The organism is Kitasatospora sp. NPDC101183, assembly GCF_044767945.1.
Taxonomy (GTDB): domain Bacteria; phylum Actinomycetota; class Actinomycetes; order Streptomycetales; family Streptomycetaceae; genus Kitasatospora.
The window spans coordinates 1-230686 of sequence record NZ_JBIWOW010000003.1; the positions used below are offsets into that span (position 1 = coordinate 1).

156 protein-coding genes, 1 tRNA gene, 1 rRNA gene and 2 pseudogenes (1 of these 160 cut by a window edge) are annotated in these 230686 nt (G+C 71.5%); 109 read left to right on the top strand and 51 right to left on the bottom strand.

Features of this window, described 5'->3' with window-relative positions; all coding sequences use genetic code 11:
- The first annotated feature begins 143 nt into the window (after positions 1–143).
- From rrf to ACIRRS_RS04055, 3 genes and pseudogenes are all read left to right on the top strand, one after another.
- Positions 144–260 (top strand): 5S ribosomal RNA (gene rrf / locus ACIRRS_RS04045).
- Positions 261–988: 728 nt separating this feature from the next.
- Positions 989–1579, top strand: a pseudogene (locus ACIRRS_RS04050) (RNA helicase); the annotation flags it as partial.
- A 333-nt stretch (positions 1580–1912) separates the two neighbouring features.
- On the top strand, positions 1913–2794 hold the full coding sequence (locus ACIRRS_RS04055) for a hypothetical protein (protein WP_402965466.1): 882 nt from the start codon (positions 1913–1915) through the stop codon (positions 2792–2794).
- A 121-nt stretch (positions 2795–2915) separates the two neighbouring features.
- On the opposite strand, the gene ACIRRS_RS04060 is transcribed toward ACIRRS_RS04055, so the two are convergent.
- Complete coding sequence (locus ACIRRS_RS04060; RefSeq protein ID WP_402964685.1) at positions 2916–4286, bottom strand: DUF1015 family protein; 1371 nt, start codon at positions 4284–4286, stop codon at positions 2916–2918.
- Positions 4287–4378: 92 nt separating this feature from the next.
- Here ACIRRS_RS04060 and ACIRRS_RS04065 point away from each other — a divergent pair, with 92 nt between their 5' ends.
- Positions 4379–4927 carry a tetratricopeptide repeat protein gene (locus tag ACIRRS_RS04065; RefSeq protein WP_402964688.1) on the top strand — a complete coding sequence of 183 codons (549 nt, stop codon included), beginning with the start codon at positions 4379–4381 and terminating at the stop codon, positions 4925–4927.
- A gap of 57 nt (positions 4928–4984) precedes the next feature.
- Complete coding sequence (locus ACIRRS_RS04070; RefSeq protein ID WP_402964691.1) at positions 4985–6022, top strand: HAD-IIA family hydrolase; 1038 nt, start codon at positions 4985–4987, stop codon at positions 6020–6022.
- A gap of 7 nt (positions 6023–6029) precedes the next feature.
- Here ACIRRS_RS04070 and ACIRRS_RS04075 read toward each other — a convergent pair whose 3' ends face one another.
- On the bottom strand, positions 6030–6377 hold the full coding sequence (locus ACIRRS_RS04075; RefSeq protein ID WP_402964694.1) for an alkyl sulfatase C-terminal domain-containing protein: 348 nt from the start codon (positions 6375–6377) through the stop codon (positions 6030–6032).
- A gap of 153 nt (positions 6378–6530) precedes the next feature.
- On the opposite strand from ACIRRS_RS04075, the gene ACIRRS_RS04080 reads away from it, so the two are divergent.
- The 4 genes from ACIRRS_RS04080 (at position 6531) to ACIRRS_RS04095 (ending at position 9381) form a co-directional block, all read left to right on the top strand.
- Complete coding sequence (locus tag ACIRRS_RS04080) at positions 6531–7322, top strand: hypothetical protein (protein WP_402964695.1); 792 nt, start codon at positions 6531–6533, stop codon at positions 7320–7322.
- A complete protein-coding gene (locus ACIRRS_RS04085) occupies positions 7306–7521 on the top strand; it encodes a hypothetical protein (RefSeq protein ID WP_402964697.1) in 216 nt (71 codons plus the stop codon). The genes ACIRRS_RS04080 and ACIRRS_RS04085 overlap by 17 nt, the downstream gene beginning before the upstream one ends.
- Positions 7518–8366, top strand: coding sequence for a TlyA family RNA methyltransferase (locus tag ACIRRS_RS04090; RefSeq protein WP_402964699.1), 849 nt, complete (start codon positions 7518–7520; stop codon positions 8364–8366). Before ACIRRS_RS04085 ends, ACIRRS_RS04090 begins: the two co-directional genes overlap by 4 nt.
- A 94-nt stretch (positions 8367–8460) precedes the next feature.
- Positions 8461–9381, top strand: coding sequence for an NAD kinase (locus ACIRRS_RS04095; protein WP_402964701.1), 921 nt, complete (start codon positions 8461–8463; stop codon positions 9379–9381).
- 7 nt (positions 9382–9388) lie between these two features.
- Here ACIRRS_RS04095 and ACIRRS_RS04100 read toward each other — a convergent pair whose 3' ends face one another.
- Positions 9389–10897 carry a PLP-dependent aminotransferase family protein gene (locus tag ACIRRS_RS04100; RefSeq protein ID WP_402964703.1) on the bottom strand — a complete coding sequence of 503 codons (1509 nt, stop codon included), beginning with the start codon at positions 10895–10897 and terminating at the stop codon, positions 9389–9391.
- Positions 10898–11077: 180 nt separating this feature from the next.
- Here ACIRRS_RS04100 and ACIRRS_RS04105 point away from each other — a divergent pair, with 180 nt between their 5' ends.
- The 3 genes from ACIRRS_RS04105 (at position 11078) to ACIRRS_RS04115 (ending at position 14882) form a co-directional block, all read left to right on the top strand.
- Complete coding sequence (locus ACIRRS_RS04105) at positions 11078–11722, top strand: YitT family protein (RefSeq protein ID WP_402965469.1); 645 nt, start codon at positions 11078–11080, stop codon at positions 11720–11722.
- 88 nt (positions 11723–11810) lie between these two features.
- Positions 11811–13544 carry a DNA repair protein RecN gene (gene recN / locus ACIRRS_RS04110; protein WP_402965472.1) on the top strand — a complete coding sequence of 578 codons (1734 nt, stop codon included), beginning with the start codon at positions 11811–11813 and terminating at the stop codon, positions 13542–13544.
- A 159-nt stretch (positions 13545–13703) separates the two neighbouring features.
- The gene (locus tag ACIRRS_RS04115) at positions 13704–14882 is read left to right on the top strand and encodes a glycosyltransferase family 4 protein (protein WP_402964706.1); all 1179 of its coding nucleotides are present in this window, start codon (positions 13704–13706) and stop codon (positions 14880–14882) included.
- Between the two features lie 7 nt (positions 14883–14889).
- Here the strand turns inward: ACIRRS_RS04115 and ACIRRS_RS04120 are convergent, their stop codons facing one another.
- Positions 14890–16863, bottom strand: coding sequence for a glycoside hydrolase family 15 protein (locus tag ACIRRS_RS04120; protein ID WP_402965475.1), 1974 nt, complete (start codon positions 16861–16863; stop codon positions 14890–14892).
- Between the two features lie 726 nt (positions 16864–17589).
- Here ACIRRS_RS04120 and ACIRRS_RS04125 point away from each other — a divergent pair.
- From ACIRRS_RS04125 to ACIRRS_RS04170, 10 genes are all read left to right on the top strand, one after another.
- Entirely contained in the window at positions 17590–19272 is a 1683-nt protein-coding gene (locus ACIRRS_RS04125) for a CTP synthase (protein ID WP_402964709.1), read from the top strand.
- A 101-nt stretch (positions 19273–19373) separates the two neighbouring features.
- The gene (locus tag ACIRRS_RS04130; protein ID WP_402964711.1) at positions 19374–20015 is read left to right on the top strand and encodes an NUDIX domain-containing protein; all 642 of its coding nucleotides are present in this window, start codon (positions 19374–19376) and stop codon (positions 20013–20015) included.
- 335 nt (positions 20016–20350) lie between these two features.
- Positions 20351–22378: a tetratricopeptide repeat protein gene (locus ACIRRS_RS04135; protein ID WP_402964714.1), complete on the top strand. Its 2028-nt coding sequence runs from the start codon at positions 20351–20353 to the stop codon at positions 22376–22378.
- Between the two features lie 265 nt (positions 22379–22643).
- Positions 22644–23759, top strand: coding sequence for an alanine dehydrogenase (gene ald, locus ACIRRS_RS04140; protein ID WP_402964717.1), 1116 nt, complete (start codon positions 22644–22646; stop codon positions 23757–23759).
- Positions 23760–24194: 435 nt separating this feature from the next.
- Positions 24195–25262, top strand: a complete 1068-nt coding sequence (locus ACIRRS_RS04145) for a ParA family protein (protein ID WP_208615551.1) — start codon at positions 24195–24197, stop codon at positions 25260–25262.
- Between the two features lie 41 nt (positions 25263–25303).
- The gene (locus ACIRRS_RS04150) at positions 25304–25870 is read left to right on the top strand and encodes a hypothetical protein (protein WP_402964718.1); all 567 of its coding nucleotides are present in this window, start codon (positions 25304–25306) and stop codon (positions 25868–25870) included.
- 70 nt (positions 25871–25940) lie between these two features.
- Positions 25941–26813 carry a segregation and condensation protein A gene (locus ACIRRS_RS04155; RefSeq protein ID WP_402964720.1) on the top strand — a complete coding sequence of 291 codons (873 nt, stop codon included), beginning with the start codon at positions 25941–25943 and terminating at the stop codon, positions 26811–26813.
- A gap of 248 nt (positions 26814–27061) precedes the next feature.
- Positions 27062–27655, top strand: a complete 594-nt coding sequence (locus ACIRRS_RS04160) for an SMC-Scp complex subunit ScpB (protein ID WP_402965479.1) — start codon at positions 27062–27064, stop codon at positions 27653–27655.
- Between the two features lie 65 nt (positions 27656–27720).
- Positions 27721–28989, top strand: coding sequence for a pseudouridine synthase (locus ACIRRS_RS04165; RefSeq protein WP_402964723.1), 1269 nt, complete (start codon positions 27721–27723; stop codon positions 28987–28989).
- Positions 28990–29219: 230 nt separating this feature from the next.
- Positions 29220–30203 (top strand): helix-turn-helix domain-containing protein, encoded by a 984-nt coding sequence (locus tag ACIRRS_RS04170; protein ID WP_402964725.1) that lies wholly within the window; start codon positions 29220–29222, stop codon positions 30201–30203.
- Between the two features lie 11 nt (positions 30204–30214).
- Here ACIRRS_RS04170 and ACIRRS_RS04175 read toward each other — a convergent pair whose 3' ends face one another.
- From ACIRRS_RS04175 to ACIRRS_RS04185, 3 genes are read right to left on the bottom strand one after another with little or no spacing between them, the layout of a single operon-like run.
- On the bottom strand, positions 30215–30577 hold the full coding sequence (locus tag ACIRRS_RS04175) for a DUF952 domain-containing protein (RefSeq protein ID WP_402964728.1): 363 nt from the start codon (positions 30575–30577) through the stop codon (positions 30215–30217).
- A 59-nt stretch (positions 30578–30636) separates the two neighbouring features.
- Positions 30637–32202, bottom strand: a complete 1566-nt coding sequence (locus tag ACIRRS_RS04180; protein ID WP_402964731.1) for a mucoidy inhibitor MuiA family protein — start codon at positions 32200–32202, stop codon at positions 30637–30639.
- Between the two features lie 3 nt (positions 32203–32205).
- Positions 32206–34335 (bottom strand): DUF4139 domain-containing protein, encoded by a 2130-nt coding sequence (locus tag ACIRRS_RS04185; protein ID WP_402964733.1) that lies wholly within the window; start codon positions 34333–34335, stop codon positions 32206–32208.
- A 269-nt stretch (positions 34336–34604) separates the two neighbouring features.
- On the opposite strand from ACIRRS_RS04185, the gene ACIRRS_RS04190 reads away from it, so the two are divergent.
- The 5 genes from ACIRRS_RS04190 (at position 34605) to der (ending at position 40348) form a co-directional block, all read left to right on the top strand.
- Complete coding sequence (locus ACIRRS_RS04190; protein ID WP_402964736.1) at positions 34605–35690, top strand: prephenate dehydrogenase; 1086 nt, start codon at positions 34605–34607, stop codon at positions 35688–35690.
- Positions 35691–35716: 26 nt separating this feature from the next.
- Positions 35717–36799: a DUF4419 domain-containing protein gene (locus ACIRRS_RS04195; RefSeq protein WP_402964739.1), complete on the top strand. Its 1083-nt coding sequence runs from the start codon at positions 35717–35719 to the stop codon at positions 36797–36799.
- Positions 36793–37950 (top strand): DUF4419 domain-containing protein, encoded by a 1158-nt coding sequence (locus ACIRRS_RS04200; protein WP_402964741.1) that lies wholly within the window; start codon positions 36793–36795, stop codon positions 37948–37950. Before ACIRRS_RS04195 ends, ACIRRS_RS04200 begins: the two co-directional genes overlap by 7 nt.
- Positions 37951–38027: 77 nt before the next feature.
- Positions 38028–38741 (top strand): (d)CMP kinase, encoded by a 714-nt coding sequence (gene cmk / locus ACIRRS_RS04205; protein WP_402964744.1) that lies wholly within the window; start codon positions 38028–38030, stop codon positions 38739–38741.
- Between the two features lie 158 nt (positions 38742–38899).
- Positions 38900–40348 (top strand): ribosome biogenesis GTPase Der, encoded by a 1449-nt coding sequence (der, locus tag ACIRRS_RS04210; protein WP_402964747.1) that lies wholly within the window; start codon positions 38900–38902, stop codon positions 40346–40348.
- A 52-nt stretch (positions 40349–40400) separates the two neighbouring features.
- On the opposite strand, the gene ACIRRS_RS04215 is transcribed toward der, so the two are convergent.
- Entirely contained in the window at positions 40401–41015 is a 615-nt protein-coding gene (locus ACIRRS_RS04215) for a hypothetical protein (protein ID WP_402964749.1), read from the bottom strand.
- A gap of 172 nt (positions 41016–41187) precedes the next feature.
- A complete protein-coding gene (locus ACIRRS_RS04220; protein WP_402964752.1) occupies positions 41188–42033 on the bottom strand; it encodes a hypothetical protein in 846 nt (281 codons plus the stop codon).
- Positions 42034–42602: 569 nt separating this feature from the next.
- Between ACIRRS_RS04220 and ACIRRS_RS04225 the strand changes: the two genes are divergently transcribed.
- The 8 genes from ACIRRS_RS04225 to ACIRRS_RS04260 all read left to right on the top strand — a co-directional run bounded on the left by ACIRRS_RS04225 (position 42603) and on the right by ACIRRS_RS04260 (position 49829).
- Entirely contained in the window at positions 42603–43406 is an 804-nt protein-coding gene (locus ACIRRS_RS04225; protein WP_402964755.1) for a transglycosylase family protein, read from the top strand.
- Between the two features lie 105 nt (positions 43407–43511).
- Positions 43512–43955 carry a transglycosylase family protein gene (locus tag ACIRRS_RS04230; RefSeq protein ID WP_402964757.1) on the top strand — a complete coding sequence of 148 codons (444 nt, stop codon included), beginning with the start codon at positions 43512–43514 and terminating at the stop codon, positions 43953–43955.
- A complete protein-coding gene (locus tag ACIRRS_RS04235; protein WP_402964760.1) occupies positions 43942–44667 on the top strand; it encodes an alpha-ketoglutarate-dependent dioxygenase AlkB family protein in 726 nt (241 codons plus the stop codon). Before ACIRRS_RS04230 ends, ACIRRS_RS04235 begins: the two co-directional genes overlap by 14 nt.
- 259 nt (positions 44668–44926) lie before the next feature.
- Positions 44927–45787 (top strand): acyl-CoA thioesterase, encoded by an 861-nt coding sequence (locus ACIRRS_RS04240; RefSeq protein ID WP_402964762.1) that lies wholly within the window; start codon positions 44927–44929, stop codon positions 45785–45787.
- A 208-nt stretch (positions 45788–45995) separates the two neighbouring features.
- Positions 45996–46781, top strand: coding sequence for a DUF1684 domain-containing protein (locus ACIRRS_RS04245; protein WP_402964765.1), 786 nt, complete (start codon positions 45996–45998; stop codon positions 46779–46781).
- A 61-nt stretch (positions 46782–46842) separates the two neighbouring features.
- Positions 46843–48150 (top strand): MFS transporter, encoded by a 1308-nt coding sequence (locus tag ACIRRS_RS04250; protein WP_402964767.1) that lies wholly within the window; start codon positions 46843–46845, stop codon positions 48148–48150.
- Positions 48151–48284: 134 nt separating this feature from the next.
- Positions 48285–48358, top strand: a tRNA-Pro gene (locus ACIRRS_RS04255).
- Positions 48359–49049: 691 nt separating this feature from the next.
- Positions 49050–49829 carry a hypothetical protein gene (locus ACIRRS_RS04260; RefSeq protein ID WP_402964770.1) on the top strand — a complete coding sequence of 260 codons (780 nt, stop codon included), beginning with the start codon at positions 49050–49052 and terminating at the stop codon, positions 49827–49829.
- Between the two features lie 12 nt (positions 49830–49841).
- Here the strand turns inward: ACIRRS_RS04260 and ACIRRS_RS04265 are convergent, their stop codons facing one another.
- The gene (locus tag ACIRRS_RS04265) at positions 49842–50432 is read right to left on the bottom strand and encodes a site-specific integrase (RefSeq protein ID WP_402964773.1); all 591 of its coding nucleotides are present in this window, start codon (positions 50430–50432) and stop codon (positions 49842–49844) included.
- Positions 50420–50926, bottom strand: a complete 507-nt coding sequence (locus ACIRRS_RS04270) for a hypothetical protein (RefSeq protein ID WP_402964775.1) — start codon at positions 50924–50926, stop codon at positions 50420–50422. Before ACIRRS_RS04270 ends, ACIRRS_RS04265 begins: the two co-directional genes overlap by 13 nt.
- An 802-nt stretch (positions 50927–51728) precedes the next feature.
- On the opposite strand from ACIRRS_RS04270, the gene ACIRRS_RS04275 reads away from it, so the two are divergent.
- Both ACIRRS_RS04275 and ACIRRS_RS04280 read left to right on the top strand, forming a co-directional pair.
- Positions 51729–52286 (top strand): transposase, encoded by a 558-nt coding sequence (locus ACIRRS_RS04275; RefSeq protein ID WP_402964778.1) that lies wholly within the window; start codon positions 51729–51731, stop codon positions 52284–52286.
- The gene (locus tag ACIRRS_RS04280) at positions 52258–52965 is read left to right on the top strand and encodes a transposase (RefSeq protein ID WP_402964781.1); all 708 of its coding nucleotides are present in this window, start codon (positions 52258–52260) and stop codon (positions 52963–52965) included. The genes ACIRRS_RS04275 and ACIRRS_RS04280 overlap by 29 nt, the downstream gene beginning before the upstream one ends.
- Before the next feature lie 124 nt (positions 52966–53089).
- Here ACIRRS_RS04280 and ACIRRS_RS04285 read toward each other — a convergent pair whose 3' ends face one another.
- The 4 genes from ACIRRS_RS04285 to ACIRRS_RS04300 are packed head-to-tail and all read right to left on the bottom strand — an operon-like array spanning position 53090 to position 56211.
- A complete protein-coding gene (locus ACIRRS_RS04285) occupies positions 53090–54307 on the bottom strand; it encodes an amidohydrolase family protein (protein WP_402964783.1) in 1218 nt (405 codons plus the stop codon).
- A gap of 2 nt (positions 54308–54309) precedes the next feature.
- Positions 54310–55416: an MAB_1171c family putative transporter gene (locus ACIRRS_RS04290; RefSeq protein WP_402964786.1), complete on the bottom strand. Its 1107-nt coding sequence runs from the start codon at positions 55414–55416 to the stop codon at positions 54310–54312.
- Between the two features lie 23 nt (positions 55417–55439).
- Positions 55440–55958, bottom strand: a complete 519-nt coding sequence (locus tag ACIRRS_RS04295) for a hypothetical protein (protein WP_402964789.1) — start codon at positions 55956–55958, stop codon at positions 55440–55442.
- A 10-nt stretch (positions 55959–55968) separates the two neighbouring features.
- Complete coding sequence (locus ACIRRS_RS04300; protein WP_402964792.1) at positions 55969–56211, bottom strand: hypothetical protein; 243 nt, start codon at positions 56209–56211, stop codon at positions 55969–55971.
- A 583-nt stretch (positions 56212–56794) separates the two neighbouring features.
- Between ACIRRS_RS04300 and ACIRRS_RS04305 the strand changes: the two genes are divergently transcribed.
- The 4 genes and pseudogenes from ACIRRS_RS04305 (at position 56795) to ACIRRS_RS04320 (ending at position 58838) form a co-directional block, all read left to right on the top strand.
- Entirely contained in the window at positions 56795–57661 is an 867-nt protein-coding gene (locus ACIRRS_RS04305; protein WP_402964794.1) for a BTAD domain-containing putative transcriptional regulator, read from the top strand.
- 287 nt (positions 57662–57948) lie between these two features.
- Positions 57949–58257: a transposase gene (locus ACIRRS_RS04310; protein WP_402964797.1), complete on the top strand. Its 309-nt coding sequence runs from the start codon at positions 57949–57951 to the stop codon at positions 58255–58257.
- Positions 58235–58540, top strand: a pseudogene (locus tag ACIRRS_RS04315) (IS3 family transposase); the annotation flags it as partial. The gene ACIRRS_RS04310 and the pseudogene ACIRRS_RS04315, both read left to right, overlap by 23 nt.
- 133 nt (positions 58541–58673) lie before the next feature.
- A complete protein-coding gene (locus ACIRRS_RS04320; protein ID WP_402965497.1) occupies positions 58674–58838 on the top strand; it encodes a hypothetical protein in 165 nt (54 codons plus the stop codon).
- Between the two features lie 211 nt (positions 58839–59049).
- On the opposite strand, the gene ACIRRS_RS04325 is transcribed toward ACIRRS_RS04320, so the two are convergent.
- Together ACIRRS_RS04325 and ACIRRS_RS04330 are read right to left on the bottom strand one after the other, a co-directional pair.
- Positions 59050–60684 carry an IS1182 family transposase gene (locus tag ACIRRS_RS04325; protein ID WP_402964800.1) on the bottom strand — a complete coding sequence of 545 codons (1635 nt, stop codon included), beginning with the start codon at positions 60682–60684 and terminating at the stop codon, positions 59050–59052.
- A gap of 691 nt (positions 60685–61375) precedes the next feature.
- Positions 61376–61966, bottom strand: a complete 591-nt coding sequence (locus tag ACIRRS_RS04330) for an ArsR/SmtB family transcription factor (RefSeq protein ID WP_402964802.1) — start codon at positions 61964–61966, stop codon at positions 61376–61378.
- Positions 61967–62282: 316 nt separating this feature from the next.
- On the opposite strand from ACIRRS_RS04330, the gene ACIRRS_RS04335 reads away from it, so the two are divergent.
- From ACIRRS_RS04335 to ACIRRS_RS04360, 6 genes are all read left to right on the top strand, one after another.
- On the top strand, positions 62283–63548 hold the full coding sequence (locus ACIRRS_RS04335; RefSeq protein WP_402964805.1) for an MFS transporter: 1266 nt from the start codon (positions 62283–62285) through the stop codon (positions 63546–63548).
- A gap of 238 nt (positions 63549–63786) precedes the next feature.
- The gene (locus ACIRRS_RS04340) at positions 63787–65130 is read left to right on the top strand and encodes an NAD(P)/FAD-dependent oxidoreductase (protein ID WP_402964808.1); all 1344 of its coding nucleotides are present in this window, start codon (positions 63787–63789) and stop codon (positions 65128–65130) included.
- Between the two features lie 156 nt (positions 65131–65286).
- Positions 65287–66429, top strand: coding sequence for an acyl-CoA dehydrogenase family protein (locus tag ACIRRS_RS04345; protein ID WP_402964810.1), 1143 nt, complete (start codon positions 65287–65289; stop codon positions 66427–66429).
- Positions 66426–67913, top strand: a complete 1488-nt coding sequence (locus tag ACIRRS_RS04350; RefSeq protein ID WP_402964813.1) for an amino acid adenylation domain-containing protein — start codon at positions 66426–66428, stop codon at positions 67911–67913. The genes ACIRRS_RS04345 and ACIRRS_RS04350 overlap by 4 nt, the downstream gene beginning before the upstream one ends.
- Complete coding sequence (locus ACIRRS_RS04355; RefSeq protein ID WP_402964816.1) at positions 67910–68170, top strand: acyl carrier protein; 261 nt, start codon at positions 67910–67912, stop codon at positions 68168–68170. The genes ACIRRS_RS04350 and ACIRRS_RS04355 overlap by 4 nt, the downstream gene beginning before the upstream one ends.
- Positions 68171–68231: 61 nt before the next feature.
- Positions 68232–69665, top strand: coding sequence for a serine hydrolase domain-containing protein (locus tag ACIRRS_RS04360; protein ID WP_402964818.1), 1434 nt, complete (start codon positions 68232–68234; stop codon positions 69663–69665).
- A gap of 89 nt (positions 69666–69754) precedes the next feature.
- Here the strand turns inward: ACIRRS_RS04360 and ACIRRS_RS04365 are convergent, their stop codons facing one another.
- The 14 genes from ACIRRS_RS04365 to sbnA form a co-directional block, all read right to left on the bottom strand.
- On the bottom strand, positions 69755–70534 hold the full coding sequence (locus ACIRRS_RS04365) for a BTAD domain-containing putative transcriptional regulator (protein WP_402964821.1): 780 nt from the start codon (positions 70532–70534) through the stop codon (positions 69755–69757).
- A 123-nt stretch (positions 70535–70657) separates the two neighbouring features.
- The gene (locus ACIRRS_RS04370; RefSeq protein ID WP_402964824.1) at positions 70658–72274 is read right to left on the bottom strand and encodes a gamma-glutamyltransferase family protein; all 1617 of its coding nucleotides are present in this window, start codon (positions 72272–72274) and stop codon (positions 70658–70660) included.
- Positions 72275–72860: 586 nt separating this feature from the next.
- Entirely contained in the window at positions 72861–73922 is a 1062-nt protein-coding gene (locus tag ACIRRS_RS04375) for a TauD/TfdA family dioxygenase (protein WP_402964826.1), read from the bottom strand.
- Between the two features lie 113 nt (positions 73923–74035).
- Positions 74036–75346 (bottom strand): cation:proton antiporter, encoded by a 1311-nt coding sequence (locus ACIRRS_RS04380; protein WP_402964829.1) that lies wholly within the window; start codon positions 75344–75346, stop codon positions 74036–74038.
- 97 nt (positions 75347–75443) lie between these two features.
- Positions 75444–75671 carry an MbtH family protein gene (locus ACIRRS_RS04385; RefSeq protein WP_402965482.1) on the bottom strand — a complete coding sequence of 76 codons (228 nt, stop codon included), beginning with the start codon at positions 75669–75671 and terminating at the stop codon, positions 75444–75446.
- A gap of 16 nt (positions 75672–75687) precedes the next feature.
- Complete coding sequence (locus ACIRRS_RS04390) at positions 75688–77943, bottom strand: lantibiotic dehydratase (protein WP_402964831.1); 2256 nt, start codon at positions 77941–77943, stop codon at positions 75688–75690.
- Entirely contained in the window at positions 77940–78713 is a 774-nt protein-coding gene (locus tag ACIRRS_RS04395) for an aspartyl/asparaginyl beta-hydroxylase domain-containing protein (RefSeq protein ID WP_402964834.1), read from the bottom strand. Before ACIRRS_RS04395 ends, ACIRRS_RS04390 begins: the two co-directional genes overlap by 4 nt.
- The gene (locus ACIRRS_RS04400; protein WP_402964837.1) at positions 78697–79854 is read right to left on the bottom strand and encodes an Ldh family oxidoreductase; all 1158 of its coding nucleotides are present in this window, start codon (positions 79852–79854) and stop codon (positions 78697–78699) included. Before ACIRRS_RS04400 ends, ACIRRS_RS04395 begins: the two co-directional genes overlap by 17 nt.
- 26 nt (positions 79855–79880) lie before the next feature.
- The gene (locus ACIRRS_RS04405) at positions 79881–80609 is read right to left on the bottom strand and encodes an aspartyl/asparaginyl beta-hydroxylase domain-containing protein (RefSeq protein WP_402964839.1); all 729 of its coding nucleotides are present in this window, start codon (positions 80607–80609) and stop codon (positions 79881–79883) included.
- Positions 80610–80702: 93 nt separating this feature from the next.
- Positions 80703–81428: an aspartate/glutamate racemase family protein gene (locus tag ACIRRS_RS04410; RefSeq protein ID WP_402964842.1), complete on the bottom strand. Its 726-nt coding sequence runs from the start codon at positions 81426–81428 to the stop codon at positions 80703–80705.
- Positions 81425–88633, bottom strand: a complete 7209-nt coding sequence (locus ACIRRS_RS04415; RefSeq protein WP_402964845.1) for an amino acid adenylation domain-containing protein — start codon at positions 88631–88633, stop codon at positions 81425–81427. Before ACIRRS_RS04415 ends, ACIRRS_RS04410 begins: the two co-directional genes overlap by 4 nt.
- On the bottom strand, positions 88630–96897 hold the full coding sequence (locus tag ACIRRS_RS04420) for an amino acid adenylation domain-containing protein (protein ID WP_402964848.1): 8268 nt from the start codon (positions 96895–96897) through the stop codon (positions 88630–88632). The genes ACIRRS_RS04415 and ACIRRS_RS04420 overlap by 4 nt, the downstream gene beginning before the upstream one ends.
- On the bottom strand, positions 96855–97898 hold the full coding sequence (gene sbnB, locus ACIRRS_RS04425) for a 2,3-diaminopropionate biosynthesis protein SbnB (protein WP_402964851.1): 1044 nt from the start codon (positions 97896–97898) through the stop codon (positions 96855–96857). Before sbnB ends, ACIRRS_RS04420 begins: the two co-directional genes overlap by 43 nt.
- A gap of 1 nt (position 97899) precedes the next feature.
- Positions 97900–98985 carry a 2,3-diaminopropionate biosynthesis protein SbnA gene (gene sbnA, locus ACIRRS_RS04430; RefSeq protein ID WP_402964853.1) on the bottom strand — a complete coding sequence of 362 codons (1086 nt, stop codon included), beginning with the start codon at positions 98983–98985 and terminating at the stop codon, positions 97900–97902.
- Positions 98986–99545: 560 nt separating this feature from the next.
- Between sbnA and ACIRRS_RS04435 the strand changes: the two genes are divergently transcribed.
- The 4 genes from ACIRRS_RS04435 to ACIRRS_RS04450 all read left to right on the top strand — a co-directional run bounded on the left by ACIRRS_RS04435 (position 99546) and on the right by ACIRRS_RS04450 (position 106090).
- Positions 99546–100766 (top strand): cupin domain-containing protein, encoded by a 1221-nt coding sequence (locus ACIRRS_RS04435; RefSeq protein WP_402964855.1) that lies wholly within the window; start codon positions 99546–99548, stop codon positions 100764–100766.
- A gap of 1039 nt (positions 100767–101805) precedes the next feature.
- Complete coding sequence (locus ACIRRS_RS04440; protein ID WP_402964858.1) at positions 101806–102339, top strand: hypothetical protein; 534 nt, start codon at positions 101806–101808, stop codon at positions 102337–102339.
- 138 nt (positions 102340–102477) lie between these two features.
- The gene (locus ACIRRS_RS04445) at positions 102478–103455 is read left to right on the top strand and encodes an AAA family ATPase (protein ID WP_402964860.1); all 978 of its coding nucleotides are present in this window, start codon (positions 102478–102480) and stop codon (positions 103453–103455) included.
- 124 nt (positions 103456–103579) lie between these two features.
- Positions 103580–106090 (top strand): S8 family peptidase, encoded by a 2511-nt coding sequence (locus tag ACIRRS_RS04450; protein WP_402964863.1) that lies wholly within the window; start codon positions 103580–103582, stop codon positions 106088–106090.
- Between the two features lie 69 nt (positions 106091–106159).
- Here ACIRRS_RS04450 and ACIRRS_RS04455 read toward each other — a convergent pair whose 3' ends face one another.
- Entirely contained in the window at positions 106160–107413 is a 1254-nt protein-coding gene (locus ACIRRS_RS04455; RefSeq protein WP_402964865.1) for a tyrosine-type recombinase/integrase, read from the bottom strand.
- An 851-nt stretch (positions 107414–108264) separates the two neighbouring features.
- Here ACIRRS_RS04455 and ACIRRS_RS04460 point away from each other — a divergent pair.
- Entirely contained in the window at positions 108265–109449 is a 1185-nt protein-coding gene (locus ACIRRS_RS04460; RefSeq protein ID WP_402964867.1) for an MFS transporter, read from the top strand.
- 38 nt (positions 109450–109487) lie between these two features.
- On the opposite strand, the gene ACIRRS_RS04465 is transcribed toward ACIRRS_RS04460, so the two are convergent.
- The 4 genes from ACIRRS_RS04465 to ACIRRS_RS04480 form a co-directional block, all read right to left on the bottom strand.
- Entirely contained in the window at positions 109488–110354 is an 867-nt protein-coding gene (locus ACIRRS_RS04465) for a menaquinone biosynthetic enzyme MqnA/MqnD family protein (RefSeq protein WP_402965485.1), read from the bottom strand.
- 95 nt (positions 110355–110449) lie between these two features.
- Positions 110450–111622 (bottom strand): acyl-CoA dehydrogenase family protein, encoded by a 1173-nt coding sequence (locus ACIRRS_RS04470; RefSeq protein ID WP_402964870.1) that lies wholly within the window; start codon positions 111620–111622, stop codon positions 110450–110452.
- Positions 111615–113231: a histidine ammonia-lyase gene (gene hutH, locus ACIRRS_RS04475; protein ID WP_402964873.1), complete on the bottom strand. Its 1617-nt coding sequence runs from the start codon at positions 113229–113231 to the stop codon at positions 111615–111617. The genes ACIRRS_RS04470 and hutH overlap by 8 nt, the downstream gene beginning before the upstream one ends.
- A 195-nt stretch (positions 113232–113426) precedes the next feature.
- Positions 113427–114506, bottom strand: a complete 1080-nt coding sequence (locus ACIRRS_RS04480) for a methyltransferase (protein WP_402964876.1) — start codon at positions 114504–114506, stop codon at positions 113427–113429.
- A 270-nt stretch (positions 114507–114776) separates the two neighbouring features.
- Here ACIRRS_RS04480 and ACIRRS_RS04485 point away from each other — a divergent pair, with 270 nt between their 5' ends.
- Complete coding sequence (locus tag ACIRRS_RS04485; protein WP_402964879.1) at positions 114777–115661, top strand: DMT family transporter; 885 nt, start codon at positions 114777–114779, stop codon at positions 115659–115661.
- A 27-nt stretch (positions 115662–115688) separates the two neighbouring features.
- Here ACIRRS_RS04485 and ACIRRS_RS04490 read toward each other — a convergent pair whose 3' ends face one another.
- On the bottom strand, positions 115689–116543 hold the full coding sequence (locus tag ACIRRS_RS04490; RefSeq protein ID WP_402964881.1) for a LuxR C-terminal-related transcriptional regulator: 855 nt from the start codon (positions 116541–116543) through the stop codon (positions 115689–115691).
- 278 nt (positions 116544–116821) lie between these two features.
- Here ACIRRS_RS04490 and ACIRRS_RS04495 point away from each other — a divergent pair, with 278 nt between their 5' ends.
- The 21 genes from ACIRRS_RS04495 to ACIRRS_RS04595 all read left to right on the top strand — a co-directional run bounded on the left by ACIRRS_RS04495 (position 116822) and on the right by ACIRRS_RS04595 (position 142213).
- Complete coding sequence (locus tag ACIRRS_RS04495) at positions 116822–117013, top strand: hypothetical protein (protein WP_402964884.1); 192 nt, start codon at positions 116822–116824, stop codon at positions 117011–117013.
- A 66-nt stretch (positions 117014–117079) separates the two neighbouring features.
- A complete protein-coding gene (locus ACIRRS_RS04500; RefSeq protein ID WP_402964887.1) occupies positions 117080–117865 on the top strand; it encodes a thioesterase II family protein in 786 nt (261 codons plus the stop codon).
- Between the two features lie 90 nt (positions 117866–117955).
- A complete protein-coding gene (locus ACIRRS_RS04505) occupies positions 117956–118834 on the top strand; it encodes an oxaloacetate decarboxylase (protein ID WP_402964889.1) in 879 nt (292 codons plus the stop codon).
- Positions 118831–119751, top strand: coding sequence for a 3-oxoacyl-ACP synthase (locus ACIRRS_RS04510; protein WP_402964892.1), 921 nt, complete (start codon positions 118831–118833; stop codon positions 119749–119751). The genes ACIRRS_RS04505 and ACIRRS_RS04510 overlap by 4 nt, the downstream gene beginning before the upstream one ends.
- A gap of 108 nt (positions 119752–119859) precedes the next feature.
- Positions 119860–122043, top strand: a complete 2184-nt coding sequence (locus ACIRRS_RS04515) for an iron-containing redox enzyme family protein (protein ID WP_402964895.1) — start codon at positions 119860–119862, stop codon at positions 122041–122043.
- Positions 122044–122053: 10 nt separating this feature from the next.
- Complete coding sequence (locus ACIRRS_RS04520; protein WP_402964898.1) at positions 122054–123310, top strand: acyl-CoA dehydrogenase family protein; 1257 nt, start codon at positions 122054–122056, stop codon at positions 123308–123310.
- Positions 123311–123357: 47 nt separating this feature from the next.
- Positions 123358–124476, top strand: a complete 1119-nt coding sequence (locus ACIRRS_RS04525; protein ID WP_402964900.1) for a cytochrome P450 — start codon at positions 123358–123360, stop codon at positions 124474–124476.
- A gap of 52 nt (positions 124477–124528) precedes the next feature.
- On the top strand, positions 124529–125587 hold the full coding sequence (locus ACIRRS_RS04530) for a saccharopine dehydrogenase (protein WP_402964903.1): 1059 nt from the start codon (positions 124529–124531) through the stop codon (positions 125585–125587).
- A complete protein-coding gene (locus tag ACIRRS_RS04535; RefSeq protein ID WP_402964906.1) occupies positions 125580–126779 on the top strand; it encodes a saccharopine dehydrogenase family protein in 1200 nt (399 codons plus the stop codon). Before ACIRRS_RS04530 ends, ACIRRS_RS04535 begins: the two co-directional genes overlap by 8 nt.
- Complete coding sequence (locus ACIRRS_RS04540) at positions 126776–128092, top strand: ATP-grasp domain-containing protein (RefSeq protein WP_402964908.1); 1317 nt, start codon at positions 126776–126778, stop codon at positions 128090–128092. The genes ACIRRS_RS04535 and ACIRRS_RS04540 overlap by 4 nt, the downstream gene beginning before the upstream one ends.
- Positions 128082–129359 (top strand): MFS transporter, encoded by a 1278-nt coding sequence (locus tag ACIRRS_RS04545; protein ID WP_402964911.1) that lies wholly within the window; start codon positions 128082–128084, stop codon positions 129357–129359. The genes ACIRRS_RS04540 and ACIRRS_RS04545 overlap by 11 nt, the downstream gene beginning before the upstream one ends.
- A gap of 141 nt (positions 129360–129500) precedes the next feature.
- Positions 129501–130817 carry a lysine N(6)-hydroxylase/L-ornithine N(5)-oxygenase family protein gene (locus tag ACIRRS_RS04550; protein ID WP_402964914.1) on the top strand — a complete coding sequence of 439 codons (1317 nt, stop codon included), beginning with the start codon at positions 129501–129503 and terminating at the stop codon, positions 130815–130817.
- A 6-nt stretch (positions 130818–130823) separates the two neighbouring features.
- Positions 130824–131855 (top strand): NAD(P)/FAD-dependent oxidoreductase, encoded by a 1032-nt coding sequence (locus ACIRRS_RS04555; protein WP_402964917.1) that lies wholly within the window; start codon positions 130824–130826, stop codon positions 131853–131855.
- Positions 131852–134110: a class I tRNA ligase family protein gene (locus ACIRRS_RS04560; RefSeq protein ID WP_402964919.1), complete on the top strand. Its 2259-nt coding sequence runs from the start codon at positions 131852–131854 to the stop codon at positions 134108–134110. The genes ACIRRS_RS04555 and ACIRRS_RS04560 overlap by 4 nt, the downstream gene beginning before the upstream one ends.
- A complete protein-coding gene (locus tag ACIRRS_RS04565) occupies positions 134107–137457 on the top strand; it encodes an amino acid adenylation domain-containing protein (protein ID WP_402964922.1) in 3351 nt (1116 codons plus the stop codon). The genes ACIRRS_RS04560 and ACIRRS_RS04565 overlap by 4 nt, the downstream gene beginning before the upstream one ends.
- Positions 137454–138953 carry an AMP-binding protein gene (locus tag ACIRRS_RS04570; RefSeq protein ID WP_402964925.1) on the top strand — a complete coding sequence of 500 codons (1500 nt, stop codon included), beginning with the start codon at positions 137454–137456 and terminating at the stop codon, positions 138951–138953. The genes ACIRRS_RS04565 and ACIRRS_RS04570 overlap by 4 nt, the downstream gene beginning before the upstream one ends.
- The gene (locus tag ACIRRS_RS04575; protein ID WP_402964927.1) at positions 138943–139254 is read left to right on the top strand and encodes an acyl carrier protein; all 312 of its coding nucleotides are present in this window, start codon (positions 138943–138945) and stop codon (positions 139252–139254) included. Before ACIRRS_RS04570 ends, ACIRRS_RS04575 begins: the two co-directional genes overlap by 11 nt.
- 2 nt (positions 139255–139256) lie before the next feature.
- A complete protein-coding gene (locus tag ACIRRS_RS04580) occupies positions 139257–139871 on the top strand; it encodes a GNAT family N-acetyltransferase (protein WP_402964930.1) in 615 nt (204 codons plus the stop codon).
- Positions 139868–140917 (top strand): C45 family autoproteolytic acyltransferase/hydolase, encoded by a 1050-nt coding sequence (locus ACIRRS_RS04585; protein ID WP_402964933.1) that lies wholly within the window; start codon positions 139868–139870, stop codon positions 140915–140917. Before ACIRRS_RS04580 ends, ACIRRS_RS04585 begins: the two co-directional genes overlap by 4 nt.
- A complete protein-coding gene (locus ACIRRS_RS04590; RefSeq protein ID WP_402964935.1) occupies positions 140914–141636 on the top strand; it encodes a 4'-phosphopantetheinyl transferase family protein in 723 nt (240 codons plus the stop codon). Before ACIRRS_RS04585 ends, ACIRRS_RS04590 begins: the two co-directional genes overlap by 4 nt.
- Entirely contained in the window at positions 141629–142213 is a 585-nt protein-coding gene (locus ACIRRS_RS04595) for a hypothetical protein (protein WP_402964937.1), read from the top strand. The genes ACIRRS_RS04590 and ACIRRS_RS04595 overlap by 8 nt, the downstream gene beginning before the upstream one ends.
- 80 nt (positions 142214–142293) lie before the next feature.
- Here ACIRRS_RS04595 and ACIRRS_RS04600 read toward each other — a convergent pair whose 3' ends face one another.
- The 3 genes from ACIRRS_RS04600 to ACIRRS_RS04610 all read right to left on the bottom strand — a co-directional run bounded on the left by ACIRRS_RS04600 (position 142294) and on the right by ACIRRS_RS04610 (position 145946).
- Positions 142294–143064, bottom strand: a complete 771-nt coding sequence (locus ACIRRS_RS04600; RefSeq protein WP_402964940.1) for a thioesterase II family protein — start codon at positions 143062–143064, stop codon at positions 142294–142296.
- Positions 143065–143091: 27 nt separating this feature from the next.
- Positions 143092–144864: an amino acid adenylation domain-containing protein gene (locus ACIRRS_RS04605; protein WP_402964943.1), complete on the bottom strand. Its 1773-nt coding sequence runs from the start codon at positions 144862–144864 to the stop codon at positions 143092–143094.
- Between the two features lie 77 nt (positions 144865–144941).
- The gene (locus tag ACIRRS_RS04610; RefSeq protein WP_402964945.1) at positions 144942–145946 is read right to left on the bottom strand and encodes a TauD/TfdA family dioxygenase; all 1005 of its coding nucleotides are present in this window, start codon (positions 145944–145946) and stop codon (positions 144942–144944) included.
- Positions 145947–146366: 420 nt separating this feature from the next.
- Between ACIRRS_RS04610 and ACIRRS_RS04615 the strand changes: the two genes are divergently transcribed.
- On the top strand, positions 146367–147413 hold the full coding sequence (locus tag ACIRRS_RS04615; RefSeq protein WP_402964948.1) for a transcriptional regulator: 1047 nt from the start codon (positions 146367–146369) through the stop codon (positions 147411–147413).
- A 198-nt stretch (positions 147414–147611) separates the two neighbouring features.
- Here the strand turns inward: ACIRRS_RS04615 and ACIRRS_RS04620 are convergent, their stop codons facing one another.
- On the bottom strand, positions 147612–148796 hold the full coding sequence (locus ACIRRS_RS04620; RefSeq protein WP_402964951.1) for an acyltransferase family protein: 1185 nt from the start codon (positions 148794–148796) through the stop codon (positions 147612–147614).
- Positions 148797–148951: 155 nt separating this feature from the next.
- On the bottom strand, positions 148952–149494 hold the full coding sequence (locus ACIRRS_RS04625; protein ID WP_402964953.1) for a hypothetical protein: 543 nt from the start codon (positions 149492–149494) through the stop codon (positions 148952–148954).
- A 341-nt stretch (positions 149495–149835) separates the two neighbouring features.
- Between ACIRRS_RS04625 and ACIRRS_RS04630 the strand changes: the two genes are divergently transcribed.
- The 10 genes from ACIRRS_RS04630 to ACIRRS_RS04675 all read left to right on the top strand — a co-directional run bounded on the left by ACIRRS_RS04630 (position 149836) and on the right by ACIRRS_RS04675 (position 185180).
- Positions 149836–150087 (top strand): acyl carrier protein, encoded by a 252-nt coding sequence (locus tag ACIRRS_RS04630; protein WP_402964956.1) that lies wholly within the window; start codon positions 149836–149838, stop codon positions 150085–150087.
- Between the two features lie 290 nt (positions 150088–150377).
- On the top strand, positions 150378–151124 hold the full coding sequence (gene fabG / locus ACIRRS_RS04635) for a 3-oxoacyl-[acyl-carrier-protein] reductase (protein ID WP_402964959.1): 747 nt from the start codon (positions 150378–150380) through the stop codon (positions 151122–151124).
- Between the two features lie 74 nt (positions 151125–151198).
- Entirely contained in the window at positions 151199–151816 is a 618-nt protein-coding gene (locus tag ACIRRS_RS04640; protein WP_402964961.1) for a 2-hydroxychromene-2-carboxylate isomerase, read from the top strand.
- Positions 151817–151822: 6 nt separating this feature from the next.
- A complete protein-coding gene (locus ACIRRS_RS04645) occupies positions 151823–153328 on the top strand; it encodes a phytoene desaturase family protein (RefSeq protein WP_402964964.1) in 1506 nt (501 codons plus the stop codon).
- A 15-nt stretch (positions 153329–153343) separates the two neighbouring features.
- On the top strand, positions 153344–154507 hold the full coding sequence (locus ACIRRS_RS04650; RefSeq protein WP_402964967.1) for an FAD-binding oxidoreductase: 1164 nt from the start codon (positions 153344–153346) through the stop codon (positions 154505–154507).
- Positions 154508–154761: 254 nt separating this feature from the next.
- The gene (locus ACIRRS_RS04655) at positions 154762–170397 is read left to right on the top strand and encodes an amino acid adenylation domain-containing protein (protein ID WP_402964970.1); all 15636 of its coding nucleotides are present in this window, start codon (positions 154762–154764) and stop codon (positions 170395–170397) included.
- A gap of 12 nt (positions 170398–170409) precedes the next feature.
- On the top strand, positions 170410–182178 hold the full coding sequence (locus ACIRRS_RS04660; protein WP_402964973.1) for an amino acid adenylation domain-containing protein: 11769 nt from the start codon (positions 170410–170412) through the stop codon (positions 182176–182178).
- A gap of 190 nt (positions 182179–182368) precedes the next feature.
- Positions 182369–183373 (top strand): ATP-binding cassette domain-containing protein, encoded by a 1005-nt coding sequence (locus ACIRRS_RS04665; RefSeq protein ID WP_402964975.1) that lies wholly within the window; start codon positions 182369–182371, stop codon positions 183371–183373.
- Complete coding sequence (locus ACIRRS_RS04670) at positions 183370–184215, top strand: ABC transporter permease (RefSeq protein ID WP_402964978.1); 846 nt, start codon at positions 183370–183372, stop codon at positions 184213–184215. Before ACIRRS_RS04665 ends, ACIRRS_RS04670 begins: the two co-directional genes overlap by 4 nt.
- 137 nt (positions 184216–184352) lie before the next feature.
- Positions 184353–185180 (top strand): alpha/beta fold hydrolase, encoded by an 828-nt coding sequence (locus ACIRRS_RS04675; protein WP_402964980.1) that lies wholly within the window; start codon positions 184353–184355, stop codon positions 185178–185180.
- 81 nt (positions 185181–185261) lie between these two features.
- Here the strand turns inward: ACIRRS_RS04675 and ddaH are convergent, their stop codons facing one another.
- Together ddaH and ACIRRS_RS04685 are read right to left on the bottom strand one after the other, a co-directional pair.
- Positions 185262–186248 carry a dimethylargininase gene (ddaH, locus tag ACIRRS_RS04680; protein ID WP_402964983.1) on the bottom strand — a complete coding sequence of 329 codons (987 nt, stop codon included), beginning with the start codon at positions 186246–186248 and terminating at the stop codon, positions 185262–185264.
- Positions 186236–195745, bottom strand: a complete 9510-nt coding sequence (locus ACIRRS_RS04685) for an amino acid adenylation domain-containing protein (protein WP_402964985.1) — start codon at positions 195743–195745, stop codon at positions 186236–186238. Before ACIRRS_RS04685 ends, ddaH begins: the two co-directional genes overlap by 13 nt.
- A 315-nt stretch (positions 195746–196060) precedes the next feature.
- On the opposite strand from ACIRRS_RS04685, the gene ACIRRS_RS04690 reads away from it, so the two are divergent.
- The 17 genes from ACIRRS_RS04690 to ACIRRS_RS04770 all read left to right on the top strand — a co-directional run bounded on the left by ACIRRS_RS04690 (position 196061) and on the right by ACIRRS_RS04770 (position 212738).
- On the top strand, positions 196061–197059 hold the full coding sequence (locus tag ACIRRS_RS04690; RefSeq protein ID WP_402964987.1) for a methyltransferase: 999 nt from the start codon (positions 196061–196063) through the stop codon (positions 197057–197059).
- Positions 197056–198246, top strand: coding sequence for a hypothetical protein (locus ACIRRS_RS04695; RefSeq protein WP_402964990.1), 1191 nt, complete (start codon positions 197056–197058; stop codon positions 198244–198246). The genes ACIRRS_RS04690 and ACIRRS_RS04695 overlap by 4 nt, the downstream gene beginning before the upstream one ends.
- A 72-nt stretch (positions 198247–198318) precedes the next feature.
- Positions 198319–199593, top strand: coding sequence for a beta-ketoacyl-[acyl-carrier-protein] synthase family protein (locus ACIRRS_RS04700; protein WP_402964992.1), 1275 nt, complete (start codon positions 198319–198321; stop codon positions 199591–199593).
- Positions 199590–200717 carry a beta-ketoacyl-[acyl-carrier-protein] synthase family protein gene (locus ACIRRS_RS04705; RefSeq protein WP_402964994.1) on the top strand — a complete coding sequence of 376 codons (1128 nt, stop codon included), beginning with the start codon at positions 199590–199592 and terminating at the stop codon, positions 200715–200717. Before ACIRRS_RS04700 ends, ACIRRS_RS04705 begins: the two co-directional genes overlap by 4 nt.
- On the top strand, positions 200714–201643 hold the full coding sequence (locus ACIRRS_RS04710; RefSeq protein ID WP_402964996.1) for a beta-ketoacyl synthase N-terminal-like domain-containing protein: 930 nt from the start codon (positions 200714–200716) through the stop codon (positions 201641–201643). Before ACIRRS_RS04705 ends, ACIRRS_RS04710 begins: the two co-directional genes overlap by 4 nt.
- On the top strand, positions 201640–202407 hold the full coding sequence (locus ACIRRS_RS04715) for an alpha/beta fold hydrolase (protein ID WP_402964998.1): 768 nt from the start codon (positions 201640–201642) through the stop codon (positions 202405–202407). The genes ACIRRS_RS04710 and ACIRRS_RS04715 overlap by 4 nt, the downstream gene beginning before the upstream one ends.
- A gap of 65 nt (positions 202408–202472) precedes the next feature.
- Entirely contained in the window at positions 202473–203480 is a 1008-nt protein-coding gene (locus ACIRRS_RS04720) for a hypothetical protein (protein WP_402965000.1), read from the top strand.
- A complete protein-coding gene (locus tag ACIRRS_RS04725) occupies positions 203477–204592 on the top strand; it encodes a beta-ketoacyl synthase N-terminal-like domain-containing protein (protein WP_402965002.1) in 1116 nt (371 codons plus the stop codon). Before ACIRRS_RS04720 ends, ACIRRS_RS04725 begins: the two co-directional genes overlap by 4 nt.
- Positions 204592–204996 carry a 3-hydroxyacyl-ACP dehydratase FabZ family protein gene (locus ACIRRS_RS04730; protein ID WP_402965004.1) on the top strand — a complete coding sequence of 135 codons (405 nt, stop codon included), beginning with the start codon at positions 204592–204594 and terminating at the stop codon, positions 204994–204996. Before ACIRRS_RS04725 ends, ACIRRS_RS04730 begins: the two co-directional genes overlap by 1 nt.
- On the top strand, positions 204993–205475 hold the full coding sequence (locus ACIRRS_RS04735; RefSeq protein ID WP_402965007.1) for a 3-hydroxyacyl-ACP dehydratase FabZ family protein: 483 nt from the start codon (positions 204993–204995) through the stop codon (positions 205473–205475). The genes ACIRRS_RS04730 and ACIRRS_RS04735 overlap by 4 nt, the downstream gene beginning before the upstream one ends.
- Positions 205476–205489: 14 nt before the next feature.
- The gene (locus ACIRRS_RS04740) at positions 205490–206731 is read left to right on the top strand and encodes a cytochrome P450 (RefSeq protein WP_402965009.1); all 1242 of its coding nucleotides are present in this window, start codon (positions 205490–205492) and stop codon (positions 206729–206731) included.
- A 52-nt stretch (positions 206732–206783) separates the two neighbouring features.
- Positions 206784–208757, top strand: coding sequence for an ABC1 kinase family protein (locus ACIRRS_RS04745; RefSeq protein ID WP_402965012.1), 1974 nt, complete (start codon positions 206784–206786; stop codon positions 208755–208757).
- Between the two features lie 291 nt (positions 208758–209048).
- Positions 209049–209831 (top strand): LuxR family transcriptional regulator, encoded by a 783-nt coding sequence (locus ACIRRS_RS04750; RefSeq protein ID WP_402965015.1) that lies wholly within the window; start codon positions 209049–209051, stop codon positions 209829–209831.
- Between the two features lie 365 nt (positions 209832–210196).
- Complete coding sequence (locus ACIRRS_RS04755) at positions 210197–210949, top strand: thioesterase II family protein (RefSeq protein WP_402965017.1); 753 nt, start codon at positions 210197–210199, stop codon at positions 210947–210949.
- Complete coding sequence (locus ACIRRS_RS04760) at positions 210946–211701, top strand: IclR family transcriptional regulator (RefSeq protein ID WP_402965020.1); 756 nt, start codon at positions 210946–210948, stop codon at positions 211699–211701. Before ACIRRS_RS04755 ends, ACIRRS_RS04760 begins: the two co-directional genes overlap by 4 nt.
- A gap of 141 nt (positions 211702–211842) precedes the next feature.
- Complete coding sequence (locus ACIRRS_RS04765; protein WP_402965022.1) at positions 211843–212430, top strand: DsbA family protein; 588 nt, start codon at positions 211843–211845, stop codon at positions 212428–212430.
- Positions 212431–212525: 95 nt separating this feature from the next.
- Positions 212526–212738, top strand: coding sequence for an MbtH family protein (locus ACIRRS_RS04770; RefSeq protein WP_402965025.1), 213 nt, complete (start codon positions 212526–212528; stop codon positions 212736–212738).
- A gap of 408 nt (positions 212739–213146) precedes the next feature.
- Here ACIRRS_RS04770 and ACIRRS_RS04775 read toward each other — a convergent pair whose 3' ends face one another.
- Positions 213147–215297, bottom strand: coding sequence for an MMPL family transporter (locus ACIRRS_RS04775; protein ID WP_402965028.1), 2151 nt, complete (start codon positions 215295–215297; stop codon positions 213147–213149).
- Positions 215298–215621: 324 nt separating this feature from the next.
- On the opposite strand from ACIRRS_RS04775, the gene ACIRRS_RS04780 reads away from it, so the two are divergent.
- The 4 genes from ACIRRS_RS04780 (at position 215622) to ACIRRS_RS04795 (ending at position 222792) form a co-directional block, all read left to right on the top strand.
- A complete protein-coding gene (locus ACIRRS_RS04780; RefSeq protein ID WP_402965488.1) occupies positions 215622–217163 on the top strand; it encodes an acyl-CoA carboxylase subunit beta in 1542 nt (513 codons plus the stop codon).
- Entirely contained in the window at positions 217160–217348 is a 189-nt protein-coding gene (locus ACIRRS_RS04785) for an acyl-CoA carboxylase epsilon subunit (protein WP_402965030.1), read from the top strand. Before ACIRRS_RS04780 ends, ACIRRS_RS04785 begins: the two co-directional genes overlap by 4 nt.
- A gap of 103 nt (positions 217349–217451) precedes the next feature.
- Positions 217452–220505 (top strand): AfsR/SARP family transcriptional regulator, encoded by a 3054-nt coding sequence (locus ACIRRS_RS04790; protein WP_402965033.1) that lies wholly within the window; start codon positions 217452–217454, stop codon positions 220503–220505.
- A gap of 361 nt (positions 220506–220866) precedes the next feature.
- On the top strand, positions 220867–222792 hold the full coding sequence (locus ACIRRS_RS04795) for a BTAD domain-containing putative transcriptional regulator (RefSeq protein ID WP_402965036.1): 1926 nt from the start codon (positions 220867–220869) through the stop codon (positions 222790–222792).
- 100 nt (positions 222793–222892) lie between these two features.
- On the opposite strand, the gene ACIRRS_RS04800 is transcribed toward ACIRRS_RS04795, so the two are convergent.
- The 4 genes from ACIRRS_RS04800 to ACIRRS_RS04815 all read right to left on the bottom strand — a co-directional run bounded on the left by ACIRRS_RS04800 (position 222893) and on the right by ACIRRS_RS04815 (position 227468).
- Complete coding sequence (locus ACIRRS_RS04800) at positions 222893–223048, bottom strand: hypothetical protein (protein ID WP_402965038.1); 156 nt, start codon at positions 223046–223048, stop codon at positions 222893–222895.
- Positions 223049–223279: 231 nt separating this feature from the next.
- Positions 223280–223720: a nuclear transport factor 2 family protein gene (locus ACIRRS_RS04805; protein ID WP_402965041.1), complete on the bottom strand. Its 441-nt coding sequence runs from the start codon at positions 223718–223720 to the stop codon at positions 223280–223282.
- Positions 223717–224685, bottom strand: a complete 969-nt coding sequence (locus ACIRRS_RS04810; protein WP_402965044.1) for an NAD-dependent epimerase/dehydratase family protein — start codon at positions 224683–224685, stop codon at positions 223717–223719. The genes ACIRRS_RS04805 and ACIRRS_RS04810 overlap by 4 nt, the downstream gene beginning before the upstream one ends.
- A complete protein-coding gene (locus tag ACIRRS_RS04815) occupies positions 224682–227468 on the bottom strand; it encodes an AMP-binding protein (protein WP_402965047.1) in 2787 nt (928 codons plus the stop codon). The genes ACIRRS_RS04810 and ACIRRS_RS04815 overlap by 4 nt, the downstream gene beginning before the upstream one ends.
- Positions 227469–228142: 674 nt before the next feature.
- Between ACIRRS_RS04815 and ACIRRS_RS04820 the strand changes: the two genes are divergently transcribed.
- Complete coding sequence (locus ACIRRS_RS04820) at positions 228143–228877, top strand: LuxR C-terminal-related transcriptional regulator (protein WP_402965049.1); 735 nt, start codon at positions 228143–228145, stop codon at positions 228875–228877.
- The gene (locus ACIRRS_RS04825) at positions 228858–229652 is read left to right on the top strand and encodes a TrmB family transcriptional regulator sugar-binding domain-containing protein (RefSeq protein WP_402965052.1); all 795 of its coding nucleotides are present in this window, start codon (positions 228858–228860) and stop codon (positions 229650–229652) included. Before ACIRRS_RS04820 ends, ACIRRS_RS04825 begins: the two co-directional genes overlap by 20 nt.
- A 109-nt stretch (positions 229653–229761) precedes the next feature.
- Here the strand turns inward: ACIRRS_RS04825 and ACIRRS_RS04830 are convergent, their stop codons facing one another.
- Together ACIRRS_RS04830 and ACIRRS_RS04835 are read right to left on the bottom strand one after the other, a co-directional pair.
- Positions 229762–229953, bottom strand: a complete 192-nt coding sequence (locus tag ACIRRS_RS04830) for a hypothetical protein (RefSeq protein WP_402965054.1) — start codon at positions 229951–229953, stop codon at positions 229762–229764.
- 96 nt (positions 229954–230049) lie between these two features.
- Complete coding sequence (locus tag ACIRRS_RS04835; RefSeq protein WP_402965057.1) at positions 230050–230277, bottom strand: DUF6269 family protein; 228 nt, start codon at positions 230275–230277, stop codon at positions 230050–230052.
- Between the two features lie 298 nt (positions 230278–230575).
- On the opposite strand from ACIRRS_RS04835, the gene ACIRRS_RS04840 reads away from it, so the two are divergent.
- Positions 230576–230686, top strand: partial view of a transcriptional regulator gene (locus ACIRRS_RS04840; protein WP_402965060.1) — the 5' end (the start) only. The gene runs 486 nt beyond the window's last position; only the first 111 of its 597 coding nucleotides appear in the window; it begins with the start codon at positions 230576–230578; its stop codon lies off the right edge, out of view.

Consider the following 230686-nt stretch of genomic DNA (forward strand, 5'->3'; position numbering starts at 1 on the left):
CCCTGTGAGGGGTGGAGTTGACCGGTACTAATAGGCCGAGGGCTTGTCCTCAGTTGCTCGCGTCCACTGTGTTGTTCTGAAACAACGACCCCCAACCCTGTCATCGAGACGGGGGTTGGGTGCGGTTGACAGTTTCATAGTGTTTCGGTGGTCATAGCATGAGGGAAACGCCCGGTTACATTCCGAACCCGGAAGCTAAGCCTCATAGCGCCGATGGTACTGCAGGGGGGACCCTGTGGGAGAGTAGGACGCCGCCGAACAATTATTCAAAGCCGCGGCCCCAGCGATTTCGCTGGGGCCGCGGCTTTTTTGTTTTCGCGAACGTGCACAACGAGGCCGGTAGACCGGGGCCTCTCTCCGCCCAGGCGCGGAGGCTTCCGGGATGTCGGACAATGGAGAAGGCGCAGGGCCAGGAGGCCGGCGCCGATACCGCGGTGGCAGTGAACCTGCTGATGCGCGGTGGAGCTGAAGAAGCAGAAGGAGTCACCACATGTCGAACCAGTCCCAGGACCGTCCCGAGCGCCGATCGGACAACGGCCGCGGCAACGAGTCCCGGTCCCGTGGGGGCTGGTCCAACGACCGTGGCGGCTTCCGCCGTGACGACCGTGACGACCGTCCGCGCCGCGACGACCGTCCGTCGGGGGGCTACCGGGGTCGCGATGACCGTCCGTCCGGTGGTTTCCGTGACCGTGACGACCGTCAGGGTGGTGGCGGCGGTTTCCGTCGCGACGACCGTCCGTCCGGCGGCGGTTTCCGTCGTGATGACCGCCCCTCGGGCGGGTTCCGTGACCGCGACGACCGCCAGGGCGGCGGTGGCTTCCGCCGTGACGACCGTCCGTCGGGCGGGTACCGGGGTCGTGACGACCGTCCGTCCGGTGGTTTCCGTGACCGTGACGACCGTCAGGGTGGTGGCGGCGGTTTCCGTCGCGACGACCGTCCGTCGGGCGGTGGGTTCCGCCGTGACGATCGCCCGTCCGGTGGTGGCTTCCGTCGCGATGACCGCCCCTCGGGTGGTTTCCGTGACCGTGACGACCGTCAGGGTGGTGGCGGCGGTTTCCGTCGCGACGACCGTCCCTCCGGCGGCGGCTTCCGTCGTGACGACCGTGATGACCGTCCGCGTCGCGATGACCGCCCCTCGGGTGGTTTCCGTGACCGTGACGACCGCCAGGGCGGCGGCGGCGGTTTCCGTCGCGACGACCGTCCGTCCGGTGGTGGCTTCCGTCGCGACGACCGCCCCTCGGGCGGGTTCCGTGACCGCGATGACCGCCAGGGCGGCGGTGGTGGCTTCCGCCGTGACGACCGCCCGTCCGGTGGTTTCCGTGACCGTGACGACCGTCAGGGTGGTGGCGGCGGTTTCCGTCGCGACGACCGCCCCTCCGGTGGTGGTTTCCGCCGTGACGACCGCCCGTCCGGTGGTTTCCGTGACCGTGACGACCGTCAGGGTGGTGGCGGCGGTTTCCGTCGCGACGACCGTCCGTCCGGTGGTGGCTTCCGTCGCGACGACCGCCCCTCGGGCGGGTTCCGTGACCGCGATGACCGCCAGGGCGGCGGTGGTGGCTTCCGCCGTGACGACCGCCCCTCCGGTGGTTTCCGTGACCGTGACGACCGTCAGGGTGGTGGCGGCGGTTTCCGTCGCGACGACCGCCCCTCCGGTGGTGGTTTCCGCCGTGACGACCGCCCGTCCGGTGGTTTCCGTGACCGTGACGACCGTCAGGGCGGCGGCTACCGGGGCGGCCGTGACGACCGCCAGGGTGGCGGCTACCGCGGCCGGGACGACCGTCGCGACGACCGCCGGGGCGACGACCGCGGTGGCTACCGCCGTGACCAGCAGGACGACCGCCGGGGCAACTACGAGCCCGTCCGCCGCCTGCCGATCCCCGAGGACGTCACCGGCTTCGAGATCGACGCGGACGTGCGTCAGGAGCTCAAGAGCCTGCCCAAGACCCTCGCCGACGACGTGGCCCGCAACCTGGTGATGGTCGCCCGCCTGCTCGACAGCGAGCCGGAGGAGGCCTACCAGTACTCCCGCGTCGCGCTCCGCCTGGCCTCCCGCGTGGCGGCCGTCCGCGAGGCGGCCGGCTTCGCCTCGTACGTGACGCAGCGGTACTCCGAGGCGCTGACCGAGTTCCGCGCCGCCCGCCGGATGACCGGCCGTGTCGACCTGTGGCCCGTGATGGCCGACTGCGAGCGCGGCCTGAGCCGCCCGGAGCGCGCCCTGGCGATGGCCGGCGAGCCCGAGGTCAAGCAGCTGGACAAGGCCGGCCAGGTCGAGATGCGTCTGGTCGCCGCCGGCGCGCGTGCCGACATGGAGCAGTTCGACGCCGCCGTCGTCACCCTGCAGAGCCCGGAGCTGGCCTCCAGCTCCGTGCAGCCGTGGACCGCGCGCCTGCGGTACGCCTACGCCGAGGCCCTCATCGCCGCCGGCCGGGCCGACGAGGCCCGCGACTGGTTCGCCAAGGCCGCCGAGGCCGACACCGACGGCAGCACCAACGCCTCGGAGCGGCTGGCGGAGATCGACGGCGTGGAGTTCACCGACGCCCTCGACCCGGAGCTGGCCGAGGACGAGGCCGACCGGGCCGAGGCCCCGAAGAAGCGCGCCGGTGACGTCGCCGACGACCGCGTGATCTTCGAGGACGAGGAGGACGTCGAGGAGTTCTACGACGAGGACGACCTGGAGATCGACGAGGACTTCGACGGCGTCGTCCCCGCCCGTGAGCAGGACGCCGAGTCGGACGCCCCCAAGACCGACCAGGCCGACAAGGCCGACAAGGCCGAGGAGACCAAGGCCGAGTAGGTCCGAGTAGGTCCGAGTAGGTCCGCGAAGGTCGAGCAGCCATGAGGCCCTGCCGCTTCCCCGAGAGGGAGAGCGGCAGGGCCTCACGGCGTCCGTGCAGCGGTGCCGGCGCGCGCGGACGTCAGCCCAGCTCGAGGTCGCGCAGCACCAGCCCCGTGGCCGGCTTCGGCCCGAAGGAGGTGGACTTGCGCGGCATGGTGACTCCCTGCTCGGCGAGCCGCCGCACCACGCTCTCGCGCACCGGGTGCAGCAGCACGGCCGTCCCGCCGGTGCGGGCGGCCTCGCGCTCGGCGGCGACGGCGGTGTGCAGGTAGCCGATGTCGTCCGGGCCGTCCGGGACGTGCCAGGTGCGGTCGAGCAGGGTGGCGTGCAGGACGGTGGCGTCCAGGTGGCGCCACTCCTCGGGCCGGTCCTGCGGGACGGTGGCGTCGAGGAGGGCCTCGTCGGGTTCGCCGATCAGCCAGAAGACGCCGTCCCCGCCGGTCAGGACGAAGCCGTTGCCGCCGTGGCGCTTCTGCTCGGCGAGGGCCTGGAGGGCGGTGGTCAGCGGACCGGGCACCTCCTTGACCGTCCAGTGCTCGTCCAGCCCGCTCAGCGCCTCGGCGATCGGCAGGCGGTAGAGCACCCGGTGGATGGCCCGCACGCGCAGCGGGTAGCGGGCGGTGTCCACGAGCAGGACCATGCCCCGGTCCCAGGGGCTGCGCGGCAGGTGCCGGTGCTCGCGCTGGAGGCGCAGGTACATCTCCCAGCGGTGGTGGCCGTCGGCGATCAGCGCCCGGCAGGTGGCCAGGTCGCGGCCGATCTCGGCGATCCCGTCCGGGTCGGTGACGGCCCACAGGCGGTGGTGGGTGCCGTCGCTGGTGGCGGTGGCGAGCAGCGGCTCGCCCTCGACCGTCCGCTCGATGACCTCGGCGGCGCCGCCCTTGCCCCGGTAGGTGAGCAGCAGCGGTTCGAGGTTGGCCCGGGTGGTGCGCATCAGGCCGACGCGGTCGGCGACGGGGCGGGGCATCACGTCCTCGTGGGGGAGGACGACGCCCGCCTCGCGGCCGCTGACGGCGAGGGCGCCGATGAGGCCGCGCTGGAGCAGTTCGGGGGAGTCGGCGGTGGCGGGCAGGCGCTGCTCGTAGACGTAGAGGGCCGGTTCGGGGTCGGCGGCGAGGACGCCGTCGCGCTGCCAGTCGGCGAGCAGCCGGGCCGCGTGCCGGTACTTGGTGTCCCGGTCGGGGCGGTCGCCGGAGTCCTCCGGCTCGGGTCTGGGGAGGATCAGCCGGACGACGTTGTACGGGTCGGCGGTCTCCAGGTCGAGCCGGCGCCCGGGGTCGACGACGTCGTAGGGCGGGGAGGTGACCGCGGCGAGCCCACCGACCCGGTCGGGGACGTAGCGCAGGCCTCGGAAAGGGGACAGGGACAGGCCTGCGGTGGCGACGTGCCCGGGATCGCCGGGGCCGCCCTCGGGAGTCTCGACTCCCTCGTATGCACTGGGTGTGCTCATTCTGGGCATCGTAACCGGGTACGCGTTGTTGAGAGATCGGAACGTCCGCGTCGATGCGCGGGCGGGGTGTGCGACCGAGGGCGAGGTACGGCGTGGACGACGGTCAGGACCGGCGGGGCGAGGCACGGGACGGGACGGACGGCGCGGTGCCGCCGCAGAGCCGGGGCGGGGAGCCGACCGGGGACGTGTACGACTGGTTCCGCCGGGGCGCCAGCCTGCTGGCGCAGGGCAACCCGGCCGCCGCCGAGCAGCTGCTGGCCCGGGCGGCCGCCGCCGAGCCGCAGTCGCGCAGCATCCGGGAGTCGCTGGCGCGGGCCCAGTTCGACGCCGGTTCGTACGCGGCGGCGCTGGAGAACTTCCGGGCCGTGGCGCTGGCCGATCCCTCGGACGACTACGCTCAGTTCGGGTGGGGCGTCGCGGCGGCCCGGCTGGGCGACTTCGAGACCTCCGCCGAGCACCTGGCGCTGGCCGTGGCCATGGCGCCAGGGACGGACCACTACCGGGCGGCGCTGCGGCAGACCAGGGCGACCCTGGCGGCCCGCACCGGGGCGTACGGCCCGCTGCTGCCCGGGGCCCCCGGGTACCTGGAGCCCCCGGCGGGCGCGGGCCGCGAGGTGGACGGCGTCGACGAGGACGTCTGACGACCGGGACGAAGCAGAGCGAACAGCGAACGACGCAGTGAATGAGGTAGCGCAGGCATGACCGAGACGGCCACCACCGAGCGACGCACCGCCCCCGGCGGGAGCGAGGCCCCTCTGACCGGGGCGTACGACACGGCGCTGCTGGACCTGGACGGCGTGGTGTACGCGGGCCCGCACGCGATCGAGCACGCGGTGGCGTCGCTGGACGCGGCGCGGGCGGCCGGGATGCGGCTCGCGTACGTGACCAACAACGCCTCCCGGCCGCCCCGGGTCGTGGCCGAGCACCTGACCGGGCTGGGCGTGCCGGCCGAGCCGGCCGACGTGATCAACTCGGCGCAGGCCGCCGCCCGGGTCGTCGCCGAGCTGGTGCCCGCTGGGGCGAAGGTGCTGGTCGTGGGCGGTGCGGGGCTGGAGGAGGCGCTGGCCGAGCGCGGTCTCGTCGCGGTGCGCTCGCTGGCGGAGGAGCCGCTGGCCGTCGTCCAGGGCTACGACCCGACGGTCGGCTGGGCGCAGCTGGCCGAGGCCGCGTACGCCGTCCAGAGCGGGCTGCCGTGGGTGGCCTCCAACACCGACCTGACCATTCCGACGGCGCGCGGCATCGCGCCCGGCAACGGGACGCTGGTCGCGGCGGTGCGCGCGGCGGCCGGGACGGACCCGGTGGTGGCGGGCAAGCCGCAGCCGCCGATGCACCGGGAGACGGTGCTGCGCACGGGCGCGCGCCGGCCGCTGGTGGTGGGCGACCGGCTGGACACGGACATCGAGGGCGCGTTCAACGGCGGGGTGGACAGCCTGCTGGTCTTCACCGGGGTGACGACCCCCGCGCAGCTGCTGGCCGCGCCGGCCGAGCACCGGCCCACCTACCTGGCCGAGGACCTGCGGGGCCTGCTGACCCCGCACCCGGCGGTGGCGGCGGAGGGCACCGGGTTCGTCTGCGGCGGCTGGACGGCGACGGCCGAGGGCGGCCTGCTGGCGCTGTCGGGCGAGGGGGACCGCTGGGACGGGCTGCGGGCGCTGTGCGCGGCGGCGTGGACGGCGCTGGACGCCGGTGCCCCGGCCGTGGACGGCGGGAAGGCGCTCGCGGAGCTGGGGTTCTAGGCCCCCGTCAGAGCAGGGTGCGCAGGCGCAGCAGGTCGCGGAACCCGGCCTCCAGCCGGACGCGGCCGCTCGCCCAGGCGGAGGCGAAGTTGAGCCCGCCGCCGACGAGGGCGAGCAGGTCGTCGCTGGTCATGGTGAGCCGGATCTCGGCCTTCTCGGCGGGCGCGCCGGGGGCGGAGACGAGGTCCTGGATGCTGCCCTCGCGCAGGCGGCCGGTGAAGGTCAGGTCGAGGTCGGTGATCCGGCAGCTGAGGGAGCGGTCGAGGGCGGCGGCCTTGCGGACGTCCCCGGTGGCCTTCGCCATGTTCCGGCTGAGCTGCTCCAGCGCCTCGCGGCACTGTTCGGCGTTGGCCATGGCTGCTGGTTCCGTCCCCGGGTCGTACGAGTGAAGGGGCCACGGTACCGCAGGGCGTGTTTGGCGGTAGCGTCGTGGAGTGGGATGTGCCCGGAACGGCCCGGGCACCAACGGCGACGGAGCGATGCGCGCAGGCGCTAAGGAGGCACCCGGATGCTGCCGAGGACGGTGCGGGGAGCGGTGGCGGCCGCCGCCGTGGTGGTGGAGGAGGTCGGCAAGCGGGTCGTCGGGACGGCTGCCGTGATCCTGGAGCGGACCGGGGTCGACGTGGCCGAGGTCGAGCGCCGGTTCGGCGGCCAGTTCCCGCCCTCCGCCGAGCAGTTGCAGACCCTGGCCGGGGAGGCGATCACCGCCGGACGGGCCGGGGTGGACCTGGCGGTCGGGGTGGCGCGGGGCGAGGTGGAGAAGGTCTTCGAGAGGGTCGGGGACCAGGTCACCAAGGTGGGCGTGGTGCTGGCCTACCTGGAGAGCAAGCTGCGCGAGGTGGAGGAGCCGGAGCGGCCCGCCGAGCCGAACCTGTACGCCTCCGGCACGTACGCCTCCGGCGCGTACGCGGACGAGGCCCCGGCTCCGGCGCCCCGGGCGGACGACCTGTTCGGGCGCGGCTGGGAGGAGAAGGCCGGGGGGCCGGTCGTGGCGGAGCGGGTGGAGGTGGACGAGCCGGTGGAGGTCGACCCGCCGGTGCCGCCGGTGGCCGCCGCTCCGGTGCGCAAGGCCGCGGCGAAGAAGACGTCGACCGCCAAGAAGACGGCCGCTGCCAAGAAGACGACAACGGCCAAGAAGACCACGACGGCCAAGAAGACGACGGTCAAGAAGACCACCGCCGAGGCGACGGTGAAGCAGCCGACCGTGAAGAAGGCGGCGGCCGCGAAGAAGACCGCCGTCAAGAAGACGACCGTGCGCAAGGCCGCCGTCCGGAAGCGGACCGATGACCGGGGCGAGTGAGCCGGTGGAGGCCGACCCGGGCGCGCTGACGACCGGCCCGCTGGGCGTCGAGCCGGTGGCGACCGGGCACCCCGGGGTGGACGCGGCCCTGGCCCGGCTGGAGGAGCTGGACGGGGTCCCGGCGGAGGCGCACGTCCCGGTGTACGAAGATGTTCACCAGCGGCTGGTCGACACGCTGGCCGCGCTCGACCAGGAATGACACCGGTAACACCCGTAGGAGCTGAACGACCAGTGGCAGTGGCACGACGCCGACTCGACGCGGAGCTGGTCCGCCGCAAGCTGGCCCGGTCGCGCGAGCACGCGTCCGAGCTGATCGCGGCGGGCCGGGTGACGGTCGGCGGGACGACCGCGACCAAGCCGGCGACCCAGGTGGAGACCTCGGCGGCCGTCGTGGTGGCCAAGGACGACAACGACCCCGACTACGTCTCGCGCGGCGGCCACAAGCTGGCCGGGGCGTTCGCGGCCTTCGTGCCGCAGGGCCTGGTGGTCGAGGGCCGCCGGGCGCTGGACGCGGGCGCCTCCACCGGAGGGTTCACGGACGTGCTGCTGCGCGCCGGGGCGGCCCACGTGCTGGCGGTGGACGTCGGCTACGGGCAGTTGGCCTGGTCGCTGCAGAGCGACGAGCGGGTCACGGTGATGGACCGCACCAACGTGCGCGAGCTGACGCCGGAGCTGATCGGCGGCACGCCCGTCGACCTGGTGGTCGGGGACCTCTCCTTCATCTCGCTGGGCCTGGTGCTGCCTGCGCTGGCCGCCTGCGCGGCCGAGGACGCGGACCTGGTGATGATGGTCAAGCCGCAGTTCGAGATCGGCAAGGAGCGCCTGGGCAGCGGCGGGGTGGTGCGCAGCCCGCAGCTGCGCGCCGAGATGGTGCGCCAGGTCGCCGGGCAGGCGTGGGAGCTCGGGCTGGGCGTGCGCGCCGTCACCGCGAGCCCCCTGCCCGGGCCGTCCGGGAACGTCGAGTACTTCCTCTGGCTGCGGCGCGGCGCACCGCAGTTGGACCCGGCGGACGCGGACCGGGCCGTGGCCGAGGGGCCCCGGTAATAGGCTCCTCAGCGGACGTCCGGTCCGTCATGCTGGGTGGCGCGACCGAACCGGGGCTCAGGGCGCCCGGCAGGCGTAGGGAGAGGGCAGCGGCATGAGCGATGAAGAACGTACGGTCTTCCTGATCGCGCACACCGGGCGGGAGGCGGCGCTGCGCAGCGTCGAGGCGCTGGTGCACGGGCTGCTCAAGGCGGGTATCCGGATCAGGCTCCTCGCCTCCGAGGCGGAGGGGCTGGACCTGCCCGAGGGCGTGGAGAAGGTGGCCGGGGGGCCGCGTGCGGCGGACGGCTGCGAGCTGATCCTCGTCGCGGGCGGGGACGGGACGCTGCTGCGCGGCGCGGAGCTGGCGCGCGAGCACGGGCTGCCGATGCTCGGGATCAACCTGGGCCGGGTCGGCTTCCTGGCCGAGGCCGAGCGGGACGACCTGGCCGTGGTGGTCGAGCGGGTGGTGGACGCCGACTACGAGGTCGAGGAGCGGATGACGATCGACGTCCTGGTGCGCACCAACGGCGATGTGCTGCACCAGGACTGGGCGTTGAACGAGGCGTCGATCGAGAAGGCGTCCCGGGAGCGGATGCTGGAGGTGGTGACGGAGGTCGACGGCCGCCCGGTCTCCAACTTCGGCTGCGACGGGGTGGTGTGCGCGACCCCGACCGGCTCGACCGCGTACGCGTTTTCGGGCGGCGGCCCGGTGGTGTGGCCGGAGGTGGAGGCGCTTCTGATGGTGCCGATCTCCGCGCACGCGCTGTTCGCCCGTCCGCTGGTGACGTCGCCGGACTCGGTGCTGGCCGTCGAGGTGCAGCCCAAGACCCCGCACGGGGTGCTCTGGTGCGACGGGCGGCGGTCGGTCGAACTGCCCGCCGGGGCACGGGTGGAGGTGCGCCGGGGGCAGACGCCGGTGCGGCTGGCCAGACTGCACCGGGCGCCGTTCACGGACCGGTTGGTGGCCAAGTTCGCGCTGCCGGTGACGGGTTGGCGCGGGCGCTCCAACACGCACGACGGAACGGGCTGCTGACGGTCCGTCAGGGCGGTGGCGGCTGGGCGTCGTCGGTGACGGCGATCCGCCCGCCGGAGGCCGCGCGGGCGGTCAGCTCGGCGAGTTCGGCCAGCCGGTCGACGGCGGCGGGCACGGCTGCGGCGGGGACGGTGAACGGGATGCGGACGTGGTGCTCGAAGGCGCCGTCCGAGCCGAACCGGTTGCCCGCCGCTATCCGCACGCCGTGGCGCTCACCGGTCTGGGCCAGCGCGGCGCCGGACAGGGCGCCGGTGGAGACCCACATCACCAGGCCGCCGGGCGGCAGGTGGAAGCGCCAGTCGGGCAGCCGCCCGGGCAGGGCGGCGGCGAAGGCGTGCGCGGTGGCGCGCAGCCGGTCGAACTGCTCGGCGCGGACGTGCGCGAGCGGCTCGCCGAGCAGCTCGGTGGCGATCAGCTGCTCCAGGACGGGGTTCCCGGCGTCGCTGTAGACCCGTTCGGAGGCCAGCCGTCGGACGAGCTGGGGCGCGGCCCGGACCCAGCCGATGCGCAGGCCGCCCCAGAGGAGCTTGCCGGCCGAGCCGACGGTGATCACCTGGGCGGCGCGGTCCAGGGCCGCCATCGGGCGCGGCAGCGGCTCGGACTCCGGTACGCCCCAGCCGAGTTCGGCCGTGGTCTCGTCGACCAGGACGAGGGCGCCGGAGGCCCGGGCGGCGGCCAGCAGCTCACGGCGGGACTCCTCGGGGGCGAGGGCGCCGGTCGGGTTGTGGAAGTCGGGGATGACGTAGGCGAGCTTGGGGGCGGCCCCGCGCAGCACCTGCCGCCACTCGGTGAGGTCCCACCCCGGTCGGGGCGTCCAGGCGAAGGGCACCGGCACCAGCCGGGCCCCGTGCAGCCGCAGGGCCTGGAGGGTGTGGGCGTAGCTGGGCGCCTCGACGGCGACGCGGTCGCCCCGGGAGAGCAGGACGCGCTGGACGAGGTCCAGGCCGCCCATCGCGCCGGTGGTGACGAGGATCTGGTCGGGGGTGGTGGGCAGTCCGCGCTGGGTGTAGCGGCGGGCGACGGCCTCGCGCAGCACGGGCAGGCCGGTGGGGTAGTGGCCGTGCCCGGCGGCGTAGTACGGCAGCTGCTCGACGGCCCTGGCGGCGGCCTGCCCGAGCCAGGGCTGGAGGGCGGGCAGGGCGGCGATGCCGAGGTCCAGGGTGTGGCCGCGCTCGTGCGGCGGGAGGGGGTGCAGGGCGTCGGTGGGCGGCGGGGCGCCCTCGGGCAGGGCCGTCCAGCTGCCGGAGCCGCGGCGGCTGCGCAGGTAGCCCTCGGTGCGCAGGGTCTCGTACGCGGTGGCGACGGTGGTGCGGCTGAGGTCGAGGCCGGCGGCCAGTTCGCGTTCGGCGGGCAGCCGGGCGCCGACGGGCAGGCGGCCCTCGGTGACGAGCAGCCGGATCCGCCCGGCGAGGGCCTTGTAGGCGGGCCTGCGGCCGCCGGCGGGCTCGGGCAGCCGGGCGGTGGCCAGCAGTCGGGCGAGCGCGGGCGGGGTGACGGTGGTGTGCCAGTCGGCCATCGGCGGCGGGGTTCCAGTCCACTTGCTCGTGATTGGCCCTTGGGTGGGCCGTTTTGGCCCGACCATCATGGCAGGGCGGCCGTCGAGGCCGCCACCGCCGGGGCCGTTCCCCGGGGTGCGGCACCACCGCAGGAGCATCCGTTGGCCACCACGACCACCCCCGTACCGACCTCCCCGAGCCTGGCCGTCCGCGTCCTCGGCGACACCCACGCGCTGGGCCGGCGCCTGCCGCAACTCGTCGTCGGCCTGGCCGTGTACGGCGCCAGCATGGCGCTGATGCTCCGCTCCGGCCTCGGCCTGGACCCGTGGGACGTCTTCCACCAGGGCCTCCAGCGCAGCATCGGCCTGTCGGTGGGTGCCTGGGTGACGATCTGCGGCGCCCTGGTCCTGCTCCTGTGGATACCGATGCGCCAGCGCCCGGGGGTGGGCACCGTCGCCAACGTGGCGATGATCGGCGCCGCGATGGACCTCACCCTGCGCCTGTTCGACACGCCGGACGGCCTCCCGGCCCGGATCGCGCTGATGGTCGGCGCGATCCTGCTCAACGGCCTGGCCACCGGCCTCTACATCGGCGCCCGCCTCGGCCCCGGCCCGCGCGACGGCCTGATGACCGGCCTGCACAGGCGCACCGGCCGCTCCCTGCGCCTGGTGCGCACCGGGATCGAGGTCACGGTGCTGGTCGCGGGCATCCTGCTCGGCGGCACCGCCGGGGTCGGCACCGTCGCCTACGCCCTCGCCATCGGCCCGCTGGCCCAGGTGTTCCTGCCCTGGTGCACCGTCCCCGGCCCCGCGGAAACCTCCCCGCAAACGCCCCGGAAGGGATGAACTTCGGGGCGCGGAGTTGCCGCGCGCCGTTGCCGCTCGTCGCGCGCCGGGGGTGGAACCTCGTAAGGTCGTCTCCGTGTTGGACGAGATGCGGATACGGGATCTTGGGGTCATCGACGACGCGGTGGTCGAACTCGCCCCCGGCTTCACCGCCGTGACCGGTGAGACCGGTGCAGGCAAGACCATGGTCGTGACCAGCCTCGGCCTGCTGCTCGGCGGCCGGGCCGACCCGGGCCTGGTGCGCAACGGCACCGGGCGGGCCGTGGTCGAGGGCAGGCTCGAACTGCCGCCCGGCTCCCCGGCCGCGGCCCGCGCGGTCGAGGCCGGGGCCGAACTGGACGACGGCGCCCTGCTGATCAGCCGGACCGTCTCCGCCGAGGGCCGCTCCCGGGCGTACGTCGGCGGCCGGGCCGTCCCGGTCGGGCTGCTCGCCGAACTCGGCGAGGACCTGATCGCCGTCCACGGCCAGACCGACCAGCAGCGGCTGCTGCGCCCGGCCCGCCAGCGCGGCGCGCTGGACCGCTACGCCGGCGAGGCCGTCGCCGAGCCGCTGGCCCGCTACCGGGAGACGTACCGCGAGCTGCGCGAGGTCTCCACCACCCTGGAGGAGCTGACCACCCGGGCCCGCGAGCGCGCCCAGGAGGCCGACCTCCTGCGCTTCGGCCTGGACGAGATCGCCGCCGCGGAGCCCGTCGCCGGGGAGGACGCCGAGCTGGCCGCCGAGGCCGAACGGCTCGGCCACGCCGACGCGCTGTCCTCCGCCGCCACCCTCGCCCACGCCGCGCTGGCGGGCGACCCGGCGGACCCGGAGGCGCTGGACGCGGGCACCCTGCTCGCCCAGTCCCGCCGCGCCGTGGACGCCGTGCGCCACCACGACGAGCGCCTCGCCGCCCTGTCCGACCGCCTCAACGAGGTCGGCTACCTCCTCGCCGACGTCGCCGGGGACCTCGCCGGCTACGCGGACGACCTGGACGCCGACCCGGTGCGCCTGGCCGCCGTCGAGGACCGCCGGGCCGTCCTGGCCCAACTGCTGCGCAAGTACGGCGGCGAGGAGAACACCCTCGCCGAGGTGATCGCCTGGGCCGAGGCCGGCTCCTCGCGCCTGCACGAACTCGACGGCGACGACGACCGGATCGACGAGCTCGGCGCCAAGGAGACCGGACTGCGCGCCCGGCTCGCCGAACTGGCCGCCGAGGTGTCGGCCGCCCGCCAGGCCGCCGCCGGCCGCTTCGCCGCCGCCGTCTCCTCCGAACTCGCCGAACTGGCCATGCCCCACGCCCGGGTGACCTTCGCGATCAGCCAGGTCGAGGACCTGGCCGGGCTGGAGGTCGACGGCCGCACCGTCGCGTACGGCCCGCACGGCGTCGACGAGGTCGAGGTGCTGCTCGCCCCGCACCCCGGCGCCCAGCCGCGCCCGATCGCCAAGGGCGCCTCGGGTGGCGAGCTCTCCCGCGTGATGCTCGCCGTCGAGGTGGTCTTCGCCGGCGCCGACCCCGTCCCCACCTACCTGTTCGACGAGGTGGACGCGGGCGTCGGCGGCAAGGCGGCCGTGGAGATCGGCCGCCGGCTGGCCAAACTGGCCGAATCCGCCCAGGTCGTGGTCGTCACCCACCTCCCGCAGGTCGCTGCCTTCGCGGACCGGCACCTGGTGGTGGAGAAGACCAACGACGGCACCGTGACCCGCTCGGGCGTCAAGGTGCTGAACGACGCGGAGCGGGTGCGCGAACTCTCCCGGATGCTGGCCGGACTGGAGGACTCCGAACTGGGCCGCGCCCACGCCGAGGAACTCCTCGCCACCGCCCGGGCCCCGCGCCGCCCGTAGTCGAGCCGGCGGCTCTCAACGGCGACGCGCCCCCGTGGCGCCGACTGTCCAAGAGGGCCGCCGACCTGGCATGGTGGCGGCTGGACACTGGCTTTCCAGTCCCCGAGCGCCGTCTGCGGGCAATCCTCGCGAAGCGGTGCGCGAACCTGATCGAGTCGGATGCGAGACGACGTGGACCATTTCGCCGCCCGGGCCACCGCGGCCAGCCCCGAACCGGGGCAGCTGCACGTGGTACTCGTCCTGGCCGCCGGAAGCGGCGGCATCGGCGCGCACGTGCGTTCCCTGGCCCACGGCCTGGTCGCGCACGGCGTGATCGTCACGGTCTGCGCGCCGGCCGGAACGGACGCCCTGTTCGGCTTCTCCCGCACCGGCGCGCGGTTCCACACCGTCGACATCACCCCCACCTCGGGCGCCCGCAGCGACGCCACGGCGATCGGCGAACTGCGCCGCGCCTTCACCGGCGCCGACGTGGTGCACGCCCACGGCGTGCGCGCCGGGCTGCTCTCCGACCTCGCGCTGCGCACCGCCGGCCGCTTCCCGGGCCTGCGCCCGGAGACGCCCCTGGTCGTCACCATGCACCACGCGCTGCTGACCACCGGCATGGAGCGGCGCCTCCAGCGGCTGATGGAGCGCAGGGTCGCCCGCGCCGCCGACCTCGTCCTCGGCGCCTCCTCCGACCTCGTCGCCCGGGCCCGCGAACTGGGCGCCACCGACGCCCGGCTGGGCCCCGTCGCGGCCCCGCCGATGCCCGAGGGCCGGCTCTCCCGCACCGAGGCGCGGGCCGCGCTGCTCGGCGGGGGCCCGGACCGCCCGCTGCTGCTGGCCGTCGGCCGGCTCGTCCCGCAGAAGGCGTTCGGCCTGCTGCTGGACGCCACCCGGGAGTTCGCCGCGCTCGCCCCGCAGCCGCTGCTGCTCCTCGCCGGGGACGGCCCCGAGGCGGGCCCGCTGCGCGAGCGGGCCGCCGCCGAGAAGCTGCCCGTACGGCTGCTCGGCTACCGCACGGACGTGCCGGACCTGCTGGCCGCCGCCGACGCCGTGGTGGTCTCCAGCCGCTGGGAGGCCCGCTCCCTGGTCGTCCAGGAGGCCATGCGCGCGGGCGTGCCGGTGGTCGCGACGGCCGTCGGCGGCATCCCCGAACTGGTCGGCGACGCCGCCGTGCTGGTGCCCTCCGGCGACGCGGCGGCGATCGGACGGGCGGTGCGCGAGCTGCTCGCCGACCCGGCCCGCAGCGAGCGGCTGGCGGCGGCCGGCCGGCAGCAGGCCGAGACCTGGCCGGACGAGGCCGCCACCGTCGCCCAGGTGCTCAGCACCTACGACGAGTTGATGCAGCGCTCCTAGGCGGGCCCTAGACCACGGCCCCCTCGACCCGCTCCGCGGCCGGGACCTCGGGCTGGGCCGCCAGGAAGGCGGCGCCGCAGGCGGTCAGCCGCAGGGCGGTGTCGATCAGCGGCACGTGGCTGAACGCCTGCGGGAAGTTGCCGACCTGGCGCTTGAGGCGCGGGTCCCACTCCTCCGCCAGCAGGCCCAGGTCGTTGCGCAGCGACAGCAGCCGGTCGAACAGTTCGCGGGCCTCCTGCACCCGGCCGATCATCGCCAGGTCGTCGGCCAGCCAGAACGAGCAGGCCAGGAAGGCGCCCTCGTGGCCGGAGAGGCCGTCGACGTTGTTGCCCGACTCGTCGTGGGTCGGGTAGCGCAGCACGAAGCCGTCCTCGGTGGACAGTTCGCGCTGGATGGCCTCGATGGTGCCGATGACCCGCTTGTCGTCCGGCGGCAGGAAGCCGACCTGCGGGATGAGCAGCAGGGAGGCGTCCAGCTCCTTGCCGCCGTAGTACTGGGTGAAGGTGTTGCGCTCCGGGTCGTAGCCCTTCTCGCAGACGTCCCGGTGGATGGTGTCGCGCAGCTCGCGCCAGCGCTCCAGGTGGCCCTCGGCGGGGGCGTCCTCGGGGGACTGCTCCAGCAGCTTGATGGTGCGGTCCACGGCGACCCAGGCCATCACCTTGGAGTGGACGAAGTGCCGGCGCGGGCCGCGGACCTCCCAGATGCCCTCGTCCGGGTTCTGCCAGTGGTCCTCCAGGTACTCGATCAGGCGCAGCTGGAGGTGGTGGGCGTGGTCGTTGCGCACCAGGCCGGTCATGTGGGCCAGGTGCAGGGCCTCCACCACCTCGCCGTAGACGTCGAGTTGGAGCTGCCCGGCGGCGCCGTTGCCGATCCGCACGGGCTGCGAGCCCTCGTAGCCGGGCAGCCAGTCGAGGGAGGACTCGGTGAGTTCGCGCTCGCCCGCGATGCCGTACATGATCTGCAGGTTCTCCGGGTCCCCCGCGACGGCGCGCAGCAGCCACTCGCGCCAGGCGCGGGCCTCCTCGCGGTAGCCGGTGCGCAGCAGGGAGGAGAGGGTGATCGCGGCGTCGCGCAGCCAGGTGTAGCGGTAGTCCCAGTTCCGCTCGCCGCCGATGTCCTCGGGCAGGGAGGTGGTGGGGGCGGCGACGATGCCCCCGGTGGGGGCGTAGGTGAGGCCCTTGAGGGTGATCAGCGAGCGGACGACGGCCTCGCGGTAGGGGCCCTGGTACGTGCACTGGGCGGCCCACTCCTGCCAGAACCCGGCGGTGGCGTCCAGCATCTCCTCGGCGTCCGGGACGGCCGGGGGCTCCAGGTGGGAGGCCTGCCAGGTGAGGGCGAAGGCGATGCGCTCGCCCTTGCGGATCGTGAAGTCCGCGTAGGTGGTGAGGTCGCGCCCGTACGTCTCGGCCTCGCCGTCGAGCCAGACGGAGTCGGGCCCGGCGACGGCGACGGTGCGGTGGCCGCCGTCGGCCTGCTCCACGCGGTGGACCCAGGGCACGATCCGGCCGTAGGAGAAGCGCATCCGCACCGCCGAGCGCATCCGGACGGTGCCGTTGACGCCCACGACGATCCGGATCATCTGGGGCACGGCGTCCTTGCCCGCGAGCGGGCGCGGCGGCATGAAGTCGATCACCCGGACGGTGCCGCCCTGGGTGTCCCACTCCTGCTCCAGGATCAGCGAGTCGTCCCGGTAGCGGCGCCGGTCGGCCGGGAGGGCGGGGGCGGCGGCGGTGGGCGGGGGCACGCGCAGGTCGGCGGAGCCGGCCTCGGCGGCTGGGGCCGGGACGTCGCCGGGGACGGCCTCGGCCGGGCCGATCCGCCAGAAGCCGTGTTCATCGGTGCCGAGCAGGCCGGCGAAGACGGCCGGCGAGTCGAAGCGGGGAAGACAGAGCCAGTCGACCGCCCCGTCCCTGCTGACGAGGGCGGCGGTCTGCATGTCCCCGATGAGTGCGTAGTCCTCAATACGGCCGGCCACGTGGATCTCCAGTTCGCAATGTGGTCAGGGCATCGGCGAAGGAGGGAGCGAGCGGTTTGCGGGGCCGGAGGCTCACCCCGGGACGTCCGGCCCGCCGGGGGTGGTGGCGGGCCTTGCTGGAGTGTCCGCGCGGGACCTCGAGAGGTCCCGGAAGGTGGGTGGGGAGGAGCTGGAATTACGGGGAGGTCCGGTCGCGCATCGGGGACCGGGAGTGTCCTGACGCTCCCACGCCCTCCGCGTGCTCGTGCTGTCGGCGATGCGTCCGAGCAGCTTACGACGGACGAAAGGGGCGAAGCACGCGGGCGCAGCCCGGTGTGGCGCCGCAATTCGGCGGAAATGCCGTGCATCGCGGGCCCGGCCGCAAGGATGGCCCGGAAGGATCACCTCCGGGTGGTTCCCACGGAGGGGGCACCATGGCCCGTACGGAGTGCCAACCGCCTGCTCGGAGTGGCCCGGTCCGGCCGGAGTGCGACCGGTGGGACGGATGCGCCGGGTGGTGCGCCGGTGGTACGCCCGGCGCGCGCGCCGGGGTGGCGCGGGCGGCCCGGAAGGCGACCGGGCCGGGGCACTGTTACCCTGGTATCCCGTGGACCGGTGGGGATGAAACGCCCCGGACCAGCCGAACCGACGACCCCCCGAGCGCCGTGCACACCGCACCGGCCTCCCGTCGCCCGGCGACCCGTGAGCCTCCCACCACGTCACCTTCGACAAGCGACCCACGGGAGCCCCCTCTTGGCACAGCCCCATTCCGGCAAGGCAGCGAACGGCCGCGCCGTGACGACCAAGCACCTCTTCGTCACCGGGGGTGTCGCCTCTTCGCTCGGCAAGGGGCTCACCGCCTCCAGCCTCGGTGCACTGCTCAAGGCCCGCGGCCTGCGCGTGACGATGCAGAAGCTCGACCCGTACCTGAACGTGGACCCGGGAACGATGAACCCGTTCCAGCACGGTGAGGTCTTCGTCACGGACGACGGCGCCGAGACCGACCTGGACATCGGCCACTACGAGCGGTTCCTCGACACCAACCTGCACGGCTCGGCGAACGTCACCACCGGCCAGGTGTACTCGACGGTCATCGCCAAGGAGCGCCGCGGCGAGTACCTGGGCGACACCGTCCAGGTCATCCCGCACATCACCAACGAGATCAAGTCCCGGATCCGCCGGATGGCGACCGAGGACGTCGACGTGGTGATCACCGAGGTCGGCGGCACCGTCGGCGACATCGAGTCGCTGCCGTTCCTGGAGGCCGTCCGCCAGGTCCGCCACGAGGTCGGCCGGGACAACGTCTTCTTCGTGCACGTCTCCCTGCTGCCGTACATCGGCCCCTCGGGCGAGCTGAAGACCAAGCCCACCCAGCACTCGGTGGCGGCCCTGCGCAACATCGGCATCCAGCCCGACGCGATCGTGCTGCGCGCCGACCGCGAGGTGCCGCAGGCCATCAAGCGCAAGATCTCGATGATGTGCGACGTGGACGAGGAGGCCGTGGTCGCGGCCATCGACGCCAAGTCGATCTACGACATCCCCAAGGTGCTGCACGGCGAGGGCCTGGACGCGTACGTGGTGCGCCGCCTGGACCTGCCGTTCCGCGACGTGGACTGGACCACCTGGGACGACCTGCTGCGCCGCGTCCACGAGCCGCAGCACATCGTCAAGGTCGCCCTGGTCGGCAAGTACATCGACCTGCCCGACGCCTACCTGTCGGTGACCGAGGCGCTGCGCGCCGGCGGCTTCGCCAACAACGCCCGCGTCGAGATCAAGTGGGTCACCTCGGACGACTGCGAGACGCCCGAGGGCGCCCAGGAGCAGCTCGGCGACGTGGACGCGATCTGCATCCCCGGCGGCTTCGGCGACCGCGGCGTCAACGGCAAGGTCGGCGCGATCACCTACGCCCGCGAGAACAAGGTCCCGCTGCTGGGCCTGTGCCTGGGCCTGCAGTGCGTGGTCATCGAGGCCGCCCGCAACCTGGCCGGCCTGCCGGAGGCCAACTCCACCGAGTTCGACTCCGCCGCCAAGCACCCGGTGATCTCCACCATGGCCGAGCAGCTCGCCATCGTCGACGGCAAGGGCGACCTGGGCGGCACCATGCGCCTGGGCCTCTACCCGGCGAAGCTGGCCGAGGGCTCGATCGTGCGCGAGGTCTACGCCGGCGAGCAGTACGTCGAGGAGCGCCACCGCCACCGCTACGAGGTCAACAACGCCTACCGCGCCGACCTCGAGAAGACCGGCCTGCAGTTCTCCGGCCTCTCGCCCAAGGGCGACCTCGTCGAGTACGTCGAGTACCCGCGCGAGGTGCACCCCTACCTGGTGGCCACCCAGGCCCACCCGGAGCTGAAGTCCCGCCCGACCCGCCCGCACCCGCTGTTCGCGGGCCTGGTCAAGGCGGCCATCGAGATCAAGACCTCGGCCTCCGAGAAGTAACACTCCCCTGGCCGCGCTGTTCACCGGACGGCGGTCCCGCGATTCCCGCGGGGCCGCCGTTCGGCGTTAGATTGTGTCGTACTGACGAAAAGGGGAGAGCGATGGACCAGCAGGGCACCCAGGGGATCTTCGACGTGGCCGAGGAGTGGGAGGTCCGCGGCAGCGCGACGCCGTTCCAGGGCCGGGTCACCGGCGTGCGCAGCGAGGAGGTCAGGATGCCCGACGGCGGCTGGGCCCGCCGCGACTACCAGACCCACCCCGGCTCCGTGTCCGTGCTCGCCCTGGACTCCGAGCAGCGCGTGCTCATCCTGCGCCAGTACCGCCACCCCGTGCGCCAGCGGCTGTGGGAGCTGCCCGCCGGCCTGCTGGACGTGCCCGGCGAGAACCCCTGGCACGCCGCGCAGCGCGAGCTCTACGAGGAGGCGCACTGCAAGGCCGACACCTGGCGCGTCCTCGCCGACTACTACACCTCCCCGGGCGGCACCGACGAGGCGCTGCGGATGTTCCTGGCGACGGACCTCTCCGAGGCCGAGGGCGAGCGCTACGCGGCCGAGGGGGAGGAGCAGCAGATCGAGGTCGCCCGGGTGCCCGTGCCCGAGCTGATCCGCCTCATCCAGGCCGGCGAGCTGCACAACCCGACGCTGATCACCGGCACCCTCGCCGTCCACGCCGCGCTCACCTCCCCGGGCGGTTTGGACGCCCTGCGCCCGGCCGACTCGCCCTGGCCCGCTCGCCCTTTCTAGGGCCTGTCTTGCCGGTCTTCCCGGGGCCGCGACGCCGGGGCACGCACCTCGCCGCGTTGTCGTCGGTCGCCAATGCTCCGCAGTGGCTCCCTCCTCCGCCTTGCGATGCACGCACCCCAACGCCGCGGCCTGATCCGGGCTGACCGACAAGACAGGCCCAGGCTGACGTTGGATCACCCGGGTGATTCGCCGGTTCGTACGACCGGATGTCACCTCGGCCGAGCCGGACGGTCGAACTACGCTTCGTGGACAGGGCGCCCGTTCCGGGCCGCCCCGCCGAGCGCCGTACGACGCGCCCGGCCTCCGAGCGCCGGACGACGTCGGGAGTGGCACGGGTGGCGAGGAAGACCGCGACGATGGATCCCGGCCCCGACGCGCCCGCCGGGGCCGTGCCCGGTCTGGAACGGCTGCCGGCCGGGCCCGCGCTGTTCGCCGGGCGCCGCACCGAACTCGCCGCGCTGAGGGCCGCCGCCGTCCGCCCGGCCAGCGGGCGCTGCCCGGTGCTGGTGCTGGCCGGGCGCCCCGGCTCCGGCCGTACGGCGCTGGCCGTCCGCTTCGCCCGCACCGGCGCGGCCGACTTCCCGGACGGGGTGCTCTTCGCCCGGCTCTCCGCCCCGGACGGCTCCCGGGTGGCGCCGGCCCGGGCGGCGCGGCTGCTGCTGGAGCAGCTCGACCCGGAGGCCGTGGTGCCGCTGCCCGGCGCCGTCGAGGACGGGCGGGAGGAGCCCGGCTGCGTGGCGCTGCGCGGGGCGCTGGCCGGGCGGCGGGTGCTGCTGGTGCTGGACGACGTGCGCGACGCCGGGCAGCTGTGGCCGCTGCTGCCCGAGGAGAGCGGCTGCCTGGTGCTGGCCACCACGGCCGGGCCGCTCACCGGGATCGAGGACATCGACCCGGTGATCCTCGGCGGGCTGGACCGGAGGGCCTCCGGCGAGCTGCTGGCCGACCTGGTCGGCGGCACCCGGATCTCCTGCGACCCGGTCGGCGCGGCCGACCTGGCCGAGGCCTGCGGCTCCCGGCCGGCCGCGCTGCGGCTGATGGCGGGCTGGCTGCGGGGCAACCCCGAGGTCGCCGTGGCGGACGCGGCGCGGGAGCTGCACCGGGTGGTGGAGGAGGAGCCCGCGGAGAAGAAGCCCGCCGGGAAGAAGCCTGCGGAGAAGCCCGTCGAGAAGCCCGTCGAGAAGCCCGTCGGGACGAAGGGGGCCGCCCCGGAGCCCGCCGCCGCCGAGGCGGAGGAGCCCGCCACCGGGGCGCACGGCTGGGTCAGGCCCGCCCCCGAGCCGGCCGAGCCGGTGCCCGTCCCCGACAACGACCCGCTGATCGGCGCCTTCACCCTGCTGCACCGCACGCTGCCGCCCGTCCAGGCCCGGATGCTGCGCGCCCTGACCCTGGCCCCGGCGCAGATCGCCGACGCGCGCACCGCCTCCGCCCTGGTCGGCTGCCCCGCGCCGGAGGCGGCCGCCACCCTGGCCGCGCTCGCCGAGCGGGAGCTGCTCGGCGAGGAGGCCCCGGCGGCGGACGGCACCGCCCGCTACCGGGTGCCCGGGAGGCTGCACCCCCGGCTGGTGCGGCTGCGCGAGCGGGAGGACCGGCCCGCCGAGACGGAGCTGGCCCGGGCCCGGCTGCTGGAGCGGCTGGTGCGGCTCACCGAGGCCGCCCGCGCCCTGCTCGACCCGGGGGCCGGCCCGGCCCCCGACCCGCTGCCCGCCGCGCTGCGGCTGCGCTCGGCCGAGCACGCCCGGCTGTGGCTGCTCGGCGAGCGGGAGGTGCTGCTGGGCGCCGTCGCCGACGCGATCGGGCAGGGGGACCTGGACGGCTCGGCGGGCCGGCTGGTCACCGCGCTGCTGCGCACCCTCCCGCTGGCCGGGGCAGCCGCCCCCGCCGACCTGTACCGGCTGCACGAGCTGGTCCGCACCGTCGCCGAGCGCCACGGCCGGCCCCGCCGGGCCTCGGCCGCGCTGCTCAACCTCGGCGACCTCCAGGCCGCGGCGGGCCGCTGGGAGCAGGCCGCCGGGCACTACCGGGCCGCCCTGGAGCACGCCCGGACGGCGGACGACGAACCGCTGTGCGCCCGGGCGCTGGAGGGCGCGGCCGGCTGCCACAGGGCGCTCGGGGACGCCGTGCGCGCCGCCGACTGGTACGGGCGGGCGCTCGGGCTGCGGCAGTCGCTCGGGGACCAGGCCGCCGAGGCCCGGCTGCTCGCCCGGGTGGCCGAGGCGCACACCGCGCAGCGCCGCTTCGAGGAGGCCGACCGCGAGTACCGCGCCGCGCTGGCGGTGCTGCGCCGGATCGGCGACGAACGCGGCCGCGAGGCCGTCGCCGCGGCCCTCGCGGACCTGCGGGAACGCGTGGACGGCGGGTGGTGAGGGCTGTTTCGGGAGTATCGTCGAAGATGCCCGGTTGGTGTTGCATTGCGTAGGTAAGTAGGAGAGGAAGCCTACGAACCTGCCAATGCACTCGACGAAATTAGTCACTTTGGAAGGCTGACAGGCCGACTGGGCTTCATTACACTCGAACTCAGTCGCGCAGCGATCCCGTGCCCCGGCCTGCCCGGAGGCTTCCCCACGTGCGCGCGTAGCCCACCGGTATCTCTCCGGTCGGGACCCCCATGGCAAGAGGACGTGTTCAGTCGTGAAGGTCGGCATCCCCCGCGAGGTCAAGAACCACGAGTACCGCGTGGCCATCACGCCCGCCGGCGTGCATGAGCTGGTCCGCAACGGCCACGAGGTCTACATCGAGGACAACGCCGGCGTCGGCTCCTCGATCCCCAACGAGGAGTACGTGGCCGCCGGTGCGACCATCCTCGGCACCGCCGACGAGGTGTGGGCCACCGCCGACCTGCTGCTGAAGGTCAAGGAGCCCATCGCCTCCGAGTACCACCGGCTGCGCAAGGGCCAGACCGTCTTCACGTACCTCCACCTGGCGGCCGACCGGGCCGGCACCGACGCGCTGATCGCCTCGGGCACCACCGCCATCGCGTACGAGACCGTCCAGCTGCCCAACGGCGCCCTGCCGCTGCTCGCCCCGATGTCCGAGGTCGCGGGCCGTCTGGCCCCGCAGGTCGGCTCGTACCACCTGATGCGTCCGGCCGGCGGCCGCGGCGTGCTGCCCGGCGGCGTGCCCGGCACCCACCGCGCCAAGGCCGTCGTCATCGGCGGCGGCGTCTCCGGCTGGCACGCGGCCACCATCGCCATCGGCATGGGCTACGACGTCACCCTGCTCGACCGCGACATCAACAAGCTGCGCGAGGCCGACCGCGTCTTCGGCACCAGCATCAAGACCGTCGTGTCGAACGCCTTCGAGCTGGACAAGGCCGTCACGGAGGCCGACCTCGTCGTCGGCGCCGTCCTGATCCCGGGCGCCAAGGCCCCCAAGCTCGTCACCAACGAGCTGGTCTCCCGCATGAAGCCGGGCTCCGTGCTCGTCGACATCGCCATCGACCAGGGCGGCTGCTTCGAGGACTCGCACCCGACCACGCACGACGACCCGACCTTCACGGTCCACAACTCGGTCTTCTACTGCGTGGCCAACATGCCGGGCGCCGTCCCGAACACCTCCACCTACGCGCTGACCAACGCGACGCTGCCGTACGTCGTCGAGCTGGCCAACCGGGGCTGGAAGGAGGCGCTGCGCCGCGACGCCGCGCTGGCCAAGGGCCTCAACGTCCACGAGGGCCAGATCACCTTCCCGGCCGTGGCCGAGGCCTTCGGCCTGGAGTCGGTCTCGCTGGAGAGCGTGCTCGCCTGAAACGCCTGACCGCACGGCGGTCGTTCGCCCCCGATCCGATCCCATCGTTTCGGGGGCTTCGCCGTGCCCGTGAACGGACGGGGCCCCTGGCGGGTCGTTCTGTCGTCAATTTCGGTCGGTCATGTCACCCGACCGCACCCGGGTGGAGAAACGTCGGGGCTCAGGAGCCGCTCATCCCTTGACAGGAGCCCGGCTGACAGTCGACACATCCTGCCCACTACCGTGGATTGTGTTGCTGCGAACGCCTTGAACGGCCTAGAGTCGCAAACCGTCGGCATGCTGCCACGCTGACGAATCGACATAGAGTCCTGGATGCCCAAGGAGGTAAGACGACTTGTGAATGAGTCGACAATTGCTCCCGGGGGTGGTCAGCCAGGACTGGCGGAGCTCACCGCCGGCCAGCCGAGTGAGGAGCCCGGGGCCCGGCAGCCCTCCGTGGGCTCGGCCGAGGTCGGCTCGGTCGCACTCCGTACCTTCGAAGCACGCCAGAACACAGCACAGGTGACCACGGTGACCGATCACGACGCCGACTTGGCGGCCTACGGCCTGGCCTACGGCGAGTTCGCCTACGGCGCCTACGACGACCCGGACGCGGAGTACGAGCCGGACCCGGAGTACGCCGCCACCCTGGCCCCCGACGCCGCGCGCCAGCGCCGCGAGCGGATCGGCCCCACCGGCCGCCCGCAGCCGTACTTCCCGATCCCCGCGCCGGTGGCCGAGCACGGCCCCGCCCAGATCATCGCCATGTGCAACCAGAAGGGCGGCGTCGGCAAGACCACGTCGACCATCAACCTGGGCGCGGCGCTGGCCGAGTACGGCCGCCGGGTGCTGCTCGTCGACTTCGACCCGCAGGGCGCGCTCTCGGTCGGACTCGGCGTCAACCCGATGGAGCTGGACGTCACCGTCTACAACCTGCTCATGGAGCGGGGCCTGACGGCCGACGAGGTCCTGCTCAAGACGGCCGTGCCGGGCATGGACCTGCTGCCGTCCAACATCGACCTCTCCGCCGCCGAGGTGCAGCTGGTCAGCGAGGTGGCCCGAGAGTCCGCGCTGGCGCGTGCCCTGAAGCCGCTGCTGCCCGACTACGACTACGTCATCATCGACTGCCAGCCCTCCCTGGGCCTGCTGACGGTCAATGCGCTGACGGCCGCTCACAGCGTGATCGTCCCGCTGGAGTGCGAGTTCTTCGCGCTGCGCGGCGTCGCGCTGCTGACCGAGACCATCGAGAAGGTGTGCGAGCGGCTCAACCCCGACCTGCGCCTGGACGGCATCCTCGCGACCATGTACGACTCGCGCACGGTGCACAGCCGCGAGGTGCTGGCGCGCGTCGTCGAGGCGTTCGGCGAGCACGTCTTCCACACCGTCATCGGGCGGACCGTGCGCTTCCCGGAGACCACCGTCGCCGGCGAGCCGATCACCACGTACGCGACCAACTCGGTCGGTGCCGCCGCCTACCGCCAGCTCGCCAGGGAGGTGCTCGACCGGTGCCGCCCCGCCGAGTGAGTCTCCCGGGCGCCGACGAGCTGTTCCGGACCACCGGGGGGATGGCGCTGTCGCCGTCCCTCGCGCCGCGTCCGGCCGCCGAGGCGTCCAGACCGGAGACCGCGCGGGGCGCCGAGGGCACGGACGGCGCCGAGGGCGTCGAGGGCCCGCAGGGCGCCCCGGAGGGCCGGGAGGACCACGCGCCCGGCGCCGCCGTGCCGGCGCCCGCGCAGCCGCCCCTCCAGCGGCAGGCGGGCACGGTTCCCGCCGGCGCCTCCCCGGCCGGGGCCGGCGCCAACGGGTCGCGGGGCGCCGCCGCCGCTCCGGCGGGGCGTCAGCACCCCGCGGGCGCCGAGGAGCAGGCCACCGCCGCGGCCGGGCGCGCCCGGCCGCGAGGACGGGCTCCGCGCCGCCCCAGCGGGCGCGAGCGGCACGACGAGAAGATCACCGTGTACGTGTCCGCCGAGGAGCTCATGGACCTGGAGCACACCCGGCTGGTGCTGCGCGGCGAGCACGGCCTGGCCGTGGACCGCGGGCGGATCGTCCGGGAGGCCATCGCGGTCGTCCTGGCGGACCTGGAGCAGCGCGGCGAGGCCTCCATCCTGGTCAGGCGCCTGCGCGGCCGCTGACACGCACTGCGCGGCGTGTCGAGGGCCCCGGGGCGGGGCGGGCGGCGCGGGCGGGTGAAGATGGACCGTCATGCCGAGCACCGCCGAACCAGCCGCAAGCCCCGCGAACGCGACCGAGGACGAGTCGCGCGGCGGCTTCCGGGTGCGGCTGGACAACTTCGAAGGCCCGTTCGACCTGCTGCTGAGCCTGATCGCCAAGCACAAGATGGACGTGACCGAGGTGGCCCTCGCCACCGTCACGGACGACTTCATGGCGCACATCCGGGCGATGGGCCCGGACTGGGACCTCGACGCCGCGACGGAGTTCCTGGTCGTCGCCGCCACCCTGCTCGACCTCAAGGCCGCCCGGCTGCTGCCCGCCGCGGAGGTCGAGGACGAGGAGGACCTCGCCCTGCTGGAGGCGCGCGACCTGCTGTTCGCCCGGCTGCTGCAGTACCGGGCGTACAAGCGGGCGGCGGCGGTCCTCGGCGAGCGCTGGGCGGCCGAGCTGCTCCGCCGGCCCAGGACCGTCGGGCTGGAGCCCCGGCACGCGGAGCTGCTGCCCGAGGTGGTGATCACCGTCGGTGCGCGGGGGCTGGCCGAGCTGGCCGCCAGGGCGATGGAGCCGAAGCCGAAGCCCGTGGTCTACGTGGACCACATCCACACCCCGCCGGTGAGCGTGCGCGAGCAGGCGGCGCTGGTGGTCTCGCTGCTCGCCGAGCTGGGCGAGGCGACCTTCCAGCGGCTGGTCGAGGACGCCGGGGACACCCTGGTCGTCGTCGCCCGGTTCCTGGCGCTGCTGGAGCTGTACCGGGAGAAGGCGCTGGACTTCGAGCAGCCGGAGGCGCTCGGCGAGCTGCGGGTGCGCTGGACGGCGGGGCCCGGGCGGGCGGTGGTCGAGGTGACGGACGAGTTCGACCGGCCGGTGGAGGCCGGGGACGGGCAGGAGGGCGGTCGCGGATGAGCGGCGTGGACGAGGGCGCGGGGCGGCCGCTGCGGCGCCCGCTGGGGCTGCCGGGGCAGCCGAGGGCGCAGGAGTGGCTGGAGCCGGTCTTCGAGCTGCTGCCGGAGCCCCTCGCGGAGCCCCCCTCGGAGGCCGTCGAGGCTTCGGGGGCCGAGGCGAAGGTCGTGCACCAGAAGTCGGCCCCGCCGACCTCCCGTGCGCCGGAGCCGGTGGACCCGCGGCTGCGGGCGGACCTGGAGGCGATCCTGATGGTCGTCGACGAGCCCGCGCGGGAGGAGCGCCTGGCCGCCGTGCTGGAGCGGCCCCGGGCCGAGGTGGCCGCCGCGCTGCGCGAACTGTCCGCCGAGTACACCGCCCAGGGCCGGGGCTTCGACCTGCGGCTGGTGGCCGGAGGCTGGCGCTTCCACAGCCGTGACCTGTGCGCCCCGGCCGTCGACCGGTACGTCCTGGACGGCCAGCAGGCCCGCCTCACCCAGGCCGCACTGGAGACGCTGGCGGTGGTCGCCTACCGCCAGCCCGTGTCCAGATCGAGGGTCTCGGCCGTCCGCGGTGTGAACTGTGACGGAGTGATGCGTACCCTGGTACAGCGAGGACTGGTGGAAGAGGCCGGCTCCGAGCCCGAAACAGGTGCGATCCTGTATCGGACGACGAACCACTTCCTGGAACGGATGGGGCTCCGCGGCCTGGACGAGCTGCCGGAACTCGCACCCTTCCTGCCCGAGGTCGACGACGTGGAAGCGGAGTCCCTGGAGGGCACGATGATCGCGGAGGCGGTCGCCGCCGCTGCCGCGCAGGCCTCGGCGGGTGATGGCGAAGCCGATGGGGCTGCGCCCGATCGGTAGGGGGCGGTGAGGTCGGCCGAGACGACCGCACGGCCCAGACGGAAATACGACGTACGGACACTTTGATGCGCAGCAGTGGCAACGGCAGGAACAGCGGCGGCGGCAGCGGCCGCGGCGGACAGGGCGGGGGCCGGGGCGGCTCCTCCTACGGCGGCAGCGGCGGTGGCCGCGGCGGCTCCGGCGGCTCCGGCGGCTCCGGCTCGGGCTCGCGCGGGGGTTCGTACGGCGGCGGCCGGGGCGGCTCCTCCGGCGCGGGCTCGCGCGGCGGCTCGGGCTCCGGCTCCGGCTCGTACGGGCGTGACGACCGTCGGGGCGACCGCCGCGACGACCGTCGGGACGACCGGCGCTACCCGGACCGCCCGCTGCGGCCCGAGGAGCGCAGGTACGACCGCCCCGAGTACGGCGGCGGCCCCAACGCCACCCCCGCGCGCGGCGGCTTCGCCGGCCGCAAGCCGGGCCCGGCGCCGCGACCGCGCCGTGAGGGTCAGGGTGCCCCCGGCGACCCGCGCCGTCAGCCGCAGCGCTCCCGCGAGCTCCAGGCGAAGATCGAGGACGCCGTCCTGGCCCGGCACGACAAGCCGGTCGTCAAGACGCCCAAGACCTTCGGCGAGCCCGAGGGCGAGCGGCTGCAGAAGGTGCTCGCCCGTGCGGGCATGGGCAGCCGCCGGGCCTGCGAGGAGCTGATCGAGCAGGGTCGCGTCGAGGTCAACGGCAAGCGCGTCACCGAGCAGGGCAAGCGGGTCGACCCGCAGAACGACGAGATCAAGGTGGACGGCCTGACCGTCGCCACCCAGTCGTACCTGTTCTTCGCGCTCAACAAGCCGGCCGGCGTCGTCTCCACCATGGAGGACCCGGACGGGCGCCAGTGCCTGGGCGACTACGTGACCAACCGGGAGACCCGGCTGTTCCACGTCGGCCGACTGGACACCGAGACCGAGGGCATCATCCTGCTCACCAACCACGGCGAGCTGGCCCACCGCCTCACCCACCCGCGCTACGGCGTGACCAAGACCTACCTGGCCGCCATCCAGGGCCCGATCCCGCGCGACCTGGGCAAGAAGCTGGCGCAGGGCATCGAGCTGGAGGACGGCTACGCCCGCGCCGACAGCTTCAAGGTCATCTCCAACGTCGGCAAGAACTACCTGGTCGAGGTGACCCTCCACGAGGGCCGCAAGCACATCGTGCGCCGGATGCTGGCCGAGGCCGGCTTCCCGGTCGAGAAGCTGGTGCGCACCCACTTCGGGCCGATCGCGCTGGGCGACCAGAAGTCGGGCTGGCTGCGCCGGCTGACCAACCCCGAGGTCGGTCAGCTGATGAACGAGGTCGGCCTGTAGGCCCCGTCGTCCCCCGGTGGGGCCCCGCTCGCCTCAGGCGTGGGCGGGGCCCCGCCGCGTACGGGCTGTGAGCCCGTACGCACCCCCTGGTCACGGCCCGTTCACGGCCTTGTCAGCGTCATGATCCGTGGCAGAGGATGGCCACCCGGACCACCGCCCGCCACGTGGCGGGACCGCGCCACCGGGCGCCGACGGGTCCGTGACCGGGGCGAACTGGGGGAGACGGCGTCGTGTCCGATGCACCGCTGACCGCGTTGGGGCTGGCCGAGCAGGACGGGCAGGTCTACGCGGCGCTGGTGGCCAATCCGCAGTCCACCGCGGAGGAACTGGCCGCCGGCTGCAACCTGACGCTCCAGCAGGGCGTGCGGGCGCTGGACCGGCTGGCCCAGCAGGGCATGGCGACCCGGGCGCCGGTGGACCGCCACCGCTACCTGCCCGTCGCCCCCGACGTGGCGATCGGCACGCTGATCGGCCACCGGGAGTCCGAACTGCGCAACGCCCGCGCCGAGATGCACCGGCTGATGGACGCCTTCCGGGAGGCTTCGCGCTACACGGACCCGGCGCACTCGGTGGAGGTGCTGACCGGCGGGGAGGCGATAGCCCAGCGGCTGGAGCACATCACCGAGACCAGCCAGTACCAGGTGCGCGGCTTCGACCGCCCGCCGTACATCCAGGACCCGGTGGCGCAGCAGCCGTTGCAGCGGCGGCGGCTGCGGGAGGGGCTGAGGTTCCGGACGGTCTACGACCGGGAGGCGGTGGCCTGGCCCGGTCGGCTGGAGCGCAACATCCTGGTCGGGGTCGCCAACGGGGAGGAGGCGCGGGTGCGGCCCGTCCTCCCGATGAAGATGATCATGTCGGACGACAGGATGGCGATCATCCCGATCAGCGTGGGCGACAGCGTGCTGGACGCCGCGTACGTCATCCACCCCTCGGCGCTGCTCCAGGCGCTGGACTCGCTGTTCGAGGCGGAGTGGGAGCGGGCCGTGCAGCTCCAGGCCGCGATCGGCTCGGGCGAGGCGGGGCTGGAGCCGGAGGCCGACCACCGCAAGCTGCTCGGGCTGCTCGCGGCCGGGCTGACGGACGAGTCGATCGCCCGCTCGCTGGGGTGGAGCGCCCGGACGACGCAGCGGCGGCTGCAGGCGCTGATGCGCTCGCTGGGCGCCACCACCCGCTTCCAGGCCGGGATGGCGGCCCGGGAGCGGGGGTGGCTCTGACGCCGGGGGCCTCAGCTCCAGGGGGTGAGTGAGGCCCAGCGGCCGTCCGGGCCTCGGACGACCTTCTCCAGGCCGACCACCGCGGTGCGGTTCAGCCGGCCGTAGATGTGCGGGAACAGCACGCCGGGGGTGGCGCCCTCCGGCGGGGCGCCGTGCGGGGCCTCCCACTTGACCATGGGCTCGACCAGCGACTCCTCGATCAGGAGCACCATCAGCGGGTCGGGGGTCCGGACGAAGAAGGAGTTGGCCACGGCCAGCGCCGTCCGCTCGTCCGGCGAGCAGTGGATGAACCCGTCGGTGAGCAGCGAGGCGGCGGCGTACGGCCGGCCGGGGTCGGCCAGCCAGTCGTCGAGGGGGGCGAGGTGCAGGATCATGTTCCTGTTGTACCCGGTCCGGTGGGGTTGGTCCTGAGGGGACGTCACGGGCGGGGCGCTCAGAGGCCCGCCACCTTGGAGGAGGCGGTGACCTCGTAGGCCAGGGTCAGCGTGCGGCGGGCGCCGGGGCCGAGCGGGACGTCCCAGCGGACGATGCCCTCGGCGTCGAAGGAGTCCGGCGCGGGGGAGCACTCCTCCTTGCGCAGCCGCACCTCGACGGCGGCCACCTCGGAGACCGGGACCCGCTCGCGGACGGTGACCACCCGCTCGTCGCGCTCCTCCGGGCCGGAGAAGCGGGACAGGTGCAGGCGGACGGTGCGGGTGGTGCTCTGGCGGCCGGAGAGGGTGGCGGTGGACTGGCGCTCCTCCGTCTCGCGGACCACCCGGTAGCCGTCCGTACTGCCGAAGGACAGCTCGGCCTCGGCTCCGGCGGCGGTGAAGCGCAGCAGGCTGCGGCCGGTGAAGCCGCTGCCGCGCACCAGCTCGACCGGGCCGGCCAGCAGCGGGTGGCCGGCGGCGTTGCGGAACCGGACGACCTGGGTGACCAGCGGGGACAGCTCGGGGGCGCAGGCGTACTCGCTGCGGGCCTCGGCGGTGAAGGCGCCCAGCGGCACGCGGTGGGCGCGGCCGTCCGAGGGGACGGTCGCGGGGGCGGGGGCGGGCAGGACGCGGGCCTCGCCGCCGTCGTCCAGGCCGGGGACGTCCACGGCCGGGCCGAGGACGGTCTGCGCCTCCTCGCGCAGCTCGACCTCGACCTTGCGGCGCTCCTCCTCGGTGCGCTCGCGCAGGGCGAGGACGTCGGCGGTGATCGAGGGCGGGTCGGTGGCCAGGGCGGAGCGGGCGGTGGAGAGGGTGAGGGCGACGCCCGTCCAGTCCTCGCCGGTGCGCTGCCAGACCACCGCCTCGGACTCCAGGCGCAGGGAGCCGTCCGGGGCGAGGACGGCGCGGTAGGAGGGGCGCCACAGGGCGCAGGGCACCAGGTGGGCGACGAGGAGATCGACCGGGCCGTCCTCGGTGGCCTCGACGGTCAGTTCCAGGTGGGCGGTCAGCTCGGCGGGCTCCTCCTCGGCGCGGTCGAGGGCGAGCATCGCCTCGGTGCGGTCGCGGTCCAGCCGGCGCAGCCGGGAGCGGACGGCGCGCAGCTCCTCGCCGTAGCGCTCGCGCTCGGCGTCCACGCGCTCCAACTCCCGGGCCCAGCGGGTGCGTTCGATCTCGCCGAGGCCGGCGCCCTCGCCGACCTCGCGCAGCAGGTCGGTGCAGAGCTGGGCGAGCAGGGCGAGGCGGGCCTCCAGGCGGGCGCGGGACTGGTCGGCCTCGCGGTAGGCGGTCTCCAACGCGTGGAGGCGGTGGCGCAGTTCGGAGTCCCCGGGACCGGGTGGCAGCGGGGGCCGGGCCGTCCAGGCGCGGACCAGCCGGGCCTCCAGGACGCGGGCGCCCAGGGTGGCGGTCTCGGCGTGCAGGGTGTGGTCGACGGCCAGGGCGGTGACCGGGCCGAGCCTCAACCGGTGGACGCCGGGGGCGAGTTGGAGGGTGGCGCGGCGCTCGACGCGGCTGCGGTCCTCCAGGCAGGTGACGGCCGTGACGGGAAGGGCCGTGGCGGGGATCGGGGAGGGGGTCGCGGTCATCTCTCAGTTCCTCCGGTTTCCACCGACGACGGCCTTTCCGGCCGGGATCTTGATCTGGTAGCCGCCGTCCAGCTCGGTACGGCCGCCCGGGGGCAGCTCGACTCTCCAGATCCGGGTGCCGGGCGGGCACTCCGGCGCGGGGACGGCCGGGGCCCGCCAGTCGGCGCGCTCCTCGATCCGGACCTCGGCGTCGGAGGTGACGGGCACCCGCTCGCGGACCTCGACGGTGACGGCCAGGCCGAGCCGGTTGGCGAGCTGGACGTGCACCCGGTGGTCGAGGACGGTGCTGTTGCCCATCAGCTTGCCCGTGGTGGACTCCCGCATCTCGGTGCGGCGCGCCACCTCGACGCCCTCGGTGACGCCGATGCCCAGACGGCTGGTGCCGCCGGGGGCGAGGGTGGGGAAGGCGGCGGTGAGGAGGAAGTCCTCGTCGACGGTGACCTCCACCGGGCCGGCCAGGAGGGCGCGGTCGGTGTGGTTGGCGAGCATCAGGGTCGCGTACACCTTCTCCTCGACCGCGGGGACGGTGACGTACTCGGGCTGCGCGGCGAGGGGGACCTGGTCGACGGTGACGGTGTGCCAGGTGCCGTCGGAGGGGATGTCGGCGGGGGCGGCGGCGTCGTAGCGGTGGTCGAAGGAGCCGGCGGACTCGCGCGGGGCGACGGCGTGGCGGGGCGGTTCGAGGTAGCGGACCCCGTCGGCCGCGGGGGTGACGCGGCGGGCCCGGTCGTGGGCGAGGCGCTCCGGCAGGGGGCGCAGGGTGCCGCGCTCGGCGCGGGGGGCCTCGGGGCCGGCGAGGACGAGGTCGGGGTAGTCGAGCAGCAGGGCGCCGGGGTCGTGGCCGGGCGGGGGCGGCGGCTGCGGGGCCGGGTGGGGCGCGTGGGCGGCATAGAAGGCCTGCGGGGCGAAGCCGGGTGCGGCCCCGGGGGCGATTGGGGCGGCGGGCATCGGGGTGCTGGGGGCCGGGGGGCCGGTGACGTAGGGCTCGGCGGCCTCGGCGTGGGGGGCCGCGCCGTAGCCGCCGAAGGACGCCGACCTCGGGGCCTCGTCCATGGCGAGGGTGCCGCCGACGGCGCGGCGGGCGACGGGGGCGGGGGCTCCGGCGCCGACCGCCAGGGGGTGGCGGCGCTCGGGGCGGGGTCTGGCGTCGTAGCCGGCGAAGAGGTCGGACAGGCCGGCCGGGGGCTCGCGCCAGCCGGAGGGCGGCGGGGCGGGCTGACTGCGGCCGATCCGCAGGGAGTTGAGGCGGGGCAGCTCGGTGCGGCGCAGGAGGTCGGCGGTGGACAGGGCCAGGCGCACGCCCGTCCAGTCCTCGCCCGTCCGCTGGGCGACGCAGGCGCGCAGGACCAGTTCGGCCGTGTCGGCGCCGGTGCGGTAGGCGAGGCGGTAGGCGGGGACCCAGCGGGCGGCGGCGACGCCGTACTCCAGCTCCAGGGTGATCTGCGGGGCGTCGGCGTCCGGGGCGGCGCCGGTCAGGGTGACCAGCACGGTGGTCTCGGTGTCGACGGCCTCGGCGCGCTCGGCGGTGGAGGCGCGCTCCAGGCGGTCGAAGGCCTCGGCCAGCGCGTGGTCGGCGAGGTCGATCGCCACCGTCAGCTCCTCGGCACGCCGGTGGAGGGCGGCCAGGCGCTCGTCGACGAACTCGGCCAGCTCCAGCCAGGCGTCGGCGGGGGTGCGGCGCAGCGGCTCGTCCCGTCGGCGCTGCGGGGGGACGGCGCGCAGGGCGGTCGTCTCGTCGATGGAGGTCAGGACGAGGCGGTGGCGCTCGCCCAGGGCGTCGCGGCGCTCGGAGAGCTCCTCCACCTCGCGCTGGGCGGCGGGGAGTTCGGAGGCCTCGCGGAGGTCGGGGAGGTACTCGAGCCGGGCCTCGGCGACGGCGGCGCCGGGCGGGCCGTCGAGGAGGCGGGCGCGCAGGGAGCCGCCGTCCAGGGACTCGGGCAGGCCGGTCAGCCGCAGCCGCCCGTCCGGGGGGAGGGGAACGGTGGCGCGGCGGCGGCACAGCGCGCCCTCGGCGTGGACCACGACGGAGTCGAGGACGGACGGATGGGCCGGTACGGGCGCGGCCGGGCCGCCTCCGCCGCCGGGCCGGCCGGCCTCCTGACCGTCCCGCAGATCGCCCCGCTGATCGTCCATGCGCAACCCCTTCGTTCGCCTGTCGCCGCTCGTGTGTGCCCGCCCGGGCGGCCAGTCTGCCCCGGTTCGGGCCCGGCGTCCCCGGATTCGCCGAGCACGGCGTGTGCACTGTCAGGGACGGGGGCGAGGCGGCCCTGGTTGCTGGGGTTTAAGGGGGCGCGGGCGGAGCGGCGGATGAGGGAGGATGGGCGGGGACGGGCCGGGCCCGTCGGAACGGTCCGGGACAGGTGACGACGCGTCGCGAGGCGCGATGAGGAGAACGACCCGCCATGCGCACAGCCGCCGTCGTCGGCACCGGACTGATCGGCACCTCCGCCGCGCTCGCCCTGGCCGGCCGCGGGCTGACCGTCCACCTGGAGGACGCCGACCCGGACGCCGCCCGCACCGCCGCCTCGCTCGGCGCCGGGATCACCGAGCCGGCCGACGGGCCGGTCGACCTGGCGATCATCGCCGTGCCGCCCGCGCTGGTCGGCAAGGTCCTCGCCGACTGCCAGCGCCGCAACCTGGCCCGCTGGTACACCGACGTCGCCAGCGTGAAGGCCGGGCCTCGCGGCGAGGTCGCCGCGCTCGGCTGCGACACCGTGCACTACATCGGCAGCCACCCCATGGCCGGGCGCGAGCGCTCCGGCCCGCTGGCCGCCCGCGCCGACCTGTTCGAGGGCCGCCCCTGGGTGCTCACCCCGACCGAGGACACCGACACCGAGACGCTCAACGCCGCCCTGGAGCTGGTCGCGCTCTGCGGCGCGATGCCGATCGTGATGGACGCCGCCGCGCACGACCGGGCCGTCGCCCTCGTCTCGCACGCGCCGCAGCTGCTCTCCTCGCTGGTCGCGGCCCGGCTGGAGCACGCCGACGAGACGGCCATAAGGCTCTCCGGGCAGGGCGTCCGGGACGTCACCCGGATCGCCGCCTCCAACCCCGGGATGTGGGTGGACATCCTGTCCGCCAACGCCGGCGCCGTCGCCGACGTCCTGGAGGACGTCGCCACCGACCTCGGCCGCACCGTCTCCGCGCTGCGCTCCCTGGACGCCGCCGAGGAGGGCGAGCGCCGGGCGGGAGCGGCCGGCATCGAGGCGGTCATGCGGCGCGGCAACACCGGCCAGGCCCGCATCCCCGGCAAGCACGGCGCGCCGCCCACCCGGTACGAGACGGTCGCCGTCGTCCTCGGGGACCAGCCCGGCGAGCTGGGCCGGCTGTTCGGGGAGGTCGGCGCGGCCGGGGTCAACATCGAGGACATCGTCATCGAGCACTCGAGCGGGCAGCAGGTCGGCTTCGTCCAGCTGTCGGTGGCGCCCGGGGCGGTCAAGCCGCTGACGGTGGCGCTGCGGGCGAGCGGGTGGAGCGTGCGGGACTGACGGCCGTCGCAGGGGAGGGGTGGGGGTTGATCATCGAGTTGCCGCTGGGGGAGACCCGGCACGGGCACGCCGGGGCGCCGGTGGACCTCGGGAACGAGCGGTTCCTGAGGGCGGTGGCGGGGCCGCACGCCCGGATCCACCACCGCAGCCTGACGGCGATGGTCGAGCCGCCCCGGCGGGAGGCCGGGGCCGAGCCGGCCGAGCCGGAGCCGGTGTGGAGCCTGCTGCTGCGGGCCGCGTACACCGCGTTCGCGGAGCACGTGCCGCTGAGCCTGTCGCCGGACGTCCTCTGGTACGCGGTGGTGCACGAGGTCGCCGTCCACGTGCGGATGTACGCGCCGCGCTACCGGGCCCTGTTCGGCGCGCAGCCCCACCGGCGCGGGCGGATCGTCGTGCGCGACGACGAGCCGGCCGGGCCCGGCGCGGACTGGGGGCGCTCCATCCACCTGGTGCGCGACCCGCTGGCGGCGGCCGTCGGCCCGCAGCTGGTGGAGCTGTTCACCCCGGCCTTCTCCACGACCACGCCGGACGACGCGGCCTGCGCGCTGGTCGCGCTGATGGGCGCGGCCGGCCCGTACTACGACTTCCGCTGGGAGACCCGCTGCGGCATCCCCCGCGTGCGGCTGGAGGGCACGGCCGAGGACTGGGCGCTGCTGGCCGAGCGGGTCGGCGAGCTGGCCGGGCACCTCGCCTGGCTGGGGCCCTGGTTCGCCGGGCTGCGCCCCGTCGTCCAGGAGATCGCGGACACGGCGGCCGGCGGCCCGGTGGACGAGGCGTTCTGGCGCTCCCTGTTCAAGTGGCGCGAGGTGTCCGGCGGCCCCCGCGTCACCGGCTGGCTCACCGCCTTCTTCGCCCACACCCAGACCCCGGACGGCCCCCGGCTGCGCAGTTCCTACGACTGGCGGGCGGCCGCGGAGGACGCGTACCACCGGGACGCCTTCGCGGTGAACGACGTCCCCGCGCACGTCTCCGTCGTGCCGTTCGGCTGGGAGCTCCTGGGCACCGAGCACCCGATGGCCTTCCTCGCCGGAGTCCTCGGCATCGAGTACGAAGGGGGCTTCCTGCGCCCCCGACTGGGCCACGCGGTGGTGGAGGCGACACAGTGGTGAGAGAAGTGGACATCCCGCTCGACGACGGCCAGGAGCCGGGCGACGTACGGGAGTTGGAGGAGCGCGGCAACGAGGCGTTCCTCGCGGCGGCGGTGGGCGGGGAGTTCCTCGTCGAGCACCGCAGCGCCGCCGTGCTGCTGGAGGAGCCCGGCCGGACGCTGCCGCCGGGAGCGGCCGAGCCGACCTGGAGCCTGCTGCTGCGCGCCGCGCACCTGGCGTTCTGCCGGCACCTGCCGCTGAGCCTGTCGCCGGACGTCCTCTGGTACGCGGTGGTGCACGAGGTCGCGGTGCACGTGCGGCTGAACGCCAAGGAGTACGAGGGGCTGTTCTCGGCGAGCCCCGGGCACAAGCGGACGATCACCGTGGAGGACGACAGCCTGCTCGGGCCCGACCCGGACTGGGCGCGCTCGATCCGGCTGGTGCGGGAGCCGCTGGCGGCCGAGGTCGGGCCGGAGCTGGTGGAGCTGTTCACGCCGGAGTTCTCCACGACCACGCCGGACGACGTGTCGGCGACGCTGGTGGCGCTGATGGACGTCGTCAGCCCGTACTACGAGTTCCTGTGGATCTCGTGCTGCGGCATCCCGCGCGTGCGGCTGGAGGGCACGGCCGAGGACTGGGCGCTGCTGGCCCGGCGGGTCGACGCGCTGGCGCAGCGGTTCGAGCCGCTCGGGCCCTGGTTCGACGGGCTGCGGCCGGTGCTGGCGGAGGTCGCGGCGACGGCGGCGGGCGGGCCGGTGGACGAGGAGTTCTGGCGCTCGCTGTACAAGTGGGAGTCGGAGTCCGGCGGGGACTACGTCTCCGGGTGGATCACCGCCTTCTTCGCCCACACCCAGACCGAGGCGGGCCCGCCGGAGCCCCGTACGGACTTCCAGTGGCGGGCGACGGTGCGCCGGTGGAAGAAGCGGACGGTGGAGACGGGCCCGGCGCGGTTCACCGAGAACGCCTTCCCCTCGCACCTCTCCACGGTGCCGTTCGAGTGGCAGACGCTGCTGGGCGAGCACCGGATGGCCTTCGTCGGCGGGGTGCTCGGCATCGAGCGGGACGGCGCGTACGTCCGGCCCCGGCTCGGCAACGCCGTCCTGCGGGTGCTGCGGGAGGCCCGGCACGGGGTGGTGACCGGGCCGGGGCGGGAGGGGGCGGGGGTCCATTAACCTTGAGGGGGATGATCCCCGGCCGTCGGACCCCCTGGAGGGTGGCGGCCCCCATGCTCAGAGAGAGGTTCGGGCCCGTGGACACTGCCGACCGAACGCACGTTCCGGTCGTCGTCGCCATCGACGGACCCTCCGGCTCCGGAAAGTCGACCGTCTCCCGGGCGGTCGCGGCGCGGCTGGGCCTGAGCTTCCTGGACACCGGCGCGATGTACCGGGCGATGACCTGGTGGATGCTCGCCAACGAGGTGGACGTCGACGACGCGGAGGCCGTGGCCGTCGCGTGCGGCAAGCCGGTCATCGTGTCCGGGACGGACGCGGACGGGCCGACCATCACCGTGGACGGGCAGGACGTGTCCGGGCCGATCCGCGGGCCGGAGGTCACGGCGCACGTGAGCGCCGTCTCGGCGGTGCCGGCGGTGCGCTCGCGCCTGGTGGAGCTGCAGCGCGGGTGCGCCGAGGTGGCCGAGCGGGGGATCGTCACGGAGGGCCGGGACATGGGCTCGGTGGTGTTCCCGAACGCCACCGTGAAGGTGTTCCTGACCGCCTCCGAGCAGGCCAGGGCCGAGCGCCGGGCGGCCGAGCTGCGGGCCAAGGGCGTCGACGAGGCGACCATCACCGCGATGGCCGCCGACCTCGCGCGCCGGGACGCCGCCGACTCCTCCCGGAAGACGGCCCCGCTGACGCAGGCCGCCGACGCCGTGCTGGTGGACACCAGTGACCTCACACTGGAGCAGGTGATCGACCGGATCGCCGCGCTGGTGGAGGAACGGGCCGGGCTCTCGTCGGTCTGAGGTCCTCCCGGGGTTCTCGGGAGGACCTCCTGAGCACCTCATGAACACCGTGGCGCGCCGTTGAGCCGCCACGGAAAAACGATCGCGCTGCCCCTCGCGGGCAGGTACGCACGGCACGCCCCTGGGAAGGGCCGGGCCGGGAAACGGAACAGACGAACATGACCGCAGAGCACTCCGACACCGGCGGGCTCGACGCCGCCGACTACGCCGAGTTCATGGCCCTCGCCGCCGAGGAGGGCTTCGACCTCGACGGCATCGACGCCGTGGACGGCGCCGAGTTCGCCCCGCTGCCGGTGCTGGCCGTCGTCGGCCGGCCCAACGTCGGCAAGTCGACCCTGGTGAACCGCATCATCGGCCGCCGCGAGGCCGTCGTCGAGGACAAGCCCGGCGTCACCCGCGACCGCGTCACCTACGAGGCGTCCTGGAACGGCCGCCGCTTCAAGGTCGTCGACACCGGGGGCTGGGAGATCGACGTCCTCGGCATCGACGCCCTCGTCGCCGCCCAGGCCGAGCTCGGCATCGAGCAGGCCGACGCGGTGCTGTTCGTCGTGGACGCCAAGGTCGGCGCCACGGACACCGACGAGGCCCTGATCAAGATCATCCGCCGGGCGGGCAAGCCGACCGTCCTGTGCGCCAACAAGGTCGACGGCCCGTCCACCGAGGCCGAGGCCGCCTACCTGTGGTCGCTGGGCCTCGGCGAGCCGTACCCCGTCTCCGCGCTGCACGGGCGTGGCTCGGGCGACCTGCTCGACGCCGTCATGGACGCGCTGCCCGAGGCCCCGCCGCAGACCTTCGGCGACGCCGCCCCCGGCGGCCCGCGCCGCGTCGCGCTGATCGGGCGGCCGAACGTCGGCAAGTCCAGCCTGCTGAACAAGGTCGCCGGCGAGGAGCGCGTCGTCGTCAACGAGATGGCCGGCACCACCCGCGACCCGGTCGACGAGATGATCGAACTGGGCGGCAAGACCTGGAAGTTCGTCGACACGGCCGGTATCCGGCGGCGCGTGCACCTCACCGCCGGCGCCGACTTCTACGCCTCGCTGCGCACCTCCTCCGCGCTGGACAAGGCCGAGGTCGCCGTCGTCCTGATCGACGCCAGCGAGACGCTGGCCGAGCAGGACACCCGCATCATCTCGATGGCCGTCGAGGCCGGGCGCGCCGTCGTCATCGCGTACAACAAGTGGGACCAGCTCGACGAGGAGCGCCGCTACTACCTGGAGCGCGAGATCGAGCGCGACCTCGTCCAGGTGCAGTGGGCGCCGCGCGTCAACGTCTCGGCGAAGACCGGGCGGCACATGGAGAAGCTCGTCCCGGCGATCGAGACCGCGCTGGAGGGCTGGGAGACCCGCATCCCCACGGCGCGCCTGAACGCCTTCCTCGGCGAGCTCGTGGCCGCGCACCCGCACCCAATCCGGGGCGGCAAGCAGCCGCGCATCCTGTTCGGCACCCAGGCGGGCACCCGTCCGCCGCGGTTCGTGCTCTTCGCCTCGGGCTTCCTGGAGGCGGGCTACCGGCGCTTCGTCGAGCGCCGGCTGCGTGAGGAGTTCGGGTTCGTGGGGACGCCGATCTCGATCTCGGTGCGGGTGCGGGAGAAGCGCAAGCGGAAGTAGTTCGTGCTGAGGGAGAGGGCCTCGTCGCTTCGGCGGCGGGGCCCTTCTTCGATTACGGGTGCTCGGGGGAGCGGCCCGGGGGGAGGGAGAGCATCTGGCGGTGGCGGCCGCCGCGGGTGGGCGGGGCGGCGGCGAGGCCGGTGGCCGTCCCGAGGACGGGGGCGGGGGCCGGGGGCGCGGGGGGCTGGACGGCGCCGAGGTAGCCGGTGGCGACCCAGCCCTGGCCGGTGGCCTGGGGGGCGGGGACGGGGGCGGGCTGGGGGTGTTGGGCCTGGTGGGTCTGGTGGGCCTGTTGGTGGGGGTGGGCCTGCTGCTGGGGCATGAACTGGGGCAGGCCCGGGAGGTGACCGGCGTAGGTGTGGAAGGCCTGGGGCTGGGGGGCGGCCGCGGTGGTCACGGCGGTCGCGTACGGGCGGTGGTCGCGGTGGTGGCCGTCGCGGAAGGAGAAGGAGGTGAAGGAGAGGTCCTCCTCGCCGGTGCGGTCGCCGGGCAGGGCGCGGAAGAGGCGCCGGTACTCGGAGTACAGCTCGTCGTAGATCGGAGTGGGGGAGGCGGCCGGGGGCGTCACGTAGGAGTGCTCCGTGTCGTACGACGGGCGCATGCCCGGGATCGAGCGGGGGGCGGCGGCCGAGCGGCCGGGGGCTGCGGCGACGTCGTAGCTGTACACGTAGGGGCCAACGAGCGAGGGGGGTGCGGGGATGCGGGGTGCCCGGAGGTGGGGGTCTCCGGGCGGCCCGGTACCGCGCGTGGGGCGTGGGGGCGGGTGTCGGCCCGATCAGGTGCCGGCTCGTTCAGGTGCCGGCTCGTTCAGGTGCCGGCCCGTTCAGGTGTCGGCTCGCTCAGGTGCCCGCGAGGGGGAGGGAGGCGGCGACGACCTGGCCGAGCGCCACCGCGCGCTCCAGCGCCTGGCGCAGCAGGTCCTCGCGGGGCTGGCGGCCGACCATGCCCGCCGGGACGGCGTACATCGTCACCTCGGAGAGCTGGCTCGCGGCCGAGCGCCAGGCGTCGGTGACCTGGAGCGGCTGGTGGGCCTGCCACCAGCCGGTGCTGCCGCCCGCCGCCGCGGGCTGGAGGATCGCGTGCAGCTGGCCCATGGCCACCAGGACGGACCAGCCGGCCAGTTGGTCGGGGGTCACGTCGAGGTCGGTGACGGGCTGGAAGCCTGCGTCCTGGAGGAGGTCGAGGAACTCGTCCTCTCCCGAGGTGCTGCCGGGGCGGCCGACCGGGCCCGTGGGCTCGACGACGAGGGAGGCGTGGCCGACCTTGCCGTGGAGGATCAGGCCGCAGGTGATGCCGAGGATGGCGGCCTGGCCGGGGGCGGTGGGCGGGGTGGAGGCGGAGGTCGGGACGGCCGGGTTCGGCACGATCGGGTGCGCCGGGGCGGCCGGGGCGGCGTGGGCCGCCTGGGGCCCGCCGCTGATGCTGCGGACGGCTCCGGCGAGCTGCTCCTCGGAGACCGGCACCACCTGGGAGGGGATGCAGCGGGAGTGGGCGAAGGCGAGCACGGCCGTCTCGTCGGCGACGAAGAGGACGGTGCTGGTGGGCTCCGCGTGGGTGTCGCCGGGGGTGCGGCAGGAGGTGCACTCGTAGCTGTCGGGGGCGCGGTCGCCGGCGAGGAGGCGGTCCGCCTCGTCGTCGCCGATCTCCGACCGGACCTCGTCGCTGACGTCGAGCATGCGCGGCACTGGGTCTCCTCTGGGGGCGTTCGTACGGAGTCGCCGTGCCCAACGGGCCCCTGTGGCAGGCGTCACGGGTGGCCGTCGAGGCTGACGGGAATTGCCCGTGATCCGACCGCGCGGCGTGTTCTCGTGGTCGCAATCTGTCGAAGTCGGTGGCGGGACTGCCGGAATGGAAGCGTGAGGTGAGTCACGCCGTCTCGATGTTTGATCTAGGAATTGGCGGCTAAAACGGACATTTCGGGCATGGTTCCAAGATTATTACCGGCGGTAACCCTTGGCTGAGCTGGGCAGACCGTTGAAGTTTTGTTTTCCCGGCTGACGGGCTCGTAGCTTCTTGGTCGGCGCAACGAGCGCCACCCGGGTTCACCCCCGACGCATCGCTCCCAGGTTCCCGCCGGGCGGAGCAGGTGCCCGCCGACGCGACCGCTCGAACAGGTCGCCGTGGCGCGGGTGGGTGGCCGGGGCGGCAGGGGCACGTCCGACACGTGCACGGCCGCCCGATGGACGCGGCAGGCGAAACGACCTCTTCGAGGTCTGGTTCCGCATGCCCGCCCGGGGCTGTCGAGAGGAACCCCATGACCTTCCGTCACGAGACCGCCGCTGCCACCACCCCCACCGCCACCAAGCGCAACCGCGTGCGCATGGCGGTCGTCGCGGGCGCCGCTGTCGCGGCCCTGCCGGTGGCCGGCCTCGTCACGGCCACCTCGGCCTCCGCCGCCTCCGTCTCCACCTGGGACGCCGTCGCCCAGTGCGAGAGCGGCGGCAACTGGGCCATCAACACCGGCAACGGCTTCTACGGCGGGCTGCAGTTCACCTCCAGCACCTGGGCCGCCTTCGGTGGCACCGCGTACGCCTCGCAGGCCAACCAGGCCACCAAGGCGCAGCAGATCGCCGTCGCCGAGAAGGTCCTCGCCTCGCAGGGCCCGGGCGCCTGGCCCGTGTGCTCCGTCAAGGCCGGCCTCACCAAGGGCGGCGCCCCGGCGGCCGTCGACACCTCCGCGGGCTCCTCCGCGTCGCAGCAGTCGCAGACCCCGGCGCCGAAGACCGCCACCCCGAAGGCCGCGGCCACCCCGAAGGCCGCCGCGCCGAAGGCGGACGTCGCGCCGAAGGCCGATGCCGCGCCGAAGGCCGCCACGGCTCCGAAGAACGACGCCCAGGCCTGGACCGGCTCGAACGACGCGAAGCCCGCCGCCAAGCCGGCGAAGCCCGCGCAGCCGGCCCAGTCCGCCAAGGGCGGCTACACCGTCAAGGCCGGCGACACCCTGAGCTCCATCGCCGCGGCGCAGGGCCTGGACTGGCACGACCTGTACAAGAACAACGCCAAGGTCGTCGGTGGCAACCCCGACCTGATCTTCCCGGGCCAGGTCCTGAGCATCTGATCGTGCTCCGTTTCTGACTCCTGAGGGCCGCTCCTCCACCGTGTGGGGGAGCGGCCATCGGCGTGTCGCGGCGGCGGGCCCGGGGGCCGCTTAGGGTCGGGCGCCATGCTGCATTCGCATGACGGGCGTAACGGGCCCAACGGGCGTACAGGCCGCCGACTGGCGTTGGTGGCGGGCGTGGTGGCGGCGGCGGTGCTGGCGTGGGGCGGCGGGGGAGGGCGGGCCGGCGCCTCCGTGCTGGTCGCCGACATGGTGTGGGACGAGCTCGCCGACTGCGAGAGCGGCGGGGACTGGCGGGCCGACACCGGCAACGGCTTCTACGGCGGCCTGCAGATCCGGCCGTCCACCTGGTCCGAGGTGGGCGGGCTGCGGTTCGCCGACCGGCCCGACCGTGCGAGCCGGCGGGAGCAGACGGCGGTGGGGGAGGAGATCCTGCGGCAGCAGGGGTGGGAGGCCTGGCCGTCCTGCGCGCGGGAGCTGGGGCTGATCGGGGGCTCTCCTCGTGTCGGGGGCGCTGGAGGGGGAGGATGGCGGGGTGAGCCAGGGTGAGCTGTTCGGGGGGCCTGCCGGAAGTGGCGGGCGGTCCGAGCCCGCGCCCGGGGCCGTGCTGCTCCCCGGCTGGCTGGACGCGGAGGCGCAGCTGCGGCTGCTGGCCGACTGCCGGGAGTGGGCCCGCCCGCCGGCCGGGCTGCACGCCGTGCGGATGCCGACCGGCGGGATGATGTCCGTCCGGATGGTGAGCCTGGGCCTGCACTGGTACCCGTACGGCTACCGGCCGCTCGCCGAGGACGGCACGCCCGTCAAGCCGTTCCCGCCCGGGCTGGGCGCGCTCGCCCGCCGGGCCGTCGCGGAGGCGTACGGGGTCGGGGTGTACGGGGTCGGGGCGGGGGAGATCGCGGGCGGGGGCGGGGTCGGGGTCGGGGAGATCGCGGGTGCGGCGGCGTACGCGCCGGACGTCGCGATCGTCAACCACTACGCGCACGGCGCGAGGATGGGCCTGCACCAGGACCGGGACGAGCGGGTGGACGCGCCGGTGGTGTCGTTCTCGCTCGGCGACGCGTGCGTGTTCCGGCTGGGGAACGCCGAGACCAGGACGCGGCCGTGGACGGACCTGGAGCTGCGCAGCGGGGACGTGCTGGTGTTCGGCGGGGCGGCGCGGTACGCGTACCACGGGGTGGTGCGGACGCTGGCGGGGACGGCGCCGGAGGGGCTGGGGCTGGTGGGGCGGCTGAACGTCACGGTGCGGGAGTCGGGGCTCTGAGGCGCTTCCGCCCGGGGCTTCTCGTTCACGTGCTCTCGTTCACGTGCTCCCGTTCACGCGCTCCCGTTCACGCGCTCCCGGACACGGCTTTCGCTCACCGCTTTCGTTCACACGTGCGAGTGAATCGAAGGGTCGGGCTCGGTGGGCGGGAATGACCCCGGTCGCGCGGGGATTCGAGTGAGCGGGAGAATTTCGATCGAAGCGGGCCCGTCGCCGAACGGGCCGTCGGCCCGCTCGCCGTCCGTGAGAGGAAGTGCGCATGGGTACCCCCGTCGACGAACTGGTCGACCTGCTCGACCTGGAGCAGATCGAACTGAACATCTTCCGCGGGCGCAGCCCCGAGGAGGCGCTGCAGCGGACGTTCGGCGGCCAGGTCGCCGGGCAGGCGCTGGTCGCGGCGGGGCGCACGGTGGAGGACGCGCGCCCTGTCCACTCGCTGCACTCCTACTTCCTGCGCCCCGGGCTCCCCGGCGTGCCGATCGTCTACCAGGTCGACCGGATCCGCGACGGCCGCTCCTTCACCACCCGCCGGGTGCTCGCCATCCAGGGCGGCCGGTCGATCTTCGCGCTCACCGCCGACTTCCACCTCCCCGAACCGGACAGCATCGAGCACCAGTACCCGATGCCCGACGTCCCCGCCCCCGAGGACCTGCCCAGCGCCCTGGACGAGGTCGGTGCCCGGCTCGGCGAACTGCCCCCGTTCATCAGCCGCCGCCAGCCCTTCGACATCCGGTACGTCGACCGGCTGCGCTGGAGCGAGGAGGAGCTGGCCGGCGTCGAGGCGCGCAGCGGCGTCTGGCTGCGCACCAACGGCCCGCTGCCGGACGACCCGCTGATCCACGTCTGCGCCCTGACGTACGCGAGCGACATGACACTGCTCGACGCGGTGCGCGCGCCCGTCGAACCCCTGTGGGGCACACGGCACTTCGACATGGCCTCGCTCGACCACGCGATGTGGTTCCACCGGCCGTTCCGGACGGACGACTGGCTGCTGTACCAGCAGGAGTCGCCGATCGCGCACGGCGCGCGGGGGCTGGCGCGCGGCCAGATCTACGACCGGGAGGGGCGGCTGGTGGTCTCGGTGGTGCAGGAGGGGCTGTTCCGGCGGTTGGGCGGGTGATGCGCGGGTGTTGCGTCGCATTGCCCCGCATTGCGCAGCGCTTCGCCGTGCGTCCCCGTGCTTCCCAGGATGACGGTTTCGGCCGCTCGGCCCCCGGGTGGGGAATGATCGATCCCGGCGGACGGCGTTGTGCTGAACGTACGTTCACGATTGGGGTGGACGGCCCGAACAGCGGGCCGTCCCCGGACCGGACCGGGAGGGTGGACCGATGACGGAGACGGCCGCGGAGGACTGGAAGCACTGGAGCGAGCGCCGCACGGCGTCCGTGAGCGCGCCGCACGGCCAGCTGGCGCTCACCGGCACGCACTGGCTGGACGCGGAGCCCGTCCAGGTGCCCGGCCTGCCCGGGCAGTGGTGGGCCGACGCCGAGGGCGTGCGCGTCCGGGCGGCCGCCGCCGACGGCCTGCTCACGAACGGCCTGCTGGTCGACGGCGAGGTGCTGCTGCGCCCCGACACCGACCCGGCCGCGGACACCGCCACCCTGGGCGACCTGCTGCTCGTCCCGATCGAGCGGGAGGGCGAGATCGCCCTGCGCGTCTTCGACCCGGACGCACCCCGGCGCGTCGCCTTCGCGGGCATCTCCGCCTTCCCGTACGCGCCGGAGTGGGCCGTGCCCGCCGTCTTCACGCCGTTCGAGACCGGCGAGCCGCAGGCCGTGGTCGTCCCCAACGCGGACGGGCGGGAGCGGCCGCTCGCCGTCACCGGGCGGATCGAGTTCACCGTCGCCGGGGAGCACCGCACCCTGACCGTCAGCAGCGCCGGCCGGCGGCTGAGCGGGGTGATCGCCGACGCGAGCAGCGGCGTCGACACCTACCGGTTCCGCTTCATCACGCTGCCCGAACCCGACGCGGACGGGAACACGGTGCTGGACCTCAACCAGGCCTACCTGCCGCCGTGCGCGTTCTCGGACCACTTCATCTGCCCGTTCCCGCCGCCGGGCAACCGGCTGGACTTCGCGGTCGAGGCGGGGGAACGGCAGGTCCTCAGCCGGTAGGGGCGGAATTCGAGCCGTCGTACCGCCCCCGGCGTGGGGCGGTACGACGGGTGGGGCGACGATGGCGACCGTGACCGTACCGACCGAGCAACCTCCCTCACCGCCTCCCTCACCCCCTCCGGCGGCCTGGTACCGGCGTGCCGCGCGCGGGGCCCTCGCCGACCTCAGCCCGCTGCGGGACAACCCCGACTACCGGCGGGTCTGGGCCGGGCAGGCCGTCTCCTCCATAGGCCAGCAGATGACGGCCGTCGCCGTCTCCGTCCAGGTCTACGAGCTGACCGGCTCCGCCTTCGCCACCGGCCTGGTGGGCCTGTTCTCGTTCGTCCCGCTCGTCGCCTTCGGCCTGTACGGCGGGGCCGTCGCCGACACCGTCGACCGGCGCAAGCTCGGGCTGATCGGCTCGGCCGGCCTCGCCGTCATCTCCCTGGTCCTCGCCGTCCAGGCCGCGGCGGGCATCGGCCAGGTCGCCGTCCTGTACGCCGCCGTCGCCCTCCAGGCCGGGTTCTTCGCGCTCGGCTCGCCTGCCCGGTCGGCGATGATCCCCCGGCTCGTCCCCGCCCACCAACTGCCCGCGGCGAACGCGCTCAACACCGTCAGCATGAACCTCGGCCTCACCGTCGGCCCGATGCTCGGCGGCGTCCTCATCGGCGCGTACGGGCCGCAGGCCGCGTACCTCGTCGACACCCTCGCCTTCGCCGGCACCCTCTACGCGACGTGGCGCCTGCCCGCCCTGCGCCCGCTCGGCGACCGCAAGGGCCGCGCCTCCGTCCTCGACGGCCTGCGCTTCCTGCGCGAGCAGCCCAACCTGCGCACCAGCTTCCTCGCCGACCTCGCCGCGATGATCTTCGGGATGCCCCGCGCCCTCTTCCCCGCCCTCGCCGTCACCCTCTACGGCGGCGACGCCCGCACCGTCGGCCTGCTCGTCTCCGCCCCCGCCGTCGGGGCGCTCCTCGGCGCCCTCTTCTCCGGCTGGGTCGGCCGCATCCACCGCCAGGGCGCCGCCGTCCTCGCCGCCGTCTGCGCCTGGGGCCTCGCCATCGCCGCCTTCGGCGCCCTGCGCAACCTCTGGCTCGGGCTCCTGCTCCTCGCCGTCGCGGGCTGCGCCGACACCGTCAGCATGATCTTCCGCAACACGATGATGCAGGTCGCGGCCCCCGACGAGATGCGCGGCCGCCTCCAGGGCGTCTTCATCGTCGTCGTCGCCGGCGGCCCCCGCCTCGGCGACTTCGAGTCCGGCGCCGTCGCCTCCCTCACCAGCCCCGTCACCTCCGTGATCACCGGCGGCCTCGCCTGCGTCGCCGCCGCCCTCCTCCTCGCCGCCCGCCGCCCCGCCTTCCTCACCTACGACGCCCGCCACCCCACCCCCTGACCCCACCCCCCAATACCTGGCAGCGAGCACCCCCCGACGTGCTGTATTGTTTTCCACGTCGCCGGGACAACCGGAGACAAGGTCGAGAAGCCACCGGCAGAGCCCCCCAGGCCCCGCCACCGGCACCGAGACCACGGGACGTGGCGCAGCTTGGTAGCGCACTTGACTGGGGGTCAAGGGGTCGCAGGTTCAAATCCTGTCGTCCCGACTTGCATCACTGCAGGTCGTAGGCCGTTTCCATCGGAGGATGGGGACGGCCTTTTTGTGCGTGTCGTGAGGTGGTGGTCGCAGGGTGGTCGCACCTCGTCCGGCCGCGGAACGCAGCCGGGCGCGGGCTGACCTGGTCAACTCGCCGCTGTATGGCTGGAGTTGGCGCACGTGGCCCGATCGGTGGCCGGATCGTTAACCACTCACGACGTCCTGCGGCGGGTGACCTCGCGTTGCGAGGTTGACGCGGTCGGGCGTGAGCATTGTTCAATTTGTGTGCTTTCTTCCGTTCTGTCCGCATTTTCTGGGCCGGATGTCGGCGCGGGGGCGGCCCCGCAAGGCGAAGCGCTGCGACCAGCATGCGACCACTGCGCAGGCGGGAGCCACCCTGGTCAGGCGGTCCTCCTCGCCGGGGCGCAAAGGGGCCCGGCAGGCTGCGGGCTTCGGGAGTCGGTGTGCTGAGGGGTGGGGCGCGTCGGGTGCGGCTGGGGCAGATCTTCGGCGATGACGTGCCCTTGGGTCCGATGGGTTCCCTCCTCCTGGACTGCTACAGCGTTCCCGGGGGCCGGGCTGTGCTTCACGGTGACCGGGCATGCCGCCAGTTGGGGCCCGGTGCGCGGCTGGGCCGTGTCGGGCTTGAGACTGGGTCGTTGTGCGGGTCCTGCGCGTGGATGTTGCCGGCAGACCATCCCGTGAGCGAGTTCGCGGTCGCGGTGGCAGGGCTGAGAACTCCCGCCGTGGTGGCGGGCGCCGGCGCGTCGGCGGGTCCGGTGCCTCCACCAGGGCCTGCGGGCGCTGAGCCCGCCCAGGCGGTGCGGGTGTGGCGGCGCGCGCAGACGCGCGCGCTCGAGGGCTTCGCGGCCTCTGCCGCTTTCCCCTGGCTGGAGCCTTGGGCAGGGCCCAGGCTGTCCGCGCTGACCGGCGCGGTCGAGCAGGCTCGCGGAGCGGTTGCCCGCTGTGTTGATCCTCGCGAACTGCTGACGGCTGCCTGCGTGGCGGCTCTGCCCGTGCCGGTCGGGCTGCGGGACGGGCTGCCGGCGAGTGCGGGGAGTTGGGGGCTCGACGGGCAGTGGCTGCTGCTGGAGGCGTGGACGCGCTGGCAGAGCGCCTGCGCCGAAGGCGAGGCACAGGTGGCGGACTGCGTACGGGCGGCGTTGGCAGCGGTCTACGAGGCGTTCGGTCGGCGGCGCAAAGGACGTGATGAGGCGCTGGACAGCGTCCAGCGCCTCATCACGTCCTCAATCGACCAGGCACGGCGGCTCGCTGAAGAGGAGTGCACCGGGTCCGTACATCTGGTTCAGATGGCGCTCCCGCTGCTTGAGACGGAGCCGTTCACCGGTCGGGAGCGCGATCCGCTCACCCTCTGGCAAGCCGGGGTGATCGCGGTCCACCAGGCCGGTGTCGACTGGCCGGCCGGCCAGATCACACTCACCGTTCCCCAGGCGGTGTCCGATCTGCTCCCGGGCGGCTGACACCCGGGCGGGTCAAGCAGCGTGGCGGGGCTGGAAACCGGGCCAGTCCTCAAGGTCCGTGGCGGCCAGTTCGTAGGCATGGGCGAGCGCGTTGACCGCGTCGTCGGCCGCGTGCTTGAGCAGGTGCCCGTAGATGTTGATGATCGTCGCGATGGTCGAATGACGCAGCGCCTTCGACACGATCGCGATGGACACCCCGGAGGTGATCATGATGGTCGCCACCGTGTGCCGCAGATCGTGAATCGTGATCTGCGGCAGCCCGGCCTCGGCCTGGCGGCTCCGCAACTGGTCCAGGACGTACTGCGGGCGCAGCGGGGCTCCGTCGACGCCCGCGAAGACCAGGCCACGCAACGGGGCTCCCGCAGGCAGCAGAGACTGCTGGTGGTCGGCCTGGCGCTGCAACGCAGCCAGGACCCGTGGATTGACGCTGACCCAGTTCCGGCTCGCCTTGGTCTTCGGCGCGCACAAGTGCAGTTCGTTGTTGTCGATGGTGGCCAGGGTCCAGCGGACGAAGATCTTGCGCTCCATGAAGTGGACGTCCTCCCAGTGCAGCCCCAACACCTCCCCGCGCCGCATCCCGGTTCCCAGCATCACCTCGAACACGTCGGCAACCTGGTCGCGGTAGTACAGCTCGTTGTGACGCAGGAACGCTGCCGCCTGCACCGCGGTCCAGCACAGGCGCTCGGCTGCCGCTCGGCGAGGACAGCGTCGGTGAGGTCCGCGTTTCCGGTGGCGTGCAGGGCGCGGCCGGCTTGGTGGGCGGATTCGGCCAGGGGGCTGTATTCGACGTCGAGCATGCCGTCCTGGGGAGGGTTGGGCCGGGTGATGGCATCGGGGACCTCGTCGAACGCCTTGCGTTCCTCCGCGCGGCGCCAGCCCTCGGAGCCCGGCTCCGTGGACGCGGCGGCACTGGCCGGATGGGTGTAGGTGCGCCACGCGGCTTCGGAGAGGTGAGTGGGCGCGCGGGCCAGGCCCAGGAGTGCGGAGGTGCCGGCCCCGGTGGAGAAGGCGGCGATACGGGCGGCGAGATCTCCCTCGCCGGTTCCCCAGGTCGCGATCAGCTCGTGCCGTTCGGGGTCGGCGCTGTAGCGGGTCACGGATCCGTACCTCCAGAACTGTTGCGGTGTCACGTCGCACCGCCGTGTCTCATTCTTGCCGCTTGGCAGGGCGCGCAGGCACGCGAACGTCGGGTCGGGGCCGCGTCGTGACGGCTGTCGGGTGGAAGGGAAGCGCGAAGTCTCCTTGGCTGTCGGCACCTTGACACAGAGCTCCCGGTGAGGTGGGGGTTGCGCTGTCGGGGCGGACGAAGTGGGCTGCTCGCCGATACGCCGATACGCCGATACGCCGATACGCCGATACGCCGATACGCCGATACGCCGATACGCCGGATGCTGTGCCTGTTGCCGACACCCGAGGATGCCGCCGATCAACTCCCCGAGCAGCCGGGCCGCGAACCGCGCACATTTCTGCCTACGGTGCTCGCGCTCGAGGCCGCGTCGCTGCGTGGGCGCTGTGCGATGCACTCGCGGGCGTCCGGTTCGGCGGGTGTCTTCCTCTGCTACGTCACCGCATCCTCCTCCAGTGATCACTACGCAGCGCTACCACCGATTACGAGTCAGAGTCGAAGACCGTACAGGGACGCCGGAAAGCGCTGCGCTGATCACCTCGGAGACAGGAAAGTCGATTCGGGCGTCCCGGTCAGCCGATGGGTCTGCGATGCCAACGAGCTCGTCGTACAGGATGGCAATGGGGGTCGATCAGGGGACCACGGTTTGATGCCCGGCAGCCTTGGTGCTGCCCGGAGCACACGTGTCAGACTCCGCTCTTCCCTGATCCCTCCGGGGTGCCCGCTGCGGGGACAGTGTAGCGAGGGAGGGAGTAGTCAAGGCCCGGCAGGATGTGAAGGACGAGGTCATCCATCTGCGCTCGGCGGGATTGGATCTGGGCAATCGGTTCCTGCTCGCCTGTACCCGCGTTCCGAGCCCGACGCGCCAGGGGAGCTGGAGTCTGGAGACCGAACGGTTCGGCACCACCCGGGCTGAGATCCGGCGTCTGCTGGCCTGGCTTCTGGAGGCCCGTGTGGAGGTGGTCGTGATGGAGGCGACCTCGGACTACTGGCGTTCGGTCTACTACGTGCTCCAGCCAGAGTTGAAGCTGGTGCTCGTCAACCCTGCTCACCTCAAGGGAATCAAGGGCCGCAAGACCGACCCGAACGACACGGCGTTCCTCGCCCGGGCCGGCGCGTCCGGGATGGCCCTGGGTTCCTTCGTCCCGGAGCGGGAGATCCGCGAGCTACGAGACCTGACCCGCCGTCGGACCGAGATCGCCAGGGCAGCAGGCTGGGAGGCCCAGTGGTTGGAGAAGGAGCTTGAGGACACCGGGATGAAGTTCTCGTCGATCCTGAGCAACATCGTCGGCGTCACCGCTCGTGCCATCCTGGAAGCGCTCATCGCGTGATCCCGAGCGTCTGGCCGACCTGGCCCGCGGCAAGGCGCGCAACAAGATCCAGGCCCCATCGAGGCGCTGGATGGGGAGTTCACCCAGCCACGCATTCATGGTTCGGCACTACCTCGATGAGATCGACCGGCTCAAGAGCATTGTCGAGGTCTTCGACGCGCGGATCGCCACCATGCTGGCCACTCGGGAGCGGGATCTGGCCAACCGCGACACCATCCCGGGGAGCGGATGGCTTGCGGTCGAGGTCATCCTCGCCGAGACCGGCGGTGACATGACCCAGTTCGCTTCCGCCCAACACTCGGCCTCCTGGATCGGCGTCTGCCCTGGGCAGAACGAGCCGACCGGCGTGAACAAGTCCGGACGGACCCGCCCCGGCAACAGCAACCTCAAACGCCTGCTCGGGACCGCCGTGATGGCCGCGGTCAGAGACAAGGACTCCTACCTCTCCGCTTTCTTCCGCCGTATCTCCGCCCGAAGACGTGGTAGGCGGGCCCTGATCGTCGACATGCACAAGCTCGCCATCGCGATCTGGCACGTGCTGCACGGCCAGAAGCCCTACCGCGACCTTGGCGCTGACTACTTCGCGAAACGCGACCCTGAACGCGCCATGCGCCGCATGACCAAGGAAGCGAACAGCCTCGGACTGACCGTCCGCTTCGAACCGATCGCAGCGGCCTGACCTGCGCGGTTCACCTTATTTTCGTGTCAGACCCGGATGGTGGAGTCAACTGAGGCACCGACAGCATCGCAAACCCGCTCGGCATGTGCGGCGGGCGGGTCTGCGATGCTGTCGGTGCCGCTCACTACTGTTCCGGGTGGCTCCTGGGCCCGCGCTGAGAAAGCGGCCGACAGCCTGCTGAAGTGAAGACGTGTCGTACCCGCCGTAGGGCAGAGAGGTCTGTCAGAGGGTCTCCGTCAACGGCGATGAGGTCGGCGCGCAGGCCGGGAGCGAGCCGACCGGTGTCACTCAGCCCGAGCGCGTGGGCGGCGTTCGTGGTGGCCATGTCGATGACTTCGGCGTTGCTGAAGCCGAGGGAGGCAAAGAACTCGAGCATGCCGACGAAATCACCGAACCGGGCCCCGGGCACACCGGCATCCGTACCGGCGATGAACCTGACACCGGCGGCCCGCATGTCGCGGATCGCCCCGATCATGGCCTCCGCCCGCTCCGGACCCATCTGCTGAAGGAACAACCGCCAGTCTCCCGAGACGCAGCGGCAGACGGCCACGTCCCCCTCGACCATTCGACGCGTGATCTGCGGATCGTAAACCACCCCTTCGGCGGTGCGCCAGGAACAGTGCTCGAGTGTTCGGACGCCTGCTCGCACGCAGTCGGCGATGGCGTCGGTTCCGTGCGCGTGAGCGGCCACCCCGAGGCCGTGGCGGGCTGCTTCCTTGACCACGAGGCGCAGCTGTTCGAGGGTGAACTGCGACTCCCACATGCGAGGCCCCCCGGGTGTCAGCGCGCCGCCGGAGGCCATCACCTTGATGAGGTCGGCCCCGGCCGTGGCGTTGTGGGCGATCCGCTCCCGGATCTCGTCATCGGTGGTGACCTCTCCACCCAGGAACCAGCAGTGGCCTCCCGAGACAGTCAGCGGGGCGGTGGCGGCGAGGATGGTCGGGCCGGCCGCTTTTCCGGCCTCGACCGCCTCGCGCAGCGTCACGGTCAGCGCGTCAAGGTCGCCGAGATCCCGCACCGTCGTCACGCCAGCCGCCAGCATCTGCCCGGCCCGTTCTGCCATGGCAGCGAGCAAGTTGTCTGGATCGGCTTCGGCCACCGCACGGACGGGATCCGGCCCGGCATCGAACGCGAGGTGGACATGGCAGTCGATGAGGCCGGGCACTACGGTGGCCCCCGGACACCGTAGCCGTTCTATCTTCGCACTTGCGAACGATTCCAGCTCGTTTGCCGTGCCGACTGCGCGGATGACGCCCGAGTCGATGAGCACTGCACCGTTCTCGACGGTTTGGCCGCCAGGTCCGGTGATGACCCGGTCAGCGGTGATCAGCAGCTGGTTCATAGTCACTTCTTTGTATAGGCTCGGGAAATGGCAATGAGCTCTCCGGCATCGGAGTGAAGGTCGTCCGCAGCCGGGAGGGCGATACGCGCGGCGGGATAGGAGTTGTCGACGTTCTCACTGGTCGGTTTCAACGCGAGAGCCTCGGCGATGTACCGGGCGAGCTGATCGGCCGGTAAACGAGCCAGGTCTGCAGTGGGCGCAACCTGCACCAGGTAAGGGCTCAAACGCACGAGCCCGTCGCGGCATTCGACGAGCCGGCGGTAGAACCGCTCGTGGGCCCGGCGGACCCACCACCGGCGACGCCCGGAACCAGTTGGGGCTTCATGAAGGACGAGTTCCGGGAATGCGTCAGAGAGCGCCACCCAGAGCGGAGTGAGCTCACGGTACATACGGCGGTGGTGAACCACTGACCGCAGATAGGTGAATAGCTGGACGCTGGCCGAATAGCTGATGCCGACCATTACGAGCCCCATCGACCAGTCGCCCGTCGACCAGTTCAGTTGGTTGAATGCCTGATGTGATCCGGGTTCTTCGATCCGCAAGCAGACCAAAATCATCCGCCCGGTGGAGGCGACTGTCATTCCCAACAGGCCCAGCGTCATCACCCTGAGTCCGGCTGCGAGATGTGGACCTGCCATGCGGGCGAATCGCAGTGCCAGTATGCCCGATGCCAGATAGGCGTAGATGAAGTAGGAGTTTCCCGCGAGATAGAACAGTGAGATGGTGGGCCGCGCCATGTAGGGGGTACTCAGGCTGTGCCCGCGCATGGACTCCGGTGTCGCCAGTACAAGGGCTGCGAGGAGGAGTACGACGCCGCCTAGGAGGCTGATGTTGAAGCTGATTTGTCGCCTGCGAAGCGCCAGATCACCGGGCACAGCGGAGAGAAAGAAGACGGTGAGCGCGGCCAGGCCAGACATGTAAAGCCCGTTGAATGCGACCTTGGTGACGCCGGTCGCCGTTGAGCGGTCGATCATGCTGCTGATCTCGGGGAAGCTGAGGATCTCACCGGCGGCCAGGAGAGCCAGGCAGCTGACCAATATTCGCAATACCTTGTCATGCGGTGCGCGCATCAGATCGAGGAACTTCCAGATTGCCCCGATGATCAACATGAAAGTCACCGGCTCCTGAAAGATTACGTCCACCCCCAGCGCGGGTTCAGTGCGGAATGCAATGCGCTCACCGCAGATCTTTCCAGCGTTCTGTCGGCTACGGATCCGACGACCACCGCCCATTCTTGGATGATCGTGGCAATGAGCTCGGCCTCGCGCTCGTAGTCCTCGGTGTAACAGGTTCGACGGAATCCTCTACTGAGCAGGTCGCGAGGGAAGTCGGGGCCGAGATCTGGGATCCTGCCGCCGATACTGCCGTCGGCATGCTCCGAGAGAATGTGTCCGATTTCATGCAGGATGATATGATCTTGATGGAGTCGGGTTGTCTCTTTCTGGTAGAAGATATTATCCTCGCTTGGCCTGGACATCCAGATTCCGAATGGCCCTGGCATCGGTAGCTCCCACGGGATTAGTTGGATCGGCTTTCCTCGAAATTCACCGAGTTTTTGGCATAGATCTTCCACCTGAAATGGCGGCTGGATGTCAAGCCTTCGCAGCAGCTGGCGACAATAACGGCGGAGTCTGCGCTCACTCACGGGCATGACTGTCTCCTCACTCCCCGGGGTTGGCCGGCTCGGATGGATCGAAGATCTCCATCATCTTGAGCAACTGCTCGCGCATCGCGGGTGTCATGGCACCCGCCCGCATGGCGATCATCCGCACCTGATGACTGGCCAGCTGCTGTCGCAGGAGCTCGTCTGCGGGGTCCTCTCCGACGACCAGTGATCGGACGGTGATCGGTGGCATCCCCGGACCGCGACGGTCGTCGAAGAACTTCGCCAGTCCCTCCAGCATGCTGAGGGTCGGATTCGCGTGTGATCCGTTACGTAGCATGGCGAGGTAACTCCGAGACAGCGTGGCCGGGTGAGATGGATCCGCCGTAACCGCTCTGGCTACTTCTGCAGTTGAGTACTCGCGTTGCCGACCATGGCCGTCGACCCATCGCACCATCGCGAACAGTGCGTTCAGCCGCTGGGCCAGTGACTGCCCGTCGCCTTGTCCACCTGTGACCATGACTGTGCTCTCCTGTCCTGATCTAGTCACCTTGAGTCGCGAACCGTCTCCTTGCTGGCGTGCAACTAGCTATCAGACAAGCGTACTTGACCCACCGTCAACAAGATGCCAATATTTTGGACACCTTGCGAGTGGGGGCTCCTGGGGATAGTGCGACAGCGCGTGGGAGGTGAACGGGGGCCAGGAGTTGCCCATATGGCTCTGTTCGACCGTTGGGGATGACTGGGCTATCGCAGTGCGGAGGTCCCCTTGCATCCAGTGCCTGTCGGCTGGTTTTACCCGTAGTACTCCGTACCTGGGTTGCCCGTCTCCTCGGGCAACCTGAGCAACCCGCCAGCTCACCCACAGCCGGAGGACGCGCACTGTGACAGACAACAGTCTTACGGCCGGGCGCTTACGCTTCCGCGTGCTCGGTCCCGTCGGAGTTCTTGTCGGCGAAGAAGAAGTGGAGTTCCAGTCCCCCCGGCAGCAGGCCGTCCTGGCGGCCCTCCTTCTTCATGCCCCCAATGTTGTCAGCGTCGACTACCTCATCGAGGCGATCTGGGACGATGCTCCGTCGACAGCGCGCAAACAGGTCCAGGCATGCGTCTCCATGCTTCGGCGCGCTTTCGCTCGGCTGGGCCACAACGCCCTGATAGAGACCCGCGCTGCTGGCTATTCACTGAAGATCGCGGACCGTTCCCTCGACTTCGAGACTTTTAAAGCGCTGCGGGATAGCGCTCACAGCGCTCAGAAGCGCAAGCGACACGACGATGCGGCAGCGGCATACCTGGAGGCGTTTCAGGTCTGGCAGGGGCCGGCGCTGTACGGCCTGACCAGCAGGTACATGCAGGCGCGGGCAACCTGGCTGAACGAGCAGCGGTGGTGCGCGTATGAGGAGTACCTCGAGCTACAGTTGGCCACGGGGCGTCACCGTGAAATCATCGGCGAGCTGGAAATGGCGCTCGTCGACCATCCGACTCGCGAGAAGCTACGCGGCTATTTGATGCTGGCCTTGTATCAGTCGGGACGTCGCGCTGATGCCTTGGAGACCTACCAGACCTCACGGCGGATTCTCGTCGATATGCTAGGAATCGAGCCAGCACCCGACTTGCAGCGTCTCCATGCTGCAATCCTTGCGGCCGAGCCTGGTGTTGCAGTAACGAGCGCACTATTCCCCAACGTGTTAGGCATGTTCTCTGCACCTATCGAAGCAGAGCGGGGCACTGGACATCCGCAGCGGCACGGGTGACGGCTGCCAGCGAGGGGTGAATCGTGGGTCTGGAGCAACTTCTCGCAACGAGTAGGCAGCTCATCGGTTCGGCAAGCCCAATTTTGATCTCTGTTGGTGTCCTGGTGAGGTCACGGAAGCCGTGTGGTTGGCTGTGGTTCGTTGTCTGGGGCAGGGGATAGCTGAACGGCTTGTGCCAGATGGACTGTGGGAGACCTTCCAAGGCGTGGGGCGCCGGACTGAGCTTCCCCGGGACGCGGGAGATGGTGACAGCGGTTCAGATGGGTCTCATGAGAGGACCCGTGGCCATGGCCGCCCCGAAGAAGTACCCGCAGGAATCGCGTGAGTGTGCGGTGCGGATGTATCGCGTCGCCGACCCGAAGCCCGTCATCCGCCGGATGGCTGAGGATCTCGGTGTCCATCCCGTGGCCCTGCGCAGCTGGATCCGCCAGGCCGAGGCGGACGCCGGCGAGCGCGACGACCGGCTCACCACCGCTGAGCGCGAGGAACTGGCCGCCCTGCGCAGGGAGAACGTCCAGCTCAAGCGGGCGAACGAGGTCCTGCGGACGGCGTCGGCGTTTTTCGTGGCGCAACTTGACCCGACCCGGATCAGGTGACGGCGCTCCTCGACGGGCATCCTCACCTTGGGTCGAGTGCGTACTCCGGGAACTCGGCATCGCCTCCTCCACCTACTACCGGTGGCGGCGCGCCGAGCGGGAGCCGTGCGAGCGGCGGCGCCGCGACGCGGAGCTGACCGAGGAGATCACGCGGATCCACGCCGACTCCGGCGGGATCTACGGCTCACCACGCGTCCACGCCACCCTCAAGCGCGAGGGCGTTCACGTCGGCCGCAAGAGGGCCGGACGCCTGATGCGCGAAGCCGACCTCACCGGGATCAGCCCCCGCAAACGAGGCAAGGGCTTTACCCGCCGCGACCCAACGGCCACCCTGGCCTCGGACCTGGTGAACCGCAACTTCACCGCCCAGGCGCCGAACAGGCTGCCTAACCATGGTCCCCACCGTCGATGGGCCCTTGTGGCTGTCGGCGATCCGGGACGCCTTCTCCTGGCGGGTCGTGGCCTGGGAGACCTCCGCCCGCGCGGACGCCGACCTGGTCCTCACCTCGCTGGAGTACGCCCTGGCCAGTCGCGAAGTCACCCCGGGCCAGCTCGTCCACCATGCGGATAACGGCTGTTAATACACGTCCATCAAGATCACAACACGCCTCCTGCGGACCAGAGTTGAGGCTTCCATGAGGTCGGTCGGAGATTCATACGACAACGCCCTCGCGGAGAACCTGTGGATGGTGGTCAAGACCGAGTGCGTCCGCGGCCGCGTCTTCGACACCCGGGCCGACGCGAACCTCGCGCTCTTCGAGTACCTCGGCGGACCCTGTTGCCCAATTGATCTCATGTGGCGAGGTCGAGGGCTGCGAGATGGGAAGTGCGCGTCGGTGCGAGTGGACTTCCGTTCCACCAAGCGTCGAGTCGGATCAGGTTGATGGCGGTGGCCATGAAGATGTGGGACAGACGTGTCTTTGCCAGGCTGGTGTAGCGGGTGCGGCGCGCTCCCGTGGTGGCGACGGCCTGGTGGATGGTTCCTTCCACTCCCGCGCGGGCCGCGTAGCGGGCCTTCCAGTCCTCGGTGGCCTGCTCGGCCCGGACGCGTTCGAGGAGGATGTCCTGGTCCTGGGGGCGGACGGTGAGCTGCCGGCCGTACTGGGGCGAGCGGGTGCACTGGTCGCGGGCCGGGCACGGCGCGCACGTCTGGGTGGCGAAGCGGATCCGGACCGCCGGACGGCTGTTGTTGTCGTAACCCTCGCTCCAGTACCTGCTGTTGGCGCCGCTCGGGCAGGTCGCCTGCCGGGCGTCCCAGTCGATGCTGAAGGACGTCTTGCCGTAGCCGGCGGCCTCGACGGCCTGGCGTGTGCTGTTCGGCCTCACCGGACCGATGACTTCGACACCACGTTCAACCGGCGAGGTCAGCAGGAGCTCGGCGGAGACGTAGCCGGAGTCCAGGAGGTGCTCGGACGGCAGCAGGCCCTTGTCGTCGAGGCGATCGTGAATCTGCTCGATGACCACCGCGTCGCCGACTGTGGCATCGGTGGTGAGGACGGTGGTGATCACGTGCGGGCGCCCGACCTCGCCGGGGTCGTTGCAGGTCTCGCTGAGGTGGACCTTGTAGCCGTCCCAGCCGGACCCGCGCTTCATGGCATAGCGGGAATCGACGTCGTAAGGGGAGGTGATCCTGGCTCTGCTGGGCGGGAGACCGTCCTTCCCCCGCCAGGCCACCTCCCGCACTCCGTCGATGACCGTGCGCTTGAACTGCTGCAACCACACCGCCCGCAGGGGGTTGCGACGGCGGGGATCTCCCGCAGCCAGCCCGGGGCCGTGGCGGAGGTGACGGCCTCGTGCAGGAGGTATCCGTCGGTGGCGATCTGCCGCGCCAACTCGTCGCTTCTCCTGGGCTCCGGGCCGTCGGTAGGCATCCACCCGCGCCCGATAGCGTTCCTGCCAGGACGGGTCCATCCACGTCCTCAGCCACGCCGGCGCGGCGACCGCGATCGCCTCCAAAGCCGCCCGCAGTGTCTCTCCCACGAACTCCAGACGGTTCAGGTCCCGTACTGCGGACAGGACATGAGTGGAGTCGGTGCGCTGTCGACCTCCGGGGGCGGCCAGCCCCAGCTCCATCAGTCGCTGCAGCAGAAGGTCCAGGACCTTCTCCACCAGCCCGTGCGCCAGGAGCCGGTCGCGGAACCCGGTCAGCACGGTGAAGTCGAACCCCGGGTCCGACAGCTCGACGCCGAGGAGGTACTTCCAGTCGATCCTTGCGCGTGTGGCGTGAGCAGCCTGGCGATCGGTCAGGTTCTCGACGAACTGCAGGACGCAGACCAGCACCAACTGTCCCGGCGAGACACCAGGACGGCCCCGGACACCGAAGGCGGACCTGAACACCTCGTCTTCGAACAGCGGGCCGAGCTCGTCCCTGACCCTCATCGCCACGCAGCCCTTGGGGAAGGCAACAAGGGCCACCTGCCGTGTCACCTCGGGAACCTCTGCCCCTGATCCCAGCCCCATCGACACCACTCCACCCCGTCCCGCGGCCGAACGACGCACCCTGGATCAGACCGCTGAACAGCAATCCTTCTGTCCAGAACACGTCAGGTGCGAGATCGCGAAGGGTTCACCCAATTGGGCAACAGGGTCCTCGGCGGCTTCTACAACCCCCGCCGCATCCAGAAGCGACTCGGCTACCTCAGCCCCATCGAGTACGAGGAGAAGCACTACGCCAACCAAGCGACGACCGAACAAGTGAACCCGAAACCCCGTCAACCCCTTCTGGCCGCCTAATCAGCACCTCCCGCACAGCGGGGAAAGCTCAGCTTCGACCTCCTTCGCAAACGCGTCCTCCTCGCGGCATGAGGCCACCGGTCGTGGCGGCGTGGACGGTGATGCGGTCGGCCCGGATGGTCTGGGTGTTGACCGTGACGTCGCAGGTCCGGTGAAGCCAGAGGTCTTGGAGGAAATCGTCAGCCACGACCGTTCATGATCGCGGTTCCGATGACGCTCCGTGGCCCCAGCACGGAAAGTGATTCAGAATCAGTTTTTTACCCGTCGTCGACAATGCTCTATGGACTGGTCCTCCGCTCGGGAGTGAGCCACATTTAAGGTGTGGTTCTGGGTTGGCTCGGTGCCAACAGCGAGCTGGATTAATCGCGTTGCGCCATCGACTCGCTTACTCCGGCGGCGCTGGCGGATGCGGGAATGCATGCAGATGGACACGGAAGGGCTGAGACCCGTCCTTCCCTTGCGCGGCGTCACGGTATTCCGCGATCACTGAGTGAAGCCGTTCGACCAGCTCTCGTGCCTGCCGTGCCGTGAGGTGCAGTGTGAAGTCACTGAGCTCGGACGCCTCACGCCACGCTGCGGGCCACTCTAGGAACGAACCGAGAAAGTTCGCCTGTTCCAGAGCGTGGTAAGCGGCGACCTCCTGCTGGTATAGGTGGAATGCGCCGCGCACCCGCGGGTCCGCGTGGTCCAGCATCCCGCTGGTGTCGTCCACCAGGGTGCTGTCATACGCGGACCGCCACCACCGTTCGCGACCCGTACCCCGATCGGGGTCGTCCTCGACGAAACCAAACGCGGCGAGCTGGCGCAGATGGTAGCTCGTCGCCCCGCTTGACTCCCCTAGCCGCCCAGCGAGTTGGGAGGCAGTCGCCGGACCGTGTTCGCGCAGCGAACTCAGCAGTCGCATGCGTAGCGGGTGCGCGATGCCCAACAGGGACTGCGGGTCGAGTCGTTGGACCCGGTGGTCGTGACGGGACATGCATCGACATTACAAGGACACCGGCCCCGGCGCCAAGCGTGGGACTCGGGAGGGCGCCCCGCTGCCGGGGTGGTCCCGATCCAGGGTCGGTCCCCCAGACGGCCGCTTTGGCGCGGATGCTGAGGCACTGGCACGAGGTGTTGCAAAGAGCCTATGCAAAGTGGTTTTGCTAGATGTATCGTCGTGCGGCGAACTTGATTTCTGGGTAGGTCAGTTGACTGCCTGTCGGGTGTGAGACGACCTCGATCTCCCGATTGCGCACCTCACCACGTCAGCGACGGCCAGCTCCGATCCGGGATGCCTAGGAGATACCAAATTGCGGAACGTCATTGGACCAGCTCACCGTGATCCCAACGTCCTTCGCTGGCTACTCGCGTACGCCCTCTCTTGCGTCGCCAACAGTGCGTACTTCCTGGCACTTGGCTGGACTGCCAAGGAAATCGCCGGCCCTGCCCAGGTCGGATGGGTGGTGGCCGCCGGCGCGGCGCCACGGGTCCTGCTCATGTTGGTCGGCGGGGCGAGCGCCGACCGCTTCGGAGCCCGACGTGTGGTCATCGTCAGCGACACCGTCCGCTGCGTAATGATCCTTACCTTCGCGGCAGGTCTGGTCCTCACCTCACCGACATTGTGGCTCCTGCTGGCCGTCGCGATCCTGTACGGGGTCGTAGACGCGTTCTTCATGCCGTCGGTCGGTGCGCTCCCCGCTCTGATCACCGGTCCCGACCAGTTGGTTCGTCTTCAGGGCATGCGCGGCGTCACCATGAGGCTGGGTGCCGTCACGGGTCCCCCACTCGCTGGTCTGGCAATGGGGCTCGGCGGACCTGCCGCGGTCTTCGGCGCGGTGGGGGCGCTGCTGGCCCTCTCCCTCCTCCTGTTGGTGTTCGTCCACACCCTGCCTGTGCGCGGTGGCGACGAGGAGAGCGGGTATTCGCGCGGCGAGCTGTGGCGGGACCTCATGGAAGGCTTCGCCTACGCCCGCTCCCGGCGTCTCGTCGGTGCGGTGCTGGTGTCGATCGCGCTGGTGGAGATCGCCACCGTCGGTCCCCTCAATGTCGGCTTCCTCTTGCTGGCCGATGACCGGCACTGGGGAGTTTCCGGCGCCGGCTGGATCATTGGGGGCTTCGGGGCTGGGGCGGGCGCGAGCGGCCTGCTGCTTACCTGGTGGGCAAAGTTGCCCAGGCCGGGCGCGGTGTACTGCGGCACGATGATCGCGGGTTCTCTGGGGATCGGCTGCTTTGCCTGGGTCGGCGCGCTGCCCGTGGCCGTGGTGGCGAGCGCTGTCACGGGAGGGCTGTTGGGGTTGAACGGCGCTTTGGCCCTGGCGTTCGTGCAGGCTGGCACCGAGCCGGCCATGTTGGGAAGGATCATGTCTCTCGGCACCTTGGTGGGTTTTGGTGTTGCGCCCTTCACTATCCCCGCGTTCGGAAGTACGGCAGTCGCGATCGGTACTTCCTCGGTGTTCCTCATTTGCTCGGCGCTCGGCCTGGTGGGATCAGGCATCGTGCTGACGTCCTCGGCCATCCGGCGAGCGGAGTTGGCCCCGGCCCAGTTCGACGATAAGCGGGCCGACATCGTGACGTGAGGAGCGGCCGCCACTGCCGTGCGTACGGCAGCGACGGCCGCGGGGACCTGTCGACGGGAAGTGTGCGACTACGTCAGGTTGGTGACAGGACGTCATGCACCATGGCGAACCCGACGCCGGTCACGCTCTGCACCCCGTCGGCTCTGGGCTTGGCCGTTGCTTAGCTCGGTGTTAGCTGTTTGCGTCAGGCTTTCTCCGGTCCGAGAACTTCGGTTGTGCAACACCCAAGGGGGAGCACGTGGAAGCTGACTTCGATGTTGCGGTCATCGGTGGCGGACCGGCGGGCTCGACCACCGCGTCCTACCTGGCATCCGCTGGCCTGCGCGTGGCGGTCTTCGAGAGCGAGCTCTTTCCGCGGCCACACGTCGGCGAATCGCTGGTGCCCGCAACCACGCCGGTGCTGACCGAGATCGGCGTCATGAACGACATCGACAACGCGGGGTTTCCCAAGAAATACGGCGCGGCCTGGACATCGGCCGAGAGCCGCGACCTCCCGAGGAACGGCTTCACCGGCCTGGACCACGGTTGGGCCGCAGAGGTCATGTTCGTGGAACTCGACCAGCCAGAGGTCGACCGGGACTACACCTACCATGTCGATCGGGCCAAGTTCGACCTCATTCTCCTCAAGCACGCTGAGAGCCTGGGCGCCGACGTCTTCTCCGGGGCCCGGGTCCTCAGGGCGGATTTCGACTCCGATCCGAAACTGGTCACGCTGCACTGCCGACTGGGCCCGCGCAGCGTCGACTTCACCACCCGCATGGTCGTCGACGCCTCCGGGCGGCATACGGTCCTCGGCCGCCAGCTCAAACTCAAGGTCCCGGACCCGGTCTTCAACCAGTACGCAATCCACACCTGGTTCGAAGGACTCGACCGTACGAAGATGGCGGTCAACACCGGGACCGAGGACTACATCCACGTCCACTTCCTGCCCATCGAGGACTCCTGGGTCTGGCAGATCCCGATCGACGACACCATCACCAGCGTGGGCGTGGTCACCCAGAAGGAACGGTTCGCGGCGGCCAAGGATGATCGGGAGGAGTTCTTCTGGGACTTCGTCTCCAGCCGTCCAGACCTGAGGGACGGTCTCCGGGAGGCGAAGCGCCTGCGGGAGTTCAAGACCGAGGGCGACTACAGCTATGCCATGAAGCAGATCTGCGGTGACCGCTTCGTCATGGTGGGGGACGCCGCCCGTTTCGTGGATCCGATCTTCTCCAGCGGCGTGAGCGTCGCGCTGAACAGCGCGCGCCTAGCGGCCAAGGACATTATGGCCGCCAGCGAGGCAGGGGACTTCTCCCGCCCCCGGTTCGCCGCGTTCGAGACGAAGCTGCGGCGGGCGGCCCGCAACTGGTACGAGTTCATCTCCATCTACTACCGGCTGAACGTGCTCTTCACGGCGTTCGTGCAGGACCCCCGCTACCGGCTCGATGTCCTCAAGATGCTCCAGGGCGACTTCTACGACGAGGACGAGCCAAAGGCGCTGACCGCGATGCGCGAGATTGTGCAGGAGGTGGAGTCCAATCCGGACCACCTGTGGCATCCGTACCTGGGCACCATCCGCGCCATGAACCCTCCGTCGTTCTGAACCCTGCGCCCGGCAGCTTCCGGGAGTTCGGGTGACCGAACCGGCCACCCGGGCCTGTCGGTGCGCATCAGGCGCAACCGCGAGGCACCAGCAGCGGGAACCCGTAGGCGGGCCCTCCGCCGACACCACAACAAGCCGGAAGGAGCGGTGACGCCCATGGACTTCGACCTCACCGCCGCCCAGCGAAAGCGTCGGGATGCGATCGCCGAGGGCGTGCGGACGCTTTCCCCCGGGCGGCTTCGGGCCGGGCCCGACGACCACTTCGACCGCGCCGACTGGGCCAGGGCGGCTGAACTGGGACTGACTGGCCTGTGCCTGCCGGTCAGCCACGGTGGCGACGGTTTGGGGGCGCTGGACACGGCACTGTGCCTGGAAGCGTTCGGCGAACATTGTCCGGACACCGGGCTGGCCTTCGGAGTCGCGGCGCACCTGCTGGCCTGCGGCGTGCCGGTTGCAGCCTTCGCCACCCCGGAGACCCGAGACCAGCTCCTGCCGGGCATGGTTGACGGCACGCTGATCGCGGCGAACGCCATGACCGAGGCTGGTGCCGGCTCGGATGTGGGCCGGCTGGACACGACGGCGACGGTTGACGGCGAAGCGTATGTTGTGGACGGCGTGAAGACCTTCGCCAGCAACGCCCCGCTGGCCGACGTCTTTGTCAGCTACGCGACGACCGACAAGCGGGCGGGCTTTCTCGGGATCAGCGCCTTCGCCGTGCCCCGCGAGCTGCCAGGGGTCGCGGTGGGCGACCCGCTTCCCAAGATGGGGTTGTGGGGATGCCCGGCGGGTGAGGTGCGGTTCGATGCATGCTCGGTCCCGGAGCGATACCGCCTGGGCGACGAGGGGCAGGGAAGCCCCGTGTTCCAGCATTCCATGAGATGGGAGCGTTCCTGCCTGCCTGCGATCTATCTTGGCTTACTGGAACGGCAGTTGCGGCAGTGCACGGAACATGCCGGCGTTCGGCGGCAGTTCGGCAGGGAGATCGGCAAGTACCAGGCGGTCTCGCACCGCGTCGCGCGCATGCGCTTGCGACTGGAGGGCGCCAGGCTGCTGCTCTACCGCGCCTGTTGGCTCCTGGACCACGAACGGCACGATGAGACCTCCATCGCCCTGTCCAAGACGGCCGTGTCCGAAGCAGCGGTGGCCAACTCCCTGGACGCCGTACAGATCTTCGGTGGGGCGGGTTACCTGTGCGGCGGCGGCATCGAGGCGCAGCTGCGCGACAGCATCCCGGCAACCCTCTTCTCTGGGACAACCGAGATCCAGAGCGAGATCATCGCCAGGGAGGCCGGGCTGTGAGCCTGCACCGATTGGTACTGGAAGCGGCTGCCCGCCATCCCGAGCGGGTCGCGGTCAGCGGCCCGGACGCCACGGTGACCTACCGCGAGCTGAGCCGGCGCGCCAACGAGCTCGCAGGACGTCTGGCCGCCCAGCACGTCGGCGTCGGAGACCGGGTCGTGGTGTGGGCGAGCAAGTCCGCGGAGTGTGTTGCGGCAATGCAGGCCGTCCTCCGTCTCGGCGCCGTCTATGTACCCGTCGACGGCAGCACCCCCCCGGCCCGGGTGGCCGCAATCGTGCGAGACTGCTTGCCGGCGGCCGTGTGCATCGACCCCGAGAACGTATCTCGCCTGACCCCCGCTGAGCGCGGGTGTCCCGAAAGCCTCGTGCTCGGGGGCGACTTCGCTGCCCCGGCAGGCCCTTTCGACTACCCGAGCGCGGCGGAGGACCTCGCCTATGTCCTCTACACGTCAGGATCAACGGGGCGACCCAAAGGGGTGCGAGTTACCCACGGCAACGCGCGGGCGTTCGTGGACTGGTGGGTCACGGAGCTGGCAGCGCTGCCGGAGGACCGGTTCGCCAACCACGCACCTTTCGGATTCGACCTCTCGGTCCTTGACCTCTACGGCGCCTTTGCCGCCGGAGCTTCGGTGCATCTGGTGCCCACGGAACTCAGCTATGCCCCGGAGCACCTGACCCGCTTCCTGCGCGAACGCGGGATCAGTATCTGGTACTCGGTGCCCTCTGCCCTGTCGCTGATGATCCGCGAGGGCGGCCTGCTGGACGACCGTGCTCCGTCCTGCCTGCGCGCGGTGTTGTTCGCCGGCGAGCCCTGTCCGATCCCCACGGTGCGTGAACTGGCCGCGTGGACCGGGGCGCGCCTACTGAACCTGTACGGACCGACCGAGACGAATGTGTGCACCTTTCATGAGGTGACTACCGCCACGCTCGAAATGGACCGGCCTCCGCCGATCGGGAAGGCCAGCTCCGGCAACACCGTCTGGGCTGTGACCGACAACGGACAGACAGCCGGAGTCGGGGAGGAGGGCGAACTCCTTGTCACGGGGCCGACTGTCATGCCGGGCTATTGGGGCCGCCCCCCACTCACCGGCCCGTATCGCACAGGAGACCTCGTGCGCGTGCTTCCGGACGGCTCCTTCGACTACCTCGGCCGGCAGGACGGTCTGGTGAAGCTGCGTGGCCACCGGGTGGAGCTGGGCGAGGTGGAGGCCACCATCGCCCAGCACCCGGAGGTTCTGGAGGCCGCCGCCGTCGTGGCAGGTGCAGGGCTCTCGCGTCACCTCGACGTCTTCGTGGCCACCAGAGGTGGGGCGGCGCCGGGAGTGCTGTCCCTCAAGCGGCACGTCGCAGAACGGCTGCCCCGCTACATGATCCCGGACATCGTCCACCACGTTCCCGCACTCCCTCGCACCAGTAACGGGAAGATCGACCGCACGGCCCTTGCGGCCAGGGCGGACAGCGCTACGAAGGAGAAACTGCGATGACTGACGCACACCTTTCGGAGCAGGTCGTCAAGGACAAACTCATTGAGTTCATCCGGGAGACGTTCCTTTCCGGAGATCCCGATCGCGAACTGGACGAGGATGCGCCGCTCCTGGAATGGGGCGTCATCGACTCGATGCGGATCGTCGTGCTGCTTGCGTTCATCCGCAGGGAGTTGTCCACGGACATCCCCATGACACAGATCAGCGGGACGAACTTTCGCAATGTGCGCAAGATTGCTGCGCTCGTCGTGCACTGACCGACTCGCCGTGACTCAGCAGTCGGATCGCTGTACCAGCACGCAGGAGGGACGACCCACCATGACCGTGACACCGGAGCACTCCACACTGCAGGCAGCAAGAGCACACGGGGACAAGGACCTTGCGGATCTGTTGCGGACAACGGCGGCGCGACATGGTGTACCCGGCGCGGTGATCGCCGTGTCGCACGACGGGCACCGCAGGACTGCCGCCTTCGGCCTCGCCAACCAGCGCACCCACGTGGAGATGACGCCGGACACCCTGGTGGGCGTCGGGTCCTTGGCGAAGGTGTGGACCAGCGCCCTCACCCTACGGTTGGTGGAGAAGGGCGCGCTCTCCCTGGACCAACCGGTGCGTCTATACCTTCCTGGCTTCACCCTCGCAGATCGGGAAGCTTCCGAACAACTGACGATTCGTCACCTATTGAGCCATGGAGGGGGGTTCCACGGCGAGAGCATGTCCGACTTCGGCCCGGGCGACGACGCGCTCGGACGCTACGTGGACTCACTCTCCCATGTCTCTCAGCTCCACCCTCCAGGGGAACTCTTCTCCTACTGCAACGCGGGTTTCAATCTGCTCGGTCACGTGCTTGCGACTGTGGACGGCGCGACGTGGGAACAGCAGGTGCGGGACCACGTCACGCTGCCGCTGAAGCTCGACGGCGTTGCTGTGACGAGTGATGAGGCGATGTTCTTCCGCAACAGTGTCGGACATACCGTGGTGGCGGACGAGGCCCATGTCGTGATCCCGGTCCAGCAGCCGCAGCGTTCGTGTTCACCGACCGGAGCCAAACTCCGGATGTCCTGCCTGGCCGTGCTGTCCTTCTGCGAGGCTTATCTGCGGCCCAGCCTCAGTGGCGCCGCCTCTCGCTTCCTCAGCACGGAATCTCGGGCGGCCATGACCCGCCCCGAGGTAGCGGTGCCGGGGTCAACGATGGCGGACCATTGGAGTCTCGGCTGGGCTTTGTGGGACTGCGGCAGCGCCCGCGCGTTCGGCCATGACGGGGAGTACAGCGGGCAGTCCCTCTTCGTGCGAAACCTGTCCGACCACGGCCTGTCAGTGGTGCTGGCGGTCAATGGCGGCCGGGATCGCGCAATGTACGAGGACACCGTGCCCGGGCTGGTCGAGGAGCTGTGCGGCGTACGGATGCCCCGAGCCCCGGAACCGCCGGAACCGCTCACACGGTTGCCGGCCACGAAGGCACAGCGCTGTGCCGGGACCTATCGGGGGCCGCACGGTACCTTCAAGGTCTCCCCGGCATCCGAGGGCCACGGTCTCGACATCCGCGCCACGAGCCCGCGGGAGGCCGGCCGGCCCCCGGGAGCGGGCCGGCCGGAGCGGTATGCCTGGCTCCGGGACGACACCTTCGTAGCCGAGGGCAAGGGGCATGGACCCTACCGCACGCTGAGCTTCGTCGGCGATGCAGGCGGACCCGCCCGCTACCTGCACAACAGTCGAGCCCATGCCCGCGCGGACGACGACCCGGCTGGCTGAAACCTACCGACAGCCGTGCCTGAGTACGGTTCGTATCGGGCGGGCGAGCCCGGGAGTGGGTTGGGCTTGGTGCAGGGCGGCATAGGCCCTCAGCCCATGAGGGCGGCAGAGGGGCTGAGGCGGCGGTGATCATCCTGCAGGATGGCCTGCTGTAGTTCTCTGAGCGCCCAACCCGGTTCCACGCCCAGTTCCTCCCTGAGCGTGGTGCGCGCCACGTGATACGCCTTCAGCGCGTCCGCCTGGCGCTCCGAGCGATACAGCGCGATCATCAGCTGGCGGTGGAATGCCTCACGCAACGGGTGCTCGGAGGTGAGCGAGTAGAGTCTCCCGACGAGTTCCCGGTGCAGGCCCAGCCCCAACTGGGCATCGGTCATCAGCTCCAGCCCTTCCAAGCGTGTCTCGTCCATTCTGGTGATGAACCCGCTGGTGATCGGCCCTCTGCCGTGGCCACCGAGAACCGGGCCGCGCCACAGGTTGAGCGCCTTGTCGAGACATGACGTGGCGGCAGCGAACCTGCCTTCCCGCATGTACCTGCGACCCTGTTCGACGAGTTGCACGAACTCGGCGAAGTCCACCTGGTTGTCCCGCACCTGCAAGGTGTACCCGGACGGTTTGGTGCCTACCGGGCTCACGGGCTGATCCTGTGACACGAGGAATTTCCGCAGCCGGGATATGTACACGTGGAGCCCGGCCGACGCGCGACCGGGAGGGCGGGCTCCCCAGATCTCCATGGTGAGCTGCTCGTGGGTGACGATCTCGGGCGAACGGACGAGAAGTGTGGCGAGAACCGTCTCGAACTTCTTGCCGGCGACCGTCCTGCACGATTCGCTGTCGACGACCTGGAGGGTCCCCAGCATTTCGTATCGCACGATGCGGGCTCCTTGATGAGAATACAGATCGATAGGATTTCCACGACCGCCGCTTCGATCGGCGAGGAGAGAGTGGCAGTTGTCCGCCGAAGATCGCCGCCCCGGACAGTAGGGGCGAATCGATCAAGAGTACGGAGCCTGGTCGTCACGCGGCTCCCGCCCGGCGCGCGAGATCAAGGTCACCGCGGTCCCGTCGGATCGAGGGTCTGCGGCTGCGAAAAGGCCGTCGGGTCGACGTCGCACGATCTGGCCGTGCCCCACCGCGTCGTCGTTGCGCCGTACAACTGGAAAGCCCGCACCGCCAAGGGCGTCCACCGCGTCCGCGGGAACCTCGTGCTCGGCGACGACCGTCCCGGTCGGGTCTCCTGGTGCCCGTCCCGTGACGGACCACCGTGGGCGGTGGAGGACGTCGGCCGGCTCCATCCCGGCTTTGAGATGTGCGGCGAACTGTGCGTGAATCTGGGGCTGTGCGGGACCACCCATGGTTCCGTGTGCCCCCGTGATCTCACCGTCTCTGCGGGTGATGACCGGCAGGAGTGTGTGCGCTGGGCGTTTCCCCCCTCGCAGGTAATTGGGTGATGCCGGATCGAGGGAGAAGGCGGATCCGCGATTGTGCGCAACAATCCCCGTCACTGGATCGAGCAGCCCGGAACCGAAGCTCCGGAAGAGGCTCTGGATCAGAGAGACGGCATATCCTTCGCCGTCCGCCGAGACGACTGCCGCGGTGTCCCCCGTGGAGGGGGGAGCCGAAGCGATAGGCCGCGTGAGTTGCGGAGCGCCACAGGACAGTTCCGCGATGCGCGCGTCGCTCAGTAGGTACTCGACGTCGACGAGGGCAGCCCGGGGATCTGCAAGGTAGGCAGCACGGTCATCCGCAGCCGCCTGGAACACTCGGGCATACACCTTGGCGGCGGGGCCGAGGGGGGCGAGGTTCGAGGGGAGGGCGTCGAGTGCACCAAGAATCTGCAACAAATGTATTCCTTGGGAATTCGGGGGGGCGGTGAGGTATTCCTCCCCGCCGAAGACCCTCCCGATCGGCACCGTGATCTCTGTCTCGTGCCGGGCCAGATCCCCGGTGCTCAACGCAGAGCCATGCCCGCGGAGGAAGGTGACGAAGGCCTTTCCGACATCACCGCCGTACAGGGCGGAGGCATGTGTTTCCGCGACGGCTTCAAGCGTCCTCGCGAGCGCCGGCTGCGTCAGAACAGAGTTGACCACCAGCGGCACCCCGCGGGAACAGAACACCGCCTGCATGCCGGGGTCCTGCGCGAGGATTTCCTGTTCATGTGAGAGCGCACGAGCCAAATCTGGCGACACGGGAACCCCCTCGGTGGCACACACGACCGCGAAGTCGAACAGTCGCGGGAAGGGGAGACGCCCCGCGAGCCGGGACAGGGCGGCCCAGCCGGCGGCAGCTCCCGGTACCGTCACCGTGTCCGGCCCTCTGGTCGGCATTGCTCCTGCGGTTGCCCAATCGCCGGGGATGATCCCCGTTGGCGCCGCCCCGGTGGCGTTGACCGTCAGGACCCGCCCGTCGGGCACAGCCACGAGTGCCATCAAGTCACCGCCGACGCCACACTGATGGGGGTAGACGACCGACAGGGTGATGGCGGCGGCCAGCGCGGCGTCCACCGCGTTTCCCCCTTGCTCTACGACGCTTTTCCCTGCCTGTGTGGCTAGTTCGTGAGGGCTGGCCAGCCCCAGGTCGGGTCGCCCAGGATGGCGCTGCACCGAGCTCATCAAAGGACCATCCCTTCTGCAGTCTCGGGTTCGGTGGGCACCTGCAACGGCGTCCGGGCAGGCAAGGAACGCGCCACCCTCGCACGGACCTGATCCGCGCGCGCTCCTGGCTGCGGGTGACGTGTGCCTGCCGGCGCACCACTACCAGCTGCTGCCGCGACACCCGCTACGCCGGCAACAAAGTCAACCGGGGCTCGCACACGACTCCGGAGGCGGAGCGGCTGACTTAGGGAATTCACAGCGCATCCACCTGTCGCATCAGTAACCGCAGGCCGTTCATGTCAGGTCCCCTCAATCCACAATCGGTTGGGCAACTCATCTCCCTATGGGTTCCTCTCCTCACGACGGTTGCGGAACGCGACGTGCAATAGGGTTACCGGCTCCGCGTCCTCGGAAGTGCCCGAGCAGTCCGTGTGTAGAGCCGTCGTCCGCCAGGGCTTCTCCCGATCGTGTCTGTCCTCGCTTCCCTCCACCAGGCCGTACTTCGCGAGCATGCGCAGGTGGTACGAGCAACTGGCGACCCTTGTCCCGTCCTGCGGAGTGTGGGGGTCAGTCGGCCCCTACCAGCCGGCCTCGACAACCGGTGTCAGGCATCGGTTGGGGGGAGCTCCGCGTGGCTCAGCATGTCGCCGAGCGCCACGACGACTTTGCGTGGACCAGTGAAGGGACGGCGCGAGTGGGCGACCAGCATGTTGTCGATGGCGAGCACATCACCGGTCTGCCAGGTGAACCCAACGGCGGTGCGGTCCATGAGTTCCCGCACCTCGGTCACGACGTCGTCGTCGATTGGTGCGCCATCGCCCCAGTAGACGCTGCGCGGCAGGCCGTCCCGGCCGTACAGACTCTCCAGCGCCTGCCGCGTGTCCTGGTCGAGACACGAGACGTGGTGCAGCGCCAACTGGTTGAAGAACACGGTCTCACCGGTCCTCGGGTGCCTCAGCACCGCGTCCGCGACCCGCCACGTGCGCAATGTGCCGTCCGGTGCCCACGAGAAGCCGATCCCCGCCTCTATGCACTTGCGTTCGGCTTCCGCCCGATCGGTGGTCCCGTAGAACCGTTGCCAGCTCACGTCCAACGAGTCGATGAAGTTGCGCACATATCGGAGCTTTCGCTCGGCGAACTGCGCACGCAGCTCCGGCCGCATCAGCCGGTACACCTCTCGGCAGTCGACGATCGGAGTCTCCCCGCCGGCCTGCGCGGGCACCAGACAGGAGAAGAACTGCCGCATGGGCCAGCTGTCCAGATGGGAACTCTCGTTGTGGAACAGGATCGACCTGTCCTCCGGGTAAGGCGTGGACTGGTAGATCTGGTCGGAGTGGCCCTCCCTCGGCAGGTCGCCGTACTCGCGGAACAGGGTGGGGCAGATGGCGGACGCTGTGGCCTCGAACTCCGCGACCGATGGCTCGTGGAAACCGCGCAGCAGCAAGGCGCCGTGGCGGTGCAGGTAGGAGTCGACGAGACCGCGGTTCTCCCGCAGCCAGCCGGGCAGGTCGGCCCCGTCGACAGCGGGCGTGATCACCAGCGGCATCGTCGGCGCATCAGGCAGGAATCCAGTCCGCACTGGATCGACCGCTGGCGGGTCGGCCGGGCGCCGCCCGCTGTCGTGCGGCGACTGGACCCTCGATGTCCTCGAGTTGAAGTCGGTCAAGGTTCGTCTCCTCACTTCTTCCTCGGTCCGCGCCCGCGGGACTGCGGGCCGGCGGACCTCCTGGTCATTCCAGGATTTCTGGGCCGTTGATCGTTGTGGGCGGGTGTCAGCTGTCAATCACCTGGTTTCGTGAGGACGGGCTCGGCCCCTCGACCGCCAGCCGCTGTCGGATCGCCCCGCGGCTCCCGTTCTTCGGCGACGGCGTGTGGGACGACGACGGGCTCCTTGTAGATCTGCGCCAGCATCGGTCCCGTCATCCCGGTGGTCACCAGGGCCATGACGACCATGAGGGAGTACAGGGAGCCGTCGAGCAGCCCCGTCTGGACGCCGACGCCCAGGATGACGAGTTCAGTGAGGCCACGGGTGTTCATGAGCGTGGCGAGCGCTGTCGCAGGGCGTGCGGGGAGCCCGGTAGTCCGGGCGCCCAGATAGGTGCCGCCGAACTTGCCGACGACGGCGACGAGCAGGATCGCGCCGAGTTGCACGATCTCGGCCCAGCCGAACCCGCCGAGGTCGACCTTGAGGCCGGCCACGACGAAGTAGACCGGTAGCAGGACGGAGGTCACGCGCCCGGTGTGGTCCATCACGTCGGAACGCAGTCTTGTCGCGCCCTCCCTCGGCATCACCAGACCGAAGATGAAGGCACCGAAGATGTAGTGCATGCCCATCATCTCGGTGGCGGCCCCGCACACCAGGGCACCGATCAGCACGAGGGCGTAGACGTGCGCGGAGGTGGGCCCGCAGCCGTCGCCGTCCCTGTCACGCAGGATCCAGCGGCGCAGCACAGGGCGAACGAGGAACAGCATCAGAAGGACGAACGGCACCATCAGGCCGACCCGCCAGTATTCGCCCTCGCTGCCGACAGCGGCCTGTACCCCGGCGAGCGCCGTCCAGGCCACCAAGTCGACGACAGCGGCTGCGGCCAGTGCGATACCACCTAGTGTGGTCTTGGCCAGCCCTCGGTCGGTGAGGATTCGGGCGAGGACGGGGAAGGCCGTCACGGACATGGACAGGCCGATGAAGACGATGAACGCGGCCTTGTTCTCGGGCTCATGGGTGCGCAGCAGGTAGTACGCGAGACCGGTGCCCAGGACGAACGGGACCATCGTCGAGCCGATGGTCGCGGCGGCCGTCATGCGCCCCCTGCCGCGCAGCGCGTGGCGTTCGACCTCCAGGCCCACGCCGAACATGAAGAGCGCCACGCCGACGTTGGCCATGCCGCTGAGCACGGGTCGGATCGCTTCGGTGAAGAGCTGGTGGGAGACCGCCCCGTCGAACAGGGTCGGCCCGAGGAGGACCCCCGCGAGGATCTCTCCCACGACGGGCGGCTGCCGCATCTTCGTCGCCAGGTACCCGAGCCCCTGGGCGAGGACGAGGATGAACGCGAGGTCGAAGAGGAGTAACGCCACCTGATCGCTGTCCATGCCTGACTTTCTTTCGTTTCCGTCGTCGCGGATGGCTCGTCGAATGTCTTCGCGGTGTGGGCGGAGGTTCGGCGCAGCTCGCCGCCGATCTCCTCCGTCAAGCGGCTGATCCCTCTCCGCTGTCCATCGCCTCGACAAGACTCCTGGGGCGCATGTCCGTCCAATTCGTCTCGATGAACTGGAGGCAGTCCTCGCGGCTGCTCTCGCCGTGGGTAATTGTCCAGCCATCCGGCACCGAGATCGAAAACGGCCAGAGGGAATGCTGATTCTCGTCGTTTACCAGGACCACGTACTGTGCTTCTGGATTCTCGAACGGATTCGTCACATCCATGTTTCTGCTCCTATTTCTCTGAATGATAGCAACCGACGCGCAATTCGCAGGTGTGTCGGCCTTTCCCGTCCCGAACCCAGAGGTTCTTCGAGTCGGGTAGCATCTCGACCACCTTTGCCGGTGATGTGGCGCGTTGCCAGAACCTGGTGAAGAGCTCTACGAGCACCGGGATGCGAAAATCAATGAAAACGGGTTTTGGCTCTGCGCTGAACTTGACGTACACCTCGTCAGGCAGACCGAATTCTTCCTGTGCCCACCGTCCCAGGCGCTGATTCTCGGCCGTCATGGCCCGCCAGCGGGCCTTCGGCGGTGGCGGAAGCCACCAGGTCTCCCGGTGCAGCACCGTGCGTCCCACCGTGAGCCGCGGCAGGTGGTTCACATGCTCTGGTACGCGACGCAGTCCGTCATCGGGGCCGATGCTGCGGGCCCCAGTGAAGGAGGTGAAGAGGGTCTCGACTTCGTCGCCCCACGACTGCAGCGGAGGCCTGGTCAGCGAGATGCGGCCGAGCGGCTCCGCCTGCAGATGCAGGCGGTCGCCCGTATGCCGCACGGACAGGTCGCGGGCGCGAGCGAACCGCCCCGGGGGGCGTGGGCTGCGGCCGGCGAACTCGACCTCCGGCAGGGCCGGAGCCCGCGCGATCGTCTTGCGCCAGTGCCACATCACCGGATCGCAGATGGTTGTGTCGCTCAGCCCTGAGATGATGTCGGCGATCTCGTTCGTCAACGCGTCCGCGTTCGGGTGAAGATCCGTCCACAGCCCTTGCAGCAGTTGGTCGTGCAGACCGTGTACCTCGCCGACGACTGACAGGAAGTCGCCCCGGTTCAGGGCATCTTGGTCCGCCGCTCCCAGGAGGACGTCGGCGCCCGCTACACACCAGGTGTCGAAGTTGACAGTTCCGGCTCGCTCCCGCCCCCAGGTCAGATCGAGGTCTATGTTCCTGTGATCCGAGTTCTGGTGGAGTACGTCACTGATGGCGCAGGGTCCGGACTTCAGAATCCGTCGGTCCAGGGCGCGCAGCTGTGCGCCCACGGCGTGGCCGTCCCGTGACCACGCCAGCAGTACCTCGTCCAGAGGGACGGACCGGTCCGGGCCGAAGCTCTGCAGGAACCAGCGGTCGATTTCGGCGGCACGCGCCCGGCGCCGGGCCAGAGGCAGTTCGAACAGGAGGTTGAGAGCGATCGGCAGCTCGTTCTCGAGGTAGTCCCGGACGGGGCCGCCGATGGCGAAGCGTTTCCATGAGTGCAGGCACTCCTCGATCACGATGGCCCGGTCCGTGTAGTGACCGCCTTCTCCCCTGGTTGAGGCAGTACCCGTGATCTCCTCGAAGCGTGTGCGGGTGGCACCCAACGCGGCATGGCGCTCACGCAGCCCGTCCGCACGTTGGAACCGCTCACGGAGTCTGTCGAGTTCGTCGCACCTGTGCGTCCACCGGGTGCGCGCCTCGCCGTGCAAGGTGGCGACGAAGGCCCGCACATGGTGCATGGGTTCCAGCACCCCGACGGGAATATCCAAGCGGAAACGGACGAGCCCCTGGGCCTCCAGACCTCGGAGCAATTCGGCTGCCTCAGCCACGGTAATCCCGAGCGTCTCGGAACACTTCTGCACGGTGCGGTTGCCGTCCACCAGCTCGAAGAGCGTGGACTGGGGTGAGCCGGCTGCCGGTGGCGGTATGTCACTCACCTGGATCGGATGATCGACGAAGTGCACACCGCGCAGCAGACCTTCCCGTTCGACGAGATTGGGCGGCCGTACCGGAACCAGGAAGGGCAACACGTCCGCGTCGGCAGCCATCCGATCGGCAACGACCTGCGCGGCCCAGTGGCTCCAGAACATCGCGCGACGTTCTTCAGTTCCTGCTTCTCCCTGTTCCAGAGTGACGGTGCTTTCGTCGGAGAGGCGGGCCCAGAAGACGGGGCCGAAAAAGCTGGTGCTCTCGTTCTTGGCGCAGAATCGCTGGAGGTACATGGCCGCCAGCAGAGCCTTGCGACGGTCGTCGGAGCGGAAGTGTGCGGGATCGGGGTTCTTGGCCAGCCAGCGGTCGAGCTGCTCGAACGCGTCCGGGCTGGACATCATCACCGCCTCGAGGAAGCGGTCATCGCGACACACCTCCAGCAGCGCCCGCACGCTCTCGGAGATGTCCTGGGCGCGTAGGGAATCCAGTGATTCGAAAGGGAAGCCGGTGGTCTTGATCAGTACATCGTTCGCGACGAGCCAGGAACCAGTCGCCTTCGTCCCGGCTGCGCCGGCGCCGACGGGCGCCGTCACTTCACGTCCTGGTAGAGGAATTCTTTCCAGACCTGCATCATGTAGGTCATCGCGGCCTTCTCCGTTTCGTTGAGATCCGGGTGCCATACGTCGAAAAGCAGTACCGCCCTGATGCCCTCGCTCCTGTTCCACACCTCGTGGTCGAAGGAGTCGTCGAAGGTGAATGCCACGCCTTCCGCCCAGTCCCGGGTCTCCTCATGGACCCGCATGGCGCAGTTCTCGGGAACGACCAGGCCGAGATGGCAGCGGACACGGACATTGATGAAACCGCAATGGGGCGCAACATGCGTACCCGGGTCCATGACGGAGAAGTAGGACATCCCGGCGGAGTCGGCTCCGGGAATTCCGGACAGAACCGCGCTGGTGCGGGGACAAGAGTCCATGTTCCTCTGGTTGACCTGGCCCAGGAGATGGAAATAGAAGGCGCTCCATCGTCCGCTCCGGGCGAGGTTGTGCGAGTTGGGATGCCGCGTGATCCCGTTGGCATTCGGGCCGGCTGCTCCCCATGCCTCGAGAAACTCACTCCTGATGTCCGGGTATGCCTTCTCCAGTTCGGCGATCCACGGGAAACGGTTCTTGTCCCACCAAGGGGATGCCTCCAGCCCGGGGCAAAGGATCTCGGGGCGTTGCGGACCAGCCTCGGTGGACGGCGTGCGGCTCTCCCCCTCGTCCATGCCGTTGAATATTCTGGCCAGTTGTGACCGGTCGGCATTGGTACGGTTGATCCAGCTCTCCAGATACGGCCGACTGTCCTTAACCCACGCGGTCATGGTCCGTCCTCTCTGTCGGTGAGATCTTGGTGGATCTGCGCAGGCTCGGCGTTCTGTCGTAGCCGGGGGCGATCCCCAGGCGTTTGCCGAGTTCCTCCAACGCACTGTGTGTGGCGTCGGCGAGTCGGATGCCGTGCGCCTGCCTCTGCCTGGCGGTGGCCTCAGGAGTGCCGGGAACCTGGATGTGACTCACAGTGCCCGCGGCGCGGCCCACGGCGGTGGCGGTCTGGGCGACTTGGCGGGCGTAAAGGGCGCCGTCGCCGAGAGCCCCGGGGTTGATGGCGATAACGGCGACGCCCCCCGCACGACCCCGGGGGTCGGCTCCGGTGGGTAGCTGACTTCCCGCCAGAGTGGGCTCCGGGTCGCCGATCATGGCCAGGGAGCCGATCAGGGCCGCAGCCAGCCCCAGACCGAACCCCTTGTGCCCCGCGGTGTGGCCGCCCAGCGGGAGCAGCCCGCCACCGTTGAAGTAGTCCTCCGGGTCCCGACCGTCCTGAGCGTCCGCGTCGACGATGCATCCTGGAGGAAGGGACTGGCCATTCTCCCTGGCGACGGTGATCTTTCCTTCGGCCAGCATCGTGGTGGAGACATCGACCACGACGGGAGCCCTCTCTTCTGCCGGTATCCCGATGGCCCAGGGGTTGGCAGCCAGGAACCGGGTCGAGGTCCCGGGGAGCACCGCGGCTCCCACGGAGTGTCCGGCAGCTCCGACCAGCACGATAGCCACCAGACCGCGTTCCGCCAGATACTCGGCGTAGGTTCCGAGCCGTCCGGTGTGGCCCGAGTGTCGGATGGCGGCGATCGCCACACCTTGCGACTCCGCGTGTGCAGCCACCCACTGGCAGGCAGCGATGGTGGAGAAGTGGCCGAAACCCCGGGCAGCGTCGAAGAGCGCGGCGCCCGGACCGTCCCGCACGAGCCGAGGGCGTGCCCGGGGTACGAGGTCGCCTCGCTCCCACTCGTCGAAGTACTGCGTCAGGCGCATGACACCGTGCGACGGATGCCCGGCCAGGTCGGCATCGACGAGGTGCTCCGCCACCTCTGCGGCCACATCGGCCTCCGCACCCATGCGGCGGCATACCGCCGCGCTGAAGCCGCGCAGGTCGTCGGGTGCGACCGGCTCACCGAAGGGCAGGTACATCGACAGCCCCCTCCGTCCCCTGCTCATCAGAGGACCGACCTCCACAGCGTCATGAGGAAGCTGAGAGCGCGGCATTCATGCTCACTCAGGTCCGGATGCCAGGTGTCGAGCAGGAGTACGGAGCGCCAGCTGTCCGCGTCGTTGCGCACGGCATGCTCGAAGGAATCGTCGAAGACCAGGACCTTGCCCTCCTCCCAGCTTCGGGTTTCTGTGCCCACCCGCATGGCGCAGTTCGGTGGTACGACCAGGCCGAGGTGCGCGCGAATGCGCGTGTTCGTGAAGCCGCAGTGCGGCTTCACGTCGGTGCCCGGCGCCATCCGGGAGAAGTACGCCATGCCGGCCGATGCGATGCCCGGCACCTGCTGAAGAGTCTGAGAGGTGTCCGGGCACCGGGCGTGGTTTTCCTCGTAGCGCCGTCCCAGATTGAAGAAGTGGTACGTCGTCCACTGTCCGCTCGCCGCGAGCGTCCCGGATTCCGGGTGTACTGACATGGCGCCGGACTGTTCGAGCAGTTCACGCCGGATGTCCGGGAAGTTCCGCTCCAACACCTTTGCCCACGGAAAGCGGTCGGGGTCGTGCCACGGCCGCGCCTCCAGGCCGGGACACAGGAACGCCGGACCCTGCAACGGGGCGCCGCGGTCACCGGCGCCCTCCAGGCCGTCGAGGATCCGTTCCAGTGCGGATCGGTCGATACCGGTGTCGTCAGACCATTGCATGAGCGCGGCCACATCGTTGGCGCGCTGCTCCTCGTTCATCGAACTTCCTTCCCGTGAGACGGTGGCCCGAGGTGACATGGAGCATCCTCGGTCGACTCGTGAAAAACTATGCGCACCTTTGGGGAGATTTCTTCACCGGGATTGGAGGTGATGTTGGAATTTCTTCGTCACCCTCCGGTGCCGCTGCGCCCGCAATACCGCATCGGCCAGCACGTCCGTGGTGTCCACGGTCGGCAGGTGTGAAGTGCGGCTCGGATTGATCACGGGTAGCTCGGTGCAGCCGAGCACTATTGAGTCCGCACCGGAACGCGGTGCGATCTCATTGATCCACTGTGCGAACTTTCGTCGACAGGCCTCGAGGTCATTTCCGCGTTTGACCGCCTCGATGAATCCGTTCACCTCGTGTTGCTCCGAAGCAGACGGATAGTGTGCGCGGATACTGTCCTCCAGATGCCGCTCATACAGGCCGAGCCTGATTGTCGATTCCGTGGCCAGGACGAGCGGGTGGCGGTACTGCCGCTCGCGTAGCCGTCGCCCTGTCTCCTCGAGCAGGTTGAAGACGGGCACGCCCCCGGCTGCGGCTATCTCTTCCCGATAGGCGTGGGTCGTCGCGGACGGGATCACGATGCTCTCCGCGCCGGCCGCAACCAGCCGACGGGCCACCTTCACGAGAACGGGGACCGGGCTGGGCCCCGTTCCGGCCAGGTGGGCGATCCGGCTCGGTACCCGGTCCGCGATGAGGATGACGGTGGGATAGTCCTCGTCCCGGTCGGCCCCGCTCCGCTGCAACAGCCTCTGATAGAAGTGGGCAGCCGCAAGCGGTCCGACCCCGCCCACCACTCCGATGGCGCCGGTCATGCGAGCACCTCCAGAAGACGCTGGGCCAGGACCCGCACGTGCGGCGCGTCCATCACGTCGTGGTGGTTGCCCGGCACGGTGACCGTGTGCACCGCACCCTTGGTTCGTCGAGCCCAACTCTCAGGCCGCACCTGGGGGTTCGGCAGAGAAGGGTGCAGGTCCGCAGTGCGGAACAGATAGATGTCGCTCTCGATCCGGCGCGTGGTCCGATATTCGTCCGCGATCCTGCCGTTGGCGGTGAAGACGTCCACCATGCGCCGAACGGCGCGCGCGTCGGCGTGCCGTGCGACGCGGTGCTCGGACAGCAGCAGATGGCTCAGTCGCTCCTTCGCCTCTTCCATGCCGCCCTCACCGCGCAGCGCTTCGGTGTCGATGCCGTGCAGCAAGCCGACCCTGTCCAACTCGTCGGCCTCTGCGTACCAGCCATCGATGCCGTCCTCGCCGAATGCCCGCGCGTCGATGACTCCGAGAAAGGACACCCGCTCGCCCGCCGCCTCGAGCTGCGCGGCCATCTCGTGAGCCACATTCCCGCCGAAGGACCAGCCCGCCAGCAGATAGGGGCCGTGCGGCCGGACCTCGGTTATGGCATCGAGGTAGCGGCGAGCCATCTCGGGGATTCCGGTGAGCGGGGCGGCGTCGCTGTTGTAGCCCACCGCTTCGACGCCGTAAACAGGCCGGGCTTCGCCGAGTTCCTGCACCAGCGCGACGTACGAAGACACTCCTCCGGACTGGGGATGGATCAGGAACAGGGGCGGGGAGGAGGAAGTGCTGCGGTTCATCCTGAAGAGCAGGCGTTCGGCCTGAGTCCCGCTTCTGGCGAGCTCCTCCGCCAATTGTTCCACGGTTCTGGCGATGAAGACCGTGCTGAGCGGGACGTCGATACCTGTCTGGGCGTGGACCCGCTGGATCATTTCGACGGCTTTCAGGGAGTGGCCACCTATGTGGAAGAAGTCCTCCCGCACGCCGATCGGACTCCGGTCCAACAGCTCCTCCCAGATGCCCGTCAGTTGCAATTCCAGACGGTCCCGCGGTAGCACGTGCTCGCCGACCGGTTCACGTCGTGGTTCGGGGAGCGCAGCGTGATCCACCTTGCCGTGCGGTGTTCTGGGGAGCGCGTCGAGCACGACGTAGTGTGACGGCTGCAGTTGCGGAGGGAGCGTTGCACCGAGCCGGCTGCGCAACGCCCCGATGTCCACCGGTGTGCTGCCTGCCTCTACGTAGGCGACCAGTTCCGTCTCGTCGCCGGGGGCCCTTCTGGCGACGACCGCCGCATCCCTCACGCCGGGCCCGGCGCACAGGGTGGCCTCCACTTCGCTCGGCTCCACCCGGACGCCACGAATCTTGACCTGCCGGTCGGTTCTGCCGTGGAACACCAAGTGCCCCTGGGCGTTCCATCTCGCCAGGTCGCCGGTGCGGAACATCAGGCCGCCGGCAGGTCCATGAGGGTTGGCCACGAAGCGTTGGGCAGTCAACGCCGGGGCTCCGTGGTACCCTCGCGCGAGTCCCGCCCCCGTCAGGTAGACCTCACCGACCGCCCCCGCCGGCAGCGGCTGTAGTTGTGCGTCGAGGATCAGGCAAGCGGCCCCGTGGATCGGCCTGCCGATCGGCAGCGGTCCGGCGACCGGCTCCTCTGCTGAGATGCGATGCCAGGTGGACGTCATGGTGCACTCGGTCGGGCCGTACTGGTTGACGACGATAACGTCGGAGCCCAGTGTTCGAGCACGGCGGACCTGACCTGAGGTCAGTGCCTCGCCACTGGTCAGCACGAGGCGTACATCCAGGTCCCCGGCCTCGTCATCCGGTTGCGTCGTACTCAGCGCGGTCAGCAAGGAAGGCACGACCGACAGCAGTACGTTCACGCCCCGGCGGCTCATTTCCTTTCGGATCGCGCGGGGATCCCGGACGCCGGCCTCCTCGGACACCACCACGTGGGAGCCGCAGACCAGCGGACCGACGATGTCCCGGATGGACGCGTCGAAGGACAGGGCAGCCAGCTGCATGACCGTGTCGCCGGGCCCGAGCCCGTGAGACGTACGCAGGTACTCGAGGTAGTTGACCACTCCCCGGTGGGTTGTCACCACGCCCTTGGGAGTGCCGGTGGAACCAGAGGTGTAGGTGATGTAGGCAGCGTCGTCCGGCCGGTGGGTCGTTCGCACCGGGCCGTCCGGGTGGTCCCGCAGTTCTTCCCCCGCCGCGTCGAGTAGCAGTGTGCTGCGAAACGTGGGGAGGTCGGGCAGCGCGGCATGGCGGCCGTCGGTGAGTAGGATCTCCGCCGCGCTCTCGCGCAGCACGAGGGCATTGCGGCCGACGGGTGCTCCGCTGTCCAACGGTACGCACGGGGCTCCGGAGGCCAGGACGGCCAGCAGCGCCACGACTGTGTCCACCGAACGATCGGCTAGCAGGCCCACGGGGCGTTGCGGGCCTGCGCCGTGGGCGAGCAGCCACCTGGCCAGGCGGTTGACCCTGGCGTCGAGCTGCGCGTAGCCGAGGCTTTGGGAGCCACAGGTGACGGCGGTCGCCTCGGGGGTTCTGCGCGCCTGGGCCTGGACCAGGTCGTATGCACGACGCTCGTCCGTATCAGGTGCCGGGGTCAGACGCGCCACGTCGTGCGCGTCGGGCGCGGGCAGCCGCGCTACGTTGCACTCGGGATCGGCGACTGCTGCCGCGAGGGAGTCGAGGAAGAGACGGACGAGGTGCGCCATCGACTCGTGCCGGTAGAGATCCGTGGCATAGGTGACTGTCCCCGTCATGCCCTGGTCCGATTCCACGACCACCACGCTCAGGTCGAACTTCGCGGACTCTTCCGGGACGGGGAAGGGTTCGACCCGAACGCCGGGCAGGTGCAGGTCCGCGAGCTCGTCGGAGCCATGGGCGAACATGATCTGGAAGAGCGGATGCCGGCTCAGCTCCCGTTCGGGCCGCAGTTCCTCCACGAGTCGCTCGAAGGGCACGCCGTGGTGTGCCTCCGCCTCGACGACTTCGTGCCGTACCTGGCTCAGCAGATCCACGAACCTCAGCCCGTCCGTGACACGGCCCCGCAGCACCACAGTGTCGACGAAGGGGCCGATGACGTCCTCCAGTTCGGGGTACAGACGGCCCTGGCCTGCCATGGGGGAGCCGAGCACGATGTCCGGGCGCCCGGAGAGCCGAGAGACCACCGTCATGAAGGCGGCCATGAGCGTGATGTACACCGTGGTGCCGTGCCGCTTGGACACCTCCCGCACCTGTGCCGCGACCTCGTGGGGGATGACGAACTCGAGGGTCCGACCCCGGCCCGTGAACTCCGCCGGCCGGGGCAGATCGGTGGGTAGTTCGGTCGGCGCGGTGCTCTGCAGCCGTTCCTTCCAGAAGGCGAGGTCGTCCTCCACCGGTGCTTCGCGGTTTAGTTCCCAGTGGGCGAAGTCGCCGAATTGCCTGGTGATCCGGGGCGGTTCGGTGCCGGTGTGCCCGAGCCGGGCACGGTAGAACCCGCTGAGGTCGCGGAACAGGACGGGCAGGGACGAACCGTCGACGACGCTGTGGTGCAGCGCGAGTGCCAGGACATGCTCCTGAGGACGAAGCCGCAGGAGCCGCGCGCGTAGGAGTGGTCCTTCGGTGAGGTCGAAAGGTTGGTGGGCCAACTCGGCAGCCCGGGCAGCCGAGTCCGTCACCGGGTCTGCGGAGCTGGTGAGGTCCATGGTGGCCAGCCAGGGACTGGGCGACACGTCCACGATCTGCTGGAGGGTGCCGTCTGCGTACCCGAAGCGGGTACGCAGAATGTCATGCCTGGCTACGACGTCCTCCAGCGCAGCACGCAGTGCCTCCTCGTCCAGCCACCCGTGGAGCCTCAGCACCGGAGCGACGTTGTACGCGCATCCGCCTGCCCGGAGTTGCTCAAGGAACCACATGCGTCGCTGTGTGTACGACGCGGGAGCTGGGGCTCCTCCCGGCCTACGCGGGATGATTGCGGCGCGTTCGGTGTTCCCGAGCGCCACCGCGAACTCGGCGACCGTGGGAGCCTCGAACAGCGAGCGCACCGTGATCTCCAGGTCGAGTGCGGCGCGCAAGCGCGCCACACTCTGAGCGGCGCGGCGGGAGTCCCCGCCGAGGGTGAAGAAGTTGTCGTTGACGTCGATCCGTTCCAGCCCGAGCACTGCCGCCCATACCGCCGCGATGCGCTCTTCTCGCTCGGTCCCGGGTTTCCCGCCGGTGCTCGGAGTCATCGGTGCGGGCTGCTGGGTGAGTGCGGATCGGTCGATCTTGCCACTCGAGGTGAGCGGCAGCCGGTCGAGCGACACCCAACCGGTGGGGACCATGTAGGCGGGAAGGCTCTGGGAGACGTGGTCGCGGAGCGCCTGTTGGCCGGGGTCGATCCCGTTTCGCGGAACCGTATAGCCCACCAGGCGCCGACCGGTGCCTGAGCCGTGGGCGCGCACCACCGCCTGGGCCACGTCGGGATGCGTGCGCAGGCAGCTCTCGATCTCCTGGAGCTCGATCCGGTGACCACCGACCTTCACCTGCTCGTCGTTGCGTCCGACGAACTCGAGCCGGTCTTCCATGAGCCGACGTACGAGGTCTCCCGTGCGGTACATGCGTGTGCCGGGCTCACCAAATGGATCGGGAACGAAGCGCTCGGCCGTCAGCGCCGACCGGCCGAGGTAACCGTGAGCGACACCGGAACCGGCGAGATACAACTCGCCGGTTGTACCGACCGGGACCGGCCGCATCCTGCTGTCCAGGACGTAAACACTGGTACGGCTGAGGGGTCTGCCGATGGAGACCGGGGCCGTAGAACCCGGCATGGATGCACCGTCGTGACCGGTCAGCTCTTGTGCGGTCGACCAGATGCTCGTCTCGGTCGGTCCGTAGACGTTCCACAGAGCGCTCACCCGGCGCCGGAGGCTGACAGCCAGCGGCTCGGGCAGCGTTTCTCCCCCGCACAGAACCCGCACGTCACCGCCGGTCCATCCGGTCTCGATGAGGACCGACCACCCTGTGGGGGTGGCTTGAAGCACGGTGATCCCAGCCGACTCCACGACCTCCATGAGCAACTGCCCGTCCTGAGTGACCTCGCGGGCCAGAACGTGCACAGTGCTTCCCGCAGTGAGCGGGACCAGCAGCTCCAGGACGGAGATGTCGAAAGACACGGTGGTGAGCGCGCCGACGACGTCGTGGGGGCCCAGGTTCAGACGTTCCTTCATGTCCTGGGCGAGGTTCACGACACCGCGGTGGGGCACCATGACCCCCTTGGGGTGCCCCGTAGAGCCCGAGGTGTAGATCACGTAGGCGAGCTGTTCCGGCGTGCCTGTCGGCAGGGTGTCGGATGCAGCCTCGGCGATGGCTGGCGCGTCGCGGTTGAGGTCGACAACGTCGAGATGGGCGGGCACGGGGGTCTCGCCCAGGAGGCTGCCCCTACTGACGAGCTGCCGGATGGCACCGTTCGACAGCAGGGAGTTCACTCGCTGTCGGGGGAGCGACGGGTCGATGGGGACGTAGGCGCCCCCTGCCCGCATGATGGCCAGCAGGGTGACCACCAGGTCGGTGGAGCGTTCCAGGTGCACACCGACAATGCCGCCGGTGCGCAGACCGCGTCGTCGGAGCCAGGTGGCCAGCTGTGCCGAGCGATCCGCCAGTTCCCGGTAGGACAGCGTCCGATTGCCGCAGCGGACCGCCGCGGCATCCGGGGTGGCTTTGGCCTGGTCCAGGATGAGGTGGTGCAAGCACTTTTCCACAGGCGGAAGTTGTTTCCGCGCATCACACTGCGACAGTGATGCGTACTCTTCCTGAGGCCCGAGTCCGTCCAGTTCGGACAGCCGCCGGCTCGGATCGGACGCGACGCTGAGAAGCAGGCGCTGGTAGCGCTCGACCAGGTGCTCCACCGTTTCGCGGTTGAACAGGTCGGTGGCGAAGATCGCCTGCCCGGACAGGACGTTTGCCTGTTCGGACAGAGAGAAGGTGAGGTCGAACTTGGAGGAGCGGGTGTCGGGTGCCACCGATGTGACCGTGGCGTTCGGGAGCCGGTAGTCCTCTTGCTCGACGTTCAGCTGGAACATGACCTGGAAGAGGGGGTTCTGACTGAGGCTGCGCTCTGGGCGCAGGTCCTCCACCAACTTCTCGAAAGGCACGTCTTGGTGGGAGTAGGCGCCCACCACAGTCTCACGCGTTCGCCCGACGAGCTCTTCGAACGTGGGGTCTCCCGACACGTCCGTGCGTAGCACCAGGGTGTTTGCCAGGAGCCCGATCAAGGATTCCAGTTCGGCGTGGGTCCGTCCGGCGACCGGAGTGCCCACCGTGATGTCCTCATGTCCCGCGTGACGGGCCAAGAGTGCCTGGAAGGCGGCAAGGAGGGTGACGAACAGGGTGGCACCCCGGCCGTGACCGATCTCGGCCAGTTTGCTGGTGATGGCGGCGGGGACGGTGAAGGAGACGGCGTCGCCGCGTCCGGACCAATAACGGGGACGGTGACGGTCGGGGGGGAGACGGAGGGGCCGCAGGCTCTCCAACTGTTCGCGCCAGTAACCTATCTGACGTTCCATGCCGTCGCCCACCAGCTGCTCTCGCTGCCAGTGTGCGAAGTCGCTGTACTGCAGGGTGGTCTCGGCGAAGGCGGGCCGTTCGCCCAGTCGGAGGGCCTCGTAGACCTGGGCGATCTCGGCCCACAGCAGCGGCAGCGACCAACCGTCCGCGGCGATGTGGTGAATGCCGAGCACCAGGAGGTGTTCCTGAGTGGACTGCCGAATCACATCGATGCGGATCATCGGGGCCCTGCTCAGATCGAACGGTTCCTGAACGGCGGCGCGGACGGCGTCCTGGACCTCTCCTTCACGTTCGGCGGCCGGCACCTTGCTGACGTCGGTCATCCGAAGGGGTACCTCGGTCACCTCGCTCACTACGGGCACCGGGAGCCCATCGCGATCCACGAACGCGGTACGAAGTACCTGGTGGCGCTCGACCACCGTGGTGGCGGCCCGCTGGAACAGCTCCGCGTCGAAGACCCCGTCAATCCGCAAGATCACGGGAATGACGTACAGGGAACGGTCGTCCAGCAGGCGGTCCAGCAGCCACAGGCGCTCCTGGGCGGACGAGGCCACCGGTTCGCCCTGGGCCGGGGGGCGGCGCGGCACCGTGTCCGAGGTTCCGTCTCGAGACCCGACCCGGGCGGCGCGGATGCGCTCGGCGACTCGGGCACGCCGCACGTCGGAGACCCTGTCTTCGCCCGCGGTCATGCTGGTTCCCCCTTCGGGTCGCTTGATCGGTACGGCCGCGGCTCGGGCGGCGAGACATCCTGACCGGGTTGTGCGTCACCGGACTCGGCCAAGTCCGCCAGCAGCGCGTCCTCAACGGCCTCCGCGAGACCCCGGATGGTGCGGTGTTCGAAGAGCAGACCCACCGGGAATTCGAAGTCCAACGCCCTGCGCAGGCGTGAGATGACGCGCATGGCGAGCAGGGAATGGCCGCCCAGGGCGAAGAAATCGTCGAACACGCCGAGATGCCGGGGTATGCCGAGCACGGCCGACCAAATGCCCGCGACCAGGTGCTCGGCCTCGCTGCTCGGTGGAGTGCTGTCTGCGGGCAGCCCAGTGTCGCCAGGATCGGGCAGGGCCTTCCTGTCCACCTTGCCGCTGGCTGTCATGGGAATGGCGTCGAGGAGGGTGAAGGAGCCGGGGATCATGGCCGACGGCAGCCGTTCGGAGGCGAACTCCCACAGTTCCCGGGCGGACGGCGCCTGATCGGACTCGGCCGGCACCACGTATGCCGCCAGACGCTGATCGTCCGGAGATGGGGCCCACTTCACCACCACCGCACGGGACACCAGTGGGTGCAGCCGGAGCGTCTGTTCGATCTCTCGCGGCTCGATCCGAATGCCGCGGATCTTCACCTGGTGGTCGGTGCGCCCCAGGAACAGCAGCGAGCCGTCCGGGCGGCGCAGGCCCTTGTCGCCGGTGCGATAGAGGCGTTCTCCGGGAGAGAAGGGGCTGGCGACAAAAGCCTCGGCGGTCTTGCGCGGATCGTCCCAGTAGCACCGTGCCAGGCCTCGGCCGGCGAGGTAGAGCTCCCCGGGTGTGCCCACGGGTGCCGGTTCCAGCCGGTCGTCCAGCACGTAGACCTGATGGTTGTCGATCGGCAGCCCGACGGGGATCTCAGGCTGGCCGACGTCGTGGGCAGTGCACGTGTGGATGGTGGAGTCGATGGAGACCTCCGTGAGTCCCCACTGGTTGTGCAGTGCGCAGCCTGCGTTCCCCATCCGTTCGTAGAACAGCGCGACGAGGTCGGGCGGAAGTGCCTCCCCGCTGGATATCACGTGCCGCAGAGCTCCCATCGCGTCAGCCGCGTGGGGTGGGAGGTCCTCCAGGAAGAGAGCGAGGATGCTCGGGACGAACTGCACAACGGCGACCTGGTGCTCGACGATCGCCCGCGCGATCGCGTGCGGGTCACGGTGAAGTCCGGGGCCGAGTAGGGCGACAGTGCCGCCGACCATCAGCGGCCAGAAGATCTCCACTGCGGAGTCGTCGAAGCTGAGCACGGTCTTGTGCAGCACGACCTCACCGGGCTTCAACTGGTGTTGCCGCTGCATCCATTGCATCCGGCTGACCCAGCCGGCGTGCGTGCTGGCGACCCCCTTGGGAATACCGGTGGAGCCGGACGTGTAGTAGAGGGACACCAGGTGCCCCGGCAGGACCGGGGCGTTGAGCGGTGTCTCTGGAGAGGACATGAGGGCACTGATGTCAAGGGGCACCGGCGTGGCCGGGCCCGTCCCGGGAAGCCGCTCGCGGTGGGCGGCCGTGGTCAGGCACACCGGCGCTGCCGCGTCCGCAAGGATCTGGACGGCTCGTCCGCTGGGCACATCGGGATCCAGCGGTAGGTAGGCACCGCCGGCCTTGAGTACGGCGAGAAGTCCCACCACCAGTTCGACCGAACGGTCCGCCCACACGCCCACCGGCACATCGGGGCCCACCCCGTGGTCGTGCAGCCGGTGGGCAAGCCGGTTGGCCAGGCCGTCCAGCTCGGCGTACGTCAGGGAACGCCGGCCGTCGGTCACGGCGGTGGCCCCCGGTGTGCGCTGAGCTTGCTCCTCGAACAATTGATGCAGACAGGAGCTGTCCGTCTCCTCCTTGACGGTGGTGTCGTTCCAGCGGTGGAGTTGCTCGTGTCGTTCCTCGGCAGTGAGTAGCCGGAGCCCTGAGACGGCAGCGTCCGGCTCGCCAACGGCGTGGCCGAGCAGTCGCACGAAGTAGTCCGCGAAACGCTGAACGGTGGCCCGGTCGAAGAGATCGCAGCTGTACTCGATCAGACCGGACATGCCGGTCGGTCCGCCGTCCTCACCAGAAGCCTCGGCGAACTCGAAAGCCAGGTCGAACTTGGCGTACACGCGGTCGGCGGGGGCCTCGGTGACCTGCAGCTCCGGTAGCTCCAACCGGGCGTCATCGGTGTTGTGCAGGATCAGCATGACCTGGAACAGCGGATGCCGCGCGAGCGAGCGTGACGGGTTCAGTTTTTCCACCAGACGCTCGAAGGGCAGCTCCTGGTGGTCGTAAGCCTCCAGGTCGACCGATCGAACACGGCTCAGCAGTTCCCGGAAGCCGGGGTCGCCGGACACATCCGTGCGCATCACGACGGTGTTGATGAAGAACCCGACGAGGTCGTCGAGAGCATCGTCCATGCGCCCTGCGACGGCCGATCCCAGCGGGATGTCCGTGCCTGCGCCCAGCCGGTGCAGCAGGGCGGCCAACGCTGCCTGCAGCACCATGAATACCGTGGTGTCCGATGCGCGGGCCAGGTCGTGGACGCCACGGTGGAGTTCGTCGGTGAGGCGGAAGTGGACCACGCCGCCGGCGTAGCTCGCCAGGGCGGGACGTGGGCGGTCCAGCGGGAGGTCGAGCTCCTCGGGGATGCCTTCGAGTGCCGTCGTCCAATACGCCCGCTGAAGGGACAGCAGACTCTTCGGATCGGACTCCGAGCCCAGCAGCTCGCGCTGCCACAGGGTGAAGTCGGCGTACTGCACCGGGAGGCTGGACCACTGCGGAGGCCGGCCTGATCGGCGGGCTTCGTAGGCGGTGCGCAGATCCCGGAACAGCGGGCCCTGGGACCACCCGTCGCCCGCGATGTGATGGATGACGAGAACCAGCGTGTGTGTGGCGGTGCCACTGGAAAGCAGGTGGGCCCGGACGGGGATGTCGACGGTGAGGTCGAATTCCTGACTTCGCAGCTCGGCCACTGTTGCTGCTGCGGCGCTCGCAGGGATGGTGGTGACCGTCAGCAGGCCCGTCGGCGGCGGGAGTACGACCTGATGCGGTTCGCCGTCATGTTCGGGAAACACCGTGCGCAGACTCTCGTGCCGGCCGACGACATCCCCCAGTGCCTGCTGTAGGACCTCGATTTCCAGCGGCCCCGACAGGTGCCAGACGAAAGGCGTGTTGTACGCCGCCCGCTGCGTCTCCAGCCTGTTCAAGAACCACAGCCGCTGCTGCGCAAAGGACAGCGGGAGGGCCTCGGGACGCGATCGCGGTTCCAACGCCGGCCGTGCCTGCCGCCCCTGGTGCAAGATCTGACTCAGACCGGCAACCGTGGGGGTGGCGAACAGAGCCTGCACGCCGATCTCCACTTGGAACGACGATCGGATGCGGCTGATCAGCCTGATGACCAGGAGTGAATGCCCACCCAGCTCGAAGAAGTTGTCATCGATGGTCACCTGTTCCACACCGAGGACCTCGGCGAACAGGAGACAGAGATCTCCTTCGAGGGCGGTGCGCGGCGGCCGTCCCGAAGAGCGCGGCGAGAAGTCGGGAGTCGGCAGAGCCTTGTGGTCCACCTTTCCGTTCGCGGTCAGCGGCAGCCGATCCAGGTAGACCATCATGGCCGGAACCATGTAGTCGGGGAGAACGACACGGGCGTGGTCACGCAGTGCTGCTTCGTCACGCCGTCCCGCCGCCGGCACGACGTAGGCCACAAGGCGCTTGTCACCCGGCTGGAACTCGTGGGCGACCACGGTCACGTGCTGCACATCCGGGTGATCCGCCAGCACCACTTCGATTTCACCCAGTTCGACACGGAAACCGCGTATCTTCACCTGGCTGTTGGTGCGTCCCAGAAACACCAGTTCGCCGTCCGCACGCCAACGGCCGAGATCACCCGTGCGGTACATCCGTTCACCTGCAGCCCCGAACGGGCACGCCACGAACCGCTCCGCCGTCAGACCCGGACGCTCCAGATACCCCCGCGCCAGCTGAACACCCGCGATATATATCTCACCCGGCGCACCCACTGGCACTGGCTGCAGACTCGCATCCAGCACATACACCCGGGTGTTCCACAGCGGCCGGCCAATCGGTACGACTCCGGCCGGGGTATTCTCGTCCCTTGCTATACGGAACTCGAGACACCCGACAGTGGTTTCCGTCGGACCGTACTCGTTGACCACTTCCGTCCTGGGATGGCCTGCCAGCCACGGCGCAATCGTCGCACCGGTGAGCTGTTCACCGCCGACGACCAACTCACCGCCCCGGGCGAGATACTGCGGCAACCCGCGCAGCAGCGGGATGTGGCTGGGCGTGCCCTTGAGGAAGGTCACCTCACCAGCCACCTCGACCTCCTCGTCCAAGGACGCAATGACCATGCGTCCGCCCGCGCACAGCGGCCCGTAAAGCGATGTCACCGCAAGGTCGAACGCCGGAGACGTATGCAACAGGGTTTGTCCGGCGAGAGACGGATAGGCAGACAGGCTCCACAGCAGATAGTTGGTCAGCGCACCGTGCTCAATCACAACACCCTTGGGCCGGCCGGTGGAACCCGATGTGTAGATCACATAGGCGGGGTGGGAGACCAGCAGGGGCGAACCGCGCTCGGAATCCGTGACGTTCGCGCCGGACTTGGACCCCGTCGTTGCGATGAAGTGCGGCGTGTCGAGCACGAGGATGGGCAGTTCAGCGGGTACTGTCCCCATCAAGTCAGCCAACGTGATCGCGCACTTGGGTCCCGCGTCCGCAAGCATGAAGGTGAGCCGGTCGGCTGGATGGCTGAGGTCCATGGGAATGTACGCGGCACCCGCCTTCAGCACCGCGAGAGCCGATGTCACGAACTCCACCGAACGGGGCAGTACCAGTGCGACTGTGTCCTCCGGGCGTACACCGCTTTCGATCAGAACCCTGGCCAGACGATTGGCACGGTCGTTGACCTCCGCATAGGTCAAGGTCGCGTTCTGGGACACCAGGGCCACCGCGTCGGCGTGTTCCGCGACGCTTTGTTCGAAGAGCACCGGCAGTGTGTACGGCGGTACTGGTACCGCCGTGTCGTTCCACCGGCTCAGCATCGCGTGCCGCTCGTCAGGTCCAAGTAGGTCCAGTCCCGAGACGTGCTCGTCCGGAGCCTCCACGGAGTGACCGAGGAGCCGCAGGAAGTACTGGGCGAATCCCTGGACCGTGGCATCGTCGAACAGATCGCGGCTGTACTCAATGACGGCATTCAGACCAGCCGCTTCTCCGCCGGACCCCAGGTGCTCGGTGAACTCGAAGGTGAGGTCGAACGCACCGCGCACAGGGTCCGGCGGTGTCTCGCTGACGGCCAGGCCCGGCAGCCTCAGTTCGCTTCCGTCGAGGTTCTGCAGGACGAGCATGACCTGGAAGAGCGGGTGCCGGGAGAGGGAGCGCTCTGGATGCACGTGCTCGACCAGCTGTTCGAATGGCACGTCCTGGTTCGCGTAAGCCTCGAGATCCACTCCACGCACGCGGGCCAGCAGCTCGTGGAAGGTGGGGTCCTGGGAGACATCCGTGCGCAGCACGAGCGTGTTCACGAAGAAGCCGACAAGGTCGTCGAGGGCCTCGTCCACGCGCCCGGCAACCGCCGTACCGATCGGGATATCCGTTCCGGCGCCCAGTCGGTGAAGCAGTGCCGCCAGGGCCGAGTGCAGCACCATGAACACTGTGGTTCCGGAGGACTGGGCGAGCTGCACCATCTTCCGATGGAGCTCGGTGCCCACGCGAAGATGTACGACGCCTCCGTTCCGGCTTGGCACGGAGGGGCGAGGGCGGTCCACTGGAAGACTCAGCTCCGTTGGGATGCCGGTCAAGGTCTTCGTCCAGTAGTCCAGCTGACGGGACAACATACTGGACGGATCGGCGGATGATCCCAGCAGATGACGTTGCCACATCGTGTAGTCGGCGTATTGCGCCGGCAACTCGGACCACGTCGGCGGCCGCCCCACCCGGCGGGTCGTATAGGCGGAACTCAGATCCCTGAACAGCGGGCCACGAGACCACTCATCAGTGGCTATGTGATGCAGGACGAGCACCAGCACATGGTGGTTCGGCTCGACTCCGAAGAGCCTGACGGCGACAGGTGGCTCTGACTCCAGATCGAAGCAGCGTTCCACGACTGCGCTGATCTCCTCCTCCAGGCGGCCAGGGGAGACAGCTTCCACCGTCAGCTCGCCGACCGACTGCGCAGGGTCGAGCACGATCTGACAGGGTGTCCCATCCACCTCGGGAAACACGGTGCGCAGGCTTTCGTGGCGCCGGACCACGTCTTCCAGCGCTGCCCTCAGCGCCGACACGTCGAGTTCCCCGGTCAGTCGGAGAACGAACGGGATGTTGTAGGAGAGCCGGAGGTTCTCGATGGTGTGCGCGAACCACAATCGCTGCTGGCCGAATGACAGCGGCAGGACGGCAGGACGTTCTCTCCTGTCCAGCGGCGGGCGCGCTTCGTCGGCTGCGTCGATGACCCGGGCCAGCTCCGCGACTGTCCGTGCCGAGAAGAGCTCCCGTGGACTGAGTTCCACCTTCAGCGTGACGCGGATGCGACTGATCAGCCGCACCACCAGCAAGGAGTTGCCACCGAGTTCGAAGAAGTCGTCGTCGATACTCACCCGCTCGGTTCCCAGGACCTGGGCGACCAGACTGCACAGCAGCTCTTCCCGGCCGTCGCGCGGGGGACGACCCGCGCCCAGAGCAAGGGGGCCAGGCACGGGGAGCGCGCTGCGGCTGATCTTTCCGTTCGCCGTCAGCGGCATTTCGGGGAGCAGCAAGCAGGCCGAGGGGACCATGTATTCCGGCAGGTCGGCCGCGAGGAACGCCCGAAGGGCACCGGGCTGAAGGTCATGGCCTGGCCGCGCCACCGCATAGGCGACGAGCCGGGGGGAGCCGACCGTGTCCTCCCTCAGCGCCACGGCTGCCTGGGTGACGCCCGGGTGCCGGGCCAGCGCTGCCTCGATCTCACCGAGCTCCACCCGGAAGCCCCGTACCTTGACCTGGTCGTCCACTCGCCCTATGTACTCGAGCAGGCCGTTCGCGGCGATCCGCACGGAGTCGCCCGTGCGGTACATGCGTGTTCCGGCCGGGCCGAAGGGGTTCGCCACGAATCGTTCCGCGGTGAGCCCGGATTGGCCCAGATAGCCGCGGGCGAGCGCCTCACCGGCGACGTAGAGCTCTCCGTCCTCGCCCGGCGCGACGGGGGACAGCGAAGAGTCGAGGACATGGACCTGGACGTAGCGGAACGCGGTTCCTATCGGGACCCGGCCCTCGGGGGTGGCCGCTCCCGGAGGCAGCACGTATTCCAGGCAGTTGACCGTGGCCTCAGTTGGACCGTAGGCGTTGACGACCGTGACGTCTGGGTGATCGGCGCGCCAAGCGTCGATGGCGCTGCCCATTAGCGGCTCGCCGCCGAGAATGAGCCTGCGGGAGGGGGCGGTCTCCTCGGACAGGGTGGTCAGGTAGACGAACTGGCTAGGCGTCGCCTTGAGGAACGTCGGTCGCCGAGTGTGTGAGGCGGGGTCCTGCGTGTCCATGAGGTATGCACAGCCACCGCTGACCAGAGGCGTGAACAGTCCGGTGACGGTCATATCGAACGTCATGGTCGAGGGCACAAGTGACTGTTTCGCGTCGTCGCCGTACTCGTCGCGTGCGCGTGCCGCGTAGCAGGCCAGCGAGGAGTGCTCGATCACGACGCCTTTCGGGCGGCCGGTGGAGCCTGAGGTGTAGATGACGTAGGCGGTATTCCAGAGGGACAGCGGTGAGCAGTGTTCCGCGTCAGTTACGTCGACCGGGGCGAACTGGGCGAGGTCCTTCGCCGTCCGCGGAGCGTCCAGCAGCAGATGCGCGATGTACGACGACGGCAGACCGGGGGCGACCGAAGTGGTGCTCACGACGAGCGTGGGTGCGGCATCCTTCAGCACGAACCGCAGACGCTCGGCCGGATGGTCGAGATCCACCGGTACGTAGGCGCCGCCGGCCTTGAGTACGGCGAGCATCGTTACCACGTAGTCCACGGAGCGTGGCAGGGCGATTGCCACCTTCCGCTCCGGCCCAACGCCACGAGCCATCATCTCCCGTGCCAGCTGGTTCGCCCGAGCGTTGAGGCGCGCATAGGAGAGTTCCTCACCGGCCGTGCATATGGCGATTGCGTTCGGGGTTCGCTGTGCCTGCTCCTCGATCATCCGGTGCAGGAAGACATTGCTCGTCATGCCCAGCCCTCCATCCTTCCTCCTGCTGGTCGCGGCCATCTCGTCATGTTCCCGAAGAAGTCGGGGATCTCGGTTGACAAGGCTCGTTCGATGGCGGCCCGGTTGACGTTCAGTCCGACCGCGATGTCAAGCACACCAAGGCCGAAGGGTGAGAAGATCTTGGGCTTGTCGTCACTCACTTGGATCTTGCGGGTCATGAGCTCTGGCAGGGAGCCGTCGATGAATTCGCGGTGCCCAAGAAGCTGCTCGGTCAGGTGCGGGGAGGTGTTTGCTTTGAGGCAGTGATCGACATCGTCCAGGATATTATGGGAGGCAGCCACAATATCGGGACCGATGTCGCGCAGCGAGATGTTGAGGACGACCTGCCCGTTCGAAAAAGCGCCGGGCTGTGTGATGTATGGGGTCGTGGCAGTGGTCGTCAGAACCACTACATCGGAACCGGATATAGCGGACCCCGTCGAAATTCTTGTATCTGAGCGGTATGGAGTTGAGGAGTTTATATAGTGCGCGAGAGACTCCATGTATTGTGATTCTCGGTCGTGTACGAGGAATTTATCCACAGACCACACGCGAGACTCGAAGAAGTCCACTATGGTGCGGGCTATTACTCCAGCTCCTATTAAGGCGATAGTTCCAACGCTTCGGCTTCCTGTCAGCTCTTCGGCACCGAGCACTGCCGAGGCCGCGGTGCGCGCTGCACTGATGTGAGAGGCTTCCAGGAAGGCGAAGGGGTAGCCGGTTTCATAGTCGTTCAGAATAAGGGCAGCGGAGGCCCTGGGGGTGTTTCGCGCGATGTTGGATGGGAAGCTGCTCACCCATTTTATGCCTGCCGCCTCGTAGTCTCCACCGAGGAATGCGGGGAGGGCGATGATGCGGGCATCGGGTTTTTGTGGAAAATTGAGAAAGTGGCTGTCCGGATTCACTGAAGCCCCGCCGGCGTGCAAGAGATAGGCTTCCTTGACCCAGTCCACAACTTGGGTCCGTGAGCTCGATATCACCGTCTCGACAGTGCGGCTGTCGATGATATGGAATGGCAGCATGTCAACCCCTACCGTCGCGGATCGTTTCTGCGCCGGGCAGGTTTGCCCCGGTAACGATATCGGCCCCGTAATTTTGCAGCACCCAGTCGTCGTCATAGACAGTTCGGGCGTACCTGTCCCCCATATCAGGAGAAACAGCGACCAGCGTCGCATCGGTCGGGAAGTCTTGCTTGCGTTGAAGCATCGCCGCGACCACGGCGCCGGTGGACGCGCCGACAAAGACTCCCCGGTGGGTGGCAAGACGGCGGCAGGCTCGGATGGCGTCCGCCTCTTTCACCCGGATCACCTCGTCCGGATGGTTCTCGTCGAGGTCGCGCAGTCCCGGGCGTCGGCTGGTGCCCAGGCCTGGGAGGTGCCGCCGGGCCGGCGGGAAGCCGAAGGTAACCGAACCGTAGGCATCGACCGCGATGACTCGAGTGTGCGGTGACTGTTTCCGGAATCGGTCGAGGCACCCCATGAGCGTTCCGGTCGTACCGGTGCCGACAAACAGGTACTCGACCGAGTCAAATTCACGCAAAATCTCCTGCGCCGTGCGGTCTGCGTGCATTCTCGGCCCCGCAGTGTTCGCATATTGATTTGTCCAGATGAGCTCCGGATCTTCTTCGAGGTATGCCTTGATACACCGGATTCGGGTGCCCAGGTATCCGCCGCTCTCATCGCGCTCATCAACCTGGACGACCTGCGCGCCAGCCGCTCTCATAAGAATTAGGTTATGCTCGGAGGTCAGAGGGTCGGTCACGCATGTGAATCTGTATCCCTTGGCCGCGCATATCATACTCAGAGCGACGCCGAGATTTCCCGAGGATGACTCTATGAGACGGGATCCGGGTTTCAGATGGCCGCCAAATTCCAGGTCGGAGATCAGGCCTAGAGCGGTCTTCAGCTTTATGGATCCGGCCGGATTTAAACCCTCCAGCTTTAGATAGGCATTTCCTTTGGGGAGTAGCCCGTCGAGCGACAGAAAAACATCACCCGTGATCACTTCATGGGCATGCTCATATATCACCGAACCACTTCCCGTCCCCCTTGGCGTACTCGCGGAGCTTCCAGCGTCACGTGCGGTGCAGTTGGTGGCGCCCTCGATCATGGATGCGGGTGGTATCGGGGCATTCTCAGCCCGGTATCGCGCGAGTATCACACCCCAAAGATGACCTGATTAGATTACGTACGTCACAAGGTGAGCCCTTTGGTGGCTACTCGCGAACGTTTGCGACATGGGCAGCAGTTGGTCGCTGGTTCAGGTGGTCCGGGCGCGGATCCCGGAAATGTCGCAGAACCGTCAGAACAAGGCCCAGGCGCTGCAGCGTCGTGTCACGCCCTGACCGCCACGCACAGGCCATGCCAAGGCGAGCTGCCCCAAAGAGTAACCAATACTCCAGAGTCGGACACACCGCGCCAACCCTGTGTTGTGACTGAAATCATTACACAAAGGACCCTTTGGGGGTTCTCCAAGAAATCGGTCGCATCTTCCCATTTCGCGCCGGGAGAGTCTTGTTGACATGACTGATGAGGTGTCAGGTAGCCTCGAGGGGAGGGTTTGGTGCATGTCCGCTTGCATGCAACCCTTTTCAAGGCTTCTGGGTGGCGTCGGGAATGTTTCTAGGATGCTGCCGGTCAATCGTCAGCGCCGGCCCCAAGGGGAGAAAAATGACTGATTCATTGCGTGCTATCGACACGGCGAATGAGGCCAATCTGTACTTCGGGATTGCGCGACTCCTTTACCCGATGGATTCTCTGAAGTTCCAACAGGAGAACTGGGAGCGAAAGCCTCTGCTTCTGCAACGAGAAAATCGAGATTACTTCTCGGAATTGATGACCCTCGCCGACTATGATCATTCTTTCAATCTGGCGGGGAGTCACCTGGACCACCTGCGCGTCGTGCTGGAAGGCAAGGAGACGCCTGTCTCAGAGCTGGGATCGGGCAGCTCTGAGAACGCTCTGGAGGCCGTTTACTCGCAATACCGTTCGGGCTCGACGGTCGTCATGAACTCCACCCAGGAACGGTTTCCGTCGATGAACCGCCTGGCAAAGTCGCTCGGGTCCGATATCGGCGCCCGGATCCAGATCAACTCCTACCTGACGCCGGCCAATGCCAGGGGGTTCGCCCCGCACTATGACATGCACGACGTCTTCATCGTTCAGGTGCACGGCACCAAGCGCTGGCAACTCTTCGAATCCCCCCTGCCGTTGCCGCTTCGTACCCAGCCGTACAAGCGTGACCAGCCGGTCCCTGCCCTGGTGTCGGAGTTCGACCTGAAGGCTGGGGATCTGCTGTATCTTCCGCGAGGCACTGTGCACGCCGGGACCTCCACTGATGAGGCATCGCTGCACTTGACCCTCGGAGTACATACGATCCTCTGGGCGGATGTACTCCACGAGGCCGTTCAGAAGCTGGTCGAGACGGACGTCAAGTACCGGGGCGGTCTACCGATGGGCTTCACGGGCAGCGCGGAGATACAGCAACAGGTCCGTAGCACCCTGACGGAACTAGTTGTCAGTTTGTCTTCGGAGATCGACATAGACGACGCAGTGGCGACAGCCGTTACGCAAGGGGTCTCACTGAACGCGCCAGCGTTGCAAGGGCACCTGATGGACCTGGAGCGGCTCGACGAGATCACCCCCGAGACAGAAGTGCAGAGGCGCCTGCCCATCCAGTGGAACCTAACGGTGAACGAGCAGACGGTGAACCTGGACTTCCACGGCAAGACCGTGCGCTTCCCTGCCGATGTCGCTGATGAGGTGCGGTTCACCGCCCAGAGGGGTAGCGGTGTCTTCACTGCCGCCACTATTCCGGGCGAGCTGGACGAGGCCGGCCGCTTGGTCCTGGTCCGGAAGCTCGTCGATGAAGGCTTCCTGACCTTCGCCTGACGGGTTCTCCTCTCAGGAGCCGATGACTCGCCATCTTCTCCGCAACCGGCGTGGCATCGGCTCCCTTGTCCTTTGTCTGGGTCAAGTAACCGATGAGAGAGGAGAGTTGTGGGAGACCAGGCATCCACGCAGACATGAGTGTCCGCGCGACGCCTGGCCGGCCTGTTCCGGCCGTATCTCGGGCGGGTGGCGATCAAGATGCTCTTGGTGGGCTGTCTTCCACCACTGCGATGGCGTCCCCTTCGTTCTGCGGAGGATCCTGAAGCTCGGCGAACCGCAAGGCCGAACCGCGGACCCTGACGGTGACGCCAACCGCCAGATGGGCGTGGGCGACCTGCGCGCGCAGGCCTGGTTCGAGTCGTTCGGGAACGTCACGGTGCGCGACCCCCACCGCGGTTTCCGCCGCTGATCGGATGGGCGAGTGCCGGACGGCGGGCCGAGGCGCGCAAGGTACCTTCAGCCTGCCGTCCGCGATGTCCGGGGACAGGCCGACCGACGGGAATCTTCCGGGCCCGACACGGCGCTCGGCCTGTTCTGGACGTGGGCGTCCAGGGCGAACGGGCGGTCGAACGGATCGAGGCGGCCTCCTGCCGGGGCGGCCCGCCCATGGGCTGCCCTATTGTCAGGGAACGCCGGACGCAGGAGGTCACAGGGCTGCCTGGGACGACTCGATCAGGTCGGCGAGGCCCAGGTCCTCTTCCCCGCAGGTCTCCTAATTGGTCACTCTCTGCGGATGGCCAACAGGTGCCGTGCGATGAAGAAGGACATGAAACTCTGCAGGAACCGGGTCGCCCGGCCCGGGCTCCGCTGTCACATGCACCAGGGACTTCCCGCGGGCCGGCGTCCCGCTGAGCCGTCCCCACGCAGGCGGGCTGCGGGCGGCGCACCCGCAGCGCCGACCGGCCGAAGGCCCCGGCGGCCCAGTTCCACGGTGAACCGCCCATCATCGGGCACACGGGCCACGCCGCCGTCGTGGACACCCCGCATTCCGGCCCAGTGCACCAGCAGGCCCAGGCCCGCTCCGAGCCCACTGCGGGTGGTGACCCGCGCCGAGACGGACAACGCCGCCCGCGCGTGCACCGACCTCGTGGCGGCGGGCGGCGGTGACACCATCGCGGCCCAGGTGCTGCGGCACGTGAGCGACACCACCTGGAACGCGCTGGTCGAACGCCACCGGGGAAGCGGCTGCGAGGCGCTCGCCACGTTCGCCCGCGCACTTCTGGACGGGAAGAAGTCGCTGCACGGCATCGTCGGCACTGTCGTGGGCAGGCTGCTGGCCGCACTGGGGCGGCCCCGGATCGAGCAGGTCTTCGCACGGGAACTGGCCGCCCGTGTGCCGCTGCCGTTCGGACATGAGGTCGCCGTCGCGGCGCGCGGCCTCCAGGCGGCAGGGATCTTCGTCTGTTTCACCGGCGGCGCCGTGATGCAGGACTGCGCATGCCTGCGAGACCTCCTCGAGCACGAGGGCAGGGCCCAGTTCGACAACCTCCTCCAAGGGGCCCTGAACGACTGGAGCGAACTGCCCACCCGGATGCACGACGGCGCGGTCATGCCCGGACACCAGCGGCCGTGAGCGACAGACCCGCGCGAGGCCGCCCGTAGCGGTCCGCCGTACGATGAGCAGGACGCTGGACGGCGCGCCAGGGGTATCCATCGTCCGAGGCGCTCGTTAGAGTGACGGGCCGGTCTGCTGAAGAGGAGTGTGAGGTGCGTGGCTGCCACAGCTGACCACCTCAAGGCACTCCTCAACGCCCACGCCACCGGCGACGACGACCGCTTCTACAGCATCGCCCTCCAAGTGGCAGCGAAGTCCGCCCGCCAAGGCCACGGCAAGCTCGCCGTCGAACTCCGCGAGATCATCGACGCCGCCCGCGCGGAGAAGATCCCCAGGATCGCTCCGACGCCGGTCGTCCAGCCCCGGGGCGAACTTGCCAGCCTCCTCACTGCCGGCTACCCCGACGTCCGCCTCGACGACATGACCCTCGCCGACGACGTCCGCGCGCCCCTGGACAAGGTCCTGCACGAGCAGCGCCAGCGAGCCCGCCTGGAACGCTTCGGCTTCACCCCCGTGCACCGCATCCTCCTGTCCGGGCCACCCGGCACCGGCAAGAGCATGACCGCTGCCGCACTGGCCAAGGAACTGTCCCTGCCGCTGTTCACCATCCGCCTCGACGGGCTGATCAGCCGCTTCATGGGAGAGACCGCCGCCAAACTCCGCACCGTCTTCGAAGCCGCCGCCGAGACCCGCGCGGTCTACCTCTTCGACGAGTTCGACGCCCTCGGAGCGGAACGCACCGCCGGCAACGACGTCGGCGAAGCCCGCCGCATCCTCAACTCCTTCCTTCTCTTCCTCGACGAAGCCCCCTCCGAGAGCCTCGTCGTCGCCGCCACCAACCACCGCCACCTCCTCGACCGCGCGCTCTTCCGCCGCTTCGACCTCGTCGTCCACTACGCACCACCCTCCCCACAACAGGCGATCGAGATTCTGCAACGACGCCTAGCCGGGATGGACACCACCGGCGTACCTTGGTCCGACCTGATCACCAAGGTCGACCAGCTCAGCCACGCCGAGCTGGTCAAGGCCGCCGAATCCGCGGCCAAACGCGCCATTCTCGGAGGCAACGACGTGGTCGACCAACACCTCTTGACCGAAGGACTGGACGAGCGGCACGCGCTGCGCCATGCCTGACCCGGCCCCGTCGCGGTTCACCCCCCACCTTCTTGTCCTGTGGCCTCCGAAGACCCTCACCCCGCGGCCGGGTCCGACTGCCCGTGGCGGCTCGCTCCTCTCGCGGCCTGACCGGCAGGCCCACGTGGACCACCTTCTCGGTGGGCTCAAGAGCGCCGAAGAGGCTTCCGCGACTGTCCGGGAACAGGTGGACCCCGCCGAGCGTGCGAGCGGCTTCGCGATCCGGGTGGAAGCTGCGGAGGGACACGATCTTGACCCGGACAAGCTCGCCAACTCCGGCCTGACCCTCATGAGCGTGCGCCAGGCGACCGATTCCAGCCCGCAAGAGGCCGTGATCTGGATCCCCGACGAGCGACTGCCGGCCTTCATGGACAAGATCAGCCAGTTCACCGAGAACACTTCGGAAGGTCACCCCAAGCAGAACGCGGCCGTCGCCAACGCCGAGCACATCAGCCGCCTTGTCTTCGACAAGCTCTGGCAGGACGACACCCCCGCCCCGGCCGAGGACGAGCACCGCTGGTGGGAGCTGTGGTTCGACCCCGAGCTCACCGAAGCCGACCAGGTCGCCACCCTCCAACGGGTCGCCGCAGCCAACGGCTGGCAGACGGCCGACCGCTCCATCAGCATCGGCGAGTACAGGGTCGCCCACGTCGCCACCACAGGAACCCAGCTCACGAAACTCTTCGCCACCAACGCCTGCCCCTCGGAAATCCGGCGGCCCAGTTTCGTCGAAGAGATCCACTCCCCAGCCCGGGCACTTCAGTACGACCTCGCCGACGACCTTGCCGGCCGGCTGGAGCACGCCGCTGCTGATGCCCCGGTCGTTTGCATCCTCGACACCGGCATCCACCAGGAGCACCCGATTCTCAAGCAGGCCCTGGCCGGCCGTGCTCAGAGCGTCTTCGCCCACGAAGGGCCGGACGACCTCGCGGGGCACGGCACCCAGATGGCCGGGCTCGCCCTCCTGGGCGACCTCGCCTCGGCACTTGAGTCCAACGGACAGATCCGGCTCGCACACGGGCTGGAGTCGGTCAAGATCCTCCCCAAGCGGATCACCCACGACGACACTCCTCGCGCCCACGCGGTGGTTACCATCGACGCGGTCTCCAGGGCGGAGACAGGCGCAGTCGAACAGCCCCGCGCCCGGGTCTACTCCATGGCCATCACGGCACCCTCCACCCCCGAACGCAACGGCACCGACGGCACAGCCAGCCTGCCCTCCGCAACCCTCGACGCGCTCGCCGCCGGCACCGACCTCACCGTGAACAGCGACCGTATCGAACTGCTGGGTGCCCCCGAACCCGCCGCCTCTCGACTCATCGTCGTCTCGGCGGGAAACGTCCGGGACCACCGCATCGCCGACCTGCGACAGGACGACGGCAGCCTCCACCACCTCGGTCAGTGCGACCTCTCCCGGATCGAGGACCCCGCCCACGCCTGGAACGTCCTGACCGTCGGCGCCTATACCGACCTCGACCAGCCACCCGTCCATCAGAGCTTCGCTGGCTACAGGACGCTCGCCGCCGCCGGAGAACTCTCCCCGTTCAGCCGCACCTCCGTCACGTGGCCCGCGAACACCGCGATCAAGCCCGACATCGTCCTCGAAGGCGGCAACCTCCTCATCGACGGCTCCGGCACCCTCGTCGACCAGCACGAGGTCGTCAGCCTGACAACCACCCACCGCGAGACTGGCCGGCCGTTCACCACCGCGAACGCCACCAGCGCCGCCACCGCCCAGGCAGCGCGTCTGGCCGCCATCGCGCACGCTGCCTACCCGGCCCTGACACCGGAGGCCGTTCGGGCACTCCTGGTCCACGAGGCTCGCTGGACCGCTCCCATGACCAATCACATCCTCAGGGCGAACGGTCGACGCCGCACCGATCCGGGGCACGGCACCGCCGCCTTCGCCCAGACCGTGCTGCGGCGCTACGGCTGGGGCGTCCCCACGGAGCAGCGGATCCTGTCTAGTGCGGCCAACGCGGTCACGCTGATGATCCAGGGCTCCCTCGTGCCGTTCATCAAGAAGAAGGGGCGGGTGCAACTGGGCGAGCTCAAGCTCCACGAACTCCCATGGCCCCGCGAGCAACTCCTCGACCTCGGCCCCGCCCAGGTCTCGCTGCGTGTCACCCTCTCCTACTTCATCGAACCCAACCCCGGCCGGAAGGGTGCCCACCGCCAGCACGCCTATCCCTCCCACCGGCTGCGCTTCGCGATCAAGGGGACGGAGACCCTGGCGGCGTTCGAACGGCAGGTCGCCACGAACGCCGAGGCCGAAGACGATGGCATCACCACCATCAGCAGGTTCGAGAGTGACAGGTTCTGGCTTGCCGGATCCGACAACCGAAACCGTGGGTCCCTGCATTCCGACATCTGGACCGGCAGCGCGGCCGAGCTCGCGGACTGCGGAGTCCTGGCGGTCTACCCGGCCGGCGGCTGGTGGAAGTACAACAACCGAGCCGACCGGGTCGGCCGACCGGTCTCCTATGCCCTCCTCGTGTCCCTCACGACACCCGAGATCGAGACCGACCTCTACACCCCTGTCGCGGTGCGGCTCGACGTACCGGTACCGACCGACCTGGCGGCACGAGTCGAGACATCCTCCGGAATTCCCGTACAGCTGCCGCTGGGCTGGTAGGCAACGGGAGCAGGGTTCCGGGCTCGCGACCGGGGCCGCGCGCCTGCGCTGCAGTGGATTCCGCAATGTTCATGCTGCTTGCCCGAAGCCGCTGTCGGCCGAGGGATCGGTTTGGTCGGCGGCCTGGGTGTCCGCTCGGTCGAGGGCGGTGGCGAGGGCGTTGACGGCTTGGTCGGCGGAGTCTTTGAGGAGGTGGCCGTAGAGGTCGGTGGTGATGGCAAGGGTGGAGTGGCGCATGGTCTTGGAGATCACGGCGACGGGGATGTCTTCGGCGATCATGATGCTGGCGGCGGTGTGCCTGAGGTTGTGGAGGCCGATCCTGGGCAGGCCGGCTTCGGCGGTGCGCTTGCGGAGCTGGTCGAGGACCCACTGGGGCCGCAGCGGCGTACCGTCGGGGCGGGCGAAGACGAGCCCTTCGAGGAGCCCTTCGGGATGGGCGGCCATCTGGAGTGCGGCCTGGCGGTGCAGGGCTGCCATGGCTCTGGGGGAGAGGCTGATCCATGCGCGGCCGGCCTCGGTCTTGGGCTCGCGGAGGTGGATCTTCCCGTTGTCGATGGCGGCGAGAGTCCAGCGGACGTAGAGCTTGCGGTCCATGAGGTGCACGTCGGACCAGTGGAGAGCGAGGATCTCGCCGCGGCGCATGCCGGTGCCGAGCATGACCTCGAACAGGTCGGTGAGCCGGTCGGCGTAGTGCTCCGCGCTGTGGCGCAGGAACGCCGCGGCCTCGTCCGGGGTCCAGCAGGTACGCTCCGCCGCGCGGGGCTTGGGCGGAACACTGTGCTTGGCCGGGTTGTAGCGCAGCCGCCACGTGCGCACCGCGTGGTTCAGCGCGTTGAGCAGCGTCGAGACCACCCGGTAGACCGTGACCTGCCCGCGGCCGGCCGTGCGCTGCGCGGACACCCAGGCGTCGACGTGCTTGGGCCGCAGGTCGGGCAGCCGGCACTGGCCGAAGGCGGGGATGATATCCCGCTCGACGCAGTCCTCGTACCCGGCGTAGGTGTTCAGTGCGAGCTCTTCCTTCTTCGCTGCCAGCCACTCCCGCAGGAAGCTCGCCACCGTGGTACGGCGGTCCTCGTACACCCCGCGCAGCTCGCCGTTCAGCACCGCCTTCATCTCCCGGGCCGCCTCGGCGCGGGTGGCGAACCCACCGCGCCGGCGGGTCTTCCGCTTACCGTCCTCAGGGGCCAGGTCGACGCAGTACGTCCACGACCCGCGGCCCGCCTCCTCCAATAACTGCACACACCACGGACCCAACTGCCTTCCATGCTCGTCCGAACAACCACACCGCCGGTATACCCGACCACGCTGCGCACGCTGTCCCATGAGCTTCCCCTTCTCTCGGACTGGGTGGTGCCTCTGGGACCAGAGTGGCTGCTGTGTCGGGTGTGGCGGCAGAGCGTGCGGGGCGGTGCGCGAAGCACTCAGAACCAGACGGCGAAGACACGCTCAAGGCGACACACCGCCCGGAAGATCACCATCCGTAGTCGGTGGGTAGGGGACCATGATCCGCCCGCAGGCGCCGGTCCCGTGGGCCGACTGACGGTATCGGCACGAGGGCAGTCGGGCTGGCGTGAGGCCGCTTGCTGAAAGCCCGACAGATCCCGATCACAGACGGTATCCGCGGTGGGGTGATCGGCCTGGGGGCCATTTTGGGACCACATCTGATGAGCACCCGTGGACGCTGATGATCGGAAACGGACACTTGTGCGCAAAGTAAACACTGAGCCACGGTCAGAGGTCCGCAGCGCCACTTCCGCAGAGAAGTCCCAACTCACTTGCACCTCATGGTGGTTGAACAACAAGAAGGCCGAGACCTTGAGGCCTCGGCTGCCGACAATAAGTGAACCCCTTGACTGGGGGTCAAGGGGTCGCAGGTTCAAATCCTGTCGTCCCGACTTGCTTAACCGCAGGTCGTAGGCCGTTTCCGCCGTTGGCGGGAGCGGCCTTTTTTTGTGTGTCGTAGGGGTGGTCGTGCCTCGTCCGGCTGTGGGGTGCGGCTGGGGGTGGGCTGGGCTGGGCAACTCGGCTCGGTGGGGCTGGGGTTGGCGCGTGCGACTTCGTGGGGGTTGCCGGCGGGGCGTTCCGGTGGGTTGGTGGGGGTTGCGCCCAAGTGGGCTTGAGCATGGATGCTTGGGTGAGCCCAACTTCCCCGTGCAGCAAAGGATTCGCCTCTCATGCCGTCCACCACCACGCGCACCGCGGCGCGCGACGTTTCGGGTCGTGCTGTTCCCGCCTCGGGGGCGCTGCTCGTCGTCGGTTTCGTCCTGCTCAGCCTCAACACCCGGGTCGCGTTCGGGCAGATCGGACCGCTCGCGCCGGTTGCCGGGTGGGGGCAGGGCACGGTCACCGTGCTGTCGTTGCTGCCGCCGCTGTGCATGGGCCTGTTCGCCCCGCTCGGTGCGTTCGTCCGGCGCCGGCTCGGTGAGGAGCGTGGGCTGTTCTGGGCGAGCGTGCTGCTGGTGGTCGGGGCGGTGTTACGTACGGTGGGGCTGCCCGGGCTGTACGCGGGCACGGTGCTGGTCGCCGTCGCGGTGGCGGTGGTGAACGTGCTGATCCCGGTGTTCGTGCGGGCCCGCTTCGCGCCGCGGCGGGTCGGCACCATGATGGGCGTCTACGCCCTCTCGATGGGCACCGGTGCGGCGGTCGTGGCGGCGCTGGTCGCGCCGGTGGCCACCGCCTGGACCTGGCAGGCCGCGATCGCGATCGCGATCGTCCCCGCGGTGCTCGCGGCGGCGGGCACCGCCCCGCAGTTGCGGGTCGAGCGGCGGACGGCTGACACCACCGCGGCCGCTCGCCGGCCGGTCGCCCGTACGGCGCTGGCGTGGAGCCTGGCCGCCTTCTTCGGCATCCAGACCCTGGTCTTCTACGCCACGCTCGCCTGGCTGCCCACCATGCTGGTCGACGCCGGCCTGAGCCGTACGGCCGCCGGCACCGACCAGGCGGTCCTGATCCTCGGCCTCGCCGTCGGCGGCTTCCTGGCTCCCGTCCTCGCCGCCGCGCGCGGGGACCAGCGCCCGCACATCCTCGGCGTGGTGGCGGTCTGCGTAGTCGGCCTGCTCGGCGTCACGCTCGCTCCCGCCGCCGGGGCACCCGTCTGGGCGGGCATCCTCGGCATCGGGATGGGCGGCGGCCAGGCCCTGCCCGGCGTGCTCTTCGCCCGGCGGGGCACCGACCAGGACCACGTGGCGGCCCTGTCCACCATGGCCCAGACCTGCGGCTACCTGCTCGCCGCCTCCGGCCCCGCCCTGCTCACCGCCCTGCACACGGGCACCGGTTCGTGGACGGCCCCGCTGCTCACCATGGTCGGCCTGCTGCTCGCCGGTTCCGTCCTGAGCATGCGCGCGGGCCGCGACGCCTGACGGGCCGCGACGCCTGATCCACGCGCCCCCGGCCCGGCTCACCAGGCGTCCAGCACCCGCACTCGTGTGTCCGTGGGGAATTCGGCGATCGGGCCGGCCTGCCGGGCGAACTCGGTGATGGCGGCGAACTGGTCCTCCGCCAGCCGGAAGTCGAGGGTCTTGAAGTAGCGCTCCAACGAGGCCGCGTCGAACGGCTCCCAGCACGCCGCCTGCTCCGCGATCTCGGGGAGGTGCTCCAGGGACAGGTCGCGGGCGGCGAGCAGGGAGCGGTGCACCTGGCGGACCGTCTTGGCGTTGCGGGCCAGGTAGTCGCGGCGGACGGCCCAGACGGCGAAGACGAACGGGAGCCCGGTCCACTCCTTCCACATCTGCCCGAGGTCGTGGACGTGCAGGCCCAGCTGCTCGGCCCGGTACAGCGACGCCGTCAGCGCGACGTCCCCGATGACCACGGCGGCGTCCGCCTCCCGCATCATCGCTTCCAGGTCGTGCTGCTGGACCGCGTACCGCGGCGTGACCCCGTACTGCTCGGCGAGCAGCAGCCTGGCCAGGCAGACGGACGTGCGGGAGGTGGAGCCGAGCGCCACCCGGGCGCCGTCCAGCTGGTCCAGCGGCAGCCGGGAGACGATCGAGCAGGACATCACCGGGCCGTCGCAGCCCACCGCCAGTCCGGGCAGCACCACCAGCTGGTCGGCGTTGCGCAGGAACTCGACCAGGCTGATCGGTGAGATGTCGAGGTCCCTGCGGACCAGCGCGTCGTTCAGCTCGTCGGGGGTCCTTCTGGTCAGGTCGAGGTCGAGCAGGGCCGTGGTCCGGGCCAGCCCCCAGTACACGGGGAGCGAGTTGAGGAACCGGATGTGTCCGACCCGGGGACGACGGGCGGCGGTGCTTGGTGTTGTCTCCACGATCGGAGAGTAGCCCCGCACAGCACGGACGGTGTCGAGGGGGCCACTCGAACGAGTCACCCCCTCGACGGGTTCGCACCGGTGGTGCTGATGTCCGGTCAGATGAACGGAGTGTCGGGCATGCCGCCCAGCAGGAGCTCTCCCGACCAGTCGAGGATCAGGTCCTGCCCGACCACGTGCTGGCAGATCGTGGTCAGGTCGCGCAGCCGACGGTCGAGCGGGGTGCGCTGGGAGTAGATCGAGTCGCCGCCGACCAGGTCGTAGAGGTCGCTCGCGATGTCGCGCGCGGTCCGGAACGCGTTGTACCTGGCCAGGGCCGCGATCGCGCGTTCCTGCGGGCGCACCGGCTCGTTCGCCACCAGCCTGGCCCAGACGTCCTCGACCGAGGAGTAGACCAGGGTGCGGGCGGCGGCGAGGTTCAGCTCGCACTGGGCGACCGTGCGCCGCGCGCGCGGCGAGTCCCGCCAGCCCGTGCCGCTCGCCCGGTCCACCCGCTTCTCGGCGATCTCGTGGACGTAGTCCAGCGCCGCGCGCGCCGCGCCCAGCGGGACGCCGGGCATCTTCCGCAGGATCGCGTCCGGGTGACGGTTGATCGGACGGTCGTCGAGCGGCTGGTCGAAGGTGAAGGTGTGCTCCTCCGGGACGAAGACGCCCTCGGCGCGGTAGTCGCAGCTCCCGCTGCCGGCGAGGCCGGTGGTGTACCAGTTGTCGATGATCTCCACCTGGTCGCGCGGCAGCAGCACCACCCGCCACACCGGGCGGCCGCGCTCGTCCTTGACCTGCTCGCCGTCGCGGAACACCAGGCTGCCGCCCGCGATCACGTCGGCGTGGGTGCAGCCGCTGCCGAACCGCCAGGTGCCCTCCAGCCGGTAGCCCCCCTCGACGACGTGGGCCCGGGCGCCCGGACGGACCTGTCCGGCGGTGACCATGTCCAGGCTCGGATACATCCGGCGGGCGACGTCCGGCCGCAGGAAGCCGGCGTAGATGCCCGAGTCCATCCCGATCATGACGCACCAGCCGAGCGAGGTGTCGGCCCGGGACGCCTCCTCGATGATCGCGATCTGCTCCATCGAGGTGAGATCGCTGCCGCCCCACTCCGCGGGCATCGCGGCCCGGAACACGCCGGCGGCGCGGAGCGACTCGACCAGGTCCTCGGGCAGCCGGCGCAGCTGCTCGATCTCCTCCGAGCGCTTGGCGATCAGCGGGGAGAGCCGGCGGACCTCGCCCAGGATCTCCTCGTACCCGAGGGAACCGCGGGGGGCGTCAGGCATCGGCCAGCTCCTTGCGCTCCTCCGCGGACCGGGCGGCGTCGACGAGTTCGCCGGAGCGGATCAGACGCAGGACCCCCTGGATGTCGGCGTCCATGCGGCGGTCGGTGTCGACGAACGGGGCGACGGTGCGGACGAGGTCGTGGACGGTGCGGCTGCGGGTGGCGAGCAGATCGGCACCGCGGATCTCGACGGCCTGGCAGGCGGCGAGCAGGTGGATGGCGGTGACCTCCTGGACGAGTTCGACGATCGTGCGCGCGTCCCGTGCGGCGATCGGGGACATGCTGACCTTGTCCTGGTTGTGGGCCTCGGTGGAGCGGGAGAAGACGCTGACCGGGTTGGTGTTCTTGAGGGCTTCCGCGGTGATGGCGGAACAGGCCAACTGCATGCCCTTGAAGCCGTGGTGCAGACCGGCGGCCCACTCGTCGGCCTGCACGGGGGCGATCAGGTTGGGGGTCAGGCCGTTGTTGAACTTCTCGTCGACGAGGAGTTCGAGCTGGCGGTCGAGGAGGTCGGCGACGTTGGCGACGGCGACCTTGAGCGCGTCCATGGCCTGGACGACGTGGCCGCCGTAGAAGTTGCCGCCGCTGTGGACGGTGGCGCCGGCGACGTCGAACAGGGGGTTGTCGTTGGAGGAGTTGATCTCGATCTCGATCCAGCGGCGGGCCCAGTCGATGGTGTCCCGCAGGACGCCGATGACGTGGGGGGCGCAACGGATGGAGTAGCGGTCCTGGATGGTGCGGGTCAGGCGCTGGTAGCCGCGGTCCTCGAGGGCGTCGCTGAGGCCGAGGACCTGGCTGTGCTCGAGGGCGAGGCCGGAGTCGGTGAGGATCTCGGCGATCCGGCGGGCGCTGGTGACCTGCCCGGGGTGTGGCTTCTCCTCGTGGATGAAGGCGTTGAAGTGGCTGCGGTTGCCGTGCAGGCCCTCGCTGGCCAGGGCGGTGCAGACCTCGGCGAGGACGGCCAGCTCCTCGGCGCGGGCGATGGCGAGGGCGGCGTAGGCGGAGGAGAAGGAGGTGCCGTTGATGAGCGCGAGGCCGTCCTTGGCCTCGGGCACGAGCGGCTCGAGGCCGAGTTCGGCGAGGACCTCGGCGGCGGGGCGGACGACGCCGCGGTGGAGGAGCTCGCCCTCGCCGATGAGCGGCGCGGCGACGTAGCACATGGGGACGAGGTCACCGCTGGCGCCGACGGAGCCGCGCTCCGGAATGACCGGGAGGGCGTCGTGGCGCAGGAGGTCGAGCAGGCGGTCGACGATGGCGGGGTTGACGGCGGAGTTGCCGCGGGCCAGGCAGTTGGCCCGGATCAGCAGGGTGGCCCGGGCGACCTCGGGCGTGGCGGCGGGGCCGGTGCCGTTGAGGTGGTAGCGGATCATGTTGCGCTGGAGCTCGGCCGCCTTGGCCGGGGAGATCTGGCGGTTGGCGCTGTCGCCGAAACCGGTGGTGACACCGTAGATGGGCTGCTGGGTGGCGATCAGGTCGAGCTTGAGGCTGCGGGACTCCCGCAGGCGCACGGCGGCGGCCTCGGACAGTCCGACCTCCCCCTCGCCCCGGGATATCCGTACGACCTCGGCGATCGTCAGGCTCCGTCCGTCGAGCACGGCACGTTCCGTCATCGGTGATGTCTCTCTCGTGAGCGTGGGGGTTTTGTCGTCGGGGGGTTCTGGAAGGGTGCGGAAGGCGGGCTCCTTGAAGGCACCTGCTTGAAGGCACCCGCTTGAAGGCACCCGCTTGAAGGCACCCGCTTGAAGGCGTGTACGTGAAGGCGCGTGCGTGAAGGCGTGTACGTGAAGGCGCGTGCGTGAAGCCGCCTACTTGAAGGCGACGAGCATGCCCTCGGGCCCGGCCAGATGCTCGGCCCGGATGTCCCGGAACCCGGCCTCGGCGAGCCAGGTCCGGCCGTCGGCGGCCGTGAAGTCGAAGCCGCCCGGGGTCTCGATGAGCATGTTCAGGCTCTGCAGCAGGCCGAAGGTGTTCACCCGGCGCTCGTCGTCGATCAGCGCCTCCAGCACCACGACCGCACCGCCCTTCGGGAGCGCGTCATGGGCCTCGCGCAGCAGCGTCAGCTTGGTCTCCGCGTCCCAGTCGTGGAGGATGTGCGCGAACACCAGCACGTCGGCGGTCGGGAACGCGTCGATGAAGAAGTCCATGGGGCCGAAGGTCAGCCGGTCCGACAGTCCGAGGCCCGCGACGTACTCCTCGAACCCGGCCCGCACGGCCGGCAGGTCGTGGCCGGTCCCGCGCAGGTGCGGATGGCGCAGCGCCACCTGGCCCAGCAGCGCGCCCTCGGAACAGCCCAGGTCGGCCACCGTCCGGTACCGCTCCCAGGGGAACTTCCGCGCCAACTCGCGGACGGCCTCCAGGGAGAGCGCGGACATGGCCCGTTGGAACGCCCGCAGCCGGACGGGGTCGGCGTAGATCGCCGAGAACGGGTCGCCGCCGGTCCTGGCCTCGTTCTGCGGCTGACCGGTGCGCAGGGCCTCGGTCAGGTTCCCCCAGAACTGGTAGAGACGGGTGCTGCGCATCTCCATGACGCCACCGAGATAGCCCGGCTTCGCCCGGTCGAGCACCTGGTCGGCCACCGCGCCGTTCGCGTAGCGGCCCTCGTCGTCCCGGTCGAGCAGTCCGAGCGACACCAGGGCGTCGAGGAAGTCCGCGGCGGAGCGCTCGTGGAGCCCGAGCCGGGTCCGCAGCTGCTCCCCGTCCAGGGGGCCGTTCGCCAGTTCGGTGAACACACCCAGCTCGACCGCGCTCAGCATGGTCTTCGAGGCGCGGAACGCGGAGCTCAGTTCCACCACGTCCGCCACGGAGGAGATCCGCGTGCGCCGTTCGCGCCAGGCCGTGGGGAGGTACGGGTCGTCTCGGCCGAGATCGACCGACTCGGTGCTCATGCTTCTCGATTCGTCGATGGTCGCTGCTTCCGGAGCGAGCTTCGTCGGACCGCATGAACAGGTCCATGGGCATGTCAGGTTGCTGCCACTTCTTCGTCGAGGGGAACCTCTGTGGGCGCCGGGCGGCGACCTGTGCGGGGCAGGGGGAGTTGGGTCGGGTGGGTCGGGCGCGTGTGCGGGAGGCGAACGGGCTGGCCGGTTGGGGGAATTGCGGGTTTCGGAGCCGTCCGGTGGCCGTTCGGGAGGGGGAAAGCGCGCTAGCTTGGCGGCATGGATGTCACCACGACGCAAGCAACGGTGAAGTTCGACGCCAAGGTGGTCGCGGCCGCCTCGACCACGGTGGTGCTCTGGGCCTCCGCCTTCGTCGCGATCCGGGACGCGGGGGACGCGTTCGGGCCGGGGGCGTTGGCGTTGGGGCGGCTGCTGACCGGTGCGGTGGCGCTGCTGGCCCTGCTGCTGGTGCGGGGGGAGGGGGTGCCGCCGCGGGCCGCGTGGCCGGGGATCCTGGGCTCCGGGGTGCTCTGGTTCGGGCTGTACATGGTGGCGCTCAACTGGGGGGAGAAGGAGGTCGACGCGGGCACGGCCGCGATGGTGGTCAACATCGGGCCGGTGCTGATCGCGCTGCTCGGCGGCTGGCTGCTGAAGGAGGGCTTCCCGCGCAGTCTGCTGGCGGGGATGGCGGTCTCGTTCGCGGGTGCGGTGGTGGTGGGCGCTTCGACGTCCGGGGGCGGCAGTTCGGTCCTCGGCATCGTGCTGTGCGTGGTGGCGGCGGTGGCGTACGCCTCGGGTGTGGTGAGCCAGAAGCCCGCCCTGCGGCACGCCTCGCCCTTGCAGACGACGGCGTTCGGCTGCCTGGTCGGCGCGGTGGCCTGCCTGCCGTTCGCCCCGCAGCTGGTGGACCAGGTCGGGCACGCGCCGCTGCGGGCCGTCCTGGACATGGTCTACCTCGGCCTGTTCCCGACCGCGCTGGCCTTCACCACCTGGGCCTACGCGCTCTCCCGCACCACCGCGGGCAAGATGGGCGCGACCACGTACGCGGTGCCGGCCCTGGTGGTCCTGATGTCCTGGATCGTCCTCGGCGAGGTGCCCGGCTGGCTGGCGCTGCTCGGGGGCCTGCTCTGCCTGGGCGGCGTGGCGGTCTCCCGGCGGCGGTGACGGGGGCGGTGACGAGGGCGCGCGAGGCTACAGCACCAGGGTGGTCTCGCCGCGGCCGAGCAGATAGCCCAGGTGCAGCCGGTTCTTGGCGCCGAGGCCGTCCTTGATGGCGGCGACGTGCGCCTGCAGCGATCGCTCGCTGATGCCCAGTCGGCGGGCGATCACCTTGTCCGAGTGCCCCTCCACCAGGAGCCGCCGGATCGACTCGCGGATCGCGGGTACGACCTCGGGTGCGGCCTGGGCGGCGTGGATGGGGACGAACGGGAAGGGCTCGGCGCGGTCCCAGGAGCGCTCGAAGACGTCGCTGAGGAAGCGGACCACGGACGGCTCGGTGATCATCGAGGCCACCGTGCGGTCCTCGTTGGCGGAGATGAACGCGGTGCTGCGGTCGATCACGATCAGCCGGTCGAAGAACTCGGCCAGGGTGCGGACCTGGACGCCGTGGTCGGTCACCGTGCGGACGTAGCCCTTGGTGGCCTCGTCGAACCGCGTGGTGTGCTGGTAGAGGGTGCGCATGGCCACGCCGCCGGCGATCTGACGGCGTACGGACTCCAGGGCCCCGTCGAGCACCAATCCGGGCCTGGGGCCGTCCGGTTGGGCGGTGAGGATCTCCCGCTCGGCGTCCTCCAGGGCGGTCTGGATGCTCCGGTTGATCTCCGGCAGCCCGTGCAGGTGCACCACCCCGTGCGTGGCGGGCTCCCCGGCCGCCACCGCCGGGGCCTCCTTCTCCTGGCTCTGCTGCTTGGCCAACTGGGCCAGGGCGAGCTTCAGGGCGGCCTCGACGAGGTCGCCGCCGAGCTCCTGGTCCTGTGCCGGAACCCCGGGCGCCAGCGCTCCTCCGGCGCGGCCCTGCCCGTCCGATGTGCCCGGTCCTGCCCGCATTTAGACCCCTCGGTTAACCGCAATGCGAAGACCCGAACCATCCCAGGCCTGGAGCCGTGAACCCGGCCGAGGGAAACTTGGTTGTGCGGGCGGCGGAACTCCCCGGGGGAACGCGAGGGGAACCGTCGAATCGCCCGAACGTGATGATTGAGCAAGCGAGTTGAGTATCGCTCGGGCGCCGCTGGCGACGCGGCGCAACCCTTTCCGGAACCGACGTCGGATCAGTGCTGCCCGCCCGGGTCTCCCTCCCTGATCAATTTTACGAAAAGAGTTCTGCCATGCGCCAGTTCGCTTCCCTCCGGATCATCGCCCCGCTCGCCCTCCTGCTGGCCCCGGTGGCCGGTGTGGTCGCCGGCACCTCGCTGCTGCACGGCACCCCCGCGGTCGGGGTGCAGAACCGCGCCGACGTGGGCTGGAACAACCCGCCGGCCGAGGTCACGCCCACCCCCAGCCACGTGCCCGCTTCCTGACCGTCCCCCCGACCCTCCGACGTACCGGCCCACCGCCGCCAGATCCGAAGAAAGCAGCCGACTGCCATGTCCGACTCACCGTGGTTCGTCTCCCGCCCCACCAGCAGCCGCGCCCCGTACCTGGTCTACTGCTTCCCGCACGCCGGCGGCAACGCCCGTTCGTTCCTGACCTGGCAGCAGCACCTGGAGGCCGACGCCGAACTCGTCGGCGTCTGCGCCCCCGGGCGCGGCCTGCGGCTGGACGAGCCGAGCCCCGCCGACATCGCCGAGCTGGCCGAGGGCGCCGCCCGGGCCATCGCGGCCGACGCGGACCGTCCGTTCCTGCTCTTCGGCCACAGCTTCGGCGCCGTGGTCGCCTTCGAGACGGCCCGTCGCCTGCGCGAACTCCCTTTGCTGAAGCACCTGGTGGCCTCCGGCTGCGCCGCCCCGCGCCTGCTGCCGAGCGAGCGCGTGCGGCAGACGGCCAGGCTGCGCGGCCAGGAGTTCACCGAGGCGGTCGCCTTCTTCGGCGGACTGCCGCCCGAGGTGCTCGCCGAGCCCGAGCTGCAGGATCTGCTCCTGCCGGGCCTGCGGGCCGACTTCCACCTGGTCTCCGGCTACCGCTACCGGCCGGGCGCGCCGCTGCGGATCGGCGTCTCGCTGGTCAACGGCCGCGAGGACCCGCACGTGGGGCCGGCCGAACTGCGGTACTGGGAACACGAGTCCGTGCTGCCGCTGCGTTACCACTGGGCCGACGGCGGCCACTTCTACTTCGGCCCCGACCCGGCGCCCGCGGTCGATCTGCTGCGCTCACTCGTTCGTGCGGATTCCGGTGCGCCGAGCGCCCGCGAGGAACACGTCGAACTTATCTAGTTGTGCCGCCGGAAGCACGGGTGGTAACCCGTCCGGAACCGCAGTCGGGGAAACCCCCGCAACCCGCGTCACAACAGAGAGGAGCCTGCGATGCAGTCGGCAGCCGCAGAGCAGCACCACCGAGCCCGGGTGTTCCGGGAGCTCCACGAGCGGCCCACGGCCTTCGTGATCCCGAATCCCTGGGACGCCGGATCCGCCAAGCTGCTGGCCGGCCTCGGCTTCCCGGCGCTCGCGACCACCAGCGGGGGACTGGCCTTCTCGCTGGGCCGCCCCGACGGTGACAACCGGGTGAGCCGGAGCGAGGCCCTGGCCAACGCCGCGGACATCGTGGCCGCCACACCGCTGCCGGTCGCCGCGGACCTGGAGAGCGGCTACGGGCCGGGCCCCGAGGACGTCGCCGAGACCATCCGGCTGGCCGCCCGGGCGGGCCTGGTGGGCGGTTCGATCGAGGACGCCACCGGGGACCCGCAGGCGCCCGTACTGGAGCGGGCGGCGGCCGTGGACAGGATCCGGGCGGCGGTCGAGGCCGCGCGCTCGCTGGACTTCCCCTTCACCGTCACGGCGCGGGCGGAGAACTTCCTCTACGGCCGCCCCGACCTGAAGGACACGGTCGCGCGGCTGCAGGCCTACCAGGAGGCCGGCGCGGACGTGCTGTACGCCCCGGGCCTGCCGGACGCCGAGGCGGTGCGCACGGTCTGCGCCGAACTGGACCGCCCGGTCAACGTCCTGGCCGCGGCCGGCGGCCTGAGCCTGTCGGTCGCGCAGCTGGCCGAGCTCGGCGTGCGGCGGATCAGCCTGGGATCCGCCCTGGTCCGCGCCGCGCTGGGCGGGCTGATGGCCGCGGCGGAGGAGGTGCGCACCACCGGGACCTTCGGGTTCGCGGCGCGGGCGCTGCCGTACGCCAGGGCCAACGAGCTCTTCGCCGAGCTCTCCGACATCCATCGACCCCCGAAGGAAGAGACGTCATGAGTGTCCTGCAGGCCCCGCGGTACGTCCTGGGGGAGGAGGAGCTGGAGCACACCGAGGTCGAGTGCCTGGCCGAACGGGCCGCCGAGCTGAAGATGGTGCCCAAGGCCGCGCTCTGGGGCTGGGGGTCGGTGCGCCGCACCGGCCGGGGCCTGGCGGAGCTGGCGATCGAGAGCGGCACGGCCACGCTGCGGGCGGCGGGGGTGGACCCGGCCGAGGTGGACGCGCTGATCCTGTGCTCCACCCGCTTCCCGGGTGGTCCGCGCACCCACGGCCGGTTCGTGGAGCGCATCCTGACCGGGACGGGCCTGGAGCGCGCGGCGTTCCTCGGGATCACGCTGAACCGCTGCACCAACCTGCTGGTCGCCCTCGACGCCGCGCAGGCGTTGGTGGCGGCCGGCCGGCACCGCCGCATCCTGGTCGTCACCACCGACCGGATCGAGGACGAGAAGGAGCGGATGGAGAGCTTCGCGCTCTTCAGCGACGGGGCGGCGAGCTGCCTGGTCTCGGCCGAGGCCGAGGCCAACTCGGGCGCCGGGTACCGGATCCGGTCCACCGCGAGCGCCCAGGAGGCGGCCGCGCTGGACTGGTCCCACGAGATCAGCGCCGACCTGTCCCGGGAGGCCAACTGGCGCCTGCTGGCGCCGCTCGGCCTGGAGCTCGACCAGGTGGACGGACTCCTGCACGCCAACCTCTTCCTGCCGCTGGTCACCATGAAGGAGCGCCAAGCAGGCTTCACCGCACGCCAGTTGTACACCGAGAACATCACCCGGTTCGGGCACTGCTTCGCCGCGGACCCGCTGATCAACCTGGCCGACCAGGAACGCGCCGGGCTGCTGCGCGACGGCGGCCACTACCTGGCCGCCGTCAGCGTGCCGGGCTCGCGGGTCGCCGTCCTGCTGCAGCGCCACGACAACTGACGATCCGTCGGTCGCGCCACCCCTCCCCGTAAACCCTTCGCCGCGCTACCCGCCGCCCGTGGGTCGCCCCGGCGCGCCCAGCCACGCCACCGTCCCGATGGAGTGCCCGTGTACGCCCACCAGACCCACGACCTCGACGACCTGACCACCTCGCTGCCCGCAGGCGGCTTCGAGTTCAGCCCCAGCGTGCAGGCCGAGGCCGAAGCCGTCCTCGCCGCCGGCCCGGCCGTCACCTACCACCGGCTGCTCGCCGACCAGGAGTCCCAGAGGACCCAGCTGGTCGCCCGCCGGGTGCTGGCCGCCTTCCTCGCCGAGGAGGACCCCGGCGCGGGCCCGGTCACCGCCGACGCGCTCACCGCCCTGGTGGCCGCCGCCCGGGCGGAGTTCGCCCCGACGGCGGCCCGGCTGACCGCCGCGCCCGCCGACCGGGCCGTCGCCCTGCGCGGCCGCGCCCCGGTCGCGCTGCTGGCCGGCTGCTGGCTGGACACCGTCTCGCAGCCCGCCACCCAGCCCGCCGTGGTGGTGAACCGGCTCTACGCCCAGTACTTCGCGCTCAAGGGCGAGGGCCGCCCGCAGCACTCCGCACCGCAGAAGCGCCGCCGCGCGCTGGAGGACGCCGGGGTGCTGCTGCCGCAGCCGGAGGAGGCGGACTTCCTCGTACGGGCCCAGGCCCGCCCGCTGGCCGCCCTGCACGGCGCCTTCCTGCTCGCCCTGTCCCGGCTGCCCGCCGCCTTCCTGCCGGAGGTCGTCGGCGTCCAGTACGCCTTCCACGCGTTCGGCCTGGACGACCTGCTGAACGGCACGGAGCCGATGCTCGCGGTCGACGAACTGCTGGCCGAGTACCTGGAGTTGACCGAACGCTCGGAGACCGGTGAGCAGGACCGCCGCCGACTGGCCGCGGCCGTACGGCTGGTGGTCCGGACCGAGCGCGAGCAGCTCGCCATGCTGGACGAACTCGTCTCCTACCGGGCCGGGTTGTCCATGGACGCCCGGGCCGCCGAGATCGTCGAGCGCCACCGCCCCTTCGCCGGGCGCCAGCACAAGGGCGTCAGGATCGGCGGCGAACTGCTCTCCGAGACCTTCGACGACCCGGAGTTCGACCTCGACGCCTTCATGGCCGAGTTCCGCGCCTCCCGCCAGCTCCGCCCACTGCGCAACGGCGGCTGCCCGTTCACCCGGGCGGTCAAGTTCGGCGGCCCGATGTTCGGCGTCTTCGACGAGGCCGAGGCCGCCGTCTTCAAGGAGTGGGCCGAGGCGGTCGCCGCCGGGGAGCCGGCCGGTGCGCCGCTGCGGCCCGACACCAGCGGCGACGAGCAGGCCGCGCACTGGCAGCGGGCCGTGCTCGCCACCGCGCCGTCGGACGTACGCTTCGCCGAGGCGTCCCCCGCCGACGACCGCGAGTTCTTCCACCGGCTCGTCAACATCGAGCAGTTCCCCAACACCCTGCCGCTGGCCGCGCGGACCGCCGAGGAGGGCCTGGAGCGGGCCGAACTGCTCTTCCGGCACGGCGCCGGCGGCCGCTACACCGACGCCAGCTGGTTCGACTACACCCCCGAGGCGCTGCTGGAGCGGGTGGACCGGATCTACTGGGACAAGCTCGTCGGCCCGTACCGCCCCCTCCAGGAGCTGCCGGAGCGCGACGAGGTGGTCTTCCACCAGAAGACCTTCGCCCTCGGCAGCCTGATCGACGGCACCTGGGCCTACCGGATCGGCAACCACGGCCGCTTCCACCGGCAGAGCGACGCGATGCTGTTCTCGATCTACGCCGACGAGATGGGCCGCGGCGAGCTCGCCAAGAACCACATCACGCTGATCCGCCAGGTGCTGGCCAGCATGGACGTCCGGCTGCCGCACATCCGCTCCGAGGAGTTCCTCGACCAGGGCGAACTGCCTGACGAGCTCTACCGGTTCTCGATCCACCAGATCTGCCTGGCGCTGTTCCCGGACCGGATGCACAGCGAGATCCTCGGCTACAACCTCGGGATCGAGATGTTCGGGCTCGGCGAGATGCGCCTGCACGAGGTGCAGAAGCTGCGCCGCCACAACCTGGACACCGCCTACGAGGAAGCGCACCTGTCGATCGACAACTTCTCGGCCGGCCACGCCCGCCAGTCCGCCGAGATCATCGTCTCCCACCTGGACGGGGTGCGCCGGGAGACGGGCGAGGCGGCCGTGCGGCGGGAGTGGCGCCGGATCTGGCGCGGCTACGCCTCCTTCGCCTGGTTCGTGGAGCACCAGCTGGTCAACTCGCTGGCCACCGAGGCCGACACCACCGACGACCTGGTCATCTGAGGAGCCCGCCGTGACCACCGACGCCCCTGACACCCCTGACGCCCCTGACACCTTCGACGCCGAGGCCTTCGACGTCTTCGACCCGGAGATCCTCCGGCTGCCCTTCTACACCGACGAGCACCGCGACCGCGCCCAGCGCCTCGCCCGGTGGTGCGAGGAACGGGCCGAGCTCTGGACCGACCTGCGCACGGACCTGCGCGGCGGCGGCCCGGACAAGGCCGTACGCCGGGCGCTGGCCGCGCTCGGAGAGGCCGGCTGGCTGGCCTTCCTGGACGACGAGGACGACGGGGACGGCGGCGAGCCCGGAACCGACGGCGACTACCGCTCGATCTGCCTGGCCCGCGAGGCGCTCGCCTACACCGAGGACCTGGCCGACTTCGCCTTCGCGATCCAGGTGCTCTCGGCCACCCCGATCCTGCGTTACGGCAGCCCCGAGCAGAAGCGGCGCTACCTGCCGGGCCTGGCGGCCGGCACCCTGGTCGGCGCCTTCGCCGTCTCCGAGGAGCAGGCCGGTTCGGACGTCGCCGCGGTGGCGCTGACCGCCGAGCGGGACGGCGAGGAGTACGTGCTGGGCGGCGGCAAGGCCTGGATCGCCAACGGCACGACGGCGGACGTGCTCTGCGTGATCGCCCGCACGGGCGAGGGGCCGGGCCCGCTGGGGCTGAGCGCCTTCCTCGTCCCCGGCGACGCCCCGGGCCTGCGGATGGAGCCGATCGACGCGATCGCGCCCCGCCCCTTCGCCCACCTGGCGTTCGAGGACTGCCGGGTGCCCGCCGACGCGGTGCTCGGGCGGCCCGGGCGCGGCTTCGTGGTGGCGATGGACCTGCTGGAGCGGGCCCGGATGACGGTGGGCGCGGCCGCGCTCGGCTTCGCCCGTCGGGCCGCCGACGCGGCCCAGGCCCGGGCCCGGCAGCGCGCCATCTACGGCGGGGTGCTGTTCGACCTGCCCACGGTCAAGTTCGACCTGGCCGCCATGGAGGTCGAGCTGAACGCCTCCGCGCTGCTGGTCGGGCGGGCCGCCTGGGAGCTCGATCGGGGCAACCGGGCGTTCGGCAGGCACTCCAGCATCGCCAAGCTGCAGGCCACCGAGGCGGCGCAGCGGATCGTCGACCGGTGCGTGCAGCTGCACGGCGCCGCCGGGCTGGTCGCCGACAGCCTGCCCGAACGCCTGTACCGGCAGATCCGGGCGCTCCGTGTCTACGAGGGCGCCTCGGAGGTTCAACAGCTGACCATCGCCGGTGCGCTGGACGCGCGCCGGGCCCGCTGACGCACCGTCAAGGGCGCCGTCAAGGACCGTCAAGGAGCACGACTTCCATGCAGACCCCGACGAACCCGGTCGAGGCCGTCCGGCACCCCGACCCGTACCCCTTCTACGCGCGGCTGACGGCGGAACGCCCGTTCGGCTGGGACGAGCAGCTGCAGGCCTGGGTGGCCGCCGACGCCGCCTCCGTCACCGCCGCGCTCACGGCCGCCGAACTGCGGGTCCGCCCGCCGGCCGAGCCCGTCCCGGCCGGGCTGCTCGGCACCGCCGCGGGCGCCGTCTTCGGCGACCTCGTGCGGATGACCGACGGCCCGGACCAGCGGCGCCTCAAGCAGGTGGTGCTGGACGCGCTCGGCGAGGCCGAGCCGGCCCGGGCGGGCAAGCTGGCCGCCGAGCGGACCGGGCAGAGCCTGGACGGGGCGGGCGGCCTGGAGGAGCTGATGTTCCAGGTCCCGGCCCGCGTGGTGGCCGCGCTGTGCGGCCTCGACGCCGGGCTGGAGCCGGAGGCGGCGCGGCTGGTGGGGGACTTCGTGCAGTGCATCCCCGCCGGTGCCACGGCCGAGCAGCAGCGGGCGGCCGCGCGGGCCGCGGCGCGGCTGCGGGAGCTGCTCGGGCCGGGCCTGACCGGCGCCGAGCCGACCGGGCTGCTGGCCGCGCTCGTCCGGGCGGCCGGCCGGCGGGACTGGCCGCGGGAGGCGGCGCTGCTGGCCAACGCCGTGGGCTTCCTCTCGCAGACGTACGACGCGACGGCCGGGCTGATCGGCAACGCGCTGCTGGCCCTGCGCTCGCAGCCCGCCGGTGATCCGGCGGCGCTGGCCCGCGAGGTCGCCCGGCACGACGCGCCGATCCAGAACACCCGCCGGTTCGCCGCCGAGCCCTGGCGGTACGGCGCGCGGACCGTCCAGCCCGGGCAGACGGTGCTGGTGGTGCTCGCCGCCGCCAACCGCGACCCGGCGGCCAATCCCGACCCGCACGCCTTCGACCCCGGGCGCCCCGCGCCCGCCTGCTTCACCTTCGGCGCCGGCCCGCACGGCTGCCCGGGCGCCGAGCTCGCGGTGGCGATCACCGCGGGCGTCCTGGACGAACTGCTGGCCCACGGCTTCGACCCGGCCGCGCTGCCGGCCGCGCCGCGCTACCGGGCCCTGGCGAACGCGCGCATCCCGGTGCTCTGAGCAGCCCGGTTCCCCTCACCCCGTACGACCACATCCAGGAAGGACGAGACCGATGGCAGAGCAGCCGCGGCTGTGGATCCGGCACGAGGTCCGCGCCACCGAGCGCCGGGCTCCGCTGGTGCCGCAGGACGCACGCCGGCTGGTGGAGCTGGGCTTCCACCTGACCGTGGAGGAGTCCCCGCAGCGGGTGCACCCGCTGGACGAGTACCTGGCCGCCGGCTGCCAGGGGGCCGAGGCCGGCTCCTGGACCGGGGCCCCCGAGGCGGCGTACGTCCTCGGGCTCAAGGAACTCCCGGACCAGCCCGAGGAACTGACTCACCGTCACATCTTCTTCGGGCACGCCTACAAGGGCCAGGAGGGCGCCCGCGAGCTGCTCGCCCGGTTCGCCCGGGGCGGCGGCGAGCTGCTCGACCTGGAGTACCTGGTGGACGACGCCGGGCGCCGGCTGGCCGCCTTCGGCTACTGGGCCGGCTACGTCGGCGCGGCGCTCGGCGTGCTCCAGGCCCGGGGCCGGCTCACCGCCCCGCTGCGCCCGATGGCCAGGAGCGAGCTGGACCGGGAGCTGCGCCACTCGATCCGCGACGGCGCCCCGGACGCGCTGGTGATCGGCGCGCTCGGCCGCTGCGGGCGCGGCGCGGTGGACGCGCTGGAGACGGCCGGGCTGGCCGCCACCTGCTGGGACGTGGCGGAGACCCGCGACCTGGACCGCGCCGCGCTGCTCCACCACGACCTCCTCGTCAACACCGTGCTGACGACCCGCCCGATCCCGCCGTTCCTGCGCCCCGCCGACCTCCCGGTCGCCGACCGGCGGCTGAGCCTGGCCGTCGACGTGACCTGCGACGTCACCTCCGACCTCAACGTGCTGCCGGTCTACCGCACCGTCACCGACTGGGACGAGCCGGTGCGCCGGCTGCACCAGGACCCGCCGCTCGACCTGATCGCCATCGACAACCTGCCCTCGCTGCTGCCGGCCGAGGCCAGCCGCGCCTTCTCCGCCGAGCTGGTCGCCCAACTGCGCACCCTGGCCGACCCGGTGGCGCCCTGGCGGCACTGCCGGGACGACTTCCGGGCCGCCTGCCGCAGCCACGAACTGGAGGCCGTCCATGTCTGAGCCGTCCATATCCGGGACGTCCAACTCCGGGACGTCCAAGCCCCTGCGTACGGTCCACTGGATCGGCACCGGGCTCTCCACCGGCCGCAGCGGCCTGGAACTGCTCCTGGAGCACGGCGCCCGCGTCGTGCTCTGGGGGCGGACGGCGGCCAAGGCCGAACAGTGCCTCGCCGCCCGGGGACTGGCCGGCCGAGCCGGAGCCCGCGCCTTCGACACCGAGGCCCTGGCCGCCGCGCTGGCCCCCGGCGACGTCCTGGTGTCGATGCTCCCGGCGGCCCGCCACCCCGAGCTGCTGCGCCTCGCGACGGCGCACGACGCCCACTTCGCCTGCTCCAGCTACGTCTCGCCGGAGCTGGCCGAACTCGCCGCCTCGGCCTCGCGGACCGTGGTGCTCACCGAGGCGGGCCTGGACCCGGGCATCGACCACCTGATGGCCCACCGCCTCGTCGAACTCGGCCGCGCTGCCGCCGGGGAGGCCGTCAGCACCGCCGACTTCACCTCCTACTGCGGCGGACTGCCCGCCGAACTCAACGAGTTCCGCTACCGCTTCAGCTGGGCCCCGCTCGGCGTGCTCAACGCGCTGCGCTCGCCGGCCCGCTACCTGCACGACTGGCGGCTGCGCACCGCGTCGCGCCCCTGGGAGGAGACCACCGAACACCCGCTGGGCGGCGAGAAGTTCGAGGTGTACCCCAACCGCGACAGCCTGCCCTTCGCCGAGCAGTACGGCTTCCCGGCGCACTGGCGCAAGCGCTCCTTCGTCCGCGGCACGCTGCGCCCGGCCGGCTGGCGGGCCGCCTGGTCCGAGGTCTTCGCCACCGTGGAGTCCGGCGACGAGGGGCGGATCGCGGCGCTGGCGGGCGAGTTGGCCGAGCGCCACCCGATGCGCGCGACGGACCGCGACCGCGTGGTGCTCGCCGTGGCGCTGGAGCTGAGCTGGGCCGACGGCGCCTGGTCGGGCAGTTGCCTGCTCGACCTGCGCGGCGACGAGCGGGAGAGCGCCATGGCGCTGCTGGTCTCGCTGCCCCTGGCGTACGGCATCACCCGGATCCTCGACGGCGCGCTCGCCCCGGGCCTGCACCGGGCCGCCGAGAGCCCCCGGGAGGCCGAGCGGTGGCTGGACTTCCTGGCTTCGCGTGGCATCGCCACCGAGCTGCGCACCACCGAAACCACGACACGAGGAGCACTGCTGTGACCGACCGACGACCACCGGCCTTCGTCCTGACCGGAGCCTTCTGGGTGGTCTGCCGCAACCCGCGCTACCTGGAGGAGCTGGCGGCCCGCGGGCTGAAGATCCTGCTGATCACCCCGCGCGCCTGGCGCGAGCGCGCGCTGGCCGCCCAGGCCGACCCGAGCGGCCCGGCCGCGCTGATCGACGAGATCGCCTTCGTGGACGGCGAGTTGAACCAGGACGGCTCGTTCACCGCGGGCGTGCTGGCCCGGGCCGCCGACTGGCGGGCGCGCTACCGCATCGTCGGCGCCTACGCGGTGGGCGAGACCCTGGTGGAGCCCACCGGGCTGCTGGCCGACGCGCTGGGCCTGCCCGGCCCGGGCCTGCGGGCCACCCGGGTCTGCCGCTCCAAGCCCCTGCAGCGCTGGTACCTGCCGGAGTTCGCGCCGCTCGGCGCGGTGCTGCCGGCGGCCGAGCGGGCCGACTTCGACCCGGCCTCGGTCACGTACCCCGTGGTGCTCAAGCCCGCTGCCCGGCACTCCAGTTCGGGCGTGGTGACGGTCGGCGACGCGCAGGCGCTGGCCGCGCTGCTGGCCGAGTACCCGGAGCACGAGACGCTGCTGGTGGAGCAGAAGGTGGTCGGCCAGGAGTACTCGGTGGAGAGCCTGGTGCAGGAGGGCAAGGTGCTCTTCGCCTCCGTCACCCGCAAGACCACCACCGAGTCGCACGCGGCCACCTTCGTCGAGCTGTCGCACTCCGTGCCGAACGCGCCGGAGCCGGTGGACCGCGCGCTGCTGGAGGCCAACGCCACCGTGCTGGAGGCGCTCGACTTCGGCAGCGGGATCGCCCACGCCGAGTGGCGGGTGGACGCCGAGGGCCGCCCGGTGCTGATGGAGGTGGCCGCCCGCACCCCGGGGGACGGCCTGCTGGCCCTCTACCGGCTGGCCACCGGGGAGCCCCTGGAGCCGGAGATCGTCCGGCTGGCGCTGGGCGAACCGGCCGGCTACCCCGAGCCGCGCCGCTGGACCCGGCAGGTCTACCTGGAGCACCCGGAAGGCGTCCTGGACGGCGTCCGGGTGGACTGGCCCGGCGTCCGGCCGGTCTGGCTGGGCGAGTCCGGGATCTGGCCGGACCCGCCGGTCGGCGCCGCTGACGAACCGGGGGAGCTGCGTGCGGTGCTGGTGCTCAAGGAGCGCGGCAGCCGGCTCGGCCCGCTGGAGAGCTCCGAGGACCGCGCGGTCTGCTTCCTGATCGACGCCCCGTCGCCCGAGGAGCTGGACGCGCTGGAGCAGCGGGTGCGCGCGGCGGTGACGGTCGAGGTGCGCGATGTCGACTGACACCGTCCGCCCGGAGCCGGTCGTCGAGGACCTGGCGGCCGTCGAACCGGCGCCGCCCCGGGTGACCGTCTGGGCGACCTTCCGGGACGCGCCGCTCGCGGTGAAGACCGTGCTGGCCGGCGTGCTCGTCAACCGGCTCAGCGGCTTCCTCAACGTCTTCCTGGTGCTCTTCCTCGGCTCGAAGGGCTACTCCAAGGCGGAGACCGTGCTGGCGCTGGGCGTCTACGGCGGCGGCGCCGTGCTCGGCGTGCTGGTCGGCGGCTCGCTCGCGGACCGGCTGGGCGTGCGCAACGCCACCGTGGCCAGCATGGGCGCGACGGCGGTGCTCACCGCGGCCCTGCTCTACCTGCCGGGGTACGGCCCGCTGATGGCGGCGGTCGGCCTGGCCGGCCTCAGCGCCCAGGTCTTCCGGCCCGCCTCGGCCACCCTGCTCGCCGAACTCACGCCGGACGAGCGGCAGGTGATGGTCTTCGCGATGTACCGCTTCGGCCTGAACCTGGGCGCCACCGCGGCCCCGCTGGTCGGCTTCTGGCTCTACCACGCGGGCAACGACCGGTACGTGCTCCTCTTCTGGGGCGAGGCGCTGATCGCGCTGGCCTACGCCGCCCTGGCGCTGGCCACGCTGCCCGCCGCCACCCGCCGCAGCGCCACCGACACCCCGGAGGCCGCGAAGACCGGGGCGCAACGGGCCGGCGGCTACCGGGCCGTGCTGCGCGACCGCCGCTACCTGCGCTACCTGGCCGCCGCCTTCTTCCACGCCGTGGTCTACGTCCAGTACCTGTCCACCCTGCCGCTGTTCGTCGAGGACCGGCACCTGCCCGTCGTCTGGTACACCGTCGCCGTCTCGCTCAACGGCTTCCTGGTGATCGCCTTCGAGCTGCTGGTCACCCGGCTCGCCCAGTCCTGGCCGGCGCGGATCACCATCGGCCTGGGGTTCGCCCTGGTCGGCGCCGGAGTGGCCTGCTACGCCCTGCCGATCGGCGCGGCCGCGATCGTCCTGGGCACCCTGGTGTGGTCGATCGGCGAGATCATCGGCGGCCCCACCGTGTTCGCCTACCCCGGAACCGCCGGCCCGGAGCACCTGAAGGGCCGCTACATCGGCAGCTTCCAGTTCGTGTTCGGCCTGGGCAGCGCGCTCGGCCCGATGCTGGGCGGCTGGCTGTTCATCCAGGCCGGCGTGCTGGTCTGGCCGCTGCTGGCGCTCGGCTCGCTGGCGGCCACCCTCCTGGGCCTGGCCGCCGTACGGCCCGCGCCCCGCGCCGACTGATCCACCCCCCAACCCGACTTCCCTGACGCCCCGTTGGGCGGGCAGTGCGCTGTGCCCGCTTCTCCCCCCTCCTCGTACGAGAACCCGAGAACCCGAGATCCCGAGATCCCGAGATCCCGAGAACACAGAGAGGCCCGCGACATGTCCCACACCCACCCCGCCGAGGCCCACTTCACCTGCCTGGGTGTCGGCGCCGGTCCCGCCAACCTGAGCCTGGCCTCGCTGCTCCACAGCGAGCCCGAGGTCAGCAACCTCTTCCTCGACCGCAAGGACAAGTTCGGCTGGCACGACGGGCAGCAGATGCCCGGCTCCACCCTCCAGGTCTCGCTCTACAAGGACCTCGTCAGCCTGAGCGACCCGACCAACCCGTTCTCCTTCCTCGCCTACCTTCACGAGCACGGCCGGATCTACCACTTCCTCAACGCCCAGTTCAGCGACGTGCCCCGCCAGGAGTTCCGCAACTACCTGGACTGGGCCAGCCGCCGCAACCCGAACGTGCGGTTCGGCGAGGAGGTCCGGGCGGTCGACTTCGACGGCGAGCGCTTCGTCGTCGACACCGACCGGCGCCGGCTGACCGCCGACAACCTGGTGCTCGGCGTGGGCAACCGCCCGTGGGTGCCGCCGCAGGCCGCCGGGCTGATCGGCCCGACCCAGTTCCACGTCAGCGAGTTCCTCGACCGGGCCAAGGACCTGGGCGGCAAGCGGGTCGCGGTGATCGGCGGCGGCCAGTCCGGCGCCGAGGCCTTCCTCGACCTCATCTCGCGGTCGGGCGAGGAGCTGCCGCGCCGGGTCTCCTGGATCTCCCGCCGGCGCAACTACTTCCCGATCGACGACTCGCCCTTCACCAACGACTTCTACATGCCGGGCCACGCCGAGTACTTCTACCGGCTGGCGCCGGCGGCCCGGGAGCGGTTCAACGCCGAGCACATCCTGACCAGCGACGGGGTCTCCGAGGCCACCCTGCGCGAGATCTACCAGCGGATCTACGTCCACCGGTTCATCGAGGGCGCCGAGGACCTGGTCGCCCTGGCCCCCAACCGCGCCATGGAGACGGTGCGGGCGGCCGAGGGCGGCGGCTGGACGGTCGAGGTGCGCCACAACGACCAGCGCCAGGGCACCGAGCGCTTCGATGCCGACGTGATCGTCTGGGCGACCGGCTTCCGCCCGGCCGCCACCGACTTCCTGGCCCCGATCGCCGACCGCCTGGAGCGCGAGGGCGAGGAGCTGCGGATCGACCAGGACTACGCCGTCCGCTGGGACGGCCCGGCCGACCGGAACATCTTCGTGCAGAACGCGGCCAAGCGGCAGCGCGGACTGGCCGACCCCAACCTCAGCCTCAACGCCTGGCGCAGCCGCCGGATCGTCGACCGCATCCGCGGGCTGCGCAGCAACGAGCCCCTGGAGTCCTTCATCGACTGGTCCGCCAAGGTCGGCGCCGACGCCGGCTGGGGGGTGTGAGCGGCGATGGACGAGGTGGACATCGCGGTCGTCGGCGGCGGCATCATCGGCTGCCTGACCGCGCGCGAACTGCTCGCCCGGCGCCCGGAGCGGACGGTGGCGGTGCTCGACCGGGACTCGGTCGGCTCCGGCGCCAGCCGCCGCTCGGCCGGCCTGCACTTCCCGCGCGGCGCGACCGGCCGGGTGCGCGGCATGGCGGCCTACAGCCAGCAGTACTACGCCGAACTGTCCTCGGGTCGACCGGAACTGCCGATCCACCAGGTCGGCATGGACGTGGTCGGCGCGGAGCGGGCGGTGCTCGACAGCTACCTGGCCAGCGCCCGGCCGACCCCGGCCACCGAGGGCGTCTGGCAGGTCGAGGGCGGCCAGTACGCGGACGTGGCCGGCCTGACCGGCCGGATCGCCGGCGAGCTGCGCGGCGGCGCCGTGGTGCACGAGGGCACCGGGGTCACCGCGATCGGGCTCGGCCCCGAGCGGATCACCCTGGCGCTGAGCAGCGGAGGCGAACTGACGGCCCGACAGGTCGTCCTGGCGCCCGGGCCGTGGATCGCCGCCCCGGCCTGGCGCGAGCTGGTCGCCCCGCTGGGGGTGCGGGTGAAGAAGGTGGTCGCCCTGCACATCGACCTGGTGCCCGCGCCGACCGACCGGGTCGTCGTCTTCCAGGAGGAGGACGCCTTCCTGCTCCCGCTCCACGACCGCGGGCACTGGCTGTTCAGCTACACCTGCCAGGAGTGGGGCGTGGACCCCGACGCGCTGGGCGGCGAGGGCCTGTCCGACCAGGACCTCGGCGACGCCCTCGCGGTGCTGCGCGCCGTGGCCCCCGAGTACGCGGCGCACTGCGCCTCCGGGCGGGTCTTCTGCGACGCCTACAGCGGGACCGGCGAGCCGGTCGTCCGCCCGCTGCCCGCCGATCCGCGGGTGGTCTTCGCCGGAGCCGCCAACGGCTCCGGATACCGGCTGGCCCCCGCGATCGCCGCGCAGGCCGCCGACCTGATCGACATTCCGTTCCTCACCGGTTCTTCCAGGAGTCACGCATGATACTGAGCAGCTACGACGAGGGCGTGCTGCACGATGCCTTCGGCATCGACATGAGCAGCATCGAGGGGATCGAGGGCGGCCAGGGCTCGGGCGCCGGCTGGGGCCGGGTCGCCCCGGGCGTCGTCTCGGAGCTCCACCGGCACGACGAGACCGAGTTCTTCGTGATCGTGTCCGGCCGCGGCGAGTTCGAGGTCGAGGGGGAGCGCCACCCGGCGGTGCCGGGCACGGTGGCCCTGTTCGAGCCCTTCGAGACGCACGTGCTGCACAACACCGGTGCCGAGGACCTGGTGTTCGTCACCCAGTACTGGCGCGACGCCGGGCGCGCCGCCCGGGCGGCCGCCGCCCCGGCGGGCACCGGCTTCGGGGACCGTCCGGTCTTCGTCTTCTCCACCCCGCCCACCCCGAACGGGGACCTCCACCTGGGCCACCTCTCCGGCCCGTACCTGGGCGCCGACGCGTTCGTCCGGTTCCAGCGGCTGAACGGCACCCGCGCCTGGCACCTGACCGGCAGCGACGACTACCAGAGCTACGTGGTCGGCGCGGCCGAGCGCGACGGGAACACCCCGGCCGAGACCGCCGCGCACTTCAGCGCGGAGATCGCGGCCACCCTGAAGCTGATGGACATCGAGCTGGACCAGTACACGGTGACCGACGCGGACGCCGAATACCCGGACGGGCTCCGGGAGTTCTTCACCCGTCTCGTCGACTCCGGCCGCGTCGCCCCGAAGGCCGCGCCGGCCCTGTTCGACGGCGAGACCGGCGCCTACCTCTACGAGGTGGACGTCAAGGGCACCTGCCCGACCTGCTCCTCCGGGACCAGCGGAAACATCTGCGAGGAGTGCGGCGAGCCCAACCTGGTCGTCGACCTGGTCGCCCCGCGCTCGGCCCGCTCGGAGGCGGCGCCGCGCACCGGCACCGCGACCCGGTTCTCGCTGCCGCTGCACGAGTTCGAGGAGGAGATCGCCGCGCACCACCGGTTGGGCCGCGTCCCCGTCCGGCTGCGCGACCTCGCCCGGCGGGTGTTCGCCCGCCCGGAGCTGGACGTCCCGGTCAGCCACATCGCCGACTGGGGCGTGCGCCCGGCCGAGGAGGCCGGCACCGACCAGGTGATCTGGGTCTGGCCGGAGATGTCCTACGGCTTCCTGCACGGCATCCAGTCGCTCGGCCGCCGGCTGGAGGAGGACTGGCGGGCCGCCGAGCCCGGCGCGGACTGGAAGATCGTCCACTTCTTCGGCTACGACAACAGCTTCTACCACGGTGTGCTCTACCCGGCGCTGTACAAGGCCGCGTACCCCGGCTGGACGCCCGACATCGACTACCACGTCAACGAGTTCTACCTGCTGGAGGGCGCCAAGTTCTCCACCAGCCGCCGGCACGCGATCTGGGGCAAGGAGATCCTCGACGCCGACTCGGTCGACGCGGTGCGCTTCTTCCTCAGCCTGACCCGCCCCGAGGGCCGGCGCAGCAACTTCCGCCGCGAGGAGTACCAGCGGGTGCTGACCGAGACCCTGGTCGGCACCTGGGAGTACTGGCTGACGGACCTGGGCGCCCGGGTCCGCAAGGGCTACGACGGCGCGGCGCCGGACGCCGGGAACTGGACCCCGGAGCAGACCGCGTTCCTGGCCCGGCTCGGCGCCCGGCTGACGGCGGTGACCGGGGCGCTCGGCCAGGCCGGGTTCTCGCTCAACCAGGCCGCCGCCGAACTGGACGGCATCGTGCGCGACACCGTCCGGTTCGCGGAGCTGGAGAGCCTGACGGCGGACGACGCCCGCTGGCGGGCCGAGGCCCGTACGGCGGTGGCGCTGGAGCTGGCGGCCGCGAAGCTGCTGGCCCGGGTGGCGGCGCCGGTGATGCCGCGCTTCGCCGCCCGGCTGTCGGCCGCGCTGGGCCTGCCGGAGCCTGCCGAGTGGCCGACCTCCGTCGAGCTGCTGGCGCCGGGCACCGAGGTCGCCCTGGCGGACGCGGTGTTCTTCTCCGGCCCGGCCACTGAAACCGCGGAGCAGCCCGAGCACCTGGGCCTGCTCACCGACCTGGTCGCCGAGGCGCTCCAGCTGGCCGACCGGCCCGCCGCCGACGCCACCCTGATCGACCTGGGCATCAGCTCGCTGCAGGCCGTCCAACTGCAGTACCAGCTGCTCACCGCACTCGACGTGGACGTGCTCGTGGACGAGCTGCTCGGCGAGCGCGACCTCACCGCACTGGCCGCCCTCATCGGCGGGCGCGCGGGCGCGGCGGTCGTGGAGGCGGCGGCATGAACGCCGAACTCGTCGAACTGGTCCAGGACATCGAGGAGCGCGGCCTGTCCGTCTCGGTGACCGCGGGGGACCTTCGCCTCCAGGGCATGCGCGACCGGATGGACCCCGAACTCGTCGGCCGCATCAAGCGGTTGAAGGCCGAGCTGATCCGGCACCTGAGCGCGGCCACCCCGTACGAGAGCGGCAGCTTCCCGCTCACCCCGCTGCAGCACGCCTACCTGCTGGGCCGCGGCGGCGTGTTCGAGATCTCCACCGCCAGCCACGTCTACCACGAGATCGAGGGGCACTGGGACGTCGGCCGCCTGGAGGCGGCGCTCAACACGGTGGTCGCCCGGCACGACGCGCTGCGGGCCCGGTTCACCGAGGACGGCCGCCAGGTGGTGGAGGCCTCCGTCGCCCCCGTGCGGATCGAGCGGCTCGACCTGCGCGGGCAGAGCCCCGAACAGCAGCTGCGCACCAGGGGGTTGCTGCGTGAGGAGCGCTCGCACCGGATGCTGCCCGCCGACCGCGCGCCGCTGCTGGCGGTGGAGGTGACCGAGCTCTCCGACCGGGAGATGGTGCTGCACGTCAGCCACGACGGCCTGGTGATGGACGGGATCAGCTCCTTCCTGTTCTTCCGCGAGTGGTGGCGGGCCTACCAGGGCGAGTTGGCCGTCGACGGCGCCGAACTGCCGCTGGAGGACTACGTCTCCGCGCTGGCGGCTTCGGCGGTCAAGGCCCCCGCCGCCCGCTCCCGGGCGTACTGGTCGGGCCGGCTCGACCAGTTGGCGGCCCACCCGGACCTGCCGGTGGCGGCGAGCCCGGCCGCGATCACCCGGCCCCGGTTCGTCCAGCGCCAGGTGCGGCTCGACGCCGCGCAGTGGGCCGCGTTCAAGCAGCGGGCCGCGGCGGCGGGGCTGACCCCGTCCGGCGCGCTGCTGGCCGCCTACGGCGAGGTGCTCTCCCGCTGGGGCGCCGGCGAGCGGTTCACCGTGACCACCACGGTGGCCAACCGCCCGCCGGTGCACCACCGGATCGCCGAGGCCGTCGGCCAGTTCTCCGACACCCTGCTGGTGGAGATCGAGGTCGACCGCGCCAAGCCGTTCGCGGCCCGGGCCCAGGCGCTCCAGCGGCGGCTGCGCACCGACCTGGACCACCGGCACCAGTCCGGCATCGAGGTGCTGCGCGAGCTGGGCCGGCGGCGCGGCAGCGCCGAGGCGCGGATGCCGTTCACGTTCAACAGCGCGATCGGCTACACCGAGGAGGTGGACGGCTCCGTGTTCGAGCTGTTCGGCCCCGAGGTGTTCAGCGTCAGCCAGACCCCGCAGATCTGGCTGAACGCCTTCGCGATGGAGCAGCACCAGGGCCTGGTCATCCAGCTCGACGGGCTGGACGAGCTCTTCCCGCCCGACCTGCTGGAGGCCCTGGCCCAGGGCTACCAGGGCCTGCTGGAGCAGCTGCTGGAGGAGAGCGGCTGGGCCCGTACCGGCTTCGACCTGCTCCCCGGCGACCAGCTGCGGCGCCGGTGGGAGGCCAACGACACCACCGCGGAGCTGCCCGAGGTGCTGCTCCAGGACGCCTTCACCGCCCGGGCGGCCACCTGCCCGGACAGCCCCGCCCTGATCACCTCCGGGCTCCGGATGAGCTACGGCGAACTGCACCGCCGCGCGGCGCTGACCGCCGCCTGGCTGCGCTCGCACGGGGTCGGGCGCAACGAGCTGGTGGGCCTGGTGATGCGGCGCGGGCCGGAGCAGATCATCGGCATCCTGGCCACGGTGCTCGCCGGGGCCGCCTACCTGCCGGTGGACGCGGCGCTGCCCGAGGAGCGCCGTCGGTACATGCTGGCCGACGGCGAGGTCCGCTGCGTGCTGACCAACGTGGACGAGGCCGACGAGGCGGACGTGGACGGCCGCGCCGTCCTGCGGCTGGACGCCACCGGCCCGGCGCCGACGGGCCCGCCGGCGCTCCTCGAACCGCTGCCCGGCGCCCGGCCGGACGACCTGGCGTACGTGCTCTACACCTCCGGCACCACCGGCGCGCCCAAGGGCGTGATGGTCACCCACCGCAACGTGGCCAACGTGGTCGCCGACTGCTACACCCGGTTCGGCATCCGCGGGGACGACCGGTTCTTCGCGATCAGCGCCTTCAACTTCGACCTGTCCGTCTGGGACGTGTTCGGCGCGCTGACCGCGGGCGCCGCCCTGGTGATGCCGGACGCCGACCGGGCGGTCGACCCCGAGCACTGGCTGCGGATGTGCGAGCTGGGCGGGGTGACGGTGTGGAACTCGGTGCCCGCCATCGTCGGCCTGATGCACGACCAGGCGGTGGCCGAGGGCACGGCGCCGCCGGCCCTGCGGCTGGTGATGATGAGCGGGGACCGGCTCCCGCCGGCGCTGCCCGCCGCGCTGCGCCGACTCGTGCCCGGCCTGGAGGTGGTCTCGCTCGGCGGACCGACCGAGACCACGATCTGGAACATCCTGCACCCCGTGGAGGAGTGGGAGGACGGCACCGAGTCCATCCCGTACGGCCGTCCCAACGCCAACAACCGCGCCTACGTGCTGGACCCGGACGGCCAGGACGCGCCGGACTGGGTCACCGGCGAGATCTGCGCCGCCGGCACCGGGGTGGCCAAGGGCTACTGGCGCGACGAGGAGCGCACCGCCGAGAAGTTCGGCCACGACGAGCGGCTCGGCGAGCGGATCTACCGGACGGGCGACCTGGGCCGCTACCTGCCCAGCGGCGAGATCCAGATCCTGGGCCGCAGCGACTTCCAGATCAAGGTCAACGGCTACCGCATCGAGGCCGGAGAGGTGGAGACCAGGCTGGCCGCGCTGCCGGCCGTACGGCAGGCCGTGGTCGTCCGCCAGGAGGGCGGCCGCGGCGACCGGCTGGTGGCCCACCTGGTGCCCGCCGGGGCCGAGCGGCCCGACGTCCCCGCGATCCGCGAGGAGCTGAGGGGCGCGCTGCCCGAGTACATGGTCCCCGCCGCCGTGGTGTGGCACGAGGAACTGCCGCTGACCCGCAACGGCAAGGTGGACCGGGGCGCGCTGATCCGCGTGGCGCCGTCGGCCGAGGCGGCTGCCCCGTCGGACCCGTCGGCCTCGGTGGCCGAGGACGGCGAGGCCGGGCCGACCGAGACCGAGCTGACCGGCATCTGGGAGCAGATCCTGCGCCGGCCGGCGGTCGGGCCGCACGACAACATCTACGCGCTGGGCGGCGACTCGATCAGCGCCGCGCGCATCCTCACCGCGGTCCGCAAGCGCTTCGGCGTGGGCATCCAACTCGGCCAGCTGGCCGGGATGGAGACGGTGCGACTGATGGCCGCGCACGTGGACGCGGCCATGACGGCGAAGGAGGCGCGGCGGTGATCGTCAACCGGATCACGGCGAACGCGCCGACCGGCGGGCGGATCTCCTTCGCCAGGCTGGACGGCACCGAGACCCTCGAACTGGCCGAACTGCACCGCCGTGCGGGGCGGTTGGCGGGCGCCCTGGCCGAGCTGGGCATCCGCCCGGGCGACCGGATCGGCATCCTGGCGGCCAACAGCCCGCAGTGGGTGCTGCTGGACCTGGCGGCGCTGTGGCTGGGCGCCGAGACGGCCGGCTTCGAGCCCGGCAAGTTCGAGCCCGACGAGCGGCTGATCGGCCGCTACGGCCTGCGGCTGCTGTTCACCGACCGCCCGTCCGAGGCCGCCGACGCGCTGCCGCTGGCCGAGGTGGACCGGCTGGTGGAGAAGGCCGACTCGGCGCCCGAACCGTTCGTCTGGGAGCCCGGGCAGGTCACCACCGTCAAGTTCACCTCCGGCAGCACCGGCGAACCCAAGGGCCTCGGTGCCACGGCCGCGTCCGTCGACGGCTCGCTGCGCGCCGTCCAGGACCTCTTCCACCACCGGGCGGGCGACGACCTGTTCGTCTTCCTGCCGCTGTCGCTGCTCCAGCAGCGGTACTGGATCTACTCCGCGCTGCGGCACGGCCACGACGTGACCGTCTCCACCTACGAGGCCGCCTTCGCCGCCCTGCGGCGGGCCCGGCCGACCGTGGTGATGGGCGTGCCGGCCTTCTTCGAGACCGCCCGGCGGCACATCGAGGCCCGGGCGGCCCGCTCGGGCAAGCCCGTCGGCGAGCAGGCCGCGCAGCTCTTCGGCGACCGGATCCGCTACCTGTGGACGGGCTCCGCCCCGGCGGCCCCCGCGACGCTGCGCTTCTTCAACGAGGCCGGACTGCCGATCTACGAGGGCTACGGCCTCAACGAGACCTGCATCGTGGCCAAGAACCACCCCGGCGCCTCCCGCGAGGGCAGCGTGGGCCGGGTGGTGCCCGGCAAGGAGGTGCTGCTGGACGCCGACGGCGTGATCAGCGTGCGCAGCGACCACCCCGTCAACGACCACTACGCCTACGCCGCCCCCGGCGACAGCGAGAAGGCCTTCCGGCCCGGCGGCATCGTCCGCACCGGCGACCTCGGCCTGATCGACCAGGACGGCTACCTCTACATCCTCGGCCGCGCGGACGACGTGATCGTGCTGGAGAACGGCAAGAAGATCGTGGTCCGGCCGATCGAGGAGCGGCTCGCCTCCGGCCCCGCCGTCACCGAGGCGGTGCTGTTCTGCCCGGGCCAGACCGAACTGGTCGCCGTCGTCCGCCCCGCGCACTACCCGCCCGACGAGGCCGCCGTCGCCGACGCCCTCGCCGACGCCAACGCGGCGCTCGGCAAGGACGAGCGGATCGCCCGGGCCATCGTCGCCCGGGAGCCGTTCACCGTCGAGAACGGCCTGCTCACCTCGCAGTTCAAGCCCCGGCGCCCGCAGATCCGGGCCGCCTACTCCGCCGAGCTCGCCAACCCCCAGGAGGGTATCCATGCACGCTGAGACGAACACCCGGACGCAGACCGCGACGCACGCCGCCATGCACGCCGAGACCGAGGCCGCGGCCCGGGAGAACCTGGTGCTGGTGCTGACCAGCCCGATCGAGCCCGAGGCGATCGACCCGGACGCCGACCTGGCCGGCCGCTACCGGCTCACCTCCCTCAACAAGGTGCTCTTCCTCACCTCGCTGTGCGACGAGACCGGTACCGAGCTGTCCCGCTTCACCGAGCACGACCTGGCCCGCATGACCACGCTGCGCGAGGTCGTCGATGCCGTCGCCCCCTCCTCCGCCAAGGCGGTGTGACCATGGGAACCTGGGCCGTTGACGCACCGGCGGTGCTGGAGAACGAGTTCGTGCGGCTGAGCCCGCTCAACCCCGAGGACCGCGACGGGCTGCGCGCGATCGCGCTGGCGCCCGACATCTGGCGGTACTTCGTCACCCGGATCGACACCCCGGAGGACTACGAGGCCTTCTTCGACGCCACCCTCGCCGACCACCTGGCGGGCCGGCGGGCGGTGTTCGTGATCACCGACAAGCGGACCGGCCGCAGGGCCGGGTCGATGAGCTTCGGCAACATGGCCGAGGCGGACGGCCGGCTGGAGATCGGCTGGTCCTGGCTGGGCCTCGACTTCCAGGGCCGGGGCGTCAACCGCTGGGCCAAGTACCTGCTGCTCCAGCACGCCTTCGAGGGCCTGGGCGCCCTGCGGGTCGAGTTCAAGACCGACGAGCGGAACAAGCAGGCCCGGCGCGGGCTGCTGAACATCGGCGCCCGCGAGGAGGGCACGCTGCGCGGCTTCAACCCGATGCCGGACGGCACCCGGCGCAACGCCGTCTTCTACAGCGTGCTGCGCCCGGAGTGGCCCGAGGTCCGCGAGCAGCTCGCCAGCGGCCCGCGGGTGGTCCGACAGGAGGGGGCATGACCGGGCGGCTGCTGCTGACGGGCACCGCCTTCGAGCGGGGCGAGCGGCACGGGCGGGCGCTGGCCGGAGAGTTGCGCGCCTTCCTGGACGACGGGCTGGCCCGGCTCAACCACCTGACGCCCGCCCCGCTGACCCTGGACGGGCTGCGGCCGAGGATCGACGCCTACCGGGCGGAGGTCGCGGCCGCCGCCCCGGAGCTGGCCACCGAGGTCGAGGGCCTGGCCGCCGGGGCCGGGCTGCGCAGCGAGGAGGCCTGGCTGCTCCAGCTGCGGCGGGAGATCATGGGCTACCAGAAGGTGCCGACGGCCGGCGACTGCACCACCTACGCACGGGCCGCAGGCCCGTACGCCGGACACCCGGTGCTGGCCCAGACCGTGGACCTCAACGGCAACCTGGACGACGCGATCAGCGTGCTGGAGGTGGCGCCGGCCGGCTCCTCCCGGCGCTCGCTGGTGCTCTCCTTCGCCGGACTGCTCGGGTACCTCGGGCTCAACAGCGACGGCCTGGCGATCGGGCTCAACCTGGTCCTCGGCGGGGACTGGCGGCCCGGGCTGCCCCCGTACCTGGCGATCCGCCACCTGCTGGACACGGCGGGCAGCGTGACGCAGGCGCTGGAAGCGCTGCGCGGGATGCGGCTGGCCAGCTCCCGCTCGCTGACCCTGGTCGACCGGGAGCGGGCCGTCTGCGTCGAGGTCCTGGGCGACGAGCTGCGGGTGCGGGAGGGGTACGCGACCGCGCACACCAACCACTTCCTGGATCCGGACCTGGCGCGCGGCGACGAGCTCAACGTGTTCGCCCGCAACTCCTCGGTGCGCCGCCTCAAGGAGGCGGAGGCCGGGCTCGCCGAACTCGACCCGGCGGCGGGCCCGGAGGACCACTTCGCCCTGCTGTCCAGGCCGCCGATCTGCGTACCCGACGAGGGCGACATCCGGCGCGAGCGCACGGTCGCCGCCGTGGTGCTGCTGCCCGGGCCCGGGGAACTGCACCTGCGGCCCGGAGACCCCTCCCGATCGGCCACGCAGGTCTTCGGCCTGCGTCCGACGTGACCGCCCCGGGCGCCGGGGTGGAGGCCTGGCTGGCCGACCTGGCGGCCGACGCCGAGCCCCTGTCCCCGGCGCACTACGCGGTGGACCTGACCGAGGAGGAGCGCGACCGGGCGGCCGGGTACCTGAACGGGGAGGACGCCCGGCTCTTCCTGCGGTCCCGACTGGCCGTCAGGCAGCTGCTGGCCGTACGGCTGGGGGAGGCCCCGGGAGCGGTGCGGCTGGCGCGGACCAGGGGCGGCAAGCCCTACCTGCCGGACCATCCGGAGCTGAAGGTGAGCTGGTCGCGCTCGGAGGACCTGCTGCTGCTCGGCATCTCGGAGCAGGGCGCGCTGGGGGTGGACCTGGAGCGCATCCGGCTCATCCCCTCCGCCACCCACGTGCTCGCCTCGCTCTACCCGGCCCTGCCCCCGCGGGCCGAGGAGGCCGGACCGGAGTTCTTCTTCTCCGCCTGGACCCTGCTGGAGGCCGCGGTGAAGGCCACCGGCCGGGGACTGGCCGAGGGGGTGGGGGACGTCACCCTGTCCTTCCCCGCACGCGGAGGCGCCGCCCTCCTGGGGATCGCCCGGACCGGGGGCGAGCCGTGGGCGGCGAGCACGGCGCTGCTGGAGGCGCCGGCGACGACGGACGCCCGGCTGATGGCCTCGTTCGTGACACGGGGCCGGCTCGGCCGGATCTGGCTGCGGCGGTGGCCGCCGGAAGGGAGTGAAGGAGATGGCTGAGCCCGCGGTGCTGCACGCGGTGGCCCCGCTGCTGACGGCGCGGCTGCTGCGCGAGCGCCTGGCCCCGGTGGCGGGCGACCGGCGGTTCACGGTCGCCGTACGGGACGGCTGGGACGGCCCCCAGGCCTGGATCGGCTGCCCGGCCGGCCCGGGCGCCGCGGGGGAGGTGGAACGGGCGCTGCGCGCTCCCGGCGGCCGTACCGCCGCCGGGGCGGTGCCGGTGGCGGGCGATCCGCCCACGGCCGGGGCGAGGGCGGTCACGGTGACCGGCCCGTTCCCGGGCGCGGCGGGCCTCACGGCCGGGGACGCGGCCCGCCTCGCCCTGGCCGGCTGGCAGGAACTGCTCCGCTCCCGCCCGGAGCAGGACCGCGGCCGCTACGCCTTCGCCCTGCACCCGGAGCCCGTCCTCCCCGACGGCTGGCTCCTCCAGTCCTGGGTCAACCCCGGCCTCGGGCCCGTCCAGTTCACGCTCTCCCGCTCCGGCCGCCGGCTGTCCGTCGGCTCCCCGGGCCGGGCCGGGCGCGAGGAACTGGCCGCCCTGCTCGCGGAGTGGACCCTGCGGATCACCCGGGCCTGACCCGGGCCCACGATGAAGGGGGCGAGGCCGAACGGCCTCGCCCCCTCACCGGTGTCGACGAACTCCTCCGACCGGCACGGTCAGTGCGCGCCGACCGCGCCGGAGAGGGCGGGGATGTACGCCGGCAGACGGCTCCACACCTCCGGCGTGTAGAAGTGCCCGCCGGGCAGCACGTCGTGCCGGAAGTCGCTGTTCGCAAGGCCACGCCACTGGTCACCGGTGGTGGGCTCGATCACCGTGTCGCTGTCCCCGGTGAGCACGTGCAGGGGCACGTCGACCCTGGAGCCGGGCACGTAGTGGAAGGTGTCGCGGGCCCGGATGTCGGCCCGCATCAACTCGACCGCGATCTCCTGGAGTTCCGGGTCGTTCATGACGTGCTCGGGCATCATCCCGTGCGTGGTCATCCAGTGGAGCAGCTGCTCGTTGGTGTCCTGCTGGGCCGGGAACATGTCCTGGGGCGTCAGTCCGCGGCTGGCCGCGTTCGCGGAGGACACCACGAGCGCCTCGGGCGCCGGCCCTCCGAGCCGTCCGATGCGCACCGCGACGTCGAACGCCATCCAGCCGCCCATGCTGTGGCCGAAGAGCACGTACGGGCCTTCGGCCGCGACGGAGAGCACGGCCCGGGTCGTGTCCTCGGCGAGGGCGTCCCAGTCCGGGGCGTAGTCCTCCAGGAAGCGGCCCTCCCGGCCCGGGTAGCAGATGGCGGTGAGGTCGACGTCCTCGGGGAGGAGGTCGCCCCACTGCTGGTACTGCCCGGTGCCGCCGCCGCAGAAGCCGAGGCAGACCAGGGTGCGGGCGGGGTTCGCCGTTCGGCGGAATCGGACGGCGATGAGGTCCTGGCTGGTGGTCATGGGCGTGATCCCTTGCGGTGTGACGGGTCAGGAGGTCTCGGACGTGGCGAGCTTGGCCCCGGCGTACGCGGCCAGTTCGCGCAGGTGCGGGTGCTGGTACACCTCCCGGACGCGGACGGTGATGCCGAGGTCGCGCTTGAGCCTGCTGATCACCCGCAGGGCGACGAGCGAGTGGCCGCCCAGCGCGAAGAAGTTGCCGTCGGCACTGATCCGCTCCTGGCCCAGGACCTCCGACCAGACCTCGGCGAGCAGCTTCTCGATCGTTCCCTCGGGCTCGACGTACTGCTCGGCGGCTTCGGCCTGCGGTTCCGGCAGCGCTTCCCAGTCGACCTTGCCGTTGACGGTGAGCGGAACGGCGTCGACCCGTACGAAGACCGAGGGGACCATGAACTCCGGCAGGACGGTCGCGCAGTGGTCGCGCAGCTCCGCCTCGGCCGGGGGCTCCTCGGAGACGTAGTAGGCCACCAGCCGGTCGCCGAGGGCGGGGTCGCGGTAGCCGGTCAGGACCGCGGTGGCCACCCGGGGGTGCGAGGAGACCGCGGCCTCGACCTCGCCGAGCTCGATCCGGAAGCCGCGCACCTTCACCTGGCGGTCGACCCGGCCGATGAACTCCAGCGAGCCGTCGGCGCGCAGCCGGACCTGGTCCCCGGTGCGGTACATCCGGCCGCCGTCGGCGGCGAACGGGTCGGCGACGAAGCGTTCGGCGGTCAGGGCAGGCCGGTTGACGTAGCCGTGGGCCAGGCCGTCGCCGGCCAGGAACAGCTCGCCGACGGCACCGGCTCCCTCCACCTCGCGGAGGTCGTCGCCGACCACGTACGCCCGGGTGCCCGGCAGCGGGCGGCCGATGTGCGGCTCCTCGCCGGTGATCCAGGCGCTGGTGGCGTCGACGGTGCACTCGGTCGGGCCGTACAGGTTCACCGCTTCGAGCAGGCCGTCGGCGGCCGCCCCGGAGATCTCCTGCCAGGTCCGCTCCGGTACCGGCTCGCCGCCCATGAACAGGCGCGGAAGCGGCGAGGCGGAGCCGTCCAGCAGACAGGTCCGCACCAGCTCCCAGTGGGAGGGGGTGAGGTCGAGGTCCTGGATCCCGTGGGCGTCGAGCAGGGCCCGGAGCTGGACGGGGTCGGTGCGCTGCTCCTCGTCGAGGATCGCGATGGTGTCGCCCCGGCAGACCCGCGCCCACTGCTGCACCGAGGCGTCGAAGGAGACGCTGGCGTTCCAGCCGACCACGCGCGGCTCCCCGGCGTAGACGCCGGCCTGCTCCAGGGCCGCGACCAGGTCCGCCACCGAGCCCCGTCCGACCTGGACGCCCTTGGGCCGGCCGGTGGAGCCGGACGTGTAGATCACGTACGCGGGGACGAGCGGCCCGGCGGCCACCGGCTCCTGGTCGGCGGCGTCGGGAGCGCCGGCCACGGAGTCCGGGTCGACGATGTCGAGACCGGATGCGCCGAGGACGTGGTCGGACGGGCCCAGCAGCACCCGGATTCCGGCGTCCCCGGCCATGAACTCCAGGCGGTCCAGCGGATAGCGGGGGTCCAGGGGAAGATAGGCCGCGCCCGCCCGCCACGTCGCGAGCAGCGACACCACGAGCTGGGCGCCGCGCTTCAGGCTGACCCCGACCAGGTCGCCGACGCCGATCCCGCCGGCGGCCAGGCGGGCCGCCAACTGCGCTGTGCGCCGGTCGAGTTCGGCGAAGGTGAGGTCGCCGTCCGCACTCCGTACGGCGATCCGGTCGGGGTGGAGCAGTGCGGCACGGCGGAAGCGCGCCACCAGGTCAACCGGCGTCTGCGCGAGGTCAGTCACGAAAAGGCTCCTTGAACCGTTGAATGAGGACGTGGCGCTGCGATCGGACCGGTGCGGCCTGACGGCGCCGGCCGGGGTCAGGCGAACGCGGGCGAGGGCTCGACGGTCGGCCGGCACTCCGAGAGCTCGACCGGGTCGCCCATGGCCACCACGATCTTCCGGTCGCCGCGGAACGGGTCCCGGCCGTGCGAGGTCAGGATGTTGTCGACCAGCATCACGTCGCCCGGCTGCCAGGTCTCCCGGACGGTCGCCGCGTCGTAGGCCGCCTGAATGGCCTGGAGGTCCTCGTTGGTCAAGGGGGACCCGTCACCGAATCCGGTGTTGAACGGAAGGCCGTCGCTGCCGAACTCGTCGACCAGGGCCTCCCGCAGGTCCTCGTCCAGGGCCCACTCGTTCCAGAAGAGCATGTGGTTGAACCACACCTCCTCGCCGGTGGACGGGTGGATGATGATGCCCGGGCGGATCTGGCCGGTCCGCAGCGTGCCGTCCTCCTGCCAGCGGCAGCCGATGAGGTTCTCCGCGCAGTAGCGCTCGACCTCGTCGACGTCGTCGGTGGCGAACGCGGTCTGCCAGTCGGTGGAGATGTGCTCGGAGAAGCTGCGCGAGAGCCGCCAGCCGCCCGCCCGGATCTTCTCGACCACCTGGGCGGGAAGCGCCTCCAGGACCTTCCGGCAGTCCGAGACGGGCGTCGCCCCGCCCTCGGCGGGCGCGGTCAGGCAGCCGAACAGCAGCAGACCGGGGAAGGTCAGCGTGTAGCTGTTCTCGTTGTGCATGCGGATCGACTGCGAGGCCGGGAGGTCCGTCGAGGAGAAGACGTCGTCGCCGAGCCGGCTGCGCGGGGTGGCCTTCTCCCGGTACGGCGTCCGCGCGCTGATCAGCAGGTCGCGGACCTGCGCGAAGTCCTCGACGGTGGCCATCGGCAGGCCGCGCAGGAAGATCGCACCGTGCTCCCGGAGCGCCGCGTTCAGCTGCGGACGAACCCCCTCCACCCAGGTGCCGACCTGCTCCATGTCGGTGAGGCCGGTGACCCGCGTCATGGCGGGCTTTCCGTCAACAAGCTGCCAGTTCAGAATTTCTGACATGGATTCATTTCCTTTCAGGTCGGCCGGATCCGGCGATCGGGTCAACGATAGGAGAGCGGAAGCGCCGCGGTGAAGGCGTTCAAGTGCGGTGGGATCTGAACATTTCGCCGCCGCGGTTCCCAGGGCCGTCGGGGAATGCCGCGGCCTGGGCTGCTCAACCGGCGCGCCGCGGCAGTTGAACGATTTCGCCGCGCGGAGCACAGGTAGCCCCGACGAGTTCCGAAAGGCCCCTCGCGGAACACCGCCCGGGCCGGAATGGGGCGGGAATTGGGCCGGAATTCGGAGCGGGCCGCGGGTGCACGGCAACCCGGTGGACCAGGGGCCTTCCGGCGATGAAGGCGACAAGCGGACAGATGCCTTGTACGGGCGTGCACCACGTGTTGGAGTCGGCCTCCGAGGCGCTCTACAGCGGGGGTTACTTTGAGTCAGGCTGCGGCAGAACGGGCCGCCGGTGTCGAGATCCCGATCTCCTCACTGGTCCTTGGAGGGTCGCCCCGCACCGAGGGCAGCGACGCGGAGCACATCGCCCTGCTGGCCGGACTCGAAGGGCCGCTCCCGCCCATCCTGGTCGAGCGGAGCACCATGCGGGTGATCGACGGTACCCACCGGGTGCTGGCCGCCGCCGGCAAGGGGGAGCGGAGCATCGAGGCGGAGTTCTTCGACGGCACCGCCGACGAGGCCTTCCTGAAGGCGGTGGAGGCGAACGTCGCGCACGGCCTGCCCCTGTCGCAGGCGGACCGCCGGACGGCGGCCGAGCGGATCGTGGCGTCCCATCCGCACATGTCGGACCGCGCGATCGCGCGGTCCGCCGGGCTGGGCGCCAAGACCGTCGCGGCCATCCGGTGCCGCGTGGCCGAGCAGCCGCAGCTCCGGGCGCGGGTCGGCCGCGACGGCAAGGTCCGCCCGCTGGACAGCGGTGCGGGCCGGCGCCGAGCGGCCGAGGTGCTCGCCGAGCGGCCGGAGGCGTCGCTGCGCGAGGTCGCCCGGCTGGCCGGCATCTCGCCGGCGACGGTCAGCGACGTGCGGCGGCGGATCGCGGCCGGCGAGCCGCCGGTGGCGGGCGGGGCGCGGGACGCGGGGGCGGGCACGGTGCCCCCGGCTCGGCACCCCCGTGGAAGGGCCGCCCGCCGGGTGCGCCTGGTGCACTCGGACCCCGCCGCGGTGCTGCAGAAGCTGCTGCGCGACCCGGCGCTGCGCCACAAGGAGGAGGGCCGTGAGCTGCTGCGCCTGCTGCGGCAGAACGCGATCGGCAGCCAGGAGCGGTCCGAGCTGACCGCGGCGGTGCCGGCGCACTGCGGCGCCCTGGTGGTGGACCTCGCACGGTGGTGCGCGGAGAGCTGGCTGGAGTTCGCCCAGGAGCTGGACAGCCGGCTGCAGGACCCCGGGGCGGGCCCCGTGGACCCGCACTCCCTCCCGTCGGTGCCGCCCGGCGCGCTCGCCGCCGATGGCCGTGTCGGCCGGTCGTGACCTGCCGTAGGACAGCCGTGAGGGCTGCTCGCGCCTGACGGCGTGAGCAGCCCTCACGGCGTTCCGTCGGTCCTGAGCCCGTCAACGGACGGTCGAGCAGGGCGTACGGGTGCAGCCGGCGGCTCCGGGCCCGATCCGGGCCCGGAGCGAGGTGGGAGGGCCGGGCGCCGGGTGCGGTGGCGCCGTCGCCTCGTCCGGTCAGGCCGTCGTCCGGTCCGTGAGCGCCTCCCGGTCGCCGGTGCGCTCGGCGGGAGTCTCCACGGGCTGGGGGCGGGGACTGCTGGGGAGCCGGGCGATCAGCCAGTCGATGCACGTGGTCAGGATCCAGGCGAGGGCGATCGAGGTGACCAGGTCCAGCGCGGCCAGGCCCATCCCCTCGGTGACGGTGTAGGTCTCGGTGATCCCGAACTGCTTGTCGAAGAAGATCATGACCGGGTACTGGACGAGCATGAAGGCCAGGCCCTGCTTCGAGAGCCAGACCATCATCCGGTTGCCGAGCAGGGTCTCACCGAACTTGCTGTCGGACGCCGCGATGGCCGGCACGATCACCGCCCAGGGGATGATCATCGCTGCCGACATCTGGTACTCCTTGGGCACGTTCAGCGAGACCACGTAGCCGATGGGAGCCAGGAGCAGGGCCGCCGGGAGCGGAATGCGGATCCACCGGCCGGACTTGACGAGGTAGGCCAGCACCATGCCCAGGGCGAACTCGGGCAGCCGGCTCGGGGGGAAGATCTCGACCAGCCAGAAGGCCTTCATCGACGTCGCCCGGAAGAAGGGCGGGGCGGCCGGGTCCGCCGGAACCAGCGCGCGCACCACGGCCGGCAGCGCGATCACCAGGGCCACCATCGCGCCGGCGCACCACCACAGGAACTGCGGCCGGAGCCGGTGGAGGAGCCTGTGCAGCAGCGGGAAGGCCACGTAGAAGAAGAGGAGGGGGCTCAGTGACCAGCTCGGCGCGTTGAGGCTGTTGAACCACCGGGGCTCGGAGGACCAGGACTGGATCAGCGCGAGGTTGGCCAGCGACGAGTCGAGGGTGGTCATCGCAGTGCCGAAGACCGCGAGCGCCAGCAGCAGCGTGACCACGTGGATCGGGTAGATCCTGACGATCCGTCGCCGCAGGAACGCGAGGACGGTGTCCTTCCGGCGGGCGGTCCAGGCCAGCACGAAACCGCTGAGAACGAAGAAGAACGAGACGCCGATCTGCCCCACGCCGCCGAAGTACTTGAAATAGGACTTCGTGAAGCTGAGCGAGGCGAACGGGACGGTCAGTGCCACATGGGACAGGAAGATCAGGAACATCGGAATGAAGCGAACCCCGTCGAGCGGGAGGTGGCGGGATCTTGCGGCCCCGGCACCTCCTGCGGCTGTCGCGTTGGTCATTCCGGCTACCTCTTTCGAATCGGCTTTCGGTGGTCGGTTGTTCGATGCGTCGGAACATCTATCACGCGGAATTGGCCGAGAATGGCTCACTGGCAGGTAGTTGCCCGTTTCCGCGTCCGGCACCGGAAGACCGCCGATACAGCCGGCACTACATGTCACTCATTCCGGCGGCGCTTGTAGTACGCGTACGTCAGAGCCAGGAGGAGCGGGCCCCACAGGGTCAGCGGGAGAGTGGCCGTCACCGCGAGGGCCTCCCACCAGCCGTTGGAGTACTCGACAGTGGTGAACCCGAAGACGTGGAGGAAGCCCAACGGCAGTTGGCCCCACAGCGCGATCAGCCCCAGGGCGCCCAAGGTGGCCGGGATGATCGCCGCGAGCGGGGGAACGCGCCGGCCGCCGATGAACGGAATCCAGGAAGGAACCACCTCGCCCCATCGGGCCACCATGCCGAAGGAGGTGTAGGCGAGCCCCTCCGAGAGGACGCTCAGCCCGAAGACGTAGAGGATCACCCACCAGTGCCACGTCTTGTGGACTTCGTAGACCTGGCCCATGTCGAAGTCGAACGCGAACGGCAGGCGCCAGATGCACGACGGCAGGACGGCCAGGGGTATGAACCTGGCCGCGCGGACGGCCCACGGGGGGACCGGCCGCGCGGTGTTGCCGACCGTCGGGGACGGGTGGAGCATCTTCATTCGCATGGGGCTATCTTCCTTGCCCGGCGGGCGCCGGGGATCGGCCTGAGGCAGTGTCTGATGGTCACCCCCGCGGGGGACATGGAGTCCTCCGGGGGGAGGGCGGCGGAAGCTCCGGACGGGCCGGCATCCTCGATTAGACCCGCCGCCGGGAGACCGCGGTCCGTCTCCCGGGGCGGCCCGACAGCCTGCTGCCGCGGCGGGGCGGCCCCGGTCCGCGACGCCGGATGACATGGCAGTTTGCTGCACCTGTTATTGCCCGGTGCCGTCGACTCGGATTCACTGACGATCAATCCGCCATGCCAGGAATTGGCGGGAATAACCTGGACGACAGGAGTCTGGTCCCCATGGGCGACAGCTACGACGAGCGTTTCGCGGAAATCAAGGAAATCGTCTGCGACATTCTCGAGATCGAGGAGGACGAGGTCACCGAGACCAGCCTCTTCAAGGAGGAGCACGACGCGGACTCGCTGCGCGCCATCGAGATCCTGGCCGCGCTGGAGAAGCGGTTCGGCGTCGTCATCGACCAGGCCGAGCTCGCCCGCATGGTCCACCTCAAGGGTGTGTACGAGGTCGTCGCGGAATCGGCGGGCTGGTAGCCGGAGCGGACGGCCGATCGCCGCAGTGCGATCGTCGCCGAACGGGGACCGCTGTGGCCGTCGGGCGATCCGCCTGACCCGGCGACCGGCCGGTCGGCGTGGCCCACCCGCGCCGGACCGTCGCAGCGGTCCTCGGCCTCCGGGGCGAGGGCGTCGCGGGGCACCGGCGCGACGAGCCGACAGCACGGCAGGTCGGTACGCCGTGTCGGGCAGGACCTGCTGATCACGAAGCTACGGACGTCAGGACGCACGCCGCCGCGCAGCAGCGGCCCGGACCAACGGAGGAATCCATGGCGGAGAACAAGAACCGGGTTGCCCTGGTCACCGGCGGATCGCGTGGTATCGGCCGGGCGACCGTGCTGCGCCTGGCCGAGGACGGGTACGACGTCGCCTTCTGCTACCAGTCGAACCAGGAGGCGGCCGACGCCGTCGCGAAGGAGGCGGCCGAGGGCGGGGCGCGGATCCTGGCCCGGCGCACCGACGTGTCGGACATGGAGTCCGTCAAGGCCCTGGTCCGCGAGACCGAGCAGGAACTCGGCCCGATCGACACCGTGGTCACCGCGGCGGGGATCACCCGGGACAACCCGCTGGTCATGATGGGGGACCAGGACTGGCACCAGGTCATGGACGTCAACCTGGACGGCGTCTACCACCTCTGCCGCTCCGTCGTCTTCGAGATGATGAAGCGCAAGTCCGGCTCGATCGTCAACCTCTCCTCGGTCGCCGGCGTGTACGGTCACGCCGGCCAGACGAACTACGCGGCCTCGAAGGCGGGCATCATCGCCTTCTCCCGGTCGCTGGCCAAGGAGGTCGGCCGCTACGGGATCCGGGTCAACACCGTGGCCCCTGGCTTCATCGAGACGGACATGACCGCGGTGCTCGAAGGCAAGACCCGCAAGGAGGCGCTCGCCTCCGTTCCGCTGCGGCGGATGGGGCAGCCGGAGGAGGTCGCCGACCTGGTCGCGTACCTCGCCTCCGACCGGGCCGCGTACATCACCGGCGCCGTCCTGCAGATCGACGGCGGCATCACCATCTGATCCCTCCCCGGCCGGCCCACCCGGTGGGCCGGCCGCACCATTTCCGAATGTCCCCTCGCTCTTTGGAGACGGTCATGGCCACGCGGCCCCGCTGGTACTTCTCGCTGCGCAGCCCGTACTCGTGGATGGCCTTCCGGGATCTGGTCACCCGTTACACCGACGTGGCCGAGCGGATCGACTGGTCGCCCTACTGGGAGCCGGGAGAGCAGATCAGACGCCAACTGAAGGCGTCCGAGCTGGAGTTGGCCTACGTGCCGATGACCCGCGAGAAGCACATGTACATCCTGCAGGACACCCGCAGGCTGTGCCAGGAACGCGGTCTGGAGATGCAGTGGCCGGTGGACCGCGACCCCGACTGGGACGTCCCTCACCTGGCATACCTGAGGGCCGAGGAGCTCGGCCACGGGCGCCGGTACATCGACCTGATCTCCCAGGCTCGCTGGGGCCGGGGTGAGGACATCTCGGACCCGGAGGTGGTGGCGGGGGTGGCGCGTCAACTCGGCCTCGACGAGGACGTCCTGGCCCTCGCGCACCAGGACGGCGGATTGAGGCGCAGGGGTGTGGCCGCGCTCACCGAGGTGTGCCGCGACGGGGTCTTCGGGGTGCCGTACTTCATCGACGGCTCCGAGAAGTTCTGGGGCATCGACCGCCTTCCCGGCTTCGTCGCCGCGGTCCGTTCCGGACAGGGCTGACGACGCGTGAACGACTACGACGTGATCGTCATCGGGGCGGGCAACGCCGGCCTCACCGCCGCCGCCACGCTCCAGCGCGGCGGTGCCCGCACCCTGCTGGTCGAGCGGCACAACGTGCCCGGGGGGTGCGGCACCTCCTTCGTCCGGGGCCGCTTCGAGTTCGAGACCGCCCTGCACCAGCTCTCCGGCGTCGGCCGGGAGGGCCAGCCCAACTCGCTGCGCGCACTCTTCGCCGAACTCGGCGTCGCGGACCGACTGGAGTTCATCGAGGAGCGCGACCTCTACCGCGCGGTCGTACCCGGTGCCCTCGACGTGACGCTCCCGGCCGACTGGACCGGCGCCGCGGAGGCGCTCGACGAGGCCTTTCCCGGCAACCTCGACCGGCTCAAGCGCTTCTTCGGCCTCTGCCGCGAGGTCGCCATGTGGCAGGTGATGGCCCAGCGCTCGAGTGGTGAGCGGGCGCGCCGGGCCGTGACCAGGGGCGGCGAGGCGCTGCTGCGGCAGGGCCTGCGGCCGGTCACGGCGGTGCTGGACGAGTACTTCGACGACGAGCGCGTGAAGACGGCACTGGGCGCGTACTGGTACTACCTCGGGCAACCCCCGTCACGGCTGCCGTTCCAGGAACTGGCGACCCTGCTGTACACCTACGTCGAGTTCAAGCCCTACCACGTCCGCGGTGGCAGCCAGGCCATGTCGACGGCGGTGCTCGACGCCTTCCTGGCCGCCGGTGGCCACGTGCGCTTCCACACCTCGGTCGAGCGGATCATGACCCGTGACGGAGCGGTGCGAGGCGTGCGGCTGGCCGGGGGTGAGGAGCTGACCACCCGGGAGGTGGTCTCCAACGCCTCCTCCGTCGCCACCTACACCCGGCTGCTGGACAGGTCCGCCGTGCCGGACACGGTGGTGCGCGACCTGAGCAGTCGGCGGATCGGCGTGTCGGCCTTCGTGCTGCACATGGGCCTGGACGCGACCCCTGCCGAACTCGGCTTCGGTACCAGTACGCACTTCGTCAACGCGACGCTCGACGAGGCCGAGGTGATCGACGGACTGCGCTCCCTGCGTCCGGCCCCGAGCATCTGCGCCAGCGCCTACGACGTGCACCCGATCGGCTTCGCGCCGGCCGGGGCCAGCCACGTCAGCCTGATGACCCTGCAGTACGCGGACCCCTGGGAGAAGGTCGCGCCCGCGGAGTACGCGCGTACCAAGTACGCGTACGCCGAGACGCTGATCGACCTGCTGGAGAAGGTCACGCCCGGCCTGCGCGACGCGATCGAGGAGGTCGACGTCGCCACCCCGCTCACGGTGATGCGCTACCTCGGACACCCCGGCGGTGCGATCTACGGCTTCGACCAGGACGCCACCGAGAGCTGGCTGTTCCGGGACGACGACTCGACCACGCCCGTACCCGGTCTCCACCTGGCCGGCGCCTGGGCCGGAGTCGGCGGATTCCAGCCGACCCTGGAGGCCGGCGCCCGGGTGGCCCGCAACCTGCTGCGGCGCAACGCCGCCTGAACCCACGGAGACACGATGCCCGCGCATCCGCTGGCCGAGCTGTTCGACGGAGCGCTCGACATCATGACCGAGATCGACCGCCGCGCGGAGGAGGGCGTCGACCACGGCGCGGCCGGCGACGTGCAGCTGCTCGTCGACCGGTACCACCCGAGCGCCCTGGACCTGGTGGTGGCCGAGGTGATCACCGAGACCGCCACCGCGAAGACCTTCCGGCTGCGCAGGGCGGACGGAGCGGACCTCCCGCCCTTCCAGGCCGGCCAGTACGTCACCCTCGACGCGGCCGTCGGCGGCACGGCGACCAGCCGTCCTTTCGCGATCTCGTCCAGTCCGGCGGCGCTCGACGCCTACGACCTGACGGTGCGCCGCGTTCCCGGCGGCCGGGTGAGCAACCATCTGATCGACCGGCTCGCGGTCGGCGACCCGGTGCGGACCTCCGGGCCGCTCGGCTCCTTCCACCACAACCCGCTGTTCCACGGGGAGGACCTGGTCTTCCTGGCCGGTGGGTCAGGGGTGGCCCCGGCCATGAGCATGATCCGTGACATCGTGGACCGCGGACCGGCCCGCCGACTGCACCTGGTGTACGGCTCCCGCTCGGCCGACGACGTGATCTTCCGGGAGGTCCTCGACGGGATCGCCGCCGAGCATCCGGACCGCGTCCGCTTCGACCTCGTGGTGCAGCAGCCCGGGCCCGGCTGGGACGGGCCGACCGGACTGCTCACCGGCGAGACGATCACCTCGCTGACCGGCCCGCTGGCCGGCCGGATGGTCTACGTGTGCGGCCCGCAGGCGATGTACCCCTACGCGCTGGCCGAGTTGGCCGGGCTGGGGCACCCGCGGCGGCGGACACGCCTGGAGGCGAACGGGGCGCCCGCCCGCCCGCACACCCAGGCCGGCTGGCCGGCCGGACGGGACTCCGAGGGCGAGGTCCGGGTGACCGTCCAGGGCGGGCCGTCGTTCCTCACCCCGCGCGGCCGGCCGCTGCTCGACGCGCTGGAGGACAACGGCGTACGCCCCGAGGTCGGTTGCCGTTCCGGCGAGTGCAGTCTGTGCAGGGTCCGGGTGCTGTCGGGCGAGGTCTTCAACGCCGAGGAGGCCCGGCTGCGGCTGTCCGATGCGCGGTTCGGGCACGTGCACAGCTGCGTGGCCTACCCGGTGACGGATGTGGAGATCGCACTCTGAAGGGCTTTTGAAGGGCTTCTGAGGGGCTTCCGAGGGGACCGGCCGGACAGGAGCGGTCGGCACCGATTCACCACGTCCGGATGATTGCCGGAATTCCTTCGTGCGGAGATTCGGATTTCCTCTGCCAGTTGACTGGCAGTTTGCTGCAGCGACGGTTGCGGGCCGTCACCGAACGCTGTTTGGTGGGTTCTTGAATGCGCTGAGCAAGTGTGGGCACGGATATATCGAGAATATCTTGAGTGGGAGACAACGACGTGACGAGGCCTGGTGTCGAGGACATTCTTCCGCTGTCGCCGCTGCAGCAGGGCCTGCTGTTCCACGCGGTTTACGGCGGAGATTCGAACGAGGATCCGGCGGACATCTACACTGTTCAGCTCATCTTCGAGATCGAGGGGCCGCTGAACGCCAGGGCCATGCGGTCGGCCGCCGCCGCACTGCTGCGGCGCCACGCCAACCTGCGCTCGGCCTTCGTCTACTCGAAGTTCGAGGACCCCGTCCAGGTGATCCCTCGTGAGGTCGAGCTGCCCTGGTCCGAGACCGACCTCAGCGATCTCCCCGAGGTGGAGCGCCAGGCCGAGCTGGACCGGTGGCTGGCCGAGGACCGCGCCCGCCGCTTCGACCTCACCAAGCCGCCGCTCCTGCGCCTCGCCCTCGTCACGCTGGCCCCCGGTCGGTACCGGCTGGTCCTCACCAACCACCACATCCTGCTGGACGGTTGGTCGATGCCCGTTCTCCTGAGCGAGCTGTTCGCGCTGTACGGCACCGAGGGCGACGACTCCGGTCTTCCGCCGGTCACCCCCTACCGCGAGTACCTCGCCTGGCTGGCCAAGCAGGACCGGTCGGAGGCCGAGACCGCCTGGCGGAAGGCGCTCGACGGTCTCGAGGAGCCCAGCCTGCTCGCTCCCGTCACCCGGGACGGCGGCGACTCGCTTCCGGAGCGCGTGTCCCTCGACCTCTCCGCCGCGCTCACCCGGGCGCTCACCGACCGGGCCCGCTCGGCCGGCCGCACCCTCAACTCCGTGCTCCAGGCCGCCTGGGCGATGGTGCTCGGCCAGCTGACCGGCCGCCGCGACGTCGTGTTCGGCACGACGGTGTCCGGCCGTCCGCCGCAGATCCCGGGCATCGAGTCGATGGTCGGCCTGTTCATCAACACCCTGCCGGTGCGGGTGACCCTCGACCCCGCCCAGACCTTCGACGGTCTCGTCGACCGGCTCCAGGCCGACCAGGCCGCGCTGACGCCCTATCACCACGCGAGCCTGACCGACATCCAGACCTGGGTCGGGCAGCGTGACCTCTTCGACTCCTCCGTCGTGGTGGAGAACTACCCGATCGAGGCCGCCGACCTGCGGCTCGCCGGGGGCGTCGACATCACCGGGTTCGACGGCCGGGACGCCACCCACTACACCGCGGCCCTGACCGCCCTTCCGGGTGAGCGCCTGCACCTGAGGCTCGACCACCGCGCGGACGTCCTCGACCGGGCTGCCGCCGAGGCCGTCCTGGACCGGCTGGTCCGGCTGCTGGCGGAGGTCGCGGAGCCGAACACGACGCCCATCGGCCGGATCGGCCTGCTGACCGAACAGGAGCGCCGGCAGGTCCTGGTGGACCGGAACGACAGCGCACGCGGCATCGAGCCGACGACCCTGCCGGCGATGTTCGAGGCCCAGGTGGCGCGGACCCCCGGGGCGACTGCCCTGGAGTCCGAGGAACTCTCGCTCAGCTACGCGGAGTTGAACGCCCGCGCCAACCGGCTCGCGCACCTTCTGATCGAGCGCGGGGTCGGCCGCGAGCAGGTGGTGGCCCTTGTCCTGCCCCGCTCGGCGGAGAGCGCCATCGCGCAGCTCGCCGTGACGAAGGCCGGTGCGGCGTACCTGCCGGTCGACCCGGACCACCCGCAGGACCGCATCGGCCACCTGCTGGACGACACGGCGCCCGTCCTGGTCATGACGGATTCCCGGCACGTCGCGAGCGTGCCCGAACACCTGGATGCGGTGACGCTCCTCGTGGACGAGGCCGACCCGGCCGACCGGTCCGAGGAGAACCCGGCCGTCGAACTGTCGCCCGCGAACATGGCCTACGTCATCCACACGTCGGGACCGGCCGGTCGCCCCAAGGGCGTCGCGGTCACCCACCACGGCCTGGCCGCCTTCGCCGCCTCCCTGTCCGACTGCATGGACATGACCGCCGACAGCCGGGTGCTGCAGTTCGCGTCCCCCGGCGCCGACACCTCGGTGCTCGAACCGTGCCTGGCCTACCAGGCGGGTGCCGCCCTGGTGGTGCCGCCCCTCGGCCGGCTCGCCGACGATCTGCTGGCCGGCCTCATCGACGACCGGCAGGTGACCCATGCCCTCGTCCCGCCGGCGGCGCTGGCGACGGTCCGGTCGGGCGGGCACTCCTCCCTGCGGGGCCTGTTCGCCGTCGGCGAGGCCTGCCCTGCCGAACTGGTGGACCGCTGGGCCGCCGGGCGCCGCGTGGTGAACGCGTTCGGTCCGACCGAGTCGACGACCATCGCGGTCCTCAGCGCGCCGCTGGCGGTGGGGGCGGGTACGCCGCCCACCGGGCGCCCGGTCCTCGACACCCGCGCCTACGTGCTCGACAGCATGCTGCGGCCGGTGCCGGTCGGCGTGCGGGGCGAGCTCTACCTCGCCGGCGCGGGCCTGGCGCGTGGCTACCTCGGACGGGCGGACCTGACGGGCGAACGGTTCGTCGCCTGCCCGTTCGGCGGCCCCGGGGAGCGGATGTACCGCACCGGTGACCTGGTGAGCCGGCGCGCGGACGGGCAACTGGAGTTCGTGAGCCGGGTCGACGACCAGGTGAACATCGGCGGCTTCCGGGTCGAGCCGGACGAGGTCCGGCACGTCCTCGCCGCGCATCCGCTGGTCGCCCACGCGGCCGTGGTGGTCCGTGAGGACCGGCCCGGCCACAAGCAGCTGGTGGCCTACGTGGTGCCGGCGGACTCCTCCGTCCTGGACGCCACCGTGCTGCGGGCCCACATGGCTCAGGCCCTGCCCGACCACATGGTGCCCTCGGCCTTCGTCGGGCTGGACGCCCTGCCGGTGACCACCGAGGGTGCCCTGGACCGCAAGGCCCTGCCGGCCCCCGAGGCCGCCTCCCAGCGCGGCCGGGGCCCGCGCAACGAGCAGGAGGAGCAGCTGGCCCGGATCTTCGGCGACGTGCTGAAGGTCCAGGAGATCGGCATCGACGACAACTTCTTCGGTCTCGGCGGGCACTCCCTGATGGCGACCCGCCTGGTCAGCCGGATCCGGCGCGAGTTCCAGGTGGAGCTGTCGGTGCGCAGCCTCTTCCAGGCGCCCACGGTCGCCGGCGTCGCCGAGCAACTCGGATTCGCCGCCGACGCCCGTACGGCCCTGACCCGTCGGGAGCGGCCGGAGCGGATCCCGCTGTCGCCCGCCCAGCAGCGGCTGTGGTTCCTCGACAGGCTGGACGGGGCCGGTGGCAGCTACAACCTGACGGCCGCACTGCGGCTCTCGGGCCCGTTGGACGACGAGGCGCTGGAACTCGCCTTCGCCGACGTGGTGGAGCGCCATGAGAGCCTGCGCACCGTCTTCTCCGAGCAGGGCGGCACGCCCCACCAGCTGATCCTCACCGGCGACCAGGCCCGCCCGGTGCTGCGCCGGGCCACGGCGACCGAGGACACGCTGACCGCCGAGCTGGCCCGCTCGGCCGCCGCGCCCTTCGACCTGTCGCGTGAACTCCCCCTCCGGCTGCACCTGTTCGGCCTCGCCGAGGAGGAGCACGTGCTGCTGATGGTGCTCCACCACATCGCGGGTGACGGTTGGTCGATGGCCCCGCTCAGCCGTGACCTCTCCGCGGCCTACCGGGCGCGACTCGGCGGCGCGGCCCCGCAGTGGGAGCCGCTGCCGGTCCAGTACGCCGACTACACGCTGTGGCAGCAGGAGGTCCTCGGCGACGAGGCCGACCCGGAAAGCCTGCTCGCGGCCCAGCTCGGCCACTGGCGCGAGTCGCTGGCCGACGCTCCCGAGGAGCTGTCGCTGCCGACCGACCGCACCCGACCCGTGCAGTCGAGCTACCGGGGCGCCGATGTGCCGGTGAGCCTGGACACGCGGACCCACCAGCGCCTGCTGGAGCTCGCCCACGCCACCGACAGCAGCCTCTTCATGGTCCTGCAGGCCGGCCTGGCCGCCCTGTTGTCCCGGCACGGCGCGGGCGACGACATCCCCATCGGAGCGCCGATCGCCGGCCGTACCGACGCCGCGCTCGACGAGCTGGTCGGCTTCTTCGTCAACACGCTGGTGCTGCGGACCGACACCTCCGGCGCCCCGACCTTCCGCGAGCTGGTCCTGCGGGTGCGGGAGACCGACCTCGCGGCCTACGCCAACCAGGACGTGGCCTTCGAGCGACTGGTGGAGGTGCTGAACCCGACCCGTTCGCTGGCCAGGCACCCCCTGTTCCAGGTCTTTCTCTCGCTGCACAACAACCCCCCGGGCAGCCTCGACCTGCCGGGCCTGCGCAGCAGCGAGATCCCGCAGTCGCTGACCACCGCCAAGTTCGACCTGACCCTGGAGCTGGTCGAGCAGCAGGGCGACGGGCACGAGGCCGCCGGGATCACCGGCCGACTGGAGTACGCCCGCGACCTGTTCGACGAGGCGTCGGTCCTGCGGCTCGCGGACCGGCTGGTCCGGCTGCTGGAGGCCTTCGCCGCCGATCCGGAGCAGTCGATCGCGGCCGTGGACCTCCTCTCGGACTCCGAGCGCTCCCGGGTTGTGGGGGAGTGGAACGCGACGGGGCGTGAGGTGGTGGCGGGTTCGTTGGTGGACCTGTTCGAGGCTCAGGTGTCGCGGTCGCCGGATGCGGTGGCGGTGGTGTTCGAGGGTGAGTCGGTGTCGTACGCGGAGTTGGATGCGCGGGCGAACGGGCTTGCGGGTGTGTTGCGGGAGCGGGGTGTTCGGGACGGTGATTTCGTGGCTGTCGCGGTGCCTCGTTCGGTGGAGTTGGTGGTGTCGCTGTATGCGGTGCTGAAGGCGGGTGCGGCGTATGTGCCGGTGGATCCGGAGTATCCGGCGGAGCGGATCGGCTGGATCCTGGAGGATGCGGCGCCGTCGCTGGTGGTGACCACGTCGGGGGTGGAGCTTCCTTCGGGTGGTGTTCCCCGGGTGCTGGTGGATTCGCTGGAGGGGTTGTCGTCTTCGGTGGCGCCGGTGCGTTCGGTGTCGGGGTCGTCTGCGGCGTATGTGATCTTCACGTCGGGTTCGACGGGTCGGCCGAAGGGTGTGGTGGTGCCGCATGCGGGCATCGTGAACCGTTTGGCGTGGATGCAGGACGAGTACGGTCTGGATGCTTCGGACCGGGTGTTGCAGAAGACGCCGTCGGGGTTCGACGTGTCGGTGTGGGAGTTCTTCTGGCCGTTGCAGGTGGGTGCCACGCTGGTGGTGGCGCGTCCGGAGGGGCATCGTGACGCGGCGTATCTGGCGGAGCTGATCCGGGCCGAGAACGTGACGACGGCGCACTTCGTGCCGTCGATGCTGCAGGTGTTCCTGCAGGAGCCTGCTGCGGCGGGGTGTGTGGGGCTGCGTCGGGTGGTGTGCAGTGGTGAGGCGCTGCCGGTGGATGTGGTGGAGCGGTTCTTCGAGCTGTTGCCGGGTGTGGGTCTGCACAACCTGTACGGGCCGACGGAGGCGTCGGTGGACGTGACGTTCCACCGGTGCGTGGCGGGTGGTTCGTCGGTGCCGATCGGGCGTCCGGTGTGGAACACGCGGGTGTACGTGCTGGACGCGGGTCTGAGGCCGGTGCCGGTGGGTGTGCCGGGTGAGTTGTACCTGGCGGGTGTGCAGTTGGCGCACGGCTACGCGCGGCGGGCGGGCCTGTCGGCGGAGCGTTTCGTCGCGGATCCGTTCTTCGGCTCCGGTGAGCGGATGTACCGCACGGGTGATGTGGTGCGGTGGTCGGCCGAGGGCGAGTTGGAGTACCTGGGCCGGGCCGACGACCAGGTGAAGATCCGTGGTCTGCGGATCGAGCTGGGCGAGATCGAGGCCGCGGTGGCCTCGGACCCGGCGGTGGCCAACAGCGCGGTGGTGGTGCGGGAGGACGCCTCGGGTGGCAAGCGCCTGGTGGCCTACCTCGTGGCGGCCGGAGAGTCCGTGGACGTGGACGCGGTTCGGTCCCGGGTCGCCTCGCGGGTGCCGGAGTACATGGTGCCGTCGGCGTTCGTGGTGCTGGACGAGCTGCCGCTGACGGCGAACGGCAAGCTGGACCGCCGGGCCCTTCCGGAGCCGGACTTCGGCGGCCAGGTGTCCGGTCGGGGTCCGCGCAACCGGCGTGAGGAGGTGCTGTGCGCGCTGTTCGCCGAGGTCCTCGGACTGGAGCGGGTCGGCATCGACGACAGCTTCTTCGAACTCGGCGGCCACTCCCTGCTCGCGACCAGGCTGCTCAGCCGCATCCGCTCCGAGTTCGGCGCGGACCTCGCGGTGCGGGCGGTCTTCGAGGCGCCCACCGTCGCCGGACTGGCCGGCCACCTGGACACCGCCGGTGCCGCCCGCCGGGCACTGGCCGTGGCGGAGCGCCCGGCCGAGATCCCGCTGTCCGCCGCCCAGCGGCGCCTGTGGTTCCTCAACCGGGTCGAAGGCCCGAGCGCCACCTACAACCTGCCGCTCCCGGTGCGCCTCACCGGCGCCCTGGACGTCGACGCGCTGCGCGCGGCGCTCGCCGACCTGGTGGCCAGGCACGAGAGCCTGCGCACCGTCTTCCCCGAGACCGACGGCCGGGCCCGCCAGGAGGTCCTGTCCGTCGAGCGGGCGACGCCCGAGCTCGTCGTGACCGACGTGGCCCCGGCCGACCTGGAGGAGCGCGTCCAGCTGCTGGCCCAGAGGGGCTTCGACCTCGCGAACGAGATCCCGCTGCGCGCCCACCTGCTCCGGGTGGGCCCCGAGGACCACGTCCTGCTGGTCCTCGTGCACCACATCGCCGGCGACGGCTGGTCGCTGGCCCCGCTCGCCCGGGACCTCTCCGTCGCCTACCGGGCGCGACTGGCGGGCCACGCGCCGAGCCAGGAGCCGCTGCCGGTCCAGTACGCCGACTACACGCTCTGGCAGATCGACGTCCTCGGCGACGACAGCGACCCGACCAGCGCCATGGCGGGCCAGCTGGACCACTGGCGCACCGCGCTCTCCGGGATTCCGGACGAGCTCCAGCTGCCCACCGACCGGCCGCGCCCGGAGGTCGCCGGCTACCGGGGAGCCCGGGTGCCGCTCACCCTTCCGAAGGACGTCCACCAGAAGGTGACGGCCATCGCGCAGGCCCGCGGCGCCAGCGTCTTCATGGTGATGCAGGCCGCCGTCGCGGCACTGCTCTCCAAGCTCGGCGCCGGCGACGACATCCCGATCGGCAGCGTGATCGCCGGCCGTACCGACGAGGCCCTGAACGACCTGGTCGGATTCTTCGTCAACACCCTGGTGCTGCGCACCGACCTGTCGGGGAACCCGAGCTTCGAGGAGCTGGTCGACCGGGTCCGGGAGACGGACCTCGCGGCGTACGCCAACCAGGACGTGCCCTTCGAGAAGCTGGTGGACGAGCTCCAGCCGGAGCGCTCGCTCGCCCGGCACCCGCTGTTCCAGGTCATGCTGTCGTTCGAGAACAACGCGGCCGCCCGGGCCGACCTGCCGGGCGTGCGGGTGGCCCCGTTCGCGATCGAGCTGGACGTCGCCAAGTTCGACCTGTCCTTCCAGCTCGTCGAGCAGTTCGATGCCGACGGCGCGCCCGCCGGCATCGCCGGCGCCCTGGAGTACTCGGCCGACCTGTTCGACCGGGCCGGCGCCGAGCGGATCGTGGACCGCACGGCCCGCCTCCTGGACGGCGTCCTCGCCGACCCGCAGGCGCCGGTCGGCTCGGTCGACATCCTCACCGCCGAGGAGCGCGCGCGCCTGCTGGTCGAGTGGAACCCCGCCGGCAAGGAGGTGCCGCAGGCGACCCTGGTCGAGCTGTTCGAGGCCCAGGCGGCCCGGACGCCCGCCGCCGTCGCGGTGACCTCGGCGGACACCGAACTCACCTACGGGGAGCTGGACAGCCGGGCCAACCGCCTGGCCCGCCACCTGATCGGCCACGGGGTGGGCCCGGAGCAGCTGGTCGCCCTCGCGCTGCCCCGCACCGAGCAGACGATCGTCGCGCTGCTCGCGGTCCTGAAGACCGGTGCGGGCTACCTGCCGGTGGACCCCGACTACCCGGCGGACCGGATCGGCTACATGCTGGAGGACGCCCGGCCGAGCCTGGTGCTGCTGTCCCGCGACACCGCCGCCGCGCTCGACGCGGTGGACGCGAGCGGCCCCGCCCGCCTCGTACTGGACGAGCCCGCCGTGACGGAGCTGCTCGCCCGCGAGAGCGCCGCGGCCGTCACCGACGCGGACCGTGTCTCCGCGCTCCTGCCTGCGCACCCGGCCTACGTCATCTACACCTCGGGCTCCACCGGGCGCCCCAAGGGCGTGATGATCCCGCACCAGAACGTGGTGCGCCTGTTCCGGGCGACCGAGCACTGGTTCGACTTCCGCGCCGACGACGTCTGGACGATGTTCCACTCGTACGCGTTCGACTTCTCCGTCTGGGAGATCTGGGGCCCGCTGCTGTACGGCGGCCGCCTGGTGATGGTCGACTACGAGACCAGCCGCAACACGAGGGACTTCCGCGCCCTGCTCGCACGGGCCGGGGTGACCGTGCTCAACCAGACGCCCTCCGCCTTCTACCGCCTCGTCCAGGAGGAGCGCGAGAACCCCGGCGCCGACGCGCTGGCCCTGCGCACCGTGGTCTTCGGCGGTGAGGCGCTGGACCTGGGACGGCTGGAGGAGTGGTACGGCGTCCACCCGGACGACGCGCCGACCCTGGTCAACATGTACGGCATCACCGAGACCACCGTGCACGTCACGCACCGCGCGCTGAACCGGGCCGCGGCCGCCGAACTGCGCGGCAGCGCCATCGGCCAGGCGATCCCGGACCTGCGGGTGTACGTCCTGGACGCGGGCCTGCAGCCCGTCCCGGCGGGCGTCACCGGTGACCTCTACGTCGCCGGAGCCGGTCTGGCCCGTGGCTACCTCAACCGCCCGGCCCTGTCGGCGGAGCGATTCGTCGCGGATCCGTTCTTCGGCTCCGGTGAGCGGATGTACCGCACCGGTGATGTGGTGCGGTGGTCGGCCGAGGGCGAGTTGGAGTACCTGGGCCGGGCCGACGACCAGGTGAAGATCCGCGGCTTCCGGATCGAGCTGGGCGAGATCGAGGCCGCGGTGGCCACGGACCCGGCGGTGGCCAACAGCGCGGTGGTGGTGCGGGAGGACGCCTCCGGCGGCAAGCGCCTGGTGGCGTACGTCGTGGGGGCTGCCGGCGGTCTGGACACCGGGGTGCTGCGCGAGCGGGTCGCCTCGCGGGTGCCGGAGTACATGGTGCCCTCGGCGTTCGTGCTGCTGGACGAGCTGCCGCTGACCGCCAACGGCAAGCTGGACCGCCGGGCGCTGCCGGAGCCGGACTTCGGCGCCCGGGCCTCGGAGCGCGCCGCGCGCAACCCGCGCGAGGAGGTGCTGTGCGCGCTGTTCGCCGAGGTCCTCGGACTGGAGCGGGTCGGCATCGACGACAGCTTCTTCGAACTCGGCGGTGACAGCATCGTCTCGATCCAGCTGGTCAGCCGGGCCCGTAAGGCGGGTCTGGAGTTCTCGCCGCGCGATGTGTTCCGGCACCGCACGGTCGAGGCGCTGGCCCTGGTCGCCGAGGTCGCCGACGAGGACGGGGCCGCGGACGCGGTGGACCCGGACGCGGGTGTCGGGGCGGTGCCGCTGACCCCGATCATGCGCTGGCTGGAGGACCTGGGAGGCCCGGTCGACGGCTACAACCAGGCGATGGTGGTGCAGACGCCGGCGTCCGCGACGCTGGAGAGCCTGACCGCCGCGTTGCAGGCGCTGCTGGACGAGCACGACCTCCTGCGGTCCCGGCTGACCCGGCCGGCGGACGGCCCGTGGTCGCTGGAGGTCCGGGCCCGCGGCGCCGTCCGCGCCGAGGACGTGCTGCTGCGTGTCGATGCGGACGGCGCACAGATCAACGTGCAGGCACAGATCACCGAGCAGGCACGGGCCGCCCAGGACCGGCTGGACCCCGACCGGGGTGTGATGGTGCAGGCGGTGTGGTTCGACGGCGGGCCGGGTGTCTCCGGCCGGCTGCTGCTGATGGCCCACCACCTGGTGGTCGACGGGGTGTCCTGGCGCATCCTGCTGCCGGACCTGGCCGCCGCCCACGATGCCGCTGTCGAGGGCCGTAAGCCCGAACTCGCCCCGGTGCGGACCCCGTTCAAGGTCTGGGCCGAAGGCCTGGTGGCCGAAGCGGGTACCGCGGCGCGTGCCGCGGAGCTGGACGTGTGGACCGGGATGCTCACGGAGGAGGACCCGCAGCTGGGCTCCCGTGCGCTCGACCCGGAGCGCGACACCGCGCCCGCCCGTCGGGTGCTCTCCGTCGAGCTGCCGTCCGAGGTGACCGGCGCGCTGCTCACCCGGGTACCGGCCCTGTTCCACGCGGGTGTGAACGACGTGCTGCTGGCGGGCTTCGCGCTCGCGGTCGAGGACTGGCGGCGCCGCCGTGGTGTCCACGCCGCCGGTGCGCTGGTGGACCTGGAGGGCCACGGCCGCGAGGAACTGGTGCCCGGCGCGGACGTCTCGCGCACGGTGGGCTGGTTCACCAGCCTCTTCCCCGTCCGGCTGGACCCGGGCGTGCCCGCCGACGCCTGGGACCAGGTCTGGTCCGCGGGCCCGGTGGTCGGCGACGCCGTCAAGGCCGTCAAGGAACAACTGCGCGCCCTGCCCGACAACGGCGCCGGCTACGGCCTCCTGCGCCACCTCAACCCCGACACCGCCCCCGCCCTCGCCGGACTCCCCACCCCGCAGATCGCCTTCAACTACCTCGGCCGCTTCGAGTTCGCCGACCCGGCGGCCCAGGCCGTCGACTGGGCCCTGTGCGGCGACGCCGACACCGGCAGCGGTCTGGACCGCGAGGGCCTGATCGGCCACGCGCTGGAGGTCAACTCGGTGACCGTGGACCGTCCCGAGGGCGGCTCGCTGATCGCGAACTGGTCCTGGCCGGCCGAGCTGTTCACCGAGGCCGACGTCCGGGACCTGGGCGAGACCTGGTTCCGCGCACTGAAGGCCATCGCGGACCACGCCGAGGGCCCCGACGCCGGCGGCCACACCCCCTCCGACTTCGACCTGGTCGAGACGACCCAGTCCGAGGTCGACGAATTCCAGGCCCAGCAGGGGAAGTTGGCGGACGTGCTGCCGCTCTCCCCGCTGCAGGAGGGCCTGCTCTTCCACGCGCTGTACGACGAGCACGGCTCGGACGTCTACAACGTCCAGATGTGCTTCGAGTTCGAGGGGCACCTCGACGCCGAGGCCATGCGGGCGGCGGCGGCGGTGCTGCTGGAGCGGCACCCGAACCTGCGCTCCGCCTTCCGCACCCTCGGGAACGGCACGCTGGTCCAGGTGGTCCCCGGCCGGGTGGAGCCGCCGTGGACCGAGGTGGACCTCAGCGCCCTGCCGGAGGCGGACCGCGAGCGGGAGCTGTCCCGCCTGGTGGCCGAGGACCGGGTCAGCCGCTTCGACCTCGTCCGGCCGCCCCTGATCCGCTTCACGCTGATCACCACCGCACCGGAGCGCCACCTCCTGCTCATCGCCAACCACCACATCCTGCTGGACGGTTGGTCCACCCCGATCCTGCTCGAGGAACTGTTCTCGGCGTACGCCGCCAAGGGCGACGGCGCGCACCTGCCCCGGGTCACCCCCTACCGCGACTACCTGGCCTGGCTCACCCGCCAGGACCGCAGCGAGGCGCAGGCCGCCTGGGCACGCGAGTTCGAGGGCCTGGAGGAGCCGACCCTGCTGGTCGGCCAGGACGCCGGCGGGCACTCCGCACTCCCGGAGCGCCTGGTGGTCGAGCTGAACGCGGAGCGGACCGAGCGGCTGACGGCCGAGAGCCGCCGCCGTGGTGTCACCACCAACACCATGGTGCAGACCGCCTGGGCGATGCTGCTGGGCCACCTGACCGGCCGCGACGAGGTCGTCTTCGGCGCCACCGTCTCCGGCCGCCCGGCCGAGATCCCCGGCATCGAGTCGATGGTCGGCCTGTTCATCAACACCCTGCCGGTGCGGGTCGTGCTCGACCCCGCCGAGTCCCTGGAGGAGCTGGTCACCCGCGTCCAGGAACAGCAGGCCGCGCTGCTGCCGTACCACCACATCGGCCTGAGCGAGGTCCAGCGCCTCGCCGGGCACGGCGAACTCTTCGACACCCTCGTCGTCTTCGAGAACTACCCGATCGACGAGGAGGCCCTGCAGCAGGACACCGCCAGCCTGCGCACCGTCTCCGGGCGCAGCCGGGACGCCACCCACTACCCGCTCAGCCTGATCGCGGCACAGACCGCGGCCGGCTTCGAACTGCGGCTGGACCACCGGCCGGACCTCGTCGACCGCGAGCGCGTCGCGCTCATCGGCGAGAAGCTGCGCACCCTGCTCGACACCCTCGTCGACCAGCCCGCGCTGCCCGTCGGCCGGCTCACGCCGCTGACGCCGTCCGAGCGCTCCCGGGTTGTGGGGGAGTGGAACGCGACGGGGCGTGAGGTGGTGGCGGGTTCGTTGGTGGACCTGTTCGAGGCTCAGGTGTCGCGGTCGCCGGATGCGGTGGCGGTGGTGTTCGAGGGTGAGTCGGTGTCGTACGCGGAGTTGGATGCGCGGGCGAACGGGCTTGCGGGTGTGTTGCGGGAGCGGGGTGTTCGGGACGGTGATTTCGTGGCTGTCGCGGTGCCTCGTTCGGTGGAGCTGGTGGTGTCGCTGTATGCGGTGCTGAAGGCGGGTGCGGCGTATGTGCCGGTGGATCCGGAGTATCCGGCGGAGCGGATCGGCTGGATTCTGGAGGATGCGGCGCCGTCGCTGGTGGTGACGTCGTCCTCGGTGGCGGGGTCGTTGCCGGACGGTGGCGTGCCGTTGGTCCTGGTGGATTCCCTTGCCGGTGAGTCCTCGCCGCATGCGCCGGTGCGTTCTGTGTCGGGGTCCTCTCCCGCATACGTGATCTTCACGTCGGGTTCGACGGGTCGGCCGAAGGGTGTGGTGGTGCCGCATGCGGGCATCGTGAACCGTTTGGCGTGGATGCAGGACGAGTACGGTCTGGATGCTTCGGACCGGGTGTTGCAGAAGACGCCGTCGGGGTTCGACGTGTCGGTGTGGGAGTTCTTCTGGCCGTTGCAGGTGGGTGCCACGCTGGTGGTGGCGCGTCCGGAGGGGCATCGTGACGCGGCGTACCTGGCGGAGCTGATCCGTTCGGAGTCGGTCACGACGGCGCATTTCGTTCCGTCGATGCTGCAGGTGTTCCTGCAGGAGCCGGGCGCTGGTGCCTGTGTGGGGCTGCGTCGGGTGGTGTGCAGTGGTGAGGCGCTGCCGGTGGATGTGGTGGAGCGGTTCTTCGAGCTGTTGCCGGGTGTGGGTCTGCACAACCTGTACGGGCCGACGGAGGCGTCGGTGGACGTGACGTTCCACCGGTGCGCGCCGCAGGCGGGTGGTTCGTCGGTGCCGATCGGGCGTCCGGTGTGGAACACGCGGGTGTACGTGCTGGATGCCGGTCTGAGGCCGGTGCCGGTGGGTGTGCCGGGTGAGTTGTACCTGGCGGGTGTGCAGTTGGCGCACGGGTACGCGCGGCGTGCGGGCCTGTCGGCGGAGCGTTTCGTCGCGGATCCGTTCTTCGGCTCCGGTGAGCGGATGTATCGCACGGGTGATGTGGTGCGGTGGTCGGCCGAGGGCGAGCTGGAGTACCTGGGCCGGGCGGACGACCAGGTGAAGATCCGTGGTCTGCGGATCGAGCTGGGCGAGATCGAGGCCGCGGTGGCCTCGGACCCGGCGGTGGCCAACAGCGCGGTGGTGGTGCGGGAGGACGTCTCGGGCGGCAAGCGCCTGGTGGCCTACCTCGTGGCGGCCGGAGAGTCCGTGGACGTGGACGCGGTTCGGGCCCGGGTCGCGTCCCGGGTGCCGGAGTACATGGTGCCGTCGGCGTTCGTGGTGCTGGACGAGCTGCCGCTGACCGCCAACGGCAAGCTGGACCGCCGGGCGCTGCCGGAGCCGGACTTCGGCGGCCAGGTGTCCGGTCGGGGTCCGCGTAACCGGCGTGAGGAGGTGCTGTGCGCGCTGTTCGCCGAGGTCCTCGGGCTGGAGCGGGTCGGCATCGACGACAGCTTCTTCGAGCTGGGCGGTGACAGCATCGTCTCGATCCAGCTGGTCGGCCGGGCCCGTAAGGCGGGTCTGGAGTTCTCGCCGCGCGATGTGTTCCGGCACCGTACGGTCGAGGCGCTGGCGCTGGTCGCCGAGGTCGCCGACGAGGACGGGTCTGCGGATGCGGCGGACCCGGACGCGGGTGTCGGGGCGGTGCCGCTGACCCCGATCATGCGTTGGCTGGAGGACCTGGGAGGCCCGGTCGACGGGTTCAACCAGGCGATGGTGGTGCAGACGCCGGCGTCCGCGACGCTGGAGAGCCTGACCGCCGCGTTGCAGGCGCTGCTGGACGGGCACGACGTCCTGCGGTCCCGGCTGACCCGGCCGGCGGACGGCCCGTGGTCGCTGGAGGTCCGGGCCCGCGGCACCGTCCGCGCCGAGGACCTGCTGCTCCACGTGGACGCCGTCGGCGTGCACGGCGAGCAGTTGCGGACCCGGATGGCCGACCAGACCCGGCCCGCCCAGGGCCGGCTGGACCCCGACCGGGGTGTGATGGTGCAGGCGGTGTGGTTCGACGGCGGGCCGGGTGTCTCCGGTCGGCTGCTGCTGATGGCCCACCACCTGGTGGTCGACGGGGTGTCCTGGCGCATCCTGCTGCCGGACCTGGCCGCCGCCCACCAGGCCGTCGCCGAGGGCCGCGAGTTCGCCGGGGGAACCGCGGGCACCTCGTTCCGTGCCTGGGCCGAAGGCCTCGTCGCGGAGGCCGGTACGGCTCGGCGCGTCGCGGAGCTGGACGTGTGGACCGGGATGCTCACGGAGGAGGACCCGCAGTTGGGCTCCCGTGCGCTCGACCCGGAGCGGGACACCGCCGAGACGGCCCGCACCCTGGCGCTCGAGCTGCCGTCCGAGGTGACGGGGGCGCTGCTGACCACGGTGCCGACGGTGTTCCACGCGGGTGTGAACGACGTGCTGCTGGCGGGCTTCGCGCTCGCGGTCGAGGACTGGCGGCGCCGTCGTGGTGTCCAGGCCGCCGGTGCGCTGGTGGACCTGGAGGGCCACGGCCGCGAGGAACTGGTGCCCGGCGCGGACGTCTCGCGCACGGTGGGCTGGTTCACCAGCCTCTTCCCCGTCCGGCTGGACCCGGGCGTGCCCGCCGACGCCTGGGACCAGGTCTGGTCCGCGGGCCCGGTGGTCGGCGACGCCGTCAAGGCCGTCAAGGAACAACTGCGCGCCCTGCCCGACAACGGCGCCGGCTACGGCCTCCTGCGCCACCTCAACCCCGACACCGCCCCCGCCCTCGCCGGACTCCCCACCCCGCAGATCGCCTTCAACTACCTCGGCCGCTTCGAGTCGGCGAGCCCGCAGGCCGTCGGTACGGCCGCGGACTGGGCCCAGGCCCAGGAGACCGAGGACGGCCTCAGCGGCGGCAGCGACGCCGGCATGCGGCTCGGGCACGCCCTGGTGCTGAACGCGGTGGCCGTGGACGGAGCGGACGGGACACAGCTCACCGCCGCCTGGTCCTGGCCGGCCGAGCTGTTCACCGAGGCCGACGTCCGGGACCTGGGCGAGACCTGGTTCCGCGCGCTGAAGGCCGTCGCGGACCACGCCGAGGGCCCCGACGCCGGCGGCCACACCCCCTCCGACCTGTCGCTCGGCGGCCTGTCGCAGGACGAGATCGACGCATTCGAAGACGAGCTCGGGTTCTGAGTGGAGAGCATGATGACGAACGGCACAGAGATGAACAAGAAGCCAGGGCTCGAAGACGTCCTCGGACTGTCGCCCATGCAGAAGGGCCTGCTGTTCCACGCGCTGTACGACGAGCAGGGCACCGACGTCTACACGATCCAGCTCGCCTTCGACATCGAGGGCGCTCTCGACACCGAAGCGTTGTCGGGCGCCGCCGCCGCGGTGCTCCGCCGCCACGCGAACCTGCGGGCGGGGTTCCTCCACCGCAAGACCGGCGAGCCGGTCCAGGCGATCCCCCGCGAGGTGACGCTGCCATGGCACGAGGTGGACCTCAGCGGTCTGCCGGAGTCCGACCGTGACCGGGAACTGGTCCGCCTGGTGGACGAGGACCGGACCCGGCGGTTCGACCTCGCCGCACCCCCGCTGATGCGTTTCACGCTGATCACCACGGGCGCCGACCGCTACCGGTTCCTGATCACCAACCACCACATCCTGCTCGACGGCTGGTCCATGTCGCGGCTGGTGGGGGAGCTCTTCGAGCTGTACGGCACCAAGGGCGACGTCTCCGCGCTGCCGAGGGTGACGCCCTACCGCGACTACCTCGCGTGGCTGGAGCGGCAGGACCGCTCCGCCGCCGAGGCGGCCTGGCAGCAGGCGCTCAAGGGGCTGGACGAGCCCACCCTGCTGGCCGGACCGGACCTGCCCGAGTTGACGGCCTCCTCCGAGCACCACTCGGTCAGGCTGTCGCGGGAGGAGACGGCGGAGCTCGCCCAGTGGGCCCGTAAGGCGGGTGTCACCGTCAACACGGTCGTCCAGGCGGTCTGGGCCCTGCTGCTCGGACACCTGACGGGCCGCGAGGACGTGGTGTTCGGAGCGACGGTGTCCGGGCGGCCGGCGGAGATCCCCGGCATCGAGTCGATGGTGGGCCTGTTCATCAACACCCTGCCGGTCCGGGTCCGGCTGGACCAGGCCGAGACCCTGGGCGCCCTGCTGACCCGGCTCCAGGACCAGCAGGCCGAGCTCATGCCGCACCAGCACCTGGGCCTCAGCGACATCCAGCGGCTCACGGGGCACAGCGAACTCTTCGACACCCTCGTCGTGTTCGAGAACTACCCGGTCGACTCCCAGCGGCTCCAGAAGTCGGCCGGCAACCTCGGCATCGTGGGCAGCCAGACCCGCGACGACACCCACTACCCCCTCGGGCTCGCCGTCATCCTCAGCGACTCCCTGGAACTGGCGCTGAGCTACCGCCCCGAGGCGGTCGCCCCCGGCCTGGTCGAGTTCGTCGCCGAGGCCCTGCTGCGGTTGCTGGGCGACGTGAGGACGAACGCCGGGCTTCCGGTCGGGCGGCTGCGGCTGCTGGCGCCCCGGCGCGAGCAGCACCTGCTGGCCCTGGGGACGGGCGCCGAGGTGGAGCCGACGCCGGCGCGCTCCGTGGTCGACGTGCTGGAGCAGCAGGCCGAGCGGACGCCCGACGAGGTGGCCGTGGTCTGCGACGGCGAGTCGCTGACGTTCGCGGAGTTCAACGGCCGCGTCAACCGGCTCGCCCGGGTGCTCGCGCAGGAGGGCAACGGCCCGGAGGGGATCGTCGCGCTGGCCCTGCCCCGGTCGCTGGAGATGGTCGTCGCGATGTTCGCGGTGCTGAAGTCCGGTGCCGCCTACCTGCCGGTCGACCCGGAGTACCCCGCCGAGCGCATCGCCTTCCTGGTCGAGGACGCCCGCCCGGCCACCCTGATCACGCTGGCCGGCACCGCGGCCGAACTGCCGGACGTCCGGGCGGGGATGACCGAGATCGTCCTCGACGCGGCCGAGACCGTCCAGCGGCTGTCCGCGACCTCCGACGCGAACCCGACGGACGCCGACCGGACGGCACCGCTCACCCCCGAGGGGATCGCGTACCTGATCCACACCTCGGGCTCCACGGGCACGCCCAAGGGCGTCGCGGTCACCCACCGCTCGCTGCTGGGCCTGTTCCGCAGCCAGCGGGCCGGCCTCATCGAGCCGGAGGTCCGGGCCGCCGGGGGACGGCGGTTCCGGTTCGCGCTGACCGCGGCGTTCACCTTCGACGCCTCGCTGGACGGCCTGCTGTGGATGCTCGCCGGCCACGAGGTGCACGTCGTCCGGGAGGAGGTGCGGCGCGATCCCGACGCACTGCTGCGCTACAGCGCGAGCGAGGGCGTCGACGTCCTCAACTTCACGCCGACCTACGCCCAGCAGGTCCTCGCCGGCGGAGCGCTGCAGGGCGACGGGCCGCGGCCCCGGGTGCTGCTGCTCGGCGGCGAGGCGATCGGCGACGCGCTGTGGCAGGAGCTGCGGTCGCTGGCGGGGGTCAGTGCCTACAACCTCTACGGGCCGACCGAGTGCACCGTGGACGCCCTGTACTGCCGGGTCGCGGACAGCCCCCGGCCGGTCGTCGGCGACCCCCTGCGCGGCACCTGCGTGCGGGTGCTCGACGGTGCGCTGCGTCCGGTTCCCGAGGGGGTGGCCGGCGAGCTCTACGTCTCCGGCGCCAGCCTGGCCCGCGGCTACCTGGGGCGGGCGGGCCTGACCGCCGAGCGGTTCGTGGCGGACCCGCACGGCGCTCCGGGCGAGCGCATGTACCGCACCGGTGACCTGGTGCGCCGGGGCGCGGACGGGCACCTGGAGTTCGTCGGGCGCATCGACGACCAGGTGAAGATCCGCGGCTTCCGGATCGAACTGGGCGAGATCGAGGCCGTCATCGCCGCCCAGGCCCCGCTGGACCAGGTCGCGGTCGTGGTGCGCGAGGACCAGCCGGGCGTCAAGCGCCTGGTGGCGTACGTGGTTCCGGCGGCGGGAGGTGCGGACACCGGCGCCCTGCGGGCCGCCGTCGCCGATGTGCTGCCCGAGTACATGGTGCCGGCGGCCTTCGTGACGCTGGAGGCCCTGCCGCTGACCCCGAACGGCAAGCTCGACCGCAAGGCCCTGCCCGCCCCCGACTTCGCCACCCTGGTCGGCGGGTCCGGGCCGCGCAACGCCCGCGAGGAGCTGCTGTGCCGGCTCTTCGCGGAGGTCCTGGGCCTGGAGAAGGTCGGGATCGACGACAGCTTCTTCGCCCTGGGCGGCGACAGCATCGTCTCGATCCAGCTGGTCAGCCGCGCCCGGCGCGCGGGGCTGGTGCTGACTCCGCGGGACGTCTTCCGGCACCGGACCGTGGGGGCCCTGGCGGCGGTCGCGCAGGACGCGGACCAGGCCGCTCGGCCCACCGGTGGAAGCGGGAGCGCGGACGCGGGGACCGGTCCGGTCCCGTTGACGCCGATCGTCCACCGGCTGCGGGAGGCCGGTGGGCCGATCGACGCCTTCAACCAGGCGATGACGGCGCCCACCGGGGCCGGCTGCACCGCGGCGGACCTGGCCGCCGCGCTGCAGGCGGTGGTGGACCACCACGACGCGCTGCGGATGCGGCTGTCCCGCTCCGGCGACGGCTGGGGACTGGAGATCGGAGCCCGGGGCGCCGTGCGGGCGACCGAGCTGCTGCACCGGGTGGATGCCGGCGGGCTGTCGGACGACGAACTGCGCACGCTGATGTCCGACGAGGCGCAGGCGGCGCAGGGCCGGCTGGACCCCGACCGGGGTGTGATGGTGCAGGCGGTGTGGTTCGACGGCGGCCCCGGCGTCTCCGGCCGGCTGCTGCTGATCGTCCACCACCTGGTGGTGGACGGGGTGTCCTGGCGCATCCTGCTGCCCGACCTGGCTGCGGCGCTCGCCGCCGTGCGCGCGGGCCGGAAGCCGGAGCTGGAGCCCGTCGGGACGTCGTTCCGGGCCTGGGCCGAGGGCCTGGTGCAGGAGGCGTCCTCGCCGGCCCGCGTCGCCGAGCTGGAGATCTGGACCGGCATGCTCCGGAGCCAGGACGCCCCGCTCGGATCCCGTCCGCTGGACCCGCGACGTGACGTCCTGTCGAACGCGGCCGCTCTGGAGGTGACACTGCCCCCGCAGGCGACGGGCGCGCTGCTGACGTGGGTGCCGGCCGCCTTCCACACGGGCGTGAACGACGTGCTGCTGGCCGGGTTCGCGCTGGCGGTGGCGGACTGGCGCCGCCGCCGGGGGACGGAGGCCTCCGGGGTCCTCGTGGACCTGGAGGGCCACGGCCGTGAGGAGCTGGTCCCGGGCGCCGACGTGTCCCGGACGGTGGGCTGGTTCACCAGCCTGTTCCCGGTGGACCTGGACCCGGGTGTGTCGACGGCCGAGGAGTGGGCCCAGGTCTGGGCCGGCGGCCCCGCTCTGGGCCGTGCCGTCAAGGCGGTCAAGGAGCGGCTGCGCGCGCTGCCGGACAACGGCGCGGGCTACGGGCTGCTGCGCCACCTCAACCCCGAGACGGGCAGGGTCCTGGCCGAACTCCCCACCCCGCAGATCGGCTTCAACTACCTCGGCCGGCTCGCCGGTGTCACGGAGGACGGCGGGGACGACCGCGCCGGGGCCGCGCTGGGCGGCGGGGCCGACGCCGGGATGCCGCTGCCCCACGCGCTGGAGATGAACGCGACCGCCCGGGAGGGCGCCGACGGCGTGCGGCTGGTGGCGAACTGGGCCTGGCCGAGGGAGCTGTTCGCGGAGGACGAGGTACGGGACCTGGCGCAGACCTGGTTCCGTGCGCTGGAGGCGATCGTCACCCACACCGAGGGGCCGGGCGCCGGCGGCCGCACGCCCTCCGACCTCGACCTGGTCGAGCTCACCCAGCAGGAGATCGACGCGCTGGAGTCCGATCTGCCGCAGCTGATGGACGTGCTCCCCCTCGCGCCGCTGCAGAAGGGCTTCCTGTTCCACGCGCTCTACGACCAGGACGGAGCGGACGTCTACACCGTCCAGATCGCGCTGGACATCGAGGGCGCGCTGGACGGCGGGGCGCTGCGGCTGGCCGCCGCCGCCCTGCTCGACCGGCACGCCAACCTGCGGGCCGCCTTCCGCAGCCAGGGCAGCGGCGACGCCGTCCAGGTGATCCCGGGGCACATCGAACTCCCGTGGTCGGAGGTCGACATCAGCGCACTGCCGGAGGCGTCGCGGCAGGCCGAGCTGGACCGCCTGACGGCCGAGGACCGCGCCCGCCGGTTCGACCTCGCCACGCCGCCGCTGATGCGGTTCACCCTGATCGGCCTGGGGCAGGGGCGGCACCGGCTCCTGATCACCAACCACCACATCCTGCTGGACGGCTGGTCCACGCCGATCGTGCTGGGCGAGCTGTTCAAGCTGTACCGACTGCGCGGTGACGACTCCGGCCTGCCCAGGATCACCCCCTACCGGGAGTACCTGGCCTGGCTGGCCCGCCAGGACGGGGCGGCGGCCAGGTCCGCCTGGACGCAGGCGCTCGAAGGCCTGGAGGAGCCGACGCTGCTGGCCCCCGCCGACCACCGGCGGGAGCCGGTGATCCCGGAGCGGACCGCGGTGGAGCTCCCGCAGGACCTGGCGGCGGCCCTGCGCGACCACGCCCGTGGACAGGGCGTCACGCTGAACACGGTGCTGGAGGCCGCCTGGGCGATCACCCTCGGGCAGCTGACCGGCCGGGACGACGTGGTGTTCGGCGCCACGGTGTCCGGGCGGCCGGCGGAGATCCCCGGCATCGAGTCGATGGTGGGCCTGTTCATCAACACCGTGCCGGTCCGCGTCCGGCTGGACCCGGCCGAGACGCCCGGGGCGCTGCTGGCCCGGCTCCAGGACCAGAAGGCCGAGCTGATGCCGTACCAGCACGTCGGTCTCACCGATCTCCAGGAGATCACCGGTCTCGGCGAACTGTTCGACACCATCGTGGTGTTCGAGAACTTCCCGATCGACGCCGACGACCTGGAGCAGTCGATCGGCGACCTCACGGTGTCCCCCCTCGAGGGCGGCGACGCCATCCACTACCCGCTGGGCATCTCGATGATCCCCGCCGGCGACCGGCTGTTCGTCCGCGCCGACCACCGCCCGGACGTCTTCGACCGGGCGGCGGCGGAGCGGATCATCGACAACCTGGTCCGGGCGCTGGAGCAGCTCGTGCAGCGCACCGACGCGCCGCTGGCCCGGGTCACGGTGCTGCCCGAGGCGGAACGCGAGCAGCTGCTGCTCGCCGGCGGCGAGACCGCGCCGGAGCTGCCGCAGGACACCGTCGTGAGCCTGTTCGAGGCACAGGTGGCCCGCGCGCCGCAGGCTCCCGCCGTGGTCTCGCCGGACCTGTCGGTGTCGTACGCGGAGCTGGACGCGCGTGCCAACCGACTGGCGCGCCTGCTGATCGCCCGCGGTGCGGGGCCGGAGCGGGCGGTGGCCCTGGTGCTGGGCCGCTCCCTCGACTTCGTCGTCGCGCAGGTGGCCACGCTCAAGGCCGGTGCGGCGTTCATCCCCGTCGGGCCCGACTACCCCGCCGAGCGGCTCGTCCACGTGCTCGCCGGTGCGCGCCCGTCGGTGATCGTGACGACCTCGTCGGCGGCCGACGCCCTGCCCGCCCACACCTCGCCGCTGGTCCTGCTCGACACCGAGGACGTCCGGGCGGAACTGGCACGGCAGTCGGCCGACTCGCCGCGCGACGACGAGCGGGCGGCGCCCCTCCTGGCGGCCGGGGCCGCGTACCTGATCTACACCTCGGGGTCGACCGGGCAGCCCAAGGGGGTCGTGGTCTCCCACCGGAGCCTCGCGAACTCGGCGGCGGCACACATCGAGAACCTGGGGATCGAGCCCGGCAGCCGGATCCTCCAGGTCGCGTCGACCTCGTTCGACCCGGCGATCGCCGACCACACCATGACCCTGCTCGGCGGTGCGACGCTGGTGCTCCCCGGCACCGCCGCCCAGCTGGTGGGCGACGAGCTCACCGCTCTGATCGCCGAGCGGGAGGCCACCCACGTGATGATGGCGGCCCCCATGCTCGCCACCATGCCGAAGGCCGAACTCCCCACCCTGCGCTGCGTGGTGACCGGCGGCGAGGCGTACGCCCAGGAACTGGTGGACCGGTGGGCCCCCGGCCGCCGCATGGTCAACGCGTACGGTCCGACCGAGGTGACGGTCGCGGCGACGATGAGCGCGCCGCTGGAGCCCGCGTCCGGTACGCCGCCGATCGGCCGACCGCTGCGCAACACCCGGGCGTACGCGCTGGACGGGGCGCTGCGGCCGGTTCCGGTGGGCGTGGCCGGGGAGTTGTACCTGGCCGGCCCCCAGCTGGCGCGCGGCTACCTGCACCAGCCCGGTCTGACGGCGGAACGCTTCGTGGCCTGCCCCTTCGGGGCCCCGGGCGAGCGGATGTACCGCACCGGCGACCTGGTGCGCCGGCGCGCGGACGGGCAGCTGGACTTCATCGGCCGCGACGACGACCAGGTGAAGATCCGCGGCTACCGGGTCGAGCCGGGGGAGGTCGAGGCGGTCGTCGCGGCCCACCCGCAGGTGGCCCAGGTCGTGGTGGTGGTGCGGGAGGACCAGCCGGGCACGAAGCGGCTGGTGGCGTACGTCGTCACCGAGGACGGCGCCGCGGACGTGGAGGAACTGCGCGCGGCGGCGGCGCAGGTGCTGCCCGAGTACATGGTGCCGACGGCGTTCGTGGCCCTGGACGCCCTGCCGCTGACGGCCAACGGCAAGGTGGACCGCCGGGCCCTGCCGGCCCCCGGTCCCCTCGGGGCCGCCGGTGGACGCGGGCCGCGCACCGCCGGCGAGGAGCTGCTGTGCGGGCTGTTCGCGGAGGTGCTGGGCCTGGAGAGGGTCGGGATCGACGACAGCTTCTTCGCTCTGGGCGGGCACTCCCTGCTGGCGACGCGGCTGGTGAGCCGAATCCGCACGGTCTTCGGCGTGGAGCTCGCCGTCAGGTCGGTCTTCGACACTCCGACGGTCGCCGGGCTGGTGCGCGGGATCGACTCGGCCGACGGTTCCCGTCGCCCGCTGGGCGTGATGGAGCGGCCGGAGGAGATCCCGATGTCGCCCGCGCAGAAGCGCCTCTGGTTCCTGAACCGGCTGGAGGGCCCGAACGCCACCTACAACCTGCCGTTGCCGGTCCGCCTCCTGGGCGACCTGGACCTCGACGCGCTGCGGGCCGCACTGGGTGATGTGGTGGCCCGGCACGAGAGCCTGCGGACGGTGTTCCCGGATGCCGACGGGAGGCCCCGACAGCTGGTCCTGCCCGTTGACGTGGCGGCGCTGGAGCCGGTGGTGGAGCAGGTGACGCCGGAGGGCCTGGAGGACGCGGTGCGCGCCGCAGCGGGGCTGGGCTTCGACCTGTCCCGTGAGATACCGGTGCGCGCCCACCTGTTCCGGTCGGCACCGCAGGACCAGGTGCTGATGCTGGTGATCCACCACATCGCCGGGGACGGCTGGTCGATGGCGCCGCTGTCGCGGGACCTGTCCGAGGCCTACCGGGCGCGCTGCGCCGGGGTGGCGCCGGAGTGGGAGCCGCTCCCGGTGCAGTACGTGGACTTCACGCTCTGGCAGCGTGAGGTGCTGGGCGAGGTGTCGGACCCTGACAGTGTGATGGCGCGCCAGCTGGACTACTGGAAGGGGGCGATGGCGGGGGCTCCGGAGGAGCTGGAGCTGCCCACGGACCGGCCGCGGCCCGCGGTGGCCAGCGCCCGCGGCGACGAGGTGGGGTTCCGGCTCTCGCCGCAGGTGCACGAGCGGGTGGCCGAACTGGCCCGTCTGAGCGGCGCGTCGGTGTTCATGGTGACGCAGGCCGCCGTCGCCGTCCTGCTGGGGAAGATGGGCGGCGGTGAGGACATCCCCTTCGGGACCGTCATCGCGGGCCGCACCGACGAGGCCCTCGACGAGCTCGTCGGGTTCTTCGTCAACACCCTCGTCCTGCGCACGGACCTCTCCGGGAACCCGACCTTCCGCCAGCTGGTGGACCGGGTGCGTGAGGCCGACCTGGCGGCGTACGCGCACCAGGACCTGCCGTTCGAGCAGCTGGTGGAGGAGCTCAACCCGGTCCGCTCGCTGGTCCGGCACCCGCTCTTCCAGGTGATGCTCGCCTTCCAGAACAACGCCGAGGTGCGGGGCGACTTCGCGGGTCTGCGGATGGCTCCGTACCCGCTGGACCTGGACGTCGCGAAGTTCGACCTGTGGTTCCAGCTCGGCGAGGTGTTCGCCCCGGACGGAGCGCCGGCCGGGATCGGCGGGAAGATCGGTTTCGCCCAGGACCTGTTCGACCGCGCGACGATCGAGGAGCTGTCCGGCCGGCTGGAGCGGCTGATGGAGGTGATGACCGCCGACCCGGACCTGCTGGTCGCCTCGGTCGACATCCTCACCCCCGGCGAGCACGAGCGGATCCTGACCGCATGGAGCGGCACGGGACGCCAGGTCGAGCCGGGAACGTTCGCCGGGCTGTTCGAGGCACAGGCGGCCCGCACGCCCTCGGCGCCGGCGATCGTGTCGGAGGATCTGACGCTGTCGTACGAGGAACTGAACGCCCGGGCGAACCGGCTGGCCCACGTACTGATCGGACAGGGAGCGGGGCCCGAGCGGGTCGTGGCGCTGATGCTGCCGCGGGACGTGGACATCGTCGTCGCGGAACTGGCGGTGGTGAAGGCCGGGGCGGCGTTCCTGCCGGTGGACCCGGAGTACCCGCAGGAGCGCATCGCGTACATCCTGGACGACGCGGCCCCGATGCTGCTGGTGACGGACGAGGAGCACGTGGGCCGGCTGCCCGAGGGCGCGACGATCCCCCGGCTGCTGCTGGACCACGTGGAGCAGGGCGCGCCCGCGGGCCCGGCCGAGGGCAATCCGGGCGCGGCCGTGACGCCCGCGCATGCGGCCTACCTGATCTACACCTCGGGCTCCACCGGGCGCCCGAAGGGCGTCGTGGTGTCGCACCGGGGCCTGGCGAGCCTGGCCGAAACGCAGCGGACGAGGTTCGGCATGACCGGCGACAGCCGGGTCCTGATGTTCGCCTCGCCGAGTTTCGACGCCTCCGTCTTCGAGATCTTCAGCGCGTACGCCGCCGGCGCGGCCCTGGTGGTGCCGCCGCGGGGACCGCTGGCGGACGAGGTGCTGGCCCGGGTGCTGTCGAAGCACGGTGTGACCAACGCCGTGATCCCGCCGGCCGCCCTGGCATCGGTGCCGGAGGGGGACCTCCCGGAGCTGCGGACACTGATCTCCGCCGGCGAGGCGCTCTCCGCGGACGTGATGAACCGCTGGGCGACGGGCCGGCGGATGCTCAACGGGTACGGTCCGACGGAGACGACGGTCGCGGCGACGATCAGCACGCCGCTGGAGGCGGGCTCGGGCACGCCGACGATCGGGACCCCGGTCTGCGGCATCCGGGTGTTCGTACTGGACCGGGCGCTGCGCCCGGTCCCCCCGGGTGTGCCCGGCGAGCTGTACCTCGCGGGCGAGGGCCTGGCGCGCGGGTACCTGAACCGTCCCGGCCTGACGGCCGAGCGGTTCCCGGCCTGCCCGTTCGGGGCCCCGGGCGAGCGGATGTACCGCACCGGGGACCTGGTGCGCTGGCGTGCGGACGGGCAACTGGAGTTCGTGAGCCGCGTCGACGACCAGGTGAAGATCCGCGGCTTCCGGATCGAGCTGGGGGAGATCGAGGCGGTCGTCGCGGCCCACCCGCAGGTGGCCCAGGTCGCGGTGGTGGTGCGGGAGGACCGCCCCGGCGACAAGCGCCTCGCGGCCTACACCGTGCTGAGGCCGGGCTCCGACGTGGCTCCGGCGGAGCTGCGCTCGCACGTGAGCGCAGCGCTGCCGGCGTACATGGTGCCCTCGGCGTTCGTGACCATGGACGCGCTGCCGCTGACCGTGAACGGCAAGCTCGACCGCAAGGTGCTTCCGGTGCCCTCGTACGCCGCCGCGGACGCGGGGCGCGGTCCCCGCACTCCGCAGGAGGAGCTGCTGTGCGGGCTCTTCGCCGAAGTGCTGGGCGTCGAGAGGGTCGGGATCGACGGCAACTTCTTCGACCTGGGCGGCAACAGCATCATCTCCATCCAGCTGGTGAGCCGGATCTGGTCGGACCTCGGGGTCAAGGTCAGCAGCCGCGCGGTCTTCGAGGCACCCACGGTGGCCGAACTCGTCGAGCACTTCGACAGCGACGGCGACCAGGACAGCTACGGAGTCCTCCTGCCCATACGGGCCAACGGGGACAAGCCGCCGATCTTCTGCGTGCACGCCGCGGGCGGACTCACCTGGGGCTACGGGGCGCTCCTGAAGCACATCCGCTCCGAGTACCCCGTCTACGGGCTGCAGGCCCGCGGGTTCCACCTGGGGGAGGAACCGGCGAAGGACATGGCGACCATGGCCGCCGACTACGTCACGCACATCCGGTCGGTCCAGCCCCACGGCCCCTACCACCTGCTCGGCTGGTCGTTCGGCGCCCTGGTGATCCACGCGATCGCCACCCGGCTGGAGGCGGAAGGGGAGGAGGTCGCCCTCCTGATCGGTATCGACGGACGTCCCGCCGAGGAGGGCATGTTCGACGACTACGAGGGGTTGGACGACCAGGACATCTTCCGCGTCCTGATGTACCAGGCGGGACACGACACCGACTCGATCCCCGAGGACCAGGTGCTCGAACACGACGAGGTCATGGCCGTCATCCGCGGCCAGGACAGCGCACTGGCGAGTGTCGAGCCGCATCACGTCACGGCCTTCGCCAAGATCATGGACAACAGCTACCGGATAGGCATGGAGTTCGAGCCCGAGGTCGTCAGGGGCGACCTGATGCTGTTCGTCTCGACGGCCGCGGGGGGCGAGGCGGTGGTCTCCGAGATGTACGACCTCTGGCGGCCGCTGATCACCGGCCGGATCGAAACGCATCCGATAGCCGCACCGCACGGGGAATTGCTCCAGCCCAAGAACGCCGAACTCATCGGCCGGCTCGTCTACGAGAAGCTCAACTCCCTCGGCTGACCGATCCGCGCGCGGCCGGACCGCCCGGGAGGCCTGTAACGGCCAACCGGGCGGTCCGGCCGGCGCGGGGGTGGCAGCTAGCTGCGAATTCCTTGTGACCGGACCGCCGCTGTCGATTTCATGAGAGGCGGTTCAACTCCGCTCGGACCAACCGTCGTTGGCCAGTCGGCAATTTACGGAGTGATGAGGCATGGACATAGCGATCTCTGCGGAGGGACTCCGCAAAAAATACGCCGAGCGTGAGGTGCTGAGTGGTGTCGACCTCTCCGTCCCGGCGGGAACGGTCCTCGGGCTCCTCGGCCCGAACGGGGCGGGGAAGACCACCACGGTGCGCATTCTCGCCACGCTGCTGGTCCCGGACGCCGGGCGGGTCTCCGTGGCCGGGTACGACCTCGCCCGGGAACCGAGGGAGATCCGGCGCCGCATCGGCCTGACCGGACAGTACGCCGCGGTCGACGAGATGCTCACCGGGCGGGAGAACCTCACGCTGATCGGCGTGCTGCTGCGCATGGGGCGCCGGCGGGCGCGGGCCCGCGCGGACGAACTCCTGGAGCGGTTCGAGCTGACCGATGCGGCGAACCGCCAGTCCAAGACCTACTCGGGCGGCATGCGGCGCCGGCTCGACCTCGCGGCGAGCCTCGTCGCGGCTCCCACCGTCCTCTTCCTGGACGAGCCGACCACCGGGCTGGACGTGACCAGCCGGCTCGTGCTGTACCGGATGGTCCGGGAGCAGGTGGAGAGCGGCGTGACGGTCCTGCTCACCACGCAGTACCTGGAGGAGGCCGACCAACTGGCCGACCGGATCATGCTGATCGACAAGGGCCGCACCATCGCCGAGGGCACCCCGAACGAGCTGAAGCGCAAGGTCGGCGGTGAGCGGCTGGAGGTGTCCGTGGCCACCGACCTGGAACTCCCGGCAGTGGTCAGCGCGATGGGCGCGGTCGCGTCCGTGGAGCCGACGGTCGACGAGGAGGCCCGCCGGGTCTCGGTGCCGCTGGTCGGCGGGGTGGAGAGCATCGCCGCGGTGGCCGCCAAGCTGAGGTCGGCCGAGGTGGAGCCCGTGGACTTCGCCGTCCGCCGTTCGTCCATGGACGACGTCTTCCTCGCCCTCACCGGGCAGGTCGCCGAGGTCGAGGCGGCGGGGCCGACGGACCGCAACGCCCGACAGGAATCGCAGGGGAAGGTAGCAGCATGAGCGACATCGCAGTCAGCGGAGCGGACGGCGCCGTCACCGGCAGGTTCGCCGGTGCCGTCAGTGACTCGGTGGCCCTGGTCGAGCGTCAGATGCGACAGCTCAAGCGGACGCCTGAGCAGTTGATCACGCTCACGCTGATGCCGGCCGTGTTCGTCATCGTGTTCGGCTTCCTGTTCGGCAGCGCGATGAAGGTTCCTGGCGGTATGAACTACCAGGAATACATCATGGCCGGAATCTTCGTCCAGGTCGTCCTGGGCAACGTGGGACTCACGGCCATGGGCGTGGTGACGGATCTCCACAACGGCCTGATGGACCGCTTCCGTTCACTGCCGATCTCACGCTCGGCCGTGCTGATCGGCCGCACCACCAGCGACGTGATCGTGGTGGCCTGGAGCTTCCTGCTGATGTCGGTCATCGGCTACGCCATCGGCTGGCGGACGCACGAGGGCTTCCTGTCGATGCTGGCCGGCTTCGGACTGCTGCTCCTGCTCGCCTTCGCGACGTCCTGGCTCGGTGCGCTGCTCGGCCTGGTGCTGCGCAACGCCCCGGCCGTGAACGGCGTGAGTGCCGTCATCGTGATGCCGATGTCGTTCCTGTCGAACGCGTACATCCCGCTCGACGGACTGCCCGGCTGGATGCAGGAGATCGCCGGCTGGAATCCGGTGAGCGCGGTCGTCCTGGCCAGCCGCAAGCTCTTCGGCAACGCCGCACCGACATCGGCCGACCAGACGTTTCCCATGCAGCACCCGGTGCCGATGGCCCTGATCCTGACCGTCGCCCTGATCGCCGTCGCCGTTCCGCTGGCGACCCGGGCCTTCGAGAAGTCGGCCGCCAAGAAGTAGGAACCGCTGGTTCACACCGATCCGGGCCTTCTCCCGTTCCGTCGGGGGAGGCCCGGACTTCGTCGCCGCCAACGGCGACTTCGCCCTCAGGAACACGAGTGGACAGCCCGTCCGGACACAGCACGGAGGAATGACACATGCAGGTCCCCGTCGGTGAGTTTCTCTTCGATGTCGACGTGTCCGGCCCGGACGACGGCGAGCCCGTTCTCCTGCTGCACGGCTTTCCCCAGAGCCGGCACTGCTGGCACGCCATCGCGCCGGAGCTGAACCGGGCCGGTCTGCGCACCATCGCGCCCGACCAGCGCGGCTACTCCGCCGGCGCCCGGCCGACGGGAGCGCAGTCCTACGCGCTGCCGCTGCTGGGTGGGGATGCCGTGGGCATCCTCGACGCCCTGGGGGTCGAGGACGCCCACGTGGTGGGTCATGACTGGGGTGCGGTGGTCGCCTGGTACCTGGCCGCGGAGCACCCGAGCCGGGTGCGCACGCTGACCGCCCTGTCGGTGCCCCACCTCGAAGCGTACTGGTGGGCCCTGCGCAACGACCCGGTGCAGCGTCAACTCTCGCAGTACATCGCCTTCTTCGTCACGGAGGAGAGCACGGCGGCGCTGCTCGCCGACGACGCGGCGATGCTGCGCACCCTCTTCGGCCCGGCCGTCGCTCCCGAACAGGTGGAGCGCTACCTCGCGCTCCACGCCCAACCGGGCGTCCTGGACGCGACGTTGAACTGGTACCGCTCCGGCAGCCTGCTCGACTCGTCGGAGCGGCTCCGCCCGGTGTCGGCGCCCACCACGCTGATCTCCAGCGACGGTGACGGGGCGGCCAGCAGGACGGCCGTGGAGAAGGCCGCCGACCACGTCACCGGCCCCTACCGGCTGGTGACGCTGGAAGGTGTCTCGCACTTCCAGCCGGAGGAGGCGCCGGAGCGGGTCACCGACGAGATCCTGGCCCGGGTGGGCCGGTCCTGAGCGCAGTGGTCCGAAGACACGTCAGGGGCGGTCCTCCTCGGACCGCCCCTCGTCGCGTGCCGGCGGCGCTGCCGGGGACGGTCAGTTCCGGTCTCGGAGCACGAGCGTGCAGCACTTCACGCTGCCACCGCCCTTGAGCAGCTCGGAGAGGTCCATCCCGATCGGCCGGAAGCCCCGCTCGCGCAGCTTCGCCGTCAGGCCGGCCGCCGCTTCGGGCAGGACGACGTTGAGGCCGTCGCTGACCGCGTTGAGGCCGAACGCCTCGGCGTCGGCCTCGCTCGCCAGCAGAGCGTCCGGGAAGAGCCGCCGCAGCACCGCCCGACTGCCCGGCGAGAAGGCGTCCGGGTAGTACATCACCTCGTCCTCGTCCAGCACGCAGAGCGCGGTGTCGAGGTGGTAGAAGCGCGGGTCGACGAGATCCAGGCCGACCACCGGACGGCCGAAGAACTCCTGGGCTTCGGCATGGGCGTCGGAAACGCTGCGGAAGCCCCGGCCCGCCAGCACGTACCTGCCGGCGAGGAGGAAGTCGCCCTCGCCCTCGTTCACATGGACCGGGTCGTGCGTCTCCCGGTAGCCCCGGGCCCGGAACCAGTCCAGGTAGGCGGGACCCTCGGCGTGCCGCTCGGCGTTGCGGAAGCGGGCTCCGAGGACCTTGCCGTCCACCACCGTCGCGCCGTTGGCGGCATAGACCATGTCCGGCAGGCCCGGCACCGGCTCGATCAGCTCGACCCGGTGCCCCAACTCCGTGTAGAGGGTGCGCAGCCGCTCCCACTGGAGGACGGCGAGCTCCACGTCCACGGGCTTGTCGGGGTCCATCCACGGGTTGATCGAGTACGTCACCTCGAAGTGGCTCGGGCGGCACATCAGGTAGTGGTGGGGACGCGGCCGGCGGATCTGCGGCCCTTGTCCCGTTCGTCTCGGCTGTCCTGCCTGTCCTGTCTGTCCTGTCTGTCCCATCGGAACTCCTCGGGATCGAGGCGCCCCGGCGCGGCTCGAACGCACGCGCCGGGGCACCGACTTGTGGAAACGGAGCCGTCGGGCTCCGGCCGTCCGGCTCAGAAGCCCCATTCCTCCTGCAACAGGTCGAGATCCTGCTGGCTCAGGTTGACCAACGGGAGGTCGGAGGGCGTGTAGCCGCCGGCGGCCGGGCCGACCCCGTGGTCGACGAGCGCGGTCAGGGCGCGGAACCAGGCCTCGGCCAGGGCGCGCACCTCCTCCTCCCCGAACAGTTCCCGCGGCCAGGACCAGACGGCCACCAGGCGCGGGCCGTCGGAGTGGTCCTGGACCACCGCGTTGAGGTCCAGGGCGTGCCGGAAGGGCATCTCGGGGTCGAAGCCGCTGCCCAGATCGGCACCCGAGAGCGGGGTCCAGTCCGCGGCGGCCCGGTGGTCGTCGGCCGCGTCGATCCGGCCGAGGTAGTTGAACCCGATCCGGGGCGCCGGCAGGGCCGCCAGCGCGGGGCCGGTGTGCTCGTTGAGGTAGCGCAGCAGCCCGTAGCCCAGACCGTGGTCCGGTACGGCGCGCAACTGCTCCTTGACCTCCTTGAGGGCGCGGCCCAGGGCGGGGCCGCCCGCCCAGACGTCCGGCCAGTCCGCCGGGCCGACCCCGGGGTCGAGTCGCACGGGGTACAGGCTGGTGAACCAGCCGACCGTCCGCGAGACGTCGAGTTCGTCGGCGATCTCCTCCCGGCCGTGTCCTTCGAGGTCCAGCAGAACGCCGTGCCCGGACGCCGGCCGGCCCCGCCAGTCGAGGACGGCCAGGGCGAACGCGGTCAGCAGGACGTCGTTGACGCCCGCGTGGAAGGCGGCCGGCACCGAGGTCAGCAGCGGTTCGGTCCGCTCGGCAGGCAGGGTGAGCGTGAGCTGCTGGGAGGTCGCGACGGTGTCGCGCCGCGGGTCGAGTTCCCGCGCGCCCAGCGCGGGCTGGGGGGCGTCGAGGATGTCGGTCCAGAGCGGGAGTTCCGCCAGCCGACGGGGCGACCGGGCGGCCGTGACGAGGTGCTCGGCCCAGCGCCGGAACGAGGTCCCGACCGGGCCGTGGTCCACCTCCCGGCCGTCGGCCGCGTACTGCTGCGCCAGCTCCTGCAGCAGGATCCGCCAGGAGACGCCGTCGACCACCAGGTGGTGGAGCATCAGCAGCAGTTGCCCGGTGGCGCCGGGCCCGGCGTCGAACCAGACGGCCTGGAGCATCGTGCCGGCCTCGGGGGACAGGCGCTGCTGGGCGGCCCGCGCCTCGCCGGGGACGTCGGCGCCGGCCAGGTCGACCCGCCGCAGGAGGTCCTCGGCCCGGACGCTGCCCCGGGGCGGCGTCTCCAGCGCCCAGGCGCCGTCGGGGAGCCGCGTGAGGCGCATCCGCAGGGCGTCGTGGCGGTCCAGCAGCGCCTGGAGCACCCGCACCAGGTGCCCGGACGTGCAGTCCGCCGGGGACTGCACCAGCACGGCCTGGTTGAACCCGTCGACCGGCCCGCCGGACTCCCGTAGCCAGTGCATGACCGGTGTCGGCGGCACCGGGCCGATACCGGCGTCCGGGTCCTCCTCGGTCGTGCGGGACACCGTCTCCGCGACCACGGCCAGGTCCGCGACCGTCTGGTGCTGGAACACGTCGCCGGTCCTCAGGAGCAGACCGGCCTTGTGTGCCCGGCTGACCAGCTGGATCGACATGATGCTGTCACCGCCGAGGGCGAAGAAGCCGTCGTCGATACCGACCCCGTTCAGGCCGAGGACCTCGGCGAACAGCGAGCAGAGCAGCTCCTCCCGGTCGTTGCGCGGAGCGCGCCCGCTGGTCAGAGCGCTGAAGTCGGGCGCGGGCAGGGCCCGGCGGTCGAGCTTGCCGTTGGCCGTCAGCGGCAGCCGGTCCAGCGTCACGAACGCCGCCGGCACCATGTGGTCGGGCAGGGAATCCGCCACCCGGGCCCGGACGGCGTCGACGTCGACGCCGCCGGCCGCGGCGACCAGGTAGGCCACCAGGCGCTTCACGCCCGGCTGGTCCTCGCGCACGACCACCGCGACCTGGGTGACCTCGTCGTGGCCCGCGACGACGGCCTCGATCTCGCCGGGTTCGATCCGGAAGCCGCGGATCTTGACCTGCTCGTCCGCGCGCCCCATGAACTGGACCTGCCCGTCGGCGGTCCAGCGCACCAGGTCGCCGGTGCGGTACATCCGCTCGCCCGGGGCGCCGTACGGGTCGGCGACGAACCGCTCGCCCGTCAGCGCCGGCCGGTGCAGGTACCCGCGCGCCAGGCCCACGCCCGCGACGTACAACTCGCCCGGCACGCCCGTCGGGACCAGGCGCAGCGCACTGTCGAGCACGCGCAGGCGCATGGAATCCATCGGCCGGCCGATCGGTACCGACGGCGGAACCGCCCGTGCCGACTCCATCCGGAAGGAGGTCGCGAAGGTGGTGGTCTCCGTGGGGCCGTAGCCGTCCACGACGACCAGGCCCGGGCACGCGTCGAGCACCTTGCGCACAGCCTCGGCCGGGACGACGTCGCCGCCGGTCCACACCTCGCGCAGGCCGGCCAGGCAGCCGGGGTCGTCCTCGGCGAACAGGCGGAACAGCGCGGCCGTCAGCCACAGCGCGCGAACCCGGTGACGGGCGACGGTCTCGCGGAGCGTCACCGTGGTCAGCTCGCCCGGAGGCGCGACCACGACCCGGCCGCCGGACAACAGCGGCACCCACAGCTCGTAGGTCGAGGCGTCGAACGCCTGCGCGGAGTGCAGCAGCACGGCTTCGTGGCCCTCGGCGTAGCGGCTGTCCGTCGCCAGTGCCACGACGTCGCCGTGCGTGACGGCCACGCCCTTCGGCGCCCCGGTCGACCCCGAGGTGTACATCACGTACGCGAGGTTGTCCGGCGCCACCGCGCCGCCGCGTTCGTCGTCCGTCAGATCGCCGTCCGCGAGCCGCGACAGGTCCACCTCGGGCGACCCGAGCACCAGCACGGGCACGTCGGCCGTCAGCGCCGGGCCCAGGGCGGCGGTGGCCTCGGCGGTGGAGAGCACCACCGTCGGCCGTGCCTCCCGGAGCATGTACGTGATCCGCTCGGCGGGGTAGTCCGGGTCCACCGGAAGGTAGCCCGCGCCGGTCTTCAGCACCGCGAGCAGGGCGACGACCAGCTGTTCCGAACGCGGCAGGGCCAGTCCCACCAGCTTCTCGGGCCCTGCTCCCCGTGCGACCAGGAACCGCGCCAGGCGGTTGGCCCGGGCGTTGACCTCCGCGTAGGAGAGCGTCGTCCCGCCGCTCACCACCGCGACCGCGTCGGGCACGCTCGCCGCCCGGGCTTCGAACAGCGCGGTCAGCGAGCCGTCCACCGCGTCGTGGCCGGTGGTGTTCCACTCGGTCAGGATCCGCTCGCGCTCGGCCCGGCCCAGGACGTCCACGGCCACGACGGGCCGGTCCGGGTCGGCGGTCACCGCCTCCAGCACCCGCTCCAGGCGGCGGGCCAGCTCCTCGACCGTGGCGCGGTCGAACAGGTCGGTGGCGAACTCGATCGCGCCCTCGATCCCGGCGGGCGCGTCGTCCGGGCCGAAGCGCTCCCCGAGCTGGAACGACAGGTCGAACTTCGCCGTGTCGATCTCCAGCGGCAGCGGACGCACCGCCACCTCGTCCAGGTCGAGCCGGCCCCGGGGGGTGTTCTGCATCGTCAGCATCACCTGGAACAGGGGATGCCGGGCCCGGGAGCGGGCCGGGTTGAGCTCCTCGACCAGCTGCTCGAACGGGAGGTCCTGGTTGGCGTAGGCGGACAGGTCGGTCTCCCGTACCCGCTCGACCAGTTGGCGGAAGCTCGGGTTCCCCGAGAGGTCGGTGCGCAGCACCAGGGTGTTGACGAAGAACCCGACCAGGTCGTCGAGCGCCTCGTCGGTGCGGCCGGCGATCACGCTGCCGATCGGGACGTCCTCGCCGGCGCCCATCGTGCCGAGCAGGACGGCGGTCGCGGCCTGCACGACCATGAACACGCTGCTGCCGGTGTCCCGGGCGAGCCGGGCGACCGCGTCGTGCAGGTCGGGGCCGATCCGGACGTCGACGGTCCCACCGCGGTAGCTGAGCCGCCCCGGGCGCGGTCGGTCGGTGGGGAGCACCAGCTCCTCCGGCAGCCCGGCGAGGGCCTTGCGCCAGTGCTCCAGCTGTCCGGCCAGCGGGCTGTCCGCGTCGTTCCTGTCGCCCAGCACCTCGCGCTGCCACAGCGTGTAGTCCGCGTACTGGACGGGCAGCGGCTCCCACGCGGGCGCCGTACCCGCGCGACGGGCCCGGTAGGCGGCGGAGAGGTCGCGCGACAGCGGGGCCATCGACCAGCCGTCGCCGGCGATGTGGTGCACCACCAGCAGCAGGACGAACTCCTCCGGGCCGAGCTGGAACAGCCAGGCACGCAGCGGGGGGTCGACGGCCAGGTCGTAGCCGCTGGAGGCGGCCCGGGACAGTTCCCCGTCCAGTTCGGCCGCGGTGACCTGGGCGACCGTCAGCTCGAAGCCGGCCTGTTCCGGGCTCAGGACCAGCTGGCTCGGCTGCCCGTCGACGTCGGGGAAGACGGTGCGCAGGCTCTCGTGCCGGGCCAGGACGTCCCCGAGCGCGGCCCGGAGGGCGGCCTGGTCCACCGGCCCGGACAGGCTCAGGGAGAGACCGGTGTTGTAGTTGCCGCCCGCCTCCTGGAAGCGGTTGACGAACCAGAGACGCTGCTGCGCGGGCGACAGCGGGATGCGCGCGGGCCGCGGCATGACGGTCAGGGCCCGGCGTGCCGTGCCCGCGTCGGCGAGCCGCTGCGCCAGGGCGGCGACGGACGGTGCGGTGAAGACGTCCGCCACCGTGAGCTCGGCACCGAGCTCGGAGCGGATCCGGCTCACCAGCCGCGTCGCCAGCAGCGAGTGCCCGCCGAGGTCGAAGAAGCTCCGGTCGATGCCGACCCGCCCGAGGCCCAGCACCTCGGCGAAGAGCCCGCACAGCAGCTCCTCCTGGGGGGTGCGCGCGGCCCTCTCCGGCGCGCCCGCGCCGAAGTCCGGTGCGGGCAGCGCCCTGCGGTCCAGCTTGCCGTTGGCCGTCGTCGGGATCGCGTCGATCACCACGACGGCCGCCGGAACCATGTAGTCGGGCAGGGCCGTGGCCACCGCGGCCCTGATCCCGGCCGGGTCGGGCGCGCCGCCGGGGGCCGGCACCACGTAGGCGACCAGTTGCTTGTCGCCCGGCCGGTCCTCCCGGACGACCGCGACCGCGCGGGCGACCTGCTCATCGCGGGCCACGACGGCCTCGATCTCCCCGAGCTCGATCCGGAAGCCGCGGATCTTGACCTGGTCGTCGACGCGGTGGAGGTATTCCAGTTCGCCGTCCCGGCTCCAGCGGACGAGGTCGCCGGAGCGGTACATCCGCTCGCCGGGCTCCCCGAACGGGCAGGCGACGAACCGCTCGGCCGTCAGACCCGGCCGGTGCAGGTAGCCGCGGGCCAGGCCGTCACCGGCGATGTAGAGCTCGCCGGGCACCCCGGCGGGGACCGGGCGCAGGGCGTCGTCGAGGACGAAGACGCGGATGTTGGCGATCGGCCGGCCGATGGGCGGCACCCCGGTGCCCGGGGCGAGGGGGGAGCTCATGGTGGTGCAGACGGTGGACTCGGTCGGGCCGTAGGCGTTGATCATCCGACGGCCCGGCGCCCATCGCGTCACCAGGTCCGCCGGGCACGCCTCGCCCGCGGTCACCAGGGTCATCCGGGGCGGCAACGCGTCGGTGTCGAGGGCCGCGACCAGGACGGGCGGCAGGGTCGCGTGCGTCACCCGCTGTCCGGCGAGCAGGGTGGACAGGGGCCGGCCGGCGGCCAGGTCCCCGGGGGTGGCCAGGACGAGTGCCGCGCCGGTCAGGACGGCGGTGCAGATCTCCGAGACGGAGGCGTCGAAGCTCGGCGAGGCGAACTGCAGGATCCGGCTGTCGGGGTGGATGTCGAACCGCTCCCGCTGGGCGGCGACCAGGCCGGCCACGCCGACATGGGTGACCACGACGCCCTTGGGCCGGCCGGTGGAGCCCGAGGTGTAGATCACGTAGGCGGCCTCGGAGGCCTGCCGGCCCTGCGGCGCCGCGGCCGGCCCGGCCGCGCCGCCGTCGGCCGGAAGCCGGTCCAGGAGCAGCCTGGACGGACCGTCGGCGACCGGACCGGGTATCGAGGCCTCGGCCTCCGTGTCGGTCAGGACCAGGACGGGCCGGGCGTCGTCGAGGATGTGGGCGATCCGGTCCGCCGGGTAGTCGGGGTCGACCGGCAGGTAGACCGCACCCGCCTTCTGCACCGCCAGGAAGGACACGATCAGCTCCACCGACCGGGGCAGCAGCACCGCGACGATCCGCTCCGGGCCGGCCCCGCGCTCGCGCAGCAGCCGGGCCAGGCGCTCGGCCCGCTCGTCCAGCTCCCGGTACGACAGGGCCACCTCGCCGAAGACCACCGCGGTGTTGTCGGGGACCTCGTCCACGCGGGCCCGGAAGAGGTCGGAGACGGTCGCGTGCGGCAGCGCCACGGCGGTGTCGTTCCACTCCACCAGCAGCTTGTGCCGCTCGGCCGGTGACAGCGTCTCCACCGAGTCCACCGGTGCGTCCGGCTCGGCGGCGACCGCCTCCAGGATCCGGACCAGCCGCGTGACGAGGTCCTGGACGGTCGTCTCGTCGAAGAGGTCGGCGGCGTAGTCGATGCTGCCCAGGACGCCGCCGGGCGCGCCGTCCACGCCCTCCTGCTCGCTGAGCCGCAGCATCAGGTCGAACTTGGCGGTCCCGGTGTCCAGCATCTCGGGTTCGGCCGTGAGCCCCGGCAGGGCCAGGGCCGGACGCGCGTTGTCCTGCACGTCCAGCGCGACCTGGAACAGCGGGTGGCGGGCCAGCGACCGGACCGGGTTGAGGGCCTCGACCACCTGCTCGAACGGGAGGTCCTGGTTGGCGTAGGCGGCGAGGTTGTTCTCCCGTACCCGGGCCAGCAGTTGGCGGAAGGTCGGGTGGCCGGAGGTGTCGGTCCGGAGCACCACCGAGTTGACGAAGAAGCCCACGAGGTCGTGCAGCGCCTCGTCGGTGCGCCCCGCGATGACGCTGCCGATCGGGATGTCGGCGCCCGCGCCCGTCCCGCTGAGCAGGGCCGCCAGCGCGGCCTGCGCCACCATGAACATGCTGGCGCGGCTCTCGGCCGCGAGGGCGAGGAGCAGGTCGTGGGTCCGGGAGGGGAGGCTGAACGGCACCCGGCCGCCCCGGTAGCCGGGCGTGGTGGGCCGCGGTCGGTCGGTGGGAAGGGCGATCTCCTCGGGCAGCCCGTCGAGCGCGGCCCGCCAGTACCGCAGCTGTCGCGCCAGCTCGCTCCCCGGGTCGGCGGCGTCCCCCATCACCTCCCGCTGCCACAGCACGTAGTCGGCGTACTGGACCGGGAGCGGTTGCCACTGCGGGGCGGTCCCCGAGCACCGGGCCGCGTAGGCGGCGGCGAGATCCCGGGTGAAGGGCGCCACGGACCACCCGTCACAGGCGATGTGGTGGACGACCAGCTGGAACACGTGCTCCTGTTCGGAGAGCCGGAAAAGCCTTGCGCGCAGCGGGAGTCGGGCGACGAGGTCGAAGCCCTGCCGGCCGCCCTCGGCGAGGGCGGCGGCGAGTTCGTCCGGGTCGGCCGGGATCACCGGCAGCGCGGGCCGGGCCGCCTCGGGGTCCAGGACCAGCTGCCGCGGCTGACCGTTCTCCGAGGGGAAGACGGTGCGCAGGCTCTCGTGCCGGGCCACCACGTCGCCCAGGGCCTCGTGCAGTGCCGCGGTGTCCAGGCGGCCGGTCAGCCGGATCGCCACGCCGTCGTTGTAGACCGCGCCGTCGTGCTGCAGCTGGTTGAGGAACCAGAGCCGGTTCTGGGCGGGGGAGAGCGGGAGGTGCTCCGGGCGCTCGGTGGGCCGCAGCGGCGGCCTCGCTCCGGCCGCGCCGCCCAGGTGCCCGGACAGCGCCGCGACCGTCGCGTTCTCGAAGACGGTGCGCAGCCCCAGCTCGACCTTCAGGGCCGAGCGGATCCGGCTCGCCAGCCGGGTCACCTGGAGCGAACGTCCGCCCAGGAGGAAGAAGTTGTCGTCGATCCCGACCTCCTCCACCCCCAGCGCCTCGGCGAAGAGGCGGCAGAGGATCTCCTCCTGCGGCGTACGGGGCGTACGGGGCGCACGGCCGGCGGCGTCGGTGCCGTCCTCGGGTGCCGTCGGGGCCGGCACCGCGTCGGCGGCCGGGGCCGCGGCGAGTGCGGCCAGGGCCCGCTCCCGGGCCTGCCGGGCGCGGGCCGGCACCGGGACGGTGTCCAGCCGCTGGCCCGGGTGGGCCGTGGTGAGGGCGCGCAGGTACTCCAGGAAGCCCTCGTGGTACGCGGCGAGGTCCTCCGCCCCGTAGAGCTCCGGGTTCGCGTCGCAGTCGATCTGCAGGCCTTCGCCGACGTTGCGCTGGTAGACCAGGAACGACAGGTCGTCGGTCGGCCCGGTCGACAGGGTGCACGGGCGGGCGGTGTGGCCGCCGAAGGAGAGTTCGGACTCCACCATCGCGATGTTGACGCTCGACCCGACCATCCGCCGTCCGTCGGCGAGCAGCCCGAGGTCCTGGCGCAGGTCCTCGTACGGGTAGCGCTGGTGCTTGGTGAGCGCCCGCATCTCGCGGGAGGTCTGGACGAGCAGCTCGGAGACGGTCGTGTCCGGCCGGACGGCCAGCCGCAGCGGGAGCACGTTGGACACCATGCCCGGGGTGGAACGGGCGGACGTGCTCTGCCGGTTGGAGACCGGGAAGCCCAGGACCACGTCCTCCTCGCCGGTCAGCCGGCCCAGGTACGCGGCGACGACCGCGGCCAGGGCCGGCGGCCAGGACACGCCGGCCTCACGGCCCAGCGATCGCAGCGCGTCGGACTCCTCGGTGGTGAGCCGGGCCGTGCGGTGGATCAGGTCCAGGGCGGCGCCGGGCTGCCGCCCGGACAGGCTCACCGGATCGGGGCAGTCCGCCATGCGCGCCAGCCAGAACTCCCGGTCGCGGGCGTGCCGTTCGGATCCCCGGTAGGCCGCGTCCTCCGCGACCAGCTCGTCGAGCGGGGCGAACGGGCTCTCCGGGGCGGGCAGTTGGCGGACCAGCGCCGAGTACACCTCGGGCACGCGCCGTCCGAGCAGGACGACGGTGTAGCCGTCCGTCAGCAGGTGGTGGTAGCGGTAGAACCAGAAGTACCGGTCCTCCGCGATCCTGAAGAGGGCGAAGTGGAAGAGCGGGTCGCGCAGCGGGTCCACCGGCCGGCCCAGCTCCTCGGCCATCAGGGCGAGTGCGGCGGCCCGCGGGTCGGCCTCCCGGCTGAGGTCGACGCGCCGCAGCGGCACGTCGACCTCGTCCTGCGGCACCACCCGCTGGACCGGTGCGCCGTCGACCTGGGCGAACCGCACCCGAAGCGTCTGCGCCTCACCGACCACCAGCCGCAGTGCGGTCTCCAGCACGTCCCCGTCCACCGGACCACTGATGTCCAGGTATTCGCCGAGGTTGAATACCGTGTTCCGCGGATTCATTTGCTGTGCGAACCAGACGCCGGTCTGGGCGGGAGTCAGCGGCAGCGAGCCGTCCTGTCGATCAGACACAACCAGTTCTCTCCAATCGAGGCAGCCCTGCCTGCTGTCCTGTTCCGTGCGCAACGGCAATCCTGAGCGGGCCCACCGTGGGCGACAACCGGCGCTGCATCAAGCTGCATTGACGGATCGTCCGGATGTCGGCCTTCCTGGCAGGTTGTTGCAGCGGATCCGGAGACGGATGAGGGCCGGGGCTATGGTCGGCGAAACGGTGAATCGTGGAGTTCCTGCGGCCGCCCTGACCCCGATCCGGTGGCGCACAGCTCGGCCGGGAGGGAATTGCCACCGGCCGGCCGAATCGGACAACTCCCGTACGAAGGGGAATCGATGAGCCCAAGCAGCCTCGACAGTGCTGTCTTCGGATTGTTCTCGACGCACGCCCTGGACCTGGCCATCAGGCACGGTGTCTTCTCCCACCTGATCGAGCAGACCTCGGCCGACGCCGAGAGCATCGCCAGGGCGAGGGGAATCGACGCGGACACCACCGAGCGTCTCCTGCTGGTGCTGGCCGCCGCCTCCGTGCTGGACCGCGGTGCCGACGGAACCTACCGGGTGGCCCCCGGGACGGTGCCCTACGTCGACCCGGCGAGCTCCCGCTACCTGGGGGAGTTCGTCAGCCACCTGGTGGCCAACACGGCCGGCCAGCTGTCGCTGCTCGACGACTACCTCCGGCGCGGCAAGGCGGCCGCGGACGTCGGACGCCCCGCGGTCTTCGACGGCATCTACCGGGACGAGGAGTCCACCAGGGCGTTCCTGGAGGCCATGTGGCAGCTGAGCTACGAGCCCTCCAAGGAGCTCGTGGCGCTGGCGCAACTCGCCGACGTCCGCAGGCTCGTGGACGTCGGCGGTGCGAGCGGCGCGTTCGCGGTGGCGGCCCTGGCCGAGTACTCCGGCCTCCGGGCCGCCGTCTTCGACCTGCCCCAGGTCGCGCCCCACCTGGACCGGGTCCGCCACGACCGGGGCCTGACCGACCGGCTCGAATTCGTTCCCGGCGACTTCTTCCAGGACGAGCTGCCGGCCGCCGACTGCCTGTCCTTCGGATACATCCTCTCCGACTGGGAGGACGGGACCTGCCTCGGGCTCCTGGAGAAGGCGTACCGCGCCTGCGCGCCCGGAGGCCGGGTCCTGGTGCTGGAACGCCTCTTCGACGAGCAGGGCGGGCCGCTGCCGACCGCGGTGATGAACCTGTCCATGCACGTGGAGACCCAGGGCCGGCACCGGACCGGCGCGGAGTACACCGCGCTGCTGGAGAAGGCGGGATTCACCGACTGCTCCGTGCACCGCTCCAGTTGGGACAAGCACCTGGTGATCGGGAGGAAGCCGTGACCGCACCGACCGACGCACCGGTCGACCTCCTGTCGATCCACGAGGACCTGCTGACCGAACGGCAGCAGGTCCTGGCCCGCCTCCAGCGGGAGCGCGGACGCAGCCTCCTGGAGCAGACCGACCGGGACTACCTGGCCGCGGTGCACGCCCAGGCGCTGTCGGCCGGGAACTCCGAGGACGCCGAGACGACCCGGCTGCTCACCCGCCCGTTCAGCACCGAGCTGCCCATACCGGACTACTACCGCTACACCTGCATGCACGTGTACAGCTGGTTCCTGGACCGCTACCCGGAGGACCCGGTCGACGGCGCCCTGCTGGCCCTCCACGAGACCCTGGCGGATCTGGTCGAGGTGGAGCGGGCGGCCTGGGACGAGGACGCCCGGCCGCAGCACGTCGTCGAGCGGATCGAGCTCCTGACCGGTGTCCTCGCCAAGATCCGCGCCGTTCCGCTGGACCCGGTGGCGGGCGTGAGCGTGGGCGACCGGCTGCGCCACGTGGCGGCCGACCCGGTCCTCGGACGCCGGCTCGCGCTGCTGGTGGAGTGCAGCCGTTTCCCCCGCTCGGACGAGCACGAGGAGTACATCTTCCTCCGCTCGGTGCAGGCCTCCGAGATGGTGTTCTTCGTGCTCCGCCGGCTGGCCACGGAGGTGGCCGCCGGCATGGAGACCTTCCCCGCCAGGTCGGCCTTCCGGCTGGCCCAGGCCAACGAGTGCGCCGAACTCGTCAGCGCGATCTTCGAGGCCCTGACGACGCTGACCCCCGAGGCGTTCATGACGTTCCGGGAGGCGACCGGGCAGGCCAGCGCGGTGCAGTCGATGAACTACCACGCGATGGAGATCGCCCTGTTCGGATTCGATCCGCGCAAGGCCGAGGTGTTCGCGCGGATCGATCACCTCGTCGTTTTCAACGACCCGGACGTCCAGGCCCACCGCTCGCTCGCGGCCGCCGCCGAGGACGCCGAGAACGAGATGCTGACGGCCGGATGGCGGCAACTGGACCGCACCATGGCGAGGTGGCGGGGCAGCCACTACCGGTTCGCCCGGACCTATCTCCCGGTCGGGACCAAGGGGTCCGGAAACACCGAGGGTGCGGGTTATGTCAGGAAATTCATGAAGAAGGACGTCTGCCTGGTCGGGACCGACCCCTATGCCGGCCTTCCCCTGCTGTCCGGTTTCCTCTCCTACTGAGGTGACGGGAATTCCCCTTCGGGCCCGCGCCGGCGGCCGGGTCCGTGATTTCCATTGAGTCGGAGGAGAGACGTGTCCTCAGTACCCCCCGGTTCCGCGCCGGGAAAGCGCCGTGTGGTGCTCACCGGATTCGGTGTCGTGTCCAGTATCGGAATCGGTGCGGCCGAGTTCACCGAAAGCCTGCGGGCGGGCCGCAGCGGAGTGAGCCCGATATCGGTGTTCGACGTGGAGGGCTTCGCCCACGGCAAGGGCTGCGAGGTGACCGAGTTCGCCCCCGAGCAGTGGATCACCCGCACTCCTGTGTCGGCCCTGGGCCGGGCGAGCCGGTTCGCGGTCGGGGCGGCGCGGATGGCCCTGGAGGACGCCGGGCTCGACCAGGAGTGGCTGGCCGCCCGGCACGGGCTGATCTCGGTGGGCACCACCGACGGCGAGTCCTACGAGCTGGACCAGTTGGTCGCCACGGAACTCGTCGACGGCCCCGAGCAGATGGACCCCGAGGTCGTCCGCAGGACCTCGGCCATCCGGCTGTCCACCGCCATCGCCCAGGAGCTGGAACTGACCGACGTCGAGGCGATGACCATCGCGACGGCCTGCTCCGCCGGCAACTACGCGATCGGCTACGGATTCGACGCGGTGCGCAACGGCGAGGCCGAGTTCGCCCTGTGCGGCGGCGCCGACGCGATGTGCCGCAAGACCTTCACCGGCTTCTACCGCCTGGGCACCATCGCCCCCGAGTGCTGCCAGCCCTTCGACGTCAACCGCAAGGGCATCCTGACCGGTGAGGGCGCCGGGGTCCTGGTGCTGGAGAGCCTGGAGTCCGCCCTGGCCCGCGGCGCCCGGATCTACGCCGAGGTGCTCGGCTACGGCCTCAACTGCGACGCCTACCACCAGGTGGCGCCCAACGGCGACAGCGTCGCCGAGTGCATGGCGATCGCGCTGCGCGACGCGGGCGTCAAGCCGGAGGAGGTCGACCTCATCTCCGCGCACGGCACCGGCACCAAGGCGAACGACATCACCGAGGCCGGCGCGATCCGGAGGGTCTTCGGCGACTCGACGCCGCGCACCATCTCGCTCAAGTCGATGCTCGGCCACACCATGGGCGCCGCCAGCGCCCTGGGGGCGATCGCCTGCGGCCTCGCCATCACCCACGGCTTCATCCCGCCGACGATCAACCACACCGAGACCGACCCCGAGTGCGACATCGACTGCGTGCCCAACCGGGCGGTCGAGGCGGACCTGCGGGTCGTCCAGAACAACGGCCTGGCCTTCGGCGGGAACAACGCGATCGTCGTGCTCGGCAAGTACGAGCCGGAGCGCCGTGACGACCGGGCGGGCCGTGCGGCATGAGCTACCCGATCACCGGAGTCGGCGCCGTGGCGAGCATCGGCGGCGACCCGCAGGAGATCTTCGAGGCGCTGTGCGCCGGCCGTAGCGGCATCGGACCCCTCGGCGGGTTCGACCGCTCCCGCTACAAGGCGCAGCAGCTGTTCGAGATCGACGACCGGCCGGCGGGCGGCGACGAACCCCACCGCGCCACCCGGCTGCTGGTCCGGGCCGTCCGCCAGGCCCTGCGCGACGCCGGCCTTCCCGAGGACCTCGGCGACACGCCGGTCCTGATCGGCACCGGGCTGCGCGAACTGCGCTCGCTGGAACTGTGGTGGCGCGACGGCGTCCCGTTCGGCGCCGACGAGCTGGACTTCGGCCCCGCGCTGCACCGTGAGTTCGGGGCGACGGACACCCACACCTTCGCCAACGCCTGCTCGGCCTCGCTGTACGCGCTCGCGCTCGGCTGGGACCTGCTGGCCCAGGGGGACGCGGACACCGTCGTCGTGGCCGGCTGCGACGTGGTCACCGAGTCCATGTTCGGCCAGGCCGACCGGATCCAGCTGACCCCGCCGACGGCGGTGCGCCCGTTCGACAGGGACCGCCAGGGCACCATCCTGGGCGAGGGCGCCGCCGCCGTGGTGCTGCGCAGGCACCCGGACCGGGACCGGCCCGTCCGCGGCCTGCTGCACTCCGTGGCGGTCAACTGCGACGCGCACCACACCACGGCACCCGACCCGGCCGGGGTGGGCGCCTCGGTCCGGCAGGCCCACGCGGCGGCCGGCATCGGGCCGCAGGACCTCGACCTGGTGCTGCTGCACGCCACCGGCACGCCGCTCAACGACCGTACCGAGGCCGAGGTGCTGGGCGAGGTGTTCGCCGGCGCCGCCCCGGCCATGACCGGGCTCAAGGGGCTGACCGGGCACACGTCCGGTTCGGCCGCCCTGCTGAGCCTGGTGGTCGCCCTGTCGGCGATCGAGAACGGGCGGATCCCGCACATGGCGGGCCTGGAGGACCCCCTGCCGGAGGGGGCCGGCCTGCGGCTGGTGACGGGCGCGCCCCTGACCGCGCCGGTCGGGCTCGCCCAGGTGAACGGCTTCGGCTTCGGCGGCGTCAACGCCGTGGCGATCGTGGGAGGTGCCGCATGACCGTGGCCGTCACCGGGCTGAGCGTGCTCCTGCCCGGCCTCACCGACCCCCGTGCGCTGCTGGAGGCTCCCACTCCCGAGGCCGCCCCGGTCGACCCGGCCGCCCTGATCGGCCGCAAGGGGCTGCGCTTCAAGGACCGTGCCACGCAGCTGGGGCTGAGCCTGGCCCAGGCCGCGCTGAACGACGCCGGCCTCATCGACGGAGCGGGCCCGGCCGCCGCCGGCGACCGGATCGGGGTGGTGGTCAGCACCAACCTGGGCAACGCGGACACGGTCTGCCGCGCCGTCGAGACCATCGCGAAGGAGAGCACCAGCGGGCTCAGCCCGATGGACACCCCGAACGCCTCCAGCAACATCGTCGCCTCCGAGATCGCGATCAGGTACGGCCTGCGCGGCCCCAACCTGACGCTCTGCAACGGCGTCACCTCCGGCCTGGACGCGGTGCGCTGGGCCACCCTGCTGCTGCGCTCCGGCCGGGCCGACCACATGCTGGTCATCGGTGTGGAGCCGGACAACCCGGTCACCCGCGCGCTGGTCGACGGCCGCGTGGTCGACGGGGGAGCCGGGGTGGTCCTCGGCCGCGCCGCGGACGGCGCACCGGCGCGGGCGCTGCTCGGCCCCCTGGTGCGGGCGGCCGACCTGCCGGGCTGCCTGAGCCGGCTGACCTCGGCCGTGCCCGGGGCCGCCGCCGTGATCGCCGCCGACCCGCTGCCCGGGACGGACGCCGTCGCGCGGATCGACCTCGGCGGCTGGGGCGAGTGCTCGGGCGCGCTCGGCGTGCTCCAGGTGGCCGCGGCCGTCGGCTGGGCCGACTCCGGCCGCCGCGAGCCCGTCCTCGCGCTGCTCGGCGGCCCCTCGGCACCGGCCGCCACCGGCCTGGCGCTCCACGCTCCCCGTGCTCCTCACACACTGGGGGAACGCCGATGAGCCGACTGCTGCTGCTGCACGGGCTCGGCAACAACGCCGGACTGTGGGCCGCCGCAACCCCCCACTGGCGCCCGGGACTTGAGGTGCACGCCCCGCAACTGCCCTGGAGCGGCGAGGGCATCGCCGGCTGGCGGCACGAGACCGACTCGGCCCGCCACGTCGAGCAGGCGCTCGACGCGGTCGAGGGCGGGGTCGACGTGATCGTCGCGCACTCCTTCGCCACCCTCCCGCTGCTCGAACTGCTCTGCCGCCGCGAGGCGGCCGGCGACCCGGTACGGGCGGCCGGCGTGGTGCTGGTGAACCCCTTCTACCGGCAGCGGGCGGAGGACTTCCACTGGGACGAGATCGTGCCCATGGTCGGCAACTTCCCGCAGACGGTCAGCGAGGGCATCCGCCTGCAGAGCGGAGCCAGGCCGATCGAGCCGGCCCTCCAGGCCGACATCATCCGCAAGCTCTGCGTGTGGATCGGTCCGTACGGCTGGCTGCGCTTCTACGACGCCTACCTGCGCACCCCCACCCTCCCCGTGCACCTGATCAGCGCCCCGTGCCTGGTCGTCGGCACCGAGCTGGACACCAGTGCCCCCGCCTCCGACGCCCGGCTGCTCGCGGCGCGGCTGCCGCGGGCCGAGAGCGTCCTGCTGCCCGGTGTCGGCCACTTCCCGATGCTGGAGGAGCCCCGTCGGTTCACCGACCTGGTCCACGCGTTCCTCGACCGCAGCCCCACCCGGTCCGGCCTCGCGGGCGATGCCCGGAGCCCGGTCTGACCGGTCCTGCCGACCCCACCGACCCCACCGACCCGAACAGAACTCTCACCACGAAGGAGACGGCGATGGCCGACGTCCGGGATCTCGCCGCGGACACGCTGAGCGCCCCCAGTACCGCACGGATCCGCCCAGGCTTCGAAGGCAACAACATCAGCCACGCGCTCGGCTTCAAGCACATCAACTACGTCTCCGAGGCCGCCGTCCTGCACCACTTCCGCGAGGCGGGCCTGCCGGTCGGGAGGCTCTACAAGGAGTTCGGGCTCGGCTTCGAGATCGTCGAACTGACGTCACGTCTGATCGAGCTGCTGGACCTGGACGACGAGGTGACCGCCGAGGTGGTGCCCGCCACCAAGCCCGGAGCGCGCGAACTCACCTTCAAGGTCGCCCAGTTCGTCCAGCGCGACGGCAAGGCGGTGAAGTCCGCGACCTCCACCGTCAAGGTCGCGCTGCGCATCGACGACCACGTCCCGGCCTCCGGCCCCTATCCGGAGGCCGTCCGCCCGTTCGCGGTGCCGCGTCTGGGCAGCGGGGCGCGTCTGGAACTCGGTGTCACGCCGCGCCCGTACGGAAGCCTCTCCGAGGGCCGTGGGACCGTCGGCGCCGACCCGGTCCTGGACCGGCTGATCGGCGAGGACAACGCCTTCGGCTGGCGCTGGCGGGTGCCCTACTTCTACTGCCACTTCAACGAGCGCCTGCAGATGTCGGGGTTCCTGCGCGTGATGGAGGAGGTCGAGGACCTGTTCCTGGCCGAGCGCGGCCTGCCGATCAAGCACGTGCTGGACACCCGGCGGTGGATCCCGGTGGTCACCCGGTCCGAGATCCGGCTCCTGGACGAGACCCTGATGGAGGAGGAGCTCCACACCGTCTACACCGTCGAGGACGTCTTCAAGGAGCTGCTCTACACCGCGCGGATGGACACGTACGTGATCCGCGGCGGGGAACTGGTCCACACGGCCACCGGCCGCATCACCCACGGCTACCTGCACGAGTACGAGCCCAACCGCTGGCGGATGGCCACCCTGGACGAGGCCACCGTCTCCGCCCTCTCCACCCCGAAGAAGGTGAACGCGTGAACGCCTCCGCCGCGGTCCGGCCGGTCATCACGGGCTGGTCGGCGGTCTCCCCGTACGGCCTGGACGCCGGGGCCCTCGCCGAGGGCCTGCGCTCGGGCCGTCCCACCGCCACGGCCCTGGACACCACCCGCTGGCAGGTGCCCGAGGGCAGTGCCCACCTGGTGCCCGACTTCGAGGTCCGCGAGATCCTCGGCAAGAAGGGCACCCGCTCGATGGACCGGGTCACCGGTCTGGCCGTCTCGGCGGTGCGCGGCCTCCTGGGCCAGCCGGACGCCGATCCGCAGCGCGAGACCGGGGACCGGGCCGCGCTGGTGCTGGGTACCACCACCGGCAGCGTCGCCAGCATGATGGACTTCACCCGCAGCTCGCTGGAGGGCGCCCGCCCGTTCGACGTCGACCCGGCGCTGATGCCCAACGCGGTGATGAACTGCGCGGCCGGGCAGGCCGCGATCTGGCACGGGCTGCGCGGCCCCAACGTCACGCTGGCCGGCGGCCGGACGGCGAGCCTGGCCGCCGTGAGCTACGCGACGCGGCTCCTGGCCTCCGGCCGCGCCGACTCCGTCCTGTGCGGCGCGGTGGAGGAGTTCTCGGCGGCCCGGTACTGGATCGAGCACCACAGCCGTGAACCCGAGGCACCCGAGACCGGTATCGGCGAGGGGTGCGCGATGCTGCTGATCCAGCCCTCGGACGCGGTGAGCCCCGAGCGCCACGCGCTCGCCGAGGTGCTCGCCGTTCGCTCCCGTGTCGCTGCCCGTGTGGACGACCGGGAACTGCTCGCGGCCTGCGTCCGCTCGGCCCTGGACGCCGCCGGGGTCGCGCCGGACGAGGTGTGGGCCGCCGTCCCCGGCGAGGCCCCCGGCACCGCCGGCCGGACCGAGGTCGCGGCACTGCGCGCGGCGCTCGGAGAGCGGGCCGAAGAGGCCTTGACCAGGGTCCCCGCGGTCAGTGTCCTGGGCGACGTCACCGCCGCCAGCGGTGCGTTCCAGATCGCCATCCTGCTGTCCGCCGCCGCCGCCGACCAGAGGGCCGCAGCCGGTCGGCCCGTCGTTCTGACGTCGGTGGACCGCGACGGCGCGCTGGCCTGCGCGGTGCTGCGCCTGGGGGCGGCGTGATGACGACCGTCCCCGTCGCGCACCGACCGGTCAGCCCGGTGGCCGGGCCGATCGAGGTCGTGTCCCCGCTGGCCGACGGGCGGTCCGGGGTGCGGATCGTGATCACGCCCGACGAACCGGTCTTCGCCGGCCACTACCCGGACTTCCCCATCTTCCCCGGCGTCTGCATCCTGGAGTGCGCCCACCAGGGCGCCCTCGCCACCGCCCCCGAACCGGTCGCACTGACCGGGGTGGACTCCGCCCGGTTCAGCGGCGCGGTCTACCCGGGGGACACCCTCACCATCGACCTCGTCTGGCGCCGGACCGAGGACGGCTGGCAGTGCCGGGCCGCCGCCGCCACCGGGAACGGGCCCGCGGCCTCCCTGCGCCTGCGCTTCGCCACCGCCGACGGAGGAGCACGGTGACCGCCACCGAGTCGGCACCCGCGGTCGTCGACCTGCTGCCGCACCGCTACCCGATGCTCCTGGTGGACCGTGTGGTGGAACTGGTGCCGGGGGAGCGGATCACGGCGACCAAGGCCGTCACCCACAACGAGCCCTGGTACGCGGGGCTGGTACCCGGGCAGGACCCGGCCTACCCGCTGCCGCTGCTGATCGAGTCCTGGGGACAGGCGGCCGGTGTGCTCGCCTCCGCGACCGCACCCGACGCCCGCGACCAGGTCATGCTGTTCGGCAGTGTCACCCACGCCCGTTTCCACCGCGCCGCCCGCCCCGGCGACCTGATCGAACACCTCGTCCGGGTCGACCGCATGCTCGACGACTCGGTGGTCTTCGAGGGCGAGAGCCGCTGCGCGGGCGAGTTGCTGATGTCGGTGGAGCGCATGGTGATGGCCTTCCGGCCGGCGTCACTGCTGCGCCCCGAAACCGCCGTGCCGCCGGCCTGACCGAGGAGACACACATGACCGTGACGACCAAGCCTTCCAAGTACTGGATGTTCACCAACGAGTTCACCCAGGACCCGTTTCCGATCCTGGAGTACATCCGCTCCCAGGGGCCGGTCTGTGAGGTGCCGCTGCCCGGTGCCGGCCGGGCCTGGGTGATCACCCGCTACGAGGAGGCGAAGGAAGCGCTGGCCGATCCCCGGCTCAGCCGCGACATCCACTACCACTACCGGCTGATCGCGGAGCGGACCGGGCAGCGGATGATGCCCCCGGCGGAGATCTCCAACCACCTGGCCAACCTCGAACCGCCCCGGCACACCCCGCTGCGCCGCGCGATCAGTTTCGCCTTCACCCCCCGCCGGGCCGAGGCGATGCGCTCCAAGGTCGAGGCGATGGCCGACGAACTGCTGGACGGGCTCGCCGATCAGGCCGAGCCCGACCTGATCAGCGGCTACGCCGACCCGCTCCCGGTGATCGCCATCGCCGCCCTGATGGGCGTGCCCGCCGAGTCCTGGCCCGACTTCCTGCACTGGTCCAACGCGCTGCGGGCGGCGGACGCGGGCAGCGGCGAGATGGAGCGCACGACCAGGGAACTCTCCACCTACCTGAGCGCGCTGATCGCACGGAAGGAGAAGGAACCCGGCGACGACCTGATCTCCGCCCTGATCCACGCCGACGCCGACAACCGGCTGACCGGCACGGAGATCCTCTCCACCGCCTTCGCCCTGATGACCGGTGGCAACGACACCACCGCGAGCCTGGTCGGCGGCGTCCTGGGAACCTTCCTGACCCACCCTCAGGAGCGCGACAGGCTGCTCGCGGAGCCGGGCTCCTGGGGCACCGCGATGGACGAGCTCATCCGCTACGTCAGCCCGATCGGGAACACCCTGCAGCGCGCCACCACCGAGCCGGTGACGATCGGCGCGACCACCATCCCGGCCGGTGAGATCGTCATCATCTCGGTCATCTCGGCCAACCGGGACGAGCGTCGGACCCCCCACCCCGACGAGCTGGACCTGGACCGGGAGAAGCCCGCCCACCTGTCCTTCGGTTTCGGAATCCACTACTGCTCGGGCGCGCATCTGGCTAAGGTGATCACCGAGGTCGGCACCCGCCGGGTCTTCGAGCGCTTCCCGGACGTGCGACTCGCCGTGGACCCGAGCGAACTGCGGTACCAGCAGAACGTGGTGACTCGCCCACTGGAGACGCTGCCGGTTCGGTGGTCCGCCGACGACGCGACGTCCAGGGGAGTGGGATGACTGATCTTCAACCGCGCGGGACGAGGACCACCGGCACCGCACGCCACCGATGATGACGACCCTGGTCATCTTCTTCGGGGTGGTCACCATGGTCCTCTCGGTGGGCGGTCTGGCGCTCGGCGCCCGCCGGCTGCTCGGCGTGCGGATCGGCCTCATCCGGGCCGCCCTGACCGGCTCGGCCGGGGTGGCCGCGGCCTCCGTCCTCGGCTCGGTCCTGAACGGCATGAGCCGGTCGGTGGGCCTGTCCGTGCTCCTCAGCATCGAGGTCGGCGCTGGGCTCCTCGCCGCGATGGCCTTCCTCGCGCTCTCCGAACTCCTCCTGCCGACGGGCTCCTGGTCGGCACTGCGGCTGCCCCAGGCGCTGCGCCGACGCTGGGTACGGGCCCGGCGCTACTCGCAGCTCAGCGCGATAGTCCGGCGGCACGGTCTGACCCGGCTGCTGCGCAGCGCGGACCGGGCCCGTGCCGCCGGCCCCTACGGCCACCCCGAGCTCGCCCGGTCGCTGCGTCTGGCCCTCGAGGAGGGCGGCGTCACCTTCGTCAAGCTCGGCCAGTTGATGTCGGTGCGCTACGACCTCCTGCCCCCGCAGTTCATCACCGAGCTGAGCCGGCTCCAGCACCAGGCGACGCCCGCCCCCTGGGAACAGGTGGCCGCCCAACTGGAGGAGGAGCTCGGCGGCCCCACCGACCGGGTCTTCGCCGAGTTCGACCCCCGCCCGCTCGCGGCCGGTTCGATCGCGCAGGTCCACCGGGCGCGGCTGCACACGGGGCAGGAGGTGGTGGTCAAGGTCCGCCGCCCCGGATGCAGGCCCGTGGTCGAACGTGACCTGGACATCCTGTGCAGTGCCGCGCAGAAGCTGGAGGAGCGCACCAGATGGGGGCGCTCCACCGGCGTCCACGCGCTCGCCCAGGGGTTCGCCCAGTCCGTGCTGGAGGAACTCGACTTCCGGATCGAGGCGCGCAACATCGCGGCCATCGCGGCGGCCACCGCCGAGGCGGCCCGCCGGCCCCTGGCCCCGGAGGGCCCCGAGGTGGTGATCCCGTCCGTGTACCAGGAGTTGAGCACCGAGCAGGTCCTGGTCGTCGAGTGGATGGACGGCATCGCCCTCGGCGCCGCGACGCCGGAGCAGGTCGCGGACCTGATGGACCCCACCGCCGCCGCGAACGCGGTGCTGGACTGCGTGCTGCGACAGATCATGGTCGGCGGGACCTTCCACGCCGACCCGCACCCGGGCAACATCCTGCTGCTGCGCGACGGCCGGATCGCGCTGCTGGACTTCGGATCCGTGGGCCGGATCGACTCCCTGCTGCAGGCCAGACTGCGCGACATGCTCCTCGCCGTCAGCCAGGGCGACGCGGCGGCGCTGCGCGACGTGCTCGTGGCGCTGGTCAACGATCCGGAGACGGTCGACGAGACGAGGCTGGAGCGCTCGCTCGGCGACTTCCTGGCACGCCACTTCAGCCCGGGCCTGCCCTTGGACCTCGCCTCCTTCGGTGATCTGTTCCGCCTGGTCGCCGAGCACCGGATCACCATTCCGTCCAACGTCGCGGCCGCCTTCCGGGCTCTGGCGACCCTGGAGGGAACACTTCCCCGGTTCGACCGGTCCTTCGACCTCCTGGCCGCGACCAAGGGCTTCGCCAGTACCTACCTCATGGAGAAGGTCGCACCCGCCGCGCTGGCCCGGTCGGCGATCGAGGAGCTGCTGGCGGTCCTTCCGATGCTCCGTCAGCTCCCGCGCCGGCTGAACCGGATCACCGGAGCGCTGGAACAGGGGCGGCTGGGCGTCAACGTCCGGCTGCTGGGCCACCAGCACGACCGCGGCTTCGTCCGCGGGCTGCTGAGCGAGGTCATCCTCACCGTTCTGGGCGCCACCACCGGCGTGATGGCGGTGCTCCTGCTCGGCAACACGGGCGGGCCGATGATCACGCGCTCCGTCAGCCTCTTCCATGTCCTCGGGTACAACCTGCTCGTGGTCAGCGCCGTCCTGATGGTCCGGGTGCTGTTCGGCGTCGTGCGCCGGCAATGACAACAGTCGGCATCCGGGCGGTCGGTGACCGCTCCGGCGGGGTCGGGACGTGACCGGAATCGGTCAACAGCCGGCCGGGCGGGCCGGTCCGTCGGACACCTCGTGTATGCGGACCGACACTCACCGTCAGTTCTCGTGACGTGTCGGCGCACGCGTGGCCCGGCCAGCGCAGCTTGCTGTCAGCCCCATAGGACCGTGCGCCCGCCGAGCTGTTCCATGGCAGTGAACGGGCATACACGTCATGGGGGTTGTGAAATGAGGAAGTCGTCGGCGACGGCCGATCTCCGCCCAGTGGTACGGGATCGTCCGAGAGATGAGATCGAGCAGGGGCTGCTGGAGGTGCAGGCCCTGCTCGCCGATACGATGGTCAGGCATCGTGACTGGGTCTCCCAGGGGTCGACCGTCACCGTGCTGCGATCCGGCGAGGACCAGCTGTCGGCGGAGGTCGTGCGCCTGATCGGCCGGGCCGAACGGGGCATCGAGGTGGTGCTGTCCTCGGACCGGGCGCGGGCCGCGATGGTCTACCGCTCGTTGGAGACGCTGCTGTCCGCGCGTGGCGCCGCCGTCCGCGTCCGGTTGCTGTGCGGGCCGGAGAGCCTGGACCGTGAGTTCGCCCTCGCCCAGCTGGACGCCGGGCACCTGGTCGAGATGCGGACGGCCCGGCTGCCCCGCATGGAGGCGATCATGGTGGACCGTCAGGTCGCCCTGCTGGCGGACCCGATCGGTGGCAACCGGCAGGCGGCGGTGGTGCGGGACGCCTCCGTCCTGAACTCCCTGCACCTCCTCTTCGCCGGGGTCTGGCGCGGCGCCGTGTCGGTGCGCGACCAGGAGGGCCTCGGAAACTGGGCCCGGGCCGACTTCTCGGCGCGCGTGCTGGGCTGCCTGAACGCCGGCAGGACGGACGAGGTCGCGGCCCGGCAGCTGTCGGTATCGGTCCGCACCTACCGGCGCTACGTCGCCGAGATCATGGACAACCTGGGAGTGAATTCCCGTTTCCAGGCCGGAGCGCGCGCCGCCGAGCTCGGACTGCTGCCGGCCGAACAGGAATCGCAGCCGACCCGGCGGACCGCCTGAAAGCGGCGCGGGTGCCGGCCGTGGCAACTTCCTGAACCCGCCATTGCGTCGGCCCCACCGCCCGGATAGAAATGACCCGGAACCAGCCGGAAACGGGGCCGGCGGCGAATGGAGAACCGCCGCCGAAGAATTCGGGAAATCCGGTCGGCGAACCGTCGTCCGGAGGACCGGGAGGGTTCCTGAGAACTCCGGCAGTCGTCTCCCCGGGCGGACTGTCGGTGGCCCGCGGCCGGTGGGCGCGCGTTTCGACCGAAACCGCGCAGGTCGATCCGCGGAGGGCGTCGGAGTCGGCCCCGCACCCCCGGCGGGACCGACTCCGCGCGCGGCCCGGAGCACACGGCGGCAGCGCGGAGGAGACGGGACAGATGATCAACAGCGCGATCGACAGCCGATGGTTCCGCCGCCACGCGGCGGCGGACGGTACGGCCACCCAGCGGCTGGTCTGCCTGCCGCACGCGGGCGGCGCCGCGAGCACGTTCCACAGTTGGGGAGGCGGCCTCGGGGACGGGGTGGAGCTTCTGGCGGCCAGGTACCCGGGGCGGCAGGAGCGGCTCGGCGAGCCGAGCCCGGGGAGCATGACCGAGCTCGCCGACGCGGTCACCGAGGCCCTGCTGGCCTTCACGGACCTGCCGCTGTCGCTCTTCGGCCACAGCATGGGGGCCTGCCTCGCCTACGAGGTCGCCTGCCGGCTGGAGGGTGTGCACGGTGTGCGCCCGGAGGGGCTCTACGTCTCCGGGGCCCTGGCGCCGCACCGGTTCGCGGGCAAGGCGAAGGCGGCCTACCTGGGCGGCGACCAGGCCGTCCTGGAGGAGGTGCGTCGACTCGGCGGCACGGAGGCCGGGCTGCTGAGCGACCCGGATCTGTTCGACCTGGTGATGCCGAGCATCCGGGCCGACTTCAGGGTGATGGGGACCTACCTCCCGAAGACCCTCGCCGTGCACTGCCCGGTGGTCGGCTACGTCGGCGACCAGGACCCGGACGTCACCCCCGCGGACATGGAGGCCTGGGCGGATCTCGCGGCCGGCTCCTTCGACCTGGCGGTCTTCCCGGGCGACCACTTCTACCTGGCCGGGGAACGCGACGCACTGCTCCGCGACCTCGCACGACGGCTGGCGTGAACGCGGTGGCCGTGTCGACGGAGGAGCGCGCCAGCGGCGTCGGCGTCCTGGACAAGACCTCCCTGCTGCTCGGCGTGCTGGCCGAGGGGCCCGCTTCACTGCGGACCCTGACCGAGGTGACCGGACTGCACCGGGCGACCGTGCACCGGCTGGCGCAGGCGCTGGAGTGCATCCGGCTGGTGACCCGGGACTCCATGGGCCGGTTCACGCTGGGCCCGAGGATCGAGGAGCTGGCCGAGGAGGCCGGCAGGGACCGCCTGCTGGAGAGCGCCGACCGCGTGCTGGCGGAGCTGCGGGTCCGTACGGGTGCCAGCGCGCGGCTCTACCGGCGCCACGGCGACCTGAAGGTCTGCGTGGCCACCGCCGAAGGGCCGGGCACCGGGCGGCAGGCCCGGTCGGCGTTGGGCGTGGCGCTACCGCTGAAGGCGGGCGCCGGCGCCCAGGTGCTGCTGGCCTGGGAGGACCCGGACGGGATCACCGAGGCCATCGGCAGAGGCGGCTTCGGCGCGGTCACCCTGACCAAGGTCCGCCAGCAGGGCTGGGCGCACAGCCTGGGAGTCGGCGAGCTGGGCTTCGCGGCGGCCGCGGCGCCCGTGCGCGGGGCCACCGGGGGAGTCGTGGCCGCGTTGGTGCTGGACGGGCCGATCACGTTGCTGTCCCGGGCCCCGGGCCGGCTGTACGGCGGCCTGTTGATCGACGCGGCCGCCCGGCTCGGCGCCGTGCTGACCGGCTGGCCGGCCCAGAATTCCTGACAGTGAGTCGTGGGACGGCTTGTCCGGACCCTCGGGAAATCGATGGAAACCGACTGGCGATTCGTTGCGAATTCCTTGGAGACGGTGATGGCAAGAAAACCACCGCGCTGGTACTTCTCGTTCGGCAGCGCGTATTCCTGGATGGCTTACCAGGACCTGACCACGCGCTATCCCGATGTGGCGGAGGCGATCGACTGGCTGCCGTTCTGGGAGCCGGACGACGACCACCACGACCACCTGGAGGCGGCCGGGGTTCAGCTGCCCTACGTCCCGATGTCCCGCGAGAAGTACCTCTACGTCCTCCAGGACGTCCGCCGGCTGGCGCGGGAGCGCGAGCTGCGGATGGTCTGGCCGGTGGACCGGGCGCCCAACTGGGAGGTCTCGCACCTGGCCTACCTGGTGGCCAGGGATCGCGGCCTCGGCCGGCAGTTCATCGACGAGACCTACCGGGCCAGGTGGGAGGAGGGGCTGGACATCTCCTCCCCGGAGGTCATCGCCCGCATCGGTGCGGCGATCGGCCTCGACCCCGAGGTGCTCGGCGGCGCCTGGCAGGATCCGCAGGTGCGCGCCCAGGGCCTGGAGGCGCTCAACGCGCCTTACCGCGACGGGGTGTTCGGGGTCCCGTACTTCATCGACGGCTACCAGCGCTTCTGGGGCATCGACCGGCTGCCCGGATTCGTCTCCACGGTGCGCCACCGCACGGCGCCCGCCACCACGACCTCCCGCTGACCGGCGTCGGCCCACTCCGGCCGACGCCGACGACCGCAACAACCGCAACGTCCGCACCATCCGCAACCGACCAACCGACAGGAGCCCGATCCATCATGGCGACCAACCCGTTCGAGGACGACAGCGCCTCCTACTACGTCCTCGTCAACGAGGAGAACCAGCACTCGCTGTGGCCCGCCTTCGCCGAGGTCCCGGCCGGCTGGACCGTCGTGCACGGCCAGGAGAGCCGCGAGTCCTGCCTCGACCACATCAACACCAACTGGACGGACATGCGCCCGAAGAGCCTCGTCGAGGCGATGGGCGCCTGACCTGACCCTCAGCCCAGTGACGGCGGCCCCCCCACGGCCGCGGTACCACCAGCAGGCCCCGGTCCGACCCCACGCGGACCGGGGCCTGACGTCTGTCCCCCGGCGGGTGGTGGGCGGCCGGCCAGGGGGAGCGGGTGGTCCCCGGTGTCGGACGCAGGGACCGGCTGCGGCGCGGCCGGTCGGCGGGTCGCTGATCGGCCGGTGCAATCCGGGAACTGCCGGACTCGTACGCGGCGGACGCCCGTGACGTGGCTGTCCGATCCACCGGGCCTCCCGGCCCGGGCCGCCCCGGTGGGAGTGGTCGGGCACCGCACCCCGTGAACGCCGCCTCTCCTGGGGCCTGTTGACGCGAAGGGGCCGCCGGGTCGGAATCCGACCCGGCGGCCCCTTCGCCGTCGCCGACGCAGGTCAGCCCGCGGTGGGACCGCTGCCCACCAGGACGGGCTCCTCGCCGGCCGGGGCCGGCGCCTGGTCCTTCAGCCCCGGCCACCAGGCCCGGCGGCCGAGCAGCGTGGTGATCGCGGGAACGAGGAACAGCGCCATGACGAAGGCGGTGAGCAGGATGCCGAAGGCCACCGCGAAGCCCATCTGCTGGAACATCGAGTTGTCCGCGAGCATCAGGACGCCGAAGGTGCCGGCCAGGATGAGCGCCGCGGCGCCCATGGTCGGCGCGGACCGGGCCACCGCGTGCTTGATCGCCTCCCGGGGGTCGTTGCCCTCCCGGATCTCCTCGCGCAGTCGGGCGACCATCAGGATGTTGTAGTCGGTGCCGATCGCGACCACGAAGAGGTAGACCAGGATCGGCAGGCTGAACAGGACACCGTTGGCACCCTTGACGTCCTGGAAGAGCCAGACCGTGGCACCGATGGTTCCGGCGAAGCCGAGGCCGACCGAGATCATCAGGAACCAGGGCGCGACCGCGCTGCGCAGCAGCAGGCCGAGGATCAGCATGATGGCCAGGCCGGCGACCGGGAAGACCACCGAGTAGTCGTGCTCGACGGCGGTGCGGATGTCCGCGAGGACGGCGGTGGTGCCGCCGACCAGGGCGCGGGTGCCGGAGGGCGCCGCGGCGTGCGCCCGGTCGCGGAGGTCGCCGTCGACCAGGTCGATCGCCTTCTCCTCGGACGGCTTGTACTTGAGCGAGACGCTGTACCGGGCGACGGTGCCGTCGGCCGACGGCACGGCGGGGGAGACCTGGGCGACGCCCTCGATGCCGGCGAGCTTGTCCCGGTAGGCGGACAGCTGATCGGCGGGCACCTTGCCCCCGTCGGTGTTCTCCAGGAACACCAGCGTCGGGTCGGCCTGGCCGGCCGAGAAGGCGCTCTGCAGGGTGTCCATCGCCTGCACGGACTCCAGCGTCTTCGGCAGCGAACTACCGCTGTCGAAGTCGGCCTTGAACCCGAGGGCGCCGACCGAGAGCACCACCAGCAGCCCGCCGGAGACCGCCGCGACCAGCCCCGGACGGCGGGCCGTCAGGCCGCCGACCTTCTGGGCCAGGGCGTTCTTCGGCTCGCGCTTCCAGGCCTTGGAGGGCCAGAACGCGGCCCGGCCGAGCAGGGCGAACACGGCCGGCACCAGCGTGACGCCGGCGACCATGCTGACCGCGACCGCGATGGCGAGCGAGGGGCCCATGGCGCGCAGCATGCCCATGGTGGACAGGGTCAGCGCGAGGAAGGCCACCACCACGGCGCCGGCGGCGGAGGCGATGGTCTCGCCGACGCGGGCGACGGCCTCGGCCATCGCGGGGCGCGGCTCCATCCCGGCCCGCAGGAACTCGCGGTAGCGGAAGAGCAGGAAGAGCAGGTAGTCGGTGCCGACGCCGAACAGGACCACGATCAGCATGGTCGACACGGAGGAGTCGGCGGTCAGGCCGAAGGCGGAGCTGGCGGTGGAGATCAGCCCGGTGGCGGTCAGGTAGACCACCAGGATCACGAGCGCCGGCAGCAGCGCGATCAGCGGGCTGCGGAAGATGACGCCGAGCAGGATGATGATCAGCAGCAGGGTCGCCATCATGATCATGCCGTCGGTGTTGTTGCCGGACTCCTTGGAGTCCAGCGCGGTGGCGGCCGAGCCGGTGACTCCGAGCTTGAGGGCGGTGCCGTTCAGGAGGTCCTTGGCGTCCGTCCGCAACTGCTTGACGTCGTTGATGACGGGATCGCCGAAGACGTCCTTGGTGTCGGCGTAGATGTTCGCCAGGCCGATCTTCCCGTCGGGGGAGAGGGCGTTGGGGTCGGTCAGGACCTTGTTGAGGTGGGTGTAGTGCTTGGCCTCCAGGCCGGCGGCGACCTTCGCCATGTCGGTCTTGTCGCCGTCGGTGAGCGCGGCGCCGTCGGTGCGCTGGAAGACGGCGATCGCGGCGGGCTGGTCGGGCCCGGGGAAGGCGCGCTTCTGCACGTCGGTGACCTGGACCGACTCGTAGTGCGAGGGCAGGAACTCGGCCTGGTCGGTGGTCGACTTGAGCTGGGGCGCGAGCGCGCTCAGCGCGACCGCCGCGACCAGCCAGGCCGCGACGACCAGCCACGGCCTGCGGACGACGAACCGCCCGATCTTTGTGAACATGACACTCCTTGAACTTCGAAGCCCCGACATCAGGGTGGTGCCGGGCGGGCGATCCGAACCGATGGATGGTGCGCGACCGGAGTCCGCGATCGCAGAGGGTGAGGCTGCAGCATCGCACCGTCGCCCTCGTTCCCACCCGCTCCGTGGCAGCTTGTGGCCACTGCGCCCGGATCGTTCCGTCCGTCCGTCGTGGGCGGTTCAGCTTGCGGACGGTCCGGGGGCGGATCGTGGCGGGCCGGGTCGGGCGCTGCCTACCGTCGATCCACCGTCGAGCGTTCAGAGGGGGGATGACCGGTGCCGGGTACCGTGCCCACCGCGGCCACCATGCGTGACCGGGTCGAGGAGCTCCGGGGCCTGCGGGCCGACGTCCGTTCCGGGGACCTTCGGGCCACCGAGGCCCAGCACGCCAAGGGCAAACTGACGGCCCGTGAGCGGATCGACCTGCTCTTCGACCCCGGGACCTTCCACGAGCTGGAGCCGCTGCGCCGCCACCGCGCCCAGGGCTTCGGCCTGGAGGCCAAGAAGCCGCACACCGACGGTGTGATCGTCGGCTGGGGCACCGTCCACGGCCGGACCGTCTTCACCTACGCCCACGACTTCCGGATCTTCGGCGGGGCGCTGGGCGAGGCCCACGCGCAGAAGATCCACAAGATCATGGACATGGCCATCGCGGCCGGCGCGCCCCTGGTCTCGCTCAACGACGGTGCCGGCGCGCGCATCCAGGAGGGCGTCACCGCCCTGGCCGGCTACGGCGGCATCTTCCAGCGCAACACCAGGGCCTCCGGCGTCATCCCGCAGATCTCGGTGATGCTCGGCCCCTGCGCCGGCGGCGCCGCGTACTCGCCCGCGCTGACCGACTTCGTGTTCATGGTCCGCGAGACCTCGCAGATGTTCATCACCGGCCCGGACGTCGTCCAGGCCGTGACCGGCGAGAAGATCACCCAGAACGGCCTCGGCGGCGCCGACGTCCACGCGGGCGTCTCCGGCGTCTCCCACTTCGTCCACGACGACGAGCAGTCCTGCATCGAGGAGGTCCGCTTCCTCCTCTCGCTGCTCCCGCAGAACAACCGCGAGATGCCGCCCGTCGTCGTCACCGACGACCCGGCCGACCGCCGCAACGGCAGCCTGCTGTCGCTCGTCCCGGTCGACGGCAACCGCCCGTACGACATGCGCAAGGTGATCGAGGAGATCGTCGACCACGGCGAGTACCTGGAGGTCCACGAGCGCTGGGCCACCAACGTGCTCTGCGTGCTGGCCAGGCTCGGCGGCAGGCTGGTCGGGGTGGTGGCCAGCCAACCGCAGTCGCTGGCCGGGGTGTTGGACATCCACTCCTCGGAGAAGGCCGCCGGCTTCGTGCAGTTCTGCGACGCCTTCAACATCCCGATCGTCACGCTGGTCGACGTCCCCGGCTTCCTGCCCGGCGTCGACCAGGAGCACGGCGGCATCATCCGCCACGGCGCCAAGCTGCTGTACGCGTACTGCAACGCCACCGTGCCGCGCATCTCGCTGATCCTGCGCAAGGCCTACGGCGGCGCGTACATCGTGATGGACTCCCGCTCGATCGGCGCCGACCTCTCCTACGCGTGGCCGACCAACGAGATCGCCGTCATGGGAGCCGAGGGCGCGGCCAACGTGATCTTCCGCCGCGAGATCAACGGCGCCGAGGACCCGGACGCCACGCGCGCCCAGCTGGTGAAGGAGTACACCGCCGAGCTGATGCACCCGTACTACGCGGCCGAGCGCGGCCTCGTGGACGACGTCATCGACCCGGCCGAGACCCGTGCGACGCTCATCGCCGCGCTGGAGATGCTGTCCACCAAGCACGCGCTGCTGCCGTCCCGCAAGCACGGGAACCCGCCGCAGTGACCGCGCCCGACCCGCTGCTGCAGGTGCTGCGCGGGAGCCCGACCGCCGACGAGGTGGCCGCCCTGGCCGCGGTCCTGGCGCTGGTGGCCCGCCGGCCCCCGGCCGCCCCGGCCCAGGCCGGGCGCGCCGTGAGCGCGGCTCGCTGGGAGCGCGCCGCGTCCCGCCCACGACCGGGCCGGGCGTGACAGCTTCCTGCAGGGTCGCTTGGTCCGCGGCGGCCCGACTGGTACCAACGACGCGATGTGGTGGGTTCGAGAACGTACGGCCTCGGCCGAGGGGAGGCGGCTGATGCACCAGGTGGTGTTCCGGATTCTCGGTCCCCTGGACGTCAGGGTGGACGGCCGGCCGGTGCCGCTCTCCGGGGCGCGGCAGCGCACCATCCTCTCCATGCTGCTGCTCTCCCCCAACCGGGTCGTCTCGGTGGACGCCCTCGCCGACGCCGTCTGGCTGGGCCGGCCGCCGACCACCTTCGTCAACCAGATCGCGATCTGCGTGTCCGCTCTGCGCAAGACCTTCAAGGCCGCCGTCGGTCAGGACGACCTGATCGTCACCGTGCACCCCGGCTACCTGCTCGCGACCGGTGAGCACAGGATCGACGCGGTCGAGTTCGAGGAACTGGTGGCGCACGCCCGGGAGACGATGCGGCGGCGGCGTGCCGTCGAGGCCGTCGAACTGCTGGACGAGGCCCTCGGCCTGTGGCGGGGGCCCGCCATGGAGGGTGTGGTCGGCGGCCGCGTGGCGGCCGAGGCGGCCCGGCTCGGCGAGCTCCGACTGGCCGTCTACGAGGAGTACGCCGGGCTCCGGCTCGATCTCGGACGCCACCGCGAACTGGTGGGCGAACTCACCTCCTTCATCAGGGAGAACGGGCTGCGCGAGCAGGCCCGGGCGCAGCTGATGCTCGCCCAGTACCGGTCCGGGCGGCGGGCCGAGGCGCTGGAGACCTACCGGGAGGCGCGGCGGCTGTTCGTCGACGAGCTCGGGATCGAACCCGGCCCGATGCTGCGGAAGCTGCACGACGCGGTGCTCGCCGACGATTCCTGGCTGACCGCGCCGCCACCCGCGCCGCCACCCTCGGCGCCGCTCGAGGAGCCGGCCGAGGAGCCGGTGCCCGGCCCGGCCGCCGAGGTCGTCGTGGCCCCCGCGATCCCCGCCCAACTCCCGGCCGACGTGGCCGCGTTCACCGGGCGGATCTCGGAACTCGCCGCGCTGGACCGGATGCTGGCCGAGCGCAGCGACAGCTCGGTGCTCCCGGTCGGCCTGATCACCGGGATCGGCGGGGTCGGCAAGACGGCGCTGGCCCGCCACTGGGCCCACCGGGTCGCCGGGCGGTTCCCCGACGGCCAGCTCTTCGCGGACCTGCGCGGCTACGACGACTCCGAGGAGCCGCTCACCCCGAACGCCGTCCTGGACCGCTTCCTGCGCGCCCTCGGCGTGCCGGCCGAGGAGATCCCCGCCGACCAGGTCGAGCGGGCCGACCGCTTCCGCAGCGAACTCGGCGGCCGCCGCGTCCTGGTGGTCCTCGACAACGCCCGCTCCTACGAGCAGATCCGCTGGCTGCTGCCGGGCAGCGGCCGGCACTGCGTCCTGGTCTCCAGTCGGGGCCCGGTCGAGGGCCTGGCCGGCGACCACGACTTCCTGCACCTGCCGCTCGGCGTGCTCGACCAGGGCGAGGCGGCCGAGCTGGTCACCAGGGTGGTGGGCGGCGAGCGGCTGTCGGCGGACCCGGAGAGCGTGCGCGAACTCGGCGCGCTCTGCGACGGCCTGCCGCTGGCCCTGCGCATCGCGGCGGCCCGGCTGGCCGGCAAGCCGCACTGGACGGTGCGCCAGCTGGTCGCCCGGCTGAAGGACCAGCACCGCCGGCTGGACGAACTCGGGGAGGGCTCGCGCGGGGTGCGGGCCGGCTTCCGGCTCAGCTACCGAGGACTGCCCGCCGACGTGGCCCGGATGTACAGGCTGCTCGGCCTGCTGAACCTGCCGGACTTCTCGGTCTGGATGGGCGCCGCCCTGCTGGACGTCGACCCGCTGGACGCCGAGGACCTGATCGAGCAGCTGGTCGACGCCCAACTGCTCGAAGTCCTCGCCGAGCGCGGCAGCGGCCAGGTCCGCTACCGCTTCCAGGACCTGCTCCGGCTGTTCGCCGCGGAGTGCGCGCTGACGGAGGAGACCCCGCAGGCCCGGGCCGACGCGCAGCGCCGCGTGTTCGGCGGGCTGCTGTTCCTCGCCGAGGAGGCGCACCGGCGGATCTACGGCGGCGACTTCACCGTGGTGCACGGGCCCGGGCCGCGCTACCGGCTCCCGGAGGAGCTGGTCGGCGCCCTGACGGAGGACCCGATGGCCTGGTTCGAGCAGGAGCGGGCCTCGATCGTCAGCAGCGTCGACCAGGCGGCCGAGAACGGCGAGTCCGCGCTCGCCTGGGACCTGACGATGACCAGCGTCACGCTCTTCCAGAACCGCAACTACCCCCAGGAGTGGCGCCAGTGCGCCGAGCGCGCGCTGGCCGCCGCCCGGACCGCCGGCGACGCCCTCGGCGAGGCGGCCATGCTGCACTCGCTCAGCACCCTGGAGATCGTCCAGTCCCGCTGGGAGGAGGCGGGGGCCCGGCTCGGACCGGCCCGGCGGCTCTTCGCCGACCGGGGCGAGCGGCGCGGCGTAGCCCTGGTCCAGCGCAACCTCGCCCTGTACGCGCGCAACCGGGGCGACCTGGCCGCCGCCCGGGAGGAGGGCTACCGCTCCCTGGCCGGCTTCCGGGAGGTCGGCGACCACTACGCCGAGGCCCATGTGCTCGGCATCCTGGCCCGGATCGAGCTGGAGTACGGCGAACTGCGCAACGGCCTCGAACTCACCGAGCAGGCCATCGCGGTGAACCTGCGACTGGGCTCCACCCGGGGCGAGGCGCAGAGCACCGTCCGGCTGGCCGAGGTCCTGGTCAGCCAGGGGGAGGGGAAGCGGGCCGAGGAGGCGAGCCGCCGGGCGCTGGAACTGGTGCGAGCCGCGGGGGACCAGCGGGGCGAGGCGCACTCGCTGCGCTGCCTCGGGGAGGCGCTGTGGCGCCAGGACCGGCCGGCCGAGGCCGTCGGCGTCCTGCGGGAGGCGCTGGCCTCCGCGGACCGGGTGTCGGACCGCTTCCTGGCGGCCCGGGTCAGCACCCTGCTCGCCTGCGTGACGGGCCTGACGGGGGATCGGGTGGCGGCGGCCGGCCTCCTCGCCGCCGCGGCGCGGCAGTTCGAGGAGCTCGGCGCGCCGGTGTGGCTGGAGCGGGTGGCCGGGCTCGACCGGGAGGTGCGGGGCGCCGGCGCGCTCGACTCCGAACGGCTCCGGGCGCTGCTGGAGGCCGTGCCCTGAGCTCTCGTCGAACCGCCCACCTCGGGGCGGGACGACGGGAGTGCGAGGACGGGGATGCGAGGACGGAAGTGCGAGGACGGCTCCTAGCCGGCGGTGCGGCCGGACGGGCTGAGGGTCCAGGGATCGTCGCCGTACAGGGTGGTCATGGGTTCTCCTCGGTCTCGCGCGGTCTGGCGCGGTCTCGCCTCGGTCTCGCTCGGGCCCCCGTCCGCGGTCGACTGTAACGAGCGGTGATTTTGATCGTCTTTCGTCTTCGTTTCACAGCGACGGGCCGGGCCGCACACACCACCGACACAGCCGCGAAAGGGCGGCCCAGTACGTTCGTGCGATCGCAGTGTCAGCCGCACGGAAAGGATGTGTCATGCCGTACGCCGAAGCCCCGGACACCGTCGAGCAGCCTTCCGCCCGGCAGGCCGCACCCGCCCTGGAGTTCCGCCTCCTCGGGCCGGTGGAGGCCGTGGCCGACGGCCGGGAGATCAGGCTGGACGGTGCCAAACAGCGGTCCGTCCTGGCCGCCCTGCTGCTGTCCGACGGCCAACTGCTCCCCGACGACCGGCTGAGCTCGCTGATCTGGGGGTGGGATCCGCCGGCCACCTGGACCGCCCAGCTGCACACCTACGCCTCGCGGCTGCGCAGTCGCCTCGGCCCGCAGGTCGACCTCGTCCGCCGCACACCCGGCTACCGGCTGGACATCGGCGCGGGCCGGGTGGACCTGCACGAGTTCCGCCGGGACGCCGACCTCGGCCGCCGGGCGCTGGAGGCCGGCGAGTACGCCCGCGCCGCCGACCTGCTCTCCGCCGCGCTGGCGCACTGGCGCGGCACCCCGCTCACCGGGGTCACCGAGCAGCTGGCCGAGAAGGAGCTGCCCGGGCTGGAGGAGAGCCGGCTCGCCGCCCTGGAGAACCGCATCGAGGCGGACCTCGCGCTGGGCGGTCACCGGGCGGCCGTCCCCGAACTGCGCCGGCTGGTCGCCGAGCACCCGACCCGGGAGCGCGTGCGCGGGCAGCTGATGACCGCCCTCTACCGCTGCGACCGGCAGAGCGACGCCCTGGAGGTGTACGAGCAGGGGCGGCGGCTGCTCGACGAGGAGCTGGGCGTCCACCCGGGCCCCACGCTGCGCGAGCTGCACCGGCAGGTCCTGTGCAGCACCGTGCCCGGCCCGGCCGCCGAGCGGCCGACGACGGCGCCCGCCGCGATCCCGGTCCCGAGCCGGGCCGGTGACGAGTCGCCGCCCGACCAACCCGCCGGAGCGTGGGAGGGGCTCCTGCCGGCGATGCTGCCGCCCGTGACCGCCGACTTCGTCGGGCGGCAGCGCCACCTGGCGGCGCTGCAGGAGGCCCTGGTCGGGGCCCCGCAGGACGCCCCGGCGGGCTCGGCGGCCCCCGTCGGACCGGTCGTGCTGACCGGCGGCGCCGGGAGCGGGAAGTCCGCGCTGGCCGTCCAGGCCGCCCACCTCGCCCGGGCGGCGTTCCCCGACGGCGTGCTCCACGCGGACCTGCGCGGCCCCGACGGTCACCCGCGCGACCCGGCCCGGGTGCTCCACGGCTTCCTGTGCGCCCTCGGGGCCGACGGGCGCGGGCTCCCCGGCACGACGGACGAGCTGGTCCGCCTCTACCGGAGCCGACTGGCCGGGCGGAAGGTCCTGGTGGTGCTGGACAACGCCGAGGACGAACGGTCGGTCCGCCCGCTGCTCACCGCCGACGCGTGCAGCCGTACCGTCGTCACCAGCCGCTCGGCGCTCGGCACGATCGAAGGGGCCCGGCGCTTCCGGGTCGGGGCACTGGACTTCCCGGAGGCCTACCAGCTGCTCGCCGCCGCCGGCGGGGAGAGGGTGAGCGCGGACCCGGCGGCCACCGCCCGGATCGTCGAACTCTGCGACCGGCTGCCGCTCGCCCTGCGGATCTGCGCCGGTCGGCTCGCCGCCCGCCCGCACTGGACGACGGCCAGGCTGGCCGACCGCCTCGCCCCGGCCGAGCACCGGCTGGACGAGCTGCGCCTCGGCGACCTGGACGTCCGGGCCAGCCTGGCGGCCGACCTGCCGCGACTCCACCCGGACGCCCGCACCGCCCTGGGGGCGATCGCCCGGGCCGGGGTCGACAGCGTCACCCCCGGGGACGCCGCCGAGCTGCTCCGCTCGTCCGCGTACGAGGCGGAGGAGGTGCTGGAACAGCTGACCGGGGCCCGGCTGATGACCGCCGACCCCGACCCGGCCGAACTGCGGTACCGCATCGCGTCGTTGGTCCGCCTGGTCGCCCTGGAGCTCCCGGCCGCGGCCCTCGTCGCCTGAGCCGCTCCTCAGCCCGACCGGCCCGACCGGCCCGACCGGCCGGGCCCCTGCCCCGCGATCCGCGAGGAAGGGACCCGGCCGGTCCGGTCGCCCGACGCCGTCAGCCGCAGCCACCGGCGTGGCCGAGGTCCAGACTGCGGACCGGCATCGGCGCGGCCGACACCAGCAACTCCGGGTCGCTGAGAAGAAGTTCGATGTCGATGTGATCCGGAATCGTCGGTTCGATCGTGGCGATGTCGGTGGTCGTCGTTTCCATGGTGCCCTCCGGCCCCCGTCCCGTGGATTTCCTGGTGACGGGAAGAGGATCCGATCGGCGGCTATGGCGCCCCTATCAGTTCTCTGCGGTCCGCCGCCGCATTCCGACGGCCGTTCTATAGGAGTTCTATGAGCGGCTGCTTCCCAGGGGATGTGCAGGACGCCCCCGGAAACGCCGGGAGAGGTGCCCCCGGTGGGGGCACCTCTCCCGGGTCGAACCGGAGGCCCGGACTCAGCTGTTGATCAGTCGGCTGAACACGAGGGTGTCGAACATGTCCTCCATCCGGACGGCCCGGCCGTCACGGATGCTCCACGAGTGGATGAACGGCAGGGTCTCGGTGCGGCCGCTCAGCGCGGTGACGGCGCGGACGCCGAACACCACCACGCGGTCGCCCGAGTGGACGAACTCCTGCGGTTCGAGCCGCATGCCGCCCAACACGGTCGGGACCTTGGCCAGGAACTCCAGCACGCCCTGGTGGCCGTTCTTGACGCCGCCCAGTCCGTACTCGGAGAGGCCCTCGGGGTGGACCCACTCGATCTCCGGGTCCATGGTCGCCAGCAGCGCGGGCACGTCCCGGTCGTGGAAGGCCCGGTACGCGGCGTGGATGACGGCCAGGGGGTCGTTCTCCCGGCTGTTCTCCCGGTCGTCCTCCCGGGTGTTCTCTCTGGTCATGCGCGGGCTCCTCGGTGCTGGACCTGCTCGGGCCCGGCGTGACCGGGTCGCAGACGATCGGGGTGGAGGGCCGCGAGGGTCAGGCGGATGCCCTCGCGCCAGTCGACCTCGCACGGGCCGGTCAGCTTGCGGCGCAGCGCGGGGTCGAAACGGTAGGTCTCCCGGGTGACCTCGCTCGGCACCAGCCGGGCGGGCACCCCGGTCAGCTCCTCCAGGTGGCGGACGCAGTCGGTGATCCCGACCGCCTCGTCACCGCCCCAGTTGACCAGGGTCGCGGGCACCGAGGCGGCCTCCCACAGCCGGGGCACCTGCCGGACGATGTCGCTGGTGTAGATCGGCGAGCACCAGTTCTGGCCCTCCAGCGGCACCGGGATCGGCTGGCCGGAGAGCATCCGCTGGAAGTACAGCATCGGGACTCCGCCGTAACCCCCCGGCCCGTAGGCGATGTTGAGCCGGGCGATGGTGGTCGGCAGGCCGAGCACCCGGGCCAGGGCGCGGACGGCCCCCTCGGTCGCGATCTTGCCGACCGGGTAGGCGGGGAGCCAGTCCGCGACGCCGTCCACCGGATCGTCCTCGGTGTAGGCGTGATCGAGGGTCTGCCGGGCGTACATCGCGCCGGTCGACACGAACAGGAACGCCTCGGCGGTGCGGCAGTGCGCCATCAGCCGGCCGGTGGCCGTGGTGTTCACGTCGATCGTCCGGTTGAAGTCGCCGTCCTCGCCGCGCAGGACCGCGGAGTGGACGACGTGGGTGAAGTCCTCGGGCAGGCCCTTGAAGGCGTGCTCGGAGTCGTCCTCCATGTCCCACCGCCAGGTCGTGACGCCCCGCGCCCGCAGCTCGTCCGCCACCCCCGGGGTGCCGAAGCGGCCGATGCACCAGACGTCGTTCTCCTCGGCGAGCGCCTCCGCGACCGGCCGTGCGACCTGACCGGTGCCGCCGGTCACCAGGATCTTCGCGCCCTTCATCGGCCTTCTCCCATCGCCCGGTCCAGCTCCCTGCGCAGAGTCGCCTGGAAGGCCGCCACGTGCTGCGGGCCCATCAGGGTGTAGTGCTCGCCCGGCACCTCCACGTACCGGTTGGCGCCCTCGGTGAACTCGTCCCAGCGGTGCAGCTCGTTCGCCAGCCAGTCCTCCTTCGTGCCCCGCAGCGGGTCGGCGTAGAGGACCGTCATCGAGCGGACCGTGCCGCTCGGGCGGTACGACTGGCCCAGGTCCGTCAGCCGGTTGGCAAGCTCCGCCCAGGCGGCGAACTTCTCCTGGTCCAGGTCGAGTTCGCCGATCCGCGCCGGTGGCGCCAGGGCCAGCAGGCGGGCCAGCTGCTCCTCCTGCGGCAGGCCCCGCAGCAGCTCCGGCAGTTCGAGGGACTGCTTCTTGTCGATCAGCGCCATGAAGAACGCCAGGTTGACGGCGGTCTCGATGAAGTCCAGCTCGTCCATCCGGTACTTGATGTGCGGCGGCAGGTTGAAGCTGCCGACGAAGTCGACCCGCTCGCCCTGCTCCTCCAGCACCTTGGCGATCTCGAAGGCCACCGCGGCGCCGAAGGAGTAGCCGGCGACCGCGTACGGGCCGTGCGGCTGACGGGCCCGGATCCCGGCCACGTAGGTGTCGACCATCTCCTCGAAGGTCCGGAACGGCTTCTCGCCCTCGTTGAACCCCCGGGCCCGGAGGGCGTAGAACGGCCGGTCACCCACGAAGTACTGGGCCAGGTTGACGAAGACCAGCACCTCGCCGACCCCCGGGTGGACGCAGAACAGCGGCGTCTTGTCCCCGCTCACCTGCATCGGCACGATCGGGTCGTACGCCGGATCACACAGCCCCCGCCGCTGTGTGAGACGGCTCGCGAGCGAGCGGACGGTCGGTGCGGTGAGGACGGTGATGACCGGCAGGTCCGGTAGGCCCAGCCGCTCCACCACCTGTCCGCGCAACCGCAGGATGTCCAGCGACGTGCCGCCCAGGTCGAAGAAGCTGGCGGTGGCGCTGATCCGGGCCGGGACGGTGTCGAACAGCTCGGCGTAGATCTCCGTGAGGACCCGTTCCGTCTCGCCCTCCGGCGCGGTGTACCCGCCGAGGCGACGGCGCGTCAACTCCTCGACCTCGCCCAGCTCCCGGTCGTAGTCGCCGGCCTCCAGGCGCTTGCGCATCAGCGACCGCTGGATCTTGCCCAGGCTGGTCTTCGGGAACGCGTCCGTCGGCAGCGGCAGGATCAGCGCGGGCCGGAACCCCCAGGTGAGCACGGTGGTGCTGCGGATCGCGGCCAGCGCCCGGTAGCGGCCCGCCTCGTCCTCCTCGGGCAGCGGGCAGTGGAAGGCGATCACCAGCTGCTCGGTGTCGCTGTCGGCCGGGCGGGTGGGGAACGCGGCGACGTAGGAGGGGCCGACACCCTCCAACTGTTCGAGCACGGTCTCGAGTTCGTGGCTGAAGTAGTTGACGCCGTTGACGATGACGCTGTCCTTGCTGCGCCCGACGAGGGTGAGCCGGCCCTCGTCGATCCGGCCGAGGTCGCCGCTGCGGAACCAGCCGTCGGCGGTGAAGGCGTCCCGGGTCGCCGCCTCGTTGTTGTGGTAGCCCCGGGTGATCATCGGGCCGTTCAGCTGGAGCTCGCCGACCTCGCCCCCGGGCAGTGCGCGGTCGTCCGCGTCGGCGACCCGGATCCGGAGCCCGGGCACCGGGGCCCCCAGGTTCGCGAACTCCTGGCCCTCGTCGAAGTGCGGGAAGGCGAGCGAGTAGATGCTCCCGGCGCAGGTCTCGGTCATGCCGAAGGCGGGCCACAGCGACGCGGGGTCCAGGCCGAACGGCTCGTACCGCTCCAGGAAGGTGCGGCCGGTCGCGCAGACCACCGCCTCGCCGCCGCTGACGATGTGCCGCAGCCGGCTCAGGTCGAGCTGCTCACGACCTGCCTCCGGGATCCGGTCGACGGCGGAGTTCAGCATTCCGAGCAGGAAGTTGGGCGTGAACGTCATGGTCACCCGGTGCTCGGAGACCAGCCGCAGGAACTCCAGCGGCTCCCCGAGGACGACCTGGGCCGAGGCGTGGACCTGGCGGCAGCCGACGGACAGCGGCAGCAGGTGGCACTCCAGCAGCGCCGCGACGTGGTCGAAGGAGACCCAGTTGAGGGTGGTGTCCTCCTGGGTGAGCCGGTGGTACCCGTTCTTCCCGGCCATGGACGCGAGCAGGTTGGCGTGGCTGAGCTCGACCGCCTTGGAGTTCCCGGTCGAACCGGAGGTGAGCACGAGGACCGCGAGGTCCTCCGGCGCGGCCCGGTGCGGCTCGTCGGCGGGGCTGTCGGGGGCCTCGTAGCCCTCGTGGCCCTCGCCGCCCTCGTACAGGGCGTCGACGGTGGCCACCGCCAGGCCGTCCACCGGGGGCAGTTCGGCCGCCAGCGCCGCATCGGTGAGCACCAGCGGCCCGTCCAGCAGCGCGTCCACGTGGGCGAGCTGGGCCGCCCACCGGGCCCGGTCGGTGCGCAGGGGCGTCATCGGGCACGGAACGAAGCCGCCGAGCTGGGCGGCCCAGAACGCGGTGAGGAACTCCGCCTGGTCCTCCAGCAGCAGGACGATCCTGTCCCGCGGCCGCAGTCCGCGGGCCCGCAGGCCGACCAGTAACCGGCCCGCCTCCCGCAGCAGTTCGACGTGGCTCTGGTCGCGGTGGCCGGCGCCGGAAGCGCCGGTGCAGTAACGAAGGCCGTTGCGGGGCTGCCGCTCGGCGGCTCCTAGGAGCAGATCGACGATGGTCTCGGGGGGTTTTGGCATGGTTTCTCCTGGGCGTGACGCTTGGTGCCGGTGGTCGAGAGCAGGGAGAAGGCGCGCGCCCGGGCCGGCCGGGCGGGCGGTGAACCATTGAGTGGGGAAGGCGTGAGGCTCCTGGTGGTGGTGGGGCGTCGCAGTCGAACGTGGGTCGAACGTAACGGGGAGTCCCGCCTGGCGGGACGGGGTCTGGCCTGAAGAGCCGCGCAAGTGCTACGGCCGGTGACGGCCGCGTAGCCGCGGGTACCGGAAGCGGAGGGCGGGCATGCCGGATGGGCCGATGATCGGCATCTTGCTGTCGTGATCGCGAAGCGGTGAAACGTCGTGGCACTGCTCTGCTATGGGCATGTATCGGGGCGGACGGGGCCTCGTTGACTGATCATCAGCGTCGAACTAGGGTGAGATCGGTCTTTGTCCCGTTCGCGCGCCTCCTGCCGGAGGACGTCAATCCACTTCGGACGGCAGGTGTTTGCGGCATCGCCGAAGCGTGCGCAACGGATACCCACGGGATGGATCATCGGGGGCTGTGAAGAGTGGGAGTCAGGACTTTATCGACCGGATCGGGAGCCGAACTTCCGAAAATACACGCGGAGCGCGTCGAGGAGAGCCTGCTACAAGCCAGGGCGCTGATCGAATCGACGGTCTCACTGCACCGCCGGCGCAGCGACGGGCCGGCGCCGGTGTCCCGCACCGACGCCGAGGTGGTCGGCGAGACCATGGAGCAGTTGATCGCCGGTGCCCGCCGCTCGGTGGGCCTGGCGCTCGTCGCGGACGGGAAGTTCGCCGCCGAGGCGCGCCGGGTGCTCAGCCGTCTGCCGAAGGAGGAACCGGGTCGGTCCGGCCCCGTGGTGCGGGTGCTCTGCGTGGGTGCGGCGGCCGAAGGCGTCGGCGACCTGCTCGCTGACCAGAACCTGCCACAGATCGAAGTGAGGGTGTCCGAGACCGGTCTGCGCGAGGTGCTGATCGTCGACGGCGGCGGCGCGCTGGTCCGTTCCGGAACCGGGGACGCCGTGACCGTCAACGACCCCGTCGTGGTGCGCGCCCTCGACCTGCTCTTCGCGGGGGCGTGGTCGCGCGCCCGGCCGCTGGACCACCACCTGAGCCTGAGCCCGCGCCTCGACAGCGATCAGGCGCGGCGCGTCCTGGAGATGCTCCGGGAGGGGCACACCGACGAGGTCGCCGCGCAGGAGTTGAACGTCTCGCTGCGGACCTACCGCCGCCACGTCGCGGAGATCATGCGCGAACTCGGTGCCAACTCGCGCTTCCAGGCGGGGGTCAGGGCGGTCGAGCTGGGGATGCTGTCGAGCCGGGCGCGAGCGGGCGGACCCCGCCCGCTCACCGGCGGCCGGGATCCGCGCGGACTGTCCGGGTCGGGCGACGGAGAGGCGGGGACACGTGTCGGACCGGGCCGTTGACGACCTGGAGGAGGCGCTGCTCGGGGTGAGCGCGCTGATCGAGTCGACGGTCGCGATGAACCGCGACCGCTACTCCACCGATCGGCAGATCACCACGATCGACGGCCCGTACGAGAGGATCCTCGCCACGGCGGAGGAGATGATCGCCGGGGCCCGGCTGAGCATCGACATCGTGCACGCCCGGCGGGTCCAGGAGGAGGAGCGGCTGGAGCGCTCCGAGCGGGGGATCGTGTACAAGGCGGACCCGTCCGTCCCCGTCCAGCTGCTCGCCTCCCCCGAGCTGCTCGACGAGGCCTTCGTCCGGGAACAGATCGACAAGGCGCGCCCGGTGGCGATCAGGGTGGCGCGGGTCCCCCCGCTGCAGGCGATCATGGTCGACCGGGAGGAGGCCCTCGTGGTCACCGGTACCGCTGCCAACCGGCGGGCCGCGGTGATCCGGGTGCCCGAGGTGATCCACACCCTGCACATCCTCTTCGACAACGTCTGGCGGAGCTCCCTGCCCGCCGGCGAGCGCATCGTCTTCGGCGACCGCGCCCGGGCCGCCTTCGCGCGCCAGATCCTGGGCATGCTGCGCGCGGGCGTCACCGACGAGGTCGCCGCCCGCGACCTCGCCATCTCGGTGCGGACCTACCGGCGCTACGTCGCCGAGATCATGACCCTGCTGGGGGCCAGCTCCCGCTTCCAGGCGGGGGTCCGCGCGGCGGAGCTCGGCCTGCTGCCCTCCGAGCCGCCCCGGCTCAGGGCGGCCGGACCGGGCCGGTCGGCACCTTCCTGACAACGTCGTTGTAGCGGCCTCCGGCCCGCTGGGAGACTCCTCGCGAGGTCCTTGAGGGACGGTCGGGTTCCGGCCGGTCGCGCGTACGGGTCCGTAGGGCCGGGGCGCGTCACACCCACGGGTCGTCGGCCATGAGGGCGGCCCCGGTGACGGCCGCCGGCGCGGCGGCGTGGTGCGCGTCGGCGCCACCGGCCGGGAGCGCGACGGCCGTGGCGCCGGCGACGGCGAAGAGCAGGGCGGCGCGGGTGACCCAGTGGGAGAGCCGGGCGCGGGTCGTGGCCACGATCACGGTGCGGTTCACGGGGTCCTCCTCGGACGGTCGGGGAGGTTCCGAGCCGGCTCCCCTGATGCCGAGAACGCTACGGACGCGTGCTTTGGAGGCCGTTTCGATTCTCTTTCACAGGCCGCCGCCCGGCTTTTCCGCCTGCTCACCGGGCTCGGGGCCTTCGGCCTGGGAGGTGACCGCCTCGGTCAGGACGTCGATGTACGCGGCGAGGATCTCGCCCCACGGCGTGTCACTGGCCAGGAGGTGGGCCGTCTCCTCCGCCTCGTAGTCCTGCTCGATCTGGGCCAGGACGGAGAGCGGGTGCGGGATGCGAACGGGGTCGAGCCGGTCCTTGTCCATAACTCCTCCAGCGAATACGGCACTTGTCCCTGGTGTGACCCCCGTCCGGACCATTATCGGCAACCGGCCTATACAGCGCCTTTAGCGGACCTGTACAGATTCGGTCCGGCAACCTGCTGGGATGGATCAACTCTCCAGGGCCCGGTGCGGCCGTGGAGCCGCTGCTGCCCGCGGGTCGGTCTCGCCCTCGTGGTCCCTTCCGCTCCCGGTGTGTCATGATACGGCTGTCATCCGGATGACGATGGTATCCGAATGACGTGAACATGGGAGCCTCATGGCATTCACGGAAGGAGCGCCCATGTCCCTGCTGGTCCTGCACGCCCTGCGCTGCGCGGGCGCCGTCGGCGTCGCGCGGCTCGGTGCGATCACGGGGCTCGACGAGGCGGAGGCCGAGTCCGAGCTGATCGAC

What these genes read in the sequence shown, in the direction of transcription:
- ACIRRS_RS04610 (WP_402964945.1), bottom strand. Translation starts at nt 145,946, where the DNA reads ATGTCAGAAATTCTGAACTGGCAGCTTGTTGACGGAAAGCCCGCCATG.
- ACIRRS_RS04795 (WP_402965036.1), top strand. Translation starts at nt 220,867, where the DNA reads ATGCCGTACGCCGAAGCCCCGGACACCGTCGAGCAGCCTTCCGCCCGG.
- ACIRRS_RS04575 (WP_402964927.1), top strand. Translation starts at nt 138,943, where the DNA reads ATGCACGCTGAGACGAACACCCGGACGCAGACCGCGACGCACGCCGCC.
- fabG (WP_402964959.1), top strand. Translation starts at nt 150,378, where the DNA reads ATGGCGGAGAACAAGAACCGGGTTGCCCTGGTCACCGGCGGATCGCGT.
- ACIRRS_RS04470 (WP_402964870.1), bottom strand. Translation starts at nt 111,622, where the DNA reads ATGCCTGACGCCCCCCGCGGTTCCCTCGGGTACGAGGAGATCCTGGGC.
- ACIRRS_RS04585 (WP_402964933.1), top strand. Translation starts at nt 139,868, where the DNA reads ATGACCGGGCGGCTGCTGCTGACGGGCACCGCCTTCGAGCGGGGCGAG.
- ACIRRS_RS04500 (WP_402964887.1), top strand. Translation starts at nt 117,080, where the DNA reads ATGTCCGACTCACCGTGGTTCGTCTCCCGCCCCACCAGCAGCCGCGCC.
- ACIRRS_RS04625 (WP_402964953.1), bottom strand. Translation starts at nt 149,494, where the DNA reads ATGCGAATGAAGATGCTCCACCCGTCCCCGACGGTCGGCAACACCGCG.
- ACIRRS_RS04435 (WP_402964855.1), top strand. Translation starts at nt 99,546, where the DNA reads ATGACTGATTCATTGCGTGCTATCGACACGGCGAATGAGGCCAATCTG.
- ACIRRS_RS04420 (WP_402964848.1), bottom strand. Translation starts at nt 96,897, where the DNA reads ATGGCCGCGACCAGCAGGAGGAAGGATGGAGGGCTGGGCATGACGAGC.
- ACIRRS_RS04690 (WP_402964987.1), top strand. Translation starts at nt 196,061, where the DNA reads ATGAGCCCAAGCAGCCTCGACAGTGCTGTCTTCGGATTGTTCTCGACG.
- ACIRRS_RS04225 (WP_402964755.1), top strand. Translation starts at nt 42,603, where the DNA reads ATGACCTTCCGTCACGAGACCGCCGCTGCCACCACCCCCACCGCCACC.
- ACIRRS_RS04090 (WP_402964699.1), top strand. Translation starts at nt 7,518, where the DNA reads ATGACACCGGTAACACCCGTAGGAGCTGAACGACCAGTGGCAGTGGCA.
- ACIRRS_RS04650 (WP_402964967.1), top strand. Translation starts at nt 153,344, where the DNA reads ATGCCCGCGCATCCGCTGGCCGAGCTGTTCGACGGAGCGCTCGACATC.
- ACIRRS_RS04670 (WP_402964978.1), top strand. Translation starts at nt 183,370, where the DNA reads ATGAGCGACATCGCAGTCAGCGGAGCGGACGGCGCCGTCACCGGCAGG.
- ACIRRS_RS04630 (WP_402964956.1), top strand. Translation starts at nt 149,836, where the DNA reads ATGGGCGACAGCTACGACGAGCGTTTCGCGGAAATCAAGGAAATCGTC.
- ACIRRS_RS04295 (WP_402964789.1), bottom strand. Translation starts at nt 55,958, where the DNA reads ATGCCCGTGAGTGAGCGCAGACTCCGCCGTTATTGTCGCCAGCTGCTG.
- ACIRRS_RS04330 (WP_402964802.1), bottom strand. Translation starts at nt 61,966, where the DNA reads ATGTCCCGTCACGACCACCGGGTCCAACGACTCGACCCGCAGTCCCTG.
- ACIRRS_RS04415 (WP_402964845.1), bottom strand. Translation starts at nt 88,633, where the DNA reads ATGACCGCGGGCGAAGACAGGGTCTCCGACGTGCGGCGTGCCCGAGTC.
- ACIRRS_RS04780 (WP_402965488.1), top strand. Translation starts at nt 215,622, where the DNA reads ATGCGTGACCGGGTCGAGGAGCTCCGGGGCCTGCGGGCCGACGTCCGT.
- ACIRRS_RS04710 (WP_402964996.1), top strand. Translation starts at nt 200,714, where the DNA reads ATGACCGTGGCCGTCACCGGGCTGAGCGTGCTCCTGCCCGGCCTCACC.
- ACIRRS_RS04765 (WP_402965022.1), top strand. Translation starts at nt 211,843, where the DNA reads ATGGCTTACCAGGACCTGACCACGCGCTATCCCGATGTGGCGGAGGCG.
- ACIRRS_RS04245 (WP_402964765.1), top strand. Translation starts at nt 45,996, where the DNA reads ATGACGGAGACGGCCGCGGAGGACTGGAAGCACTGGAGCGAGCGCCGC.
- ACIRRS_RS04675 (WP_402964980.1), top strand. Translation starts at nt 184,353, where the DNA reads ATGCAGGTCCCCGTCGGTGAGTTTCTCTTCGATGTCGACGTGTCCGGC.
- ACIRRS_RS04290 (WP_402964786.1), bottom strand. Translation starts at nt 55,416, where the DNA reads ATGTTGATCATCGGGGCAATCTGGAAGTTCCTCGATCTGATGCGCGCA.
- ACIRRS_RS04405 (WP_402964839.1), bottom strand. Translation starts at nt 80,609, where the DNA reads ATGAACGAGGAGCAGCGCGCCAACGATGTGGCCGCGCTCATGCAATGG.
- ACIRRS_RS04175 (WP_402964728.1), bottom strand. Translation starts at nt 30,577, where the DNA reads ATGATCCTGCACCTCGCCCCCCTCGACGACTGGCTGGCCGACCCCGGC.
- ACIRRS_RS04705 (WP_402964994.1), top strand. Translation starts at nt 199,590, where the DNA reads ATGAGCTACCCGATCACCGGAGTCGGCGCCGTGGCGAGCATCGGCGGC.
- ACIRRS_RS04485 (WP_402964879.1), top strand. Translation starts at nt 114,777, where the DNA reads ATGGATGTCACCACGACGCAAGCAACGGTGAAGTTCGACGCCAAGGTG.
- ACIRRS_RS04495 (WP_402964884.1), top strand. Translation starts at nt 116,822, where the DNA reads ATGCGCCAGTTCGCTTCCCTCCGGATCATCGCCCCGCTCGCCCTCCTG.
- ACIRRS_RS04535 (WP_402964906.1), top strand. Translation starts at nt 125,580, where the DNA reads ATGTCTGAGCCGTCCATATCCGGGACGTCCAACTCCGGGACGTCCAAG.
- ACIRRS_RS04130 (WP_402964711.1), top strand. Translation starts at nt 19,374, where the DNA reads ATGGACCAGCAGGGCACCCAGGGGATCTTCGACGTGGCCGAGGAGTGG.
- ACIRRS_RS04180 (WP_402964731.1), bottom strand. Translation starts at nt 32,202, where the DNA reads ATGACCGCGACCCCCTCCCCGATCCCCGCCACGGCCCTTCCCGTCACG.
- ACIRRS_RS04770 (WP_402965025.1), top strand. Translation starts at nt 212,526, where the DNA reads ATGGCGACCAACCCGTTCGAGGACGACAGCGCCTCCTACTACGTCCTC.
- ACIRRS_RS04085 (WP_402964697.1), top strand. Translation starts at nt 7,306, where the DNA reads ATGACCGGGGCGAGTGAGCCGGTGGAGGCCGACCCGGGCGCGCTGACG.
- ACIRRS_RS04115 (WP_402964706.1), top strand. Translation starts at nt 13,704, where the DNA reads ATGCGAGACGACGTGGACCATTTCGCCGCCCGGGCCACCGCGGCCAGC.
- ACIRRS_RS04565 (WP_402964922.1), top strand. Translation starts at nt 134,107, where the DNA reads ATGAACGCCGAACTCGTCGAACTGGTCCAGGACATCGAGGAGCGCGGC.
- ACIRRS_RS04800 (WP_402965038.1), bottom strand. Translation starts at nt 223,048, where the DNA reads ATGGAAACGACGACCACCGACATCGCCACGATCGAACCGACGATTCCG.
- ACIRRS_RS04400 (WP_402964837.1), bottom strand. Translation starts at nt 79,854, where the DNA reads ATGTACCTGCCCTTCGGTGAGCCGGTCGCACCCGACGACCTGCGCGGC.
- ACIRRS_RS04530 (WP_402964903.1), top strand. Translation starts at nt 124,529, where the DNA reads ATGGCAGAGCAGCCGCGGCTGTGGATCCGGCACGAGGTCCGCGCCACC.
- ACIRRS_RS04150 (WP_402964718.1), top strand. Translation starts at nt 25,304, where the DNA reads ATGGCGCTGTCGCCGTCCCTCGCGCCGCGTCCGGCCGCCGAGGCGTCC.
- ACIRRS_RS04155 (WP_402964720.1), top strand. Translation starts at nt 25,941, where the DNA reads ATGCCGAGCACCGCCGAACCAGCCGCAAGCCCCGCGAACGCGACCGAG.
- ACIRRS_RS04355 (WP_402964816.1), top strand. Translation starts at nt 67,910, where the DNA reads ATGACTGACGCACACCTTTCGGAGCAGGTCGTCAAGGACAAACTCATT.
- ACIRRS_RS04720 (WP_402965000.1), top strand. Translation starts at nt 202,473, where the DNA reads ATGGCCGACGTCCGGGATCTCGCCGCGGACACGCTGAGCGCCCCCAGT.
- ACIRRS_RS04510 (WP_402964892.1), top strand. Translation starts at nt 118,831, where the DNA reads ATGAGTGTCCTGCAGGCCCCGCGGTACGTCCTGGGGGAGGAGGAGCTG.
- ACIRRS_RS04620 (WP_402964951.1), bottom strand. Translation starts at nt 148,796, where the DNA reads ATGACCAACGCGACAGCCGCAGGAGGTGCCGGGGCCGCAAGATCCCGC.
- ACIRRS_RS04250 (WP_402964767.1), top strand. Translation starts at nt 46,843, where the DNA reads ATGGCGACCGTGACCGTACCGACCGAGCAACCTCCCTCACCGCCTCCC.
- ACIRRS_RS04640 (WP_402964961.1), top strand. Translation starts at nt 151,199, where the DNA reads ATGGCCACGCGGCCCCGCTGGTACTTCTCGCTGCGCAGCCCGTACTCG.
- sbnB (WP_402964851.1), bottom strand. Translation starts at nt 97,898, where the DNA reads ATGCTGCCATTCCATATCATCGACAGCCGCACTGTCGAGACGGTGATA.
- sbnA (WP_402964853.1), bottom strand. Translation starts at nt 98,985, where the DNA reads ATGATCGAGGGCGCCACCAACTGCACCGCACGTGACGCTGGAAGCTCC.
- ACIRRS_RS04080 (WP_402964695.1), top strand. Translation starts at nt 6,531, where the DNA reads ATGCTGCCGAGGACGGTGCGGGGAGCGGTGGCGGCCGCCGCCGTGGTG.
- ACIRRS_RS04715 (WP_402964998.1), top strand. Translation starts at nt 201,640, where the DNA reads ATGAGCCGACTGCTGCTGCTGCACGGGCTCGGCAACAACGCCGGACTG.
- ACIRRS_RS04505 (WP_402964889.1), top strand. Translation starts at nt 117,956, where the DNA reads ATGCAGTCGGCAGCCGCAGAGCAGCACCACCGAGCCCGGGTGTTCCGG.
- ACIRRS_RS04730 (WP_402965004.1), top strand. Translation starts at nt 204,592, where the DNA reads ATGACGACCGTCCCCGTCGCGCACCGACCGGTCAGCCCGGTGGCCGGG.
- ACIRRS_RS04580 (WP_402964930.1), top strand. Translation starts at nt 139,257, where the DNA reads ATGGGAACCTGGGCCGTTGACGCACCGGCGGTGCTGGAGAACGAGTTC.
- ACIRRS_RS04190 (WP_402964736.1), top strand. Translation starts at nt 34,605, where the DNA reads ATGCGCACAGCCGCCGTCGTCGGCACCGGACTGATCGGCACCTCCGCC.
- ACIRRS_RS04395 (WP_402964834.1), bottom strand. Translation starts at nt 78,713, where the DNA reads ATGACCGCGTGGGTTAAGGACAGTCGGCCGTATCTGGAGAGCTGGATC.
- ACIRRS_RS04240 (WP_402964762.1), top strand. Translation starts at nt 44,927, where the DNA reads ATGGGTACCCCCGTCGACGAACTGGTCGACCTGCTCGACCTGGAGCAG.
- ACIRRS_RS04070 (WP_402964691.1), top strand. Translation starts at nt 4,985, where the DNA reads ATGACCGAGACGGCCACCACCGAGCGACGCACCGCCCCCGGCGGGAGC.
- ACIRRS_RS04790 (WP_402965033.1), top strand. Translation starts at nt 217,452, where the DNA reads ATGCACCAGGTGGTGTTCCGGATTCTCGGTCCCCTGGACGTCAGGGTG.
- ACIRRS_RS04755 (WP_402965017.1), top strand. Translation starts at nt 210,197, where the DNA reads ATGATCAACAGCGCGATCGACAGCCGATGGTTCCGCCGCCACGCGGCG.
- ACIRRS_RS04480 (WP_402964876.1), bottom strand. Translation starts at nt 114,506, where the DNA reads ATGAGCACCGAGTCGGTCGATCTCGGCCGAGACGACCCGTACCTCCCC.
- ACIRRS_RS04300 (WP_402964792.1), bottom strand. Translation starts at nt 56,211, where the DNA reads ATGCTGGAGGGACTGGCGAAGTTCTTCGACGACCGTCGCGGTCCGGGG.
- ACIRRS_RS04100 (WP_402964703.1), bottom strand. Translation starts at nt 10,897, where the DNA reads ATGGCCGACTGGCACACCACCGTCACCCCGCCCGCGCTCGCCCGACTG.
- ACIRRS_RS04455 (WP_402964865.1), bottom strand. Translation starts at nt 107,413, where the DNA reads ATGGGACAGCGTGCGCAGCGTGGTCGGGTATACCGGCGGTGTGGTTGT.
- ACIRRS_RS04600 (WP_402964940.1), bottom strand. Translation starts at nt 143,064, where the DNA reads ATGACCACCAGCCAGGACCTCATCGCCGTCCGATTCCGCCGAACGGCG.
- hutH (WP_402964873.1), bottom strand. Translation starts at nt 113,231, where the DNA reads ATGACGGAACGTGCCGTGCTCGACGGACGGAGCCTGACGATCGCCGAG.
- ACIRRS_RS04775 (WP_402965028.1), bottom strand. Translation starts at nt 215,297, where the DNA reads ATGTTCACAAAGATCGGGCGGTTCGTCGTCCGCAGGCCGTGGCTGGTC.
- ACIRRS_RS04550 (WP_402964914.1), top strand. Translation starts at nt 129,501, where the DNA reads ATGTCCCACACCCACCCCGCCGAGGCCCACTTCACCTGCCTGGGTGTC.
- ACIRRS_RS04490 (WP_402964881.1), bottom strand. Translation starts at nt 116,543, where the DNA reads ATGCGGGCAGGACCGGGCACATCGGACGGGCAGGGCCGCGCCGGAGGA.
- ACIRRS_RS04835 (WP_402965057.1), bottom strand. Translation starts at nt 230,277, where the DNA reads ATGGACAAGGACCGGCTCGACCCCGTTCGCATCCCGCACCCGCTCTCC.
- ACIRRS_RS04410 (WP_402964842.1), bottom strand. Translation starts at nt 81,428, where the DNA reads ATGACCGGCGCCATCGGAGTGGTGGGCGGGGTCGGACCGCTTGCGGCT.
- ACIRRS_RS04165 (WP_402964723.1), top strand. Translation starts at nt 27,721, where the DNA reads ATGCGCAGCAGTGGCAACGGCAGGAACAGCGGCGGCGGCAGCGGCCGC.
- ACIRRS_RS04665 (WP_402964975.1), top strand. Translation starts at nt 182,369, where the DNA reads ATGGACATAGCGATCTCTGCGGAGGGACTCCGCAAAAAATACGCCGAG.
- ACIRRS_RS04380 (WP_402964829.1), bottom strand. Translation starts at nt 75,346, where the DNA reads ATGGACAGCGATCAGGTGGCGTTACTCCTCTTCGACCTCGCGTTCATC.
- ACIRRS_RS04060 (WP_402964685.1), bottom strand. Translation starts at nt 4,286, where the DNA reads ATGAGCACACCCAGTGCATACGAGGGAGTCGAGACTCCCGAGGGCGGC.
- ACIRRS_RS04815 (WP_402965047.1), bottom strand. Translation starts at nt 227,468, where the DNA reads ATGCCAAAACCCCCCGAGACCATCGTCGATCTGCTCCTAGGAGCCGCC.
- ACIRRS_RS04230 (WP_402964757.1), top strand. Translation starts at nt 43,512, where the DNA reads ATGCTGCATTCGCATGACGGGCGTAACGGGCCCAACGGGCGTACAGGC.
- ACIRRS_RS04460 (WP_402964867.1), top strand. Translation starts at nt 108,265, where the DNA reads ATGCCGTCCACCACCACGCGCACCGCGGCGCGCGACGTTTCGGGTCGT.
- ACIRRS_RS04560 (WP_402964919.1), top strand. Translation starts at nt 131,852, where the DNA reads ATGATACTGAGCAGCTACGACGAGGGCGTGCTGCACGATGCCTTCGGC.
- ACIRRS_RS04525 (WP_402964900.1), top strand. Translation starts at nt 123,358, where the DNA reads ATGCAGACCCCGACGAACCCGGTCGAGGCCGTCCGGCACCCCGACCCG.
- der (WP_402964747.1), top strand. Translation starts at nt 38,900, where the DNA reads ATGACCGCAGAGCACTCCGACACCGGCGGGCTCGACGCCGCCGACTAC.
- ACIRRS_RS04310 (WP_402964797.1), top strand. Translation starts at nt 57,949, where the DNA reads ATGGCCGCCCCGAAGAAGTACCCGCAGGAATCGCGTGAGTGTGCGGTG.
- ddaH (WP_402964983.1), bottom strand. Translation starts at nt 186,248, where the DNA reads ATGGGGCTTCTGAGCCGGACGGCCGGAGCCCGACGGCTCCGTTTCCAC.
- ACIRRS_RS04360 (WP_402964818.1), top strand. Translation starts at nt 68,232, where the DNA reads ATGACCGTGACACCGGAGCACTCCACACTGCAGGCAGCAAGAGCACAC.
- ACIRRS_RS04095 (WP_402964701.1), top strand. Translation starts at nt 8,461, where the DNA reads ATGAGCGATGAAGAACGTACGGTCTTCCTGATCGCGCACACCGGGCGG.
- ACIRRS_RS04555 (WP_402964917.1), top strand. Translation starts at nt 130,824, where the DNA reads ATGGACGAGGTGGACATCGCGGTCGTCGGCGGCGGCATCATCGGCTGC.
- ACIRRS_RS04595 (WP_402964937.1), top strand. Translation starts at nt 141,629, where the DNA reads ATGGCTGAGCCCGCGGTGCTGCACGCGGTGGCCCCGCTGCTGACGGCG.
- ACIRRS_RS04740 (WP_402965009.1), top strand. Translation starts at nt 205,490, where the DNA reads ATGACCGTGACGACCAAGCCTTCCAAGTACTGGATGTTCACCAACGAG.
- ACIRRS_RS04370 (WP_402964824.1), bottom strand. Translation starts at nt 72,274, where the DNA reads ATGAGCTCGGTGCAGCGCCATCCTGGGCGACCCGACCTGGGGCTGGCC.
- ACIRRS_RS04660 (WP_402964973.1), top strand. Translation starts at nt 170,410, where the DNA reads ATGACGAACGGCACAGAGATGAACAAGAAGCCAGGGCTCGAAGACGTC.
- ACIRRS_RS04810 (WP_402965044.1), bottom strand. Translation starts at nt 224,685, where the DNA reads ATGAAGGGCGCGAAGATCCTGGTGACCGGCGGCACCGGTCAGGTCGCA.
- ACIRRS_RS04185 (WP_402964733.1), bottom strand. Translation starts at nt 34,335, where the DNA reads ATGGACGATCAGCGGGGCGATCTGCGGGACGGTCAGGAGGCCGGCCGG.
- recN (WP_402965472.1), top strand. Translation starts at nt 11,811, where the DNA reads ATGCGGATACGGGATCTTGGGGTCATCGACGACGCGGTGGTCGAACTC.
- ACIRRS_RS04160 (WP_402965479.1), top strand. Translation starts at nt 27,062, where the DNA reads ATGGTCGTCGACGAGCCCGCGCGGGAGGAGCGCCTGGCCGCCGTGCTG.
- ACIRRS_RS04345 (WP_402964810.1), top strand. Translation starts at nt 65,287, where the DNA reads ATGGACTTCGACCTCACCGCCGCCCAGCGAAAGCGTCGGGATGCGATC.
- ACIRRS_RS04285 (WP_402964783.1), bottom strand. Translation starts at nt 54,307, where the DNA reads ATGAACCAGCTGCTGATCACCGCTGACCGGGTCATCACCGGACCTGGC.
- ACIRRS_RS04075 (WP_402964694.1), bottom strand. Translation starts at nt 6,377, where the DNA reads ATGGCCAACGCCGAACAGTGCCGCGAGGCGCTGGAGCAGCTCAGCCGG.
- ACIRRS_RS04545 (WP_402964911.1), top strand. Translation starts at nt 128,082, where the DNA reads ATGTCGACTGACACCGTCCGCCCGGAGCCGGTCGTCGAGGACCTGGCG.
- ACIRRS_RS04805 (WP_402965041.1), bottom strand. Translation starts at nt 223,720, where the DNA reads ATGACCAGAGAGAACACCCGGGAGGACGACCGGGAGAACAGCCGGGAG.
- ACIRRS_RS04745 (WP_402965012.1), top strand. Translation starts at nt 206,784, where the DNA reads ATGACGACCCTGGTCATCTTCTTCGGGGTGGTCACCATGGTCCTCTCG.